This window comes from Deltaproteobacteria bacterium HGW-Deltaproteobacteria-6 (genome assembly GCA_002840435.1).
GTDB lineage: Bacteria > Desulfobacterota > Syntrophia > Syntrophales > Smithellaceae > UBA8904.
The window spans coordinates 403,700-634,385 of sequence record PHAT01000005.1 but is presented as its reverse complement, the minus strand read 5'-3'; the positions used below and the strand labels follow the sequence as shown (position 1 = coordinate 634,385).

The following is a 230,686-nucleotide window of genomic DNA, read 5'->3' as shown; positions in this document are numbered from 1 at the left end:
ACTCTTGTCCGCTTTCTTCGTTCCTTGGTCATGGACATCCCTTTCTGAAAAATCGCATAACACAGATAACACTAAAAAACATCGGTACTTACTTATAAATACTATATTTTCACAACTGCGAGTTTTGGTCAAGCTTGATTTTCCCCAAATCCGGGAAAAATATTCTTTCGTTCTCCATCCGGTAACCCAATACTTCAATATGCAGCCGCTGCATGGATTGAACATACCGGTTCATCCCCTCCTCCGGCATCATTAAGAAGGCGGACGGATGACCGGCCTGTGAGGATTGCTGCAAAAGTAATTTTGCCGCCGCGGCCAGCACGCTTTTTTCGCTCACATGGTCACAAACAGCAAAAATATGAGATATGCGTTCAGAGGCGGGCGGGATCAGGAATAATTCGGTATTCGGGTCATTGCCGATTTTAAACTTCCAGCGCTGCAGCAGAGCCGCCAGGTGGCTGATAATCAAATCGTGATCGCACGAGCAGACTTCTTCTTCAAACGATGAAGAGGGTGGACTTCCGACAAGTTCCTCGCGAAAAGATACGTCCGAAAAATTCAGGGATGTCTGGGTCGAACAGGATGCGCCTGATTTGAGCTTTTCAATTTTTCCGACAAATTGAGTGGCTTGCAGTGCAAAACGACTGCTTCCGAGCGCTCCGATCACCGCAACCTGCGCAAGTGAGCCGCCATCCTCCATCCAGGCCCAGATGCCGCGATAATTTTCTTCAAACAGGGATTTGCCGATTCCTTTTTTGCCGCCGCCGATTTTGCCCCGGTGAATGACGTAGACACGATTCCATGCATCCCGGGCAAAAGCCGCGCCGGTTTTGCGGTCTATTCCCGCCCACGGGAAATTGATTTCCGCCGTTATCGGCAGGTTGCCTGACGCCTGCGGTTTGCCCATCCCGAAGGCGTTCCAGTAACGGACACCACGGGTTGCCTGGGAAAATATCCAGATGCCCAGTTTTTTCGACCAGGAAACCTTCGCCGCAAAACTTGCCCCCTGATGCCCCAGCTTCACCTTGATCTTATCATCCATAAACGGTTTGAAGCTTCCGGCAAACTGCCGCGCGTACCTGGCAATCAGTTTTTCATCTTCGATAACCTTGAGCATGTCTTTGGGCAACCTTTCCATCGCAGAAACGATATTTCTTCTTACACTAATCCAGCCGTTTTTTAAAGCGGCCGATTGCGCCGGAAAAGACGATCGTTCCTAAAACAGCCAGGGCGAGATATTGAGGCCAGAGCACCTCAAGTCCCACGCCCTTGAGGAAAATGCCCCGGAGAATGACCAGAAAGAATCTCAGGGGATTAAGGAAAGTCAGCCATTGCACGACTTCAGGCATGTTGGCGATGGGAAAGACAAAACCGCTGAGCATAAAAAATGGCATGATAAAAAAGAAGGAGGTCATCATCGCCTGCTGTTTGGTTGACGATATGGTCGATATAAAAAGTCCGATGCCCAGCGTGCTGAGCAGAAATAAACAGGTGGCGAAAAAAAGCAGTAAAATACTGCCCTCCAGGGGTATCTTAAACCAGAAAATGGCCAAAACAATAACCGCCGACATCTGGGCCAGTGAAATAATAATATAGGGAATCGTTTTGCCGATGATCAGTTCATAGGATTTTAAAGGCGTGACGATCAATTGTTCCATCGTGCCGTCTTCCTTTTCTCTGATGATGGCAATAGCGGTCAGGATAAAAGCGGTCACCATGACTAAAATGGCGACAATTCCGGGAACAAAAAAATACTGGCTGTCAAGGTTGGGATTGTACCAGGTTCGAATGCGCGCATCCACCTTGCCGTAGCTCATCTGCCGGGGATAGAGCGCGCGCAGCTCCTCACGGTTGAATTTATCCAGAACGGATGACGTATACGCCACTCTCATCGTCGCCATGTTGCTCATGGAACCGTCCACAAGGATCTGAACGGAAGCGGTTTGCCCTTTTCGAATAACCGATGCGAAATCCCGGCTGAGCTTAATCCCAATATCGATTTTCCCCTGCAGCAGCAGTTCAGCCAGTTCGCGTTCAGTGGCCGCGTGATGAGTGATGTGAAAGATCCTGCTGCCGGTGAAGCTGTCGGCAAGCCGCCGGCTTTCATAGGTTTTGGAATAGTCCAGAACAGCCACGCGGATATTGCTGATATCGTAATTGACGACATAACCGAAAATCATCAATTGAATAAAAGGGAAAACAAACAGCATCGCCCGATTGCGTTTATCGCTGAAAAGCTGGATGAATTCCTTGCGAACCAGTTCTCTGATGCGAAGCCAGCTCATAGGCCTTCCCTTTTTAATAAGGTGTAATTAACGGCTGTCAGCAGCGTAAACATCAAAGCCAGAATCGACATACTGGGCCATAAATAAGCCAGACCCAGATTCCGCAGATAAATTCCCGACAATATATCGATAAAATAAGTTGCCGGAACAAGCAGGGTCAGGAGCTGCAAAAACGCCGGCATATTGATGACTGGAAAAACAAAGTTGGAAAGAAGCAGAGACGGCAGGTAGGTTGTTAAAATGGCTATCTGGTTGGCCATCAATTGTGATTTTGTGACGTTGGAAATCAGGAGTCCCAGGGATATGGCCACGCTCAAATAGAGAGAAGCTGACGCGATCATCAGCCAGAAATTCCCTTTCATGACGATGCCGAACAAAACCTGACCCAGGAGAATCGCGATCAGCACATTCGCGAGCCCGATAAAAAAATAAGGGATGGCTTTGCCCACCAGTAATTCCCCGGCTCTGACGGGCATGGATTTAATCGTTTCCATGGTGCCGTTTTCATATTCGCGGGCAATCACAAGCGAGGCCAAAAGCGCGCCGATGATCATGATGATCACGGCAATGATGCCCGGAATGATGAAATTACGGCTTTCCAGATCTTCATTGAACCAGATACGGATGCGCCCCTCCACCGGAGGTTTGATGGGCTCCTGCCCCTGGCGGTTAAGAAAGCCGAGCAGCAGCTTTTGATTGTACTGCTCCGTGAAGGCGGTCATATAACCGCGGATAATGCTGCCGAAAGTCGGATCGCTGCCGTCAATGATGATCTGCAGAGGCGTTTCCCGGTCGGCAAGCAGACTCTTCATAAAATCGGGGCCGATGACGATGACTACTTTGGCAAGGTCGTGATCGAGATAATCCATGGCATCTCTGGTCTGCGGCAGCATCTGTGAAACATGGAAATAGGCGGAGGCGTCCAGCCTGCGGATAAAATCCCGGCTGCGTTCGGATTTGTCATAATCAACGACTACCGTTTCAACGTTATCCACGTCGAGACTGAGCGCGTATCCGAAAAGAATAATAAGGATCAGCGGCATCGCGAAAGCCAGATAAAGGCTGCGGTAATCCCGGATCAAATGATAGAATTCCTTGCGGACAATGGCTTTGATTCTTCCAGGATTCAAGTGTCTGTCCTCATCATCAGAGCGATGAATGCATCATTCAGGTCAGCGTCAGGCCTGCCCGGGCAGGCGCCGGCAATAATTTCCGCGGGGCTGCCCGCAGCCACAATGTTACCGGCATTAATCATGACAATTCTTTCACAAAACCGCGCTTCATCCATGTAGTGGGTCGTCACAAATATCGTCATGCCGCCTTTGACCAGTTGTTTGATGAAATTCCAGAAATGCTGCCGGGTGACCGGATCAACGCCGGAAGTCGGCTCATCCAGAAACAGGATATCCGGCTTGTGCAGCAGCGAACAGCCCAAAGCCAGGCGCTGGCGCCAGCCCGGCGGCAATTCTCTGGTTTTGCGGTTGCGCACCTCCTGCAGGCGCGCCATATTTAAAACCCAGTCAATGCGCTCCGGCCATTGGGATTCCGGCACATCATAGATTCCCAGATAAAAGCGTAAATTTTCAAAGGGCGTCAAATCTTCATAAAGGGAAAATTTTTGCGACATGTAACCGATGGAATGCTTGATTTCTTCGGCATCCCTCATGATGTCGTGGCCGGCAACCAATCCCGCTCCGGATGTCGGGGTAATGATGCCGCAGAGCATGCGAATCGTCGTGGACTTGCCGGAACCGTTGGCGCCGAGGAAACCGAATATTTCGCCTTTTTTTACGGAAAAGGTAATCTTGTTAACCGCGACAAAAGCGCCGAATTTTTTCTCCAGATCGGTCACGGAAATGGAATCAGAGCTGGAAAGTGTCATGTGCCAGCCCCCCGTCAACCGCTTTAATGCGTTCAATGATCGCCTCTTCCAGCGAATGATATTTGCCGCGAATGACCGGAGGCGCCGCCGTATCCAGAAGACGGGAACGATGCATTAATCCCAGATGATCGCATTTTTCACCTTCGTCCAGGTAGGCGGTGGAAATGATGATCGTCATGCCCTCTTTTTTCATACTCCCCAGTATTTCCCAGAATTCGTGCCGCGATACCGGATCAACACCATTGGTCGGCTCGTCCAGGATCAGTAATTGCGGTTCATGTGAAAGCACGCAGGCCAGCCCCAGCTTTTGTTTCATGCCGCCCGAAAGATTCCCGGCGGGCCTGTCCGCAAAGGGCAGCAAATTGGAAAACCCCAGATACTTCTCTCGGCGTTTTTTTCTTTCCGCGCGTTCGATTCCGAAAACGTCCATAAAAAAATTAATATTCTCATCGACGGTCAAATCCTGATACAGGCCGAAACGCTGAGGCATGTAGCCGATCATATTTTTTATTTTTTGTTTTTCGGTCAGGACGTTTTGGCCTCCTATATAAATTTCACCTTCAGTCGGTTTGATCATGGTCGCAATCAGCCGAAGCAGTGTCGACTTGCCGGCGCCGTCGGAGCCGACCAGACCAAAAATATTACCGTAATCGACCTGAAAAGAAGCATCTTTGACGGCTTCAACAAGGTTGAAACGCAGGGTAACGTTTTTGACCTCTACCATCGATCGGGAATTCTCCGGGATTGTGACCATAGGCAAGCCTGCTATTGCATCAAGACGGCATCGGCCGGCATGCCCGCCTTGAGCTCAAAGTCGGGATTCATGATGGATACTTTCACCAGATAAACCAGCTTGACCCGTTCTTTCTTTGTCTGAATGATTTTTGGCGTAAATTCTCCTTCCGGGGAGATGAAAGACACGTAGCCTGTATAACTTTTACCGGGAAAGGTATCGACCTTTACCAGAACTTTCTGGTTGGGTTTGACCTTGCCGATTTCCGTTTCATCAACAAAAATTTTCAAATCAACACGGGAGAGATCGGCAATAGTAATGACTTCCCGTCCGACATTGACCGTTTCACCGGGTTCGATATTGCGGCTGGTGACGACGCCGTTCTGCGGCGCTTTCAATTGCGTATAATCCAGTTGAATAGCCGCCTGATTAAGCGCTGCTTTGGCCACATCGATCTGCGCCGCGGCTGTTTCAATTTCCTGGCGCGCCGCGTCGATCCGGGTCAGATTGCCCTCGGCCAGTCTGAGCAGGGACAGGCTTTCGTTGAGACGTGATTTCGCGACATCATAACCGAGCTTCATGGCATCGCGTTCCTTTTCCGTGACCACTTCCTGAGAAAAGAGTTCTTCATAACGCCGGTAATTTTTTTCCGCATCCGCCAGCATGTCCTTTGCACTTTTCACACCGGCTTCGGCCCGTGTCACTTCGGAAGGCAATGTTTTTTTGCTGATGGCGAGCGCAATAGCGGCCTGCTGTCTGGCCTGCACCGCACGGTCGAGGCCTGCTTTGGCCTGATCAAAGCGCGACTGGAATTCCGCGCGATCCAACTGGGCAATCAGCTGGTTTTTAGTCACCGGCTGGCCTTCCCGCACATGGACGAGGGCCACGCGGCCCGGCACCTGGAAAGACAGATTGGCCTGTGTTGCTTCAATGGTTCCGGAAAAGAACAGTTCATTTTGCTGGCCTTTCTTCTGGCCGAAATATACAAAAGTTCCCGCCCCGATAAAAAGGATGACAAACACAATGATGATAATTTTCTTTTTCAATGCTTCCCTCCGTTTGACATGGCAATGGTTTCGAATCATTCCCTACAACTTGATCGCCTTCAGGACCAATTTGCCGACTTCCTCGCCCAGGCTGCCCTTCAGCTTCTTATCACGGGCTTTAATGGCGGCAGGCAGCCATTCCTGTTTGTTTTTAATCGGCGTGCCTTTTGTATAAAAAAGGATTGTCCCCATAATCATCATGTGGATGAGAAACGGCGCAACCTCGCTGAAAACACCTTTTTTTTTGCCTTGCTCCAGAATGCCAAACAGAATGGAGATCACGGAAACCATGTCCTCCATAACCACACGGGGTAAATGGATTCCGCCTGATGCTACTTCGCGCATCATGATCGGCGGCAATTCGGGATTTTTATCCACGGCAGCGACAAGGCCGTTGATATAGACTTTAAGCTTTTCCTCCGGCGTATCAACTTTAGCCACGACTTCGGCAAGGCCCTGCGCTACATTGCCGAGAACCTGATGAATCACGTTGGCGTAAAGGGTATCTTTATCGCCGATTTGATAATAGAGACTGGCCTTGTTCACGCCGGCACGCGCGGCAATTTCATCCACATGTGTTCCGCTGTAGCCCTTTTCGGCAAACACGGCCCGCGCCGCGGCCAGAATTTTCCCGGCGGTCTTGCCCGGTTTGTCGATATCGATTGTTTTCCTGATCAATGCCTGCTCCTCAATTTGGTGAGCCCTGGTCCTGCTGAAAGCAAAACGGCAAAACCTCTCTGATAAAAAGCCCCTCTGTTATGACGAATCCGCCCGAGGAAAATGAAACGATCCCGGAACCTGCCGGAACATCCCGGCCATGCAGTTTAACCGCTCGGTTTAACCATATGGTTAATTATCCACTTCTTAAAGTCAAGCTGATTTTTTACAAACTGGGGGGATGTTTTATTTTCAGTTTTCGGAACAGGTGCTTTTCAAAAAGGCTATCTTTTTTGTTTTCGGCAGTTTTTTGATTTTTATTTCCAGGCGCAAGGCTTCGCCCCTGCTCATGCCGGCGCTTGTGGCCAGCAAGGTCACCGGTCTTCTGGACCGGGTATATTTGGATGCCGTTCCCCGGTTGTGGTCCGTCAGTCTCTTTTCGAGGCTATTCGTTATGCCGGTATAGAAACTGCCATCCGAACAGCTCAGGATGTATACCATCCATGGTTTTGTTTTTTGTTCAGCTTTTGATTCCATGACGCAATTCTATACCGTACCGGGTGAAATATTGCCATGGAAAGAGGCATAAATAGTAATGCTTTACCAATCAGGCAACCCGTGCTAAGGCGAGGTTATAACGCATGGAGGGGGAAAGAAATGTCGAATTTTCTGCCAAAATGGCTGGTAGGCTGTATCGCAATGTCCCTGCTGGCTTTGAACGTAATATTCTGGGTAACGATCTTATTCTTTTTTTCCTTTCTGAAATTCATACTGCCTTTCGCCCCGCTGACCCGTCTGCTCGATAAAATTCTGCTGTGGGTGTCGAGAAACTGGATCGCCTGCAACGGTTTGTGGATGCAGCTGACGCAAAGAACCATCTGGGACGTTCAGGGACTGGACAACCTGGATTACCACGGCTGGTATCTGGTAGTCAGCAACCATCAGTCCTGGGCGGATATTTTTATTCTGCAAAGGCTGTTGAACCGGCGCATTCCGTTTATGAAATTCTTTCTGAAGCGCGAATTGATCTGGGTTCCTCTGATGGGACTGGCCTGGTGGGCGCTGGATTTTCCCTTTCTGCGCCGCCACAGTGTTGACTATCTGAAAAAACATCCCGGACAAAAGGGAAAGGATTTTGAAACCACCCGCAAGGCCTGTGAAAAATTTACGCACATGCCGACCAGCGTGATGAATTTTCTGGAAGGAACGCGATTTACCGGGGCCAAGCACTCCCGGCAGAATTCACCCTATCAATACCTGCTGAAGCCCAAAGCGGGCGGTATTGCGCTGGCATTAAGCGTGCTGGGAGACAAATTTCATTCCCTGTTGAATATCACCATTGTTTATCCGGACGGCATCCCGACCTTCTGGGATTTTTTATGCGGCAAAGTGAAAAGAGTTATTGTCCGGGCTTCCGCCATGGAGATACCGCAACGGTTTCTGCATGGCGATTACGAAGGGGATAAAGAATTCCAGGCGGCCTTCCAGCTATGGGTGCAGGATTTATGGAAGGACAAGGACGCACAGATGGCAGCATTGATTAAGGAGGCTAAAGCATTGTAATGCTTCAGCCCCCTGCAGGGTTAAGGGATATTACTATGCCGCCTGCGGAGCGCGCGGCGACCAAAATGAACGGTCCGCATCTTTAAACGAACGCTGCGAAGGCCTTTTGGCGGACGGCGTCCGGGACGAAAAGGATTTCCTGCCGCTATGGTTACCGGGTCTCGTCAGCTGATGAGAGCGGGCCCCCATCGCTTCACAGATGGACGGATTCATGGTCAATCCTTCCACATTCTGATACTGCAGCTTATCTCCCAGCATTTTCTTCAGCGAACGCAAGAGCTCGCCGTCATCCCCGGTAATAAAAGTAAACGCATCCCCGGTCTTCATGGCGCGTCCGGTTCTGCCGATCCGATGCGTATAAGCGTCCGATGTGGACGGCATGTCATAGTTAATCACATGCGAGATCCGGGTCACGTCGATTCCGCGCGCGGCAATATCCGTGGCAATCATTACTTCATAACGGCCATCCCGAAAACCATCCAGTGACTGTTTGCGCTTCTGCTGCGTGAGATTGCCGTGCAGGGAGGTTACCTTATGGCCTACTCTGTTTAACTGTTCGGCCAGGCTTTTGGCGCGCGATTTTGTCCGGGTGAAAACCAGGACGGATTCGGTGTCGGTCTTTTCCAGGATATCCTTGAGCAAGGCGGTTTTCTGTTCCGTTTGCACCGGATAAAAACTGTGGGAAACCGTCATCACCGGAGCGGTATCTCCAATCTGAACATGGACCGGATTGGAAAGCAGATCATCGGCCAGAGAGCGGATCTCGCCGGGCATCGTGGCGGAGAAAAGCAGCGTCTGACGACGAGCCGGCAGGTGCTTGACAATTCTGCGGACGTCCGGCAGAAAACCCATATCAAACATGTGGTCTGCTTCATCGAGAACCAGAACTTCCACCTTGGATAAATCAAGCGTGCCGCGGCCGATATGATCGAGCAGGCGGCCGGGACAGGCCGAGATGATATCGACGCGTGATCGCAGCCGGTTGATCTGGGTGTTGATGTTGACCCCGCCATAGATGGAGGTGCTGCAAAGTCCCGTTTTTCTGCCCAGCTGCCCAATGGCTTCATGGGTCTGCTCACTTAATTCCCGTGTCGGCGCGATGATCAGAGCGCGAACAGGACCGCGCTGTCCGTGCATCAGACGTTGTAAAATCGGCAGCACAAAAGCGGCGGTTTTCCCGGTTCCGGTCTGGGCCAACCCCATAATATCCCTGCCTTCCATAATGGAAGGAATGGACTCGGCCTGAATCGGCGTCGGTTTCTTGTAACCGGCGGCGTGAATGCCGGCCAGTATTTTTTCATCTAACTTAAACTTCTCAAAACTCATTATTTCTTTTCCTTTATTGTATGTTACCAGCAACTATTTAAACTTAAACCCAATGAAAACCGTTATAAGGCTGGTAAAGGCAGGCCTTTGCCGACACTTGCCGGCGTCTGAAAGACCACGTCTCCAATACGGCAGAACATTTGGATTCTATTGTGATTAGCGGGATTATCCTTAGCAAATTTCCGACGAAGAAAGGTGGGAAGGTCAATATGTATCGCTATTCCTGCGGGGTCTCTACAGGCAAAGCCGATAAATAGCAAGCAATATCTTTTATTTAATTTGGAAGCGGAATAAAAAAGGCAGTTGATTACTCAACTGCCTTTGAGGATAGTGATCAGGATAAATTTACGTGAGCGGGAAATGGGTCGCCTGCGACGCAATAATATACCAGGTGATAAACAACGCGTTAATGAACGCGCCGGGATAAATCAACCCCGTTTTTTCAAAGAAATACGTCGAGATGAAGGTGACGATAATAAACAAAGGCAACACCTGAATGGCGACGATCGCGTAAAGGATCAACCGGATATCGGGCATACCAAGCGGACCGCCCGCAAACAAGGGAACATAAAGAAGCAAGAGCAGCACAAGATAGCCCAGCGACGTCACAACGGCGGCCTTGATCATCCGGCTGGCGAGCGTTCCGGCCGTCGATCTCAACTGGCCGTGCAAGGCAGCGGCGAACACCAGATAAAAGAGCAGGAAGGGAATAATGTAGCGCAGGGCTATTTTAAACTGCAGTCCGCTCATGGGTTTAAGCTGCATGATCCAGAACCGGTAATCCACGGTAAATATCGCCGAAATCAAAACGACCGACAGATACGCGACACCGATTACCAGGACGGCGAAAACTGCGGACAGACCGATTTTTTTCCAGGTGGAGCCTGCAGAATCGGCAATGCCGTAGGATACGGCGTTTGCGCCTTTCTTCCGGTTAAACAGATGCCAGGCCAGAAAGAGAATCAATGAAATGATCATATTGACGACGAGCCAGAACATCAGGGTGTTCGTTACCTGCTGCGGGAAAAGCCAGGATGCCTTGACAGCAAGATTTCCTATACCATTCAGCGGAAAGTAAGTAATGGCGGGGATGATCATCATCAGCAATGCTCCAATCCACCAACCCGCGCCTGTTGCCGGCTTCGGATTTTGAGGCCCGTTCGCCAGAGCGCTGAAGAATCCGGTTTGCAAAAGCAGTTTTCCGAAAGCGAAAATAAAAAGCAGGCAGCCGATCAAGCTGATGAGCGTCGCGATTTCCTTCCAGCACCAGATCTGGCTGGAAGCAGGCAGCGGATTAACGGCGCCCAGCGTTTTATCGAACCAGTCAATGGCATAGCCGATGGCGCTGCATGAAATGTGATCGCCGGGATGCGTGGTGACGGGCTGATACAGCACGCGTGCGTTGCCCTCTTTGATGGACCCGTAAATCTTGCCGGGCTCGATGGCCGCGGTCGTTCCGAAAACTTTTTTGAGCGGTTCGCTGTTGATGACGTCTTTTGCGACCGGCACTTCCCACATCAGCATGGAGAATTCATCGAAGGTGCTGAAGACCAGGGCGAGATTCCGGGGAAAAACAGGGGTGCCGGGAATGGGAACATACTTCGAGGAAAATTTGGTAGCGGTGGATGAGCCTTCCAGCACCATCGCAGCATAATCATTGGGGCTCGTCGCCGCCGCCGCCACGGAAGCCCAGCCGCCCATGGAATGGCCTTCCAGGCCGATCTTGTTTTTATCGACAAAATCCAGACTCCGCAGATAAGCGAGACCGTCAATGGCGCCATAGGCGTTTTTCCCTACCGGCGGGGTGGAGTAACCATGCCCCATCTGATCGAGTTCCAGCACCACCCAGCCGCGTCTGGCAAATTCAATGGCAAAACCCGATTGTGTTTCCCGGGAATTGATATAGCCGTGAATCGCCTGAATGGCGGGAGCCGGCGTTTGGGGTGTGGCATTTTGCGGAACATAGAGCAACGCGGAGAGCGTGGCGCCGTCCTTGCCCGGAAAGCGAACATCCGTCACTTTAACCCGGCCAAAGTCAGTTTGAACCTGGTTGGCGATAATGCCGCCGGCCAGGATCATGACAACGGCCGCTATCAATAATCCTTTCCCTCTCATACACAATCCTCCCTTTTATAAAAAGTTCCCCTCCTGAAGATCTTATGTGAACAGGGGATGATATGAACTGTAAAAGAAATTATTTTCTTCGCCTGAAGGCTTGGAAAGAACAGGGAAGTGCCGCATGGAAAAACGGCCGTCCCGAAAAATCGTTTTGACTTAATGCTTTTAACCCTCCCCGACCCAGGCAGGGTCACGGCATGATTAATGCTTTTTTAAATCTACTGGTAAGGCGGCGACCCGGAAAACTTCGGAAGGCGCGCTGGTGAAAACAATCATGAATGGTATTTGCCCCCTGGGTTGAACTCTGTCTTCCATCGTTTTCACGTCTTTCAGAGCCGCCAGAATCCCATTGGCATCGAGACTTTCCAGTTTTTCATCAATAATAATATTTCCGCCGTAAGATTCCGTCGACGAAAGCACAACACCTTCAGCGTTGTAAAGATTTGCCGCAATTTTTATTCTGGACACAGGGCGATCCGTCGAATTTTCAACAAGGCCCTCCAGCACTCTGATGTTTTTCCTTAATCTTTCATTGTGAATAAGTTTTTGCCGGACTTGAATCAGATTGATTCCCTGCACGGACGCAGAGGCATTGCCCTGATCGGTTTTAGAAAGAGGAATATAGGATTTGATGACCTCCATTATTTTGCCGCCCTGCAGAGGGGAAAACAAGAAATAGCCGACAAGCGCAGCTATCAGCAGAAGAATTGAAATCCCTGCCCAGAGCCACTTTCCCATGCCGGTACTTTTATTTTCCGGTGCGAAATCGTAAGCATTGGTTTTTTTCGCTTTCTTTTCCGGCGCCGGTTTCGGTGGTATTTTTTCTTCTTCCGGCGGAGGCGTTTTGGACATCACGGGTTCATCCGATTGCGTTGTCTCGTCAAACCGCGTCGCCGTTTCAAAATCTTCCGGCGTTTGAGTGTCCTGGACATCGGTTCTTTCAGTTGGAATTTCCGCCTTTTTCTCTTCTTCAAACGGCTCAAACGAAGGCGCGGTCTCCCGTTCCTGCATGGGCTCCGGCGGCCTGATCGCCATCGTATCTGTCAACCCGGAACGCATTTCCTGATCATCCGGCACAAACACCTTTTCTTCGTAACCTGACTCTCCCCCCGCCTCTTCGAACTTCGGCGCGGGCCTTTCCATTTCCAGACCGGATATTTCCCGCGGGGCCGATTCCAGCTCCAGTTTGATTTCCGCAGGCTCGGGGGCCTCTTCGAACTTCGGCGCGGGTGTTTCCATTTCCAGACCCGATATCTCCCGGGAAGACGATTCCAGCTCCAGTTTGATTTCCGCAGGCTCGGGGGCCTCTTCGAACTTCGGCGCGGGTGTTTCCATTTCCAGACCCGATATCTCCCGCGGGGCCGATTCCAGCTCCAGTTTGATTTCCGCGGGCTCGGGGGTCTCTTCGAACTTCGGTGCAGGCGTTTCCATTTCCAGACCCGATATCTCCCGCGGAGCCGATTCCAGCTCCAGTTTGATTTCCGCTGAATAAGAAGAGGTTTCTTTCGGCTGGATAATGTTTTCATGGGAAAGAGAGGCATCAGTTTCTACAAACGTGGACAAAAAGGCATCCAGTTCTCGCTTCTCGCGTTGTAAATCAAACAATTCTTTTTTGTTTTCCATTCAAACGTCCTTACCTAAGCCATTGTTCAATAGTAATGTAACATTTTAAGATCATACCCGGCATAAGGGGCCGTAACGAAATGGATAGAAATGTAACAGTCTTGCCACCCGCATGGGTGGTTATTTCTTAACGGCCCCTAACCGTTCAATCCGGTCAATGATTTTTTCCCTGAATGCCCTATTTTTTTTCAGGCTTGCTTTCCGCCTTTTCATCAGACTTGAGGTTAAGTTTCTCTGCCGGAACACGGATGATATCCTTGCAGACACGGCAGGTAAAAACCATCTCCGAACCTTTTATCTCTTCGTTCTCAATGATGTACCTTTCTCCGCATTCCTCACAAAAAATGATCATTTCCATGCCCCTGTCCTTACCTTTTCTTCCTGAATTTTAATCAGCCATCCCGCAGCAAGCTTTGGACGATTTAACGCTTGTCCCGCAGCGTGAGCGGGATTGCCGCCGCTTCCCATTAAACCAGCGATTTCATCGGTCGAATTTCTTCAAAATGTCCATTCTGACACCCGCTTATCCGGCATTTTTAAGGAGGCGGATCTCTTCTTTCAGGGCATCGATTTCCGCCTGGAAAGTTCCCTTCAACTCATCCAGCGCCCAGGCAAATGCCTCATGAGGCGGCAGATCTTTCATGGCCGCAATCATTCTTTCCACATCCCCGTTTTGCGCCGGCGGCATTTCGTCAATGGAGGCCGGCCCTGCCTGAACAGGGCTGTCCTGTTCTTTGATAACCGGTGCGATTTGATCTTCCCCGGCAGTTTCTCTCACGGATAACTCATCACCAGCGGGCTGATCGCTCCCGGCTTCGGTAAACAATTTTTCTTCGACAACCTGAAGATCCGCAACTTCCTCCTTTTGCCCTTCGGGGATGTTGCCTTCTGACCGTTCCAGTTCAAGCGGCTTCATCTCGTCAATATGAATCTCCGGAGCCTGTGTCTCCGAGGAAATATCCTGCTCTTGGAAGGCCGATTCGATTTGTTCTTCCCCGGCCGTCTCTCTCACGGTCAACTCGCCGCCGGCAGCGGGCGTTTCTTCAGTTGCCTGAACATCCACAAAAGGCGGTACCTTCATTTTTTGCGTTTTATTGAAAAGGTCTTCCGAACGTTCCAGTTCAAGCGGCTTCATCTCGTCAACATGAATCTCCGGAACCTTTGTCTCTAAAGAAATATCCTGCTCTTGGAAGGCCGATTCGATTTGATCTTCTCCGGCCGTTTCTCTTATGGACAACTCGTCACCGGCAGGTTGATCGATGACGGCATCGGCCAACGGTTTTTCTCCGGCAACTCGAACATCCGCAACGTCTTCTTTTTGTTCTTCGTCGCTGCTGAATTGAGACCGTTCCATTTCAAGCGGCTTCATCTCGTCAGTGTGTGCCTCCGGAACCCCGGTCTCCTCAGGGCTTTCAATATCCGTGCTTTCCACCCATGCTTGATATTGCTTAATGCTTTCAATTAAAAAAACGCGTTTGTTGGCCTCTGTCATTCCTTCTGAAACCATGACGCCTTCCAGATGGTCGTAGACAGACATGAGCAGGTTGATGGAACCCTGATTGGAACTGGCTCCTCTGACCTGGATGTACCTTCCCGCAAAGCGGAGAATTCTTAACAATCCCTGGACAACTTTATCGCCTGTATAGAACAGGTATAATTTATTGATCTCATCTTCGAATTGTTCCAGAATCCGATTGTTAATTTCCCATTCAAGCGAAAGAACAATGCTTTTCAAATCTTTCAAATGGGATTGAAGCACGGCGGACGGCGGCAGGGAGATATTCTCGGAGTGCTCGGACTCTTTAATTTCCTCCGGCCCGGCCTTATCTTCAGTTTCTTTAACAGCACCGGCGTTTTCGTCATCACCGAAAATTGCCGAGAAGCGTTTTTCGATTTCAGAGATGAAAGCTGATTTATCCTGCACTTTAACTGTTTCTGATGGGATGCCTGTTTCGTCCAGAGGTGGAATTTCCCGCATGTTCCCGTCAATTGGGACTGTGGCATCCCGGGCAAAGGACGGCTGATCCCGCCTGTCGGGTCCGCCCGGAGAAATTTCCGCTTCATCGTTTGCCGCTCTGATCATTTGGGTATCGCGGAAATCGTCCGTTTTCAAGTCGTCAACCACTTGTTCCGTGACAGCCTGGGAAGCATCAAGGTCATTTTCTTTAACCGGTTTCGTCTCTTCACCAAAGAGACTGTCCAGACGACTTTCCACACCCTTAAGAAATGCCGACTCTTCTTTATTGGCCATGTTATGACTCCTATTTCAATTGCTTTTCCAGAGACGCCAGCGTCAGCGAAATAATTTTCTTAAGGGTCAGAACGACATTATCCCCGGCAACAGCACTGGCTTCAAATGCAGGAACTTTTAATTCCGCATTAAGATCCTTTTCCAGAGTTTCAATATCCAGGACTTCGATGCCTTCTTTGACAAGGTCCCTTTTATTGTATTGAATCACCAGCGGGATATCGTGAATATCTTTATTGTAAATCTTGAGATTATCTTCAAGATTGCGGATGGAAATAATGTTTTTCTCCCGGCGGCCCACTGCGGAATCAGCGACAAAAACAACGCCGTCAACGCCTTTTAAGACGAGCCGTCTTGTGGAATCATACTTCACCTGACCCGGAACGGTGTAGAGTTGAATTTTGACGTCAAACCCGCCGATTTTCCCCATATCCAGAGGAAAAAAATCAAAAAACAACGTGCGGTCGCCCTGTGTTTTAACCGTGACCATCTCTGAATTGACCTGGGGACGGCATTTTTCGTATACATATTCAAGATTCGTTGTCTTGCCGCATCTGCCGGGGCCATAATAAACTATTTTGGCTTGAATAACTCTGTCTTTCAAATTAATAAATGCCAATCGGACACCCCCTGACATTCCAAAGCCGTAACAAGGCCGTGTATATTTTTATGTTTGAAAATTTCTTTAACTAGTCGCCACGACTGCCAGCAACTCTTCCACGACTTTCGCCATTTTCAACCTGAGAAAACCAAGCGAAATCTGATCATTGAATATATTCACCAGCAGCAATTCTTCATTGACTTTGCAAAAGTAGATATTCTCTTTTTCACCCTTATGAAATAAGAGGGAAAATTCATCTTCACCGACAATCTTAGCCATGCAGCTCATGGCGCCGAAATTGGCGGCAGCGAGCGCTGCCAGCGAATACATGTCGATCGTTTCATTTCCGTTATTGATTGACGCGATCACATTGCCGGCCGTATCAATCAGCATCACACTCCGGACGCCGGACCCGATCAGATTTTTAGTCAAAGTATCGTGGATCTCGTCGAGTTGCTTCTGGCCTAAAATCATATTTGTATTCCTTTATTCAGAATATTGTGCGCCCATTTTCCCGGCGCACCCGGACCTGGATATTGACTCACAAATTGATTTCCCGCCAAGCCATACGCATCCTCAGTGGAACATCCATTAAGACAGGACAGACTAAAACGGAAATAATTTATACTCTATTGTCAATAGCATTATAATATTTATGCATTTTTTTCAAGGACAGAACTTAGCCCGCCAATAAGCGGCGGCGCTTTCTCCCGCTATATATCCGGTGGAGAAAGCAGCCTGCAAATTGTAGCCGCCGGTGTCCGCGTCGATATCCATGACCTCGCCGCAAAAATAAAGGCCGGATATTTTTTTGGACGACATCGTGCGCGGATCGATTTCATCAAGAGTAACGCCTCCCGCCGTCACAATAGCCTTGGCGAGCGGCAGCGGGGCTTTGATGTTGAAGCGCAATGCTTTGAGCAAGTCGATCATGGTTTCCCGCTCGGCGGCGCTTACCTGATGCCCCTGCTTTTCTTCGTCTATTCCGGAAAGAGCCCTCAAAGGCTCAATCATTTTTGCCGGCAGATACTCTTTCAGAATCGTTGCAATTTTTCTTTTGCCGAAATTGTTCAGATCCGACTGCAACCGTTTTCGCAACTGCTCTTTCGTCAGGGCGGGTTTTAAATCGATCAGGATTGAAGCAGGGCCGTTTTCCAGCGCTTCAACAACCGACAGACTCATCAGCAGGATAATCGGTCCGCCCAGGCCGAAATGCGTGAAAAGCATTTCACCGAACCGGCTTTCAATGACCGGGGGCCGGGGGGTTTTCTTTTCGCCTCGGCCATAGTCAAAACCGGGGATAAGCGCTGAATTCACTGCCTGGGCTTCTCCCTGAAATGCCGTGGCGCGCACGTTGCGCAAAGAAACACCCTGCATGGACCCGGCCAGTTTTTGCTCACGGACCATCAGGGGAACCAGCGCCGGTCTGGGCTTGACAACCGTGTGGCCAAGCGCCGTACTGATGGGGTAGCCGTCGCCTTCCGAACCGGTGCGAGGCCAGGAGGCGCCGCCGGTCGCGATAATGACACACGGGGCCTGATAACGGCCGTTTGTGGTTTGAATGGAAAACAGGGAATCTTCAGCATGGGTCACCGAGCTTACCTTGGCGTTGAAAATCGTGTGGACTTTATTTTCAGCCAAATATTTTTGTAAAGCACGCACCACGTCGCGGGCATCGTCGGAAACAGGGAAAATTCTGCCGCCGCGTTCCACTTTGGTGGCCAGACCGTATTGTTCGAAAAAGGCGAGCAGTTCCGGACGAAAGAAACGGGAAAAAGCGCTGTGCAGAAAACGGCCGTTTGAACCGTACATGGCAATAAAAGCCCGAAGGTCGGCAGCGTTGGTCAGATTGCAGCGTGTCTTGCCGCTGACCAGAATCTTTTTGCCCGGGCTGTCCGTTTTTTCCAGAAGCAGCACGCGAGCGCCCGATTGCGCCGCCTTCCCCGCCGCCATCAGACCCGCCGCGCCGCCGCCGATGACAATAACATCAGACTCTTTGCTTACTGTATTCTTCATTGCAGCTCCATTATTCACCAGCTACCATAGATCTTCAAGACCGGTCAATGGATCAATTTGCCCGCTCTTGTGATACGCTCACGGCTGTGCTAAAGATTCGCCTTGTGAACATTCAATGAAGGGGCATGATTTGCAGGTACCGACCAATCTCATATCGCTGACCACCAAAATGATTCTGAAGGTGCAGCCCGTCACGCGTGCCTGCCTGCGCCAGTGGAAAGAGCGCGCTCAAAATATTCCCGATCCGGAACTGCGCCGCCAGGCGACGGCGAGCATCGCAGCAAAAACGTTTCACTGCGAAGGCGGTTCACTTTATGGATTGCTCGCCGGTCATCGCTACAAAGACGCAATTCAATTTATCGTCGCCTATCAGACGATCAGTGATTATCTGGACAATCTCTGCGACCGCAGCACGTCGCAGGACCCCGAGGATTTCCGAGCGCTGCACGAATCGATGCTGCAAGCCCTGACACCGGACGCGCCGCTGACCGCCTACTATCGTTTCCGGCAGGAACGAGAAGACGGCGGTTATCTGGCCGCCCTGGTACAGACCTGCAGGGATATCCTGGGTCGCCTTGCCAACTACCCGTCGGGAGCAGCGGCCGTCCGAGAACTGGCAGGCGTCTATATTGATTTACAGGTGCACAAGCATGTTCGAAAAGATGAACGCGTGCCCAGGCTGCGGGCATGGTTTGCCGAGCACGAAAAAAACCTGCCACCAATGGCCTGGTATGAATTTGCCGCCTGCACGGGCTCGACGCTGGGCATCTTTTGCATTGTTTCCCGGCTGTTCAACCAGGCAACGTCAGCCGTACTGGTCGACAGAATTAAGAACGCTTATTTTCCGTGGGTCCAGGGTCTGCATATTCTTTTGGATTATCTGATCGACCAGGAGGAAGACCTAAGCGGTCTGGACTTAAACTTTTGCTCTTATTATGAAAATAATGAACAATTGTACGGCAGGCTCAGTCATTTCTACAATCAGGCGCAGGCTTGCGTTGCAAGTCTGCCCGACGCAAAATTTCATCATTTAATTACCCGCGGACTCCTCGGCATCTATCTGGCCGATCATAAAGTTTCCAGACAAAAAGACGTCCGGGCCATTTCTAAAAAACTGCTCAGTCTGGGCGGCGGTGAAGCCTTTTTCCTTTACTGGCACTGCTGGGTTTACCGGCGCCTGTAGGCTGTTGGGACCCCCTTTTATTTCCTCCTCATACTTGCGCCCTTCAGGGTGCAAAGGAGAGTCAGGGAGGATTGTTTCAGCGGACCTTCAGCACAATCTTGCCGATATGACCGGAGGATTCCATGAGTTCATGCGCTTTCGCTGCCTGGGCGAGCGGAAATTCAGCGGAGATCAGAACGTTTAATTTTCCGGCGGTAAAGAGCGGCCAGACGTTTTTCAGCAAGGCTTGGGCCAGAGCCGCTTTTTCTCCGATGGAACGGGGACGAAGCATTGAACCGGTGAAGGTGAGATTTTTGGTCAGGATCGGCAGGCAATCCAGTTCGACTTTTGCGCCCTGCAGGAAAGCAATTTGCACAAGCCGTCCATTGCGGGCCAGCAGTTGCAGATTTTTTTGAATATAGGGTCCGCCCACAAAATCGAGGATGCAGTCAATGCCCTGCTTCCCGGCAATACCGGCAATTTCCTGCGCCCAATCCTGCCTTTGATAATCCAAAACGACATCCGCGCCCAGCTTCTTTACGGCCTCAACCTGCCCTGCGCCCGTGACGGTGGTAAAGACTTTCGCGCCGAAAGCTTTAGCCAGTTGTATGGCGGTGTAGCCGATGCCGCCCGCCCCGCCGTGCGCCAGAAAATTTTCTCCGGGTTTTAAAGCGCCTCGTTCAAAAACGTTGGACCAGACGGTGAAATAGTTTTCGGGAAGCGCCGCAGCTTGGGCAAGAGAGAGTCCCTGCGGGATCGGCAAACAATGCACCGCGGGAACGGCGCAGTATTCGGCATACCCCCCGCCGGGAGTGAGCGCGCAGACGGCATCGCCGATTTGCCATTGCCGCACGTCGTCGGATTTTGCCGCAATCGTTCCTGCCGCTTCCAGTCCCAGAACAGGCGAAGCGTCCGGCGGAGGCGGATACACTCCCATGCGCTGGAAGACATCCGGCCGGTTGACGCCCGCGTAGGCAACTTCAATCAGCACTTCGCCTTCTTTCAATTTTGGCAGGGAGCCGTGCAAAAGCCGCAGGCAGGAGGCGGCGCCTCCCCGGCCGTGATCGATATATTGCATCGTGTCTTTCATTTTACTACTCCAGAATCGCTTCTATCAAATAAGGTCCGGGTTCGTTAAGTGCGGCTTGAAATACCCCGATAAACGCCTCCGCCGTGTTGACGGCGCAGGCAGGCACGCCCATGCCGCGGCTCAGGCTTACCCAATCCAAAGCCGGGTTATTCAGGTGCATCAGAGATTTTGCTCTGTCGCCCAGTGTTTTGTAACCAGCCCGCAGACACTCCAGTTCAATGGTGAAATACGTGCGATTGGAGCAGATCACGGTTATCACATTTGCTTTTTCACGCGCCTGAGACCAGAGCGCCTGAAGCGTATACATGGCGCTGCCGTCCGCCTGGATATCGATCACCTGCCGGTCGGGTGCGGCAAGCGCAGCACCCAACGCCAGCGGCATGCCCATGCCGATGGCGCCGCCGGTCAGCGTCAGATGGCTGTAGGGTTTTAAGTAAGGTGAGTGGGTGTAATAGAAAGCGCCGGACGACACGCCTTCGTCGACAACAATGCAATGCTCAGGCTGCAGGGCGGCGATAGCCGCGCACATCGTCCGGGCGTTCAAGGCGCCCGCCGGCAGCGGCGGTATCGCGCACTCGGCCAGGATTGGATGAAGTTCACTTTTTGCTGCGGAAGGCCCCAGCGATTGCGCAAGCGCCTGTAAAACAACGCCTGCATCCTGCCTGTCCGTATCGACGCGGATACGGGAAACATTTTCCGGAAGCAGTGAAGTCGTACCGCTTGCATAACCGAAAAAAGCCACAGGCTCCGCTGCTCCCGCCAGGACAAACGCGTCGTAACCGGCAAGCAGTTTTTGCGCTTCTCCCGGAAAGTAGGGAATACGCTTCAAAACAGGCAAGCCGATGCCTGCATCAAAATAAGCGGGAAAGGTCATCATCATTAAATCGCAGCCTGTTTTGGCTTTGATGTCCGCAGCCCAGGCCAGTGCCGGAAGCCTCAACGTGCGGCCGCCCAGAATCAGTGAGGGTTTCTTTGCCTGTCTGATCAACGTACGGGCACGGGCGATGATTGCCTCATCCACGGCATCGAATTGGAATTCGGGCAGCGTAATACTTTCCGTTTTGCTGTTTGCGGATTGGCAGTCCGCCGGAACAATCATCGTGGCAATCTGACCATAGTAAGAAGCGTTAACGGCCTCGATCGTATCGCCCGCTAATTGATCGGCTGAGGTGTTTTCTTTCTGCCAGCCGGAAACCGTGCCCGCAAGCGATGCGATGTCCATGTTCAAAGGCGGATCATAGGGTTTGATCCAGGTGGTATGTTCACCTATGATATTAACGACAGGCGTCCGGGCGCGCCTGGCATTGTGCAGATTAGCGATGCCGTTGGCGAACCCCGGTCCCAGATGCAAAACCGTGAGCGCCGGTTTTTGTCTGATCCGGCCATAGCCGTCGGCCGCTCCCGTGCAGACTCCTTCAAAGAGTCCCAGGACCGGTCTGATGTCCCTGACATTGTCCAGCGCCGCGACCAGCGCCAGTTCCGTTGTTCCGGGATTGGCCAGGCAAATCTCCACACCCGCCTTTGCCGCCGTCGTGAAAATTATTTCCGCGCCCGTCATAAAAACTCCTTAACGTCACGATGCAAGGGCATTACATGATTTTAATCGAACTTAATTTTCTTCACCTTTTAAACCTGACGGATGGTCGTCTCTTTATTCATACATCGCCGTGAGGATCTCCAGAATTCTGGACTGACTGGGTGATGTCGGATCGGTGGCCATGTTCACCGCGTCGCGTGATGTATAAAAAGCAATTTCTTTGAGCGCTTCCTTGCTGATGCCGTGGGCTTTGAGCCGCAGGTCAATATTCAATTCCCCATAAAGCCACCTAAGCGCCGATTCCAGATCATCCGACCGGTTGATCAGATAAGCCATGTCCATAAAGGCCTCCCTGCAGGTTTCCTTATTGGCGATAACGAAACCGAGAAGACCGAAGATGGCCGCTCTGCCATGCGGCAGGTGATAGTGGGCGCCGATGGCGTGGGTGAGGGCATGTCCAAGCCCCAGCCCTTTGAGGAAGGCGATTCCCCCGCAGATGGCCGCCATACACATGTCCGTCCGGGCGCGCATATTGTCCGGCTCTTTGTAAGCCGTGATCAGACTACGGCCAATCAGTTTGACGCCGAAAAGCGCTTTGGATTCGAAGTAAGGGTGATAAGGCGTGGCCAGCGACACACTGCCTTCGATACAATGCGATAAGGCGTCAATGCCGGATTCGATGGTCAGTCCAGGCGGCATGGTTTTGGTGAAGAGCGGGTCAACGACCGCCAGTTTGGGAATAAAGTGATTGCTCATTAAAATGAATTTCAAATCTCTGGCCTTGTCGGTCAGAACGGCGCAGGGATTGACTTCGCTGCCGGTGCCCGAGGTGGTCGGCATGCAGATGATCGGCGGAAAGATCGGTTTGATTTTGCCGCCGCCGCCGACAATGCCTTCATACTCGCGCATGTCGCCGCCATGGGTGACGCGCAGTCCCAGTGTTTTGGCGGTATCCAGCGAACTGCCGCCGCCCAGGCCCAGGATGCCGTCACAACCCGTTTCTTTATAAAGCGCGCCGGCTTTTTCGATGAGCTCGATGGGTGGATCCGGTTCCACTTCCGAGAAAATATAGGTTTCAATCCCGCTTTTTTTCAGGATGTCCTGAACTTCCGCCGCGCGGCCGCTTTTCAACATAAACGGGTCCGTGACCAGAAACACCTTGGTAACTTTCAATGCTTTGATTTTTTTCCCCATCGACCGGGCCACACCTTCGCCCATCAGAATGTCCGGCATCGGCGGGATGCGGATCTCCCAGACTTTTTCTTTTTCCCTGAATGCATCGAGGCCCTTCCACAAATCTTTCACCTCCGCTTCATTGACATCAAAGACGGAACTGGTCGGAGCGATCAGTTCTTCGCGGAAGAAGGCCGGAATCTTCGTATCGATTTTGCTGAACTGGGCTTTTTCATTGAAAGCCAGCTGATCGCGAAGCGCCTGTTTGGCAACGTCGATGACGGCTTCTTCCGTCATGGTGAGGCCGAAGCGCGCATTCATCAGTTTGGCGAAAAAAGGATAAACCGGTTCGCCGCCGGGAACGGCATTGAGGCAATAACCGAAGGCGTCACAGGCCGCCGCCTTGATCTGCGTGGCAAGCGACGTCTGGATTTGTTCTTTCTTTTCTTTGGGCTGTCGATAGGTGAGACCAGCCGTGTGATCCGCGCCCATCGGAGACGAGAAGTACGTCACGCCCGTGCCCTTTACCGCGCGGGGATCATGGGCGGGAAGAGCCTGACCCTTAAAAGCCGGAATCCGATCGACGTTCAGGAAGCGGGCCGTTGTCACTACGCCGTTGGCTAATGCGAATCCGAGTGGCGTCTCCTTTTCAATCTCCTGCAGAAGATTTTCGGCGCTTTGTGCATCTCCCCATTTCATCCTGCCCGCTTCGGCGGCCACACCCAGTGCGCTTCCGGCTTCAATGCCGTCGAGTCCGATATCGTCGCACATGAACTTCAATCGCGCGATGGCATCATTATCGGTAATGCCCAGGTTGGTGCCCAGAAGCGCGATGGTTTCATATTCATAGGCGGCGCATATTCTTTTACCGTTTTTATCCGGATAGATAATAGAACATTGGACAAGGCAGCCCGGCATGCAGCCATGCATCCTGCCGCCGCGTTCGAAAAGGATTTTCTGGATGTTGTTGCCGCTCACCGCCGTAAAATTTTCGGGACGGCCGGAACGGTAATTCATCGCCGGGAGCGAGCCGTGGCCGGCGGAATTCGTTATGGCAAAGGGCGTGCCGAAACGGGAATACAAACTGATGCTGACGTCGTGTTTTAAAATATCCGCCCATTCGCGGACGGTTTTGCGGAAGGCGTCCTGATCGGCAATCGCGACCTGCTCCGCCCCGGCCGGATCGAGAATAATGGCCTTGAGCCCCTTGGAACCCATGACCGCGCCCAAACCGCCGCGCGCGGCGTTGCGTGACGGATCACCGAAAATATCGGTGAGCGATACGGAAGCACCCTTATATTGACGCTCCCCGGCAAGTCCCGTGGAGATCACCGCGACCTTATCGGAATATTTTTGATGAATCGCAGAAACCAGTTCGTAATTTTTCATCCCGCGGTACTCATCCGCCGGAATCAGTTCCGCTTTGTCCCTGCTGATGAAAAGACAATACAGTTTTCCGTCTCTGGGTGCTTCTTCAAAAATAATGGCGCGCAGGCCCAGGCGGTCCAGATACTGGCCGGCCGGACCGCCGGAGTTGGCTTCCTTGATTCCCTGGGTCAAAGGACTCTTCGCGCCGACGGAAACGCGCCCCAGTTGCGGTGCGCGGGTTCCGGCCAGCGGGCCGCAGGCGATAATCAATTTGTTTTCGGGGCCTAGCGGATCACAAAGCGGAGGTACTTCTTTATTCAGGATTTTGGCAATCAGAGCGCTGCCGCCCAGGTAGGTCCAGTCTGACGGAAGATTTTCGGATGATACCTTTTGATTGTTCATGGATACGCGCAGGATTTTCATGGATCCTCCTTGTAATGAACGATTATTTTATCTGACGGGGGAGTATAATGAAGAAACAGGAGGCAAGTCAACTTTTTATTCTTGCAGCAACAAAGGCGGATAAAGCGGTCGATCGGGGAATAACGATTGATTTAGAAAGGAAGCGTGCAGGGCGGCCGGGACACTGACCGCCCTGCATGCTTTGCAGATTATTTCTTTTCTTCCTTGATGCCGGCAATTTTTTTGGCCAGCTTTTTCTTCTGCTCCAGATTACCCTGACGGGCGATCATGATGCGCTGCGCCTGAGGCGATCCGGCGCCGTGCATTGATTCCGTGCGGTAGCCGACGGCCGCCGTACCGAGCGTGAGGTTTTCCACCAGGCGCATGATCCGCGAGCGGTCCTCACAGGAAACATTGGCGTTGCCCTGCATGTATTTTTCCAGAACCTTGCCGATTTCCGGATTCTTGAAATCCTGTTCGGAAGGCATGGTAACCATCATGCCGCCCGCGATATCTTCGGCCAGACGGCAAATTTCGTAGGGGAAACGGGTGACATTCTGCTTGCAGACGTTGGCCAAAAGCAGGTCAATCAGATACGTGCCGGACGCCGTCTTATGGCCCTGCGCGGAACAGGCAATGCCGCACGAAAACAAGGTTTCGTTCAAATGCGTCATCTCGATCAATTTGTCTTTGACGTGAGAAGCCTTCGCTGCGCCATTGTAATCCGCCGCCGTAGCCGCCGCGCCGATCAGCACGTCGCCCACGCCGACCTTGCAGCCGCCGTAGCTCTGACGATGGTAACCGGCAAAGCGTTCGACCAGCATGCCGGAAAATTCGGTTTCACCGCACATCAAAACGTTTTCCCAGGGAATGAAAACATTATCAAAGACCATCAGGGCTTCATGGCCACCGAACTCCTGGTTACCTACATCAATCGTGCCGCCTTCGAGCTTGCGCGTATCGCAGGACTGACGCCCGTAAATGTAAAAAATGCCTTTTTCATCCGCCGGGCACACAAAGGATACGGCGTAGTCCGCATCTTCCTTGCTCATGGCGATGGTCGGCATGACTAAAATCCAATGGGAGTTCACCGCGCCGGTCTGATGGGCTTTGGCGCCGCGCACAACAATGCCCTTGTCATTCTTTTCTACGACATGGACAAACATATCCGGATCGGCCTGCTGATGGGGGGCCAAACCACGGTCTCCCTTGACGTCCGTCATCGCGCCGTCCACCGTCAGATCCTCTTTCTGAACCATTTTCAAAAAGTTGATGAAGCGTTCATGATATTTCGTACCGAGTTTCTGATCCATTTCATACGTGGTGCTGTCCACCGCGTTTGTGGCATCCATACCCACGCAACGCTGAAAACACGAACCCGTCTGCTGACCCAGCAGCCGCTGCATTTTGACTTTTTTCACGAGATCTTCCGTGCTCTGGTGAAGATGCGTAAAGCGGTTGATTTTTTCTCCGGTAAGGTGCGAGGTGGCCGTCATCAGATCCTCATATTCCGGCTTTTGCGCCAGTTCATAGGTCTTTTTGACGGAATTCATGGAAGGACGAATAATCGGATTATCAACCCAATTTGTCACCAGTTCTCCCATCAGGTAAATTTTAAAATTCATTTTGCGCAGACTTTCTTCGTACTGCTCGGGCGTTTTAAGTGCCATTTGATTCCTCCTGACGTTGTGTCCCAATTTTGTCACAACGCTTTTGATGTATTAATAGATAATTTGTTTACATTTTACCGGCTGTCAACCAAGAGAATCGGGAGTTGCGTCTTTTTTGACGCAACTCCCGCTGAATATTCGGATTAAAGGGCTTCTACAATAAACGCATGACCGGGACCGCCGCTGGCGCACAGGGACGCGCAGCCGAATTTCTTGCCGCGGCGTTTGAGTTCGTTGATCATGGTGATGATCAGGCGAGCGCCGGTGGCGCCGACCGGATGGCCCATGCTGATGCCCGAACCTACGGCGTTGATTCTGTCCAACGGAATCTTCAATTCGCGATTGCAGCCGATGACCTGGGCGGCAAAAGCTTCGTTGAATTCAAAGTAATCGATGTCTGCCAGTTTCATTTTGGCGAATTTCAACGCGTTGTGAACAGCCGGAACAACGCCCATGCCCATGATGCGGGGCTCGACGGAACCGGGGGCGGAAGAAACAACACGGGCGATGGGTTTCACACCCAGTTCTTTGGCCTTTTCGGCGCTCATCATGATCATGCAGGAACCGGCGTCGTTCAACCCGGAGGCGTTTCCTGCCGTGACCGTGCCGTCTTTCTTGAAGACCGGCTTCAGTTTGCCCAGAGACTCCATACTGGTGTCCGCTTTGGGATGTTCATCGGTATCAAACATGACCATTCCCTTTCTTGTTTTAACTTCGACAGGAACGATTTCATCCTTGAACCAGCCGTTTTTGATGGCGGCGCAGGCGCGTTGATTGCTCATCAATGCCCATTCATCCTGCTCCTGGCGGGAAATTTTGTATTGGTCGGCAATGTTATCCGCCGTGATCCCCATGTGATAACCCAGCATTGCATCAACCAGACCGCCGATCATCAAGCTGTCCTGAATCTTTTCACCATCGTTCAGCCGGTAGCCTTTACGGGCGCCGAAGAGCAGATAAGGCGCGTTGCTCATGCTTTCAATGCCGACCACTGCTCCGATGTCAATTTTGCCCAGCATAATTTCCTGCGACAGCAATTCGGAGGCGCGCATGGAAGAGGGGCACTGCTGATGAACTGTAAAAGCGAAGGATTCCACCGGCAGCTCCGCACCCAGAGCAATGTGACGGGCGCTGTTTCCCGGCGCACCGGCCTGATTGCACTGACCGGCAACCACTTCTTCGACCAGCTTTTTATCGATACCGGCCTTGGCGATGGCCGCATTTAAGACCGTCACGCCCAGCTGAACAGGAGTGAAACCTGAAAGCGTCCCCATGTAATCTCCGATTGCTGTCCTGGCACCACTGACAATAACTACTTCTCTCATAATGTTTCCTTTCTTAACGTTTATTTAGTTGAGATCTTTGATTGATTATACGCTGTGCTGTTCATAACGATGCGGCACAAAATCTTAATTACCCTGAACAAGTAATCAGATTTTGCCACGTGCCCGACGATTTGATTGCAGTCAGGAAAACAAAGCTGATTAAGAATCAAAGTTCTCTTTATCGATATATTTCATACTTTTTTTTGCCTTTATCAATAATTGAGTCCCTTAGCAAGTCATTATTATCCGGCAGGGCACGGCGGCCACCGGAAGCAGACCGGCAACCGTTAATAATCAGAAAAATACATTACTTTTTCAATATTGATTTGACTTGCCTGAGTGTTTTCCATATACTGCCGCGCATCCGAACAAATTAGCGAGTTTTCCCCTGAAATTTCAGCAGGGAAGATATATTCTTATCAGACGAGGTGAATTTATGGCTAATGATGTAGATGTGAGCGCTGTGTACGACAATCCGAACAATCTAGTTGATTTGTTTGAGGAAGCCGTGGCCAAGTATGCGAGCAACAGACTTTTCGGAACGAAAAATCCGGCGTCCGGACAATATGAATGGGTAACCTTCAAGTACGTAGCTGACAGAGTTGATAACCTCCGGGGCGCCTTGAAAAAGCTTGGACTTGCCAAGGGCGAAAAGGTAGGCGTTATCCTCAACAACTGCACGGAATGGTTTATTTGCGAGCAGGCTGTTCATGGCCTGGGCGGCGTCTTTGTTCCCATGTATCTTGCGGAACTTCCGAAAGTCATGCAGTATGTCGTCACCGACGCCGAGATTAAGTTTCTGTTTGCCCGCGACAAAAACATTTATGAAAAGGTCAAGGATTTCAAAAAAGATATTCCCACCTTGAAAGAAATCTTTGTCGTTTACGGTGAAGGCGAGAATTCCATGAACGCCCTGGAGGAAATGGGCAAGAAAAACCCCGCGCCGTCCATCAAACCTCTCTGGTCGGATATGGCCAACATCGTTTATACCTCCGGCACAACCGGCGATCCGAAAGGCGTTGAACTCTCTCACGGCAGTCTTACGTTAAACGCGCGCCTCGGTTTAGACTCATACGGCATCAATGAACACATGCATGTTGTGGCCGTTCTCCCCTGGGCGCATGTCTATGGCCTGGCGTGCGACCTGCACCTTTACGTCGCTGCCGGCGGCGGCATTGCATTTGCCGAATCGGTGGAAAAACTGATTCAGAACTTTCAGGAAGTCAAACCCACAGGGCTCTGCGTGGTTCCCAAAATTGTCAACAAGGTTTATGATTCTATTTTACAGGGCGTTGCCGCTGATCCTACCAAGAAGCTGTTTTTTGACGCGGCCGTCGCCGAAGCAATCAAAAACAGAGATCTTCCCGAGAAAACAAAAGAATTCAAAGATTACGACGCGCTGGTTTTCTCCCAGTGCCGCAAAATTTTCGGCGGAGATCTGAAATTTTTCGTGACCGGCAGCGCGATGGTCAAACCGGAAATCGCCCTGTTCTTCAAAGATATCGGCCAGCCGACATTCGACGGCTACGGCATGACGGAAGCAGGGCCGGTCATTACCTCCAATACCCCTAAATACGGCAACAAACTGGGAACCGTCGGCAAGGTGGTTAAAAACATGCACGTGGTGATTGACAAATCCCGTGTGGGAGCAGACAGCATGGACGGCGAAATCTGCGCTTACGGCGCTCACATCATGATGGGCTACCACAATAAGCCGAAGCAGACGGCGGAAATTATGATGCCGGATAAATGGAACGGCTTTCCCGGCATCCGCACCGGCGACCGCGGCTGGCTTGATGAAGAAGGCTACCTGCATATTACCGGCCGCTTCAAGGACGAATACAAACTGGCCAACGGCAAGTATGTCCATCCGGAAGGCATTGAAAATGAAATTAAACTGATCCGCTACATTCTCAACGTGATGCTTTACGGCGACGGCAAAGACTACAACGTGGCTCTGGTTGTGCCCGACTTTGCCGTGCTGAAGGCCGATCCGAATCTCCAGCCGCTCCTGAAAGACACTCTGGAAGAATCCCTCAAGGACAAAGCGGTAACCGATTACCTGTCCAAGGATATCACGGCCCACCTCCGCAAGACTTACGGCGGCTACGAAGTGCCGCAGAAGTTCCTTTTCGTCGCGGAAGATTTCACCGTGGAAAGCGGTATGCTGACCCAGACGTTTAAACTCAAACGGCCGCTCGTCATGAAGAAATTCGGAGATCAGCTTCAGGATCTGTATAAATAGAAATCCGTCCATCTTTTAAAGAATGAAAACCCGTCGGGGCAGGCCCTGGCGGGTTTTTTTATGCGGCGCTTCACGCTCACCGTTGTTTTTTTGCGTAATTTTTTTCCGTTTAACCCGCTTCAGCACTCCCCGTTTCAGAATCCGTCAGCGTGTAGGTGAAAGTCCTACATGCTGTCTGAAAATTTCTCACATCTAAATCGGACTGCGTCCGATACCGCTAATCATTTAAAGAATGTATTCAATTGCCGCAGCGGAAGAGCCCGAGCTTTAAATGGAGACCGGATATGAAGGATATAGACACGCAATACACGGAAAAGTTGATTTCGGCTGATGAAGCCGCAAGTTTTATCAAGTACGGCGACAAAATTTTTTACAGCGGGTCAGTTTTATTTCCCGACGCTCTGGATGCAGCGTTATCCAGGCAAATTCATCTCTTGAGAGACATTGATCTCCAGGGCGTCTGTTTTTCGCGTGCGCCCAAAATTGTGGAAGCGGACCCCAGGCGCGAGCATGTCATTATGAAGGATTGGCATTCCGGAAGCGTATCCCGCGGCCTCCATGATCGTAATCTGTGTAATGACATCCCCGCCTGTTATCATCAGGGCCCCCGAACCATCAGACAATACCATGATTTTGCCGTCTCTTTCATCACGGTAGCCGAAATGGACAAAAACGGTTATTTCAACTACGGGATTGCCAATGCAATGACTGATGCTGTTCTGGATAAATCAAAAACCATCATTCTGGAAGTGAATAAATCAGTTCCGTATTGCTACGGCGGAAATCGTGAGTCGGTTCATATTTCCAAAATTGATTATATTGTGGAAGGCCAAAACGCCCCTCTGGCCGAATTTGAACCTGCGGCGCCTGAAGAAACCGAGCGGCGGATTGCCGGGCATATCATGAAAGAAATTGAAGACGGAGCCTGTCTCCAGCTGGGAGAGGGCGCTCTGCCCGCTCTCATCGGCCGGATGATTGCCGAAAGCAGTTTGAAGAACCTGGGCATTCATACGGATGTGCTTACCGATTCCTGCGTTGATTTATATCAGGCCGGCAAGATCACCGGCAAAAGAAAATCGGTTGACCCCTTCAAGATGGCCTACAGCTTTGCCATGGGCACAAAAAAACTCTATGATTTCCTCGATCACAATCCGGCCTGCGCTTCGTATCCCGCCGATTATATCAATGATCCGAAAATAATTGCCCGAAACGACAAAGTCGTAGCGATTAACAATGCCGTCGAAGTGGATCTTCACGGACAGGTTTGCTCGGAATCCATGGAAAACAGCCGACAACCGGGCACAGGCGGCCAGCTGGATTTTATTGCAGGCGCTTTCCGGTCCCACGGCGGCAAGGGCATCATGTATCTGAATTCAACATACAGGGACAAAAAAGGGAAGCTGCATTCGCAAATCGTCCCAACCCTCGGGCCGGGGTCGATTGTCACGGTGCCCTGTTCCATCGTTCAGTATGTGGCAACGGAATACGGCATCGCCAAGCTTTGCGGCAAATCCACCTGGGAAAGAGCAGACGCGCTGATTGGCATCGCCCACCCTGACTTCCAGGATGAACTAATCAGACAGGCTGACAAAATGAAAATATGGGTTAAAGGAAAGTAGACATTAATTTTACCGGCTCGATATTCCGCGCAGGTATATCCCGGAGAACGGCAGACGACTATGGCCAGTCTTTTGATCACCTGTAAGCCGCCCGTTAAAAACATAAAAGCATTTCCGGAAACCTCTACCAATTTTGCTGAAGTTAAGCTTAATCTATGCTACAGTTTTCCCAGTTAAGCGACACAACAAACAGCATCATTCTATCCGGGTGATATTTTAGGGGCAACAGGTGCGTCCACGCAAAACAACCCAAAAAGACTTGATGGAACCTGCCGATAATCTTCGGACGGAATTGACCGGAATAAATGCCTCCGCGCCGCCTGGGACGTTCGGGGAAAACCTTTACAAAATTCTGGCGCATAGTACGCAGGTCGGCTACTACATTATCCAGAACAAAAAGTTTCAATTCATCAATGCCCACTTCCGGGATTATACAGGCTATACCGAGGAAGAGGTTCTCAAGATGAAACCCGCCTCCCTCATCCTGCCGGAAGACCGGCGCAATACAACCAAAAATGCCGTCATGATGCTCAGGGAACAGCGCTTTTCACCCTATGAATTCCGTATTGTCACCAAAGACGGCCGGATCAAATGGATTATGGAAAACGTCATGTCGATCACGTTCAAGGGCAAGCGGGCCATTCTGGGCAGTTTGATGGACGTCACCGAACGCAAAGAGGCGAGCCGCAGACTGGAAGAACTGGAAGCGCTGGAGTCCTCCATCCTGGACGCGATCCCCCAGGCGGTTCTAGGTCTGCACGAGCGGCGCATCAATTTTGCCAACCACGCGGTCAAGGTCATCTTCGGCTGGCACCGCGAGGAGCTGATCGGCAAGAGTATCCGGATGATCTATCGCAACGAAAAGGAGGCGGATAAGATCGGCGCTATTTTTTATGCCACGCTTGAGCATCAACGCACGTATGAGACGGAGTTTGCCTGCCTGCGCAAGGACGGGCGGGAAATACTCTGCCGGATGAAGGCCTCGCGCATCGGAGAAAAACTCCGCGAGAAGCGGATTGTGGTCACTTATGAAGATATCACGGCGGAAAAAAAAGCGCAGGAGGAACTGCAGCGCTCGCGCGAGGAATTGCGCAATCTGTATGTCCATCTCCAATCGGTACGCGAAGAGGAAAGCACGCGCGTCGCGCGCAAAATTCACGATGAACTGGGGCAGTCGCTCACCGCGCTGCAGATGGATCTGTCCTGGCTTAAAACCCGTCTGCCCGCCAACAGTAAAGCGATCCGGGAAAAAACGCAAAGCATGTCGGGCCTGGTCGATTCCACTATTGAGAGTGTCCACAACATCACGACGGAACTGCGCCCCAGCCTGCTGGATGACCTGGGGCTGCCGGCGGCCATCGAATGGCAGGCCGCGGACTTTCAGAAGCGCTCCGGCATCCGCTGCCAGGCGAATATCAAGAGCGCGAACAGTGTCATCGACAAGAAACTGGCCACGGCCGTCTTCCGTATCTTTCAGGAAACCCTGACCAATATCGCGAGACATGCAAGGGCCACACTCTGCAAAGTCAATCTCTCGTCAAGCGAAAAGGAACTGTCCCTGGACGTGACGGACAACGGGGTCGGCATCACCCAGTGGCAGGTGGATGATCCCCGCTCCTTCGGCATGATCGGCATGAGGGAACGCGCCCATCTCTGGGGCGGCACGGTTCATATCCGCAACGCCAAACCGTCCGGAACAACGGTCCGGGTGCTCATTCCGCTTGATAAAGGAGGAAGACCGACATGATACGCATACTGGTTGCCGATGATCACGCCGTGGTGCGCCAGGGCGTGATCCAGATTCTGGCGGACGTCCGGGATATTCTGGTCAAGGACGAAGCGCAAAACGGCGCCGAGACGCTCGATAAGGTTCTGAAATATGAATATGACGTGGTCCTGCTCGATATCTCCATGCCGGGACGAAGCGGTCTGGAAATTCTGGAAGACATCAAAGCCCAGCGCCCGAAGCTGGCTGTATTGATCTTAAGCATGCACCCTGAAGAGCAATATGCCGTGCGCGCTCTGCGCGCGGGCGCATCAGGCTATCTCACCAAAGCCAGCGCGCCGCAGGAACTGATCGGCGCCATCCGCAAGGTTGCGCAGGGCGGAAAATACGTTACCGCGTCGCTGGCTGAAAAGCTGGCCGACGAACTGGATATCGACACGCAAAAGCTGCCCCACGAAAGGCTTTCCAACCGTGAGCATCAGGTCATGCTGATGCTGGCTTCCGGCAAGTCCGTCTCCGACATTGCCGATGAATTGTGCCTGAGTGTGAAGACCATCAGCACCTACCGCACACGGGTCATGTCCAAAATGGGCATGAAAAAGAACGCCGAACTCACCCTTTACGCCGTTCACAACAAATTCATCAATTAGTCTTGCGCTGCCCCACATTGCCATATCGACCGCAGGCGACAGCCCGGCGCATGCCGGGGAGATGCCTTTTTGCAGACCCGATTTTAGACTTCTCCCGGAGCAGGACCCCGCTTATGCCGGGATCGAAGTGACAAAATGCATGTTATTCCGAATCCGCCGAAGGCGCGGGAAGAATCCGAATATTCGTCTGACAGCCTGTCGGACAGAATCCGTCATATGCCCCGGCATCATTCTGACATGTAAATCAGCCCTCAGCCGATATAATCTTTCCAACGCCTGTGCTAATCCGCTATCGTGTTCGTGTTCCGCATTGTTTGGTTGCGGAACAAAAAAAACGAGGGGAAAACACATGAGGGGGAGAACATGATGGAAAGGACATGCTCAGGATCACCGCGGGCGTCATCGGGAACATTTGTCACCCGGATGGCGCCGGAATCAACAAAGGGCAAACTTTTGCAGGACGGGTTAGCTGAGATTATCCATCAGGCCGTTCGGGACAACCGCAGCTACCTGATGGAACATGAAAGCAAGGAAATCCTCGAAGGCATCGGCATCCCCACGACGGGGTACCTGGTGGCCCGCTCCGAGGACGAAGCGCTGGCCATCTGCGATAAAATCGGGTTTCCCGTGGTGATGAAAATCGTTTCACCGGATGTTGTTCACAAAACGGACGCCGGCGGCGTTAAACTCAATTTGATGAGCGCCGAAGCCGTCCGCTGCGCCTACCGTGACATTCTGGAAACTTTCAAATATCAGCATATCGAAGGCGTTGCGGTGCAACGGATGGCCAAAGCGGGCATCGAAGCCATCATCGGCGTAGCGCGCGATCCCAGCTTCGGCCCCCTGATTATGTTCGGTTTGGGAGGCGTTTTTGTCGAAGTTTTGCGCGACGTATCGTTCCGCATTCTGCCGATCACCGAAAAAGACGCAGCCCAGATGATTGATGATATCCGTGGTTCGGATATTCTGAAGGGGTACCGCGGTCAGACCGTTGATCTGGACTCGCTCAAACAACTGCTTTTGAAAATCTCCCGGCTGGTTGAGGAGAATCCGGAAATCAGCGAACTGGATATCAACCCGTTATTTCTCTACCCGGATGGCTATGTTACCGTCGACGCACGGATGTTTGTCACCGAGCCCGCGCCGCATGAAAACGTCGCGGCAGCAGGCAGGGAAAGCCTGCACGATTTCTTTTATCCTCAGAGCATCGCGGTGATCGGCGCCTCCGATGTCAAAATAAAACTGGGTTACAACGTTTTCTGGAATCTGCTGAGCCACGATTTTCCGGGCAAACTCTACCCGATCAATCCGTATAAGGATTCCGTGCTGGGCATCAGGGCCTACAAGTCGATCCGTGATGTGCCGGGTCCCGTGGATCTGGCCATTGTCATTGTTCCGGCCAAAGCGGTTGAGTCGGCTATTGCCGATTGCGCTGAAAAGGGCGTCCGGTTTATCGTCGTGGAGGCGGCGGGGTTCGCCGAAAGCGGCGAGGAAGGCAAGCAGGCTCAGGAAAGAATTCTGAAAATCATTCACGAGCATGGCTGCCGCGTGCTCGGCCCCAATTGTTCCGGCGTCATTAACACCCATCACAACATGGTGCAGTCCATCGGGCTGCTTTCCGATCTGAAAAAAGGGAATGTCGGGATGGTGGCCCAGGCCGGTGTTTACGCCGCGGGAATTCTCACCGGATTGAGCAACGTGCTTGATTTCGGCATTGTGGCGACAATCGGCAACAAGATGGACATCAATGAAACGGATATTCTGGAGTATCTGAGCAATGATGATCATATCTCCGTCATCGTCATGTACATGGAAGACATCCGCAGCGGCAAGCGTTTTGTCGATGTGGCAACAAGGGCGGCGATGCGCAAACCGGTCATCGTGTTGAAATCGGGACGGACGGAAGCCGGTAAAAAAGCCGTGTCCTCGCATACCGCATCGCTGGCGGGCAATGATGAAGTGAACAACGCGGCCTTCCGGCAGAGCGGCGTCATCCGGGCCCGGGACAATGAACATCTTTTCGCGCTGACGCGGGCTTTTTCCAAACAGCCTGTTCCGAGAGGCAACGGGGTTTTAGTCATCACGTATACCGGTTCGCTGGGTGTCGCGGCAACCGATATGCTGTACCTTTCCGATATGCGTCTGGCCACCCTGGAACCTTATTTTGAAAAGCGTTTAAAGAATGTTTTGCCCGATTATGCCAGCATTGGCAATCCGATTGATTGTTCGTTTTCCATGACGCCCGGGCAGGTGAAGGATCTCATTGAAATCGGCGTGGAATCGGGCGACGTGGCGAGTTTTATCGTTGTGATTCAGGGTGAGATCCTGGGTTCGTTTGTCGACGTCATGAAGAGCATCGACTATAAGGAAAAGCCGGTGATGTGCGTGGTGGCCTGCAAGGAATTCATGATCAACGATGTGATGAAAATGGAACAGGCCGGCTTCCCGGTATATTCCACGGCCGAAATGGCGGCGGAGGTGCTGGGGCAGATGTATCATTACGGTGTCAGGAGGCAGAGCGCCATTGCCGATTCCATCGCCCGCCACCTGACCTGCGACACGCTGTCGGTGGATAACAATCCCGTGCGCCTCAGACTGCTCAATCACAAAGATGTCGGCCTGTGGACGGATTTTGTCAATGGCTGTTCCGAAAAATCCCTGTGGCTGCGGTTTCTGGCGCCGTTTTCCGCCACGCCGGAACGGGCGCAGCGTTTCTGCAATCTCAATCCGGAAGAAGAAGTCGCCGTTGTCGCGGAAATGAAGGTCGGTGATCAGTATAAGTTTCTCGGCATCGCCCGTCTGATCAAAAACAAACGCTGCGCGGGCGAAGCGGAATATGCCATTATCGTTTCCGATCCCTGGCAGCATCGGTATCTGGGCGCTACCCTGTCCCGGCAGTGCATTGAGCTGGCCAGAAAGGAAGGATACAAGGCCATCCGGGCGGAAACGATTCTGCAAAATTACGCCATGATCAATATCTTCCGCCGCTGCGACTTTGCCCTGGACGCTAAGGATGAAAACATGGTTTCCATGCTGCTGAATCTTTCGTGAAGCGAGGTTCGTGACCCCCTTTGCAGGGGGCGCGAGCGTATTTCGCAGCGCATGAAAAATTCAGATAAATAAAGTTGTCCACTTTTACGTGGCAGTCTAACAGACAGCGAGGGCTTCCCTTTGCTCGCAATGACATTGTAACACCGCCGCAAAGAAGGGAATCCACCATTATTTGAACTGGTTTACTCGAAAAGATGATAGCGGACAATGGGAAGACTACATATTTTTGCCATGATCACGACTGGAATTCGTTGATCAACTTCACCCACTGTTGAGTAGAGGGGCGATTTTCCGAATCATTCCTCAAATAGAAACCCACTTGACCCGTTCCCGGAAACAACCACACTCTGCGGAATGAATTTTTCAGACACTTTTCTTTCAGCATCTCAACGATTGAGGCGCTGATGTCCTGATTCCGGTATTTGGGGTCGACGATTATGTCATGGATATGCGCATAATAAACCCCATCGGATACCAGACGGCCAACACCAATCAGCGTTTGATCATCATAGGCGGATATCCAATACCAGGAATTATCAATGGCCGCCTGTAAAACTTCATCCGGCACCACATCAGCGGTTGTCCATCCTGTGCTCTCATACAGCTTCTTATAGGCAGCAAGGGTTGGCTTGGAATTCACGTATTTGATCATTATCAATTTCCCGCTAACAATTAATATACGTCACACTTAAAATATGGCTTTTTGTAATAAATATGTTTTGAGGATGATATCCCTTTTACATAAAAGATCATTGGAAAGCAAATAAATATTATCCGGCCCGAACGCCTGAGTCATCCTCCACAACCCTGTCTGTGGTTCCTGTCTGCCGTGTACCCGGAAGACACTGTTCTGCTTTTCAGTCATTATTTCATTGACATACCGGATAGCGTTTCCTATACTTCATCCTTACAAAAAGGGAATTCTTATCAAACCGGTTTCCAATCGCCGAATGGTCTCAAAGAGGTGACTTTATGTTTAAATCTAAAATAGGCTTATCGCTGACTTTAATCTTTATGACGGCTTTGGCGTATGCGGCCCCTCCCGTGCTGCGATGGATTTCCCTTTCTACCGATTCCCCGGATACGGTCCGCGAAATAATCCGTTCCGAAGTGGACAATCGCGAAGGCTTCTCAACCAGGCAGGAAGTGAGAGCGAACCTCCAGGCTGTTGAGGAAGAAAAAGAAAGAGAGGATGCGGATTACAAGAGTTCCATCCTTGCCGCAAACAGAGAATTTATCCGCGCCAAGAAAAAGAGAGATGAGGTGACAACGCAATTTCAGGCTTCTTCCACCGAACTTGACGAAGCCGCCAAAGACATCAAGACCGTCCGCGCTACCAATGAAAATCTGGATGCCCAGATTGATCGCTTTGAACAGGATATTAAAACCCAGAAGGATTCTCTGAAACGATGGCTCCAGTCGGAAAAGCAGGGTGAAATCCTGGTGGCCGTTATCTACACCCGCGGATTCAAAGACAGCGCCCATAAGCTGGAAGGCACCGCCGACAAAGCTTCAGCGCCGCTGATCGCCCAGTATATGGGAACTTATATCCAGTCCTTCACAAAAGTCATTCATAGCATCGCGGCTTTTGATTTTATCCGCGCCACGGAGGAAGGCACGGCTAAATGGAACAAAGAAGAGCCTCTGCGCATCGAACTGGAAAAAGGTGAAAGCGGGACAACGTATCTGCGCCTGAAGCGCTATGAGCTTTACCCTTTCCAGGATAACAAGTCCGGAAAAATAAGCCCGGTAGCCGCTTCGGCAAAATATAAGGTGGCCGTTATAAGCTCCCATAAGGATTTGGAAGTATTTCTGACGCAAAACCAGTTTAATCCTAAAAATTATGAACTGACCCGGTTTGAAAACGCCATCCGGGATACGGCTCAAAGCAATCTTGCCGCCGGAGACGGCTTAAATGAACAGGTTAAATCTTTTCAGGACAGAATCACGAATCTCCAGAATAAAATCAAAACGGCTAAAGGAGAAAAGGAAACTCAAAAATTACTGCTGAAACGCAAAGAAGAAACTTACTACAAAATGAGCCTCGATGTGGCGGCCATTCGGGAAAGAAAAGATTTGGTGGAAAGGCAGTTTCATGACGCGCAGGCGGTTCTGCAGGAGAAAAAGCGGACCCATGAATCCATTATTATCAAAACAGCCCTGGCCACCACCAAAGGTTCGCAAAGCCCTGCCGAAGCTTCCGCCGAAGCCATTCTGGATAAACTGGCCGAAGTTAAAAACGATGCCAAGACGCAGCACTCCAGCTCCACAACTGAAGTCACCAATTTTCAGGTAACTGCGGAATCTTCCACCCAGGCCATAACGGAAGCGCGCATTATTGCCGTTCGGCTAATCTCTTTTATTAATGAAGGGGACTCTGTGCGCGTCAACATGGCTTTCCGTGTCCGGACCGTTCTGGAGGAGCAGGAAGTAAAACAGCCCCTGAAAAAGCAGGCCGTTTATGAAAAACAAACTAGGGAACCCATTTACAAAAGCGAGGATGCCGTGCCGGAAGCCAAGCCCAGGCCGGCAGCGGAAGCGCCTCAGGAAAAAATAACAGCGGCAACGCCCCATCGCAGCTATCAACCGCTGGCCACCGTTAGCGCGCTGGGATGTCTGTTTGATCTGCGCAGTGTCCAGGTTGCCAAAGACGGCATTCACGTCCGGCTGGAAGTGATTAACACGGATGCCGATGTCCGGTCTGTCGCTTTTTATGATGAACGCTTCGGCCGATGGAACAGATCAAAGATTTATGATGAATCCGATAAATTTTATACAACCACACATGCCTATGTTATACAAGGCGCCCATAAAAAACAGATGTATGATATCGACAGCCGGGGTAAAGGTATTGCCCTGCAGCCGCAAACATCCGTTGCGATGGAGCTGGTGTTCGCCGGTGCTCCCGCCAATACAAAAACGATCAAGATCAATCTTCATCCGTTTATCTACTATAAGCGCGCCTGGATTCCGTCCTGGCAGGAATTTGATCTGGTGATTCCCGATATTCGACTTGCCCCTAAAGCCCAAAGTTTGAATGCTACCCCGGCGCCGGCAACAGCCCCGGCGCAGGCGCCCCCCAAGGCAAAAAAAAGAAAGAAAAAGTAGGTTATCCATCAGAGCATTATTGGTGATTTTTTATGGTAAGCGAAGCAATCAGCGGTTGAGGCAGGTGAAAACCGCTTGCAGCAGACCGGGCGCGCCATTGACCCCGCCGCCCCGGGGTGCTTTATAACATTCGTCGATCCATAACAGCACAAGATAGACTCCGCACTTCCGCCGGTTCAGTCACCTCGAAGAAATCACTTGATTTCAAATCAAAATAGCGACAGCTTTGACGGAAGAATGTAGCAAAGAAAAGATTTAAGGAGATAACATGTTCAAGACCAAAAGCTTCATTATTTTGCTGATATTCATTTTTACTTTAATGATCGTCAATACCGCGCTGGCGGGAAAAAACGAAGCGGAAACCTTGTGGGAGATGGGGGAAAAGGCTTCCGCGGCAGGCAACAACAAAGACGCTCTTGCTTATTATCAGCGCTCGCTTGCTCTTTGCGCGGGCGACTGGGAATGCGTAGCCGCCGACCTCAACGGCATCGGCGCGGTTTACGAGGCGATGGATGACGACAAAAAAGCATTCAAGTACTATGAAGACGCGCTGGCCGCGGCAAGAAAAGCCAATAACAAGGATCTGATTGCGGCCAATCTGTTCAATACCGGTGCGGTTTACCACCGTACTTTTAATCAATACGAAAAAGCATTGGGCCTCTTTGAGGAGTCTTTGAGAATATTCCGGGAACTGAATGATAAAAAAAGTGTCGCCATCGTTCTTTTCAATATGGGCAAATCACAAAACGCCCTTAACCGATATGACCGGGCTTTGTCCGTGCTCACCGAGTCGCTCCGTATCAACAGAGAATTGAATGATTTGCAGGGCATCGCCGTCAGCCTCAACCTGATCGGCCGTGCCTACTCAGCCCTCGGCCAATACGACAAGCCGCTGGCCTATTATCAGGAAGCGCTCCGGCTCACGAGGCAGATTAATAATCAGCAGGAAATGGCGACCACCTTAACCAATATCGGCGATAACTATTGCGATCTGAATATGCGTGACAAGGCCATTGCCTATTATCAGGAGGCGCTCGCCATTCAGAAGAGAAATAATATTCGTCCTGACCTGGCGATAACCTATACCAACATGGGCGCGATGTATAAGGAGCTGGATCAATACGACAAGGCCCTGGCCAACTATGAAGAATCGCTGAAAATCAGCAGGGCGCTGGATAATCCGGCCCTGATTTCCACCAACCTCAATAACATCGGCAATGTTTATGCGAGTCTGGGCAAGTCCGCTGCCGCGCTGAACTATTATCAACAGTCGGTGAAACTCGAAAAAGAATTGAGAAGACCGCAAAGAATTGCACTGGGCCTGAACAACATCGGAATGGAATATTTCCGGCAGGGCCTCTATGACCAGGCGCTGGCCAATCTCCAGGAAGCCTTGCAGATAGAAAGGAAACTGGACAATCCGCATAACATTGCCGCGCGCCTCAACAATATCGGCGCTGTTTATCTCCGCCAGAAGCGATACCGTGAAGCACAGGACGTATTTATCGAGCGGAAAAATCTCAGCAGGCGTATTACAAAAACCCGCCTGATTCATGCCGGTTTGATAGAGGTTTATCTTGCCACAAATCAATATGATGACGCGCTGGCCCTGCTTCGGGAACTGCCCCCCAACTGGCGGGACAGCCGGAACCGCGCTCTGGAGTACCACACCCAGTACGGCCTGGCTTTGAAGGGCAAAGGCGCGCTCAGGGAATCATCAAAGGAACTGCTGCAGGCAGTCACCATTATTGAAGAAATCAGACGCGCCGTTGGAGAGCGCGGCGAGTTTTTCGCAGGCGGCGGTTATATCAGCAGGCTGACACCTTACCGGGAGTTGATGGCAGTTCTTGCGGCCATGGCCATCCGGGGAGAAACGCAGGATGATGCTTTTGCGCCCTATGGCACGGATGCCGCCGCGAGCGCCTTTTATTTTGCCGAACTGGCCAAGGCCCGGATGTTTCTGGAAACCATGGCGGGAGCCGTAAGGAAATCCGAAGATCCGCAAATCCCGGCATCCATCAAATCAAAAGAAGCAGAGATTGTTCAAGCGCTTGCCGCCATCGGGAAGAACAAGGAAAGCGCTTATGCAAAAGGCGAGGCGGCCTTTAAAAACCTCCTGTCTGAAGAAAGGAACGTGACGTCGCAACTCGATTCCCTCATTCTGGAAATAAGAAAGGATTATCCGCTGTATGCCGCCCTTCATTATCCGCGGCCTGTTGCCGCAGGATCACTGCCCCTGAATGATTCGGAGGCCATCATCGAATTCGGCGTCAGCCATGATGCCGTTTTTGTCTTTGATGTCCGGAAGGGCGGCGTTGTTAAAATTTACCGGATCAACCTTTCTGGAGATCAACTGGACGAAAAGGTGCAGAAATTCATCGAGCCTTTGACTTCCGGCAGGTTTGCCGGGTTTTCCGCAAAATCGGCCGGAGAACTTTATCATCTGCTGCTGGCCCCCGTTTTCGCGGGTGAAAACAATAAAGCGCAGCGGTTGATCATCGTCCCCGACCGGCTGCTCGGGCTTCTGCCGTTTGAGGCGCTGGTGGTCAGGGAAGGCAGGGACGAACGCGGAAACCTCTACGCCGGTGATCAGTGGAACATCACCTACGCCCAATCGGCAACTTCTCTGGCCCTGACCAGAATGCTGAAAGCGCAGGCGACGGGAAAAACGCTCTTTGCCATCGGCAATCCTGTTTATGACCGGGCGGACCCGCGCTATATAGCCTACAAGCAGGGAAAGCCCCTGCCTGCGCCAGGCCCCGGTTTAAAACAATACGCCTATCGCGGCTTAACGTTGCTGGGCAAAACGGACGCCGCGACGGCAACCGAAGAAGTGGTCTATCCGGCGCTTCCCGAAACAGAGGATGAGATCCGGGCCATTGCTTTGCTCTTTGGCGTCCAGCCCGTACCTCCCGCTATTTTGCTGGGCATAGCCGCGAACGAAACAAATTTCCGCAAGGCCTCGCTTGGCGATTATCGCTATCTGCATTTCGCCACCCACGCCGATCTGCCGGGAAAAATTCAGGGTATCCAGGAACCTTTCATCATTCTGGGACAGGTGGAAAATAAAGAAGGCGATGACGGGTTTTTAACCCTGAGCGACGTGCTGGGGTTGAAATTGAATGCCGAGCTGGTTGTTTTATCGGCCTGCTCGACGGGCAGGGGCAAGATGACGGAGGGCGAGGGAGTGGCCAATTTTGCGCGGGCCTTTCAGCATGCCGGAGCGCGAAGCGTTGTTGTCAGCCTCTGGGAAGTGGCCTCCGAGGCCGCCGTGGAATACATGAAGTCATTTTACGGCCAGATCAAATCCGGCAAAAGCAATGCGGAGGCGCTGAAGTTTGCCCGCAAGGAGATCAAGTCAAAATATCCTAATCCCTTTTACTGGTCTGTTTTTGTTTTATATGGAGAGGGCTGAAAAGCTTATTGACGGACAGTAGAAAGGATGTTTTCAGCTGAATCATGCGTGCCTTCAAGCCCCGTAATGCCGACACTCATTGCCTGCGCTGCCTGCTGCGCCGGGAAATCTGCATCTGCCCGGTCATTCCTTCTGTGCCGACGCGAACGGAATTTCTGATTCTGCGGCACATCGGAGAAGCCGGACGTCCCAGCAACACCGGCCGGTTAATCGACCTGGCCTTGCCGAATGCCCGAATTATCGCCTGGGGCGGCGGCACCCGCGTCGGGCTTTCGCCTCTTGATGATGAGTTGCTTCAGGCTCCCGGAACATGGCTCTTGTGGCCCGACGGACCGGATACAAAGCAGGATGTAACGCCGCCCGGGCGCATTGTGGTTCTGGACGCAACCTGGCGTCAGGCCCGGAGGCTTTATCACCGCACCCCGACGCTGTGGTCCCTGCCCCGGCTGGTTCTACCCTCTCCCGCGCCCTCCCGGGGCCGGCTGCGCGATCAGCATCGCGCCGACGGCATGTCCACCATCGAGGCGGTTGCTGCGGCACTCGCCGCAATTGAGGGGGCCAAGGCCGCCGAACCGCTGGAAAAGCTCTACGATGAAGTGGTCCGGCGCACCCATGTCCTGCGCTGGGGAACCACATCATTTTGATCGTTTCGGGATAAGGCGGAATGAAGGAAGCTGAAGTGTTGACGTTTCCGGCTCCCCCCAAATCATTACTAAAACGTTTACTGTTGCTTTCTTTCCTGCTATTCTTCTTTCGTCTTTTTGCCATCCGGGCGCCGCTTATTGTTTATCGCGTATTTTGCCTTTCCGTCAGATAACAGGCCCCCCCCGGATGGTTTGCCTGCTTTTTTTAAAAAAGACCCGCAGGATTGCCGCATGAGAAAATGTGAAATATTTTAAGACAGGGAGAACGTCAGGTGAGGGAGAAAGAAAATCCGGCAGGGGCAAATGAAGTAGCCGTTTTACGCCAGAGAGTAGCCGAACTGGAACAAAATGAAATCAGGCTCCGGCGCATGGATGAGATGATTCAAACGGAAAAAGAGCGTCTCAAGATTCAATACCGGCTTACCAACATTCCGACCATCACGTGGCAGAAAAAGGGCAATGATTTTATCGTCGCTGATTATAACATCACCATGGAAGATTTCACGGATGGACTGATTGGAAACTTTCTGGATAAGCCGGCAAGCATTATCTATGAAAACAGACCCGACCTCCAGTTGAATTTGAATACCTGTTTCAATGATCATGGTTTGATCAAGCTCGAAACGCCGTATCAGATGTTCACGAATAAAAAACAGAAGATTATCGCGTTTACTTTTATCTATATGCCGCCGGATTCCGTCATCAGCCATATGGAAGATATCACGGAGCGCAAGGTGGCGGAACAGAAACTCCGGAAATCGGAAAAACAGCTGCGGGTGCTGTCCGCGCAGCTGATGACGATGCAGGAGCGGCAGAAAAAACACATCTCCCGGGAACTTCATGACAGCATCGGACAGTACCTGACGGCGATCAAATTCAGCATGGAGAATACCATTCTGCAGCTCAATGAAAAACAGGATATAGCGAAAGCGACCGGTTTTCTGGATGCGGGCATAAATCTTTTAAAGCAGACCATTGACGAGGTACGCAGAATCATGATGGATCTGCGGCCGTCCATTCTGGACGATCTGGGCATTCTGGCGACTATCTCCTGGTTTTGCAGGGAACTGCAGGTGGTTTACACCAGCATGAAAGTGGAGCAGGATATTCAGCTTGCCGAGGAAGATATTCCGGAGCCCCTGAAAATTATTATTTACCGGATCCTTCAGGAAGCGCTCAACAATGCTGCAAAACACAGCCGCGCAAGCGGCGTGCTTGTTTCACTGAAAAAAGTCAAGGGCAGGATTCAGTTGACGATCGAGGATAATGGCAGGGGTTTTGACATGAAAAAGGTCGCCATGGACGACGACATCTCCGTTCTGGAGGGCATGGGGCTGATCAGCATGCGGGAAAGGGCGGAACTTACCGGGGGCTCCCTGGTGATAGACTCGCGGTTGAATAAGGGCACCGCCATTATTGCATCCTGGTAAATATTGAGTCGCCTTATTGAGCAACCAGCCCTTTCTCGATGGCGTAGGCCGTCAGGGCCGATGCCGTATGCAGATCGAGCTTTTTCATCAGATTTTCCCGATGTTTTTCCACCGTTTTCATGCTGATGCACAAATCGTCGGCGATTTCCCGGTTCTTGTATCCCTCTCCCACCAGCTTCAGAATCTCCCGTTCCCGGGAGGTGAGCGTATCCCAGACCGTAACAGGGACGTTTTCCTGTTTGCCCTTCAGATAACCCTCAATCACTTTTCCCGAGATTTCGGGGCTCAGGTAGTGTTTGCCCATCAGCACATTCTTGATGGCCAGTAAAAATTCGGCGCGGCTTGCTTCCTTTAAAATGTAGCCATCCGCCCCGGCCTGAAGACTGGCCAGAACATATTCCTCTGTTTTATACACCGTGAGAATCAGGATTTTAATTTCCGGATGCTGCTTCTTGATTTCCTTGATGGCTTCAATGCCGTTCATCCGGGGCATGGAGAGGTCCATCAGCATGAGATCGGGCTTCAATTCCGAGGCGCTTCGAACGGCTTCGCGTCCGTCTTCGGCTTCTCCGATCACTTCCAGCCCGGCAATCGAAGAAAGCATTGCTTTCAGGCCTTCCCTGAGAATCGTGTGGTCTTCGGCAATAACAATTTTCTTTTTTTCCGCATCCATAAGTTTCTTTTTCGGTACATGTAATGGTTATCAACCTACCATGAGATCACGCGTTCGTAAAGCACCAAACCGGAATTCTCCGCATTAATCATTTTCGGAATAGGGTCTTGTCCGGACATAAATAAGGCCATCACCTGATTTACTTTCGTGTGCCTTTTCCCTAGTCTGTCAGCCAGGCAGACAATAGCGCCTGAAGAAAAAGGGAGAATCTGATGCCGAAAATCATGATCATCGATAATAATCTGACTTACGGGCAGATGCTGGCTGATATCCTGAAGACGAAAATTTCATCTTCGGTGATCAACCTGAGCGCGAATTGCGCCGATCTCATGGAGCAATTCAGACAATTTTCTCCGAATATCGTCTTCATTGATGTCCAGTCCATGGGAACCGCTTGTTTTGAACTGACCAAGAAATTCAAAGCGCATCATCTTGCTTTGCGTGTCATCTGGATCACAAGTCATGACCAACCGGAATACCTGCAAAAAGCCAAGGACAGCGGTGTGGATTATTGTCTTTCGAAAAATTCCATCAACACGGATGGCATTATCGATATTATTTTCATTGAGCGCAAGGCGGACAAAATAACGGATAACTGAGCCGGCCGCCGGCCAAAACCGCGTAAGGTGAGCGTCATCAAAAATGCGTTCATCCTTCCAGTGGAAATAAGTGGTTCACCGAATTTACAGAAAAAGGAGAATTCCCTATTCTGCATCCGAAAGTAAAAACGAAATGATGCAATAAAGATAACCGCCATTCCGTGGTTCATGTTTCCCCCTGAATGCTGTGGGCATCCCCCCCTCCTCGAACGGCGAAGGAGGGAAACATGAGCCCGGATGGTAAACCGGAAAAAGATAAAGGAGAATAAAAATGAATACGATGAAGGATGTAGTAATTGTTTCTGCCTGCCGCACAGCCATCGGGCGTTTCGGCGGCACACTGAAGGATTCCAACGGCCCCGTGATTGCCAGCGTCGCCATGAAAGAAGCCGTGCGGCGCGCCGGTATCGATCCGGTGATTATTGATGATGTCCGGTTCGGCTGCTGCTGCGAGCACCATGACACCCTGAATATCGGCAGAGTAGCGTCGCTGATGGCGGAGATTCCGGACACGGTTAACGGGGTCACCGTCAACCGGGTTTGCATTTCCGGTATGGAAGCCGTGGTTTCCGGTATGGCCATGATCCAGGCGGGAATAGCGGATGTCATTCTGGGCGGCGGCGTCGAACACATGTCCGGCGTTCCCTATGCCCTGTCGGGAGCCCGCTGGGGCTATCGTTTGCAGGATCAGGTTCTCGAAGACGCGCTGCAGCGCAAACTTTTCTGCGGATCGCGCCTCCTTCCCGGACCGGAGAAAGGCCCCGTCAAATCCGGCATGCCCATTGATCTGTATAAAGGCAAACCCTATATCATGGGCCTGACGGCGGAATTCGTCGCCCAAATGCTGGGCATCACCCGCGAAGAAATGGATGAAGTCGCCCTCAGGAGCCACAACAACGCGGAACGCGCAACAAAAAACGGCGACTTTACCGCCGAAATCGCACCCATCACCCTGGCCGGCAAAAAAGGCAAACCGCCGGTGATTTTCGATAAGGACGAACATTTCATGCCCGGCCTGACCATGGAAAAGCTTGCGGCCCTCAAACCGGCCTTTATCCCGGAAGTCGGAAAAGTCACTGCCGGCAACGCTTCGGGACTCAATGACGGCGCGAGCGCCATGATCATCATGTCCGCCGAAAAGGCAAAGGAATTGGGTTTGAAGCCGCTGGCGCGGATTAAGGCCGTAGGTTACGGCGGATGCCATCCTTCCATCATGGGCACCAGCCCCATCCCGGCCGTCCATCAGCTGCTGAAGAAATCAGGCCTTAAAATCAGTGATTTCGGTCAGATTGAAGTCAATGAAGCTTTTGCCGCGCAGTATCTGTCCTGCGAAAGAGGACTGGGGCTGAACCGGGATATCACCAACATCAACGGCTCCGGCATCGGACTGGGTCATCCCATCGGTTCAACGGGATGCCGCATCATGGTCACCCTGCTCCATGCCATGATTAAGAATGGCAAGCCCCTGGGCCTGGCAACACTTTGCGGCGGCGGCGGGGTGTCCATGGCGACGGCTTTGGAGCTTCTGTAAGCAGAAAACGGTCTTCAGTCTGATAGCGGATCGCTGAAGGTAAAATAAGACAAATTAAAATTTACGTAAAGGAGAATACAATGGATTATCGATTAAGTGACGAGCTGCAAATGCTAAAGGATATGGCTTACAAATTTGGCCAGGCTGAAATGGTGCCCATTGCCCATGAGGCGGATGAAAAAGAAGCGTATACGCCTGAGGTGAGAATGAAGGCGGCTGAAAACGGCCTTTTGGGCGCCTGGATTCCGGAAGAGTACGGCGGGCCGGGCGTTGGTTTCCTGGGGCATACCATTATCACCGAAGAATTATCCAAAGCCTGTATCGGCATCGGATTAAATCTTTACGGCGCCTGCTTTGGAGCCCAGAACGTTTATCACTACGGAACGGAAGAACAGAAACAGCAATACCTGCCGCCCATCTGCACCGGCGAGTATGTTTTTGCCGGAGCCTATACGGAACCGAATGCGGGCACCGACGTGGCGGGTTATAAAACAAGAGCCGTCAGAGACGGCAAGGACTGGGTCATCAACGGAACCAAAATGTTCATCACCAACGGGACCTGCAGCACCCATATGATCGTTCAGGCGATTACGGAACCGGATGCCAAAAAGCATTCCAGCTTCAGCCAGATTCTTGTTCCCTGCGACACCAAGGGCGTCACCCGGACCAAACTTCACGGCAAGCTGGGGCTGCGCGCCAGTGATACGGCGGAAATCGCGCTGGAAGACGTTCGCGTACCTCTTGCAAATCTGGTCGGCACGCCCGGCAAAGGTTTTTACCAGCTCATGCATTTCTTTGATGTGACCCGGATCATGATTGCCGCGCAGGCGCTGGGACTATCGGAAGCGTGCCTCGCCGCCTCTGTAAAATATGCCAAGGAAAGAATGGTTTTCGGCGCTCCTCTGGGAAGCTATCAGATCACCATGCAGAAGCTGACGGAAATGGCCATCAAGATTGAAGCCCTGCGCGGCTTCATCTATAAGTCCGCCTGGCTGGTGGACAATGGAACACCCGATTATACCCTGGCGGCCATGGGCAAATATCTGGGCGGTCAGACAGCGGTCTACTGCGCCAATGCAGGCGTGGAAATCCACGGCGGCTATGGCTACATGGAAGAGTATGATGTCCAGAAGTGGTACCGCGATGCCAAGATTCTCGAACTCTATGAGGGCACCAAAGAGGCGGAAATCATGACGATCGGCAAATTACTGCAGAAATAATATTGCGAATCTGTCGTCAGGCAAGTTTGGAAAAAGGCCGGCAGGGCCCGGCCTTTTTCTGTTTACCGGGTCCCCGAAAATGGACTATCTGCTGTCCTGGTCCTTAGCTGCCATGTCGGCATAAGGGGCCGTGAATAACGCTAATACGGAGATTGAAGATGTAAAATGAGGTCTCCACCGAATTTACGCTGCGGGCATTTGTTGATACGTTGCAATCAAACGATAAGCCCGACAGCACTCAGAACCATCGGGCAGCGGACAGACAGCGCAAAGCGACAGGCAATTTTCAATAACCATAAAAATTTCATAAGGAAACCGTCATGAAAGAAATAAAAAAAGTATGTGTCTTAGGCGCGGGATTGATGGGCAACGGCATTGCACAGGTTTGCGCTCAGGCTGGCATGGATGTGACCATGCGCGATATCGAACAGCGCTTCATCGACAGCGGAATGAAAGCCATTACCAAAAATATTAACCGGGACGTGGAAAAAGGAAAAAAAACGAAGGTGGAGGCGGACGCCATCCTGGCCAGAATCAAACCGGTCCTTGATCTTAAGGAAGCAGCCAGAGACGCGGATGTTATTGTTGAGGTCATTATTGAAGTCATGGACGTCAAGAAGAAGCTCTACAGGGAACTCGATGAAATAGTCTCCGCTGACTGTCTCTATTTCACCAATACATCCGGCCTCAGCATCACGGAAATGGCTGCGATTACCAACCGTCCGGAAAAAGTCATCGGCACCCATTTCTTTAATCCCGTGCCCGTTATGCGCTTGCTGGAAGTCATCCGGGCTTACCAGACATCGGACGAAACACTCGCAGCCGCGCTGGCCTGGGGGAAAAAGCTGGGCAAGGAATGCATTATCGTCAAGGAAGCACCGGCGTTTGCCGTCAACCGGATCCTCTGCACCATGATCAACGAAGCCTTCTACGCACTGGATGAAGGCGTCGCCACCGCGGAAGACATCGACCTCGGCATGCAGCTTGGCTGCAATCATCCTATCGGGCCTCTGGCCCTGTCCGACCTGATCGGCAATGACACGCTGCTTCGCGTCATGGAAGGCCTGCACAAAGAATTGGGCGATAAATACCGGCCGGCGCCTTTATTGCGGAAACTGGTCCGGGCCGGAAATTTAGGCAGAAAGTGCAACCGCGGCGTGTATGACTATACGAAATGAACATTACCGGGACCTCCACAGTTTTTGGGATGAATGATTTTTCAAAGTTTGACATCAAATTTTTTTAGAGGGTGATGGAATATGGATGTATATGCGGATTATAAAAACAAACTGGTTTCAGCTGAGGAAGCGGCAAGTTACGTCAAGTCCGGTGATAGAATTTTTTACAGTGAATTTATTCTGATTCCCGAATCTCTGGATGAAGCACTGTCCAAAAGAATTCATCTGCTCAAAAACATTGATTTAAGGTCTCTTTGCACAGCACGGGTGCCCAAGGTCGTGGAAGCTGATCCCAAGCGCGAGCATGTGATCATGAATGACTGGCATTTCTCCACGGCCAGCCGCCGTCTTCATGACGCTGATCTGTGCAATTACATTCCTTTCAGTTACCACCAGGGGCCGCGGACGATCAGGAAATATATCGACTTTGAAGTCGCGTTTATCACGGTAGCCGAGATGGACAAAAACGGCTATTTCAATTACGGCCTGTGCAATTCGCTGACGGGCGCGGCATTGGATAAAACAAAGATCATTATTGTCGAAGTGAACAAGAACGTTCCCTACTGTTACGGAGGCAACAAAGAGTCCATCCACATTTCCAAAGTGGATTATATCGTGGAGGGGAAGAACCCGCCTCTGACGGAGATTAAACCGGCGGCTCCCAAAGACGTGGATCGGCGCATTGCCGAAATTATCATGAAGGAAATCGAAGACGGCTCCTGCCTGCAACTGGGGATAGGCGGTCTGCCGAATCTGATCGGGCAGATGATTGCCGAAAGTGATTTGAAAGATCTCGGCATCCATACGGAGATGCTGTGCGATTCCTTCGTCGATCTGTATAATGCCGGCAAGATATCCGGCAAAAAGAAATCAGTGGACAAATGCAAAATGGTTTACACTTTTGCGATGGGCACTAAAAAGCTCTATGATTTCCTGGATCATAATCCCACCTGCTCTTCCTACCCGGTGGATATTACCAACGACCCGAGAATTATCTCATTCAACAGCAAAGTGATTGCCATTAACAACGCCATTGAAGTGGATCTTTACGGTCAGGTCTGTTCGGAATCATCCGGGATCAACCACAAATCAGGCACAGGCGGCCAGCTCGACTTTATTTTCGGCGCCTTTCAATCGAAAGGCGGCAAGGGCATCATTTCCCTGAGCTCAACATTCAAGGATAAAAAAGGGAAACTGCATTCGCGCATTGTTCCTTTTGTCGAACCGGGGTCCATTGTCACCGTGCCTCGTTCTATCGTCCAGTATGTAGCTACGGAATACGGCATTGTTCAGCTCAAAGGCAAATCAACATGGGAAAGGGCCGAGGCCCTCATCAGTATAGCTCATCCGGATTTCAGAGAAGAGCTGATCGGCCAGGCCGAAAAAATGAGGATATGGGTTAAAGGCCGATAGGACTTAAACAAATGTAATGAAGAAGAGAGACGCATCATCAGCCCGTCATGCTGCGCAACCGAAATCATGGCCGGAAAATCAGTTATGCGTGTCCGAATAAAACAATACTTTATGACTTTAAAAATATACGGAGGCAACAATTATGCAAGTACCTATGTTAGTCACTCATTTTCTAGATCGCGGCGTCAAGTTGTATGGTCCCAAGACCTGTATCATTGACGGAGAGAAACGATTTACCTACAACCAGTTCAACGAAAGGGTCAACCGGCTTTCCAATGCCCTGATCGGTGAAGGCGTCAAGCAGGGCGACCGTGTCGCCTATATCGGCCCCAACGGACACCGTATCCTTGAGTCCTATTACGGCATTACCCAGATCGGCGCCATCCTCCTTTGCATCAACATCCGTTTGAGCGCGGAGGAGATCGCATACATTCTGAACCATGCCGGCGCCAAAGTGGTATGCGTTGATTGGGAGTATGCAAATCTGGTGGCCCCGGTTGCCGACAAACTGGAAACGGTCACGCATTTCATGCTGTTTACCGACGGCCATCGCCCTGAAGGCATCGATTGGCCTGACTATGATACACTGCTGAATGAGGCTTCAACGGAGAGGCCCCCCCGGCCCGAGATAGATGAAAACGATGTCGCCGAACTGTTTTATACGAGCGGCACAACATCCAGACCCAAGGGCGTGATGATGACTCACCGTAATATCTACTCAAACGCCATCAATTATATCCATATGCTGGGTGTTACCGATGCCGACACGCAGCTGCACAGTGTGCCGTTGTTTCACGTGAATGGCTGGGGCTCGCCCCATGGCATCACCGGCTCCGGCGCGACCCATGTGATTGTCCGGGATTTCCGCCCGGAACGAGTGCTTGCGGCTATCCAGAAGGAAAAAGTGACGATCGGAGCAATGGTTCCGGCCATGGTCACCATGCTGCTGAACCATCCCGGGGCGGACAAATATGACACCTCCTCGTGGGAGCGCATGATCATCGGCGGCGCGCCGGTTCCGATCACTATCCTGCGGGAAGCTCAGGAAAAATTCGGCGTCAAATGTTATCAGGCCTACGGAATGACGGAAACCTGTCCCATGCTGACGCTGTCGACGCTGAAGGACCATATGAAGACACTGCCCTTTGAGGAGCAGCTCGTCTATCGCGCGAAGACCGGCAAACCTGTCTTCGGCGTCGAATTGCGGGTTGTTGATGAGGATGGCAGGGACGTGGAACCTAATGGCGAGGCGGCGGGAGAGATCATTGTTCGCGGCAACAACGTGATGAAGGGTTACTGGAACGATCCGGAGGAAACGTCCAAAATCATCATCGATGGCTGGCTGCATACCGGCGATATTGCCAACATCGACCAGGAGGGCTTCGTGCAAATCGTCGATCGCGGCAAGGACATGATCATCAGTGGCGGTGAGAATGTTGCTTCTGCGGAAGTTGAAATGGGCATTTTCAAGTTCCCCGCCGTCATGGAATGCGCCGTGGTCGGTGTCCCGGACCCCAAGTGGGGTGAAGCGGTCAAGGCGCTGGTCGTGCTGAAGCCGAACATGAAGGCCACTGAAAAAGAGATCATCGACCATTGCGCCACGCTGCTGTCCAAGTTCAAGCTGCCGCGTTCCGTGGATTTTGTAAGCGAACTGCCCAAAACCGGCACGGGCAAAATATTGAAGCGCGAAATACGGGCGCAGTATTGGGCGAATCAGGAGAAAAAGATCGGCGGGTAATCCATTAGGGAAACCGGGCCGCCGTTTTCATCCTTCACCGCTCGAAAAAATCATGCGGCGTGATTCACAGGGTCCGGCTTGAACCTCCAGGCCGGACCGCAGCGGCTTTGAGATTCAGGAAGACCTAAAAAGCCGGTATCCGAAGCCCGCCTGATGATCTTAAGCATCTATTCCGCCAAGGGTAATACGCGGCATCTGCATAGCATGCGGGCAGGTGTGTTCAATAGAAGAGGCGGGAGCATATTGATCGGCCCCGCCTTTTTTAAACAGTCGTCACAAAGATGCCGTTCAACGCAAAACGTGAGGGAAAGAGCATGGATCTGGAAAACTGGAGAGAAAAATATCCTGAAAAGTTTGCCACGGAGAATGTGATCTTCGGCCGCATTCACCGGGGGGATACGATTTTCATCGGATCGGCCTGCGCGGAACCACAACATCTGGTGCAGTCTCTGATTCATTATGTAAAATCCAATCCCAAAGCTTTCTGTGATGCCGAAGTTCTCCACATCCGGTCTCTGGGCGTCGCCCCTTACGCAGCGGAAAGATTCAAGCAGCATTTCCGGCACAATTCTTTCTTTATCGGCGACAGCACGCGGGATGCCATCAACCAGGGCGTTGCCGACTATACGCCGATCTTTCTTTCCCATGCGCCGAAGCTTTTCGACAAAGGCATGGCCAGAATTGATATTGCCCTGATTCAGACGTCCCTTCCGGATAATCTAGGCCACATGAGTCTGGGGATCAGCGTCGATGTGATCAAGGCGGCTGTGAAGAGTGCATCGGTTGTTGTCGCTCAGGTGAATCGCTTCATGCCCCGGGTTCATGGCGACGCATTTCTGCATATCAGCGATATCGACTACATCGTTCCCCGCGACGAAACGCTTCTGGAATACAGCCCGGAAGCCGAAACGGATATCGCCATCAGAATCGGCAACTATGTTTCACGCCTGATTGAAGACGGCGACACCATTCAGGTCGGCTACGGACGAATTCCCAATGCCGTCCTGCAGAACCTCTGCGGCAAAAAGCATCTGGGCGTTCACACCGAACTGATCAGTGACGGCATCGTCGATCTCATGAAGAAAGGCGTCATTGACAATACCAGAAAAAATGTGAACCCGGGAAAAACCGTGACAACATTTTGCATGGGGCATCAGGCCACCTACGAATATCTTCATGACAACCCGGCCTTTGATTTCAGGACGATTGACTACACCAACAACCCGATGGTCATTGCCCAGCAGGACCACATGGTGGCCATTAACAGCGCCCTGGAAATCGATCTGACGGGACAGGCCACGGCGGAATCCATTGGCAGCATTTTTCACAGCAGCGTGGGGGGACAGGCGGACTTCATGCGCGGGGCTGTTTTCTCCAAAGGCGGCAGGGCCATTCTGGCCATGCAATCCACGGCCGCCTGCGGCGTCGCTTCCCGGATCGTTCCATCGTTGCGCGAAGGCGCCGGCGTTACGCTAACCCGCGGAGATGTGCATTACGTCGTAACGGAATACGGCATTGCTTATCTTCACGGCAAGAATGTCCGCGAGCGCGCCATGGAGCTCATTGCCATTGCCCATCCCAAATTCAGGCCGATGCTGATTGAAGAAGCAAAGAAACGAAACATTGTCTATCACGATCAGCAGTTCATTCCCGGCACGCGGGGGGAATACCCGGAGCATCTGGAATCTCATAAGACAACGAAGACCGGCCTGAACATCTTTTTCAGGCCCATCAAAATCAGCGATGAGCCCCGGTTGAAGGATTTTATATATTCTCTGTCGGAGCAAAGCCTTTACCGCCGCTTCATGTCTACCAGAAAAGACGTCCCGCATGAAGTGCTGCAGTCACTCGTGATCATTGATTACACGACCGAAATGGCCATACTGGCAGTCGTTCCAAAAGGGGAAAACGAGGAAATCGTCGGTGTCGGCAGATACTATATTAACGGCTCCACCCATACGGCGGAAGTCGCCTTTGCCGTCAAGGATATGTATAACAATCAGGGAATAGGGTCGGAACTTTTAGCCTATCTGACTTACCTTGCCAAGCGCCAGGGCCTTTTAGGCGTTACGGCGGAGGTTCTGGCCGAAAATCATCCGATGCTGCACGTCTTTAACAAGGGCGGGTTTGATCTGGAGAAAAAGAACATCGCCGGACTTTGGGAATTGAAGATCACCTTCCGGGACTGAAACACAACGCTTTTGATGATGAGGCAATACCATGAGCATACCCTATATCGAAACCAATGCCGCCGATTGCCGTGATTGTTACCGTTGCGTGCGCAATTGCAACGTCAAGGCCATCCGGTTTAAAAACGGGCAGGCGCAGGTTGTCCCGAAACTCTGCATCATTTGCGGGATGTGTATTCGCGTGTGTCCGCAAAAGGCAAAAGGCATCCACAGTGCCATGGAAGATGTTCTGAAGGCCAGGCAGGAAGGCCGGAAACTTATCGCCTCGGTCGCGCATTCGGCCCCCGCGTATTTTCACATGAAAAACTTTGCTGAAATGGAGAAGGCCCTCCTGAATCTCGGATTTCAGGCGGCCGAAGACACAGGCATCGGCGCCGGCATCGTCGGAATGGCTCATCAGGAATATGTCGATCAGCATCCGGAGCGGTGGCCTGTCATTACCTCCGCCTGCCCCGCCGTCATCAATTTGATTGAAAAATACCACCCCGATCTGCTGCCCCATTTAGCGCCGCTGGTTTCTCCCATGATTGCCCACGGGCGCCTTCTGGCAAAGAAATACGGATCAGACGCCTATATTGTCTTTATCGGTCCGTGTCTGGCCAAGAAAATGGAAATCTATCACAAACCGGTTGCCGGCGTCATTCATGCCGCCATGACCTTCCGGGGCCTCCATGAATGGTTTACGGCGGCGGGCATCGATGACGGACCCGCAGGGGATATTCCGGAGGCGCAGCCCGCCGATCGCGCGCGCCTTTTCCCCCTTAAAGGCGGTCTGATCGGTGTGACTGCTTTAAATCCGATAACCCTGGATGAGGATATGGCTGTGGTCGCAGGCCTTGATGACTGTCAGGATGTTCTGCGCGATATCCGGGCGGGCAGCGTGAAGAAAAAACTGGTGGAACTGATGGCGTGCAGAGGCGGTTGTGTAAATAGCCTGGCCTTAACAAATCCGGAAGAAGAATCCGATCCAGCCAGCCGGGACGGCTTCAGTCGCCGCCGGCAGCCGGTTTCCGTTCCGAGAGGAATGTGGCCGCCCATGGAGCGCACTTTCAAAGACCGGGGCATCCGGATACCTGAGTATGAGGAAGAGAAAATTCAGGCCGTCATGCGTCAGGTCAATAAATATAATTCCGTTGATCAATTGAATTGCGGCGCCTGCGGCTATTCCACCTGCCGTGAAAAGGCCATCGCCACGCTGCGCGGCATGGCCGACCCGACGATGTGCATTCCCTATATGCGGCATCGTTCGGAATCATTGCATCAGTTCGTCATGGATGCGGCGCCCAATGCCATCATCATCATCGACGACAACCTGGCGATCCATGATTTATCTCCATCGGCGGAAAAGCTCTTTAAACACAGGCTGGCGGACGTTCATGGGCAGCATCTGTCCTGTCTCACTTCCGAACTGGATGACTTCAAGTATGTTCGCGACACGGGCCGACACGTTGTCGGCAAGGCGCGATGGATGCGCGACGACATTATCGTTGAGCAGACCATCGGTCGGGTCGAAGGGCAGCCATTGATGGTGGCCATTCTTCGGGATATCACGGAGCGGGAAAAGGAACGGGAAAAATCCAATGCCATTCGGGAGGCCATGCTGGCCAGGACCAAGGAGGTCGTCAACAGACAGATGCGCGTCACGCATGAAATTGCCCATCTGCTCGGAGAAACCGCGGCAGACAGCAAGACAGCCTTAAGCAATCTCACGAAACTGATTGAAGAGGATAATTCGCCGAAATGAAACGGTACACGTCATCCAGGGAAAACGCTGCTCCCTCTCCGGAACACAGTGTCAGCAGGAAATACGGATATCCGGTATCGGAAATACGGTGTTCACCGAATTTACTGAAACGGGAAAATCTTTTATCCTGCTTCCAAAAGATGGATGAAGCAACGAAATCCGGCATCCGCCATCCCGGGTCATGCTTCCCCAGAGCCAATGAAAGTCCTCGATCGGCGCAAAGGAAGCATGCCCGGATGGTTTGGCAGTTTGAATATAAATTGGAAATCCGTAAAAAATAAACGGAAGGAAACAATGATGAATTTCGCACCCGCAGAAGAACAATGGATGGAATTCATGAAGCGGCGCGATGCGGGCCCGGATCCGGCCTCTTGGCGCAGCGGCGGCCGGGACATGGCCGCGGCCGTCGCGGCCGTTTAAAAGATGGTTGTAGGGAACGGTCTTCCAGGAACGCATAACCTCGTGCCACCACGTGCAACTTCCTGGACATCCGTCGGTTAGGTTATGGCGACAGAGAAACGGACCGTTCCCTACTATATTTAAATATGACGGCAGAAAAAACCTGTTTGGCGAAGGAGATGAGATGATGGAATTAATTCAATATGAACTGAATGAACGTGTGGGAGTCATAACGGTCAATCGGCCGAAAGCTTTAAACGCGCTTAATGCTCAAGTCATTAAGGAATTGGATGAGACTTTGGACGCCATTGATTTAAGCGCAGTCAGAGCTTTAATTATTACGGGCGCCGGAGAAAAATCTTTTGTGGCAGGCGCGGATATCGCGGAGATGTCAACCCTGACAAAAGCCCAGGGTGAAGCTTTTGGAAAAGCAGGCAATGATGTGTTTAGAAAATTAGAGACATTTCCCATTCCCGTAATTGCCGCGATCAATGGGTTTGCCCTGGGCGGCGGTTGTGAACTGTCCATGAGCTGCGATATCCGATTATGCTCTGAAAATGCGATCTTCGGACAACCGGAAGTCGGACTGGGAATTCCGCCCGGATTCGGTGGGACACAAAGATTGGCGCGCATCGTCGGAATCGGAAAAGCAAAAGAACTGATTTATACGGCCGCAAACATTAAAGCCGATGAAGCTTACAAAATCGGGTTGGTTAATGCGGTATTTCCTGCGGAAGACCTGATGCCGGCGGCGAAGAAAATGGCTTTAAAAATTACGCGAAATGCTCCGATAGCCGTTCGCGCCTGCAAAAAAGCAATCAATGAAGGCTTACAGGTCGACATGGACAAAGCCATCATCATTGAAGAAAAATTATTTGGTGACTGCTTCGCAACGGAAGATCAAATGGAAGGAATGAAAGCATTTGTAGAAAAAAGAAAAGTTGATGGTTTTAAAAATAAGTAACTGCGCATCATATTTTCTATTTTCGAATACGACATTTTTAAATCATTCTCACCGTCAAGTCAGACGGAGATCAAATGATTCGGCCATGACTTTAATAAGACATTTCAAAAAGGAGAAACAGAATGGAACATCAGCATAGTTTTGCCACCCCGGGTCCTGCGGCTTTAGGCGCATACGCCGTTGCGGTTTTTGGTTTTGGAGCCGTTTTTCTCGGACTGATAGGAGTGAACGGGCTGCCGTTGCTGGCCGCCTGGCTGGTTGGCGGAGGCATCGTTCAGGTGATTGCGGCAATCATCGAATTGAAAGATCATAATGTAACGGGAGGCAATGTATTTTTGTATTTTTCCGGGTTTTTCATGTTTGCCGCGGCCTTGAGCACGATAGCGAAATTCCTGATGATCATCAATGGTCTCAAACCGGAGGCCACCATCGAAGGCTGGACATGGATGGCAGGCACAGGATTCCTTGTTGCCATGACCCCGGCCTATGCAAAATCGAATGCCGCTTTGTTTAGTCTGGTCGTCATCGTTGATGTGGCATTGTTTCTGATCGCTCTCATTGATCTGGGTATGGTAAACGCCGCCGTCTGCAAGCCTATTGTAGGCTACCTCCTCATCTTTACCGGCTGCATCGCAATTTATCTGATAGCCGCCACCGCGACGAACGCGGTTTACGGAAAAACGGTTATTCCGATTCCCGGGCCTGTGGTCAAATGATCGGACCATCATGTCTGTTAAAAAGATAACAGCGGCGGGCAGGACTTGCCTTAAACAAACCGCCGGAAAGGGAGATGGTCACAACACGGCAAAAATTGAACATCATCTGCTTTCGCATCGATGAAGCTTCTGTTCATCGAATAGCCCTTTAGTTTTGCATCCCCGGAAAGGGGATGAGTCAAAACGCTCAGCCAAAAGGAAATGCCGTTCCCCGGTTTCGCGGAGAACGGCATTTCTGAGGAGGGACTTCAAAATGTAGAAACCGGGTGCATCTGTTTCTACATCCAGGGGTTTAGCCTAATTTCTTCCTGTTTTCGACCAGATCGTCAACCACGGACGGATCAGCCAGCGTCGACGTGTCACCGAAGTCACCGAACGTTTTGGCGGCAACGTTTCTCAGGACGCGGCGCATAATCTTGCCGGATCTCGTTTTGGGAAGACCATCCGCCCATTGAATATGGTCGGGGGAGGCGATCGGACCGACAACCTTGCGGACATGGGCAATCAGGGCCTTTTTGAGGTCATCCGTTTTGGCCACATCATTATTCAGCGTGACATAAGCGAAGATGCCCTGACCTTTGATCTCATGGGGGAATCCGACAACCGCCGCTTCGGCGACATCCGGATGAGAAGTCAGTGCCGCTTCGACTTCCGCGGTGCCCATTCTGTGACCGGAAACATTGATAACGTCATCGACACGGCCGGTGATTTTGTAATCGCCGTCGGCATCGCGTTCCGCGCCGTCGCCGGAGAAATAGGTGCCGGGAAACTGCACGAAGTAATTCTCAACGAACCGGCCTTCTTTATCATCCCACAAACCGCGGGCCATGCCGGGCCATGAATTTTTAATACAGAGAGCGCCTTTTCCGGGGCCTTTGACTTCTTTTCCTTCTTCATCAAACAGAACCGGAATGATGCCGAAGAACGGAACCATGGCTTTGGCGGGTTTAATATCGATTGCGCCGGGCAGAGGCAGGATCATATGTCCGCCTGTTTCCGTCTGCCACCAGGTATCGGAAATCGTGCAGCGGCCGCCGCCGATCTTGTTGTAGTACCACCACCAGGCTTCGGGGTTGAGCGGTTCACCGACCGAACCCAGAACGCGCAGAGAAGAAATATCATGCATATCGACCCACTTGTCGCCTTCTTTGGCGATGGAGCGAATAGCGGTGGGCGCGGTATAGAAGTTATTGACATTGTATTTTTCAACGACAGCCCAGAACCGGCCGAAGTCCGGATAGTTGGGAACGCCTTCAAAAAGAATGCTGGAGTGGCCATTGCACAGCGGACCGTAGACAATGTAGCTGTGACCGGTGACCCAACCGATGTCGGCAGTACACCAGTAGGTGTCTTCATCACGAACGTCAAAAGCGAGTTGCTGAGTCATGGAGGCATAGAGCAGATAACCGGCCTGTGTATGCACAACGCCCTTGGGCTGTCCGGTCGAACCGGATGTATAAAGGATGAACAGCGGATCTTCCGCGTCCATTTCTTCCGGTTTGCAGTAACGCTCCGCTTTGGCCATCAGAGCTTCATACCAGACATCGCGGCCTTCCTTCATGGCAACGTTCGTTCCGGTGCGTTTCACAACAACCACCGTTTTCACACCGGGGCACTGATCAACGGCTTTGTCGGCTGTGTCTTTCTGGGGAACTGCCTTGGCGCCGCGGTAGGTGCCGTCGCAGGTAATGACAACCTGCGAGCCGGAGTTGTTAATGCGGTCTCTCAAAGCTTCGGCCGAGAATCCGCCGAAAACGATGGCATGAACGGCGCCGATGCGGGCGCAGGCCAGCATGACAATGGACAGTTCCGCGATCATGGGAAGGAAGATGGTGACGCGGTCGCCCTTTTTGACGCCCAGGCCTTTCAGAACGTTGGCAAATTTGTTGACTTCGCGATACATGTCGTAATAGGTGTAAACTTTCCAGTCATTGGGATCGTTGCCTTCGAAAATGATCGCAGCCTTGTTTTTCTTGGTGGCCAGGTGACGGTCCAGGCAGTTGTAGCTGACATTGAGCTTGCCGCCTTCGAACCATTTGGAATGAACGTCTTTCGCGTCAAATGACCAGTCCGATACTTTCTTTTTGTCAAAGGGTTTAAACCAGGTCAGTCTTTCGTTCGCCATTTTTGCCCAGAAGGCATTGGGGTCCGTAATGGACTCTTTGTAAAGTTTGTCATACTCTGCCCGGCTCTTGATGTAAGATTTCTCCCTCACTCTATCAGGCACAGGAAATACCTTGTCATAAAAATCTGTTTCGTTAGTCTCAGCCATGTTATTCTCCTTAAAATTATTTTTTTATGCCCTTTTTATCCGCCTAAAAGGCATGAGTCCTTTCTTATTAGCCACTTTCGGTGATCCGTCTTTTTACTCATGAAATTCAAATTCTTTTCAGGAGGGGTACGCCCCGCAGTCTGGCTTTGTTCCTGTTGGTCAGACACGCGTTATCTGATTCACCGCCGAAACATTGGGGCGTATTACATATGGCGGATGCAATACACGTACCCCTTGAAAAGCAATGATTCAGTACTACAGGATGATGGTTTGTGGTATCGGCGTCAGTCCGAATTAAATGTCGGATAAAGTCCTACAACATGTAGGGCTTATTGTTGATAAATACCGGCCTCTTTGAGGTTGGAAATTTTCCGGCGGAAGACGAACCTTGCTGAAAATTAAAAGACATGCTGACGACGGCGCGGGTCAGACGGGCAGTTTCATTCGACTCCGGCAGACGGCTGACCGCGGAATGGACTTCCGATCGAAGCTGAGCGGGAAATCCGGTTTTTTAATAAATTCAAAGCATTAAGATGCCTCATCCCGGCGCATCGGGATCTGGAATGACCGGGGCTGCAATTGTGACACCGTCTTGGAGCGGGGCGTCCCGTAAAGCCGCAAAATGCCGCCCCGATGATCCGCGACGAACGCATCAACAACTCAATTTGCAATTTTATTTTGACGGTTTGAGACGGTTATCCATTCCGGTGAAGCCGCAGTCCGGCTGATAACAGGTCACATTGAGAAATTCGCATTGCTGCTTGCAGGCGGGGCAGACTTCCGGAGGTTTCATTTCCACAACTGTGTTTCCGCAGTTGCTGCACTTCCAGGTATTTTCAGGAAGGGTTGCTTTATTTTCGGCCATGGTCAATTTCTCCTTAATGTTTTCAGTAAATTTATCACATAATCCATGACGCATGTTAATTTATTTCAGCCGTCGAATAAACTTGAAATTAACGGCAACTTTCTGTAAGCAAATACAGTTTTACAACACAGGAGAACTTCATGGCAAAAAGCGCAACAACAAATGATCTGGCGGGACTTTCGCTTTTGGGATCAGGCAAAACGGTAAAACCCGTCCGCAAACTGGAGACCTTTCCCAATCATGCCAGGCGCGACTATACCGTTACGCTGTCCACCGACGAATTCACCTGCGTTTGTCCGATGACCGGCCAGCCGGATTTTGCCAAAATCACCATCCAGTACATTCCCGGGAAAAAAATCGTCGAATCCAAATCATTGAAACTGTATTTGTGGTCTTTCCGCAACGAAGGTGTTTTTCACGAACATGTCACCAATATCATTCTTGATGACCTGGTGGCCGTCCTCAAACCCGTCTGGTGCAAAGTGTCGGCGCAGTTTGCCGTGCGCGGCGGAATTGCCATCTGTGTGGATGCGGAATATCCCGGTAAAAAACGCCAGGCCGATTCATCAAACTGATCTGTCAGAGCGGTCGTCAAAATAATGCGTGGTTTGCGGCATTCCCCTGCACAAACTTCCTCATTCCGTTTGCTGTAAGAAAATGACCATTGAAATCATTAATGTTTTCGTTGAAACAATTTTTTTTGCCCATCTTTCTTTTTGATCACAATTCCTTTGACACGTCAGGTCATTCTTCGTATACTCCCGCAACAAAATCGTTCTTTCTGAAATACAATAATGTGTAAAGAATAAATCCAATATGAAGATGTGAGGTTAAATATGGGAAAACGTGAAGACATTAAGAAAGTGCTCATTATCGGCTCCGGGCCTATTGTCATCGGCCAGGCCTGTGAATTTGATTATTCGGGGACGCAGGCGTGCAAAGCGCTGCGCAAGCTCGGCTATGAAATCGTCCTGGTCAATTCCAATCCGGCCACCATTATGACCGACCCCGGAATGGCTGACGTCACCTATATCGAACCGCTCAATGCTCAAACGATTACCGAAATCATTGAAAACGAAAAGCCGGACGCCATTTTGCCCAATCTGGGCGGCCAGACCGGCCTGAACCTGACGTCCGAACTTTACAAGCTGGGTGTTTTACAAAAACATCATGTAAAAGTGATCGGTGTTCAGGTGGACGCCATCGAACGGGGTGAAGACCGGATTGCTTTTAAAGAAGCCATGAACAAACTGGGCATTGAAATGCCCAGAAGCGAACCGGCTGTCACCGTGGAAGAGGCGGAAAAAATCGCGGCAAAACTGGGTTATCCGGTGGTTGTCCGCCCCGCCTATACCATGGGCGGTACGGGCGGCGGCATTGTTTATAATCTGGAAGAGCTGCGCGTCATCGCCAGCCGGGGTATTTCGGCAAGTCTCATCGGACAGATCCTGATTGAAGAATCCGTGATCGGTTGGGAAGAGCTGGAACTGGAAGTCGTACGCGACGCTAAAAATAATATGATCACCGTCTGCTTTATTGAAAATGTCGATGCAATGGGCGTCCATACCGGCGACTCCTACTGCACTGCGCCGATGCTGACCATTTCCGAAAACATCCAGAAGCGCCTGCAAAAATATTCTTACGACATCGTGGAAGCCATTCAGGTCATCGGCGGAACCAATGTCCAGTTTGCGCATGACCCCAAAACAGACCGCATTGTCGTCATCGAAATCAATCCGCGCACGTCGCGCTCATCGGCGCTGGCGTCCAAGGCCACCGGTTTCCCGATTGCCTTGATTTCATCGACGCTGGCCTCCGGCATCACGATGGATGAAATCCCTTACTGGCGCGACGGATCGCTGGAAAAATACACGCCGTCCGGCGATTACGTGGTCGTCAAATTTTCCCGCTGGGATTTTGAAAAGTTCCCCGGCGCCATAGACAAGCTGGGCACGCAGATGCGCGCCGTCGGCGAAGTCATGAGCATCGGCAAGAATTACAAGGAAGCCTTTCAGAAAGCCATCCGTTCTCTGGAGAAAAAACGTTACGGCCTGGGCTTCGTCAAAGACTTCAACACCAAGTCGCAAGATGAACTGATGGAACTCCTCAGCGAACCGTCCAGTGAAAGACAATTCATCATGTATGAAGCCCTGCGCAAAGGCGCGACGATCGACGCCCTGCACCAGAAAACATTTATTAAGAAATGGTTTATCGGGCAGATGAAAGAACTGGTCGAGCTGGAAGAAAAAATTCTGACTTATCAAGGAAAAGAGCTGCCCGACGCGCTCCTGATCCAGGCTAAAAAAGACGGCTTCTCCGACCGATACCTTGCGCAGATTCTGGGCAGGAAAGAAGAAGATATCCGCAAACAGCGGCTTGGGGCAGGGCTTGCTGAAGCCTGGGACGCGGTACCGGTAAGCGGCGTGGAAAACGCGGCCTATTACTATTCCACCTATAACGCACAAGACAAAGTCGGCGTCAGCCCCAACCGCAAAATCATGGTGCTGGGCGGCGGCCCCAACCGCATCGGCCAGGGCATTGAATTTGATTATTGCTGCGTGCACGCGGCGTTTGCCCTGCGCGATGAAGGCATCGAATCCATCATGGTCAACTGCAACCCGGAAACCGTTTCCACGGACTATGACACATCCGATAAACTTTATTTCGAACCGCTGACCGTGGAAGACGTTTTAAGCATCTACGAAAAAGAAAAACCCGAAGGCGTGATCGTGCAATTCGGCGGTCAGACGCCGCTCAACATTGCGGCGGATCTGGCGAAAGCCGGCGTCAAAATCATCGGCACCTCGCCGGAAACCATTGATCTGGCTGAAGACCGCGACCGCTTCGGTAAAATGATGGACAAGCTGGGCATTCCGATGCCCAAATCCGGCATGGCCAGCAATCTGGATCAGGCCGTCAAAATTGCGGCCGGCATCGGCTATCCGCTGATGGTGCGCCCCTCTTACGTGCTGGGCGGCCGCGGCATGGAAGTGGTTCATGATGAAGAAATGCTGAAGCGCTACGTCAAAGCCGCAGTCGGCGTCACGCCGGAGCGGCCGATTCTGATCGATAAGTTTCTGGAAAACGCCATTGAAGCCGAAGCCGACGCCATTTCCGACGGCACCGACGCCTTTGTTCCGGCGGTGATGGAACACATCGAACTGGCCGGCGTCCATTCCGGCGATTCCGCGTGTGTCATTCCGCCGATCAGCATTTCAGCGCGGCACATCGATACGATTATTGACTACACGAAAAAAATTGCCGTTGAATTCGGCGTGGTTGGACTGATGAATATTCAGTATGCCATTGCCAACAACGTTGTTTACATTCTGGAAGCCAATCCCCGCGCCTCACGCACGGTGCCGCTGGTTTCCAAGGTCTGCAATATCTCCATGGCCAATATTGCCACGCAGATTATGCTGGGCAAAAAACTAAAAGACATGAATCTGAAAAACAAAGTCTTCAGCCATTTCGGCGTTAAAGAAGCTGTTTTCCCCTTCAATATGTACCAGGAAGTCGACCCGATCCTGGGGCCGGAAATGCGCTCCACCGGCGAAGTGCTGGGGTTGGCCGATTCATTCGGTCTGGCCTACTACAAGGCTCAGGAAGCAACCGGGCAGAGCCTTCCCTCGGAAGGCACCGTGCTCATCACGGTTGAAGAAAAAGATAAAGACGGCATCCTGGAAGTCGCCCGCGCTTTTGCCAAAATCGGTTTTAAAATCCTGGCCTCGGCAGGAACCGATAAATTCTTTGCCGAACACGGCATTGCCTCGGAACGGATTTTGAAGATGCATGAAGGGCGGCCCAATATTGTGGATGCCATCAAAAACGGCGAGATTCAGCTGGTGATCAACACGCCGGCCGGACGCCTGAGTAAATATGATGATTCTTACATCCGCAAGGCGGCCATCAAATACAAGATCCCGTATATTACGACCGTTGCGGCCGCAGTGGCCGCGGTCAAGGGCATTGCCGCTTTCCGTCAGGGCCACGGCCGGGCGAAATCGCTGCAAAGTTACCATGCGGAGATTAAGTAAGGCACAGAGTTGCAAAGGGACAAAGGCACAAAGCAGGGAACGGTCAAAGACCACCACTGTGGGTGGCAAGACCGTTCCCTTTTAATTTGAGCCTTTGCCCTGACAACCACGCAAAGAATCCATTTTTTTTTACTTCGAGAGTAATCTTTCTTTGATCTTTGTGATCAGAATGTTACCGCCCCGGCGGTTGAGGTGCAGATGATCGGTTAAGAACAGTAATCCCCGCTGGTCGGATATGTCATCCCAACTTTGCAGCAGCAGGTAATGCGAGAATATGGCGCCATACATACTTCGCAGGTCTAATTCATATCCCTTAATATCTTTACGGCCATTTTTTATGATCGCTTCCGTAAGCGCCTCGTTGAGCGCGATATAACCAACGTTCTTTTCTTCGGCGATCCTCTTTATGTCGTGCGAATATTCAATAGACTTTTGAAAAGGAATACTATCCACCTTTTCACCCAGGGGTGGAATGGAGATTAACGTAATTCTCGCCCGCGTTTTTTCTTTTAGCTTATCGACCAGGGTTTTCAAATTATGCGCATACCATTCTTGGGTCGGTTGAACAGGCAGCTTCCATAATGCGTTGAAACGTTCATATTCGGCAGCGGACAAAGTCGCTCGGCAATCATTCGTGCCAATGAGTATCAAAATTTCATGCGGCTTTGCTCCAGCAACCTGATCAACTTTATTCAGCTGATGATAAGCGAATTGACTATTAATCCCTTCATTGATAAAAATAAAATGACTGACGTCATGATCTTTGGACAGTTCTTCGACATAATTATAGCTGACGGCTCCGTGGGTAAGGCTGTCCCCCATCAAGACCGCAATTTTTTTAGATGGATCAATTTTCGCTTTTAAAAATGCTTCAGCGTTATTGGCTGGCGTTTTTACGGCCCGGTAAAACCCGTACCCGGTCATGGCGCACACGACAAATAAAATTGTAATACAGAGCATCACCATTTTTTTCATCATAGAGTCCTGCCCCCTGTATTGAATCCACTCCATCTTGCGGTTTTTTAACCGTCTTTTCTTGCGGCAATGCAGGCGGCGCCGATGGCTCCTGTCATTTGCGCATGAGGCGAAACGCTGATCGGGTATCCCAGGGCTTTTTCCAGAGCCGAGACGACGCCGATATTTTTGGCGACGCCGCCGGTCATCATGACGCACGTGTCCGCATGCATGCCTAACCGGCCGGCCATGGCGGAAATCCGCGAACTGATGGCCTCATGAATACCCGCGATGATGTTTTCCCTTTTATCCCCCCTGGCAATGAGGGAAACCACTTCCGATTCGGCAAACACCGCGCAGAGACTGCTTATTTTTGCGGGACTGTCCGCTTCAAGAGACAGGGCGCCGAAGTTATCCAGATCGACCTCCAGCGCCCGAGCCATAACTTCCAGAAAACGGCCCGTTCCGGCCGCACATTTATCGTTCATGATGAAATTGGCCACATTGCCGTCTTTGCCAAGAATGATGGCCTTGCTGTCCTGACCGCCAATGTCGATGATAGCCCCGATGGCCGGATTAAGATGACGGGCTCCTGCGGCATGGCACATAATCTCCGTGAACGTCCGGTCGGCAAACGGCACGCTGTTGCGGCCGTAGCCTGTAGCCACAACGCCCCGGACATCCGCAGGACTCACGTCATGATCCGTAAGCAGCCGCTCATAAATTGTCTGAGCGGCTGCTCCGGAATTGTAGCCGGTAAAACAGGCCGTGGCAGCCACGAGCGCCTCGCCTGCCATCAGCGCGCCCTTTGCCGTCACGGACCCAATATCAATGCCGATCGTATACATCTCAAGCCTCCTCCGTATTCTTAGAAAACTTTCTGAACAGCAGCACGAAAAGTATCCCCGCGATGTACATCTCCAGACCATAGACCCCGTTGACGATGAAGAGCGAGCTGTAGAAGTCGCCGATCTGGTCCTGGATGAGGATCGCGAGCGTCATGGAAAGGGCGGAGTTGCGGACGCCAGTCTCAAAAGCGAGGGACCGGATCTGCTTTGCGGACACACGGAAAATCTTAGCGACGACTATGGCCGCCACCATGCCGGTGAGCGCTAAAATAAGGGGAGCGAAGTAGAAGGAGAGGCTGTAGCGGTTTGTATCGGTCAACGCGTTGAGGTTTCCCACCACGCCCGTCACCATGATGAACAGGACCGTAAAAATTCCCAGGATTGAGAAGATCGGCGCCGCTTTGAGCGAGGCCTTCTCGAATTTGGCCCGCACCGTCATGCCTACCGCCAGCGGAACGATGACCAGCACAATAATGGTCTGCGCGATGAGCAGGGCCGGGAGCGATGCTCCCGAGCTGGTGGTCCCGTAGAGGGAGAGGAGGAGCGGCGTGCAGAACATGGCCATGATCGTCGAAATCGAGGTAAGGGAGATGGAAAGCGCCAGGTCGCCCTTCGCGAAATGCGTCAGCAGGTTCGAGGTAACGCCCGCGGGGCTCACCGTCGCCAGAATAAGCCCCATGAATATGAAGGGATAAGCCTGGTAGAATCCGAACAGATGGCTCAGGCCTAACGCGACCAGGGGCATCAGGCCATACTGGAGAACTATTCCGATGACAATGGCCAGCGGCTTGCGGAAGACAAGTGAGAAGTCGCTGAGCTTCAGGGTCAGTCCCATGCCCACCATGACCAGGAAGAGCATGAGCACGATGGATATCTTGAATATCCGGTCGAAGAGAATAGCCTTCGGTTCGCCGCTGATCCGGGCAAAGGCGTAGGTCTTGCCTTCGTGTTCTCCGGTAACGGTTTCAAGCGCGAACATCATCCTGCTTTCCGACATTTTCTCATACTCGGCCGCGGGATGTCCACCTTTGACCGGCAGTGATACGACGTACATATCGCCTTCACTGCCGCGTAAGAAGTAGAGTATTCCCGTTCCGGCCTTTGCGGTCTTAACTTTCAGGATACGGAGGTTGCCTGTCAGCTCCTTCTTTTGCGCCGCAGACCAGTCGAGCTGGGACGCACGGGAAGAAAGCCCGTCTACGAACGCGGTATCCCCTTCGCCGATGATTTTTTTTGAAAGGTACTTGTAGAGTTCTTCCCCCTGGAGCGATGGGCTGCTTGCCATGACAGCCGTTGCGGTAAGCATAAGTGTGCAGATAACAGCTAAGAAAATCTTTCGAGCTTTCATTGGCATATACCTCGCAATGTTTATTTTGGTGTTGCCGGGAGGATCCCGTGTGCCATGGAGTACGGCTGACCCTTACCCTAATGGCAAGGGTCAGCCGTCAAATCTCATCTCCGCACAGCCGTCGGAACCGGTACCGATGCCGGCAGTGTGCATCTCAGGCCGTCCCCTTTTTTGACTGGATCATTTCCATAAAGGCGTCGATCCGCGTTTGAATCTGGGCTTCGGAAAAATTACGTTCGTCGCACATGTCGGCTTCGAGCATCAGCGAGGGGATGCCCCGTTCGCGCTCAACAATCTTCTGGATGTCATACTGCCCGAAGGAATAGGGTTTGCAGCTGCGGTTGGAGTGCATGACGATCCCATCAGCCCCGTATTTGTCAATCATCGAAAGGACGATCTCGGCCATCTGGTCCACGCCGATATTCAAATAAATACGTGTATAGGATTCCGCCGCGGACCCGAGAAAATCATTTTCGTTGACGTACTTCAGAGAGCCGCACCAGGCTGAGGTGTAAGTGTCGGCCACCAGGCAGGCGTCATGCTTGGCAAATTCCCTGGACAGCCATTTCAGCCGGTACCAGATCGGCAGGTTATCCCACAGCAGGCGGTACTTTTCCCGGGGAATGGCCCCTTGTCCTTCGCTTGCACGTCTGCGCATTTCATCCCGGAGGCCCCGGTAGAAATCAACAGCCTGCGTTGTGCCCCGGAGTGTGACGATCAGAGCAAGATAGAAAAAGGCGTCGAAGGCGGTCATGGGGGAAGGCCTGTTCATGGTCGTATCCAAAACCTCCTGCCAGAGCTTTTGCCCCTCGAAGGAAAGTTTCCCGACTTCCTTCATGCGGTCCCGATCCATTTTGCGTCCAATCACGTTTTCCAGAAATAGAATATACTCATCCATCTGCCGCTGCACATAGGTTCTCATTTCTCCGGAAAATTCCGTGTGCACGATCGGCGTATCAAAAATGAACAGAGGAACCTTGAAATACCTCGCCTGCACTTCATACCATTTGAGAACGGTGCCACAGATGTTGTTGCAGCACACCAGCATGTCCGGTTTCGGCAGGCCGCCGATGGGGCCGCCATTGATCGTTGCGCAGGAAATATCGCCGCGGGCGTAGGAGCAAAGATCACTCGAATAGCCCATCTCCTCCGCCTTTTTGCATAAATCGACGCCCATCTTGCTGGCGCCGATCATCGCTCCGTAGTTTTCCGGATAAACGGGAATGATATCCATGGCAATCAGAGGCTCGACGGGGCCGCCGCTGGTGATCCAGGCCACCTTTTTGTTGTTCTGGCCGGCCGTTTTGGCGTCGATATAATAAGTGGTCATGATATCCCGCATCTGCTTTTCGTAGTTGATCGTTTTGCTTTCGTTGTTTTGCGTATGGTCTGTCATGTAATCTCCTTTCACAGCATTTCTAAAAAGGCTTCAAAGCGCGTCTTCAACTGCCCGCCGGCGGGCAGGGAGTCGTCGACTTCCGCGATCATGAGCGGAATGCCGGCTTCGTCGAGGCGCTCTTTGAGGTAAGGGTAGTCGAAAGCATGGGGATCGCAGAACTTGAATAAGAGGAAAATCACGCCCCGAACATTCTTTTCTTTGACCAGACCGATGATATGCCGGGCCCGTCCATCAAGGTCGGCATGCTTTGCCGGACAGACCACCCGGTTCAGAAGGCGTTCACCAATGCCTGAAAGCGGATCGCGCCCTGTGTCGGTCAAACCGGTAAAATAACGGGCGCCTGTGCAGAAATCGTCCCAGACAATACCGCCGCCCGATTCTTCGATCATCGCATACACATCGGGTTGATTGCACATGCCGCCAGCCAGCAGGATCCGCTTCACGGCGGCAGGTTTCGCCCCCGCTGCGCGTTCTTTCAATTCCGCGGCTGTTTCGGCAAGCAGTATGGCCAGCCGGTCCCGGTCCATAATCATGGACGCGCGGACAATGTTATACAGATCCTCTCCCGGCAGGAGTTGGGGATAGAGGCTGCGCATATCATAGATCGACCGGATGGACTGACGGATGGTGTTGGTCGTTGTGATGGCCTTTTGCAGAGCCTCGTCAGAAATCTCAACCTCCAGTTTCCGGCCCAGGTCATCTGCGAATTTTTTCAAGACGTCAGCCATATAGTCCCTGGCGCTTGCCGTATCGAGCTTGACGGGCAGGGTGATATCCAGATGGAAGCCAAAAGGGATATTCATCCGCCAGATGTCGGACAATCGCTGCATGGAGTCGCAGGTATGCGGGAAAACCATGCCGGAAAGATAATCAACACGCCCGGACAGGCCTTCCTCCAGAATTCCGCGGACCACGGAGCAGCAGTAGGATTGCAGGTGGGAGTCGGCCAGGCTGATGTTTTGTTTCGTGCCGAACAGCCTCAGGGGATGAGCGCCCCCGGCCATGATGACTTCCTCTGGTGTATAGGAGCAGGTGTATCCGATGATTTTTTTGCCGGATGCCTTTTTCAGTTGCCGGGCGTAGCCTGCGGGTTCCGAGACGGCCTGGCGGTATTCTTCCAGATGGTTCATTATTTTCCTCCTGTATATTTTCCCGCTTTGCGGAGTTTTTCGATTTCCTGCTTCTCCAGTTCGGTATAGGCAATCTTGCCGACTTTTGTCAAAGGCAGCTTGTCCGTGAACTCCACTTCGCGCGGGCAGGACCACTTGATCAGATGCTCGCGGGAATAGTTGATCAGCGCCTTCTCCATTTCGGGAGACGCCTTGGCTGCGTCCTTCAGGACGACGAAGGCCTTGACCTTCTCCACCTGAGCCTCATCCGGAACACCGATGACACAGACGGCCGCCACATCCGGGTGTTTGTCCAGACAGGCTTCCACCTGAACGGGATAGACATTCATTCCCGACGATTTGATCATGCGCTTGAGGCGCAGTTTGTAGTAGAAATAGCCGTCCTGGTCCTGGGTGAAAATATCCCCTGTGTGGAGCCAGAGCTTGCCGTCCGCGTGCGTTTGGAGAACTCTGGCGGTTTCTTCCGGCTGCTCCAGATAGCCCAGCATCACAGCCGGTCCGTTCAAGCAGAGCTCGCCTTCTTCGCCGATGGGAACCTCGTCGGTGGTGCCGATTCGGACCACCTTCGCCAGCATATCGGGGAACGGGATGCCCACACTGCCTTCCCGGTATCCGTCAAGCGGCGTCGACATGATTGCGGTGACCGCCTCCGTCAGGCCGTATCCCTCAACCAGTTGAACATTGCCCCCCTGCTTCCGGACGACCTCTTCAAACCTTTCCTTGACGGTCCGCGGCAGAGAATCGGCGCCGGAGGATGTATTTTTCAGGCAGCTCAGTTCCGTGCTCTGGAAAACTTCATTTTTGGCAAGGGCATCATAAAGCGTCGGAACGCCAACGATGATATTGGGTCGTTTTTTCCGGATGAGATCGGCTACAATCTCCGGCGTAAACTGGGGAACGAGAATGCTCTTGCTGCCGCCCATGAAAGCGGCGTTGCAGCAAACGCCCAGGCCGAAGCCGTGGAAAATAGGCAGGATGGCCAGAATGGATGAATCCTCCGCCATCAGTTCGCCGCCGCCCCAGTTGGCGACCATCAACCCCTCACTGATAAAATTATAGTTGGAGAGCATGATCCCTTTAGGAAAGCCCGTGGTCCCGCCGCTATACAGGATGACGGCCATTTCATCGGTATGCATGTCCGTTGTCGGCGCCTGCGGGTGCGGGGCGGTCATCAGATCCTTCCACCACTTCACAGCCGGCCCCGCGGTCGGAGCGGGCTTTTCCGCCATGGGCTGCCCTTGAGTAAGCTGGTCGAAGATTTCCGTCAGGATAAGCAATTCCAGCGGGGTCTTTTCCGGAAGATTTTTAAAACTGTCATGAAACAGGTCCAGCGTAAAGGCAACCCGGCTATTGCTGACGTTCAGGTAATAGGCGATTTCGGCGGGCGTGGAGAGCGGATGGATCATGCTGGCCACCACCCCGAGCTTGTTGGCCGCGTAAAAGCAAATGACGCCCTGAGGAGATGTCGGCATGGAAATCGTGATGCGGTCGTCCTTTTTCAGGCCAAGCGAAGCCAGCGCATTGGCGCAAATGTCGATGTCCTTCGCAAACTGGCGATAGGTTGAAGTGTAATCGAAAAAATCATACGCGATGCGGTCCGGATTTTTTTCGACCGTCTGCATCAGCGCTTCGTACATCGTCACACGAGGATAGTCGATTGTTTCCGGCACATTCTTATAAAACTTTAACCAGGGTTTTTGATTGGGCATCTTTTCTCTCCTTTCAAGACTAATCGAATTTTCTTTCGCTGAACCATAGCAGGTTTAATGCCACATTGTAAGCATTAGAAATAATTACACTATTAATAAATCACCTTTTTTTACATTAAAACATGTTGCATCATGCAAGAGAACCGCTTATAAAAAAACGGCCAAAGGAGTCAAAGTGGACCTGATTGAAAAATATCTGATGAAAGATATCGACGTTCTGCTGGATTGCATTGACGAGGCCATTTTAATCGTCGATCGTGACGCCAACATCCTCAAGTACAACGACACCTTCAGCAGACTGATTGATCTGATGGGCCGATCAATCGTCGGGGTGAATCTCAAGGACCTCGTGGCGAGCGGGATGCTGAGAGAATCCGCGGCACTCAAGTCTCTGGAAATCAAGAAAAAAATCGACATGAACCTGACCTACGAGACGGGACAGACGGCCACCTGGACTTATATACCGGTATTTGACGAACGGGGTGAACTCGTTTTAACCGTCGGGACCGGCCGGGACATGACCAAACTCGTCACCCTGGAAAAAAAACTCAAGATCTCCGAAACCATCATATCCCAGTATGAGGGAAGAAACTTAAAGATGGTTGGGGATAAAGGCCAGGTGGAAATTATTTACTCCAGTTCCGTTATGCAGCAGGTCATCCGCCTGGGATGGAAAGCGGCCGCCACTGCTTCCCCCGTTTTAATCTGGGGAGAAACGGGCGTCGGTAAAGAAGTCGTAGCCGATTTTATTCACCATGCCAGCACGCGCAGTGACAAACCGTTCATCGCCATCAACTGCGCCTCCATCCCCGATGAACTTCTGGAAGCGGAATTATTCGGCTATGAGGAAGGATCATTTACCGGAGCAAAGAGAAGCGGCAAGCAAGGCCTTTTAGAAGAGGCTCATGAAGGGACGCTCTTTCTGGATGAGATCGGCGAATTGCCCTTGAAAATGCAAACCAAATTATTGCGGTTTCTTCAGGAGGGCAAATTCAAGAAGATCGGCGGCGTGAAGACGCAGGCAGTGGACGTCCGCATCCTTTGCGCCACCAATCTCACCATGGACCAGCTGATGAACAGTAAGCATTTCCGCCAGGATCTCTTTTACCGGATCGCGGTGGTCCCGATCTTCATCCCGCCGCTCAGTGACCGGCCGGAGGACATTCTGCCTCTGATCAGGCATTTCATTCAGATCTTCAACGCCAAATATAATACGGACATCAAGCTTCCGGCCAAACTGATGAACCGGCTCGCTCAGTATGAATGGCCGGGCAACGTGCGCGAGTTGAAAAATGTTATCGAGCGGATGGCTATCATTCATTCCTCACAGGAGTTAAACGAGGAGGACCTGGAACTGATCCTGAACATCAAACCCCGTCAAGACAACAACGTCCGGGACATGCAGGCGCCCCAACCGGCCATGATCGCGCTGCCGTCTTCCCTGCCCAGGGCGCTGGAACAGTTCGAGGAGAAATGGATCAGGCAGGCGTATCAAATGACGGGCAGCATCGTTAAGGCTGCAAAAAAACTGGGCATCAATCCATCGACCATTCACCGCAAATTAAAAAAAGGCGTCCTCAGGCTCGACTGACTCTTCTGTTGCCATTGCACCATGCAACAGGGCTCTCGCAGGATGCATTAATTCATCAGTAAAAGGCATAAAGCCTTCATGAAGGATGCGCTGACAGCAGACTGTTGTTCAATTTTATTTTTTTAGAAATCCCATTTCCTGAAGAATATCCCGGACGCGTCCGGCCTGATCGTCCGGCACAAGCAGCCGGGCATACGCACCGGCGGCAATCATCAGGCTGATATTTTCGCCGGAAAAGAAATATGGAAGGCCTTCGCCGTCAAGCACGGATTTGATTACCGCAATATCGCCGGGGCTGTATGTCGAAAAAACTTCGATCATGTTCACTCTTCCTGCGTTTCACGAGATATGAGATGCGATTCACGCATCCCGCTTCACTCAAATTCCGGCGGCGGCGTAAAACCACCCAGAACGCCCTCCATCTTCATGGCCAGATCCAGAGAGGTGCCGTCTTCCAGATACGGCCCCATGATCTGAATGCCGACCGGCAGATTGGATGCTGTTCTCCCGACGGGAATGAGTGTTACGGGGCATCCGGTCAGTGTGGCAATGGATATCCATTTAAAAGTTTCGCCGTAATAGCGCGAACCGTCCGTCTCTTCGATGACGCGTCCCCACATATTGCGGTCATGATTGTGAGCAAAAGCCGCCACACAGTTCGCGGGCATGAGGAAAGCGTCAAACTCTTTAAAGTATTCCTGCCACGCCAGGCGCGCCATCAGGCGCTTCACGCCCAGCGTGTTCCAGTCCTTGTGAGAAATCGTGAGACCATCCACAAAATCTCTGTAATAGTCCCCGTAAGGTGTGTCATACAGCATCCTGAGCATGCTGATCACGGCATCCGTAAAGGCCGGCGACTGAGAAACAAAGGCCGCCATCAATTTGAAATAATTATCGAACATCTCTTTGGGTCCGATGCCTGCAGGCCAGCCCTCTTTGACTTTCACGCCTTCCCTGCGCAGGGATTGAACCGTGTCGGACATGATGGTTGCAATTTCAGGCATCACCGGACAAAAGGGATCATCCGTGACATAGCCGACCCGGTAATCTTTGAGTTTCGTTTTTCGCGGCTTCGGCAAAGTGAAGCGCAGGGCGTTTGCATCCTCGGGCGCAGGCCCGGCAATGATTTCCAGTTCCAGCTTCAAATCACGCGCCGAACGGGCGAGCGGCCCGACGACGGCCAGATCATTCAAGCCGGCCAGATTGATGGACGGCGGAATCAAAGAAGGCAGCGGCGGAATCCCGCCTTGGAAAGGCACGAGATTGAGAGAAGATTTGTGGCCGCAGACCCCGCAGAAGTTACTCGGCGTACGGATCGATCCGGCAAGATCGGCTCCCAGTTCGAGAAATCCCATTCCCGCAGCCAGCGCCGCAGCTCCCCCTCCGGTTGAACCGCCTGATGTTCTGGTAACATCCCAAGGGTTATTCGTTGTCCCCGCAACCTTGTTGTAGGTTTGAATATCGCTCGCGCCAATGGGCGTGTTTGTTTTGCCGACAATAATCGCACCGGCGGCAAGCAACCGCTCCACCGCTACGGCGTTTTCTGTCGGGACGTAATCGGCAAGCTCCGGAAATCCGCAGGTCGTCCGCAAGCCGGCCGTCATGAACTGATCCTTGATGAGAATCGGCAGACCATGCAGCGGCCCCCAGACCTTTCCGGCAGCCAGAGCGTCATCGGCTTTGCGCGCCCGCTTCAATGCCTGTTCTTCATTTAACGTAACAAAAGCGTTGATTTTTTCATTGTGCTTCTTAATCCGCCTGAAAACATGCCGGGTCAGCTCACGAGATGATATGAAACCTGTCTTGATGGCTTTGATAGCGCCAGTCGCTGTGCCGAAGTCCGGATCGAATTTTGAATGGGGTGATGCTTTCGGTGAAGAAATCTTTTTTTTCATACACAAAAGTCTCCCTTCTGTTAAATGTCCGTGAATAATGACACTATTCGCCATACATTTCTACTGAATTTATCGAGTGGCTTGTTCAAGGGAAAGTCATTATCCATGAAGCACAGATTTCTCCCCCTTTGTTCAAAAGGGAGATTTAGGGAGATTTAAAATAAATCCTCCCTAACCCTCCTTTAAAAAGGAGGGAATTAAAGCCCGCTCCGGGTGCAAATATAAGGTTTTTTAAAAATAATCATCTGTGCTATACGGAAATGAATTTAAGCAAGAAGGAAGAAAAAATGGAACCTCTCAAAGGATCACAACGCAAATATCTGCGCTCCCAGGCGCATCACTTAAAGCCGCTGGTCATGATCGGCGCCAAAGGCGTAACCGAACAATTGCTCGGTTCGGTCGATCTCGCTCTGAAGGATCATGAACTTATTAAAGTAAAATTCGGCGAATTCAAGGAAGCCAAAAAGGAAATATCCGCGGAAATTGCCCAGGCAACCAAAAGCGAACTGGTCGGTCTCATCGGCAACATCGCCATTTTCTATCGACCCTGTCCGCAGACGGAAAAAAGAAAAATTAAACTACCCTAGAGGATGATTATTTTTATCCGGCTTCCGATTTTCAGGTCAGGTTTTCTCTCAGCGTTTACGCAGCACCAGACTGCCGACGGAATATCCGGCGCCAAAGGAACAAATCATCCCGATATCACCCTTTTTCAGATCATCATGATAAAGATGAAAAGCGATGATTGACCCCGCGGACGCTGCGTTTCCGTAGCGGTCAAGGATTGTCGGGATCTTTGCTTCCTCGACATCTTTACCGAGGATTTCTTTAATCACCATGTTGTTCATGTTGATATTGGCCTGGTGAAGCCAGAATCGTTTGACATCTCGGGGCTTAAAATTAAGACCGGCCAGATGGTCATTAATATGCCTGGCGGCAACCGGGCTTACTTCTTCAAACACCTTGCGCCCGGATTGATGAAACAGTTTGTCCCAGCCGAAAGGATCCACATCCGTGGCATACGACATATGTCCGATATTGGAGCGGATATTATTGGAAAAGCGGGTCAGTGCTTTTGTGCTGAGAATCTCGTAGCTGTTCGGAGATGTGCATGTTTCGGATCGCTCCATGATGACGGCAGTAGCGACGTCGCCAAAAATGAAATGGCTGTCACGATCACAGAAATTGACCTGGGGGGTAACCAGTTCCGGATTGATCGCTAAAACACACTTTGCCGAACCGGAGACCAGGCTGTCATAAGCCCTGTGAAGGCCGAATGTCGCCGCCGAACAGGCCCCCAGCATATCAAATGCAAACCCGTCAATGCCCAGTTCGTTTTGTATTTCAATGGCAATGGCCGGATAGGGCCTTTGCGTATAGGCGGCGGCAACAATGACAGCATCAACATCCGCGGCCGTCTTGCCGGCAGCCGCCATGGCCTGACGCGCCGCCATAACGCCGATCTCCGCCTGATTGCTTAATTCTTCGTCTTTTCTTTCGGGGAACCTGGGACGCATGCGATTGATATCTAAAATACCATCCCTGGTATAGACATGCCGTTCTTTAATCCCGGATGTTTTCTCAATGAATCTTACGCTGGACGGGTGCTTCTCCTCTATCTTGCCTGCGGCAATCTCCGCTTTGTGATCGGCATTAAACTTTTCCACATAGGCGTTATAGCTTTCAACCAGTTCTTCATTTGTTATAATATTGGGCGATGTCCAAAGTCCTGAACCACTGATGACTATTGTGGGGGATAAGTTTGTTGTCATAAAAAATTCCTTTTCAAAAAATAATCCATCCGATTTTCCTGCTGCATGACATACCTGCCATCCGTCTGAAATGCAACAGATTATTACCCTGAAAAAATCGAATGTGACATCCGAACGACCCTGTCCCGGCCGGGCCGTGACAGGCGGGTATCCCGGCATTTTCAGGTTAGCCGCCTGGATCGACGGGGATTTCCGATAACAATCCGGGTTTTTTCCGGTCGCCGGGCGAGGCTTACCTTTTACGGGAAAAAGTGAAGAAAATTAGTTGACATAAAAAATCAATCGCATTATATACAGCGCACCCGCGAGCAGGTTTGCAGCTAAAAACCGGACGGGCAAGGCTCTCAGCATTTCTTACTGGGGAATCGTTCAATGGTAGGACGACGGACTCTGACTCCGTTAATCAAGGTTCGAATCCTTGTTCCCCAGCCAAATTTCAAGCACTTCCAAAAATGATTTATTTTTCTGACGGATACCTTCAGGAAACCACAAGTACATTTTTATAACGTTCATCCATCATCATCTTAAATCCGGCCGGCAAGGGGAGGATTGATCACCTTCCGGTATAGCTAGTCTATCTTAACCACCTGGGGACCATCAAAGTAGATTCTTGTATATCCGTAATACCAGACATAGTAAGTTTTCCCGTTATCCGGCTGAAAATTTTCGTACGTTTGAGCATCGGATTTTCCGAATAACGATTCAACATCCTTTTTCTTCATTTTTACGGTTATTCTTTTTTTCGCATCAAGGGACTTTTTAATGATCCCTTCGATGATTTCCATTCTCTTTGCTTCGATGGCGTCGATTTCGCTGATCGCGGCATTCCTCTCTTTCCTTAAATCCTCCGCATCGGTAAAAGATGCCGGTTTAAGTTTTTTCTGCAATACGGCCAGCGTTTGCTCCAATTCCTCTTTTTTCTGCTGCTGCTCATTAACTTGCTTCTGTAAAGAGGCGTCGCTTTTAATCCTTGCTATCAATTTTTCCACATAATGAGTGTCAACATCAGTTGCGGCAGTCGTTGTGACTGTCTGATCGCGCCACTCCTGATTTGTAATCTTTACTTTTAACGCCGCCGCCGTGTAAACTTTTATCTCTCTGGGGGACAGCCGGTGATGCTTTGCCGCACTCAGCGTGCCTGCATAGGCCGCTGCCTGCCCCAAAACGCTTTTGCCGGCCTCGATAACGCAGATACGGCGAACCTCATTGCGTGTCTCATTATCGCTCATTTTGTAAGACTGGGTGACCGTAATCGTCTTGATCTCGGCATGAGCAATGGCAGGAATACAAAGCAATAACAGAAAGGCCACCAGGCAGGATATCTTTTGCATATTCATTCTTCCTCTCCATTATTGTGATTTTCCAGGACGTCTAACTGAATTGTCTTGATCCATTTACCGCATTAACCTTACAGGTCCGTGTTTTAAAAATCCGGAATCCCTGTCCACCGCCGGCTTATTTCTTTTCTCCCGAAGCAATCTTTGTCCACGAATCCCGCAGCGGCACGATGCGATTGAAGACAGGTTGATCCGTTTGCGTATCCAGATCAGCACAAAAATATCCCAGTCTTTCGAACTGATATTGGCTCCCCGGTTCCGCATTCTTCAGACTTTGCTCGGCATAGCAGGTCGCAAGGACTGTAAGAGAAGCCGGATTCAGATAGTTTAAAAATTCTTCTTCGCTTCCCGGGTCCTCAATGCTGAACAACCGATCGTACAACCGCACTTCGGCCGGCACCGCATGCCGGGCGGAAACCCAGTGAATCACGCCCTGAATCTTGCGTCCGTCCGGAGGCGGCGCATTGCCGGTCTGGGGATCATAAGTGCAGTGCAGCTCCACCACTTCGCCGGTTTGCTCATCCTTGACCATGCTTTCATATTTGATGACGTAGGCATTACGAAGGCGGACTTCCCGCCCTGTCCCGAGACGATGATATTTTTTGGGTGGATCCTCCATAAAATCGTCCCGCTCAATATAAAGCTCCCTGGAGAAGGGAACCTGTCTTGCCCCCAGCTCGGGCCGCTGGGGATGGTTTTGACATTCAAACTGTTCGACTTGGTCTTCCGGGTAATTGTCGATTACAACCTTAAGCGGCCGCAAAACACACATGGCTCGGGGTGCCTTTTCATTCAAATCCTCGCGGACACAATATTCCAGCAGGGAAACATCGATCAGGTTATCGTTTTTAGCCACGCCGATCTGGGCACAGAAGTTTCGGATCGCCTCGGGCGTATAACCCCGGCGGCGCATTCCTGTCACGGTGGGCATGCGTGGATCGTCCCAGCCCTGAACATAATTTTTTTTCACCAGTTCAATGAGCCGCCGTTTGCTCAAAACCGTGTAACTCAAATTGAGCCTGGCAAATTCGATCTGCCGCGGCCGGTGGCCGGTAATCAGCCTCTCCACGATCCAGTCATACAGGGGGCGATTATTTTCGAACTCCAGGGTGCAGATGGAATGCGTGATCCCTTCCATGGCGTCGGAAAGGCAATGGGCAAAATCATACATCGGATAAATGACCCATCGATCACCCGTCCGGTAATGAGGCTCCCGTTTAACACGGTACAAAACGGGGTCGCGCATGACAATGTTGGGGGAAGCCATGTCAATCTTGGCGCGGAGCGTATGAGCGCCGTCGGCGAACTCGCCTGCCCTCATCCGGGAAAACAGGTCCAGGTTTTCTGCAACCGATCGGTTGCGATACGGACTTTCCTTTCCCGGCTCGGTGAACGTTCCTCTGTTTTCACGCACTTCCTCGGCGTTCAGGCTGCAGACATAGGCGTTGCCGGTTTTGATCAGCTCCACGGCAAACTGATAGAGCTTCTCGAAATAATCGGAGGCATAAAACAGACGGTCTTCCCAGTCAAATCCCAGCCAGCGGACATCGCGGATAATCGATTCCACATATTCCATGGACTCGCCCAGCGGGTCCGTATCGTCCAGTCTCAGATTGCAGGTTCCCCGATACTGTCTCGCAATGCCGAAGTTGAGGCAAACCGACTTGGCGTGTCCGATATGGATGTAGCCGTTGGGTTCGGGCGGGAAACGCGTGGCAACGCGTCCTTCGTGTTTGTTCGCCCGTAGGCCGTCGTCGATGATCTCGCGGATAAAATCATTTGGTGCTGGGGGTGTCGGTTGTGACATAACTTAAATTACTCCTTTTGCTTCTTATTCCCGGGAAGGCAACACTCCAAATGGAGGCTTCCATATTTTCCAAAAGCCATGCGGCAGCTTTGCTTATCAGGCGTCTTATCACAAATCAACACCCGATGGCCGTTTTCAGATTGTCCATTTTCAGGTTGCCGCCGGACATAATCATCACCACTTTCCTGCCCGCAAGCCTGTCTTTTATTTTATAAGCGGCCATCAGGGAAACGGCTCCTGCGGCCTCGGCCAGATTATGGGTGGTGGCCAGCGCCATTCTGATGCCTTCCAGTATTTCGTCTTCCGTCAGGAGTACAACATCGTTGATGGTGTCTTTGAGAATGACATAAGGCAGGTGGAAGACGCTTCTTGCGGCCAGGCCGTCGGCAACCGTACGGGCGTCATCAAGCGTCACGATTTCTCCCTTTTTCCAGGAATTATAGAAAGACGGCACGTTTGCGGGCTCAACGCCGATGATCTCGATTCCGGGTTTGATGGCGCGGGCTGTTTTCAGAAGGGATGCGCAACCGGCGCCGCCGCCGATGGGACAAATAATGGTATCGACCTCGGGCAGGTCCTCCAGAATCTCCAGCCCCATGGTGGCCAGGCCGTTTAATATTTCCGGTTCGTTGCCCTGCCTTACATAGTAATAACCCGCGCTGTCCACCAGCTCTTCGCAGTAGGACTGGGCATCGTAGAAATCCTCTCCGTGGACAATGACTTCCGCGCCGTAGCTTTCGATGATTCTGTTGATTTCCGGATTGTTGTTTTCCGGTACGACAACCGTACAGGGCACGTGGAACCATTGTCCCGCCCAGGCCATTGCCAGACCGTGGTTGCCTCTGGTCGCCACAAGAATCCCCGTCTCCAGTTCTTCCTTGGACATGTGATGAAAGAAGTTAATCGCTCCGCGAATTTTGAATGATCCGGTCGGGTTGTGGTTTTCATGCTTGACGAAGGCTTCGCAGCCGATGAGTCTGGAAAGTTCAGAATAGCAGATCAGGTTTGTCCTGTTCAGGTACTTGTAGGTAATTGATCTCGCCATTAAAGTTCTGGTCAGGTTGACCTGCTCGCTCAGTGCTTCGTATTTTTTCTGCATGAATATCCTCCCTGGCTGTCACAGCCGATACCCTTTTTATGCCTACTTTCGCCGCCCGTCAAGACAACTTCAGCCTTGTTTCCTTCGGCCTTCTGTCTCACACCCCCTTAAAGGCGGGTCAGCCTATATACCTCATCACCATCTCCGCATAACGTTCGGCCGCCCCCCTATTGGCAAGGACAACCGCCTGACCGCGGCAACCGCGACGCTCTGAGTCCTGCGGATCAGCCAGCATCCGTAAAATGCCCTCCGATAATTCCCGGGCGTTATGGATGCGAATCCCCGCGCCCGCTTCTTCCAAAAGCGCTGCTTCCTGACTGAAGTCTTCCATCGACGGGCCGTAAAAAATCACTTTACCCCAGGCTGCCGCCTCCAGAATATTCTGGCCGCCTTTTGGAACCAGAGAGCCGCCGCAATATACAACCGTCGCCAGAGAATAAGTCTTAAAGAGCTCGCCGATCACGTCGACAACAATCACTTTTTCATTCCGGCGAAAATGCCCGTTGTTCATCCGGGTCACGGTAATCATATCCTTTAAATCCGCCTGACGCAGAAGATTGATCACCTCGCCTACCCGCTCAATATGCCGCGGCACAAGAATTAATCCCAATTCCGGATAATACGCAAGCAGTTCCCGATAGACTTGAATAATAACGTCTTCTTCGCCCGGGTGCGTACTGCCTGCCACCAGAAACTTTTCATCTTTTTGCACATTGAAGCGGCGGACAACATCATCATGCAGATCAGGCGATGCCATCGCCGCGAGTGCGTCATACTTGGCATTGCCCAGAACCTTGATCTTTCCGGCATCCATTCCAATGCCGGCAATTCTTGACGCATCGATATCGGAAATCATCCCGGCTGCGGCCACATTTTCCAGGATTCGCCGCCAGAAAAAGCCGGTCCTGCGGTATTTGGAAAAGGAGCGGGGCGAAATCCGGCCGTTCACCATGAGCGATGAAACACCCCGCTTGCTGCAGGCAGCCAGGAAATTAGGCCAGAGCTCCGTCTCAACCATGACAAAGACATCAGGACGCACAAGATTCAGCATTTTATTGACGGCAAAAGAGATGTCCAGCGGGAAATAAATAAACGCATCCGCTTCTTTCACCATTTTTTTAGCCATCCCCTGTCCGGTTTCCGTGGACGTGGAAAAAATTATCCGCACCCCGGGCCGCTTCACTTTTAATAAGGCGACAATCGGCGCAGCAGCGGTCACTTCACCTACCGACACAGCGTGAATCCAGATCCGCTTGCCTTCTTGATTAATCCGGGACAGAATATTTTCCTGTCGGCCGCCCAGTTTTTGAATGAGACTGTTGCGGTATTTGCCGGTGATCAGCATTTTTAATAAAAAAAATAAAAGAACGGGAACAGCGGCAATCAGCAAAACTATGTTGTAAAGAAATCTCATGGGCGCATATTCGATTTTTTCAACGCCTGTGTCAAGCACAAAGGCATATATACTGAAGGCTGAAGGCTGAAGGAAGAGATACCATATTATTTCCTGCAAACTGTCTTTTAGTTCTATTGCTCTGTTTGGATAATTGAAAAATTATATTACGCTTTTCCTTCAGTCTTCAGCCTTCGGCCTACCGCCTCAGAAAAGAACATCTTTCGATCTTCTTTAGATTGACAGTGGCAAATCATTAGTATAATTGATTACCTCAATAAAGGAGAATCGTCATGAAATTGATTGCCCCTTCAATTCTTTCGGCTGACGGCGGAAGGCTTAGCGAGGAAATAGGCGTAGTGGAAAAAGCCGGTGCGGACTGGATTCACGTGGACGTTATGGACGGACACTTTGTCCCCAATATTACGATGGGGCCTGCCATAATCTCCGCCTTGCGCAAAGCCACCAGGCTGCCTTTTGACGTGCACCTGATGATCAATGATCCGGACAGCTATATCGAATCCTTCGCCGCCGCAGGCGCCGATTATATTACGGTGCACGTGGAAGCAGCCCGTCATCTTCATCGAACCATTGAACTCATCAAAAAGGCGGGAAAAAAGGCAGGTGTTTCTCTGAATCCGGCTACACCGCTCAGTCAGATCGAAGAGATCCTTCCGGATATCGACTTGCTCCTGATTATGTCGGTCAACCCCGGATTCGGCGGGCAGCAATTCATCAAGAGCTCCCTGTCCAAAATCAGGAGGGCCGGTGAGATGATCGCGAAACTGCCGCAAAAGCCGATGCTGGAAGTGGACGGAGGCGTCAATCTTTCCAATATTTCCGCCATCGCCCAGGCGGGAGCGGATGTGCTGGTGGCGGGAGCGGCGGTTTTCGGCACAACCGATTACGCGCAAACCATCGCTGCCCTGAAAGCCGCGGCCAACAAAACCTGAGACCCTGCCGCCATCATCAATAAAAAACGGCGGCCTTATGGGTTATGAAGGCCGCCGTAAAATGTCCTGACAATCAATTATTTCTTGCTATAGTCGTAGACGCCGCGTCCTGATTTACGCCCCAGATTGCCGGCGCGAACAAGTTTTCTCAAAAGAGGTGACGGACGGTATTTATCGCCCAACTCCCGGTGCATGCCCTCGCAGATCCTCAGTTGCGTATCGAGTCCGATCAGGTCGCCCAGGGCCAAAGGTCCGATGGGGTGATTGCAGCCCAGCTGCATTGCTTTATCAATATCCGCAGCCGTGGCCAGACCTTCGTCCAGCACAAAAAAAGCTTCGTTGATCATGGAACACAAAATGCGGTTGACAACAAACGCCGGCGCTTCATTGACCATCACCACTTCCTTGCCGATTTTCTTGCCCCAGGCTTTGGCAATCTCCACCGTCTCGTCGGAAGTCTGCTGGCCGCGAATGACTTCCAAAAGGCGCATCACCGGAACGGGATTGAAAAAATGGGTGCCGATAAAACGATCCGGCCTTTTCGTAATCGCCGCCATTTCCGTGATGCTTAAGCCCGAAGTGTTGGTGAAGAACAGGCAGTGCGAAGGAACAACCGCTTCCAGTTCCGCATAGACTTTCTTCTTCAGATCCATCAGTTCGATGACCACTTCCACGACGACATCCGCATCAGCCGCGGCTTCTTTTACATCGAGCGTCGGCTTGATCCGTCCCAGAATGGCGTCCATCTGTTCTTTGGTGATCTTCCCTTTTTCGGCGTCGCGGCTCAGGTTCTTTTTGATCGTGTTCATGCCGTTGTCGATGAATCGTTGTTCAATATCCCGCAGCGTGACATCAAAGCCTGCCGCGGCGCACACCTGCGCGATGCCGTTGCCCATCAAGCCCGCGCCCAACACGCATACTTTTTTAATTTCCATACAAACCTCCGAATTCATTTATTGTCAAGCAGGCGGCTCCAGCCTTGAAGCCATCGTGGATGGTAACAGACTGGCAACCGTCAAGTCAAGCAAAATACCGGATCTCTTTTTTATTGAACCCGAGGCGTCAATGTGCCAGAATCAGACATGCATATTTTAATTGACGGTTATAACCTGATCCGGCAGTCGATCACCTTGCGGCGCTTTGAGCGGCAAAGCCTTGAGGCGGGACGCAATGCTCTGGTCACCTGGCTTGCCCGGTACCGGGACAGAAAAGACCACCGCATTACCGTGGTTTTTGACGGCTGGCTGAGTGGTCCCGCCCAGGAAGAACGCGATTATTCATCAGGCATTCACATCATCTACTCAGGCCGGGGCATTAAAGCCGATGACGTCTTGAAAAGAATCGCCGCTTCTACCGATGAGGAAATTTTGGTGGTTTCTTCCGATCGCGAAGTGGCCTCTTACGCAACACGCAGAGGCAAAGCCGCGCTGTCATCCCTGGAATTTGAGACGATTGTTGATAAGTTGTTGGCAGCTCCGGCCGATAACGAATTCTTCGGCCGGAAAGATGAAGACGGGGAAGAAGACAGCCGCTCTGCCCGCAAAAAAGGGCCCGCCCGCAAACTTTCCCGCGCACAAAGGCAGGCTCAGACTAAAATCAGGAAGCTTTAGAGCCGTTAAGAAAGAACCATCCATGCGGGTGGCAAGAGGATACATTTCTATTCATTTCGTTTGGACCCTTTATGCCGGTTATGATGTTAAAACGTTATAGTTGTTATTGAACTACGTCTTAACGCAGGCCTTGATCAGGAAGCGCTCCAGCAGCAACTGAGGATCCGTGGCTGAAGACTTCATCGCGCGGTCCATCTTCAGCAAATCATCCAGGTAATTCAAAAGAACCGGATAGGAAAACCGGCTGCAGTGCTTGAGCGCGTTGTAAATGACAAAGGGATGCTTATTGACCAGCAGATCTTCCTTGCGGGATGCATCCGGCGCCAGCCCCAATACAGCGGGATAAACATTCTTCTGAAAGGAGCCGTACTCCATGCTTGGTGTGATTCTGGGCAGTTTTCCCGAGCGAACGAGCACAGACGCCTGCAAAAGCATACGGATTTCACGGCTGATCATCGTCAGAATCATCAAATGATGCGTGCCCTGATCCAGCAAGCCTTTGAGGGCCAAAAGCGCCGCTGTCGCATTTTTTTCGGCCAGCGCCGTCGTCAAATCGAAAATGGAATCTTCTTTGGTCTTGCCGACAACGGCCTCGACGTCCTTTTCCTCAATAACGGCACGCTCGCCAACAAATGAAATGAGCTTCTGCAGTTCGTTCAATGAAGGACGAAGCTGAAATCCCGTTTTTTTCCCCAGGGCGATCCAGGCGGCGGGAGTCAGTTTCCTGCCGCACCGGTCCAGCAATTTCTGCGCTTCGAGCTTGAGCGTTTCTCTGGTTGCCGCTTCCCCCTTAATCTCACCAAAGTGCAAGGCAATACCGGCTTTGTCGATTACTTTGAATATTTTTTTTCTTTTATCAACCGCCTCGGCGGTCATTATCAAACAATTGCCCGTTGGAAGCCCCTGTGCCAGCAGTTCTTCAAATTGCTCGGACGGATCGGCAACACTGCCGGATGCCCATCCCCGGCCGGTACAAATTTCGATGATGCGCGGCAGCCACTTGTTTCTGTCGTCGCCTGAATCTTCCTCGACGGCTTTGCGCCATTGTTCATCGGTAATCTTCTGCCATCCGGAGCCCTGCATATCTTCCCAGGCAAAGCCGGATATCTTCAGAAAGGTCAAAAAATATTTGGCGGCTTTATCGGGGTGCTCATTAAGGTTGTCACGTATTTTCTGGATCAGATCGCCCAGGTTTTCCCGCGATTGAAAAATCGTCGTGTTTTTGACCACCACCACTTTTCTGCCGCCTAAAAGCGAGGGTGCCAGGAGATGATCCTTCAGAATGTCAAAATCGGCATTTTCGCCGTCGAGAAAAAAAAGGCCGAAATCACGATCGGACTGGGGCACGATGATGTCCAGTATTTGATGAAGCGTTTCATTGATCAGATACTCTTCTTCACCATACAAAAGATAACAGGGCGCAACTTTTCCCTTCTTTAAGTCCATGATTGTTTTTTCCAGGGTCATATATGACTCTCGTGGAGGAGAAACATGTTGAGTTTAAACGATGACGTATTTCTTGATATGTTTCACAACTTCTTCAGGTTCGTCAATAACTTGAATCATCTCGATATCAAAAGGCAGGATCATTCCATTTTGCTGCATGCTGTTTTGCAGCCAGTCCAGCAGACCCTGCCAATAGTCTCTGCCCATCAGAATGATGGGAAAACTTTTCATTCTTTTGGTCTGGATCAACGTCAGCGCTTCAAAAAACTCGTCCATCGTCCCATAGCCACCCGGCATGATCACATAAGCAACCGCATATTTGACAAACATGACTTTGCGAATGAAAAAATATTTATAATCCAGTTGAATATTGGCGTAAGGGTTGGGCTTCTGTTCAAAAGGCAGCTTGATATTCATTCCCACGGATTGGCCACCCGCTTCCGCAGCGCCTTTATTGCCCGCTTCCATGATGCCGGGGCCGCCGCCGGTAATGACGGCAAATCCATTCTGGGCCAGAAGCTGTCCCAGCTTTTCCGCCATTTGATAATACTTATCGCCGGGTTTGACGCGGGCAGAGCCAAAAATCGTCACGGCATTATGGACGTTCGAAAGAATCTCAATGGATTCGACAAATTCCGCCATGATGCGGAAAATCCGCCATGATTCTTCCTTGGATAATTCGTCGACAATATATTGCTTTTCCATACCGCTCGTTTCCTTGCATCAAGCAAAAACGGTAAGCCGTCATTCAATAATAATGCAACATTTTAATATCATAGCCAGCATAAGGGGCCGTAACACAATGGCTGGAAATGTAACAATTATTTCTTAACGGCCCCTGAAATAAGATTATTGATCTTTTTTTTCAGATAAAATTAATTGCTGCGACGGCGCTGAACCTTGGCCAGTCTGCGGCGTGCTTCAATGGTTTTTCTCTTCTTTTTGACGGAAGGCTTTTCATAGGCCCGGCGAACTTTCAATTCCTTGAATAATCCGCTTTTCGAAAGTTTGTTTTTCAGAATCTTAAGCGCTTTCTCCACATCGTTATCAATGACTTTTACTTCCAATTTTATTCCTCCTTGTTGATGGTTGCCGTGTAATATTTGTGTCATTTTTTGACTTTTAAACGCAAAAAAAGGGCAGCACGGCACAAACAGACTCATCTGCGCACCGTCAACTACCCTTGAATTTTCAATAAGTTTTAAATCACGCTCCCTGCTCGGAAATCACGTTGGGCAGAGCCCTTAAAAAATATCATATGCCCTGTGATTTCCTGCGGTTACCCGCATATAATTTTTCATCCGCGGCAGCTTATTTAAATTTTTCACCATGATCCCCTGCGCGGTGAGGTTTGCATATATGCGATCTGAATCGAAATTGCAACTAAAATAAAAAAATGAGCCCGTGCCGACCTCCAGCCTTACTTAAAGGCTGCTTTTTTTCGCTGCCAATTCCAAGCGTCGCTCTTGTATTTTTCGACCAGATAAGCGCTTAACTCCTTCTCGGCGGGTGTTAACGGCCCTTCGGACAGATCAATGCCCAATTCGTCGATAAACCCCTTCTGCAAAACTAAACAGAGTGTCTCCGCGCTGACGGGTGAAGAAATCACCTCATTGACAGCCGTGACAGAACATCTGAGTTTTTCGGCCGGTTCCGGAGCCCGGGACGACAGAATCAAGGCGGCGGTTTCAACCGGATCAAACGTCATCAACAGCGATCCGTGCTGCAAAAACCCCCCGTGCGTTCGCATTTGCGCGCTCCCGCAGATTTTTCTGCCGTCGACTAGCAGTTCGTTGCCGGATGGTATGGAAAAACAGCAGGAGGAGGTGTTCTTCTTTGTACCTGAAACGCTTTTGCCCCCTTCCGCCAGGCGAGCATTAATCCCCAGTTCCGACAGGCCGCGCGCCAGACAAATACTGATTTTTTCATAGGTGCCGGAAATATTGTCGGGAAATATTTTTTCTGAATTTTCGGCCGTAAGCGAATAGGTAATTTCATCACGGTGATAAACGGCTTTACCACCGGTTATCCTGCGGACAATGTCAACGCCGGTCAGTTGGCACTGACTGACATTGATTTCGTTTTTTAATTCCTGAAAATAGCCGATAGAAACAGCTGCCGGACGCCAGCCGAAAAAACGCAATGTCGGTGGCTTCCTATTTTTTATGGTTTCCTGAAATATGGCCTCGTCGATGGCCATATTTTCAAAAGCGCTGTATGGCCGATAATTAAGCAACCGCCAGGTCATAAGGGGAGTTCAGTCAGTTTCCTGCTGCATGATAAAATCATGGTAGCCCGCAGCATCCAGAAGATCATCCAGTTGCTCCAGATCATCCATCTCAATGACAACCAGCCAGCCGGTATCATGAGGATCACTGTTGATGATGCCGATGTCGTCATTAATGTCTTCGTTAACGCTGACAATCGTCCCGCTGACCGAAGCAATCAGATCCACCACCGCCTTGGTGGATTCAATAGAGCCGAAAGATTCGTCGCGTTCCACATAGGTATCCACTTCAGGGAATTCTATAGACAGGATTTCTCCGAGACTTTCCTGGGCGTAATCCGTAATCCCCAGCGTAGCCATATCTCCGTCAACCCGTACCCAAATATGTTCACGACTGTAAAGCAGGTCTTCTGGAAATACCTTCATAACAGTTTAACCTCTAATTTATTCAACAACGATGAGATCTTTTTTCATCTTTGAAATTATTTCGCAACTATTTTTTTTCACGACAACCGTGTCCTCAATCCGAATGCCCCACAGGCCGGGATAGTAGAGGCCGGGTTCAACCGTCACCACCATTCCGGCATTTAAAACATCCTGTGAATTCGGCGCCAGCCTAGGCGCTTCATGAACCTCCAGACCGACACCATGACCTGTTCCGTGTACAAAATAGCGGCTGTATTTTTTACCCAACACACCGCGAACCAACGCATCCACATCCGCCGCGGCTATTCCTGCCCTGAGGGACAAGATGGCTTCATCATGAGCCCGCAGTACCGCACGATAAGCATTTTTTTTATCACCTGTCAATTCCCCAATTGCAAATGTACAAGTTTCATCAGAACAGTAGCCCTGATATTTAACGCCAAAATCAATAACCACAAAATCCCCACTCCTGATCTTGCGATTTGTAGGCTGGGCATGCGGGAGCGCCGCATTCTCTCCGGAGGCGATAATCGTTTCAAAGGCAACCTGCTCGGCCCCCGCAAGGCGCGCCGTTATTTCCAGTTGCAGAGCCGTTTCCAGTTCCGTCCAGCCGGGTCGTATTTCGCGGGCAAGTGTGTCTATCGCTTTCGAGGCGATAGCCGCCGCTTTTTTCATGACGGCAATTTCATGCTGGTCTTTATAAGCCCGAAGCAATCTTAATTCGTCACCCAGTCCGACCAATTTAATATTTTTCAGCCTGCGTGTTAAATCATTATACATTTCCACCGTAACGCAAGAGGCTTCAAAGCCGATATTTTTCAGGCCTAACTCCTTCAAGGCCTGTTCGATTCCCTGAATTTTATTTTGATAATGAAGGACGGAAATCCCCCTGACCTCAGCTGCGGCTTGCGTGGTGTAACGTCCATCAACAAGAAGCCTCGCGTCATCGGAGCTTAAAACCAACAGGCCGTCACTGCCGGTAAATCCCGACAGATAGCGGATATTACTGATATTGGAAAACAGGATGCCATCGACGTGATAATCAGGGAATTTTTTCTGAACGGCATGAAGCCTGAGGAGAGAAAAATTATCGATTGCATGCGGCATGAGTCTTCGTCCTATTAATATTGGTCAGCCATCCCGATAGCGTATTGATTAATTGATCGGAAGAAGCATTATCCTGTTGATCGATTTTACTTTCTTTTTTTTGTACGTCCTCAGAAGCAGTCCCTGGCGAGGTTAATGCCCGGCCCTTCTCAGCAAACGGACTATACGCCCGATACTGCTGATAACAAAGTTGGGCCTCTTTTGCATAGCCATTTTTTGCGTATAATTCTCCCATCCGGACAAATACGCCGGTCAATGCGGCAATTTTGTCCTCCAGAGCACAAAGCATCCGCTGGGATTCCGTGAGATGAGCCATCGCGATTTGTGCTTCACCGACTGCAACGTAGGCGTCAGCGTCCATGGGAAATTCTCTCAGTCGTTCAAGAGACAAGACCAGTGCGTCAGCATACCGTTTGTTTTGAAGCAAATATTTGTACTGATCGGGAAATGCAATACGGTTTTTTTCGAAGGTTTGATTTTCCATGGCTGCTTAAAAATGGCGGGAATGTGTTTTATTGAAACAAAAAGATAAAACAGCAAGTATGTTCATTCGTTTATATACTTTCGATCACCCTTCACCTCAAAGACCGCAGATACTCTCGGGCTTCTTGTCCAAATGGTGATTGCGGGGCAAGCTTGATGACCTGTTGAAAAGAATTTTTCGCATTCGCGGGGTCTTTAATTTTTAAGTAAGTTTCAGCCAGAAAAAAATGAGCGTCATAAAGTGAAGGGTTCAGCGTCACAGATTTTTCCAAATGCTCTTTTGCCTGGGCTAAATTGGATTTCTTGATATAGATTAACCCCAGAAATTTTTCGATCTGAGGCTGTAAGACAATCATCCCATCCTGCCTTGATGCCTGCTGAAACCGTGACAGGGCCATATCGTAATTCTGCAGGTTATAGTAAGCTAAACCGGAGTTATACAAGGCACGTCCCGGAGTTACATACAGGTGATTATTTAAAGCTTTATCAAATGCATCAATAGCCCTCTCCCATTGACCCATATCCATATAAATGGCGCCCAGATAATTGTACGCTTCCGAATAATCATTTTTCAACGACACAGCCGTCTGAAATCTTTCCATCGCCTTGTCTTTTAAACCACGTCCCAGATACGCAATTCCCAAATGATAATTGATGACCGGATCGTCTGGGGCATTTTTATCAGCCTCCAGCAGTTCCTTGAGAGCGCCCAGGTATTGCCGCGCTTCAATTAAGGCTATCCCCTTTTTCAAATAAGCATCGGCCTGATCTCTATGCCAGGGCGTGCTGGTGCAGGAGATAAGAAATAACTGGCAAAATAAAACCGACAGGATAATTATTGTTTTCAATTTCATGATTCAGTCCACTTGAGCCGGCAAGAACATTGAATTGCGTTTTGCGCACTCACCGATAAAAATCCCTCTGCACATCCGGCTGCAGAGGGATTGATGTCCGGTCGCGTTATTTTCTATTCTTTACGGCAACGGTCCGATTGATTGGCAAGCGACGTATTGCACTCATCTTCAACATATCCGGATTCCGATAATATCTTTGGCGTGATAAATATCATCAATTGCCGTTTTTGCCTTGTGACGCCTTCCGTTTTAAACAGCCATCCCAAAACCGGAATCTTATAAAACAAGGGAAGTCCGGATACCGACGTACTTTCTGTATTTTTGGATATGCCGCCGATAACGACCGTATCTCCATCGGACACGACAACCTTGGATTCCACTTCATTCTTGCGAATGGGCGGATTGCCCTGAAGTGTTTGTCCTGTAGCATAGTCCGGTGTGTCGTTAGTCGCTTTGATTTCCATGGAAATCCGGCCTTCATCGGTAATTTTCGGTTTTACCTCCAACCGCAAAACAGCTTCCTTAAAAGTAACGCTTGCCGCTGAAGTGCCTGAAGCCGGCGTCACATAGGGCACTTCATCACCCTGTTTGATAACGGCTTTCACATTGTCCATCGTCACGACTCTGGGCGCTGAAATTATTTTACCTTGAGCGGTTGTTTCCAGGGCCTGCAATTGAGTTTCGATATAGCCGCTGGCCCCTCCAAAAACAAGGCCGAAGGTCGGTCCGGCCACTATGGCGGGAAAATTGACAGCCGCCATTGTTAATGGCGTGGTGGCGGTCTTGGAGACCACTTCAGACGGATACCTGATCGATTGAGAATTGGTTGTCGAAAGCGGATTCATCCCGCCGGAAAAACCCAATCCGTAATTCCCGGTAGATGCGTGCTGGCCGAATCCCCATTGAATACCAAGATTTCTGGTAAAATCATCCGTCACTTCTACGATTTTCGCTTCAATCAGGATCTGGCGCAGTTTCCCTTTTTCGACCAGAATTTGTTGTTCTCTTGCCTTGCGGGCGTCATCCGCTTTTACCTTATCCTCTTCCGCCTTGAGTTTGTCTGCTTCATCTTTTTTCTTTCTGTCCAGAGTCATAACGCTGATGACATTGCCCATTTGCTTCTTGCCAAGGCCTTTGATATCCAGAATTGAATCCAACGCCTGTTCCCAGGGTACATTTTTCATCGTTAGAGTAACATTACCCTTAACATCATCTCCGGAAATGATACTCACATTGCCGTATTCAGACATTAAACGTAAAACGCTCTTGATATCCGCATCCTGAAAATCAAGCGACACGATTCTATCCGTATATCTTTTAGTTGCCTCACGACCGGCCTGTTGCTTTGCACTATTCCCTTCACTGGAAGCAGCGCCAGCCGGCGCGTCTCCGGACTTTTGACTAGCCGCGCTTAACTTTGCTTCCACACCGGAAATATTGAAGTCAATAACAACAATCTTTCCTTCCTGTCTTATGGAATAGGGAACAATTTCTTTAAGATTAATTTTCAAATTAATCCATTGTTTGCCTTCCGACGTCCGCTGCTGCACCTGCACATCAGTTACATTAAGAGACTGTTTCCACGCCAGGGTGTCGCGCATGTTGTCAGGCGCATACAGATTTTCCAGACTGATGAGCAGGCTATTATCTCCCTGAATGGACGTGGGAGCAATGGAGGGCTGCTGGGATACAACAAGATTGATCCTTTCCCGGCCGGACAACTTTTCAAATAATATGTTTTCCAGATAACCTACATTTGTTGTTTCACTTTTAGCACCGGGATTATTATCTTGAGCTGCGCTTAAATCCGTAATTACCCCGGCCGGAGCACATAAAAAAACCCAAAGGATTATGAAAACAGGGATTATTTTGGATAAATATTGTTTCATGATATTACCTCATTAAATATTTTTACGCAGTTTCAAAATGATTCTTTTTACTTTTTTCCCGTTCAATTCATCCACTGTTACTCGATCTGCCAGAATATTGGTTACCTTCCCGTTACGAAGACCGATGCGCGTTCCGATAAAAAGCGGATAAAACTTTTTAGCCGAATCCTGCACAACTGCCACACGACGCGTCTGATCCCCGATGATTCCAACCAGGTTGAAACTTTCCGCTTCCTCCCGCTGCAATGGGAAAATGGATTCCACTTTAGTTTCTTTTTTCGCCACAGCCGCGACTTGTACATCAATAAAAGGTTTAAACGGATCGGGCTTGCCCGACGGATTATAACTGTAAACATTCACCGGCGGCGTTGGCACAGGCGGCAAGGCGGGTGCTTGTATTTGAGGCTGGCCGGTTCGCGGAGCGGATGGCAATGTTTTCACAACCGGTTTATTTGTTTCTGCGCCGAAAGCACAAAAAGCTGTTGTAAAAAGAATCAACAAATTGCACAAAATGATAATTTTAATTTTTTTCATTTTTCTTTTCACTTGTTTTCTCTTTTTTATCCACAAACATGTACGTTTTCACGGTACAGGATGTAGTAATAAGATGTCCCCGTCCTTTAACAGCTCTTCGTTCACCCATAGAAATATCGGAAATATTGACAATACGAGGCAATTTGGCCACTTTTTCAAAAAAGTGAACAATATTCTGAAAATTGCCCGTTACGGTCACTTTTACCGGTATTTCCTCATAAAAAGGTTCTGGAGCCGGCGGCGGCGCCTTCTTTCCATCACCGGGCTTCGCCGGTATGTTAGCCGTTTTTTGAGAGTCTGCTTTTTCCTTCTCTTCCTGCCTCTTATCGGAAGGCTTTAGTTTTGCAGAAAGTTTATCAGGTCCGGCATCAGCCATGGTTTTAGGCACAGAGGCTTTCGGCTCAAACAATAAAAACTCAACACCCGTATCCCGGCCCGCCATAGCGACGGAATGAAAAAGGCCGGGGATTTCCCGCTGGTCGGGAAGTTTTAACAAAGCCACTTTATAATTCTGTTCCAGCGCTGCAACATCGGTTTTGTATTTATCGAATTGCTTCGCTAATTTTTCTTTCTGTGTAATTTGTGATTCAACATCCTGATAATCTTTATCAAGTTCTGCTTTTTTGTTTAACGTATCGGATAGAAAATAAGCGTAATACACATAACCGATAAGAAAAATAACTATAACAACGATCAGGGCCTTGGCCTGCGGGGACAATTTTTTAATATCGTTTACGGTTATGGGCATAATTAAAATCCCTTTTTCAGTTTGCAGTTAAAAATAAACTGCTGCAAGGTTGTGTCGGCAATCACCACGTTTTTTGACGAAACCAAATCAACCGACTTGATGGGGGCAAAATTTTCAATGGTTTTCATAAAATCAGCAGCAACAATATTGTCACGGCCAACTCCCTCGATCGTCAGACTGTCATTGTTTTGTACAATTCTTGTCAGCCAAACGTTTCTTTGCGGAACCAGCATGGATAAATCATCAAGCGTTTTGACCGGCAATAATCGATTTTCTTCCAGCGTGCTGATCACACCGAGTTTTAACTCCAGGTCGGCTTTCTGGCGTTTAAACTTTTCCAGGTTTCCAATTTTTGCATCTAAAACTTTCAAGGTTTCTTTGGAATCCGCAAGTTTTTTTTCTATATCCTTTACTTGTGTCACCATATGAATCTGGAACAGAACAAGACAAAGAATAAAAAAGATAAACGACCCTGCAATAATCGTAATCTGTCTGGCAAGATTATCTTTCTTTTCTTTTTCACGGTAAGGTAAAAGATTAATCTTTATCATTTATCACCTATTTTCCTTAAACCCAACCCAATGGCCACAGCGCCGATTGTCTTGATGCTGTCGAGCTTCCCCGCATCAATATTTTTTTTGTTATAGCCGATTTTTGAAAGTGGATTAATTAATTCCGTCTCTATATTTAATCGCTGCGATAAATGGTTGTCTAAACCCGCAATTCTTGATGATCCGCCCGATAGATACACATGCTTGATATAATCGCCCCCGAATGTTGAACGGAAGTAATCAATGGATCTTTCGATCTCTGAACATATCGGTTCGGCACAATCTAAAATAACGTTTTTCAGATCCATGTTTTCCTGCTCGCTGCCGGGAAGACCGTCTGTTTTCATGCCCTCGGCTTCTTCCGCCGACACCTGATATTTTTCCTGCAACCTTTCGGTGATCTCATTTCCGGCAATCGTAAAATCTCTGGTAAAGATGGATATTCCACCTTTAATGACATTAATATTGGTCAAGTGCGCGCCAATGTTAACGATGACGATAATATCATTCTCTTCAAATTCGTAGTTGGACTCATACATGGTTTCCAGCGCAAAAGAATCCACATCCATGATCATGACCGTAAGACCGGCCGCGGTAATCGCATCCAGGTAACTGCTGACATCCGTCTTCTTGGCGGCAACAATGATAACGTCCATTTGATTGGGGTTCTGTTCATTATCTCCCAGGATCTGGAAATCATAATTTACATCATCCATATTATCAAAAGGAAGGTATTTACCGGCTTCATCATGGATCAACTCACGCAGTTCCGTCTCTTCCATCTGGGCAAGCGTTACTTTTTTAACAATGACGGAACTGCCGGAAAGAGAGGTTACAATTCCTTTTCCTTTGCAACCGGAATTATGGAAAAGTTCTTTGATCGTTGACGCTAAAACACTGGGATTTTCCACAACGCCGTCAACGATCGTTCCGGATGGGACGGGGATTTGACGGAACCGGTTGAGTACCTGACCGCTGGAGGTCGTGATGATCTCAGCCAGCTTCAAAGAGTTTGATCCGATATCCAGCCCGACAAGCTGTTTTTTTCCTGTAAATAGTTCTTTTAAATCCATTAAAGCACCGTCATGTTATTGCTTGCTTGAAAACATGCTTTCGTTCATTTTGTCAGCCGGTAAACAACATCTCCGCTTTTCACCATGCCTAGCTCGTTGCGCGCGATAGATTCAATATAAGCTAGATCACTTCGTAATAAAATTATTTTTTCTGCCAGTTCTTTGTTTTGCGCTACCAGATCGTTATTTTCCGCTTTCATCTGTGACAGTCTTTTACCCATAAAATAATTATCGACAACCCCTCTGTTGCCAAAGGTTATCAAAAGAGTCATTAAAAACAAAAAGGCAACTAAATATCTGCCGATTTTCATTTACAAACAATGCCTCCAGGTGAAATACCATAAAATGCCTTTTGTACTCCCCTTTATTGAGGGAAAACTTCTTCATAGGTTTTTTGCAAGGCCTTGGCCACTTTTAACTCCGAGTTCTTTCTTGTAGGTAATCCTTTTTCCATTTTGGCAATTGTCTGCGGCGTCAGTTCAGCCTTGCGGGCAAGCTGTGATACACTCAGAGGAATAGATTCGCGAAACTTCTTTACTCTATTTTTCTTTGTATTTTCCATAATGAGTTAAAGTAATACCTTCTCTTTTGGTTCAAAAAACTATAATCAAAAGAAAAAGTCAAGAAAAAAACTTAATTATCATTAAAATTATTTAAAATTAATTAATATTAATTATTGATAATACACATCATCATGTGTTTATGAAATATTGGCAACACAACATATAGTGTTTTTATCTATTTAGAACAAATCTGAGGAATTATGTTTCTCTATCGGGAAACTTATAGATGACTTACACTCGGTAAATTCTGCTGCGGTTCGCCAAGCAAAAATTTACCGCTTTCAATCCATTCTTTGAGAAGATTGGCTATTTGATTGGCCTTGTAATAACTGGACAGGGGGGCAGTAATAACTTTTTTATTATCAATGATAATGGAACCGCTCTTGAGATCCTGATAACTGACTTCGAAAACAGGCTTAGGATTGCCCTTGGGATAGTCCATGCTGTAATCATAGACTTGCGCGTAAATATCCGCGTCCTTTACCGCGGTAAAGCGCGCCATGTCTTCATCCAGAATGGGAATGGGAATACCGATGCCGACGAACATCGAAATACCATAGCCTAAAAAACTGGCTCCGGTCAGCCATTCGGGGCTCATTTCCTTCAAATTACCAATAACAGCGATAGTGCCTGCGCCTTCCTTGGGCACGCCATTAGGCCCTCTGGCCACATTTGGATTATGCTGTGTGCCCGGCCAGACGACAAACCCCTGAGCTCCGCCTAAAAAAATTCGTGTCCCGATACCGATTGTACGGTAATAAGGATCATTAAGCAACGGACTCAGTTGCCCCGACGTTGCATAGGATGCATTGGCCATGCGCGGACGCAGCATGCCCATATAGGTGTAAATCGTCGTATCCGACAGGTTGACGGCGCAATTATAGTTCTGATAGGCATTACGCGGATTGAATAAAACGGCGTCCCGTAAATCACTGATGGTAATATTTTTTTCAAATTTACGCGATGGATAGCAATCGGTGCCATATCCCTCGGCGCGCAGTTTCACGACGTTACCGGATACCAGATCTTCAATGACATGGCCGCCGCCATAATTGAATTCACCCGGATACACACTGTTTTGCGGGTCGCCTTCAACGACTTCGGTTGCACCCAGATAGCAGTCGACGGCCGCAATACCGCCATAGGCCGGCACGTCGTTGAGCCAGACCTTGGAGGCCCTGATACGCGGAGAGGTATGCCCGAAATTCAGAAAAGCGCCGGAAGAACACATGGCGCCGAATGTTCCGGTCGTCACGACATCAATCCGCCGCGCCGCTTCCACATCACCATGCCGCTCCACGATATCGATCATTTCCTCAGCGGTCACGACAACGGCTCGCCCTTTTTTGATCTTTTCGTTGATTTCCTGAAATGTTTTTTTAACTTTGAATTTTTTCATGAACTCTTTTTGTCCGGGCAAATTTGTTTTTACATATCACTGTTTCAGGACAAATGCAAAAGCAAGAAAATCCGGGAAGGAAAATAGAAGCAATCATTGTCAGGCCGCAGAGAATCTTCGGCCCGCTGCCTTCTTCAGGTATGACCGAAACCGCCGCCGCCCCGGACCGTTTCATCAAGCGTGTCTGATTCGACCCATTGGGCCTGACAGATTTTCTGAATCACCATTTGCGCCAGACGCATGCCTCTTTGCACCACAAAAGGCGACTCGCCGTGATTGATAACAATCAGGGCGATCTCACCGCGATAGTCCGCATCGATGGTGCCGGGTGAATTTAAAAGGGTGATGCCGTTATGGACGGCCAGACCGCTGCGTGGTCGAATTTGAGCCTCATATCCTTCGGGCAGGGAAATGGCGATGCCGGTCGGAATTTTTCTGCGCTCGCCCGGCTGAATTGTTTCGTCGGACAAGACAGCTGCAAAAATATCCATACCCGCCGCCTGTTCGGTCATATACCGGGGAAAAGGAATATCATCACTTCCCGCGATCTTTTGAATATGAATTTGTATTTTTTCCATGAAACTCAGGGGCATCATTTCATGATGCTGGCAGAGGCGAATTTATTTTCCCCTGCCAGCATGAGATGATTCATTGGATGATTTCTTACTACTTTATTTCAGCGTCCAGCGCCTCTTTACGACTGAGACGAATCTTGCCCGACTTATCGACTTCCAGCACCTTGACCATGACCTCATCGCCTTCCTGCAATACATCCGTCACTTTGGCGATTCTTTCCTTGGCAATTTGCGAGATATGCAACAGCCCTTCCGTCCCGGGCAGAATTTCGACAAACGCGCCAAAATCAACAATTTTCTTTACGGTACCGCGGTAAATCTTCCCGACTTCCGCTTCTTCGGTCAGCCACTTCACCATCGCCACGGCCCGGGCCGCCGCTTCGGCGTCGGCGGAAGCAATGGTTACGGTGCCGTCATCTTCCACATCAATGGTCACACCGGTTTCACTGATAATCTGACGGATGTTCTTACCGCCGGAACCGATCACTGTGCGCACCTGATCTTCCTTAACCTTAACAGTGGTAATCCGCGGCGCATAGAGAGAAATATCTGATCGTGGCGCAGTCATGGTCTCGCGGATTTTACCGATGATGTGGATGCGGCCTTCGCGGGCCTGCGCCAATGCCTTGCGCAGAATATCTTCCGTCAGGCCGTCGATCTTAATATCCATCTGCATGGCGGTAACGCCTTTTTCGGTGCCGCAGACTTTGAAATCCATATCGCCCGCATGGTCTTCATCGCCGAGAATATCCGATAAAATGACAACCTCGTCGCCTTCTTTGAGCAGCCCCATGGCAATGCCCGCGACAATGTCCTTCACCGGCACGCCGCCGTCCATTAAAGACAGAATACCGCCGCAGACCGAAGCCATGGACGACGAACCGTTGGACGCCATAATTTCCGAAACAATCCGGATGGTATAGGGAAAGGTCTCGGGAGAAGGGAGGACGGGAACCAGTGCTTTACGCGCCAGCGCGCCATGGCCGATTTCTCTTCTGCCGGGACTGCGCAACGACTTGGCCTCACCGACACTGAAGGGCGGGAAATTATAGTGCAGCAGGAACGATCTCCGTTCTTCGCCGGCAATATAGTCCATCCGCTGCTCATCAGCGGAGGTGCCCAGGGTAAGCACGGCCAGCGCCTGTGTTTCACCGCGGGTAAACAAAGCCGACCCATGGGTGCGGGGCAATATGCCGACTTCCGAGTTGATCGGGCGGATATCGGTCGAAGACCGGCCGTCGATTCTCTTCTTTTCCTGGATAATCATATCGCGAAGAATCCGGGATTCCAGATGCTCGATGATCGCCGCAACTTTTTTACTAAGCGCCGCGTCGCCGGCGCCGATACTTTTGATTACCGCTTCGCGGACATCGCCCAGTTTACTGTAACGCTCCAACTTGCGCGGTATGCTGTAACCTTCTTTTAAACCGGGCAGAGCTTCGGTACGCACACGGGCGATGAGTTCTTCATCCGGCGCTGCTTCTGCCACGGGCCGCTTGGCTTTGCCAATCTCCGCACGCATCTTGTCCTGCAAATCAATAACCGGACGGACGGCTTCCAATCCGAAATTAATAGCATCGATAATAATGTCTTCCGCAACCTCGTTGGCTTCGCCTTCCATCATCACCAGTTCGACGTCATAGGGACGGCCTGCACGCCCCGGCGTGACTTTACGTCCCACCAGGAAAAGGTTCATTTCGCTTTCCTTCATTTTTTCCGCCGAAGCATTGGCAGCAAATTCACCATTGATCCGCCCGACACGCACACCGGCAATCGGTCCCTTAAACGGGGCATCGGACATCTCCAGGGCGGCCGACGCGCCGATCATCGCCGCGACATCGGAGTCGTTTTCCTTATCCACGGACAGCACCGTGGCCACGATTTGCGTTTCCGAATAATATCCTTTGGGAAACAGGGGGCGAATCGCACGATCAATGATCCGCGACGTTAGAACTTCCCGTTCATTGTTCCGCCCCTCTCTTTTGAAAAAACCGCCGGGAATTTTACCGGCCGCAAAGGTCTTTTCCTGATAGTCCACTGTCAGCGGCAGAAAATCCACGCCTTCCCTGACGCTCTTTAAAGAGACCGCCGTCACCAGCACGACGGTATCGCCGTAATAAACCAGCGCCGAACCGTCCGCCTGCGCGGCTACGTAATTAGCCTTAATTGAAAAATTACGCCCCGCAAAATCCGTACTAAATACATTACTCATTGATTTTCCTCCACCTTCTTAGGTTGATGCCTGGAACAGGAAATTCAAGGGCGAAACGCAAAAGCCGATTGACGCAGGTATTTACGAATACTTGTCCAATCGGTTATCCTTTTGCCTTCCGCCCTTGAATGGCTCTTGTTATTTTCTGAGACCCAGACGTTTGATTATGTTTCTGTAACGCTCCACATCATCTGTTTTGATGTAATTGAGCAATCTTCTTCTCTGGCCGACGAGCTTCAGCAGACCCCGCCGTGAGTGATGATCTTTCTGGTGCGCCTTAAAATGCTCGGTCAGATATTCAATCCTGGCGCTCAAAAGAGCAATCTGTACTTCCGGCGAACCGGTATCTTTCTCGTGAAGCCGGTAGTCCTCGATTAATGCTTTTCTCTTTTCCAAAGTTAACACGCTGCTTTCCTCCCTCTAAATTAATTCCTTGTTTATTTCAGTTGTTCGTTAATTTGTACTGTTAAAAATCCTGTGTATCCTGGCCACCTGAGTTCTTCCATCCTGATTGGCCATTTCACTTGCCGGTATCTGCATTTCCGCTACCGCCACCAAATAACCACCGGGAGCAATAAACTTTATCATATCTCCCGCCGCAAGAAAAGGAAGAACATTTTGCCGCATCATCTCCGCATCCGGTTGAAATCCAGCCCGCAGTTTGCCGGCCAGCGATTCACTGATTTCAATAGCGGCAAATACCGGCAAAGACTGAGCCATCGACAACATCCCGGACAAGAGTTCCTTCTTTTTCTCCCCGGCCGCGGCATTTCCCAGAGCCATCGCCATATCTTCGGTAAAAAAACCGCTCCGGAGCCTGCGCAAACCGGATAAACATGCCCCGCAGCCTAACGCTTGACCGGCGTCGGAGCAGATGGTCCGGATATACGTGCCCTTGGAACAGGCAATGTCAAACGTTACATAAGGAAAGGAAATATTTCTTATATTTAAACTGAATATTTCCACTTCCCGCGCCGCTATTTCCGGAAATTCTCCGGCTCTCGCATATTTGTACAAGGGCTTGCCCTTATGTTTCAAGGCCGAAAAAGCCGGTGGAACCTGTTTTATTCTGCCTACCAATTGCCCGAGCACATTTCGAATCTCTGTTTCGGAAACAATGCGGTCCGATTTTTCAGTGATCTTCCCTTCCGTATCCTGCGTGTCCGTCTGAACTCCCAGCAGCATGGTCGCCAGATATGTTTTGTTCTGGGCCGATAAAAACGGCGCCAGTTTTGTCGCCTCATTGAGGCAAACCGGCAAAACACCGGTCGCCAGCGGATCCAGCGTCCCGGTATGACCTGCTTTCTTAGCGCCCAGGATCTTTTTGACTTCACTCACGACATCATGGGAAGTTACGCCTGCCGGTTTGTCAATCACCACGATACCGTCCATAAGCCCTACAACTCTTTGACCGCTTCTTGCACCCGCAACTTAATGGCCTCGATATCGCCGTCGATCCGGCAAGCCGCCGCGTTGACATGACCGCCGCCGCCGAATTTCCGGGCTATTTTCTCCACATTGACCTTGCCTTTGGAACGCAGGCTCAGCTTAAACTGTTTTTCTCCCATTTGCGTATAGAGCATCGCAATGTCAATCCCTCTGACGGTCCGGGGAATATCCACAAACCCGTCGGTCTGTTCCATCGTGGCGCCGGTGTCCTGCAGGTGCTTCCACATGACCGTTAGCGACGCCGTTCTGTTTTCCATATCCAGAGTCAACGTTTCCAGAACCCTGGACAATAGCTGAATCTTGGCCGGCGGATCATTTTCATAAATATTTTCGGAAATCCACTGGGGTTCCGCACCGCCTTCCACCAGATCGCCTGCCGCCCTGAGCGTTTCCTGATGCGTGCTGGAATAGCGGAAACCGCCCGTATCCGTCAAAATAGCCGCGTACAGATTCGTACAGATGTCTTTTGTCATCTTCACGTGCATCCTGCGCATCAAACGATAGAGAAGTTCGCCGGTAGAGCTGGCCTTGGGATCCAGCAATCTCAATTTGCAAAACCCGCCATTGGATACATGGTGATCAATATTAATCAACGTCTTAATCGTGGCCACTTTTTCGGCAATTTTGCCCACACGGTCAAGTTCGGAACAATCCAGAATAAAAGCGACATCGTATCTTTCCAGATGCGCAAGGTCGTGAACAATATCCTCAGCTGCGGGCAAAAACCGGTAGTGCTCAGGCGTGGGATCCTGATTGTAAATCACCGCCTCCTTGCCTAAATCCTTTAACATCAAATACAGCGCCAGTTCAGAACCCAACGCGTCTCCATCCAGCCGAACATGCGCTGTGATCAAAAATTTCTTCCCTTGCGAAATCGCCGCCAGTATTTCTTTAACCATTATCTTCATCCTGTTTGGCGATTCCGGCCAGCAGTTTTTCAATACGGTTGCCGTAGCCGAAAGACTTGTCATGCACAAAAACAATATCCGGTACCAAGCGAAGCTGCAGACGATGGCCCAGTTCCCGCCTTACAAATCCCTTGGCTTTGCTGAGGCCCGCCATAACATCTTTGCTGCATTCATCTTTGCCCATCTCAACAAAATAAATTCTGGCGTTACGCAAATCATCCGTCATTTTGACTGCCGTAATCGTCACCGCGTGCAGACGGGGATCTTTCACAACTTTGAGCAGAATATCGGCCATTTCCGCCATAATCAACTCGCCTACTCTGTCCGCTCTTTTAAAACTACTCATCGTACTTGCCTGCTTCCCAATCGGTCGCTTCCAGAAAATCCGAAACCACCATAATTTCCATTTTCGAGTTCAGCACTTCCGCCACTTCTAAATCACCAATAAACCGAAGCAGATGATCGGCTTTGCCGTTGATGTAGCGCGACTCATTACCGGTCATCGCAAATCCGATTTCGGCGAACTGATGATGATCCAGATCGCCCACCTGGGCGATGGAAATGTTAAACTCATTTTGCACGCGTTTTATGATTTTATTCAAAACGCTTCTTTTTTCCTTCAAAGAGCCGGATTCCGGAATCCGTAATTGAATTATTCCGTAGCCGATAACCATAAAGCATTGCTCAAGCCAACTGCTATAATTTTCTTTCCAGCGTCTCGATGATATACGCCTCGATGACGTCTCCTACCCGAATATCGTTATAGCCTTCGATGCCGATGCCGCAGTCGAAACCGGTCAACACTTCCTTGGCGTCGTCTTTAAAGCGTCTCAGCGAAAGGATTTTGCCGTCGAATACGACCACGCTGTCGCGCACCAGTTTAACACCGGCTGAACGCGTGATTTTGCCGTCGATCACATGACAACCGGCAATAATGCCGACTTTAGGCACCTTGAAAAGCTCACGGACTTCGGCACGTCCCTGCACCACCTCTTTGTATTCCGGTTCGAGGAGGCCTTCCATGGCGGCACGCACATCGGCAATGACATTGTAAATGATATCGTAGAGCTTGATTTCCACGCCTTCCTGCGAAGCCAGTTCACTCACCCGGGCATCCGGTCTGACGTTAAATCCGATAATGATCGCGTTGGATGCGGAAGCCAGCATGACATCCGTTTCGCTGATGGCTCCCGTCGAGCTGTGAATCACTTTCATCTGAACATCTTCAGTGGAAAGCTTATGGAGCGCGTCGGAAAGCGCTTCGATGGACCCCTGCACGTCGGCTTTGATAATGACGTTCAAATCCTTCACGCCCTCTTTGATCTTCTGGTACAATTGCTCCAGTGTAATTTTGGAGGAAGCGGAAAGCTCTTTTTCTCTGGCTTTCCTGATCCAGTATTCGGCGATATTGCGCGCTTTCTTTTCATCCTCCACACAGACAAATTCCGCCCCCGTCTGGGGAACGCTGGAAAATCCGATGACTTCCACCGGCATGGCAGGTCCGGCCTCCTTGACGCGGCGGCCCTGATCATTGTTCATCGCCCGGACACGGCCGAATTCGGTTTTGGAAACAAAAGCATCCCCTTCCCGCAGGGTCCCCTGCTGAATCAGGACGGTCGCCACCGGCCCGCGTCCACGGTCCAGTTTCGCTTCGATGATAATACCGCGCGCGGACAAATCGGGATCGGCCTTGAGTTCCAGCACATCCGCCTGCAGAAGAATCATTTCCAGCAGTTCTTCAATGCCGGTTTTCTTCTTGGCGGATACTTCGCAAAAAATCGTGTCGCCGCCCCACTGCTCGGACAAAAGCCCGTGCTCGGTGAGTGCCTGTTTGATTTTTTCGGGATCGGCGCCCGGCTTGTCAATTTTATTGATGGCCACAATGATCGGCACACCGGCCACCCTGGAGTGGTTGATGGCCTCAATGGTTTGATCCATGACGCCGTCGTCCGCCGCCACCACCAGAACCACGATGTCCGTGACCTGGGCGCCGCGTGCGCGCATGGCGGTAAAAGCTTCATGGCCGGGCGTATCCAGAAAAACGATGTCGCGGCCGTTGATATGCACGTGATACGCGCCAATAGCCTGCGTGATACCGCCCGCCTCCCCGTCAATGACATTGGTCTGCCGGATGGCATCGAGAAGCGACGTTTTGCCGTGATCAACATGCCCCATAATCGTGACGATCGGAGCCCGCGGCTGGAGATTTTCCGAGGCGACTTCAGGTTTCAGCATCGTGTCTTCAAATTCCACTTCCGCTTTTTCCACCTGAAAGCTGAATTCAGAAGCAACCAGGGTGATGATATCAAAATCGATGGACTGGTTGATGGTGGCCATGACGCCCATTCCCATCAGTTTGTTGATGACCTCTCCGACCTTGACCCCCATTCTTTTGGCCAGTTCACCGGTGGTAATGGTTTCACCCACCCGAATGCGCCGTTTGATGGCTTTGGGCACCGTAATTTCGGTTTTCTTCATTTTGACGGGAGCAGACTTTTTCTCTTCGCGCCATTTGCCGAAAATAACTTCCCGGTCTTCATCAACTTTTTTTAACTTCTTTTCAATCTTCTTTTCCAAGACCTTGCGGCGCGGAACTTCTTTTTCCTCTTCAATAAAAACCTCAACCGGCCCCTTGCCTTTCTTCTTGGGCTTTTCAAATTCCCGTTTGATGATTTTCTCCGGCGGCGGTGGAACGATTCTTTCCCCCGGCTTCGGAATGGGAGCTTTGGCCGGAATTTCCTTTTTTTCTTCGGGCCTCGTGATTTTATGCCGGGACATCATCGGCGGTCTTACCGGGAGAATCACCGGCGGTTGTTTGATTTTGACGGGAAGTATCACAGGCGCCGGTTGTACAGGCTTCGTTTCCACAGCCGGTTCGGCGGGCGGCGCTTCATGAACGGGCGGAACCGCTGCTTCAGCCTGCTCAGGCTTCGTTTCTTCTTTAACGGGAGTTTCCTCTTTCTTGACTTCCCCGGCTACGGCCGCGGGCTGCACATGGGACGGCTCTTCCTTAGTCTTTTTAACTTCGGGGGCTGCAGGCGCTGCGACCGCCTCTTTGCCGGAAGCACTGTCCGGCGCAGCCTTTTCGGCCGCCGGCTTCGTTTCTTCAACCGTTTCTTCGGCGGGGGCTTCTTCAACCGGCGTGCGGACGGTCCGGCGGCGGATAACCGTGGTTTTAATTCGTTCCTCCACGACTTGCCGCGGCGACTTTGCCTGCAGGTCTTCCTTGACCCTCTCGATCTCGTTATCTTCCAAAGTACTGGCATGGGATTTGACTGTGATGCCTAATCTTTCCAGATGAGCAATCAGATCCTTATTCTCCAGACCAAGTTCCTTGGCCAACTCGTGAACTCGCTTTTTCGCCATTCCCGAAACTCCCTCAAATTAAATATTGGGTCCCTGAAAAAAATTACGCTTTTTTATGATCACTCGTTTCCTCGTCTAAAAGCCTGATGGCTTCTTCAATCCATTCCGTGCTTGTCTTTTCGCCGACACCGGGAATTGCGGAAAGCGCTTCCGGTTCCATGGCCGCAAGCATTGCGATGCTTTTAACGCCCTGCGCAAAGAGTTTTTCCGCCATGGCCGGTCCGATGCCGGAAATTTTGGTGAGCGCTTTATGGCCGTCGTCGTCCGTTTCAGCGGCCATTGTTTCACTCTTGACATCGATTTTCCAGCCGGTCAGTTTGACCGCCAGACGGACGTTCTGACCGTTTTTCCCGATAGCCAGCGACAGCTGATCATCGGGAACAATCACCGTCATCGCGCGGTTTTCCTCATCGACAAACACCCGGTTGACTTTGGCGGGAGACAGAGCGCTCGACACAAACTTGGCCGAATCTTCCGTATAGGGAATGATATCGATTTTTTCACCGCGCAGTTCCTGCACGACGCTTTGTACGCGTGTGCCACGCATTCCGACGCAGGCGCCCACCGGATCAATATCCTTATCCTTGGCCTTTACGGCAATCTTGCCGCGTTTGCCCGGCTCGCGGGCTACGCTGACAATGTCAATGAGCCCTTCGGAAATTTCCGGCACTTCCATTTCAAAAAGGGCCTTCAGAAACGCGGGGTGTGTTCGCGATAAAATAATTTGCGCACCCTTTGTATTTTTCTTCACCTCAAAGAGATAAGTCCGGATGCGTTCGCCGCGTTTGTAGGTTTCACGGTGAATCTGTTCCATCGGCGGCACGACGCCTTCCGCCCGTCCCAGATTGACGATAATGTTGCCACCTTCAAACCGCTGGACGAAACCATTGATCAATTCACCCTTGCGGTCTTTGTACTCGTCATAGATATTGTCACGTTCCGCGTCTTTCACGCGTTGAATAATGATTTGCTTGGCCATTTGAACGGCAATGCGGCCAAAAGAGCTGGTTTCGATTTTCATCCCCAGAGAGTCTCCCGGTTCCGCGCCTTCATCGAGGGTTCTTCTGGCTTCCTCTTTGGAAATTTGCGTTTCGGGATCGAGCACTTTATCAACAACCGTTTTAAACTGGAAGACTTCAATTTCTCCGGCGTCGTCATTGTAGTGGGCTTCTATATCCACATCCTGTCCCAGCTTTTTACGCGCCGCCGTCAGCATGGCGGCCTCAAGGGCTTCTGTAATGATGAGCTTGTCGATACCCCTGTCCTTACCCATCTGCTCGATCAGACGTTTAAGTTCTTGCAACATTTACAAATTCCTCCCTTTTCATCTTTCGGGCTGCACCTAATTTCAGCCTGTCGGCGTTATTGATCATTCTACAACCATCGCTGTCTCATCAACAAGGTTTGCTTTGGCGATTTCATTTTTCGGAATGCTGAATATTTTGCCCGCCACATCGATGCGGACTACTTTTTGGCCGTTTTCTTCCACATAATTCACAAGTGTGCCCTGAAAATTCTTGATGCCGTCGATCTTGAGATGGGTCCTGATTTTTACTTTGGCCCCCTGGAATTTTTCAAAATCCTGATCACGCGATATGGGCCGGTCGAGGCCCGGCGACGAGACCTCCAGTGTATAGGGTCCGCCCGACAGATCATGAACATCCAGAATATCGCCCAGTTGATTGCTGATGGCGGTGCAATCGTCCAGCGTGACGCCGCCTTCTTTGTCCAGAAACAGCCGAAATACCCATCGCGAATGCATTTTCACGCATTCGACGTGAATCAACTCCAGCCCTTCGGAAAGAGCCACCGGCTCGGCAAACTGCCATATTTTGTCTTTTAAATCATCGGTCATATCTATCGCTTCAGAAAATAAAAAAGTGGGCGAAAGCCCACTTCAGCATACTACTTTCAGTGATGGTTGGGAATGCAACTACCATATACCATGAGGCATTGCAAGCACTATTTACCGCCCCAAACAAGCTGTCAGGCAGGCTAAAAATGGAGCGGGCGACCGGGCTCGAACCGGCGACGTCCAGCTTGGGAAGCTGACATTCTACCACTGAATTACGCCCGCTCACGGCTGGTGACTTTTATTCAACATGCTTTATTTGTCAAGGAATTTTTCATTACGACCAATACAGAGAGCCCTGATGAGCCGGGGAACCGGTTTTCTTCCCAGTTGACAGCGGAAGATTTATTGGCTATGAGACGGGTCAGGTCGGGCATATGCCCGTTTTTTTATTTTATTTGGAGTTCTCTTGAGTAAACAACTGGAAAAGGAAATTGAACGCCGCCGGACCTTCGGGATCATCAGCCATCCGGATGCGGGGAAAACGACCCTGACTGAAAAGCTGCTGCTTTTCGGCGGTGCGATTCAGCTGGCGGGTGCGGTCAAAGCACGCAAGGCCTCAAAGCACGCGCTCTCCGACTGGATGTCCATTGAAAAGGAACGCGGCATTTCCGTGACCTCCTCCGTCATGAAATTTGAATATGCCGGCTGCGACATCAACCTGCTGGACACCCCCGGCCACCAGGACTTTTCCGAAGATACGTATCGCGTGCTCACCGCAGTGGACAGCGCATTGATGGTGATCGACGGCGCCAAAGGCGTGGAAACGCAAACACAGAAGCTCATGGAAGTCTGCCGTCTGCGCAACACCCCGATCATCACTTTCATTAACAAGATGGATCGCGACTGCCTCGCGCCGCTCGATATTCTGACGGATATCGAAGATAAACTGCAAATTGAATGCTCGCCTCTGTCCTGGCCTATCGGCATGGGCAAGCGCTTCAAGGGTGTCTACAATCTCTATGATAAGAAGCTGCATCTGTTCACACCGGGAAAAGCCAAGCGCTCGGAAGACGGCGTGATCATCAATGATCTGGCCGATCCGCTGCTGGATGAACTGCTCGACAGTCAGGCGGCCGAACTGCGTGAGGAAATAGCCCTGCTTACAGGCGCGGCCAATCCTTTAGATATCAAGCAATTTCTAAAAGCAAACCAGACGCCGGTTTTCTTCGGCAGCGCCATCAACAATTTCGGCGTAAAGGAATTGCTGGATGCTTTTATCGAAATTGCTCCGCCTCCGGTTCCCCGTCCCACCACGACACGGATCGTCAGTCCGGATGAAGATGATTTCTCCGGCTTTGTTTTTAAAATCCAGGCCAACATGGACCCGGCTCACCGTGACCGCATCGCTTTTATGCGAATTTGCTCCGGCAAATTCGAACGCGGGATGCGCGTGGTGCAGCATCGCATCGGCAAGGAAGTTTCCTTATCCAACGCCACCATTTTTATGGCGCAGGACCGCACCAATATCGAAGAAGCCTATCCGGGCGATATCATCGGCATCCACAACCACGGCACGATCAAAGTCGGCGACACCTTCTCCCAGAAAGAACCGCTCAAGTTTACCGGCATCCCGCATTTCGCCCCGGAGCATTTCTGCCGTGTGCGGCTCAAAGATCCGCTGCGCCTGAAACACCTCCAAAAAGGATTGACGCAGCTTTCCGAGGAAGGCGCCATCCAGGTCTTTAAACCCCTGTGGGGATCGGATAATATACTGGGCGCGGTTGGCTCGCTGCAGTTTGATGTCACCATGGCCAGGCTCAAAGACGAATACAGCGTTTATGCCGACTATGAAAAGACGGATTACGCAGCCGCCCGCTGGGTCACCTGTGATGATGCCAGGAAAATGGAAGACTTCCAGAAAAAAAATCTGATGAATCTGGCGATGGATACGGAAGGAAATCTCGTTTATCTGGCGCTTTCCGACTGGCGGCTTTCCCACACCATGGAAGAATGGCCGCAAATGCAATTCCATAAAACCATGGAAAAAAGCTGATTCGCTTTTACATTTTCCGGTCAGAACAGCGGTGCAAGGCATGTCAAATTTTGACAGCAACGCTCGTGATCATTGGCGGCCATGCCGCGTCCTCCTGCCCCCACCGCTTTTATCAGCAAGGATTACGCTGTGATATTATAATCTTCTTCACTCAACTGCAGTTTTATGCTAGAGCTCAACGCACGAATAATGAAATCCATCCATTCAGTTGATGATGAATATTTGATCTCCAAAATACGGTGTTCATATTGCGCTCTCCGGGGAAAAAATTTTTCACATGATCCGGCTATCAATAGTTTAGCCAGTTGCGGGAAATAGAAATGAGCAAACAGCCTACCAAAATCCAGCTTGAACAAATCATTCGAGAATTGGAAAGCGAGAAAAGAGACTTTGCACGGACCGTTGTAAGGGACGAAGAACGCTATCGCACCATTTTTGAATATACGGGAAATGCAACTATTCTGATTGCCGAAGACACAACCATCCTGCTTGCCAACTCCAACTTTGCCAGTCTCGTCGGCTACACAAGGGAGGAAATGGAAGGAAAAATGAGCTGGACCGGTTTCATTGTCCCCGAAGATCTGGCCATGATGAAACAATATCATTTCCGGCGAAGGGAAACAAAGGATCCCGTCCCGAATTCGTATGAGTTCAGGTTAAAATCCGGGACAGGAGAAATCCGGGATATTTCCCTCACCGTGGCATTAGTGCCGGGCACCAAAGAAAGCGTGGCCTCCTGCATGGACGTCACCGAACGCAAGCGGGCCATGGAAGCCCTGAGCCAAAGCGAGGAAAAATACCGCAATATCCTGGAAACAATGGAAGAGGCCTATTTTGAAATCAATCCGCAGGGGAATTACACATTTTTCAACACGGCTCTATGCAGGATACTGGGTTACCCCCGTGAAGAACTTACCGGCATGAACTATAAAGCAACGGTCACACCCGAATCATTAAAGACCATTCCCGATATCCGCCGGGAATTATCCGCAACCGGTTCCACGCAAAATATCATCATTGCAGAGGTCATCCGGAAAGACGGCGTCCGGAGAAACATCGAATTTTCCGTATCGCTTTTGCGGGGACAAACGGGTGAACCGACAGGCTTTCGGGGCATCGGCAGGGATGTCACGGACAGAATCCAGGCCCAGCAGAAAATCAAGGATAGTGAGAAACGATACAGGTTGCTGGCGGAAAATCTCACGGATGTCATCTGGGTGCTCGATCCGAATCTGAATTATATTTATGTCAGCCCTTCCATAGAGAGCCTGAGAGGCTACACCCCCGAGGAAGAAATGCACCAATCTCTGGAACAGCGCCTGACACCGGATTCATATAAGACAGCCATGGATATCTTCGCCCAGGAAAGCCTGCTCGAACAAAGCGGACAGAGACACGACAGGGATTGGGTAAAAAAAATCGAGCTCGAAATGACTTGCAAGGATGGTTCAACCATCTGGACGGAACTCACCATCAACATTTTCTATAATGATCATGGCGAACCGCAGGGGCTTCTCGGCGTTACCCGGGACATCACGAAGCGCAGGAAAGCCGAACAGGATCTGATCAAAAAAGAAGAGCTCTACCGGACTATTTTTGAACACACGGCAACGGCCAACATGATCGTTGCCGAGGATACCACCATTCTGCTGGTTAATTCCAATTTTGAGAAACTCAACGGGTTTTTGCGGCACGAAGTTGAAAATAAAATGTCCTGGACTCAGTTCGTCGTTCCGGAAGATCTGGAAAAAATGAAGCAACGCCATGTCAAACGGCGAATTGAACCGGCAGGTGCTCCGAGCACTTATGAATTCAGGGGCGTGATCAAATCGGGTGAAATCCGGAACTTATTTATGAGCGTGGCCATGATACCCGGCACCCAAAACAGCATCGCGTCTCTTATTGACATGACCGATTACCAGAAAGCCCAGGACAACCTGAGGCAAAGCGAAGAACGTTTCAGGGACATGGCCAGGCTTCTGCCGGAAACCATTTTTGAAACCGATATGACCGGAAAGCTGACCTTTGTGAATGAAATATCCTTCGCCCGCTTCGGATATACCCGCGATGACGTGGAAAAAGGCCTGAAGCTTTTGGATGTCCTGGCGCCGGAGGAACGCGAACGGGTGCGGGCAAACGCCGAACGGTTTTATCAGGGAAAAAACTTCGGCCTCAGCGAGTACCTGGCCAGAAAGAAGGACGGAACCATCTTCCCCGTCCTGGTGCACAGTACGCCTATTATTAAGGACGGCTTCCCCGCGGGAACCAGGGGATTTCTTGTGGATATGTCCGATAAGAAAGCCATGGAGGATCAACTGTTGCGGGCGCAAAAGATGGAAGCCATCGGCACGCTGGCCGGAGGCATTGCTCACGACTTCAACAATCTGCTGATGGGCATCCTCGGCAATCTCTCCATGCTGCTCATGCATCTGGATGAAACCCACCCCTTCCACGACCGTCTCAGGACCATGGAGGAGTATGTTCAACGGGGGTCTAATCTTACCCGGCAGCTTCTGGGTTTTGCCCGGGGAGGCAAGTACGAAGTCCGGACGACCAACCTCGGCAAATTTGTTCTCCGAAGCGTGGACGTGTTCGGCCGGACCAAGAAAGATATTGCCATTCATCATAAAACGAACGACGCCGTCTGGTATGTGGATGTGGACCGCGGCCAGATGGATCAGGTGCTGCTTAATCTGTTCGTAAACGCCTGGCAGGCCATGCCCAGCGGCGGCAACCTGTATGTTTCGGTGGAAAACACCGAACTGCGTGCAGAGCAGGTCGCCGCCTTCGGCGTCCCCCCGGGAAAGTTTGTAAAGTTGACGGTAACGGATACGGGGGTCGGCATGGATGAAGCCACCAAGTCCCATATTTTTGAACCGTTTTTTTCCACCAAAGAACGCGGACACGGCACCGGCCTGGGCCTGGCTTCTGTTTACGGGATCATCAAAAACCATGGCGGATTTATCAGTGTGGAAAGTGAAAAAGGCGTCGGCACATCCTTCATCATTTATCTTCCCGCGTCGGAAAGAAAGTTGGAAACGGAACCGGTTAAAGAAAATAAACTCTATGAAGGTCAGGAGACTATCCTGCTGATCGACGACGAAGAAATGATTGTTGATGTCGGGACTCAAATGCTGGAAGGACTTGGATACAGGGTTCTGACGGCCACCGGCGGCCGGCAGGGCATCACTATTTTTGAGAACCATAAAGAAACAGTCGATCTGGTGATTCTGGACATGATTATGCCGGATTTAGGCGGCAAGGAAACTTTTGAAGCGCTGCTGCGGCTGAAGCCTTCCGTCAAGGCTCTGCTGTCAAGCGGATACAGCGAGGACGGTCTGGCAAAGGAAATCATGGACGGAGGCTGCAAAGGCTTTATCCAGAAACCCTTCACTATGGTGGAACTCTCCCGGAAGCTCAGAGAGATCCTGGGAAAAGACTAAAATAAGTTTCCGGGCATCGGACGTTCCAATTAAACAGCCACTCAGGCGCTTTCACAAATGGAGGAAGACGAAAACATCATGAAGACCATTCATTATACATCTGTCGAACCCCGTCATTTCGACAACGACCAGGCGAAAGGCGTTTCCGGCCGCGTCGTCATCGGCAGAGATGACGACGCCAATCATTTTTGCATGCGCGTCTTTGAGGTTGCGCCGGGCGGCCATACCCCCAGGCATGCACACGCGTGGGAGCACGAAATATTCATCCACGCCGGCAAAGGCGAAGTCTACGGCCGGGGAAAATGGCATCCCCTTCAGGCCGGGAGCGTAATATTTGTTCCGGCCGATGAAGACCATCAAATTCGCAATACAGACCGGGAGATCCTGATATTTGCCTGTCTGATTCCATCAGGAGTTCCGGAATTATGATCGGCTCCGCTTTGCGTTAATTTCATTGACTCGCAAACCGTTTTTCCTATATGCACAAAGACTATGAGCTTTGTTAGATACCGCTATCTGATTTTCGGCATTCTGGGCGCCGCCTACATTCTGGTTTTTTTTCACCGGCTGGCTCCGGCGGTTGTCGCCGTCGATATGATGACGGATTTAAAAACCGGCGGCGCGCTGATGGGCATTCTGGCCTCGGCTTATTTCTACCCTTACGGTTTGATGCAGATTCCCGCGGGCCTTTTATCCGACTCGTGGGGACCGCGCCGGTCGATCGTCTTTTTTTTCATCATCGGCGCGGTGGGCTCAATGGCTCTGGGGTTTGCGCATACCGTAAGCGCGGCGATAGCCGCCCGCATTGTGGTGGGCCTGGGTGTAGCCATGGTGTTTATCCCTACGCTGAAGATTCTGACCCATTGGTTTGAGCGGGAAAAATTTGTCCATATGAGCGGTTTGCTGATGGCGCTGGGCGGCGTGGGCGCCTACACGGCATCAACGCCTCTGGCGCTTATGAGCGATGCGATAACCTGGCGCGGCAGCATGATCGCAATTGGTGTGTTGACGCTTGTTATTTCGGGTCTGGTCTGGCTCCTGGTTCGGGACACGCCCGAACAGGCTGGTTACCCGGCGCTCACCAACTGTGCGGAAGACGACACGTGCGACGGCACAAAATTCGGTATTCTGGGCAGCATCTTCCTGGTCATTAAAAACAAAGATTTCTGGCCGATGGCCCTGTGCAGTTTTTTCGGATCGTTGGTATCTTTGAGTTTTTCCGGACTGTGGGGCGGTCCTTTTTTAATGCACGTTTATGGAATGACCAGAACCCGGGCGGGAGCGCTGCTGTCAGCCATGGCCATCGGCATGATCGTCGGCGCGCCGGTGATGAGCTGGCTTTCCAACCGGATCTTTCATTCACGAAAGAAAGTTCTGATTCTCAGTCAGCTGGGCGGCCTGCTGGTTTTTGCCCCGCTTGCCTTTTTCACCGGCGATTTTTCCGAAACGGCGCTCTATCTCTGGTGCTTCTTCTACAGCTTTTTCATGTCCAGTCTGGTTGTTGTCGGCTATTCCGCCATCAAGGATTCTTTCCCGATACAAATCTCCGGCACCGCCACCGGCACATTGAATATTTTTCCCTTTGCCGGCGCCGCGCTGGGCCAACCGCTCATCGGCTGGTATCTGGATTCCGCAGGCGCAGTGGGCGGCATTTACCCCGTAGAGGCCTATTCCGCCGCGTTCAAGATATGCCTGCTGTCTCTTTTTGCAGCGCTCATCGCCAGTACGCAGGTGAAAGAAACTTTCCCGAAAAAACAGGCGGATGCTTAACGACCCTCCTGACGCCGGGATATCAGGCTATGCCGCTCATCAATCGCGTGCGGACAATGGCAATGTGACTGCGCAGGGAATAGAATTGATCGGCAAACGAAGCCGGAACTTTCATATTATTGACGGCCTGTTCAATCCCCTCCAGCCTGGCCATCAGTTCTTTTTGTTTTTCGGACGTCATATTCAGGCCGAGGTCGCCCTCGAGAATCAGTAAAGCCCGGTACCAGCGCAGAATCCGCAAACGCATCCGCCAGCGGTAGATCACCGGTATGCTCTTCAGTCCCGGGATCAAAACCAGAATCATCGGCACAATAACCACCAGGATACGGTTGAGCAGACTGGCCATCCGGAAAGGCAAATACCGGTAGAGGAAGCTCTTGCCTGATTTGTAAAAGCGCTGCGCATCCGCGCTGATGCGGTATTCATGTTCGAGCGGGGCTGGAAATTCCCCCTGGCGCTGATAACGGCCTGCCCGGCCGTGAACTTCCGTCGCTGCTTCCAGAAGCAGATCGGAAAGCGCCGGATGCAAATCAGCCCTCGCAATCAGTTCAACCGTCGGACTGAGCAGATTAATATGGTGATCGGGAATATTTTTTCCAAAATCGATGGATCCCGCAAGCAGCACCAGCTTATTTAAATACCGGATGCGACGCGTATAGGCGTCGGCCTGTAAAAAATCAAAGGCTGTAATGCCCGGTTGCTTCAGCAGATCACGCATGGTTTTCGAAGCCGCGGAATCCCCCATCATAAAGGCCCCGTCTATTTCACCTTCCAGAAGCGCTTTTTCGGCTTCTTCATCATCGATGGCCAGAAGCGTGGTCGTCCCGCCGGGTTTAATGCCATTCAGTTCCAGAAGCGTAAGCGCCAGTACATGGGTCCCCGTTCCTTTTTCACCGATAGCCAGGCGTTTGCCGCTGAAGTCGGAAAGAAGTTTCAACGGCTGATCTTTCCGGCAAAACAGGTAAAGCGGTTCATAAGAAATGCTGCCCAGGGAAACCAGGTTATCAATATTTTGCCCCCTGGTCACGCCTGCCTGAACAAATCCGACATCCACATGAAATTTGGGATCCGCCAGCCGTTGCAGATTTTCCAGCGATCCTTCAGAAGGAAGAATTTTCAGCTTTACGCCTTTACGTGCTAAAATTTTGGCATATTTTTCGGCATTCCTCTGGAAGAGACTGCCTTGATCCCCGCTGGTCATGACAATGGTATCGGGGGGCGCGGAATAAAAGAACCAGAACGAGGCCGTCAGCAAAACCGCAACGGTAAAAATAAGAGCGGCAAGCGTTGCGCCGGGACCGAGACCGAATGTTTCCCCGAACATCACTTGCAGATTGCGGAAACGAACACCGATATTTTTGGCAAAACCCGCCTGACCGGGGCCTGATTCTTTGCTGTTTCCTGCCTCCATGATCAACTCCTCTGCTGATACCGGGGTTTTAGATTGTTTGATTGCGCGCAGCTTGATTGATTCTTAAAATCCTGTCCTGTATTTTTCTGTAGCCATAATATAGCAAATATCATCCGATTACAATCCTGTGGATGCTTACGTATTTTCTTTTAACCATTTTTTAAGCAGCCGTGCTGATGGCTGTCACGGCAGGCAATCCGACGGGATTTGCCATGGCGCCATGATATCGATCAGCCGTCGCGCCTGTTATCGGTGATATGATTTCAGTAAAGGGTATGATATAGGCATCGAAAAATTAAATCGATGCGGCTTCGCATTAGCTGAGTATCATCTGCCGATGAACAGTGGAAAAGGAGCGATGTAATGGCTATCTCCGACAACAAGGGAATACTTCTGGAGACGGGTACAAATGAATTGGAAATTATTGAAGTCTTTATCGACGAAGTGGGCGGATACCGGGGTTATTACGGCATCAATGTAGCTAAAGTTATCAAGATCATCAGCCTGCCTGCCATCATCAAACCACCGAATGCCGCACATTTTGTCTCCGGGATGTTCAATCATTGCGGCAATGTTATTATCCTGATCGATATGGCCATTTGGCTGGGAAGAGAACGCCGGGAGGACGTCAGGCCGATCGCGATCATCACGGAGTTCAACAGAGTAACATCCGCCTTTCTCGTATCCGGCATCACCAGAATTCACCGCACCAGCTGGGCCAACATCAAACCGCTGGATAGTTACATGCAGAATTTTTGCCCCGCCGTTACGGGGTACATTAATCTGGAAGATAAAAACGTGCTCATGCTCGATCTGGAAAGGGCCATCGGTGAGATTAATCCTGATCTTGCGGTGCCCCATCTTCAACCGATTGAAAACAAAAAGGCCGTTTCAGAATCGGCAGCTGATGGAATCATCTATCCCATCCGTGTTCTTCATGCCGACGATTCCGGAATGATCCGCCGCGCAACAAGGGAAGCCCTCGAATCGGGGGGAGAATTCATCGTTACATCAGAAGTTGACGGCAGCGTCGCCTGGGAATATCTGATGGACACCAAGAGGCGGGCCGCTGAGCAGAACAAACCCCTGACGGACTTTATCGACATCATTCTTACGGATGTGGAAATGCCCCAGATGGACGGCTACCATTTATGCCATAAAGTCAAAAACGATCCGGTGCTGAAGGATCTGCCCGTTGTTTTATTTTCCTCGCTGATTACCGATAAACTGTTGCATAAAGGAAAGGCCGTCCACGCCGATGCCCAGCTCTCCAAACCCAACACCACGGAGCTGATCGCAAAACTCAAAGAGATCATGATGAAAAAGTAATTTGCGCTTGCCATTGTCATGCGATCTCAGGACACCATTTCCTCGATGATGACCTTAATCGGCTTGATGTCTTTAATCAGCGCGCTGACCTGGCCCGCTCCCAGGGCGGCCCGTTCATAATTTCCGGTTGCCGTGGGAACGCGATCCAGTTCATCGGCAATATTTTTCACTGCCGGATCAGCCATTTTCTGTTTGATCCAGGGCGAAACAATAATCCTTGAACGCAAATTGCCGGCAGGTATCAAATCGGTTCCGCCATCCTCACACTCCACAATAGCCTTCTTCCATCGTTCGTCGGCCGGGCTCTCCTCAGATGCCAGAAATCTTGTCCCGACCTGCACCCCCTGCGCCCCCAGAGCCAGTGCAGCCTTGTACCCTCTGGAATCCGCAATGCCTCCTGCTGCCACAACCGGAACTTTGACGTGATCGACCACCAAAGGCACAAGGACCATGGTGGATGATTCGGAATTTACGGAACGCAACCCTCCCGCTTCCGAACCCGCAATGACCAGGCCGTCCGCACCGGCCTCCACCGCTTTTAAGGCGTGATGGAAGGCAAGGACGACATGAATCCCCTTCATCCCCAAGTCATGAATGATCGGATAAATCCCGGCCGGTGAACCCACGGACGTTGTTACGGCCTTGACGCCCGCGCCTGCCAGAACCTCAAGGATTTTTTCATTAAGCGGATTAACCAGCATGATGTTTGCTCCGAACGGCTTATCCGTTAATTCACGCACCCCGTCCACAAGCTTTCTGACTTCGTCAACGTCCTTGACGAATCCCAAAGCCAGCATACCATACGCGCCTGCCCCGGAAACGGCGGCAACCATCCCGGGATCATTCAACATACCAATGGGCCCCTGAATAACCGGATAACGACACCCCAATATAGTTAATAATTCTGACATGAGCAGGACCTCCCCGGATATCTGCTGCGGTAAATATGATTACGACTTTTCATTCCAGACAGGACGTCATCATCCTGCCTGCCCTAAAGACCCAGAAACTGCACTGCGATTCCGCAAAATAAAATTGAAACGCCCGCGAGAGCATGAGTGTAACGTTCAAACCGCGCGGTTGGCAGCCAATGCAAACCGGCAAGGGACGCCATGATAATGCTCAGCATGGTTCCGATCGTCACAGCGCCAAAAACAAGGCTGACGAGGACAACATGAAAAATATGCCCCTGAGCCGCCGGATACATCAGAAGTGGAATCAGCGGTTCACACGGGCCGAAGATCAATATGGCAAATACAATCCAGGGGGTCATCCCGGGACGCCCGGATTTCTCGTGCGGATGGACATGTTCTTGCGCATGGACGTGCACATGTTCGTGAATGTTGCCGTCGCTATGCGGATGCCAATGAGTATGCGGTTTGCTTCGATAGGCAAGGCGGACCCCCCAGATGAAATAGATGAGCCCGAATGCAATCAACATCCATCCGGCAATGCTGCCACGGATGGATTCCAGAGATTCCAAACGCGAGACGGCAACACCGAAACCAATCCCGATGAAACCAAGAATGATGGAACTGCCGACATGCCCGATACCGCAAAGAATCGTCATCCATACCGTTTTAAGGGTTGACCACTTCCGGGCTTTGGACAGCACGATAAACGGCACGTAATGATCCGGCCCTAACAGTGTGTGAAAAAACCCGATGGACACAGCGGTGACAAGCAGTATCCCAAGCTCCTGATTCATGCCAAAACCTCCCGGAATGCCAATGCTCTTTTCAACCGGTTCATCCGCAGCCTTCAATACCCCGCCAGTCTTACAGGATGCGTCCGGAATGACGATCCGGGGATTCAGGGTTAACCCGCTGACGAAGGATAACCATATCAAAATTGTTCAGTGTAAGATAGCCCATTTTATTGAGCAGAGGAGCATCGCAAATCGGGAACACCCGAGGAGCCTTAAATGGTTTTTTCAGAAAATATCTTTATCAGGCATAGCGGTGTGCGGTCTTAAAATATCTCAACGGACATTTTAATCAATGCACAGTTTCTTGGAAGTTGTCCGGCAATTCCTTTCCGGCGGTTTGCCGGGTTGCTGCATCAAATCTGACTATTTCTTCTTTTTCGATGGTTTTTTCTGGCTTATGCAAACATTTCGATATAGCTGCTCTCCTTTACTGTTGGGTATAATACGATCCCATTGACTATGACTATATCTGTAGCGGTCCAATACCTTTCCGTGCCTGTCAAAATCTATAAACTCTTCCATCATAATCATTTTATTCCTGCAATCGATGTTCCACAAGATTGTTTCATGATGATAGTTCCGGTATTTTACGGAGTTCTCCAAATCATATTGTTTGACTTCTTCGATGCTCTTTTCCCTGCGATCATCCGTGATTGTTTTGTATGTCCAGACTAATCGAATGTCCGGTGATTTTGTAATAATTTTTTTATTGTAATATGAATTATATTCAAGAGGTTCCCATATTTTGGGATTTGGCTGTTGTGAAAAGCAGACGGAAGGCAATGAAAGAACGGTGACCATTAAAAGCATGAACAGGAATTGTAATTTATTTTTCATCATCCTCTTTATTTTACCTTGAACCTTTCAATTTTGGAATGGCGGAGCTAATTACAGACCTCTTTCCGGAAAGAGTCTCCAATGGAATCAGGAACCATATATTCCCATTTTGGCTCACCAAAAGAAGCAGCATACACGACTTTCCCTTCCTTATCATAAATGACGACGGACAACACCCGGCCGCTTTTCGCCTGGCAATCGATCTCATATAGAGATGTAAAATGTTCGAGCCTGCGCCATCCTTCCGTTGGCAATCCATTTTGTCTGCTGTCCTGGATAAATATTTTTTCACCTTCCTCAGTCAGGACCCGTTTTACCCACACCTGAACCACATTTTTTATTTTGTTTTCTATTTTATAGGAAATCACATCCCCGCTCTCATCGGTATAATGCTCCACCCAATCTGATGAAGCAATTAGCGGCGTTGCGACCAGAAAGACTATCAGGAATGGTAAGAAAATAACCGGAAAAACTTTTTTCATATTTGTTCCTTTGCGATTGCTATTGAGTTTTATTCATTCGTATTGCACTCTCGAAAAAACATTTTGTCCATCAAAAAGACGCCGTTTGTTTTCGCTTAACTTCAACCACCCTGGCGCTGAAACAACCTCTTTTAAAATATCCCAATTCCTTGGATAAAAATTCTTTATTTCCGGACACATCCTGCAATAAATATTTAATGTGCCTCCCTCCTAACCATGGATAATTATACACCAAAACAAAATGATCCGGATATATGAACTTGCTGCCATTTAATTTTACAACATGCCTCAGTAAATAAACATTGGCCAGCGGTTTCCCGACATACTGAGAAACAGGATAATGCGTTAAAAAATAATCCGGAAGATCGACATAGACCGGTATGTTTTCCGGCACTTCATTTTCAATCACCCGTATATACTCTTTCTGAACCCGATACCCGTCGACATATTCTTCCGACCGTTCTGCTATGGCAATACTTGAATGGGGAATTTCCGGGTAAAACATTCCATTCCTGTTAATAAGGAAAATTATTATGATCAATAAAAGAACGAAGATTCTTATCTTTGCTACTTTTAAAATCTCATCTATTGAATAATAAATGACTAAAAACATGGAGGGAATAACATAAAAAAAGTATCTGGATATAAAAGAAGCACTGTCACTTATTTGTATATAAGCATACACGACAAAATGGAAGATGGAAAATGCAATGATAAACAGGCAATTATAAATGATGATATTAGAATCATTTTCCTGCGATTTTACATATCGAATAATATTTTTCAATAAGACAAATATGGATATCACAACACTTCCGGCAATAATAAAATTTAATTCCGGCATGGAGGATATATAGATCTGCTGCGTATGGAGATTGCGGTAAATGATTTCATTTAAAAGATCCGTAAAAGTTGATTGATTGGAAAATGCAAGTTGAAGACGTCCGATGCTCGACAGCGCAAAAAGCACGGCAAAAGAAGGGATCAAAATAACGAAAAAGTCCAAAATATTATTTTTAAGAGATTTGTTCTTTGAAAATAATGCCAGGATACACACGACCCCGACGGCAATAATACCGCTTCCTTTGGTCAGACAGGCAGCCAAAAGGCACAGGGAGGTTAACCATATCCGGTCATTGCGATAATTATAAAATGCAAACAGGGAGAAGAAAAGTAAGGGAATTTCGATGTACATGCGACCGATTTGGGCAAGCATGAGGGGATAGGCAAGCGAAGCTGCCGCAAGCAGGAAAGCCGTCATATCATCAAACAACCTGCTGTATATCCGCGCCAGCAGAGTGCCTATGGCCGCCGCCATCAGCCACTGTAAAACATGCAAAATCAGCCAGGCCATTTTCCCGCCGCCGGTTATTTTTAAAACAAGAGCCGTCACCAGGGTGAGCAGAGACAATGCATGCGCTGTCGGGCCGCCGTCATGGTAACCCGGCTGAGCCATTAAAAGCGAATAATCAAAACCATGCCTGACTAAGAAATCCGCCGCCGGAAAAATACTGAATGCTTCATCCCAGACCGGCGGCATAGAAAAAAAAGGCCATTTTAAGACAATGATGAATAGAAGGAAGACACTGTAAAGACATCCTGTGCTGCGGAAAATATTATCCGCCAGCTTTTGTAAAATCATATGCAAGTATTGTCTCCTGCTGTTTACTTTTTATCCCCGTGATATGCATAACCGGTGCTTCAGGATAATCAGATCATTCCTTTTTTTTAGCAACCACATAAAATCCACTGGCAATTTTTTCTGCATTAGGGAACTTAACTAAAATCATATCCATGAACTTTACGGGCATGGTCAAAACCATCAGGACCATCATTATGATATCGTGTAATGTTTTACTACCGAAGGAAAAGAGAATGGCAAGCCATTCCTGGACAATCCAGAGCATCGCGGATGTAGGTCCGGCGCCAATGCCCATTTCTATAATTTCAAACTCTGAAAAGAGTTTTTCCATACCCGGCATTGTCCAGCGCTGAAAATCCTGCGGCGCTCCATGAAATGGCATAACAAATGGAACATAACACAGCAATTCACCCCCGGGTTTTAGCATTCTGAACATTTCCCGGACAACAACATGGGCTTTGTCAACATGTTCAAGAACAGCAATATTGATAATGAAATCCACTCCCCCGTCTTTTATCGGCAAATCCGTGATATCCGCCACGATGTCGATTTCGCTGTATGGAAAAAAATCTACATTAATAACGTCCTGCCGGTTATGAAGATACGTTGGTCCACTGCCAACGTTCAATATAAAATGTTCCCGGCCATATTTCTTCAGCATCCTGTTTACGGTTTTTCGATAGTCAAAACTTGTCAGAACCGGGGCAAACAAATTCAGGAGAAAGTAATATACGGTTCCGTTCTTTTTCAGAAAGTTTTGAATCTTACAAAACAGGCCATTATCTTTTGTAATGCCTGTATTCTGAACACTTTTATTATTATCAAAATCTTTTTTAATAATAGATTGAATTTTATGCGCTTTTTCCAAATGATTCTTTCCTGTTTTTAATTTACTTATTGTTATAGAAACTTTCCACAGCCCGTACAACCATTTCTACATCGCCTTCACTCAATTCATAGTACATCGGCAGGCGTAATATCCTCTGACTGATGTCGTCTGTCACAGACATTGTCCCGCAGGCTCTGCCATATTTGACACCGGCAGGAGACGAGTGAAGAGGTATGTAATGGAATACCGGCAAAATTGACTTGTCCTTCAGAAATTCTATCAGTTCAGACCGCTCTTCGGCTGAGCGAGTTATAACATAAAAAATATGGCCGTTATTAATACATCCTTCTTCTGTAATCGGAAGCCGTAAAAACTTCTTCTCACTCAAAGGCGTCAAAAGGTCGCAGTAATAATGGTATATTCTACACCTGGCATCGATAATTTTTTCGGCTTGTTCAAGCTGAGCATACAAAAATGCTCCGATCAGTTCACTTGGCAGAAAAGAAGATCCCTTATCAACCCAGGTATATTTGTCCACCTCGCCTTTTAGAAATTTTATTCGATTCGTCCCTTTTTGTCTTATAATTTCGGATCTCTCCTCGAAACGAAGATCATTCACCAGGAGGGCGCCGCCTTCACCGCTGATGATATTTTTGGTTTCATGAAAACTTAAACAGCCGAAATTCCCTATAGTACCCAGAAACCGGCCCTTGTAAGTTGAAAGCAACGCTTGAGCGGCATCCTCGACAACGAGCAGATTATGTCTTTGCGCTATATCCAGAATGGCGTCCATCGCACAGGCCACTCCTGCATAATGGACCGGAACGATTGCTTTCGTCCGGGATGTGATTGCAGCTTCAATAAGACGTTCATCAATATTAAGCGTGTCGCGCCGAATATCCACAAATACCGGCACACCTCCCCGAAGAACAAATGCGTTGGCCGTCGATACAAAAGTAAATGAGGGCATGATAATTTCGTCGCCGGGCTGAATATCACAGAGGATTGCAGCCATTTCCAGCGCAGCCGTGCAGGAATGGGTCAGGAGCGCTTTTTGGCATCGCAACCGCTCCTCAAGCCAGACATGGCATTTCTTCGTAAAGAGCCCGTCACCGGCAATATGGCGATTTTCAATGACGGCCTGCTCAATATAGAGCAGTTCCCTGCCGACAATGAACGGCTTATTATAGGGTATTTTGAAAGGCTCCATCATTTACCTCCTGGGTGGCGATGAAAACGGGCGCTGCCACCGACAGGCAGAAGCAATATTATGGTTAATCAGCAAGTTTTCCCGCGACCATATCCCTGAGCATATTTCGCATGATGATTAAGATCCGCATGAAAGGCCGGCGCAAGATAAATGCCCGATGAGCCGGACTCTATCCGTCATGTGAACACATCCATGGTTTTTCACTGAATATGCTTTCAGGTTCAGTCATCGTTCCCAGGATCATCATAATGTTGATTGGCGATCGAACCACTTATGCAGCGTATAAACATATTTTTGCGGTTCAAAACCTAATCGCACCCATACCTTTTGGACTGCGACATTAATGATTTGTGTGGAAACAATCATTTCCTGAGCATGTAAATCAGCGCACCAGCGCATTCCAGCCATCATGAGTAACTTATATATACCCGCGCCTTGAGCGTCCCGACCAATACCAAACAAGACGCCTTCCCCCTGCTGAGGATTATTTAACCGAAGCGTCGCAAAGGCTGATATTTCATTATTGCGAAGAGCAATCAATACTTCGTGTGATTCATCCCGATTGAAGCATGCTTCATTTGCCCAATCTCCATAAACATCATTGCATTTTTTTCTGTCCAGACGTTTATCCTGATGATAATGACTGATGTAGTTGCTAAAAGCTTCTTCGGCAATGGCCTGCACTTGGGAACCCTCCCCTTTCTCAAGGGGTCGGATAACAACCGGCGAGTCTGGCGCTGGTAATATGCCCGTCGCCAGACTTCGGCCGTAATAAACAAGTGTGTCGGCCACAAAAAAACCCAGGTGTTCCATTTCTTGTACGGCATCCAGATGGGTTGCCGTACATCTGGCAATGAGAAGTGTTACCTTGTTTTGCTGGCAGAAATCAATGACCTGTGAAAGATTGCCTCTTGTAATATTAGCGGCTCTTGCCGATCTGATGCCGAAGCGTTCTTCTTCAAGCGGGGCAAGCGATATATTTAAACTCTCATTATTAACCATGAATTTATTTTCCCTTTTTGTCATCCGTTGTACCGCGTATGACACTGGAGGGATGACCCAAGCTTCGAAAGTGCATACGTGCCAGATATTCGCCGATTATGCCCAGAGCAAGGAGCTGTGCGCCGGAAAATATTGCAATAATCGACGCAAGAAACGTAAACCCTGGAACCGGACTGCCGTGAACCAGAAAAATGGTAATGACATAGACCAGGATGAAAAGGCCAAAAATCGTGCAGGCAAATCCCAGGAAACTTGCAACCTGCAGCGGCATGACGGAAAATCCTGTCATCATATTTATGGCGTGCCTGAAGAGACGCGAAACGGTATAATTAGACTGCCCGATGGTCCTTGGTTCATGCCGCACAGAAACCGCTGAGAACTTTTCCGCTCCCCAGGTCAGCAGAACATCAATGGAGACGAAGGAACCGTGGTATTGATGGAAAGCTTCACGCAATTCAGTCCGGAATACGCGGAAGGCACTGACCTGGCGAGCTGCATGCGCCCCCATGAAGCCCTGAAGCGCCATTTTAGTAATGATGGAGGCCAGATCGCGCAATACTCCATGCTGCTGTGCCTGTGGCGTGCCATAAACGACGTCGTAGCCCTCTTCCAGCCGGGCGACAAGCCCGGGGATTTCCTCGGGCGGGTTCTGGAGATCGTCATCGATGGTAACAATAAGCTCGTGTTTAGCTTTGCGGATACCGCACAGCAGAGCATTATGCTGGCCGTAATTACGCATAAGATTTATGCCATGAAGCCAGGAATATTGTTGAGCCAATGAAACTATGGTTTCCCAGCTTCCGTCACGGCTTCCGTCGTTAACTAGGATCACCTCGAAATCCTGACAGGAAGCCATGAGGACTTTGTTAAGACGGTCTATAAGCAGCGGCAAGGATTGCTCACTGTTATAAACGGGAACGACAACGGATATGGATTTATCTGCCATAAAATTATCCTTAAGCTTAACAGATCCTCTTTTTAGCGCTCGTTTTGCTGTGGAACATGATTTGTTTTGTAAGCGCACCCCGCGAGCGAGAAGTAGCGCCGGCTTTCCTCAAGAAAGAGGTGTTACTGTACATCACCCGTATTGATTACCAAGAGCGTCCCGGTGCGGTGACATAACATCAATGTTATCAAAAAAAGCACAAAATTTATTTCTCTCCTGCGCCATGGCTTTCCTTTGGTGGCAGGGGTAAGAACATGAAAAGTTTGCATCGATATTATATTATTATCAAACCGACTCTATGATAATTTATCATAGCTCTTTTTTATTGCAAGTAAATAACATCTCAGCCTTTCTGATCAAGACATCACCGGATCCGTCACGCATTAGAAAAGCAGAAAAAACAGAACACCTGCATCCTCTGCGGGAATTTCATGGCGTTGAACGATATGACACCACTGCACAAAAACGAAGACGGTAAATTTCAGCAGAAATTGAAAGCGGACCCGTGCAGCAGAGATCACCGGCAGCAGCGAAATAACCGTATTGCCGGTTAATAATGCTGACACCTGAGGTCGATTCAACTATCAAGGCCGGTTGATTAAAAATTTGATGCGGGTAATAGAAGGAAGTATCTGTTATCGGCTAACTGCATGATTTTACTGGAGCCGATGCCCGGATTTGAACCGGGGACCTACTGATTACGAATCAGTTGCTCTACCAACTGAGCTACATCGGCATCCATTTAAGAGATGTCGTATCTATATTATGGAATTCCCCTTGTCAATACCAATCTGTACTTCCTTAATGATTGACTTCTGTTTCGTTTTCCTTTAGCTTCGCCGATAAAGCTGATGAATATGGAAGCCAAGATGATTCTTTTTCTTTTAACCTTTTTATGCCTTTACGGCGGGATTAATTTTTATTTCTTTTTCCGGGCCAGAAGCATCCTGCACTTTTCGGGTTTTTTACAGAGTGCGATTCTGATCCTTATCATCCTGCTGATTCTTGCGCCGGTCATTGTCCGGATACTGGAATCCCTCCATCAAGAACAGCTGGCACAGCTGGCCGCCATTACCGGCTATGTCTGGATGGCGTTTGTTTTTCTTTTTTTCTTTTTAAGCATTTCGCTGGAATTGATCCGGATTATCCACAAGTTGATCGTTCCCGAAACCGGCACGCTCACGCTCAAAACCGCCACGTTCGGTATTGCCGTGCTTCTGGCCACAGGCCTCGTGGCCTATGGTTACATCGATGCTCAGCGAATCCGCGTCAGAAATCTGCAAATTACCACCAACCAGTTTCTCCCCGGCAACGGACAACTTCGCATCGTCCAGATCTCCGACGTGCATGTGGGGATCATCATCCGCAACAACCGTTTAAATCCGCTTCTGGAGCGGATCCGGGAATGCCGGCCCGATATTCTGGTTTCCACGGGTGATCTCCTCGATGGAGAACTCGACAATATCCTGGGGGATGCTAAACGTTTCGATGCGATCAAAGCACCCTACGGCAAATTTGCCATTTTCGGCAATCATGAATATTACGCGGGGCTCGAAAAATCCATCGCCTTTACGGAAGCGGCGGGCTTCCGCCTGCTGCGCGATGACATCACACAGGCGGCAGGCATCACCATTTTCGGTCAGGACGACATCACCGGCCTCAGATGGAGCGATTCCAATAAAAGAGATTTTTTTAAAAAGGCTCTGTCCGAAAAGCGCGACGGCTTTGTTCTGCTGTTAAAGCATCAACCCCGCATCGATGAATGGGCCAATTTCAATTTACACCTCTCCGGCCACACACATGGCGGCCAGATTTTTCCTTTCGGACTGGTCACGAAACTATATTTTCCTAAAAACTACGGTTTGCATGAACTCGCCCCGAACAAGCAACTCTATGTCAGCCGGGGCGCCGGCACCTGGGGTCCACCCATTCGCGTCTTTGCCCCGCCGGAAATCACCATCATTGACCTGATCGGCAAAAAACCCTGACTCCCTTTAAGGGTCTTGCAGTGCATGGTTGCCTGAGCATGCTAAAAACCGTTCCAGCCTTTGCGAAGCACGATCAGATATAAACCTCTGAACAATCAGCGGCCGGCAATAATGACCGTCAAATCATCGGCGTATTTTTTCATACGAGTGGCTTGACCGCTCATTTCCTCGGATGCGCCGGCGGATTCTTCGGCATTGGCCGCCGTTTGCTGGACGACTTTGTCCATTTCCGCTACGGCTTTACTGATTTGATCAATTCCCTGAGCCTGTTCCTGTGAGGCCGCCGCAATTTCATCAACCAGATTTCCGACCTTGGCGGAAATTTCCATGTTCTCCTTGAAAGCCGTCTGTGTTTGCGCCGTCAGTTCACGGCTTTTGTGTACCGTGGTGATGGTGTTTTCGATCAGAGAAGATGTGCTGCGGGCCGCGTCGGCGGCGCGGATCGCCAGATTGCGCACCTCATCGGACACCACCGCAAACCCCGCGCCCGCTTCACCTGCGCGCGCCGCTTCCACGGCGGCATTAAGAGCCAGCAGGTTGGTTTGAAATGCAATCTCATCGATGGTTTTGATGATTTTTCCCGTTTCTTCGCTTGACCGTGTCACTTCGCCTACCGCTGCGGCCATGCTGTTGACATGCTCATCGACTCGTTCCACAACATGCCGGGCTTCGGCCATCAGGGTTTTAGCCTGTATGGCGTTGTCGGCGTTTCGCCTGGTCATGGCCGTCATTTCCTCCAGCGACGAGGAGGTCTCTTCAATCGCTGACGCCTGTCTGGCCGAGCCATCCGCCAGCGACTGACCGGCCGAGGCAACCTCGCTGGACCCCGTTGCCACCTGATCTGCAACGGTGTGCAGGCCTTCCGTTATTTGATTGATCGGTCCGACAATCGAACGGACCATAAAGAAAATGGAACCTATGACCAGCATAAGCCCCAGGCCCAGCAGCACCAGATTGATCACCGCCATCGAGTTGGAACGGGAAAGTATCTCGCTGGTGGGGATGACTGCGGTTGTGGTCCAGTTCACGTTTTTACAGGGAACGAGAAAGGCCGTACCCTCAATTCCTTTGTACGTGTAAGACACCAGCCCTTTACCGGTTTGAATGATACCACTTGCCCATTTTTCATCCTTCAGATTCAGTTTCATAATCAGAGATTTGTCCCGGTGCGCAAAAACGATTCCCGATCCGTCGAAAAGGTAGAGGTAGCCCCCGTTTCCTATTTTAACCGGATCGACAAATTTTTCGCTGAATTTGGTCAGGTCCGGCACACCGACCAGAACGCCGATGACTGTGCCGCCGTCTTTAATCGGCGCGGCAATGGCGAATGCCGGCTTGCCCGTTGTTCTGGCGAGATAAACCATGGAGACGTTTATTTCTCCCTGCATCGCCTTTTGAAAATACTGCCGGTCGGGCACTTTAACTTTACCGACGGAATCCGTTATGGTCGATGCCCGTACTTCACCCTGGGTATTAGCAATGTTAATGTACGAGAAGACACCGAGGTGCTTGAGTTGCTCGGCTAATTCGCCATTGGCCTTTGCCCTTGTTTCTTCCGTGTCGTTTTTCAACACTTCTTTAAACTCTGTTTTATTGGCTGATGTGGCAATCATGCCTTTGGCATCCTCCACCCAGACATCAATCAGGTCGGCTTTATTCTCAGCGGTCATGGCCAGTGAACTGACGGCGTCTTCCTTAAATGCGCGGGAGGACAATAAATAAGTAATCGCGGTTGAAGCGCCCATAATGATGATAATCAGCAAAACGATGGGAAGCAGGATTCTTTTTTGCAGACTTCTTTTCTTCATAGGAACCTCCTGTGGCATCAACAGATTCTGAATAGTTTTTTGTTCCAACGAAAAGCAGGTAAAAAGAATGATCAATCCCTTAAAAACAAATGTTGATATCGAAAGAGGATGTTTTCAGAAAATCGTTTGAGAATAGACCTTTAGTTGTTGTTATTATAGTAATAAAGGAATGTGATGTCAAACCCTATATTAAAACACAACTCTTGAAACTCCACCGTTGGAAAAATAAACACTTGACCGTTTTTTATATGAGAAATTCCAATCCTCCGTTAAGCTTTTCTAAACGCCGCAAAATGTCCATACTTTATTTGTCCTTACCGGTGCCGGGCATCGGATGCCCGGTTTCCCGTTGACAGACTGTCGCGTTTTCGATACGTCATGAAGCACAAAGCAGAGAAGGAAACTCAAGGAGGGAAGAATGGTACATGATATCAGGAACGGCCTTTTATTTTTGCTCGCAGGCATCCTTCTGGCCTGTGGAAGCGCATGGGCGGAGAGCTCTGTCCGCTATGCCGATCTGAGTGATTTTAAGCTGGAAAACGGAAGCGTTATCCGTAATTGCCGCGTAGCGTACATTACCGCCGGCACCCTCAACGCCGAAAAATCAAATGTTGTGCTCGTTCCGACCTGGTTGGCGGGGACCGCCCAGGAACTGGTTGACTTAGGCTTTATCGGACCGGGCAAGGTCTTTGACAGTTCAAAATTTTTCATCATTGCGGTCGACGCATTGGGCAACGGCCGGTCATCATCACCGTCCAACAGCCCAACACAACCAGGCCAGTCTTTCCCCTTATTCAGCATCCGCGATATGGTCCGCGCCCAGTATATACTGTTGACCGAACATCTGAACATCCGGCACATCCGCGCCGTAACCGGCATTTCAATGGGCGCCCTGCAGACCTTTCAATGGGTGGTGTCCTACCCCGACTTTATGGATCAGGCTGTTCCCATTCTGGGAAGCCCCTGGATAACATCCCATGATATGCTTTTCTGGTCAGCCCAGCTGGGGATTCTGGAAAATGTCGGGGAGTGCAAGGGAAACGCAGCCGCCATGAAGACTCTCGCACCCCTGCACATCATGCAGGCCTGGACGCGCGAGTACCGCACAAACAAAACCAGTCCGGCCGACTTTCCCGCATTTCTGGCCAAGCAGCAGGAAAATATTTCCCGATACGACGCCCGGAACTGGACCTCGCAGGTCAAGGCCATCCTGACGCATGATATCCTGATCAACTTTGGCGGATCACGCGAAAAAGCAGCTACATCAATAAGGGCAAGGTTCCTGGTGATCACATCCCCTCAGGATCAGATCATCGGGAAAGACGATGCTATCGCTTTTGCCCGCCTGGCCGGAGCTGAATCGTCCGAACTGGACGGGACATGCGGACATTTTGCTTTTTTTTGCGATCAGGATAATCTGAAAAAAATGGTTAACACCTTCCTGTCTCCAAACCCGGGGACTTCCCCAAAGAACCTTAAAGACGGAAACAATAAATCAGGGGCAGTCTGCCCCTGTCACGGCAAGCGCGGTAAATCATGAAGAATCACTACGTTCACGGTTATGACCCAAAAGAAAATATTCGACTACAGGACCAGGCTTCGACACTGGTAGAATTACTGCATGCCGATACGGTGTATCCGGCGGGAAGCCGCGTGCTGGAGGCAGGTTGCGGCGTGGCGGCGCAAACCGTCACACTCGCCCAAAACAGTCCGGCCACGCTGATCACATCCGTGGATATATCGGAAGTTTCCATTGCCGAAGCCAAACGAAAGGCAGCCGACACGGGGCTTACGAACGTGCAATTCCAGCAGGCGGATATCTTTAATCTGCCGTTCGCAGCGGAGTCTTTTGACCATGTCTTTATCTGTTTCGTTCTGGAGCATCTCACGAATCCCCGGGAGGCACTCTTCGCTTTAAAGCGGGTTCTCAAAAAAGGAGGAACCATCACGGTCATCGAGGGGGATCACGGTTCAGCCTATTTTCATCCGGCAAGTGATGCGGCGCACAGGGCAATTCAGTGTCAGGTTGAGCTGCAGCGCCGGGCCGGGGGCAATGCCATGATCGGACGGGAGCTTTATCCCCTGCTCAGCAGTGCGGGTTTCCATCCGGTTCGCGTCTCTCCCCGGATGGTCTATGTCGATTCCGGCAAACCGGAGCTTGTGGAAGGATTCACAAAAAAAACTTTCACCGCCATGATTGAGGGCATACGCGCTCCCGCTCTTCAGGCAGGCCTTCTGGAGCAGGATATATTCGATCAGGGAATCAGGGATCTGCACAGAACGACCGGAGACGACGGCGTCTTTTGCTATACTTTTTTTAAGGCTGTAGGCGAAAAGTCTTTTGCGTAGGAAGCATTACTTGCGGAAAAGATGCGAAAATTAAAAAACGCGGCCTGCCTGTCTTGACAGACCGCGTCCATATCAATTTATCCCTGAAGGGCATTAACTTTCTTGGTTAAGCGCGAAATTTTGCGGGATGCATTTTTCTTGTGGATCAGGCCTTTGGACGCTGCTTTGGCCAGCACCGGAACAGCTGTTTTCAAAGCATTTACCGAGTTCTCTTTGTTTTTACCCTCGACGGCTGCCAGAACTGTTTTAACTTTGGTTTTGATTGCTGACTTGGCGGCAATATTGCGCTCCCGGCGGACCTTGCTTTGACGATCTCTTTTTTCTGCTGATTTATGTGTTGCCAAAAGTATCTCCTCCTGAACTTCTTTTTATTAAGGTCTGGCTGTTTAACGCAATTATTTCAAGCTGTCAAGCGCAATTTATTGTGCAGACGGATTGCGAATCCGTAAAATCATCTCTAAAATGATTATTCTGATATATTAGAATGTTATACTATCAACATTACTGCCGACCATTTTTTATACGGCAGTATCATCAGATCAACTGATCGGCGATTATGAACGAACCGGGGAAAATAACAAGTGGATAAAAGAAATTTTAAATACGTATTTCAGAAGATGGGAATAGAGGCAGGCCCTGTGGCCTGCCTCTATTTTATGACGGGCTAATCTTCGAAATATTCGTTTTTCATGGTCACTGTTAGACCATCGCCGTTTAGGAGGCGTTCAGCCAAACCTTCGATCTTCGGCAGTTCATAACCGAAGAAGTAGCGGCACGTAACAAGTTTACCGTTATAGAAATTCGTATCCGCCTCGCCGGCTCCCTTTTCCAGAGCCTTTCTGGCGTAAGCCGCCTGACGGAGCCACTGCCAGCCGATGGCGATAATGCTGAAAAATTCCAGATACAGCGTCGCGTCGGCCAGGAACATTTCCGGACCCTGTTTGGCGGCTATGGCAAACTGATGCGCAGTAACTTTTTCCAACTGCGCCAAAGCCGCTGTCATCTTTTCAGCAAATGGCTTTAACTCCGCATCGCCTTCAGCCTCTTTGATGGCTTTGCGCACTTCCGCTATATACAATTGGGCGGCCTTGCCTTTCTTCATCATCATTTTGCGGCCCAGTAAATCCATACCCTGAATGCCGGTGGTGCCTTCATGAATCGTGTGAATGCGCACGTCGCGGTAAAGCTGCTCGAGGGGGAACTCTTCACAGAATCCGTAGCCGCCGAGAATCTGCAAGCCCGTGGAACAGGATAGAATGCCCATTTCCGCAGGATAGGTTTTGGCAACCGGCGTCAAAAGTTCGAGAAGCAGGTTGTAGTTTTCATGCTCCTCTCCTTCCGTAACGCCTTCCATATCTTCATAGAGACCGCATTGGACCAGCAGCGCCAGCGACCCTTCCACAATCGATCGTTGAAACAAGAGCATGCGCCTGATGTCCGCATGTTCGATGATCGGGACCTGGGGGGACAGCGGATCCTTGGAGGTCAGTTTTCGTCCCTGCGGTCTTTCCCTGGCGTATTCCAGAGAAGCATAGTAGGCAGCGGACGAAATACAGGCGGCTCCCAGTCCCACATCGATCCGGGCGCCGTTCATCATCTGGAACATGTAGCCCAGGCCTTTATTGGCCTCTCCAACGAGATAGCCCCGGCAGTCGTCGTTTTCACCGAAAGCCAGTTGGGTGATGGGCGCGCCGCGGTAGCCAAGCTTGTGATAAATACCCGCGCAGTTGACATCGTTAAATTCGAGCGACCCGTCGGCCTTCACGCGCTTCTTCGGAATAATGAAAAGCGAAATGCCTTTGACGCCGGGAGGTGCGTCTTTGAGTCTGACCAGCGCCAGGTGAATGACATTGTCCGCGCCGTCATGATCGCCCGCGGATATGAACAGCTTCTGGCCTTTGATTTTATAGTACCCCTGATCCGTCGGCGTCGCCGTGGTCGTGAGGTCGGTGAGCGACGAGCCCGCCTGCGGTTCGGTCAGCGCCATCGTACCCTGCCATTCGCCGGCAATCATTTTGGGCAGATAGGTATCTTTCATTTCCTGCGTGCCGTAGGAAACAATCAGGCCCGCCGCGCCATGTGTCAGGCCGTGATAGACGGCGGCCGAGTAATTGGCCGCGCCGAAAATGGCCGTCGGTACCATGATACCGACGGTGAACGGCAGTTGTTGTCCGCCGAGGTCGTAGGGGAAGGTCGCTGCAATCCAGCCGCCCGCGCCGCATTCCCTCATAATGTCACGGACCTTGGGATGAACTTTGACTTCGCCATTCACATATTCAGGCCCCTTGCGGTCCATTTCCTCGAAAAGGGGTTTAAAGAGATCTTTGCCCATTCTCATCGCCGTATCCATGATCATGTCGAAAACTTCCCGGCTGTGATCGGCGTAACGGGGATATTTCAAAAGGGCTTCCGTGTCGTTTAGCTCATACAACAAAAACTTCAAATTTCGATCGCTGATAAATTTTTCTGCCATAGTTTTTCCTCTTTCTCTATGCGGCATGCCGCAATAAGATTGCGGGGGCCTGTTAATAACCTGAAGGTCACGCGGTAACCTTTATCTCACAAGTAAAAATGCCGCCAGGCGTATACCTGGCGGCATTCGAAATCAGTATTTACACTTTATACTGCGTTTTTTCCAGACCTGGTGAACAACTAGACCATCAGGTTTTCGATAACCGTTCCTACACCCAGACCGCCGCCGCAGCAGGAACTGAAGCAACCGTATTTGCCGCCTTTTTTCTGCAGTTCGCGCATGGTGAAGATGCAGATACGGGCGCCGGATGCGCCATTGGGATGACCGTAGGAGATGGCGCCGCCATTGGGATTCCATTTATTGAAATCCACTTTATCACCGGTCTGTTTTTCGAGTTCCGCGGCCACCGCGAGGTTCTGAACGGCGAACGCTTCGTTGCATTCGATAACGTCGAGCTGGCTCATCTTAATGCCTGCGCGTTTGAGCGCCATCGGAACGGCGTAAGCAGGCGCAATACCCATGATGGTGGGATCGACGCCATAGTCGCCGCCAGCCAGCCACTTGGCCCAGGGCTTGAAACCCAGTTCCAGAGCTTTTTCCTTGGTCATCATCAAAACGAAGGCTGCGCCGTCGTTGCGTCCGGAAGAGTTGCCAGCGGTGACGGTTCCGTCTTTAATGAATGCGGGCGGCAGTTTCGCAAGGCCTTCCATCGTCGTTTCGGCGCGGGGGAATTCATCCACTTTGAACTCGATGGGGGGTTTCTTTCCCTGCGGAACCATGATCGGCATGATATCCTGAGCGCAGAAGCCGGAGGCAATGGCTGCCTGGGTACGCTGCTGGCTGCGGAAAGAGAATTCATCCTGCGCTTCGCGCGAAATGTTATACATCTTCTGGAGTTTTTCCGCCGTGAGGCCCATGTTCATTGTTGCGGCGTCGCGGGTGGGAGACTGCGAAAAAGCAATCGGCAGCGGCGGAATCATCTTGTAAGGTTCCGTGGTCATCGGGAAACGGCACGGTGCGTTGCTGTAAGATTCATAACCGCCGGCGATGATGATGTCCGCCTGACCGGCCAGGATTTTCCAGGCGGCGTGATTGATGGAGTCAATCGCGGAACCGCACTGCATTTCAATATAGGAAGCCGATGTGCTGAGCGGAAGACCGGAAGCCAAAACAGGCCAGCGGGCTCCATTGATCGCCGTGTTCGGTCCAATGGCCGATCCCATGAAACAGCAGTCAACAACTCCACCCTTTTCAATCACTTTTGATTTTTCGACAAGACCTTTCAGAGCCATGCCGGCAATTTCTTCGCCCAGGATTGTCCGCAGGGTTTTCCCCAGCGTTCCAAAGGCCGTCCTGATACCCTCTACAAATACTACTTCTCTGCTCATAAATTCCTCCTGTATATTTTTAGTTTTTTATGACGAAACTATTTTTTCGGTAATGTTTGAGTTTTACACCATCCGACGATGCAGTTCAAAAATTACCTTTTGGCGTTATCATACCTGAAAGAGCACGTCAAGAACCATATAACGGCCGTTGTAAATAAAACAAAAAATGACTGTTAAAACGATGATTATCATTTGTTTCCTGCTGCTTTTTTATGTGAAATATCGTAAATAATCTTGAATTAACGGAGAACAAAGCATAAAGTTCGCCCAGTTCCGGTCGATTGTTTTAAAAGTATTAAATATCGTTCCATCCGATCCACTTTCGAAGGAGAAACAATTTATGAAAAAATTACGGATTGTTAGCATGGGGTTCCTTTTATTTTTTGCTTTGGCCCACTTTATGGACGTCTACGCCTGCTCCGTTTTTCGCGTAACCGCCAAAGATGGAACGATTATCAGCGGCCGGACCATGGAATTCGGCCACGACATGGGCTATGCCATGATTGTGGTTCCCCGCAATAAAAATTTCGCAAGCCCGGCACCGGATGGAATCACCGGATTAAAGTGGAAAACCAGATACGGTTATGTAGCCAGCAACGTTCTGAACAAGGAAGACGGCATCAGCGACGGCATCAATGAAGCAGGCCTGTCCTTCAGCCTGCTCTGGTATGACGGCGATATGCAGTGGCAAGTTGTTAATCCAAAAGACAAATCCCCGGAACTCGCCAATATTGTTTTCGGGTCATGGGTTTTAGGAAATTTCAGCACCGTAAAAGAGGCGGTCGAGGCGATTGCCAAAGTCAAAGTATTCGGCATAAAAAATCCGGAGTTGGGCGGAGCGGTGCTTCCCGGCCATTTTATCCTCTATGATGCCAAAGGTGACTGCGTGGTCATTGAATACGAAAAGGGAGAACTGCATATTTACGACAACCCCCTGGGCATCATGACCAACGCGCCCAATTTTCCCTGGATGCTGACCAACCTGCGTAACTATGTCGGCATGACCAACGGCATGCGGGAACCGGCAACATTCGGCGGACAGACCTATCTAACCACCGGCCATGGCTCCGGCATGTTCGGCCTGCCCGGCGACATTACACCGCCCGCGCGTTTTGTCCGTATGGCGGTAACCACCAGATTCGCAGATACGCCGGAAAATGCCGAAAACGCTCTGAATCTGGCCCAGCATATTGTCAGTTCCCTGCATATCGTCCGCGGCATGGCGGCGGATCGCAATAAGGAAGGCAAGATCATCGCCTCCGAGACCACCCAGTGGTCAACGTATCGTGATCTGACCAACCGCGTTTATTATTTCCGCACCTATGACAATTTCAATCTGCGTAAAATTGACCTCAAGCGGCTGAACTTCAACGCAGATAAGATCAAAACCATTCCGATGTTTGCCGATAAAGAGATTATTGTCGATGTCACGGACCGGGGGAAATAAGGCAAGTACGGCAAAAAAGAAGGGTGGAAAACTCCACCCTTCTTTTAAAACATGCTTCTCATATTCTGTGCTTCAAAACAATTTTCAGCTTTCAGCACCTGTTTACTTCCTGACCGGCGCGGTCTTACCCGACCAGAAGAGCGCATGTTCTTCAATGGCCACGAATCCATCTTTATTTTTGTCAATCTCATTGAACCTCCTGGTCATGCCCGCCATAAATTCCTCCAAGGTCACTTTCCCGTCATGATTCGAATCTAAATCGAATAACTCCACCGACCAGAAAACAAGGCACTCATCGTCGCTGATTTTGCCATTTTTATCAGCATCCAGTATTTTCTTGGTTTTGGTTTTGGTTTTCACTTTCGCTTTGGCTTTATCGGGGCTGGCTTTAGGACCGCACCAGAAAGCTACGTATTCTTTAGCAATCAGGACGCCGTCTTTATCCGTATCCATGTTTCCAAAAAAATCTTTGGTCGCGGCGTTGAATTCCGCTGCCGTCAATTTACCGTCTTTATCCGTGTCGATCTCCTTGAATCGTCCCTGCCAGAAAGCCACGTGCTCAGCTACGGTGACCACCGCGTCGCCATTGGCATCGATCTCGGAAAAGGCCACACGGGCGACTGCGGGCGTTTTGGCCTTGGCTGCGGCAATGTTCGAAAGCGACAATACCATCATCAACATTACTAAAACGATACATCCTTTTTTCATGGTTTTCCTCCTTCATGTGATAATGACCCGGTCAGGGCATCGATCGCCACTGCCGATTCTATGTTTGATTTACTTCCTGGTAATAATGACTTCGCAGCAGTCATCGCCGTGATTTAAATTCTTCGTATGGGCCACATGGATATTGACATCCCTGTCAAACAGGCCGCCGATGATTCCCTCATACGACTGAACGGTTACGATCCCGCAATCGGCGACGCCGGCCTTGGCGATGGCTTTCTGTGTTTCACAATCCGTAATACGGACCGTGATTTGATCGCCGTCAACGGTAACGTCCCGGCCTTCAATTTTTAAAACTTTGCTGAAAATGTCCAGTGCATCGAGAAAGCTCTGCGGCCAAACCGGATTTGCCATATAATTATTCCGGAGGTTTTTACCGAAAACATAAGAGAATTGTTTCCAGGCTTCCACATCCATCTCCCAGGCAGTCTTAATGCCGAATTTTTTCGCCAGCGCCAGAAACCAGGCTCCATCCATCCGCGTAAAGGCATGCTGCGCAATTTCCATCATTTGTTCAGGTGATAAGTTCATTTTTTCTCCATCATCATTTATTCAATGCTTTCGTGATTTTTTACGGTGTTCAAACGGAAATTCCGAGGCGTTTCAGATTTTCCACGGTGGGACCGGCGGTCTTCGGATCATACTTCCTGATCCGGTAATATTTTTTAACCATCCGTTCAATCGGTACCACGGAATCCACGGGGTATTTGGTGACAGCTTCTTTCGTAAACCGGTCCGGCAGGGTGTCTTCGAAGGGCTGCTGCCCCATCTGCACATTCATGTAGCGTTCCAGCTTGGTAATGCGCTCGCCTGCTTTCTTGAACTGCCACTGATTCATGGGAATGCCCGTAATGGCGGAAAAGAAATCGGAATAAACGCTCCAGTTCATCATCATCTGCGACATCCTGGGGGTCATGATCGTGGCGACATTCAGGACCGCTTTGGGAAGATATTTCGGGATGACCGGCTCCGTCATGACGGCAAAGGCCGTAAACAGGCAGGACTGGAGCGAGTTGATGCCGGCAAACAGATCCTCGCAAAAGACCACCCAGGAAGCCTTGCCGAGTGTTGTCTGTGACGGCATGAAACCCAGGAGCACTTCGAGGCTGACCAGATAAGATCCGAGGTGGCAGCCGCCTTTGTTGTGCACCGCATAGGAAAGCCCGTGTCCCCAGCAGGCCCGGGGATCATAGGCCGCAATTTCCAGCCCTTTGGTATGGATGGCAAATTCCCTGCCGCCGTATTGCTCACTTAAACGCTTCGATCCGTCCGCCAGCTCCGCCCCCTCGCCCCGGCGGTAGGCGATATCTTCCAGGATGCGGGCAATGTTATCATGATTGGCGAAGGATAATTCTGTTTTGCGTAAACCCTTTTCACCGGCCTCCATCGCCCAGGCCATCGTACCGCCTGCCGAGATGGTATCCATCCCCAGGTCGTTCATGATGTCGTTCCAGACGGCGATCTTGTCCGTATCATAATTTTCAATATTGCTGCCAAACAGACCGGTGGTCTCGTATTCCGGGATCTGTCGCATTTTTCCATCGGGATACAGGCCCTTATGTCCACAAAGCACCGAGCAGTAGCGGCAGGTGGAATGCCGCGTCTGATATTTTTCAGCCATCACCTCACCCGTAATAGCCTCGGTTTGGGGGCTGTAACGGTCCCGGAAATTCCGCACCGGAGAGTAACCCGAGTCAATGCCGAAACGGGTGTTCATGTTGGTGCCAAAGAACTTATATCCCCTGGTAAATACATTTCGCTGAATGTGCGCTTTGGCTTTCTTCAGGGTTCTTTCGAACTTTTCCCGGTTTACCGGAATGCAGCGGTATTCCTTCCCGCGGGCCACGATGGCCTTGAGGTTTTTCGCGCCCATGACCGCCCCTACACCGCCGCGTCCGGCAAAACGGTGGCCGGAACAGATATTGGCATAGAAGACCTTGTTTTCACCGGCCGGTCCGATCACGGCAGCTCCTTCTTTGGGACCCAGGTGAAGTTTTTCCTGCGTTTGATGCGTCGTTGCTCCCCATAGGTCGTCCGCGGGCTCGAAGATGACCTCCTGGTCGTCGAAGCGTATCACCGTGGGACGTTCCGCTTTGCCGGAAATGATCACACCATCCCAGCCGGCGGTCTTGCAGGCTTCGCCGAACGGGCCTCCGCAGGATGAAGCCACCATGTAGCCGGTCAGCGGCGACTTGGTGATGACTTCAAACCGGGCCGAGCAGGGCGCCCCGGTCGTAAGCAGTACGCCGTTGGCAAAGACCAGCAAATTGTCAGGCCCCAGAGGGTCGAGATCCCGAAGCTTATCTTTCAGGCGGTCATAGATGATTTTGAGCCCCAGGCCTTTGCCGCCCAGATAGTTCTTCAAATCGTCCTGTGTGGCCTGGTGCACCTTCCAGGTCTTATCGGTCAGGTTAATGTCCAGATACTTGTTGCTGGTTCCTATGATCTCTTTCATGCTGCACCTCTCATTGTGATGGCGTCGAAGAGGCAGTTCTCTTTACACCAGCCGCAGGACACACATTTGCCGGGCTTTGCAAGCACCGCATGGTTCCGGGTCAGAGGCAGCCGTTCATCGGCCATGGCGAGCGCGTTCGTCGGGCAGACAGCCACGCAGTTTTCACAGGCCGAGCAGCAGTCCGTGTTGATCACCGGTTTCGGCCAGTCCGCTTTCTTCATTCTGGCAACCGTTTTACCCTTGTCATCCAGAACCGCCGATTCAGGGCATATCCTGCCGCAGGAGCCGCATTCAATGCAGAGCGATGCGCAGATGAGATGCATTTCTTTTTTTTCACCCGATATGGCCTGCACCGGGCACATTTTAGCACAGGCCCCGCACCCGTTACACAGTGTTGATATGGAATAACTCATGAAAACTCCTGTTTTTCTTTTGGTGGTATCGCCGTCATCACATGTTCCGCCAGGGCCAGGATGGTCAGGGCCGGGTTGACGCCCAGATTGGCCGGCATGATGGACCCATCCGCAATGTAGAGGCCATCGTAACCGAAAACCTTTCCGTGCTTATCCACCACGCCCTGATCAGGCCCTTTGGCAATCGGGCAGCCGCCCAGCATGTGAGCGGAAAGCGGCCGGTTCAGCAGAACTTCGGAGACGGCGCCCTGCGGGATTCCGTTGATCTTCTTCGCCACCGCGCGCGCCGCGTGGTTGGCTTCCGGAATATATGTCGGGATGCCTCCCTCCGGAGATTCGGAAGATAAACGCCAGCGCCAGGGCAGAAGCCAATTTCTTTTCAGCCGGATTCTCAGGCTGTTGTCGTACACCTGCATGACGAGCAGAATGATTGACCGTCTGGCCCAGCCGAAAATCCACAAGCTTTTCAAAAAGTGGGTGGGATGGGTCAGGCACTGGTAAAAATATTTCATGACCCTTCCCCACTTGGAGCCGCCGTCGGTCAGCACCTGGGCCAGTATTCCCATCACATCGGAGCCTTCCGGGTAGCGGGTAACTTCAATAGACGTGGCGTCGTTAACCTGAAGAATCGAGGTGATCGCGGTTCCTTCGCAGTATTTGACGTCGAGCGAGTTGGCCCGCCCGCCGCAAAGCACTTCCGAATTGGTGCGGAATTTATAACCGAGCCGGTCCGATAATCCGGGAAGCAATCCCTTTTGCTTAGAGCGCAAAAGGAGCGATATCGTGTTGAGCGTTCCGGCGCTGACCACGACCTGACGCGCCCGCCATGCTTTTTTGCCGGTGGGAAAAACGGAGGTCGCCTTGCGGGAGTTCAGGATATAGCCCCCGCGGGGGTCCGGTCGAATGTCCGTGACCAGCGTTTCAGGAACGATGCGAGCACCCAGCTTTTCAGCCAGATAGAGATAATTTTTGTCCAGCGTGTTTTTGCCGCCGGTTTTGCATCCGATCATACAGGCCCCGGAAAAATCACAACCGGTCCTTTCGGGACCTTCTCCGTCAAAATACGGGTCCGGGACGGTGACACCCGGCTCTCCGAAAAAAGCGCCTACTTCCGTCGGAGCGAAATGATCGCTGCGTCCGATATCAGCGGCATACTCGGCAAGGACTTTGTCCGGTTCCGTGATTTTGGGAAATTTGGCGACACCCAGCATTTTTCTGGCCATCCGGTAATGCGGGGCTAACGCCGCTTTCCAGTCCGGGTCAAGTTCCACCCATTGCGGATCGCGGTAGAAAGGATCCAGTGGCTGCATGAGAACCATGGCATAAACCAGTGATCCGCCGCCGACGCCCGCGCCGCCCAGCCCCATGAAATCCTTGAGCAGCCAGATGCGTTGGATTCCGTGGCAACCGATGATCGGCGCCCAGAGAAATTTCCTGACATTCCAGTTGGTGTTGGGGAAGTCCTTCGGCTGCCAGCGCTTGCCTGCTTCCAGAACGCAAACGCTATAGCCTTTTTCCGCCAGCCGCAAGGCGGCGACACTGCCGCCGAATCCCGATCCGATTACAATAAAATCAAAGATCTCTTCCATGTCAAACCTCATCCGGTTGTTCTGTGATGAATACTGGTTTATAAGTCCGATCTAAAAAGAGCCGACATTCTTGTGCGGGACAAGAACCTGCTTTTGCTCACGGCGATTATAGGAAGAACGGTTTTGTATGTCAATGACATAGTCTAACTATCTTTGCGTGACGATAAAAAGGAGGTTGAAATTTTTCAAAGATATCTCTAGAGATGTACAACCTTTAAATTTCAAAGGATAACGCAACGGCAAGGAGTTTTCATGATTTCAAAACGGGCCTCGGAGTTTACATCCTTCATTGTCATGGACGTTATGGCTAAAGCAGAAGAATTGGAACGTCAAGGTGAGCACATCATTCATATGGAAGTGGGCGAGCCGGATTTTTCCACCCCCCAGGTCATCACCGATGCTGCCATTTCTGCCCTGCAAAACAGCAAAACCCGTTACACGCATGCCCTGGGGCTGCTTGAATTACGCCAGGCCATTTGTGATGATTATTTAGAAGAATACGGTGTGACGATTACACCCGATCAGATTGTCATCTCCACCGGCACGTCGCCCGTCCTGCTTTTTGCGATGCTGGCCATTTTAGATCATGGTGACGAAGTCATTATTTCCAATCCCCGCTACCCCTGTTATCAAAATTTTATCCGCGCGGCGGGGGGCCTTCTCAAAGAGATTCAAACTTACCCGGAAGAGGGATTTCAATACCGCCACAAGGACATCAAGAAGAAACTTTCACGGCGGACCAAAGGCATCATCATCAATTCGCCCTGCAATCCCACCGGCATTGTGATGACGGAAGAGCAGCTGCGGGATATCGCGCAGTTTGATACGCAGTACATCATTTCCGACGAAATCTATCACGGGCTTGTCTATCAGGACCGGGCTCATTCCATCCTGGAATTCACGGATAAGGCATTCGTCATTAACGGTTTTTCCAAGCTCTACGCGATGACCGGCTGGCGTCTGGGTTACCTGATCTTTCCGAAAAAATTCAGCGCCGTCATGCAGCGCATCCATCAGAATTTCATGATTTCAGCCAACGGCTTTATTCAGTGGGCAGGGATTGCCGCACTCCATGAGGCCAAGGACGATGTCGACAAAATGGTGAAGACCTACGACGAGCGGCGCCGCTATATGCTGGCGCGTCTGACCGACATGGGCTTTACCATCCACGTCGAACCGACCGGAGCGTTTTATGTCTTTGCCGACGGGCGCAGATTTTTCAAAGATTCCTACCAGGAGGCTTTCCGGATTACCGAAGAAGCAAAAGTAGGCGTATCACCCGGCATTGATTTCGGCAGCGGCGGAGAAGGTTTTTTACGTTTCTCTTATGCGACGTCCCTGGAAAATATCAAAGAAGGGCTGGACCGGCTGGAAAAGTACCTGAAAAAGAAGAAGTAATTCCATAAAGAAGCAAGTCCATAGACAAATCCGTTCATTTGGCGTATTTAAACGCCGCATCATGGAAATAATTTCCAGAAGGAGGATATATGTCATATCAATACATTGATCTGAAAATTGAAAATCATGTGGCCACAGTAGCCATGGCGCGCGTGGATGCACTCAACGCGCTGAGTCTCGAATTCGCAGCAGAAATCGCAGGCGTCTTTCGCGAGCTGGGGTCCAATGATGACGTCCGCGCGATTATCTTCTGCAGCAAGGCGCGGATATTCTGCGCCGGACTTGATTTAAAGGAAGCGGCCGGCGGCGCTGCCGGAACGGTTAAGAATGTCATCGACACGATCAGAAATTCTCAACCCTTGTTTGACTGCTGTAATTTTATCGAAGAATGCCCCAAGCCCGTGATTGCCGCCGTTCACAGCAAATGCATCGGCGGCGGGCTCGATATGATATCCGCCTGCGATATCCGCCTGTGCTCGGAAGACGCGATCTTCTGCCTGAAAGAAGCCAATATCGGTCTGGTTGCGGATATGGGCGTTCTTCAACGCCTTCCGATGATTGTAGGCCAGGGCTTCGCCCGCGAGATGGCCTTCACCGCAGCCAACTATTCCGCGCGCGACGTGGAAAAGATGGGGCTTATCAATCATGTTTATGCCGATCATGCAGGACTCATGACGGCCGCACAAAAAATGGCCGCTCAGATTGCCGCCAACGCGCCGCTGGGGATTAAATACAGCAAGGAAGTCCTCAATTTCAGCCGTTATGTGAATGTCTATGAAGGCATGGCGCTGGCTATTCAGAAGAATGCGACCCTGCTCATGTCGGAGGATTTAAAAGAAGCGATGATGTCTTTCCTGGAAAGACGGCCCGCGGATTTCAAAGGGAAATAATCATATTGACAATATGATTTAAAAATAAAACATCTGATCCATCCTGTCATAAGGGGGCATTACCGTACAGGTATTGCCCCCTTATGATGGCAGAACTTTAAAAGAGATCTTTAGGGGTTGTTCAAATATTCTGTTCGTGTGCCCTTCAGGGCATTTGAACCGCCCATGGGATAAAAAGCATTTCATTTTCAATTCAAGATGATACCGCGGCGGCAAGGAGGAGGCACCGCAGGCGTATTATTAATACGTTGAGGATGCTGACGACGAAGCCAACAAAAGCAGCGCTTGAAGTGGAAATGGAATCACTTCAATTCCATGCAGAACTTATCAATCTTCTCCGGCGGGGCAATCGGATAATCGCCGGTATAGCAGGCCAGGCAGAAGCACTCTTTAGGCAGGCCGGTGGCTTTGACCATACCTTCCACAGTCAGGTAGTGCAGTGAATCCAGACCGATAAATTCGGCGATGGCTTTTTCGTTTTCCTTTTTGGTGGCAATCAATTCGCCTTTGGAGGAAAAGTCAATGCCATAGGGACAGGGAAACAGGGTGGGAGGGCAGCTGATGACCATGTGGAGCTCCTTGATGCCTATGCCATGAAGGTGCTGCACGCGGTTGCGACTTGTCGTGCCGCGGATAATGGAATCCTCGACAATCATGACTTTCTTGCCTTCCAGAAGCGGCTTGACCGGATTGAGTTTCACGCGTACGGCAAAGTCGCGCATCGGCTGCGTCGGCTGAATGAAGGTTCGCCCCACATAATGATTGCGGATCATCCCCATCTCAAAGGGAACACCGCTTTCTTCCGCATAACCGATGGCGGCATAACTTCCGGAATCCGGAAACGGCATCACCAGGTCGACATCCGGACAATATTCCCGCGCCAGCTCATGACCCAGGCGCTTGCGGCACAGATAGACATTCTGGCCGAAAATCTGGCTGTCGGGCCTGGCAAAGTAAATCAGCTCAAAAACACAGTGGCAATGCTTCATGACCGGAAAAGGCTTCAGGCTCTTGCAACCCGTGGCGTCAATGATGATAATTTCGCCGGGCTCCACATCGCGGATATATTCGGCGCCGACCAGATCAAATGCGCAGGTTTCGGAAGCAACCACCCAACCGCCGTTGAGTTTGCCCAGCGCCAGCGGCCGGAAGCCGCGCGGATCACGGGCGGCGACAATTTTATCGCGGGTCAGCATGACGAGGCTGTATGCGCCTTCGATCTGTTGCAGCGCAATGGAAAGGGCCTTCTCCAACCCTCTCTTCAAATGAGGCGCCATTAAATGGATAATGACTTCGCTGTCCATCGTGGATTGAAAAATCGACCCCCGGCTTTCCAGTTCGGACCGCAGGGATTGAGCGTTCACAATGTTTCCGTTGTGGCCCAGCGCGTAATACTCTTCGCCGACGTGCACGAGAAATGGCTGGGCATTGGAAATCGTGGATGAACCGGTGGTGGAGTAACGGACATGGCCGATGGCCAACGAACCGGGAAGCTTCTGTAAAATGGATTCCTTAAATACGCCGGAGGCAAGCCCCATGCCTTTATGTTCGGAGACGTTACAGCCGTCGGACACGACAATACCCGCGGATTCCTGACCGCGGTGCTGCAAGGCAAAAAGACCAAAGTAGGTTACACGCGATGCGTCTTCATGTCCGTAAATGGCAAATACGCCGCACTCTTCGCGGGGACGGCCGGATTCATTCAGGGATTCTTCAAATTCTGTCATATAGACTCTCTTTAGATTAAATGGTTTATTTCGCCCGCCATGGACAAAAGGAACGTTCTATTTCCTGTAATATTCCTGCAGAGAACAAACCTGCCAGTCCTCACGAATCATGGCTTTGGCCGCTTCGGAGAGCGCCCGCGCGCCGGCCAGCGTGGTTGTGTAAAGGATGTTATACGTCAGAGCGCCACGACGGATATGATAAGCGTCGCGCGACGACTTGCGCCCGACACTGGTGTTGATGACCATCTGGATATCGCCGTTTTTAATATAATCGACGATATGTGGCCGGCCTTCGCTGACCTTATTGATGATGGCTGCTTCGATACCGTGTTTTTTCAAGTGATTGGCCGTTCCGGCCGTTGCCAGGATTTTAAAACCGAGTTGTTCAAAGGACCTGGCGACATCCACAATCCTGTCTTTATAATGATCATGAACGCTGATAAAGATAGACCCCGACTTCGGCATTTTGAAGCCTGCCGCCATCTGCGATTTGGCAAACGCCAGACCGAATGATTGATCGATCCCCATCACTTCGCCTGTAGATTTCATTTCCGGCCCCAGCAGAATATCCACTTCGGGAAAACGGTTAAAGGGAAAGACGGCTTCTTTAACGGAAACATGTTTGGGTTTGATAGTTTGGGTAAAACCAAGTTCCTGCAGACTTTTGCCCAGCATGACTTTGGTGGCGATTTTTGCCAGCGGCACACCGATGGCCTTACTGACAAACGGGACGGTGCGTGACGCCCGCGGGTTGACTTCCAGCACATACAGCACATTGTCTTTAATGGCATACTGAATATTCATGAGGCCGATAACCCCAAGCTCGGCGGCCAGCATTTTCGTCTGTTTTTCAATGAGCGCAAGCAATGAGTCGGAAAGCGTAAGCGACGGTAAAATGCAGGCACTGTCGCCGGAATGAATACCCGCTTCCTCGATATGCTCCATGATGCCGGCCACGACTGTCGTCTTGCCGTCACTGATGGCGTCCACATCAACTTCCACGGCATCTTCCAGAAACTTGTCGATCAGGATCGGATGGCCGGGGGAAACCAGCAGCGCCTTGGCCATAAACGACCGCAGGGTTTCCGGATCATAGACAATTTCCATGGAGCGCCCGCCCAGTACGTAGGATGGTCGCACCAGCACCGGATAACCGATCCGGGAGGCGGCAACCAGCGCTTTTTCCACATCCATTGCCGTATCATTATCCGGTTGATTGAGATTCAGTTTATGAACAATTTCCTGGAACCGGTCGCGGTTTTCGGCCCGGTCGATGGCATCAGGCGAGGTTCCGATAATCGGCATGCCGGCCGCTTCCAGACCCCGTGCCAGATTAAGCGGCGTCTGACCGCCAAACTGCACAATCACGCCATCGGGTTTTTCCGTCTGGAGGATATGTAAAACATCTTCCAGCGTCACCGGCTCGAAAAAAAGTTTATCGGATGTATCGTAGTCCGTGCTGACCGTTTCAGGATTGGAGTTGATCATGATGCTCTCTATGCCCTCTTCGCGAAGGGCAAACGAAGCATGAACACAGCAGTAGTCAAATTCAATTCCCTGACCGATGCGGTTGGGTCCGCCGCCGATAATCGCCACCTTTTTCTTCGTGGAAGGCCTGGTTTCATTTTCCGTTTCATAGGTGGAATAGTAATAAGGCGTATAGGCTTCAAACTCCGCCGCACAGGTATCCACCAGTTTATAAACCGGCAGAATATTTTCTTTCCCGCGCCAATCGCGGATTTCCTGTTCCGTCTTATGCCAGAACGCACCCAGCGCACGGTCGGAAAATCCCATCTGTTTGGCGGCGCGCAAAAGTTCCGCGGTAGGCTCCGCTGTTTTTAATTCCTCCTCAGCATCCAGGATATCTTTGATCTGGTGCAAAAACCAGGGATCGACTTTGGTAATATCATAAACCTCTTCCACCGTCATGCCGGAAGCCAGCGCCGCACCAATGTAAAAAAGCCTCAGCGAGTTGGGCTTGACGAGTTTGCTCTGGAGCAGTGTCTTCCTTTCCTCCGGATCGGCAGGCAAATCCTGGCCAAACCCAAACCGGCCGATTTCGAGCGATCGGATGGCTTTTTGCAGGGATTCCTTGAACGTGCGTCCGATCGCCATGGTTTCACCGACCGATTTCATGGAGGTCGTGAGGAAATCTTCGGTTTCCGGAAATTTTTCAAACGTCCAGCGCGGGATTTTCGTCACAACATAATCGATCGTGGGTTCAAAGGACGCCATCGTTTCGCGGGTGATGTCGTTGGGAATTTCGTCCAGCGTGTAACCCACCGCCAGTTTGGCGGCGATTTTGGCAATCGGAAAGCCCGTCGCCTTGGACGCCAGCGCCGATGAGCGCGATACACGCGGATTCATTTCCACGACGATCATTTCGCCTGTCCGGGGGTGGATGGCAAACTGGACGTTGGAACCGCCCGTCTCCACTCCGATTTCCCGCATGATGGCAATGGAAGCGTCGCGCATGATCTGGTATTCGCGATCGGTCAGAGTCTGCGCCGGGGCGACCGTAATCGACTCGCCGGTGTGCACGCCCATCGCGTCGAAGTTTTCAATGGAACAGATGATGACAACATTGTCGGCGCGGTCGCGCATCACTTCCAGTTCGTATTCTTTCCAGCCCAGAACGGATTCTTCGATCATGACCTCGGAAATCATGCTGGCGTCCAGTCCGGTCTTGGCAATGGCCATCAGTTCTTCCCGGTTATACGCCACGCCGCTGCCGGTGCCTCCCAGCGTGAAGGATGCCCGGATGATAATCGGAAAGCCGATGTCTTCGGCAATTTTGAGCACGTCCTGCATGTTGCGGGCAAAACCGCTTCTGGGCATCCTCAAGCCGATTTTTTCGATGGCATGGCGGAATTTTTCGCGGTCTTCGGCTTTGTGAATCACGTCAAGAGACGCGCCGATCATCTCCACATTGTATTTTTCAAGCACACCGGACTCCGCCAGCGCCACCGCCGTATTGAGACCGGTCTGGCCCCCCAGCGTGGGTAAAAGCGCGTCCGGGCGTTCGCGGGCAATGACTTTCTCTACCGCTTCCGGCGTGATCGGTTCGATATACGTGCGGTCGGCCATTTCCGGGTCGGTCATGATCGTGGCCGGATTCGAGTTAATCAGGACGACTTCATACCCTTCTTCGCGCAGAGCCTTGCAGGCTTGCGTGCCGGAATAGTCGAACTCACAGGCCTGGCTGATAATGATCGGCCCGGACCCGATGAGCAGTATTTTTTTTATGTCAGTTCGCTTCGGCACTTAATTTACTTACTCCCACTCGATCGTGCTGGGCGGTTTGGAGCTGATGTCATAGACCACGCGGTTGATGCCGCGCACTTCGTTAATGATGCGGGTCGAGACGCGCGCCAGCAGATCCTGCGGCAGTCTTGCCCAGTCCGCCGTCATGGCATCGTCGCTCTGGACGGCGCGGATCGCCGCAATATTTTCATAGGTGCGCTGATCGCCCATAATGCCGACGCTTTTGAGCGGCAGCAGGATAACAAACGACTGCCAGAGCTTGTAATAGAGATGGGCGGCGCGGATTTCTTCGATCAGAATCGTATCGGCTTTACGCAGGACCGACAGCCGCTGCGCGTTCACGTCACCAATAATGCGGATCGCCAGACCCGGCCCGGGGAAAGGCTGACGCCAGACGACATCATCGGCCAGTCCCAGTTCTTTTCCCAGAAGCCGCACTTCATCCTTGAACAAATGTTTAAGCGGTTCGACCAGTTTCAAATTCATTTTCCTGGGCAGGCCGCCCACGTTGTGATGCGACTTGATGACAGCGCTGGGGCCGCCAAAAGCGGAGCGGGATTCAATCAGATCCGGATAAAGCGTGCCCTGGGCCAGAAATTTTACGTTTTTAATTTTACGCGCTTCCGCGTCAAATACTTCAATAAAGGTGCGGCCAATGATTTTGCGTTTCTTTTCGGGGTCCGTCACCCCTTTTAATCTTTGAAGAAACAGTTTTCCGGAACGGGCAAAACGCAGGTTAATCTGGAGATGCTTCTTAAACATTTCGATGACGCGCTGGGCCTCGCCTTCCCTGAGCACGCCGTTGTCCACAAAAACACAGGTGAGCTGACGGCCGATGGCCTTGTGCAGAAGCACAGCCGCGACTGACGAATCGACGCCGCCGGAAAGCCCGAGAATGACTTTTTCCGATCCCACCTGCTGGCGGATTTCTTCAATCGCATAATGGACAAAAGATTTCATCGACCAGGATTTTTTGCAGCGGCAGACGGCAAACAGGAAATTGGCCAGTATTTTTTTACCGGCTTCAGTATGAACCACTTCGGGGTGGAATTGCAGGCCGTAAAAATTCCTTTGGACATCTTCGGCGGCCGCAACCGGCGTATTGGATGTAAAAGCGGTAATGGTAAAACCTTCCGGTAACGTACCGATAGAGTCGCCGTGGCTCATCCAGCACTGCGTTTTTTTATTAACGCCGGCGAACATACCTTTTTGTTTTTTGACGTTGAGCTCGGCAAAGCCGTATTCACGCTTGGTCGAGCCGATGACTTTGCCGCCCAGTGAATCGATCATGTATTGCAGGCCGTAACAGATTCCCAGCACGGGAATACCGAGTTTGAAAATGCCTTTGTCCACGCGCGGCGCGCCTTTGGAATAAATGCTGGCCGGGCCGCCGGAGAGAATAATGCCTTCCGGCGCAAGCGCCTTGATGGCCGCCAGGGTAATATCCGGCGGTTCGATCTGGCAGTAAACATGATGTTCGCGTACACGCCTCGCGATAAGCTGGTTATACTGTGAACCGAAATCAATAATCAGAATCACTTTGCCTTCCCCTTTTCTTTTTTCATGATGTCTACAAACTGCGAAAACAGATATTCGGTATCGCGCGGCCCGGGCGATGCTTCGGGATGATACTGCACGCTCATCGCACCGGAAAGCTTGAGACCTTCGGAGGTCGCGTCGTTTAAATTGATGAAGGTTTTGCTTGCATTGTTTTCGACCGATTCCGGTACGACGACAAAACCATGATTCTGTGAGGTAATTTCCACCCGGCCCGTTTCCAGATTCTGGACAGGTTGATTGATGCCGTGATGGCCGAACTTAAGCTTGCAGGTCCTGCCGCCAATGGCCTGACCGATGATCTGATGACCCAGGCAGATGCCAAAAACCGGAACCTTGCCGATAACATCCCGGGCGGCATCGACAATATAAGGAAGAGCCGCCGGATCTCCGGGACCGTTGGAGAGCAAAATTCCGTCAGGCTGATACGCCAGAATCTCGCGGCCTGTGGTGAAAGCAGGGACTACGACAACTTCACAGCCGTTTTGCTCCAGTAATCTTAATATGTTGTATTTAACGCCGCAGTCCAGAACAACAACGCGCATTTTTTTAGCCGTTTTCCCGGCGGGAATTTTTCCTCGGGAAGGCGCGCCTTTTTTCCAGATGTACGGCTTTTGGCAGCAAACTTCCCGCACCAGATCACGCCCGACAAGCCCTGGATAATCCCTCACTTTTTCCAGCAATTCGGCGACATTTTCCGTTTGGGTGGAAATAATCCCCTTCATGGAACCGGACAGACGCAGGCGGCGCGTCAGAGCGCGTGTGTCGATACCGGTGAGTCCGATTTTGCCGGAATCTTCGAGAAATGATTTCAAGCTTTTTTTCATCCGCCAGTTGCTGGGGTTTGGCTGATATTCCTTGACGATAAATCCTTCCAGATGAAGGGCCGCCGATTCCATGTCTTCGTCATTAATGCCGTAGTTGCCGACCAGCGGATAGGTCATAGCGACGATCTGGCCTTTATAGGAAGGATCGGTAATCACTTCCTGATAGCCGGTCATCCCCGTATTGAAGACAACTTCCCCCAGTGTTTCGCCCGCACCTGCAAAGGCAAAACCATCAAAAACGCTGCCGTCTTCCAGGACCAGCAGGGCTTTATGATCTTTTCTTAACAAGGGCATTTAACTTTACTCTCCAAATACTTAGGGGCTTTTTACCAGATCAGTCGACACATTTCGGAAATCAGGAAACCGGTGACGGTTTTTTTAACATTCTTTGGTTCTTTCTCTCTCTTGAAGGCAGAGGCTTCTATCCTTTTTTTTTCTTTCCGTCAATCAATAAACATCCAATTGCAGGGAACGGTTAAAGGAATGAATAACCGTTCCCTGCAATTTCATCAGCAGATAAACAACATTTCCCAGAACTTCGGCAGAGGCCAGGTTTCGTCGTCGACGAGATTTTCCAGAGCATCCACATATTCGCGAAGTTCATCCATCTTCGGTTTGACTTTCGATCCCAGCATTTCCGCTTTTTTGGGCTCGTCATGTATGGCGGCCGCGGCATCCACCTTAGCCTGAATATCTTTGTTGGTCGTATAGATATTATTGATCAGATCAAGGATCTTCTTTAAAAGCTCCGTCTGGGACGACACCACTGCGGAGGAACCCAGAACTTCTTTAGTATCGACAATCGCCTTCGCCAGCTTCTTTTGATAAGCCATGGCGGCCGGAAGAACCTGAGTCAAACAAATGTTGTTTAAGCAGTTGACTTCGATTTCCAGATCTTTAATGTAGCGTTCCACATGAATCAGGTAGCGCGATTTAAGCTCCTCGTTGGAAAGCACTTCGTATTTTTCAAAAAGCTTTAATGACTTATCGGTAACGAGCGCTTTCAACGCGCTGGGCGTTGTCTTTTCATTGGGCAGGCCCCTCTTTTTCGCCTCGGCTTCCCACTCCTTCGTGTAGTTGTCGCCGTTAAACAGAATCGGTTTGATATATTTGATTTCACTCTTTAATACTTCGAAGACGGCCTGATTGATGTTCTTGGCGCCTTTGGCTGCTATTTTTGCGGCCAGTTCATCCAGGCTTTCGGCAACGATCGTGTTGATCACCAGCGACGGAGAGGCGATATTTTGTGACGACCCGACGGCGCGGAACTCGAATTTGTTGCCGGTAAAGGCAAAGGGCGATGTCCGGTTGCGGTCGGTATTATCTTTACTGACCTGGGGCAGGGAAGAAATACCCAGATCGATAATTTCCTCTTTCGTCGCCTTGTTGACGGTGCCTTTTTCGATATTGTCGAGGATTTGCGTCAGCTGTTCACCCAGAAAAACTGAGATGATGGCCGGCGGGGCTTCATTGGCGCCCAGGCGGTGATCATTGCCGTAAGAAGCGACAGCCGCCCGCAGAATATCCGCGTGCTTGTAGACGGCGCGGACAGTGGCCACCAGGAAAACCAGAAACTGAATGCTGTCCTGCGGCGTCTTGCCGGGATTCAGCAAATTATTATCATTGTTATCGGACAGAGACCAGTTGACATGCTTTCCTGATCCGTTGATTTTGGCAAAGGGTTTTTCGTGCAGGAGAGCGGCCAGCCGATGCTTTTTGGCAACGTATTTGAGCGTGTCCATGACCAGCTGGTTGTGGTCCACGGCCAGGTTGGCCTCCTCATAGACGGGGGCGATTTCATACTGGCTGGGCGCGACTTCGTTGTGACGCGTCTTGGCCGGTATGCCGAGCTTGAAGAGCTCTTCCTCGACATCATGCATATAGGAAGAAATTCTTTCCTTGATGCTGCCGAAATACTGATCTTCCAGTTCCTGCCCTTTGGCCGGAGGCGCGCCGACAACGGTTCGGCCGCCCAGCACCAGGTCCTGACGTTTGTAATAATAATCCATGTCAATCAGGAAATATTCCTGCTCGGGTCCGAGATTGGAATGAACTTTTTTCACGCCCTTGGCGCCAAGCAGCTTAAGCATGCCCACCGCGCTCTTATTTAAGGCGCGGATCGAACGCAGCAGCGGCGTTTTCTTGTCCAGGACCTGCCCGGTATAGGAAATGAAGGCTGTTGGAATGCACAGGGTTGTGGAAATGCCGTTTCTCTTGATAAAAGCCGGCGAAGACATATCCCACGCCGTGTAGCCCCGCGCTTCAAAAGTCGCCCGGATGCCGCCGGAGGGGAAACTCGATGCATCCGGTTCGCCCTGCACCAGCTGTTTTCCGGAAAACCGCTCAACAACAACACCGGGGCCCGCGGGATCGGCAAAAGCGTCATGTTTTTCAGCGGTAATCCCGGTCATCGGCTGAAACCAATGGGCGAAATGCGTCGCGCCCTTTTCAATAGCCCATTCCTTCATGGCATGCGCAACAATGTTGGCTGTTTCGGCATCCAGCATTTTATCTTCGTTAATCGCTTCCATTAATTTTTTAAAGGTATCTTTGGGAAGCTTTTCCTTCATCACCTGGTGATTAAAGGTATCTTCGCCGAAGTATTCCGAAACGGGAACAAACTTTTCCTTTTCGATAACGTATTGTCTTTCCGCCGCAAGAATTGGTGTTGTTTTTTTCATAATTTATCCATCCTTAATTTAATAAAATAATTGTTTATTCTAAAGGTGCATTCGCCACGATTTCCCAAACGCCGGTCGGGCACGCCCCGGCGCAGAAACCGCAGCCGATACAGCGTTCGCTGTCCACGATATACTCAAAATCACCCTGCGCCGTCTGTGACCGGGAAATGGCTTTCCGGGGGCAGATTTCCTCGCACATGCCACAGTCCCGGCAGGCGCCGCAGGACGCGCAGTTGGTTGCGCAGGACTTTGTATCGGCAAATTCGCCGATACGGGGGTCAAAATACTGGAGTTTGACCCGTTCATAATTAATGGCCGGAAGCCGGTCGTACGTTTCGGCCGCGCCTCTCAGAAGATCGTCAATCGTGCGGGCGGCAATGCGTCCCGCACCGATGGCATCGGTCAGCAGCCCGGGACGGACGGCATCACCGATCGCGTAGACCTGAGGATCGCTCGTGGCGTATGTTGCGTCCACCACGACAAAACCTCTTTCCGTCGTAATACCTTCCGGCAGGAAGGATAAATCAGGCAGATCACCCACGGCAACTATGACCGTGTCCGCCGGCAGCATTTCTCCATCGGTCAGTTCCACGCCTTTGTCCGTCACCGCCTTCGTGAAGCGCGGCCAGAGAAACTTTGCGCCGGCCGCTTCGGCATGCTTTCTTTCCACACCAAAGGATGCCGGTTCCTGCACGTCAATCAGCGTCACGCTTTTCGCGCCCATACGGAAAGCCTCCGTCGCCGCGTCACAGCCCACATTGCCGGCTCCGATAACAATGACTCTCTTCCCGACTTTGGCGCAGTCAAGTTTGCTTTGCTGAAGAAACTCCAAAGCGGTCAGAGTTTTCTCCATGCCGGGGATATTCAATTTACGAGGTTGCACCGCCCCTGCCGCAATAACAATATAATCATTTTCATTTTTCAGCTTCAGAAACCGGTCTTTCGTCAGGGACTTTCCCATATGGATTTTCCGGACGTTTTTGGCAAGTCTCTCGATTTCATGCTCCACGACATCGCCGGGAATGCGGCTTTTGGGAATCGAATCGGTGATCTTACCGCCGAGCTGTTTTTTGCTCTCGATGATGACCGCTTCATGGCCTTTCAACCACAGCTGCCAGGCGACGGAAAGTCCCGAAGCTCCGCCGCCGATAACGGCAACTTTTTTACCCGTTTCCGGAAGACGCGCGGGCGTTTTAGCCGAAAGGGATGCCTTGCCCAGCAGCGTGACATCGACTGCCTGAAGACTTACCAGATGGCGCGTGCAGTTCTGCATGCAGAGGTTGGGGCACAAATAACCGCAAACGGTCGCGGGAAACGGCGTGTATTGCAGCGCCAGGTCAACCGCTTCTTCAATTTTGCCGTTGCGGATGAGTTCCCATCTTTTCTGCACGGGAATTCCGGTCGGACAGGCCGCCTGACAAGGGGGCAGATATTTTTCGTTGGCCCACACCGGAACAAAGCGACGCAGATCGCCTGTCTCGACAAGCCCGATCGGAGAGCGGTCAAGACTGGACAGATCGCCAATGACGCCGCCTTTGCCCAATTCGTTTTCCCAGACCTCCGCGCGGTATCCGGCCATGGGCCTGACCGCGCGCGCCAGTTTCTCGGAAGGCTTGCGCGCCACCAGCAACTGCCATTCGTCACGCTTCGACGTTAACTGTTCAAACAGATATTGTTTTCCAGTGGCCTGCAAAAACCGCTTCATATTCGTTTGCAGCCATTGCCATTCGTCTTCGGGAAGATCGGCAAGCAATTTTGCATCGGCCTTGCTGTAGATGTCCTGACGGCCGCGGAAAAAGATTTTACCGCCCACCATGCCGACGCAGGGGCGATAGCCCAGCACATCGGCATCATCCTCAGCGCCTACGCCGCAAACGACGGCAATGCCTCCCGCCATGAATTCGGCAAAAGAATCCCCAACTTTTCCAAATACCCAGAGCTCGGGCGGTTCGAAACGGGGGTTGTGCTTGGTCATGGTCATGCCGCGCGCGCCGATGTCGCCGTCGATATAAACCTTTCCCTGCGCCATGGCGTTGGCCACGCCGTTGGTCGCGTTGCCGTGAACAATAATTTCCGCTCCCGCGTTCAGCCAGCCGACATCGTCGGAGGCCGGACCGAACACCTCAATCACCGTATTGGCAAAACCCATGGAACCCAGGCGCTGACCTGCGGTGCCCAATACAGCCACCTTGATCGGCTGATCGCCGGCGCGCCAGAGACGTCCGCCGATGCCGTGTTGACCGTAAGCGGTCACTTCGATTTGCCGATACCCGTCAACCGCCGCCTTTTGAATGCGCTCTTCCAGAATCCGTGATTCGACGCGGATATTGTTTTCTTCACCGGCAATTTTAATTGAATCTTTTTTCGTCATGACTCTTTCCCGTTTTTCTAATTACAAAACATATTTTATATTGAGGCGCGAAGCCGCATCTGCATCATTAATGCCCAGCGCATCCGACATGCCGATCGGCAGCGACGTCGAACGGCCCAGCGGAGCAACAATTTTCTTTAATTCCGTGTCAAAACTTACATACAGATCAACCACCCTCTGCGCAACTTTCTCCGGATCAAGCCTTCGATCCAGACGCGGGTCCTGCGAGGTAATGCCTTTGGGGCACACCCCAATGTTGCAGATATTGCAGCGGTCGGATTCCGACCCCAGGCAGCCGGCAGCCGCCTGCATGATATATTTCCCGGTCTGCACACCGCTTGCGCCCAGCATAATCAAGGCGGCGGCATTAGCGGCCAGATTGCCGTTTTTACCGATGCCGCCGCCGGCGAAAAGGGGAATCTCATTTTGCTTGCCCAGTTTAACCAGTGTTAAATACGCATCGCGCAGATTGCTGGCGATGGGATGTCCCATATGATCCATCGACACGTTGTAAGCCGCGCCCGTACCGCCATCTTCACCATCGATGGCTAAACCGGCGGCGTACGGATTTCTTGTTAAGTTGTTGAGGACGGCCATCGCCGTGCTGGTCGCGGATATTTTCGGATATACCGGCACACGGAAGCCCCAGGCCATGGACATGGACTGGATCATCTTGGCCACCGCTTCTTCAATCGAATACTTGGTCTGATGGGTCGGCGGGCTGGGCAGACTGATGCCCTGCGGTACGCCGCGGATTGCGGCGATCAGCTTGTTGACCTTGTACCACATCAGCAATCCGCCGTCGCCGGGTTTCGCGCCCTGGCCGTATTTAATTTCAATCGCACACGGGTCTTCCTTCATGAGCGGCAGATTATGGATAATTTCATCCCAGCCGAAATAACCGCTGGCGATCTGTAAAATAACATATTTAAGGAAACGCGATTTCAAAAGCCGCGGCGGGCAGCCGCCTTCGCCGGTGCACACACGAACCGGCATGCCCAGCTCTTCATTCAGATAAGCGACGCCCATTTGCAGGCCTTCCCACATGTTGGGGGACAGCGCGCCAAAAGACATGCTGCCGATAACGAGCGGATAAATTTCACGCACCGGCGGCATCCAGCCGTTTTCCCGGCTGACTTTCAGCATTTCTTCCGGCGGCAATACCCTGCCCAGCAGGGTGCGCAGTTCAAATTCATGGCGTCCCGCGTCGAGGGCCGGGTCGGTTAACATCGAAATGCGGACAAACTTGATTTTATCCAGCACGCTGTCGGGATTGTTTCTGCGGCCGCCGCGCCTGCGGGGCTCGCCGCCCTGATTGACATGAAAACGCAGCTTGTCGATTTCATCAGCATGCGCAGGCGCAATCGCGCCGTTAGGACAGACCATCGTGCACATTCCGCAGCCGACGCAGGCATGGGCGGGATCCGTGCGCTGGTCAATGCCGTGATAAATTGAAAAAAGATTCCCGGGCTTGGTTTCCAGGCCGACGGGTACCTGCAACGTGCGTTTGCGATGCACGCCCAGTTCAATGGCCCGGACCGGGCACACCGTTGTGCAGCTGCCGCAAAGCGTGCACTTTTCCTTGCTCCAGCAGATCTGCCAGGGCAGGTCTTTGGTGCTTAGTGAAGATGGGGTAATGCGTCCCATTGATTCCATTTTTCTATCTCCTGCCGCTCTCGGCGGACTATAACAGTTTCATATCTCATCGGCTGGTCATCCAGATTGATGTCGCGCTCCGGAATAGCCGCGTCCAGTCCGCACATTTCCGATGAAAACGCGAAGATGCCGGGACGGCCACCCACAACACCGGGGCGCAGCTTTTTGGAATCCTGGACCATGAACATGGTCTTGTCCGGCAGACAGCCGATCACGCAGTTCGGACCGTCAATAATTAAAGGACGACAGCTCTGTTTTAAATTGCGAAGCAGTTTACCGTCGGGATGTCTGGTCAATTCATCATCCTTGAGCGGCGTAATAATATGTTTATACATTTCCATGCCCAGACCGAGCTTGTTTTGCGTGTAATGCAGGATGTGCGTGAACACCTCCGAGTCGGACTGATAACCGGCATAACCGGGGAAATTGCGGGACATCAGAAATTCGCGGATCGGCACAAACGCGGTATTCTCGCCGTTGGTCATCGTCGACATGCCTTGAATAAAGAACGGATGGCAGGCGTAGATATCAATCGAGTAGTTCGTGTTCTGTCGTCCCTGGCTCAGAATGGTGCGCGCCGAGAGATCCTTGCGGTCCAAACCCAGATACTCGGCCACGGTTAAGGGATCGCCCACTTCCTTGATCATGATGACATCCGGCCAGAAGCTGAAAATCAGCATTGATTTGTCTTTCTGCCCCATTTCCCGAAGCTGCAACTGCACCATCATCAGACGGAACTGAAGTTCCTCCTGGCTCAGGCCTTCCCATTCGGCAGGATATTCATAAACACGGATCACATAATTATCTCTCTTCGGCGTTCCCGGAGGAGTCTGTTTTGAAGGACGAAACGACAGCTTGTATTTCACCATGAAATCCAGATCGATCATAAAACGATCCAAAGCCTTAATGCCTTCATTGGAAAAGATACCGGAAAGAATGGGCTCGTTTTTGAATTTTTCGAATTCGCCGCCCAAATCCGTCAGAAACAATCCCACGCCGGAACCGTCATGCCCTTCTTTCATCACATTAAGAGCATTGATCGCCATCATCGGCGACAACGGATTGTTGCTGGTTACTGCAAACAAACGACACATAAAAATTTTTCCTTCCTGAGACGTTGCCTGCCTGATTATCAGGCGGCGGAATCGTAATTGCCAGAGTCATGCCATAGCCGGCCGGCAAACAATATTGCATCCCTTACCATACATTTTTATCTTACCCGGGTTCTGCCTCTTTACCCTGCCATCCCCGCCAAGCAATAACCATGGCAAACATCCGCCGTATTGTCGGCTAGTTACTTAAGCCCCTTGTCACCCGTTACCCGCCCGGTTCTGAACGCATCTGGCCTGAAAAAATCAGGTAACAGCTACTCTGGTTATTGAAAGCATCCGGCATCAGTTAATAAAAAAGAACATTTTTGTTATTTTCATTAAATGTGAAACATTTTTGTACTAATTCCGTCCACCACTCCTCCCGCGAACGTCACAGCGTTGAATACAAATCGGACAAAAACGTTGATCATTGACCGGAATCTTTATCTATTTTGCGGAAATGCTTCGGGTCAATGCCCATTTTCGATATTTTGTACTGGATAATGCGCTTGGTCGTGCCCAGCATTTTAGCCGCCTTGGTCTGATTGCCGCCCGCTTCCTCCAGCGCATTGATGATCAGCGACCGCTCCTGCGCTTCGACGACCGAAGAGAGCTTGCTCCGATCCTTGCGGTCCGTTATCTTTTCCTTGATTTGCAGAGACGGCGGCAAGTGGATGCAGTCCACAAGATCCGTCTTGGTCAGCAACACCGCCCGTTCCATGCAGTTTTCCAGCTCGCGGACATTCCCCGGCCATTTGTGGGATAAGAAAACTTCAATGGCCGCGGTGGATATCCTTTTAACGTTTTTGCCCATTTCTTTATTGTACTTCAGCAGAAAATGGTCGGCCAGGAGAATCACGTCACTGCCCCGCTCGCGCAAGGGCGGCAAATAAATGGGGAAAACGTTCAGACGGTAGAACAGATCCGCGCGAAAACGGTCGGATAAAATATCCTGCTCCAGATTTCTGTTCGTTGCCGCAATAATTCTCACATTAACGTTGATAACCCTTGAAGACCCCAGCGGTTGAAATCTCTTTTCCTGCAACACGCGCAAGAGTTTGACCTGAGCGGCGGCGGAGAGCTCTCCCACTTCATCCAGAAAGATCGTGCCGCCGTTGGCTTCTTCAAAACGTCCCCGCCTTGTCTGCAGCGCACCGGTGAATGCCCCTTTTTCATGGCCGAACAATTCACTTTCAATAAGCGTATCAGGGATGGCCGCGCAGTTGACCTGCACCAGCGGTCCGCCATGACGCGGAGAATTTTTATGAATGGCCCGGGCGATCAGTTCCTTCCCCGTGCCGGTCTCTCCCGTAATCAGCACCGTGGTATTGGAATCGGCCACTTGCGCCACCAGACCGAAGACTTCCTGAATGGCTTTGGAATGGCCGATAATCTCCATTGACGGCGCGCGCTCGGAGCCGACAATCTTACGCAGGCGTTTGTTTTCTTCCTCCAGCGCGCGGATATGCACGGCTTTGGCCATCAGTTCAGCCACCGCGGAAAGCATCGCCAGTTCCTTGTCCAGATTTTCCACCTGCTGGGCAATCTTATCTGCGGACAAAACGCCGACAACACGCGCGTCATACATAATCGGAACACATAAAAAAGACAGTTCGGCGCGGTTCAGATGACGGCGGGCGCCCGTGCGATCCAGAAAGTGCGTTTCCTGCCCGAGATTGGCCACAGCCATCGGACGGCCGGTTTCCGCCACTTTACCCGTTATGCCCTCCCCCGGTTTATAGGTGACTTCGAGACCATCGATGTTTACGTCGTGGGCAATATCCAGCCATGCTTCTTTTTTATCGCGATCCAGAAGCGAAATCATACCGCGCTGCATTCCCAGACGGGAGCTCATTTCGTTGAGAACCTGCTCAAGCTGATCCCGTAAATCTCCCGGCTGTGCCAGAATTTTCGCAATAGCGTGCAGGGTCGCTAATTCTTCGTAACTGTGAATACTCACGTTGTCGTTTCCTCGGATGGAGTTGGTTAATCTTTATGCCTGACTATCTTTACCGTCATTATGGAACAAAATTGTTCTAATGACAATCATTATTTTGTTCTTCTGGCCATACATACGCAAATATCAAACCAGTTTGGAACAACATTGTAAAAAAATGCACAGCTTTTCTTCACCGGACAGAAACACTGTCCGCAGAATTGGCATCTCACGGTATGAGGGAAAGCAATAAAGTATTATTGATAATGAAGCCGGTTATACGGGATATATGGCTGAGGGGCAAGGACTCGAACCTCAATTCACAGGGCCAGAACCTGTTGTCCTACCTTTAGACGACCCCTCAGTACAGAAACTAAACACGGATGGATTGATGACTCTATAATAGAGATGTTATCATCAGAGGATGGTGCCGATTAGTTTTTCATTGCTTTTTAATCCACCTTTTCGCAATCATAATGAGCTAGACGACAAATATCCTGTCTTCACCTGTGGCATCGATATGGGCGCCTTTGACAATGGCTTCAATCGCCGGCTCGACAGAGCCTTCGTTTATGGTTATGTCGAGCCGGATTTTGTTCAGCAAACCGCTTGATCTGCCTGCGCCACGGCAGATCTCCATAACGTTTTTTTGCCGTCCGGACCTCGCGATGCTGGTAACCGTCATCAGATTCACTTCCACGGTCTCCAGTTCCTTTTTAACAGCGTCCAGCCTGTGCGGTTGGATAATAGCGGTGATAAATTTCATAGTTTAGTCCGTCCGCTCCATCACAATCTCGATCTTCTCATCAAATGACCAACGCCATCGCGGTCAAAACTGAGGCTGCATTTCTCAAACATACTCTCATACCTCGTCTGTTTTTTTGCAAGGATAGTGCCGACCCTGCGAATTTTTGATTAGTTGCTGTAATTACAGATGTATTCAAGAATAAATGGGGAAGCGGCTTTGGACAATATTGTATTATTTGCTGAAATAACAAACTAAAATGTGGCAAATCATGCTCTTGTTTCTAATGTCAGGACTTCATAAATAGCTACAATTATGTTCCACAATTCATCAAGCTGCACAAATATGCAATCTTCCGTTTGCCGATAACTCACGTAACAATTTGTATTTAATAGCTATTATATTATGGCAGGGTAATTGCTCTTGTGTAGGATCTTATCTCTAAATGGGAGGAATATAAATATAATGGGTGTTCAAATCAGCGCGGGTGACACAGCCTGGATTTTAGTGTGTTGTTCTCTTGTTCTTTTGATGACGCCGGCTCTGGCGTTTTTTTATGGCGGTATGGTCAGAAGAAAAAATGTTCTTTCGACTTTAACTTTGAGCTATGTTTTCATGTCTCTGATCGGCGTTCAGTGGGTGCTTTACGGCTATTCTCTGTCCTTCGGCCCGACCATCGGCGGATTGATCGGAGGGCTGGATTTCCTGGGCTTTCAGGGGGTCGGAGCCCAGCCGAATGCGGCTTACGCCAAGACCATCCCTCATGAACTTTTTGCCTCCTTTCAGATGATGTTTGCCGTCATTACGCCTGCGTTAATTACGGGCGCCTTTGTGGAGCGAGTAAAATTCAAGAGCTTCCTGCTGTTCAGCCTGCTCTGGGCAACGCTGGTCTATGATCCTCTCTGCCACTGGGTCTGGGGGCAGGGAGGGTGGCTCAAGGAAATGGGCGTCCTCGATTTTGCCGGCGGGACGGTTGTGCATATCGCCGCGGGTTTTTCGGCTTTGGCGTTTGCCCTGGTCATCGGTCCGCGCAAAGGCCATGGCAATGTTTCGATGGAGCCGAACAATATTCCGCTGACGGTCCTGGGAACCGGATTGCTGTGGGTCGGCTGGTTCGGCTTTAATGCAGGCAGCGCCCTTGGCGCAAACGGTGTGGCGGTAAACGCTCTGGTGACGACCAATACCTCCGCGGCCACCGCCGGCCTGGTCTGGATGCTGCTTTCCTGGTTGGACGGCAGACCAAGCACCCTGGGAATTGCGACAGGCATGGTGGTCGGTCTGGCAGCGGTGACGCCCGCCTGCGGTTACATCACGCCTTTGACTGCCATGCTGATCGGAGCGGTAGCCGCGCCCCTTTCCTATTATGCGATGCGTTTCCGGGATCAACGCAAGCTGGATGAATCCCTGGATGTCTGGGCGTGCCACGGCATGGCCAGCACCTGGGGCACCATTGCCACGGGATTATTCGCCACCGTGGCCGTCAACGCCGACGGAGCCAATGGTTTGTTTTTCGGCAACCCCGCCCAGCTCGGCATTCAGCTCATCGCCGTGATTGTCACCATCGTTTTTTCCTTCTCGGTGACCTATGTGCTTGCCAAGGTGCTTCATGTGAGCATCGGATTGCGGGTCACCCCGATTGAAGAAGAAGTGGGGCTGGATATCAGTTCACACGGAGAAAGATCATATTCATAGGCTGCGGATTCTATGCGCGGCCTGGTCTGTATTGAATTTTAATTGGAGATTTTACCATGCTGAAAAAGATCGAAGCGATCATTCGCGAAGATAAAGTAAACGATGTTATCGACGCCCTCAGGGAAATAGGAATTGTGGGCATGAACACGTTTGAAGTGCGGGGCCATGGCCGCCAGGGAGGCGTTCAACTGGTCGGACGCGCCGGAACCTATCAGGTCAACATGCTTCCCAAAATCCAGATGAACATCGTTTTGAACAAACGCAACCTGGATGCAGCGCTGGAGGCAATTCTCAAATCGGCTTATACGGGCGAAACGGGCGACGGTATTATCTTTGTTACGCCTGTTGAGGATGTCATCCGCGTCCGCACGCGCGAGCAGGGTCCGTCAGCCATGATGTATCCCGGTGATATTGATGAAAAGAGGAAAGAGTAATCATCACGTTCTGCTCAGAAAAGTGAGGACATTGTCCATCAGGTGATTTATTGATGTATATTCATCGGGTTTGGCTGACAGGATTTCCTCTTTCGTCTGTATATACTGCGCAGGTATCAATTCATCTCGACCGTTAAAAACTATTTCCTGTAACGCTTTGGGTGTGGTTTCCAGATGAAACTGCAACCCGATAACCGATCTGCCGAGTTGAAATGCCTGGTTGGTGCATCCGTCGCTTTTCGCCAGCCGCGTCGCTCCCGAAGGCAAATCAAATGTGTCCCCATGCCAATGGAAAACGTTTATGGACTGCGGAAAACTAAAAAAAGACGCGTCATCTGATAGCATCCCGTAAATTGGAAACCATCCGATTTCTTTCACGTTATTTCTGTATACGCGGGCTCCTGCCGCGCTGGCGATCAACTGCGCGCCAAGACAAATGCCCAGAACCGCCTTTCCCGAGCCGATGGCTTCGCGAATGAATCGTTTTTCGGAAACGAGCCAGGGAAATGCGACTTCATCATTGACACTCATTGGACCGCCCATCACCACAAGCAGGTCTATCTTTTCCAGATCAGGGAGTCTGGTTGATTCAAAAAACCTGGTACGGGTTATTTCGCACCCGGCCGCTTTCAGCCAGGGTTCGATGCTGCCAAGACCTTCAAACGGAACGTGCTGTAAATAGTGTGCGCGCATATGCCCTTTCCCCTTCAAATTCATATTTTATGTTTTAATATTAACCAAATTATCAGCTAATGCTCAATCAGCCTCTTAAAATTAACATCTGCTCCGACCACTCCACGAACGTTTTTCCGGGCATCACGAAATGCATAGGCAACCGTAAAACAAAAGTCTCCTGTTGCTGTCGAACGGTAAATGTCGGTGGAGTGAATTTCATTATTGTGAATGGCATCCAGATACCAGGGCCGCCTGGACCAATCCCGGTCATAGCCTGCCGGATCGTGCATTACCTTGCCGTCTCGTGAGGTTATGTTATCAACATACTGGCGGCCTCGGCCATCGGTGATATATAACAATTCAAATGAAGGGCATTCGCCCAACCACCTCTCGAAAAGTTTTTCGCAATACTGCCGCTCTCCGATATGTGCATCAAGAAAGGGAAGCATTCGGGCTACTTCGTTTTCCGCCCGCTCGTGAGCGGCGAAACGAAAGGTTCCTAAATCGAGAATAAGGCGTTCGGTATGTCCATTAATTTGATCGCCGAGAAGCTGAAGACATTCGGCACTGCCCAGTTGCTCATTCACAGAATGCACCATACCCTGTATCTGACAGTTAACGGCATCAACTGTATTCTTCTTTATCTCGCCCGCCGCTATATCGCTGCCTGCGACAACAGCAACCTGCATGATGCTCTGTTGCATGCCGTGAATACAATCCGTAATAGCATCCGTCGTATTGCCGGTCCTGTTTGCAAGACGTTGCACCTCATCCACAACGACACCGAAGGCACGGCCATGTTCGCCGGCTCTTGCGGCTTCAATACTGGCATTGATGGAAATAATCCGGGTATGTTGTGCGATGCGTGAAACCGTGCCCAGCGCATTGGCCACATCCCCCGACGAAGCGCGCAATTGCAACACGGCATCATTGAGATCGTTGGTAAATCTCCCCATAACTCCGGATATAACGGCAGCTTGTTCTGCCTGACATCGCGCATGTTTTTCCATTTCAGCAGCCAAACCCGCCAATTGCGGCCCTAAAGACGCCAACTGCAATCCTGCCACGGCAATATTGTCCAAGCGCTGCAACGATTTCCTCCGTCCGCAAGGCATGCTCATCCTTTGTGTTGAAGTTTCAGGACCGGGCATCATTGTATTTATTTTCCCCTCTGGAATTACCTTAACAAATAGTTCATTCCATCGCTTCATAAATTTTCCCTCCTTTGCAAGTTCTTTATGGAAAAAGCGATTCTGCCGGTTGTAAGCAGCAAGAAATATTCATTACTTATTCGTGTCACGAACCAGAAAATCCGTACATAATATGCAAGGGCGGTTTTGATCGCCTTTGAATGAACGACTCAAGGTCACGCAATGATTGCCCGTGGCAAATGATATATAGCGGTCCGTCGTATAATGGCTGATATCCGTATTGATCAATTGATACACGTAGTCCTTGTGCGACAGGTTCTCATTTTTGTTTGTTGCCCGAAAAACCGGATTGATGATTTTACGATCATTTGTTTTCATGACGGTATCCGTTATCTGGATGCCTTCATAGTCGGTAATATAAAGCGCATCAATGGTGTCTGACTCATTTATGAAACTCCGGAGCAGGGCATTCACCTCCTCAAGCGATTTTCCCTGTATTTTTCTGATGAGCCTCCGGACCGTCTTGTGGTACTGTTGATTTTGAATTCGTCTCGTCCTCACGAAATCAATCTGCTTCATCTTGAACATCATCAGAAGATCCTCAAGTTTTCGCTCTTCCTCCTTCGACTCATCACGATTGATGTGCTTTGGCCGGGAGAAAAAATATCCCTGCAACAGATCGGCGCCGTATTCAATACTGCAGAGGACTTCTTCCTGCGTTTCCACACCTTCCGACAGAGTAAGGCAGCCGATGTTTTTGGATAAGTTGGACAGGGATTTAAATATTTCCTGCTTAAAATAGTTTGTCGCCATTCCACTGATGATGGACCGGTCAACCTTGATGATATTTGGCCTGAGTCGGGATATCCGGTCAAAATTGGAGTGGCCCGTTCCCACATCATCAAGAGCAATATTGAAGCCGCAGGCACGGTAGGCATTGACAAATTGCAGCAGAGATTTGTCATCTTCCGTCTTCGATTCCACGATTTCTATGACAATATTGGCAGGAGGAATGCCATGTCTCGCAACCTGATCAAGGAGGTATCCCGATCCTACGATCCTGGAGGATATAAAAGACGTTTCGAGATTAAGAAACAGCAGACGGTTATGCTGGACGCAATGAACGCCGCTGAAACCGGCTAAAACTTTCTCCCGGCAGAGGCGGTCCAGCTCCAGAGTCAAACCATAATCCCGGGCGGCATCAAACAGGACCATTGGCGGAATCATCATCCCCTCTTCTGTTTTACCCCGAATTAAACCCTCGGTCCCGACGATCAAATGATTGCGCGCTGACAAAATTGATTGGAATTCGACAAAGATTTTTTCTTCTGAAATAATATCTTTCAGCATCGAAAGTGAGAGGTTGAAATGATCATTTGTCAATTGAATCTCCTCAAAACATAAGAATCCGGCAAATTCACAAAACGGCAAAAGCAACGATCAAATCATTCCTGCTTCTGCCGGACAAAATTGCCGATCATCCGCATGACTTGGCCGATAAACCGCAATTCCGATGACTTCAGCAGCCGGACGCCATTCGTCAATTTTTGTTTTATACAAGCCAACGCTTTCTTCCCCGGGTCAGGGACTGTATTTTAATCAAAGCGAGAAAAGCCGCTGCAATTTCTTCCTGATAAACTGCAGCGGCTCCGGAACATCAACTCTTAAAATGCGAAACTTAATGTTATTCCGCCGTACAGGAATGAACTACCCCTGTCGGACGGGGCGGACACACCCTGCAGTCCGCGGGCTTTCATCTCATATTTTGCATCGTTGGACAGCGGAAAAACGTAAGTCACAAGCGGCGTGATCGTGATATGCTTAGCCACCGCAACCGGCAGAGAAACCGAGACCGTCGCGTCATGAAAGTTGTTGAACTTTTCCGCCGTTGCCAATGAATCACCATCATATTTCGCGTACGTTGCCGCATCTTCGCTTTTCAGATAGCTTGCGGTTGCCGCCAGTTTCAACCCGATCTTCTCATGCAGGGCAAACGTGTGGGAAACTCCAAGCAGCACATACCACTGATGATAATGATCGATTTCCTTGTAAACCGTCAGTGTGGGCGCCAGAATCGTATCCAGACCCAGAGAGACAAATATTTCCTGAGAATCAAGCGGGTCCGTGGCCCCCGAATAAGGAGCGGCCAGGGCATAGTAAATGTATCCGGCGCCTGCCTGCACTATGCCGAACTTTCGCGAATAGGAAAGGGTAATATCCGTTTCCGTATGCTGAGACGAATAGTTTTGACCCGCTGCGCCGTAGGGACTGGTATCCAGGTTACCCCAGATATTAGCGGTAAAATCCTTATAGCTTGCCGTTAGAGCAGGTTGAATCACCGCACTGTGGCGCGTCATTTCCTGACCTCTCCAGATATAGGCGCTTAAGACACTGGCTGCGACCTCGCCTGTCACCTTTGCTTCTTCCTGTTTTTTCTCTGCCGGTTTGGGTTCTTCCGCCGCCCGGGCCGTCAGCGGAGATGATACCAGGAACATTGCCAGCAAAACCGTTGCTGTTATTGCTTTGAGGTTTCTTTTCATTGTTTTTATTTCTCCTTATGATTTATTCTTATTCGAATTGCGTACAATCGATCTCATATTTATGGATCTTACCCGCCAAAACGCGCTTTGTTGTTCCCAGAATTCGTGCGGCATTCGACTTGTCGCCGTTTGTTCTTCTCAGCGCATGAATGATGACGGCTCTTTCACAGTCGGAAACGCATCGCTCCAACGCATTTTCTTTTACAGATGTTTTGTCGCTGTCCATCACGCGGACCTCAACCAATGGCGCAGCCGCCCCGTTCGCCGGAGCTGATCCGGATGCACTCGGCCAGTTCTACGATAAAGATCTTGCCGTCACCCACCGACCCCGTGTGGGCGCCCTTGACAATGGCGTCAATCGTGGGCTGGACAAAGTCTTCATTGACGGCAATATCCAGTCTTACTTTATTGAGCAGGCCGCCTGCTTCCTTGGCGCCGCGGTAAATTTCGGTGACGCCCTTTTGCCGTCCCTGCCCCAGGACGTTGGCAACGGTCATTAAGTTCACTTCGACGGCTTCCAACTCTTTCTTGACGGCCTCCAGTTTGTGGGGCTGAATGATGGCGATGACTAATTTCATGATTTATTCCTCCTATTCAATCACGGTGTAAGCCGCTTCACTTTGTTGGGTCAGATCCAGACCGACGATTTCATGCTTCTCTTCAACCCTCATGCCGATTGTCGCATCCACAATCTTGAAGATGATAAAGGTCATGATCGCGGCAAAGGCGATCGTCACGACCAGCATCAGGCATTGCACCAGGAATTGATGAACATTGCCGAAGAGCAGCCCGTCCGCGCCCGCTGCATTCATTGCTTTCTGCGCGAAGACCCCTGTGAGGATCGTGCCGACAGTTCCGCCGACGCCATGCACGCCGAATGCATCGAGAGAGTCATCGTAGCCGAGCTTGCCTTTAATCACGGCGACGGCCGTATAGCAGACCAGGGCGACGATGATGCCCATGAACATGGCATTCATCGGGTTTACAAAACCGCAGGCGGGTGTGATGGCCACAAGGCCCGCGACAGCGCCGGTAGCCGTCCCCAGAATGGTCGGTGTCCCATTGTGCCACCATTCAATCAGTGCCCAGGCCAAACCGGCAGCCGCTGTTGCCGTATTGGTGGTCACAAAGGCATTGGCGGCAAGACCGTCCGCTGCCAGTGCGCTGCCGGCATTGAATCCGAACCAGCCGAACCATAAAAGAGCCGCGCCCAGAACGGTGAAAGGCAGGTTATGCGGGCGAATGGGTTTGTGGTTATAACCAACCCGTTTGCCGAGTAATAACGCCAGGACCAGAGCCGATATGCCGGAACTCACATGCACGACGATGCCGCCGGCAAAATCCAGTCCGCCCATGGCCTTCAGCCAGCCGCCCGTTCCCCAGACCCAGTGGGCCAGAGGATCGTAGACAAACGTCGCCCAGAGCAGCGTAAAAAGCAGGAAAGCGGGAAACTTCACTCTTTCCGCATAAGCGCCGATGATCAGGGCCGGTGTAATGATGGCAAACATGGCCTGAAAGATCATAAAAACTGAATGAGGAATGGTTGCCGCGTAATCCTTGTTGGGGATAGCGCCCACGCCATTGAGTCCCGCCCAATCCAGATTGCCGATGATGCCGTGGAAATCCGGCCCGAATGCCAGAGAATAGCCGAACAGCACCCACTGCAGGCTGATAACGCAAACGATAATAAAGCACTGCATCAAAATAGACAGAACGTTCTTGCGCCTGACCAGGCCTCCGTAAAAAAATGCCAGCCCCGGAATCGTCATAAGCAGGACCAGAGCGCTGGCCATCAAAACCCATGCTGTATCTCCCGAATTCATCATCAATACCTCCTTCGAAAAGTTTTTGTTTCGCGCCTTTTCTTAGCGCAAGGATGATGCCAGAAGACGGCAATGCTCACAAATAGCTGAATACAATGAACATTAAGCCATTATTTCACAGATTAAAAACGTACAAATATGTACCAAATCGCAGATGGAAAAACTAATATGTCAGAAAATATTAAACAGGACACCCGAAGACGGCATGGCAAAATCATACAATATTGGTTGTGAGTGGAATCATCAAAATCCGCCGGTCAGATACCTCAATTTTTGCAAAAAAATGATTTTGGACAAAGTTGAAACACAAAAATGTTTCTGGCATAAAAATTGATACAATAATCGGAAAAGAAGCTTTCAATGCTTTTCAATAAAATAGAGATAGCCGTTATCGGTTGAAAATTAATTTTATAAATAGTAATAATCACTATTATTTTAAGAATAACCTCTTTTTGCGCCATGATCTTTCAGAACCATATGAACCAATTTACAGCGTACAAATTTGTTACACAAATTATTGGATGAGGATAAAAAAAATTATGACACCTTACACCCGCGTCAGTACAGGAATAAAAGGCTTGGATGAAATACTCAGCTATCTGCAAATGGGCGACAACGTCGTTCTTCAGGTTGATGATATTGAAGACTACAAAAAATTCGTTGATCCTTATGTGAAAACAGCTCTGGCCCGTAATCAACGCCTTGTCTATATGCGGTTTGCCAACCATCCGCCGCTTTTGGAATCAAACAAAAAAATAAAAGTTTATAAACTCAACGCCAACAAAGGGTTTGAATCATTTTCCACGCAGGTCCATAATATTGTCCGGGATGAAGGAAGGGATGTTTTTTATGTCTTCGACTGCCTGTCCGATTTACTGATGGCCTGGGCCACGGATCTGATGATCGGCAATTTTTTCGTTATAACCTGCCCTTATCTTTTCGAGCTCAACACGGTCGCATATTTCTCGATTCTGAGAAGCCGTCACTCTTTCAAAACTGTGGCACGGATTCGCGAAACCACGCAGGTCCTGCTGGATGTGTATAACAACAACGGTAAAATCTGCGTCCATCCGCTCAAAGCCTGGAAACGCTATACACCGACCATGTATTTGCCGCATGTCATGGAAGACGATAAATTTGTCCCGATTTTAAACAGTGCAGACGCCGCAAGCACTTTATCTTACCTGACGAACAAGAACGCCAGCAGCAGCGTCCGTAATCTCGATTACTGGGACCGCATCTTCCTCAAAGCGACCACGATCCTGGAAGACCCGGAAGCCACGCAGGAAAAGCAGAATATGGTGGAAACCCTCTCGCATGTGTTGATCGGACGCGAGAAAAGAATGTTGTCTCTGGTGAAGGAATACTTCTCTCTGGAAGACCTGGTGGAAATTAAAAAACGCCTCATTGGGACGGGGTTTATCGGCGGCAAATCCGTGGGCATGCTGCTGGCGCGCAACATCCTGCGTAAAGACCCGACTTTTGACTGGGATGCCGAACTGGAAATACATGATTCTTTTTATATCGGTTCGGATATTTTCTATTCCTACATGGTGCAAAACGGCTGGTGGAAACTGCTCATGTCGCAAAAGACCGACGAGGGTTACTTTGAAGTCGCCCGTGAACTCAAAAGCAAAATGCTGTATGGCGTTTTTCCAGACGAAATCAAGGAGCAGTTCCAACTCATGCTGGAATATTATGGTCAGGCCCCGATTATCGTCCGTTCCAGTTCTCTGCTGGAAGACGCGTTCGGCAACGCCTTTGCCGGAAAATATGAAAGTTACTTCCTGGTCAACCAGGAAACTCCCGAAGAACGCTACCGGGCTTTTGAAGAAGCCGTCCGCAAAATTTTCGCCTCCACCATGAACGAGGACGCCCTCACCTACCGCCTGCAACGCGGCATGGCCCATCAAGACGAGCAGATGGCACTCCTGGTGCAGCGCGTGTCCGGATCACACCGCGACATTTATTTCTTCCCCGGCGTGGCGGGCGTCGGTCTGTCCTATAATACCTTTGTCTGGCAGAAAGGCATGGACCCGAAAGCCGGCATGCTCAGGATTGTTTTCGGTCTGGGCACGCGCGCCGTGAACCGCGTGGAAAATGACTATCCGCGCATTGTCGCCCTGGATGCGCCGCTGACCAAACCTTACGCCAAGCAGGAGGACATCAAGCGGTTCTCCCAGCATGAAACGGATGTGCTCAATCTGCGCGACAACGAATTTCAAACCATCAAATCCACGGAACTGCTCAGGCTTGACCTGGTGCCGCGTCTGGATCTGATCGTCGAAGAAGATACCAAGGCCGCCGATTATCTGCGCTCGGTAGGCAAAGACACCCGCGACGCTCTGATGATCACGTTTGATCAACTGCTGGCCTCCACATCTTTTGCGAAAAACATGTCCCGGCTGCTGAGAACGCTGGAGCAGGTTTATCGCTACCCTGTGGATATTGAATTCACGGTCAACATCAACGCGAAGGGTAAATTGCAGATCAACCTGCTCCAGTGCCGTCCCTTCCAGACCAAGGGCCATTACAGCCGCGTCCAGCTGCCGGACAAGATGTCCCGATCCAAGATCCTGATCCGACAGGAAGCAAATTTCATGGGCGGCAGCATCTATCAGGCCATCTCCCGCATTATTTATATTGATCCGGAAGGTTACACAAAACTGTCTGTTTCTGAAAAATACGAAGTGGCCCGGCTGGTGGGTAAAATCAACCGGCAGATCGGACGGCGCGACGTCATGCCGTCAATTCTTCTGGGACCGGGACGATGGGGAACCACAACCCCGGCAATGGGTGTTCCGGTAACTTTTTCGGAAATTAACAACATTACCGCCATTGGCGAAATAGCCTATCAGGACGGATCTTTGATTCCCGACTTGTCTTTTGGAACGCATTTCTTTCAGGACATGGTGGAGATGGATATTTTTTACATGGCGATCTACCCCGAGCAAAACGGCGTTATTTTCAACAGCGCATGGATGAAAAAGCAACCCAACATTCTGACGGATCTGATGCCGGACGATGCGCGCTTCGCCGGCGTGGTAAAAGTATATGATGTGAGAAATAAGGATCTGCGGCTGCTGTCGGATATCGTAACACAGAAGATGATTTGTTTTTTTGGGAAATAGGGTGGGGCCGAAAAGTATTTGAAAATCAGGCAGCGTCCGGGCTGTAAACGTCCACCCGGCAGTGTTCCCGGAACCCCGCCTGTTCGTAGACCCTGAGTCCGTCCGGTGAGGACTGAAGTGTGGCAAAGCGGGCGCAGGCCTTCTTGGCAAAGCGCATGGTCGCTTGCGTCAATTCCAGGCCGATTCCCTTTTTCCGGTGTTCGGCAAGCGTCGTGACAAAATAAATACCCGCTGCTTTTTCGGCCAGAAACAACATAGAGGTAGCTGCCGGCCTGCCATTAAAAAAAGCCAGAAATATTTTTTGCGGAGCATCGGGGCCGAGATTAAATGCCCGGGTGAAGCGGTCATACTGATCGCGCGTTTCAACGGGGAAATCAAATCCGGCAAAGGATACCTCTTTCCACAACTCCAGATCTTCCTTATTTACGACCTGGCTGACGGTAACAGCCGTATCGCGGGATTCCCCATCCGGCAGCAGACTCAAATCCGCCAGCATGGACGGAATGCTGGCGACAAGCGAAAAACCTTCGGCCGCCAGCATATCGATGGTCGCCGGCGATTTTGCATTGGGAAATACCCACCACCAGAAAGGCAACGCTGCTTTCCGGAAATCCTCTTTGATACTCAGAATCGTCCGGGAATCGTCTGCCGTCAGGGGGGTTTCATTCCAGGCCATGTTAAGATCGGCGGATGCGATACCCGTCTTCATCGTCCAGATCGAGCCGCTGTGATAAAGAAAACGATGGAGTCCGCCCCAGTAGCGGGCATTGGCAAAAAAAGTGTCTTCAATTAAGTTGATTACAGACATGAGAGGATATCAAAATCAGCTTTTGTTGGGGTAGTGCTGAAAATGCGGTTTAATGGTTGGATTTTCCAGATCATCCTTGGACATCTTTAAAATAGTTTCCGCCGCCGAAATATCCAGCTTCAGTCTCTTGATTTTTGCATCATAGGCGGGCAGCGCTTTTTTGTAACGCTGTCTCTGCGTGAATTCCATGAAGGGCTGTTCCTTCATTTGCTTCATAATTACGTCGCGGGTGGCATTGGTTTCCACCAGGACTTTTCGCAAATATTCCAGGCGCTCCGCTGCGTTCTTATGTTCAACGGGAATGGCCCTGGTCAAATCTTTGTCAATTTTTTCCTGCAGGATGTCCGGCGCCGCTTTGGGCATGGACGGTTTACCGAAAACAGCCGGGTTATGAGCTTTCGGATCAAATGCGGCATTGGGTGACAATCCCGTGGAGGGTTTGCCGAAGATGGTGGGATTAAACGCGGCCTTCTGTTCGGGTTCCACTTCTTCCTGTTTTGCTTTGATATTGGATTTCAGACAAACGTCAATAACGAATTGACCCGCTTCAGTTTCAAAGGGGATTACAATGCTGGGGCCTTTGATAATGTGATAAATGGTGTGGGCTTTGCCGAAAACAATCGTTGGAATGGCTGCAAAAACTTTTAAATCATCTTTTTCCATGAGCTTGCGCGACGAGCCGGAAATCATATTGGTGAGCTCGCCCACTGCGTCGAGGACTTCTCTGTTTATTTCAGTGGTTTTTTCTCCCAGCATCTTGGAAACAATATTGATAATACAGGACTCGCTGAAACTCATGGCCAGCGATCCTGTCGCGTCGCCCGTCATGCCGATGATGCCCGAAACGTCCCCACAGGCGGCTTCATTTGTTTTGGCAAAGGGCCTTCCTGCAACCGGCTTGATAAAAGCCATTTTTTCCATGACTTCCATCGTACCATATATAAAAGGATTGATAAATTTAACGTCCATGCGTTTTTACATATCTTAGCAGTGAAAATTTCGCAATCACTTTAGTTTAAATTTAAAATACCGTGGTTACGATGCAATGCGCGCCAGCTTCATCCAACTGACATTCTTCCAGTCCTGATTGACGGTTGAGGCGTTTTCCGCATCACAATTCAGGCCGCATTTCAAAGCGAAATACCGGTGAAATGCCAGACAACCGGTTAATTCGGGATGAAAAACTGTGACTAAAATACCATCCGTTTCCGCAGCAGCAATATAATCATCCATCCGGAGCAGAATCTTAACATCTTTACCGGCGCTCAGAATTTTCGGCGCGCGGATGAAGATCAGCGGTATGGTTTCGTTGGAAACAGCCGGAATCCGGGCTTCCGCTTTAAAGCTGTCCAGCTGGCTGCCGAAACTGTTGCGTTCGATGGCCATATCGATGAGGCCCAGACAGGATGGATCGCCGACTACTTTATCGGCCAGCAATATGGCCCCGGCACAGGTGCCCCAGATCTTCATGCCCCGATTGTAATGTTGAAGAATAACATCTTTCAGATCAAAAATGGTCAGAAGCCGCGCCAGGCAGGTGCTTTCGCCGCCGGGAATGATCAAGCCTATCAGACCGGCAAAATCAGCCGCCTGTTTGACACGCTTGTAAGGAAGTCCCAGCCTTTCCAGATGTTCCAGATGCTCGTGAACACCGCCCTGCAAATCCAGAACGCCGATAACTCCCAGTTGATGTTTAACCAAATGCACTGACATAACAATAATTACCAGCCGCGCTTTGCCAGAATCTGTTCCGGCGGAATCTGCCCGATTTCCAGGCCCGGCATAGCCTCGCCCAAACCGATGGACGCTTCCAGAACCTTTTGCGGATCGTTGAAATAAGCGGTCGCCTTAACGATGGCGCGCGCGCGTTTGGCCGGATCGGCGGATTTGAAAATACCGGAACCCACAAAAACGCCGTCACAGCCCAGCTGCATCATCAATGCCGCATCGGCCGGTGTCGCGAGCCCCCCTGCGGCAAAATTGACGACCGGCAGGCGTCCCAGTTCTTTTACTTTCAGCGCCAGTTCATAGGGCAGACCGTTTGCTTTGGCAAATCCGGTCACTTCTTCCACCGGCATTTGAGCAACCTGGCGGATTTCACGGTTCATGGTTCTCATATGACGCACCGCTTCCACGACATTGCCTGTTCCCGCTTCGCCTTTGGTGCGGATCATCGCCGCGCCTTCAGCAATTCTTCTCAGCGCTTCGCCTAAGTTGCGCGCGCCGCAGACAAACGGAATAGAGAATTTCGTCTTATCAATATGGCATTCTTCATCAGCCGGCGTCAGGACTTCGCTTTCATCAATGTAGTCAATCCGCAGGGCTTCCAGCAGCTGTGCTTCGACAAAATGACCGATACGCGCCTTGGCCATGACCGGAATCGAGACCGCTTTTTTTATTTCAGCAATCATGGCCGGGTCGGACATACGGGCCACTCCGCCGTCCTTGCGGATATCCGACGGCACGCGTTCCAGCGCCATAACCGCTACGGCTCCTGCTTCTTCCGCTATTTTGGCCTGTTCTACATTGGTGACATCCATAATGACGCCGCCTTTCAGCATTTGCGCCAACTGGACATTTAATTCATATCTTTTTGCATCCACTTTCTATACGCCTCCTGACTTTTTTTAAATATACCTTCTCATGTTTTGCGGGAATATAAACTATTTTAATCCGTTGATTCTAAGAATACAAATCATATTTCGTCAAGTATAATAATTGTTTTCTACCAGAGCATTCGGGTTTGAATCTTTTGATCGTGAAGATAAGTTTTAATCTGCGAGATCGTATAAGTCCGGTAATGCACCATGGAAGCAATCAGCGCCGCGTCGGCTCTCCCCGTGGTCAGGACGTCCGCCAGATGTTCCGGCTTGCCCGCACCGCCGGAGGCGATCACGGGAATACGAACATTGTCGGAAATAAGCGCTGTTAAATTAATTTCATAGCCGTTCTGCATGCCGTCGGCATCAATGGAATTGAGGCAAATTTCTCCCGCGCCCAGGCGCTCTCCCTCTTTGGCCCACCAAAGGGCATCAATGCCGGTATGCTTCCTGCCGCCTTCAATGACAATTTCATAACCCGATGGTGTTTGCCCGCTTACGGCTACTTTCAGAACATCCATACCCAGCACAACGCACTGACTGCCAAACGCCCGGGCGCCTTGCGTAATAATATCCGGTTCAAGCACCGCCGCGGAGTTGACGCTTATTTTTTCCGCACCGGCCCCGATGACTTTGCGCATGTCGTCGAGGTTGCGGATGCCGCCACCCACGGAAAAGGGAATGAAAATCGTTTCGGCCACACGCCGGACCACGTCAATCATAATGTTGCGTTTATCGGACGATGCGGTAATATCATAGAAGACAATTTCATCCGCACCCTGCTCGTAATATTCACGGGCCACTTCCACGGGATCACCGATATCCACGTTTCCTTTAAATTTAATCCCTTTGGTCAGCTTGCCGTCCCGCACATCCAGACAGGGAATTATTCTTTTAGAAATCATCGCGGCCTCCACGCACAGAAGTTTCTCAGGATCTGCAGCCCAGGCCTGCCGCTTTTTTCCGGATGAAACTGCATGGCAACCAGATTTTTTACCGCCAGGACCGAACAAAAGTTCATACCGTAATCGGTCGTGCCCAAAACCGCTGCTTCATCAGACGGAGCAGGGTAGTAGGAATGGACAAAGTAATATTCCGCCAAAGGATCGATACCCTCAAACACCGGGTGATTGCTTTTCAGTGCAACACTGTTCCAGCCCATGTGCGGAATCTTCAAGGCCCGGCCGGCCGCCTGCAGATTTTCAGGAAAGCGCTTCGTCACGCCGGCGACCAGACCAATACAGTCGGTGTCGTTTTCTTCTGACTGATTCAGGATAATCTGTGTGCCAAGACAAATGCCCATGATCGGCTTTCCGGACTGAAAACAGATTTTCAGCCACTCGTCCAGCCCCTTTTGCCGCAGGTAAGCCATTGCTTCGCCTGCCGCGCCCACACCCGGAAAAATGACATGCGATGCCGCTTCGAGCTTCCGGGTATCATCCGTGATGACAAAATCCTGCCCGATGCTGTGCAATGCCCGGGCAACGCTTGTAATGTTTCCGGCGTTATAATTAATAATTGCAATCATAGTATTCATTTCCACAGGTCTTCTAGCAATTTTTATGCTCAACTTCCAATACTTATTTCATCCTTTATGGATGAGATGGCACTTCCCCTGATAAGAATCCCGTCGTTCCAGTTCTTTGTTAATAGAATTCAGCACATCCAATTTGTTGCCCGCCCAGGCAGGCGCCAGGAAGATATCTCGATAACCGTCGGCAGTCAGGCGCTGAATGACCATTTCGGGTGGCAAAACTTCCAGCACATCAGCGGTCAAAGATACATATTTGTCCTTTGTGATCATGGGGATCGAGCCTTGTTTGTATAGTTCGCCCAGGCGGGTGCCTCCAAGCGCCAGAAGCGAATGAATTTTAATGCCGTTGATCGGCAGGGCAGCCAGCGTCCTGGCTGTCATCCGCACATCTTCGTCACTTTCACCCGGCAGACCGATAATAATATGGACACAAATGTTCAGGCCTTGCCCGGAAAGGGCATTCACCGCATCCAGAAATTGCTGATAATCGTGCCCCCGGTTGATGACTTGCAGAGTTTTATCATGAACCGACTGTAAACCCAGTTCCACCCAGATATGATGTTTTTTAGCGTATCCGCCCAACAGTTCAATGACATCCGGCCCGAGACAATCCGGCCTTGTGCCGATGGAAAGACCGATCACATCCTCCTCGGCCAGTGCTTCATCATACAGGGCCTGTAATTTTTGCACCGGCGCGTAAGTGTTGGTAAAGGTCTGGAAATAACCGATAAATTTGGACGCGGACGGCTTGTAGTATTGTTTTCCGGATGCAATCTGTTCCGCAACGGATGGCAATGCACCGAGCTTACGCAACTTCGATCCTCTGCCGTCGCAGTAAATGCAGCCGCCCGTGGCCACGTGGCCGTCGCGATTGGGGCAGGTAAAGCCCGCGTCAATCGCCAGCTTGTGGACATTACACCCGAACAAGTTGCGCCAGTAACTCTTCAGGTCGTAATACCGCTTATCGTTTTTCCAGAAATCCGGTTTGGCCAAAGCCGCCTCTTTTTTATGTTGTGTTTTTCGTGCCGTAATACTAATAAAATCACTAAGACTTGGCCTTTTCAAGGAAAAGCTTCAGAAAAAAGCTTTAGTTGAATTGGCTTTGAGCAAGTGAAATGGGTTAAAGAACCTGGTATTACGTTTTCAGTAAAGTGTTGTCATATCGACCAACGGGAGATATCTTATATTGATCACGATCATTAAGATTTCTCGCTGCGCTTCGAAATGACATACTGTATACAATATCATAATCATTGCATAATGCCTTTTAAGGATTAACATCGATTCATGACAATCGCAAGCAGCTGGTTTGAGGAGTGGGTAACTTGGCAGATCAATACGACATCCTGGTAATTGGCGGCGGGCATGCCGGCTGTGAAGCGGCGCTGGCCGCGGCACGCATGGGCTTACGAACCCTGCTGTTTAATATTAACCTGGATTCCATCGCCCTGATGTCCTGTAATCCGGCGATCGGGGGACTGGCCAAAGGCCAGCTCGTCAAAGAAATTGACGCCCTCGGCGGCGAAATGGGCAAGGTTACCGACAAAACCGCCGTCCATTTCCGTCTGCTCAACGCCTCCAAAGGCCCTGCTGTTCAATCCTCCCGCATGCAGTGCGACAAACAGCTCTATCGTTTGACGATGAAAGCGGTAGTCGAAAATCAGCAGAATCTGCATATCCGTCAGGCCATGGTGGAGTCTCTGGTCATTGAAGACGGCAGGGTAACCGGTGCACTGGATTCGAGCGGCTTTTTCTATGGCGCCAAAAAAGTCATCATCACCACCGGAACATTTCTCAACGGCCTGGTGCATATCGGCACATCGCAAACACCGTCGGGACGGGCAGGTGAACTGGCCTCCGTCGGTCTGGCCAATCAACTGAAGGCGCTCGGCTTCGAAGTCGGTCGGATGAAAACCGGTACGCCGCCCAGATTGCGCGCTTCCTCCATCGATTTTTCCTGCTTGGAGCGTCAGGACAGCGATCCCGCGCCTGAGCCTTTTTCCTTTACCACCAAGGCCTTGCGGCCCGAACGCCTGCCTTCTTATTTTGCGGCCACCTCCGCCGAAACCCATCGGGTGATTCGGGACAATATTCAGCATTCTCCACTTTATTCCGGGGCCATTAAAGGGATCGGCGCCCGCTATTGCCCCTCGCTGGAAGACAAAGTCATGCGCTTTGCCGATCGCCAGAGCCATCCGGTTGTTCTGGAACACGAAGGCCTCGACACGCAGGAAGTTTACGCCAAGGGCCTGGGCAACTCGCTCCCCCTGGAATTGCAATATCAGATTGTCCATAGCGTACGCGGCTTGGAGCAGGCCGAGATCATGCGTCCCGCATACGCCATCGAATATGATTTCATTCAACCCAGCCAGCTTCAGCTTACTCTGGAAACCAAGTTAATTTCCGGCTTGTATCTGGCCGGTCAGATCAACGGCACATCCGGTTATGAAGAAGCGGCGGCCCAGGGCCTCTGGGCCGGCATCAACGCCGCCCGCTCCCTGCAAGGCGCGCCGCCTTTTATTCTGGATCGCTCCGAAGCCTACATGGCGGTCATGATCGATGACCTCGTCACACGCGGCGTGGATGAACCTTACCGCATGTTTACCTCGCGCGCCGAATACCGGTTGATTCTGCGGGAAGACAATGCCGTCATCCGCCTGATGGGCAAGGGCTGTGAGCTGGGCCTGATTGATCGCGCTCACTATGTGGATCTTCAGGATAAAATGAAGCGGATTGGTGAGGGCATTACCCATCTTAAATCCGTATCCGTTAAACCATCGCCGGAAATCAATGCAACGTTGACCCGGCGGCAATCGACGCCGCTGACCCAGGCCACAAACCTGCATGGCCTTTTGAAAAGATATGAAATCGCTTATGACGATTTAAACGGAGTTCCCGGCTGGGAACCGCAGGATGATCCCTTCATTAAAAAGCAGATTGAAATCGAAATCAAGTATGAAGGCTATATCAAGCGGCAGTTCGAAGCGACGAAGAAATTAAAGGATCAGGAAAAAAAGAAAATACCGCCGGGCTTTGATTACTCGGCTGTTCCCGGCCTTTCCAACGAACTGCGCACCAAACTCACCCGCGTCGCTCCCGCCACCATCGGCCAGATGGAGCGCATCCCCGGCATGACCGAAGGCGCCATCTCCGCCGTGCTGATCATGATGAAAAAGCAGGAACTGGGGGGCTGTTGAAATACCCTAAAGGGCACACGAACGCTCGTCTGCTGCGTTGCGCTGCAAACCTCCCCGCTCAATGTATATCAATATACACCTCGCGGTTCGTTTTTTGCGCCTTGCATCTGATCATTTTTGAACAGCCACCAAACATGTGGATCCGTGAAAAGAGATAGTTAATTATAATCATGGCATATTCCTCTTTTTCAAAGAAATAACATGTGCTAAGTTGATAATAAATAATCGGGAAAAAAGAAATTTGTATATTAGGAGTCTAAGAAATGGACGTATGGCTATTACTCCTAGTTAAAGTCGCACTTATTTTTGTCATATTGCTACCAGTAACAATGCTTTCCAAACGCTTTGATCCTTCAAAGCCTATCGTTGTAATTATTGTCGCACTTGGGGGTTTGTTTATTAATCTTATTGTAGATTTTACAGATCAGAGAATATCGACACCATCAGTGGAAGTAACTGTTAAAAAAGAAAGAAATGAATTACTGGTCGGCATAGCAGCATCGAAACCTTTAGAAGTACTTTCATTGGATTTACCCGTTCTAGGCAAAATCATAAATATTCATGACAATAATTCCGTTACTGAAGCCAGGACTTCACTAAAAAAGATAGTTGGTAGCAACACTTCAACGTCGCAGAACAATATTGAGTTTTACATAGAAAACATTAAGCCTAAAACAAGAATTGAATACAAAATACTTTATGAACCCATACCGTCTAATATGTTCATAGCTGGTACAGACAGTTATAAAGTATCTTATAGCTGGTATTACGGCGGTAAACAAATAACAATTTCAAAGTGGTTTTCTATTGCAACGGGTCAAGAAGTGAAACAACCAAATGCCGTTGTGAAGGGTGGTCAATTTTACAACAGAGCTTTATCACCGGAAGAAATCAAGAAAAGATATGAGGAAGGTTTAAGAGAACGAAAAGTAGAATAGATAAACTTCTAATGAGTAATCTAGCCAATGCTTGGTTCCGACCGATCCCTGCGTTAGGCATTAAAGAGATCGCAATTGCCTTTCAACAATAGGTCGTCGGTTTCAAAAAATAAAACCCGGCAGTTGAAGCGGGATGCCGTGAGCGAATATGCCCGAAACGTCGTGGCTCAAGGCGTTATGAAGCATCAGACAGCCGAACTGTCTGAGCCGAAGGCGAGTTTTCGGCTGTCGCGCAATGAGCCTTAGAGCCACAGTTGCAGGGCATTTTGAGCGATGGCATGCCGCTTCAACTGCCGCACCTTTCAGATACTTTTATCTTCAAAAAAATTGATCATTCGGCGTTGTGCTGGCAAAAATTTCAGGCAGCGGATTTATTGCGCAACTCTTCAGCTATTCTTTCCGCCAGAAATATCTTAAGGAGCGACTGATAGGGAACATCTCGTTTGTTGGCGAGCATCTTGAGTTCTTCAAGGACTATTTCCGGCAAGCGAATGGAAATGGTTTTTGAGGAAGGCTTGAGATTCGAAAGTGTAACCTTCTTAGCTTTTTTCCAGTCGATATAATCCGCCGAATCGTGCTTGCCCCAGAACTCTCTTTCCTGGGCTTCAGTTTTGAATTTCGGTTTATTGGTTTTCATATTGTTGATACACCTTCCTTTCCCGGGGACTCATATCTCTTGCCGAAATGATGCGGATACGATCTTTTCGCATGGTGAAGACTGCAAACAGCAGACGGTTGGCATCGGTTCTTCCCAACGCATACCATCTTGCTTCCTGCTCCGAATGAATATCATCGTCGGTAATGACAAGCGGCTGATTGAAAAACATCTGTTCACATTCCGACGGCGAAACACCGTGCTTAATCCAGTTCTTATCAATGTTGCCTTTATCCCACTCAAAACCCGTCGCCTTGAGCAGCTGTTTGATATCCATGGCTAAAGTATATTGTTATCATATACAATTGTCAAGCTGGAATCCGATCTCCAAAATCCTCATACCTTTTTTGCTTGTTATGTCTTGGACATCAAAAAGAACGACAGTTGAAGCGGGATGACATGAGTGAATTGCCCGAAACGTCGTGGCTCATGGCAAAATGAAGCATTCCAATTCTAAATCAAGCGCTATCTTTGTTGGCGTCGTCGTCGGCTTCCTCAACGTATATGTAATACGCCTCGTCGCCTCCTCCTGGCCGCCGCGATATCATCTTGATTTAAAATTGGAATAGAATGGATGAACTGTTTGAACCGAAGGCGAGTTTACCGCTCACGCTCCATGAGCCTTAGAGCCACAGTTGAGGGCATCCTGAGCGATGGCATGCCGCTTCAACTGCCGCACCTTTCAGAAAACGAAAAGGATATTCCCCGAATTCCTCATCTGTTTTGCCTTTTGACACAGTCAGACGAAGTATGATAGCCTCTCCTTCATAGATAATTAATGATATCAAGGAAGGCGTAACATCAATAAAATATTCGGCAACACATCAGGACTGGGCGCGCAGCAAATCAAATCATTGGAACGTCTGTACCGCCGGGGCATCCCGCCGGAAAGCCTGATCAGCAATGATCTGGCTCGGGAAATATCTTTTCTAGCCAGTGAACTCAATCGGCAAATCGGGCTTCTCATCAACCGCAAGGGTGAAATTGTCATCATCATCCTCGGGGATCATAAAGGCATCATGATTCCCAATCTTGACGCCTACCGCGCGGCCTCTACCCGGTTTAAAGGCCTGCGGCTTATTCATACCCATCTCGCTGATGAAGAACTTTCCCCGGAAGACTTAACCGATTTATCGCATCTGCGTCTGGACATGATCGGAGCGCTCCAGGTGCATGAAGACGGAACGCCCGGCAAACTGTTCTGGGCGCATCTGATTCCCGAAAATCCGCAGGGCGATTACTGGCTGATCCACGAGCCACAGGAGCCGCACCGGATTGATCTCAACTTTCTGTCCTTCATCTCCGCACTCGAAGATGAGTTTGCCAAACAGCAGAAAACTCGCAAAATTGACGCCGCGGAAAAAGCCATCCTGGTGCGGGTGGAAAAAAATCCCCTCGCGGGCGCCGAAGCCTCGCTCGAAGAGCTCCGGCAACTGGCCGAAACCTGCGGCGTTGCGGTATTCGACACGCAGATTCAATACCGTCCTCAGATCGATCCGAAATATCTGGTCGGCCGGGGCAAACTTGCGGCCATCGATTTGCGGGCCACGCAAATCGGCGCGAATCTGTTGATCTTCGACCATGAACTGACGCCCGCCCAGGTCCGCTCCATCAGTGATTTCACCGGTCTGAAAATTATCGACCGCACCCAGGTGATCCTGGATATCTTCGCCCGCCGCGCTCACAGCCGCGAGGGAAAAATTCAGGTGGAACTGGCCCAGCTTAAATATCTGCTGCCCAGGCTGATGCACAAAGATACGTCGCTTTCCAGACTGGCGGGCGGCATTGGCGGCGTGGGCCCCGGCGAAACCAAACTGGAAATCGACCGCCGCCGGATCCGCGAACGCATCCATCGTCTGGAAAAAGACATTAAAACGATCACCAAATCGCGCGGTCAGCGGCGGGGACGGCGGGAAAGATCGGGCCTGCCGGTAATTTCGATTGTGGGCTACACCAATGCGGGCAAGTCGACACTGCTCAACACTCTGACCCAAAGCGCGGTGCTGGCGGAAGACAAGCTTTTTGCCACGCTGGATACCAAAAGCGCGAGGCTCCGTTTTCCGCGCGACACGGAAGCCATTATCACCGACACGGTCGGTTTTATCCGCAACCTGCCCGCGGAGCTGTTCAGCGCTTTTCGGGCGACGCTCGACGAGCTTCAGGACGCTGATCTGCTGTTGCACATCATTGATGTCAGCAATATCCAGTTTGAAGAACAGATGGCGGCTGTCGAAAAAATTCTGGAAGACCTGGAAATCGCAGGCAAACCAGTCATTCGTGTTTTTAACAAAGCGGATCGCTTTCCCGATAAGGAAATGCTGGCCACCTTGAGCCGTCGTTTCGATGCCGTGGCCGTATCAGCCCTGGATAAAACATCGCTTTCCGTGCTCCTGGAAAAGATAGAAAAAGCACTGCCTAATACAAACTTTTCAGGACACGGAAATTATGGTAGTGAGGCGTAAGACGTCAGGTGTAACCTACAAAATACAACCTGATCATGGTATCGGCTTATGAAATATCTTCGTGTTTTTATCATTTTAACGGCGCTTTTATGTGCCTCCGGCAGCCTCGCTGCGGAACAGTTGCTCACGATCGTGCATACCAATGATATGCATTCTCATTTTCAGGGGTTTTCGCCGGAAATCGACTATCAACCCTTCAACGTCCATGCCGATAAAACCCTGGGCGGCTGGGCCCGCGTCGCAACCGTCATCAAAAATACCAGAAAAGAAAGACTTAATCCCGTCCTGGTGGTTGATGCGGGTGATTATACAATGGGGTCACTCTTCCATATGCTGATCCGCGAAGAAGCCTTCGAACTCCGGCTGCTTAAGTCCATGGGTTACGACGTCATCACCATGGGCAATCATGAATTTGATCTCCGGCCTGCGGGACTGGCCGCTATTCTGAAAACCGCCAAGGCTAAAGGCGGCATGTCTAAAATCGTTCTGGCCAATGCAATTTTCGACCGCAAACAGCCTGTGCTGGCTGAGCTTCAAGACACTTTTTCCGATACAGGGGTTACGCCCTATACCATTTTACAACTGGGTGGCCGGAAAATCGGCATTTTCGGCCTTCTTGGCAAGGATGCCGAAGACGTATCGCCTTTTGCCAAACCACTGACCTTCCGTGATCCTGCTGAAACGGCGCGTGAAATGGTTGATATTTTGCGTCATCGGGAAAAAGCGGATATCGTTATTTGCCTTTCGCATGGCGGACTGCGGGACGACCCCAAAAAATCGGAAGACATCCTCCTCGCCAAAAACGTCCCTGGTATTGATGTTATTATCAGCGGGCACACGCACACAAAGCTGGACAAAACAATCCGGGTGAACGACACCATTATTGTTCAGGCCTGGTGCTACGGACAACAGGTAGGCATTCTCGATCTGATCGTAAACGAGGGCAAAGTCCGTGTGAAGAACTACACACCTGTTGCGATTGACAGTGCCATAGCGGGTGACCGGCAGATTCAATCGATGATTGACTCCTTTAAAAAGACGATCGATTCGCGGCTGCTTGCAGCGATGAATCTGTCTTACGACAAAGTGATTGCCGAAACAAAATGGGATATGACCAAGACCGCCCGCGAATCGCCGCTGGGCAATCTGCTGGCCGATGCCATCCGCTGGACGGTTAATCAGGCGGATTCGGACCCGAATGATCCGTCGACGCGTGTATTGGTGGCCGTCGAATCCAACGGCGTTATCCGTGATAACCTGGTGGCGGGTAAAACCGGAAAAATCACTGTGGGCGATTTATTCCGGACCATTCCATTGGGCATTGGGCCTGACAATACCATGGGTTACCCGTTGATCAGTTTTTATCTTTACGGCTATGAAATCAAAAGAGCTCTGGAAATTCCGACCAGCGTGAGACCGCTGAAAAATAATGACGACTACTATCTGCAAATCTCCGGTTTGCGCTTCACCTACAATCCGCACCGGATGCTTTTCGATCGGGTAACGGCCATGGAAATCGGCAGCGAAGAGGAAGGTTATGCCCCGCTCGACTACAGCGCATCCAATAAGAAGCTCTACCGCGTGGCCGCCAATATTTACAATGCCACGTTTTTAAAGAGCGTGGGAAAGTTTACCTATTCTCTGCTGGAGATTGTACCGAAAGATAAAAACGGCGCCCCCATACAAAAGCTGTCAGCCGCCATAATCGACGGCAACAAATCCCGGCCGGGCGTTCAGGAGATCAAACAATGGCAGGGGGTTATGCAATACGTCCGGTCTTTCCCGGATACCAATGGCAACGGCATTCCGGACGTTCCTGAAAAGTACCGAGACAAACTCGGACGCATTGTCGAGGCGCCGAGTTTCAATCCCTGCAATCTTGTTTCCGGAGCAACGACGCCAACCCTGGTTGTAACAGGGATTGGCATTGTCATGTTGTTATTTGTTGTGTTTTTTGTAATAATGAAAGCAAGAAAGCATTCGAAAAAAGGATAAAAATAAAGGTTAAAGGATCATACCCCCAAGGGGCATGCGTGGTACGAGGTTCAAAGTAACAGCAGTCTTTCCTTATGACCATCACCTACAGCCTAAACACCCGAGGTTTTTTAAATGAACAAGGAATTTATTGAAATCCGCTGGCACGGACGGGGCGGACAGGGCGCCATCACGGCAGCCAAGATTGTTGCCGGGGCTGCCTTCGTCTCCGGCTATGCGGGAGTCGTTATGGCGCCAAGCTTTGGTACGGAGCGCAGAGGGGCGCCGGTTATGACCTCTCTTACGATATCCAGAGAAAAGATTTATGATTTATCGCCCATCGAAACCCCCGATGTCGTCGTTGTCCTCGACCATCTGCTGCTCAAGGAAGCTGATGTGACCCACGGCCTCAAACCCGGCGGCATTATTGTTTTGAATACGCCGATGGCTTTTGAGTCCTATCACTTTAAAAATTTTAAGCTGGCCACGGCGGATATCACGGCTATCTCCGTTGAAGCGGGACTTCCTCACGGTATGGTCAACACCGGGATTATCGGATCGCTGGAAAAAGCAACAAATCTTTTGGGAATCGATGTCCTGATCAAAGGGATTGAGGAAGAATTCAATACAAGAAAGCCCGAAAAGAATTCATTGGCTGCCAAAATTGCCTATGAACGAACTGTGACGGGAGGTTGAAAATGGGAACCAGAAATTACCGAAGAAAAACATCACACAGTGAAAACGGTCCGGGAGACGGCGGAAGAACGGGTTCCTGGAGAGTCGAGCGGCCGGTCTTCGACCGCAGCCTCTGCATCCCCTGCAAAAGAAATAAAGAAGCCTGCTTTATCTGCTGGCTGTTCTGCCCGGAAATCGTTATCTCCCGAACCATACCGCCTACGGTTAACCTGGAATACTGCAAAGGCTGCGGCATCTGCGCCGAGGAATGCCCGACCAAGGCCATTACCATGGTCGACGAGGCTCAATTCACCGAAGAAGACAAGGATAAGGATTAAGCGCCATGCATATTATAGAAAATGGAAACGTAGCAGCAGCTCTGGGCGTCAAACTTTGCCGTGCCAATGTTATCGCGGCCTATCCCATCACACCGCAGACCCCCCTCACGGAAAGGCTTTCCGAGTTTGTTGAAGCAGGTGAAATGAAGTCCGAATACATCCCCGTCGAGAGTGAACATTCCGCACTCGCCGTCTGCATTGCCGCATCGTCGACCGGCGCCAGAGCTTTCACGGCAACCAGTTCCAACGGCCTGCTCTACATGCATGAACAGGTCCAGTGGGCGGCCGGCGCCAGACTGCCCATTGTGATGTGCGTGGTCAACCGGGCGATTTCCGCTCCCTGGAATGTCTGGAATGACCAGCAGGACTCCATTTCACAACGTGATACCGGCTGGATACAGATGTATTGCGCCGACCACCAGCAGATTATCGACACGGTTATCAAAGCCTACTGGCTGGCGGAAAAAGTCAGCATCCCGATCATGGTGTGCTACGACGGGTACATTCTTTCTCATACCTATATGCCGTTTGACGTGCCGGATCAGAAACAGGTCGACGCGTTTCTTCCTCCGTTCAAACCGGAGTACGCCCTGAATCCTGAGGATCCCGCCAATCTCAATACCGTAACCCTGCCGGATGTGCGGATGGATGTTCATGGTGAGCTGGCCCATGGATATATGGAAATCCGCTATCTGCTCCACGAAGAGCTGCGGGCGGCGCTTGCCGTCGCTGCAGAAGCGGAAAAAAGATTTACGGAAATATTCGGCAGGGGCGGCGACCCGTATTTAGAACCTTATCGATGCGATGACGCGGAATATATTGCCGTGGGCCTGGGCTCACTAACCTATCAGCTGCGGGTTTCGGTTGACGCGTTAAGAAAAGAAGGCATCAAAGTGGGCGTAATGGGTGTCCGTTTTTACAGGCCTTTCCCCGATGAGGCCATCGCCAATGCCCTGAAAGGAAAAAAAGGCGTCATCGTTTTTGAAAAAGCGCTGAGCTACGGGTATGAAGGCGCGCTGGCTTCCGATCTAAAGTCCGCGCTTTATGAGCATCTCGCCTCCACAGGCACACTGCCCGCCGTTCAGAACTTTATCGTGGGAATCGGCGGACGGGATATTCGAACCGAAGAATTGACACAAAACCTCAAAGCTGCGACACAAGGCAGAGTTTCCAAAGAGCCCACCTGGATCGGGCTTAAGCTATAGGAGAACCACATGCAGGTTAAAACAACCATTTTAAGTTTACCGACGGAAGAATTTGTTCACCCCGGAACAAGGGCATGCACCGGCTGCGGCCTGGCGATCGCCTACAGAGTGGGTCTTAAGGCCCTGGGCAAAGATACCATCCTGGTGGTGCCGCCGAGTTGCCTTACCGTGCTTCAGGGGCTTTTCCCCGTTGCCTCGACGAAGCTTCCCTGTCTGAATGTAACCTTCGCCTCGACGGCCGCCGCCGCCACGGGAATTCTCGCCACGCTCAAAGCGCAGGGTAATGACCACACCGCAGTCGCCGCCTGGGCAGGTGACGGCGGAACGAGCGACATCGGTTTGCAGGCCCTCTCGGGCGCCGCGGAACGCGGAGATAATTTCATCTATTTCTGCTACGATAACGAAGGCTACATGAACACCGGCGTACAGCGCTCGGGCACCACACCGATTGGAGCCATCACGGCCAACACGCCGTTCAAGGGAAAGCTGCAGCAGAAGAAAGACGTCCCGGCCATCATGGCGGCGCATCACTTAAGCTATGTAGCCGCCTGTTCCGCTTCCTATCCGCTGGATCTTTACGATAAAATTATCAAGTGCAAGGATATGCCGGGCACCAAATACTTCCATATCCACATCCCCTGCCCGCCCGGATGGGGTTACGATCCGCGACTCGGCATCAAGATCGGCAGGCTTGCCGTGGAAACCGGCTATTATGATCTCTATGAAATCGTCAACGGTGAATTCAAACTGACGGCCGCCTCTGAAAAACTGCTTGAAAAACATAAGCTTACGCCAGTGCGCGAGTATTTCCGCGCGCAGTCCCGCTTCAGAATTCTGTCTGATGCGCAAATCGACGGCATTCAGAAACAGATTGATGAAAAATGGGCCGGGTATTATAAAAAAGATGAGTGATCCTCATCCGGGATGATTTAAAATTTATGGATCAATTTACCGCCGCGGTCGCCTGGATTTCGGAATTGACGTGGTGGACCCAGTCAATAATGGAAGCCTGCGCAGTTTCGGACAACCCTTCAAAGTTCACGCCGATATAATAGCGGTCGTCTATTTTCCGCGCGTGGCGGACGGTTGCTTTGACTTCATTCAAATGCTTCAGCGTTTTATCATTAATATGCAGCACCAGTTGTGAACCGGTTCCGAGCGGAACAGTAGATTCTATCAGGCACCCGCCCGCCCCCAGATTTCTCACCGTAGCGGTTTTGACTTCATCAGCCAGCCCCTCCAGATGGTACTTTGCTTCCATAAAAATATTGCGGCGCAGGGCTTCTCTGGAGACTCCCGTAATAGCGGACGCCTCAAAAATATCGATCATTTTCTCTTTGCCTTTGACTGCGATCGGTTCCAGCTTTTTGAGCGTTGCTTCCTTGCCTAATGCATCGGCGGTCACTTTGCTTATCACAACCTGACCGGATTGGGCGGCACTGCACAAGCGTGCCGTTAAATTAATATTATCACCGATGACGGTATAATTCATCTGTTCCTGAGAACCCATGTTTCCCATAACCACATCGCCGCTGTTGAGTCCGATGCCGACATTCATCTGTTTTTTGCCGAGTTTGGCCCTTGCCCAGTTGAGCGTCCGGCAGAAAGTCTGAATTTCTATTGCCGCCCGGACGGCATTGACCTCCTGTCCTTTCCCTTCAAAGATCGCCATGATTTCATCGCCCACATACTTGTCCACCACACCGCCCCGGTTCGTAACAATCATCGCCTGCATGTTGAGATAGATGTTCAGGACTTCAACGACTTCTTCCGGGCTCATCTTTTCCGACATGGAGGTAAATCCCCGGACATCGGAAAAAAGCGCCGTGACATATTTTCTTTCTCCGCCGAGTTTCAGGTCGGATTTGTCACGAACCTTACGGATGCTCTTTAATGTGGAGTGAGAAAGGTATTTTTCCATGTAGAGCTTTTCCCGCAGACCGAGAACCATCTGATTGAAGGACTCGGTGAGCTTGCCGATCTCGTCCTTATAGGCAACCTTTACCTGCTGATTCAAATCACCGGCGGCAACAATCTGCATGCCGACGGCCAGCGTGTAGATCGGTCCGGTCAGCACCTTCGCCAATGCGAAAGCAATTAAAAGACCTATGGCCACAAAAACAAGGGATATCCAGAAAAAATTCAGTTTCTGTTTGGCAATGGAATCCTGCAATTCTTTTTCGGAAAGCCCGATCCGGGCCGTCCCGACACGGATACTTTTGTCCTGGTTGATGACCCAGATCGGCACGGCCGCATCCATGATCGGCTCATTGTTGTATTTCGTCTGCTGAAAGAAAAGCTGCTGGGCCTCCATCGCCTTCTGGTCCAGAGGGCTGGTCAGTATTTTTCCTTTTTCCGTTAAAACATTATGCATGAAAACAGCGCCGCTCTTATCCACCACCATGGCATAAACGACGCCGGTATTTTTCTGAATATTTTTAATGGTAGCGAAAACGGAAAGGTCATCTTCCGTCATGAGGCCTTCTTTACCGGCCCCGGCCAGCTGGTGGGCAAAAACCCCCGCGCGCTTTTTAATTTCTTCTTCCAGAATTCGTTTCTGATGGGAAAACGTCACCATGCCCAGTGAGGCAATAGCCAGCACCAGCACCAGGATAAGAGCGCCGGCAATTTTATACCGGATACTCATGGAGGAAACAAAAAAAGAAAATTTCGTGTAAGCCTGCAAGGCGGGCAGGGATTTGCTTTCTCTTGTCGCAAGGGCCTTGGTAACGGAAGGCGCCGCCGCGTTCAGGTTATCCGGCAAACTTTGCTCAGGCGGTATAACGTCGACCGGTTTTTCACTTTTTTCCGTGGTGCTGTCCTTGCTCATCGGCCACTCATTTCATTTGTTCCAGATATTTCAATTTTTGATCGGCCTTTGCTATATAATTCCGGGCTTTCGCGGCTAATTTAGTTTTTGGTCCCCTCTTAATCACTTCCTGCCAGGCTGCTTTTGCTTCATGATATTTTGCCTGCGTATAATAGCGGAGCCCGTCATTGTAGTATTTCTTTTGCTGGCCGGCCAGTGATTCATCGGCCGGAGAAGTCTTCGGCTCCGGATCCTTCTTGTGTTCCGGGTGCTTCTGGCGCACGGCAGGGGCTTTTTTCGGATATTCCCTTGCATCCTGCGGCTCTGCTTTTTGACGGGACTTTACTTCTTCCGATGCTGAGGGAGTTGTCCCGGAAGGTCCCTGAGCATCTTTCTGCGTCTGCTTGTCAAAAAGGGCGCAGGAAGAAAGAAAAACCAGACTCATGGCAATCAAAAAAATTATCGTTGATGTTCCTTTTGTTCTTTTCATATTTTTAATTCAGGATGTTTTATGTGAACTGAAAAAGCCGGTATCCCCGGACGCAGCAAGTTCTGCCTTGCTCCCATTGTTTTCCGCACGGCCAGAAGGCACTGTTCCAAAATTTCAACTTTTTATCGGTTTGATGTGTCACTGTGCTTCCCCTCAATCGAAGGAAAATTCCTTTTGACGGGGTAGAGTATAGGAAGAACGAATCTGTATGTCAATGAAAAATTAATAAATTCATGCCACCGTCAAGGGTCGGCGGCATGAATGCTATCAGCAGAATTGGGTTGACGGGGTCGGCGGAACGACCTGCGCTTTCGCGGTGTGTTCTCCGCTCCCCTTACCGTCTGGTCAATTGTCTGTATTTGATACGGTGCGGCTGGCTGGCGGCGGCGCCCAGTCTGTTTTTGCGGTCTTCTTCATATTCGGAATAGTTGCCGTCAAAGAAAAGCACTTTGCTGTCGCCCTCAAACGCGAGAATGTGCGTGCAGATTCTATCCAGAAACCAGCGGTCGTGGCTGATGACGACGACGCAACCGGCAAAACTTTCCAATGAATCTTCCAGCGCGCGCAGCGTGTTGACGTCCAGATCGTTGGTGGGTTCGTCGAGCAGCAGAACATTGGCGCCTTCCTTGAGCATCCGCGCCAGGTGAACACGGTTGCGTTCGCCGCCGGAGAGTGTTCCCACTTTTTTCTGCTGATCGGTGCCGGAAAAATTAAATCGCGATACGTACGCGCGTGAATTGATCTGCCGCGATCCGATGGGAATAATGTCCTGACCGTCGGAAATCATTTCCCAGATATTTTTATCGGGATCGAGCGCGTCACGGCTCTGGTCAACATAGGCCAGCTTGACGGTTTCACCGATGCGGATGGTTCCGGCATCCGGTTTTTCCTGGCCGGTAATCATGCGGAACAGCGTGGTCTTGCCCGCGCCGTTGGGACCGACGACGCCGACAATGCCGCCGGGCGGCAATGAAAAAGTCATCCCTTCCACGAGCAGCTTTTCACCAAATGCTTTATTGACGTTTTGGGCTTCGATAACCAGATCGCCTAAGCGGGGGCCTGGGGCAATAAAGATTTCACGCGTGCCGGATTCCTTTTCCTGGGTAGTTCCCAGCAGCTCTTCATACGCATTGATGCGCGCCTTCGATTTGGCATGCCGGCCTTTGGGCGACATGCGAATCCATTCCAATTCCCGCTCCAGGGTTTTGATTCTGGCGCCTTCGGATTTTTCTTCATTTTTCAGACGGTTTTGCTTTTGCTCAAGCCAGGAGGAATAATTGCCCTGCCAGGGAATGCCCTGGCCCCGGTCAAGCTCCAGAATCCAGCCGGCTACGTTATCGAGAAAATAGCGGTCGTGCGTCACGGCAATGATGGTGCCTTCATACTTCTGCAGATGGTGTTCCAGCCAGGCGACGGATTCGGCATCCAGATGGTTGGTCGGTTCATCCAGAAGCAGAATATCCGGTTTCTGCAACAGTAAGCGGCACAGGGCGACGCGGCGTCTTTCACCGCCGGAAAGAATTTTCACCGGCGTATCGCCCGGCGGACAGCGCAGGGCGTCCATCGCCATTTCCAGGCGTGAATCCATATCCCAGGCATCGAGGGCATCCATCTTTTCCTGAAGGGCCGCCTGCCGGTCGCAGAGCCTGGTCATTTCATCATCCGACATGTCCTCGGCAAATTTTTCATTGACGGCGTTGTATTCGTTGATCACATCCATGGTGGACTGCACGCCCTGCTCCACAATCTGGCGCACGGTTTTGGCCTCGTCCAGACGCGGTTCCTGCTCCAGGTAGCCCACGGTATAGCCCTGGGAAAGAATGGTCTTGCCCAGAAATTCCTCGTCAACGCCGGCCAGAATCTTTAAGAGCGAGCTCTTGCCCGATCCGTTCAAACCGATTACGCCGATTTTGGCGCCGTAGAAATAAGACAGATAGATGTCTTTAAGCACCGGCTTCTTTTCGTAGATCTTGCTGACTCCGATCATGGAGTAAATAACTTTGTTTCCTTCATTGGCCATGAAATGATTGATCCTCCCGAACTGTTATCCCGCCCCTAAATATAGGGGAAAATATTTTGAATGATAATATTAAAATTGTCCTGAATCCTGTCGTGCCCTTCGATGATGCCCATGTGTCCGGGCAGCAGCAGTTCAATGTCCAGATCGGATAGTGTGACGATGCTCTTTTTCAGTAATGTGCCGTTGCCGCCGGGAAAATCCGTGCGGCCGACATTCTGCTGAAATACCACATCGCCGGCGAAGAGAACCTTCTTTTCCGGCCAGTAAAGGCCGATGGAGCCGGGTGTATGGCCGGGGATGGAAATGACCTTGAATATCTGATCGCCCAGTTCAAGCCTGCCATCTTCCAGCTGCATGTTGATCTGCATTTGCGGCACGGTCATGCCGAAAAGACCGTAGAGTTCGCCGCCGGTGCCTTTGAGAAAATCCATTTCCTTGCGATGCAGGGCAATCTTTACCTTTTCCTGATCAAAAAGTTCGGAGCCCTGAAAGTGATCGGGATGCGAGTGCGTGTTGATTACGTACTTGATATCTTTCTTCTTGATACCGTCATTTGCCATCTGATTGAGCAAATCGGGCAGATAGCGCGTCAGACCCGGATCAATAAGCGCCTGAACACCGCCGCCGATATAGTAGCTGTTGCAGTTGTTGTCAAAATAATTTGACCATTCATAAATATAAATATCATCTTGAAACTTCATCTCGAACCCTTTCTTCTTTTGAATCTGGTTACTCTGATCATTCTTTTCCTTTAAGCCTTTCATCCGGCGCCCGTGGCCTGTCGGTCAGTCAGCCGCCGGATTCCGCGCTTTACACCACCTTTTGATGCAGCCACGCTGCCAGATCACCGGCCGATTTTTCCCAGCCTGTCTCCAGCATGGGCAGGTGGGCAAATTGCTCATATTCGATATAATCCGCCTGTAAAAAATCGGCCAAACTCTTCTGCATGGATGCCGGAGCCAGCACATCTTTAGCACACCCGATCACCAGTTTCGGGCACACAATTTGTGACGGGTAGACGGGAAAACCCTGCGCTACCTGGTAACCGACATACAGGGATTCGGCGACAAACATGTCAAAAACCGTCTTCCGTTCATCAGGCGCAATGTTATTCAGAACCGTTTTTTCCGCCATCATGAAAGTCGGCTTGACCGGTTTCATGTTCATCATTCCCCACATGGTTTTGAAGATCGCCCCGGAATAGGGCAAATCACTATTCACCTCCATATTCACGTCCAGCGCAGCAACACCAAACGGAGGTGCGCTGGCTATGGTGATAAGCGCTTTAATCGAGTCGATCATTTCCGCTGTTTTCTGGGCAATCAATCCGCCCAGACTATGACCGATCAACGCGCAATGATTAATATCCAGCTGACGGATGACTTTTTCCACATCATCCAGATAGTCTTCCAGCGTCACCTGCACCAGCGCTTCTTCCCGGTCAGACGGGAAATGGCCGCGCAGATTCATGGCAAAGACTTCCCAACCTTTCTCTGCAAAATACGGAAGATAATTCTTCCAGTATTGACTTGTTCCGCCCGCGCCATGAATAAAGAGCAAAGGATAGGGATAGCGGATTTTTTCGGGCCGGATTTTATCCAGCGCCAGATTTTCAATTTTAATCCTCAATAAACAATTATCGCCTTTTTAACGGAATTCACCTTTATTTTTATTCTGGTCCTGATGATCAGGCTGATGTCTTTTGCGGAACAAAAATCCAAAGCAGAATATAGATGAAGAACCCTGTCCCGAAACAAATAACCAGCAGCGTGAAAAATAAACGCCATACCCAGGATGGAACAGGGGTATGTTCCCCCAAACCGCCGCAGACACCGCCAATCCAGCGGTCTGTGTCGGACTTTGTAAAGTTGGCAAGCCAGTTATCCTGCACCACTCATCCCTCCCTTTCGGAGGCATATTTATCATTATTTTACCCGGGCGGCAAACAATGTCTTGCCATCCATGACCTGCCTTTGTGCGCGGCTTTATTTTGCCGGCAAAACCTTGTCGAGCGGCATCTCTGAGGAACTGTGGCCGGTTTTAACAATATAGCCGTTTTTATCCACCAGCATGATCATGGGGACGCCGATCACATGGTATACATTGGCCACACGACCGTCTTCATCCAGCAATGTCCGGTACGGAAGGGAATAAGACTGAACAAACCGCGTCACTTTTTTCGCCGGCTCCATGATGTTGATATAAATCACTTCCAAACCGCGCGAAGAATACTTTTCATGAATCAACTTATAGTTGGGTATTTCTGCCCGGCAGCCGGGGCACCAGGTTGTACCGAAAAAAATCAGCACCGGCTTGCCGCGTTGAGCACTCAGACGGAATATTTTACCCTGCACATCCTTGAGCGTGAAATCCGATGCAACCGGGTGTTGCGGTTTGAATGGCGCATTAGGGATATACTGACCCCACAAGACGGATACCGGCACAAAAATAAACACAATCAATAAAGAAATAAAAACAGTAACGGTTTTACGCATGATACTCCTTCTGCTAAAAAGACAGCGTGCCTGCAGTATACAGAAAATATTCCGCTGCGCCAATCAAAATAACGCCGAAAACCCTTGTAATTATAATCATCCAGGCCCCTGAGCGCGGCAGGGTAGAAATAAATCCGGCAAATGTTCCGACCAGAATCAGGAGCGTCCCCATACCGAAGGCAAAAACGAACAAAAGGCCGATGCCCATTAGAATATTAGTTTTCAGGGCCACAAAACCAAGCAGCACTCCCAGCACGGGAGCGGTGCACGGGCCGATTACAAAACCGGAAACCATGCCCAGCAGAAAACTGGAGATAAATCCCTTCCTGCCCCCGCCGGAATACTGCATTATTCTTTGCGGAATCGGGATCGAAATTTTGAAAACATCGAGCATGGATAATCCCATCAGCAGACAAATGTTGGCCATGATAAAATAAACCAGCGGGGTTGTCTGCATCTGTCCGAAAAGCTTACCGGTTAAGGCGGCTATTGCCCCCAATACGGCGTACGTAACCGCCAGTCCCAGAACATAGAACAGGGACAGCAGAAATCCGCGCAGCTTCGATGATGCTCCCTGGGCGCCGATGAATCCGACCGTCACGGGAATCAGCGGGTACGTGCAGGGCGTAAAACTGATCACCAGCCCTCCCAGATAAGCCGCCAGAAAAGCCAGCAGGGTCGAACCCTGCAAGTATGCGGATAAATTATTAATCAGAGTTTCAATCATCTGCGTTCCAAGATCCTTTCATCAAAATGTATAGACAAGGAGGAAAAACGTCAAGGCGAAATGTCGGCAGGCAAGGATTGCCTGTTGCCTCTAAAGATGAAAGCGCAGGTTTATCAAACTCCGACCTGTCTTTTCAGCAACAGCCGGGAATCGCGCAATATCGTTCAAACCGGAGCAGGAACCATCGACAAAACATTCGTTATCGTCCGGGCCGAAAACAAATGTTTTTTCATATGGATTTACTGTTTTTGTTTTAAGGCCGGAAAATCAAATAAAACCGGTATGGCCCGCAGGTTGCCATCCAATACTTTGCCAACCTGAATGTTGTGGACCCTTAAAAATTCCTGGTCGGGATACTGCCAGTTGTTTCCGTAAAGATTAAAGGTTTTTCCTTCAGCTCTTCCAAAACTTTCTTCAATCTTTTCCTGAGGCGTAAAGGAAAATTTAACATCGAATCTCTTGATCTGATCAGGAGCGCCGGCCTGACTGTCTGTTATGGAAAGGATCGTCGCCTGGCCGGGATAACTTTTATACTGGCAGGGACCGCCGACGAAACCCCCTGCTTTATGATCCCTTTGGACACAGGCAAAAAGGGCAAAAACCATAAACAAAGACATGATGAACAAAACACCTGATTTGCTGAAAAATTTCTTAGTCATTAAGATTTATCTCCTCTCATTACTTTTTAATATCTTCTCATAACGGCAGCCATTGACAATCAGCAGGCAAGCAAATATAAGAATCAAACCGTTTTCGGGAAGTATACTGACTGAAACAGGTCATAACGTCAAGGACTGCGATTCATGCATTTTACAAGGATTGACAAAAGGTTTTCTTGGACACGAACGCGATTTCATCTTTTCGTTTTTATTTTATGCGGCGTCCTGCTCAGTGGTTGTGCGTCCGTAGCGGAGCGGATTTGCGTGGAGCAGCGGACGGCTTTTGATATCGGTTCCGCCACCATGAAAATGAAAACCGCCAAAGTTGATCAGTGCCGGGCGGTCATCGTCGATATTATTCAGAAAAAAGAAGTCAAGGTTCCCTTCGCTGAAAACACGCAAAATAAAATATTGAGCCGTGAAATTCAAAACAAAGGCTTTGGTGAATTACTTGCCCTGAAAAAAGAAGCGCTGGCGCAGGGCTCGCAAAATTTCGCCGGTGTGGCGACAGCGGCATTTCGCCAGGCTGACAATACGCCGGATTTTCTGGCGGAACTTAAAGAAAAAACAGGGATAAACATCAAGCTGATTTCTCAGGATGATGAAGCCGTTTTAGGTTATAAGGCAGCGCTCGCGCATTCCAAAAATCCGCCGGGAAACATGATTGTCTGGGACATTGGAGGCAATTCCATGCAGATGATCATGAAGGATGGACATCAGAATTACCGGGTCTATCGCGGACATCTGGCCTCCATATCTTTTAAAAATCAAATCATCGAAAAAATTCACCGCCGGCCAGCCGGTACACATACCTCGCCCAATCCCATCGGCGGGAAAAATCTGACGGCGGCTCTTGAACTGGCTATGAATGCGGCGTCGGATGTTCCGGACGAGATAAAAAATTCCATCCGTGACGCGGGAACAATTGTTGTCGGCATCGGCGGTGTGCACAACCAAAGCATCCGCAAACAGGTGGAAAACAATAAGGCATACGCCCGTGAGGATCTCTTCAAGGCCCTGCGGGATAAACTCGATTTAACCGATACGCAGATAGGCGGTCATTACGCGGATACGGACGTTTCCAATCTGATCATCGTTTTGGGTTTTATGAATAAGCTGGACATAAAGGAAGTTCATCTGATGGATGTAAATCTTACGGACGGCGTTCTGATTGATCCGGCTTGCTGGTAAAAATATATTACAGGAGAAAATTTTATGGCAGAAGAACCAAAGGAAAAATGGCTGAATTATCTTGCGCTGACCACGGTTATTTTCGCGGTTTGCGCAACCCTTTCCACTTTTAAAGGCGCGGGATTTTCGACAAAATCGGTGCTTTCCCAAACACAGGCCGCCAACCAGTGGGCGTATTATCAGTCCAAAAGTATCAAAGGATATTTGTATGAAAATCAGAAAGAGTCTTTGGAGCTGGAGATGAAAGCCCGCAAAGCGTCCATGTCCAAGGTGGCTGTTGCCGATTATGAAAAGAAAATCGATCTCTATAGTCAAAAGATCAAGAGATACGACGCCGAAAAAGCGGAAATCTCCAAAGAAGCCAAACGGCTGGAGGCGCAAAGAGACGACGCGCAAAAACACACGGGCATTTTCGGCATCGCCGTCATCTTTCTGCAAATAGCCATCCTGCTTTCATCCATTGCGGCTTTGATGAAAAAGAAACTCGTTTGGCTGGCCGGCGCAGCCTCGGGCGCGGTCGGGTTGACTTATTTTGCCAATGGCTTTTTGCTGTTTTTCTAAAACAGGAGGCGTTTATGACCATCCGCATTCTTCGTCTGGGAACAAACAGAGTTTCAAACGAGGGAATTCGCATCGGGACGGTGCGGCGGCCGCCGCGCGGCGTTCCGAAAAGCGAGTACTCCGCGCAGAATTGGTATGATGTCTGGTTTCCCAATTTGTCGCCAAGTCCCGAGACCATGAAACTGGGACAGGCGGCCAATACGGAAAACGAATGGAAGATCTTCTTTCGCAAATACCGCTCCGAGATGACTGCGCCGGAAAACGGCAGAACACTTGATCTTCTGGCGGCCCTGTCCCATGAGACAAACTTCTCCATGGGCTGCTATTGCTCCGACGAAGCGCATTGTCACCGGTCAATATTGCGTGCTCTGCTTTTGGAGCGAGGCGCAAAAGTGGAATGAAGGAAAGGAAACCTTTTTAACAGGCGAAAAACGACTACCAACCCATGAATCTGGAATTGAAGCAAAAACAGTTCAATGCGGCGATGATTTTGTATGAAAACAAAAAGCGTTATCGATTGCTGGGTGTTTGCGTTTCGATTGCCAATATCGCCCTGCAGATATACACGTTATTTCATGCGCTGAGACTGTCGATCGGATTGGGGTGGCAAATCGTTTCCATCATCGCCGCTTATCTGATCACGGACTTCGTCAACGGGCTGGTGCATTTATATATGGATCACAACGACCATTATGAGTCATGGGCCGGTCCGCTCATTGCCAATTTTCATCTGCACCACAAAACGCCCAGGTACCAGGACAATAATCTGTTTGTCGTGTATTTTACCGAAACCGGATCAAAGGTGTGGATGATTTTCTATCTTGCGGCCGTGGCTGTTTTGTTTCACCTGTCCGGCATCAATCCGGTTCTGTTGTATACGCTGACTTACATCGGCATTCTGTCTTCGGTTGCCGAAGTCTCCCATTATCTGTGCCACAATTCCATGTCGGCTCCGGCCATGTTCCTCGCCCGCATCAGACTACTGCTGTCGAAGCGCCGGCACGCCCGTCATCACCTTGAGGATAACATCAGCTATACTTTTCTAAACGGCATCACCGATCCGCTTGTAAACTTTATCGCCAGGCGATATTTCACCGGGTACAAAAACCATACCGATCTGCATTACGCCGCGTATACCGGAACAACCCTGACGAGGCGCTGAACAGATGTATCCGTCGATTTCCCCGCCTTGTTCCAGACAAAAAAGCCGTGCTGAAATTTCAGCACGGCTTTTAAATTCTCCCTACCCCCCTTTTCAAAAGGAGGGGAGGCTGTTTTTATTCTTTACATCTTCTTTGCGGCGTTTTCGATCGCCTTCCGGATCGTGTCCAGTCTTTCGGGACTCATCTTCACCGAAATACCCATGACCAGTGTGCGGCCTAAAATGTCTTCCGCAAAAGGTATGCTCTTGCGGTCATACTTGACCTTGCCTTTGTATTCCTTACTCTTGAACGGATATTTCTTGGAGTTGGCCGTAGAAAACGCGAGGAAATGTTCCCAGTTGGGAACATAGTGCCACTTGTTGTACTTGTAGCAGGTTGTATCGACGCCTTCGGCGGATAGAAGCTTCTGGAATTTGAGCGCCGCTTTTTCTTCCGGCAGGTTGAATGCCAGGAATGTTGCGGAATCGCCTTCCGGATCCCGTTTGGCGCGGAATCCGACGTCCGGGATGGCGGCGGCCAGCATATCCATAATCGTCTTTTTATTTTTCTTCTGTTCGCCGATGAGGTAATCCAGTTTCCGCAACTGCGCCAGACCTAACGCCCCCTGCAGTTCGTTCATCCGGTAATTAAACCCCAGAATGGTCCGGCCTTCGAGCCCGCGGCCGACTTTGGGATTATGATCGTGGCCATGATCATGGTACCATTCCGACCGCAGATACAAATCCTTCTTGTTGGTTATCACCATCCCGCCTTCGCCGGTTGTTAATGTTTTAACATAATCAAAGCTGAAGGTGCCCATGTCACCAAAGGTGCCCAGCTTTTTGCCTTTGAAGCTCGCTCCGCAGCCCTGGGCATTGTCTTCGAGCACCATCAATTTGTTCTTGCGGGCAATCTTGATGATCTTGTCAATGTTGGCTGCCACACCGCACATGTGGACGGGAATGACGGCCTTGGTGTACCTGGTCATCTTCTTTTCAATTTCATGAGGATCAAGGTTGAGGGTGTCGTCGATATCCACCATGATGGGAATCGCGCCGACTTCCAGCACCGCTTCGTAGGTGGCCAGAAACGTAAAAGCCGGGACCAGAACGTCGTCGCCGGGACCGACATCCATCGCCTCCAGGGCCACTTTAAGCGCCGACGAGCCGGAGGTCACGCCCAGCGCGAATTTAGCGCCGCAGTATTTAGCAAACTCTTCTTCAAACTGGCGGACTTTGAAAACGAATTTTCTTTCCTTATCAAAATTATAACGCATCAGAATGCCGGTTTCGAGCACATCCATGACTTCCTTAATTTCTTCCTTACCAATCAGTTCAGCTCCTGCCATGTATTCCTCCTTAACGTTTTTGCGGGGAATGGTCGCCACCCGACCGGGTGGTTAAAATTACCTCATCACCGGAAGGTAACACGAGGTCGCAAGACCTTTCCCTGCCTTGCTCATTCAATATCATTTCTCATCAAGAAACGGAAACAACTTTAAAAAGCTTCCGCGTATATCGCGATCATGTCTTCCTTGGTCATCTTCCGGGGATTATTTTCCAGCGGCCGGGCCACCGTCACGGCAACATCGGCCAGCGCCGGGAAATCCTGTTCCTTCACACCGAAATCCTGGATAGAGGAATCGATGCCGCAATCTTCAATCAGGCATTCCACAGCCTCCACGGCCAGATAAGCGGCTTCACGCACGGGAAGCCCGTCAATACATTCACCCATCGCTTCGGCGATATCCGCAAATTTTTCCAGCGCGCCGGGCAGATTAAACGCCATCACGGGCGCGAGCAGGATGGTGTTGGCCAGACCGTGGCTGACGCCATATTTTCCGCCCAGCGGGTAAGACAGAGAATGAACGGCGGTAACGCCGGCATTGGCCAGGCCGATGCCCGCATACAAGCTGCCCAGAAGCATTCTTTCGCGGGCGGCGATGTTTTTACCATCATGGACGCAGGTACGCAGATTTTCGGAAATAAGCGCGATGGCTTCCAGCGAAAACATTTCACTCATGGGCGACGCATTAACCGATGTATAGGATTCAATGGCATGACACAAGGCGTCCATGCCGGTCTGTGCGGTGGGCGCGGGCGGTAAGGACAGTGTAAGCTCCGGATCAAGCAACGCCAGGTCGGGATAAAGATAAGGACTGTTCATGCCTTCCTTCTTTTTAAGATTCTTGCGGATAAACACGGCCGTGAAGGTGACTTCGCTGCCCGTTCCGGCGGTGGTGGGAATCATGATTTTGGGAAGCCCGGCTTTGGGAACTTTATTCAAGCCCAGATAATCAACGGCAGCACCCTTGTTGGTTGCAACAACGGCAATGGCCTTGGCCACATCCATTGCGGAGCCGCCGCCGATGCCGATCACGATGTCACATTTATTTTTGATGGCCAGCGCCGCGCCTTCATCCACCAGCTCGATGCGGGGTTCCGGTTCCACCTTGTCAAAAACGGTGAACTTGATGCCTCCGGATACCAGAATGCTCGCAATTCTTTCCTGCAATTCCGTTTTAGCCAGATTTTTATCAATAACAATCAATGGATTTTGCGCGTGATGCTCTTTAACATGATTGGCCAGCATTAAAATTGATCCGTTGCCGAAAACAATTTTTTTAGCGCCGGTAAAAGAAAAAATTTTTCTCATAATAAACGACCTCCATCGTTATGGGTTTAAGGTTTGGTTACTCTGTAAATTTCAAGGTTTTCCTTTCACGCCAAATCAGGTCTAAAGTCAAGTATTTTTGTGGCGTGCATACCATTCCATCTGGCGGCAGATGCCGCGGATGATTTTCACCTCCCGCGACAAAAGACCGGAGCGGGCAAAGAAGCGGCGGATATCCAGCATCCAGTATTCAGGGTTTTCCGGATTTAAAAAACCGATTTCAGCCAGCAGTTCTTTAATTTGTTGATACATGCCTTCCGTCTCAGACGATAGAGCCCATTTGGGCGCCGCCTCTGAAGCACCGGCCGCGGTCGATGACACAATAAATATTTCATAACAGAGAATCATCACAGCCTGAGAAAGATTAAGCGACGTGAATTCGCGCGATGTCGGAATGGTGACCACGCTGTGGCACAGCCGTAATTGATCATTAGCCAGCCCCGTGTCTTCCGGGCCGAACAAAAGCGCTATTTTATTTTTCTGCGAAAGATCGGCTATCCGTCCGGCTGCCGTTCGGGGCGACACAAACGGTCCGCGGGCTTTTCCCAGACGGGCGGTGGTACCCACGATGTAATGAAAGCCGCCCAGCACTTCCTCGATGGAATCAACATAAACGATCTGATCCAGCACATCCGCCGCCAGATGCGTCGAGCGCTGCTCCATCGCTTCGCGATCCAGATCCGCCGTTCCAACAACAACCATGCTGTGAATGCCCATATTCTTGGCGGCCCGGGCCACCGAACCGACATTTCCCGCGTATTTGGGTCTGTATAAAACAATACTGATGTTTTTTGTTTTCGCTTTAAGCGACATGATAACAACACCTCCAAAGGACTGAAGGCGTTATAAAACTGCCCGCGCAGAAATGCACGAAAATAATGACACTGAAACACCAAAAGCGAAGCGGGATTCATGGTAAATTGAATCAACCCCCTCGCAGCAAGCGGCGGCGAATTAACGCTCGTCCCGCAAAGCGGGATTAAAAATGATGAATAATCATCAGACGAAAAGATCGATAAGATTTCCGGAGGAACTGGACAAAGCCTGGATCTGGCGGGCGTTCTGCATAATCATATCCGCCATGGCGGCTTCCGCCTGAGCTTTCATTTTGATGAGACTCAGGTTGATCTGATCCTGCGTTTGGGACTGGCTCATGGCCATGATGGATGATGCAATTGACGTAACGTCGCTCATGGATACCCGCTCCTTAATATGTTTTGTTATCGTGATGTTTTAAGAAAAACTTTAATTTCGGATTTCAGCGAAACGCAATCCGGCCGAAGCTTACCGGATCGTGAAAATTACGGGCGGAAAGCGGCATCCAGGAAGCCCAATGGGGATGGGAAGTCTCATTACCGCATTTATAAAAATTGGCCCGCCAGGTTTGCTCCTGAATATGTCCCAAAGGCCCGATGTACTTTTCCAGGACGGCAAACGGAATTGAAAATTCCAGAGTCCAGACAACCGGTGCAGTAATTTCCGGTTCGATCACTGAAGGCTGGCTGGCAAACCGCCGGATTTGTCGATCATCATCCGGTGTGAGAGGGAGGCATGCTCGGAGAGAGCCGTCATCAAGGCGTGTCGAATCCGTGACATAGGACGCCAGAAGAACACCACCGCAATTAAACTCAAAATTAAAGTAGCCGGCATAGTCGGTGGGCTGCACAAAAAATTCCACGCAGCTGTCTTTCCAGACATCACTCTGAAATTGCGTATGGCTGCAGCGGACATATTGATCTTCCACCCTGAATATTCCATAAATATTCTGCTGATCATAAAGCAGTTTACACCGTGTCTGCGGATAATGGTCACTGCCCTCAAACCGGAAACAATCAATGGTCAGAGGCTGCGCCTGCCGCCAGACATCATCGTCCCAAAGTCCCTGCATTTCCGGGACTGCTTTCGTCAGCAATATATTGTAATCGTTATGCATCATTAAATTAATTATTTGCGATGAAGCTTATTATTTGTTATTCCCTTGAGCATGAATCAGGACATGCTTTTACTTCAAGAAGGCGCAAGGCTTCTCGGTGTCGAACTTAACAGCCAACAGCTCGCTTTATTTGACCTTTATCAAAGCGAACTCTTAAAGTGGAATGCCAAAACCAATCTGATATCCGAGAAAACGGCAGGCGAAATTGTGACCCGTCATTTTCTGGACTCCCTGTCTGCGGCCGGATTTATTCCATCTCCAAATGCCCGGATGGTGGATATCGGCTGCGGCGCGGGATTCCCCGGCATTCCGCTGAAAATTGCCATGCCGTCTATACAACTTTACCTTCTGGAAACCAACCGCAAAAAGGTATCTTTTTTGAAACATATCATCCGTCTTCTGAATCTCGAGGGCGCCTTTACCCTTCATGACCGTACGGAAAACATTCTCCGGACGAATGAATGGCGGGAAAAGTTTGATATTGTCATATCCCGGGCCTCTCTCAAACTGCCCGATTTACTGCCGGTGGGAAACTATTTTCTCGTGCCGGACGGGCTGTTGATAACTTTAAAGGGGCAGTCGGTTTCAGACGAGCTGGATGCGGCCCTGGCAGGAGGAAATGCATCAAAAATATATCAAGTATATCAGCATGATATAAATATGCCCCTTTTGGGTCCACCGCGTAAAATTATTATTGTCCAAAAGGCGAAATAACGTAAAAAAGCCTTCTAAAAGAGCCTTTTTTGTGTTAGTCCTTACGCAAGTTTTTCAAAAAGAAATTTTCGGAAGACTAACACAAAAATAATGAATAAAATCATATGTATCGCAAATCAAAAAGGCGGCGTCGGTAAAACGACGACTGCTATTAATTTGTCTGCCTCCCTGGCTGCGGCAAATAAGAAGACGTTGCTCATCGACGCCGACTCGCAGGGCAATTCTACCAGCGGTCTGGGCGTTGATAGAACGCTTTACGACAAGTCGAATTTTTATCATGCTATGATCGGGCAGGTGCCGCTGGCATCGGTTATCGTTCAGACGGCATTGCCCAATTTGGAAATGATTCCGTCCAACCAGGATTTAATTGGTCTGGAAATCGAATTTGTTCATCTGGAAGATCGGGAAGTCCGCCTGCGTCAGATGTTAAAATCGCTGGACAGGGCCTACGACTTTATAGTAATTGACTGTCCGCCGTCGCTTGGCTTCATGACGGTCAACGCTCTCGTCGCGGCAGACTCTTTGATTGTTCCCTTACAGTGTGAGTATTATGCCATGGAAGGACTGGGATACTTACTCAACACCGTAAAATTAGTAAAAGCAAATTTGAATCCGGCATTGGCATTAGGCGGCATATTGCTCACCATGTTCGATCCGCGCAACTCACTGGCGCATCGCGTCACGGAAGATGTGCGTAAGCATCTGGGAAAGAAAGTTTTTAAAACGATCATCCCGCGCAATGTGCGGCTTTCGGAAAGCCCCAGCCATGGTTTGCCGATTATTCTGTATGATATCAAATCACGCGGAGCAATTGCCTATATGGAGCTGGCACAGGAAATTCTTCAGGGGGAAATATAAATGGCGCAAAAAAAAGATGCTCTGGGTAAAGGACTTGGCGCTATTTTTTCAGATTTGCTCGATAATGACACCAACAAGAAAACATCCGTCAACAGCTGTGGTATTGAGGAATTGCGTCCGAACCGGTATCAGCCCCGGAAAAATTTTAACGATGAAGACCAGAAGAAACTTATCGCGTCGGTAAAGCAAAGCGGTATTATTCAGCCGATTGTTGTCCGCAAGGCTGATTCGGGTTATGAAATTATCGCCGGAGAAAGACGCTGGCGCGCGGCTCAGGCGGCAGGCCTCAAAGATGTGCCGATTGTTATTCGCCAGGCTTCCGATCTGGAAGCCGCCGAATTGTCGCTTATCGAAAATATCCAGCGGGAGGAACTCAATCCTCTGGAAGAAGCGGATGCTTACGTTACCTTGATGGAGAAATTTAACCTCTCCCAGGAGTCGATATCAGCCCAGGTCGGTAAAGACCGTTCAACGATTGCGAACACCATCAGGCTTTTAAAGTTGCCGTCCAAAGTAAAAACGGCTCTGGTAGAAAAAAAGATCACATCCGGTCACGCGCGTTGCCTTTTATCTCTGATCTCCCAGGAAGATCAAATTTCAGCCCTTGAAATCATTTTAAAAAAGGGGATTAATGTCCGGGAAACTGAAAAACTGATCACCAGGTTAAAAGAAAAACCCGAGGGAAAAAAGCAGGCAGCCGTTAAAGATCGTTATATGGTCGATCTGGAAAAATCTCTGACGACAAAATGCATGGCCAAAGTGCAAATTAACGGCTCGGCAAAAAAGGGCGTCATTGAAATTGCCTATAACTCCATGGATGAATTAAACCGTTTGGCGCGTTACCTTCTGGATGAATTATAATTGAAATCATTACAACTTATCAACAGTTGTTAATAAGTTGTTTATAAAAGGTTGGCAATGGAATCAGTTTGGGATAAAGCCACTAAAATCATTCAGGAAAAAGTTTCAAAACAAAATTTTGACACCTGGATAAAACCCATCAAAATCGTGGCGATGGAAGACAAATGTGTCCATCTGGCCGTCCCTAATAAATTTTTTAAGGACTGGCTGATGGATAACTATTTGTCGATGATCAAGAATACCCTGCATACCGTGGTCGGTATCAGTGTTGATATTAATTTTATATTGAGCAAAGACAAAGAGAAAAAACCGGAAGCGGCCATCCTGCCTTTTGAGCAAAATCAAACTCATCAGGGCGCCCATCAGACCAACCGGACTAAAAATATTTCCTTTTTAAACGGCAACTACACGTTCGACCGTTTTGTGGTCGGTCCGTCCAATCAGTTTGCTCACGCCGCATCGATTGCCGTGGCGAAGCAGCCGGCAAAGAACTATAACCCTCTGTTTATTTACGGGGGATCGGGATTGGGAAAAACCCATTTACTCAATGCCATCGGTCTTATGACAACTGTTTCCCATCCTGATTTAAATGTTATGTATGTATCGGCGGAAGCATTCATGAATGAAATGATTAATTCCATTCGCTACGACCGGATGCCGAAATTTCGTGAAAAGTATAGGAATATAGGACTATTGCTGATTGATGATATTCAATTTCTCGCGGGAAAAGACCGGACGCAGGAAGAATTTTTTCACACTTTTAATACCCTGCATGATTCCGGTAAACAGATTGTCGTTACCTCTGATAAATTTCCGAAAGACATCCCCAATTTAGAGGGGAGATTACGATCAAGGTTTGAGTGGGGCTTGATTGCCGATATTCAACCACCGGAAATAGAAACAAAAATCGCGATTATTGAAAAGAAGATGCAGGAAAGTAAAATGGAGTTATCTCAGACGGTTGCCCATTATATTGCGTCGCAGGTGGAATCCAACGTCAGAGAACTGGAAGGTTTTTTAGTCCGCATATCCGCCTATTCCTCTCTTACCAATAGAAAAATTGATTTGGATTTAGTGAAAGAGGTGCTGAAAAAACTTATTAAGCATAACAATAAAGAAGATGTCAGTGTGGAAGAAATTATTAAAGTGGTTGCCGGTAAAATGAATATTAAGATTGCGGATATCAAAGCCCATAATAAAAACAAAAATCTTGTTTTGGCCAGGCAGATATCGATGTATCTTGCCAGGAAATTAACAAATTTTTCATACCCGGATATTGGTGAAAAAATTGGCGGCCGTGATCATTCAACCGTAATTTATGCTAATAATAAAATCATAAATGCGATAGACTCGGACTCTAATTTGAAAAAGATGATTCAGGATATTGAAGATAGTGTTGTTCACAAAACGTAAAGGGGATGTGCACGTTTCTTCCACAGGGGTTATTTAATACAAACCTGAAATAATGGTGGAATTTAAGGTTATCAACATATCCACAGGACTTATTACTAATACTGATTTTATATATTAAAGAAAAAAAATAAAAAAATAATACAATGGGAGGAAGGGATGGAATTTAAAATCAATAGAAATACCTTTCTGGATGGTATTCAAAAAACCTTAGGAATTGTTGAAAAAAAGACAACAACACCCATTTTAAATAACGTGCTGTTAAAGACGGAACACAACAAACTGAAAATTATTGCCACGGACAGGGAAATCAGCCTTATTTCAGATTATGACGCAGACATTGCGGAAAAAGGCGAAATTACCCTTTCCGCTAAAAAACTCTATGAAATGGTCAGAGAAATTCAAGGCGAAATTATTCATTTTACAAAAAGCGCCAATAATATCGTTAAGGTGACCTGTCAAAGGGCTGTTTATAAAATACCCGGGCTTCCCGCGGATGATTTTCCCAGTGTGGCGGACAGTCAGAATGTGCAGTTTTTTAACATTCCGGGATCAGCTATTAAAGATTTAATTAATAAAACATCTTTTGCGATGGCTTTTGATGAAAGCAGGAAGAATCTTAACGGAGTTCTTTTGGAAACATCCACCGATGGAACCAATCATATCTGGAGGATGGTGGCAACGGACGGACACCGATTGGCTGTGGCTAAAGTAGATACGGCGGAGCCCTGTCCGGAGATGGCGAAAGGAATTATCATTCCCCGTAAAGGACTAATGGAAGTTAAAAAAATAACGGATGTTCATGAAAATGTCAGCATCGGCATCCACAAAAATATGTTTGTGGTGAAAACGGAAAATACGATTTTAAAGGTCAATCTGGTAGATGCTGATTATCCCGATTATAAAAGAGTCATTCCCACGGAAAAAGGCGTAGGGGTTACTTTGGATAAAGAATCATTTCTACATGCTTTAAAAAGAATGAATGTTGTTTCTTCAGAACGCTACAGCGGTGTGATTATATCTTTTACATCCGGAAAAATGACACTGAACTCCACTAATCTGGATGTGGGTGAAGCAACAGAGGAAATAGATATCAGTTATACCGGAGAAGATATGGATGTCGGGTTTAATGTTAATTATGTTATCGATGCCGTTTCGGTGATCTCAATCGACAATATTATTATGGAAGTAGGTGTCGGATTAAAACCGACCCTGATCAAACCGGCGGAAGGCGATAATTATTTATGCATCGTTATGCCGTTAAAAATCTAACAGATTTGTATAAAGAAAATTTTAAACAGGAATGGGTTTAAGGAGTTAAAAAGCTGTTATGACAGAGATGTATAATGCTGATAGTATTAAAGTATTAGAAGGTTTAGAGGCTGTTCGCAAAAGACCTGCGATGTATATTGGTTCTACCAGTAAAGAAGGACTGCACCATCTGGTGTATGAAGTAGTTGATAATAGTATTGATGAGGCAGCGGCAGGATTTTGTGACACGATTACTGTAAAAATCCGGGTGGATAACAGTATTGTGGTGGAAGACAACGGAAGAGGCATTCCGGTGGATATGCACAAAGGGGAGGGGGTTTCCGCAGCCGAAGTCGCAATGACCAAACTTCATGCGGGCGGTAAGTTTTCCAATGAAACTTATAAAATATCCGGCGGTCTCCATGGTGTGGGTGTATCGGTTGTGAACGCCCTTTCCAAAACATGCGAACTGGAAGTGAGACGGGACGGAAATGTTTATCGTCAGACTTATAAAATAGGCATTCCGGACGGACCCTTGCAGATGGTTGGAAAAACCAGGGGCCGCGGCACCAAGGTTGCTTTTTTACCGGATGATGAAATTTTCGAAGAGACGGAATTCAGTTTTGATGTGATTGCCAACCGTTTGAGAGAGCTGGCGTTTCTTAATTCCGGTATCAAAATAACGCTGGTGGATGAACGATCCGACAAATCAGCTGAATTTTTCTACAAAGGCGGCATTGTTTCTTTTGTAGAATATATCAACCGCAATAAAAAAGTACTGCACAGGGATCCGATTTATGTCACCGGGTCACGGGAAGACTGCGCCGTTGAAGTTGCCCTGCAGTACAATGAAACGTATCTGGAAAACATCTTTTCTTTTGCCAACAGCATCAACACGGTCGAAGGCGGCATGCATATGGTCGGCTTCCGGTCGGCCCTGACCCGTGTGTTTAACAACTATGCCACCAGCAACAAATTAATTAAAGACGGGAAAGAATCCCTGCGCGGCGAGGATTTGCGTGAGGGCCTGGCTTGTGTCATCAGTGTGAAAGTCCGCAATCCGCAGTTTGAGGGACAGACCAAAACAAAGCTGGGCAACAGCGATGTCAAAGGTCTGGTGGAAGGCATTGTTTATGAAAAAATAGGATCTTTCCTGGAAGAAAATCCATCGATTGCCAAACAGATTCTCAATAAATGCATGGAAGCGGCCCGCGCCCGCGACGCGGCAAGGCGCGCCCGGGAGTTGACCCGGCGTAAAAGCGCTCTGGAAGTCGGCGCTCTTCCCGGAAAACTGGCCGACTGCCAGGAAAAGGATCCGGCCTTAAGCGAGATTTATCTGGTCGAAGGAGATTCGGCCGGCGGTTCGGCCAAGCAGGGCCGGGACCGGAAGAATCAGGCGATTTTGCCGTTGCGCGGTAAAGTTCTCAACGTGGAAAAAGCGCGTTTCGATAAAATGCTGCAAAACGAAGAAATCAAAACGATGGTTACGGCCTTTGGGGCGGGCATTGGCCCCGGCGATTATGACGTCAGTAAACTGCGGTACCATAAAGTCATTATCATGACCGATGCCGATGTGGACGGCGCTCATATCCGCACGCTGCTTCTGACGTTCTTTTTCCGCCAGATGAGGGAATTGATCGAGAGGGGTTATTTGTATATCGCTCAGCCGCCGCTTTATAAAGTCGTGGAAAAGAAAAAAGAGCTTTACATCCAGAATGAAGAAAAAATGAGAGACTATATTCTGGAAAACGGCGTGGAGAAAGTCAACTTGTTCATGGGCGACGGCAGTCCCTTTCCCGTTACGGGCAACAAATTATTAACCGTCATCAAAAAAATTACGCGCATCAAAGATCTGCTGGACCGTTTTGAAAAGGAGCATCGCGACCGGAATATCATCCGTATCGCCGCCGGAGATCCGACCTTGACGGATGAGACGTTTCAATCTGAAAGCGAGCTTTTAAAAATCGCCGGCCGAACGGTTGTTGCCCTGGGCAGTGATGTTGTGGCCGACTATCGCATTGACGACGATCCGGATCATGGCGGCTTCAAAATCGTGTTCGACCTCAAAAATAACGGCAATATTTTTACCACCTGTGTGGACAGAGAAATATTCCGCACGCCGCAGTTCGGCGAGATCAGAAACCTGTTAGGGCAGGTTTCCATCCTGGGTGAGGCGCCTTACCGCGATCAACCGGAGGAATCCGCCGCTCCCATTATCATACCTTCCGCAAAGGAGCTGGTCGAATATATCATCAACCAGGGGAAGAAAGGTCTGACGATCCAGCGCTACAAGGGCTTGGGTGAAATGAATCCGGAGCAGTTGTGGGAAACAACCATGAATCCCGAAAAACGAACGCTGCTGCAGGTAGGCGTCGAAGACGCGGTGGAAGCCGATGAAATCTTTACCACCCTGATGGGCGATCAGGTGGAGCCGCGCCGCGACTTCATTTTTAAAAATGCCATGAATGTTTCCAATTTGGATATTTAGAGAATCATGTACCGTGTCATTTCGAGTGAAGCGGAAAATCTTTTTCTGAGCACAGTGAGATTCTGAAAGATATCTCATCCGGCCAGGCCGGATTCGATATGACATGAGCAACCAGACATATAACGATTCAACCGGGGATGTTGGCCGGTTTGTGTAACAAGAGAGGAAGATAAAAATGGAACGAGATATCCACCACAAGCAAACGCTGGTGAATATAGAAGATGAAATGAAGAAATCGTATCTGGATTACTCCATGAGCGTCATCATCGGCCGGGCTCTTCCCGACGTGCGTGACGGTCTGAAACCGGTACACCGCCGGATTTTGTATTCCATGTATGAAACGGGCTACCGCCATAATAAACCCTACAAGAAATGCGCCCGCATCGTCGGTGATATCATGGGTAAATATCATCCGCATGGCGACGCGGCCATTTACGACACGCTGGTGCGGATGGCTCAGGAATTTTCGCTGCGCTACATGCTGATTGACGGACAGGGAAACTTCGGTTCCATCGACGGAGACCCGCCCGCCGCCATGCGTTACACGGAAAGCCGCCTGGCGCGCATTTCCGATGAGGTGATGGCCGATCTGGAAAAAGATACCATCGATTTCGTCCCCAACTATGATGAATCCCTGATGGAGCCCGCGATTCTGGCGACGCGCCTGCCGCTTTTACTGTTAAACGGCACATCCGGCATCGCCGTCGGCATGGCAACCAATATTCCGCCCCATAATCTGACGGAAATCATCAACGGCACCATCGCGCTGATCAACAATCCCAAAATGATTATTGAAGAGCTGATGAAGCACGTTCACGGGCCGGATTTTCCAACCGCCGGTTTTATCAACGGCCGCGAGGGGATTCTTTCCGCCTATAAAACAGGGCGCGGGATCATCCGTGTCCGGGCGCGCGCGCTGATTGAAAAGAATGCCCGCAATGACCGGGAAAGCATCGTCGTGACGGAGCTGCCCTATCAGGTCAACAAAGCCACCCTGATTGAAAAAATTGCCGAACTGGTGCGCGACAAGAAAATTGCCGGCGTCTCGGATTTACGCGATGAATCGGACCGCGAAGGCATCCGGGTGGTCATCGACCTGAAGCGTGATGAGAATTCCGCGATCATCCTCAATCAGCTTTATAAATTCACGCAAATGGAAGTTTCTTTCGGCATCATCATGCTGGCGATCTCCGAAGGCCGTCCGCAGGTTTTCAACCTGAAGGAAGTTCTCGAAAAATTCATTGCCTTCCGTCAGGAAGTGGTGGTTCGCCGCACGCGGTTTGAACTGGCGCGCGCCAAAGAGCGGGCGCATATCCTGGAAGGCTACATTATCGCCTTAAACAACATCGATGAAATCATCAAAGTCATCAAGGCGGCCAAAACGCCCAACGAAGCATCCGTGGCGTTATGCGCGAAGTTCAGTTTATCCGAGATTCAGGCCAAGGCCATTCTGGAAATGAGGCTGCAACGGCTGACCGGGCTGGAAAGAGACAAGATTGATGCGGAGTATAAGGAAGTGACGGCATTGATCGCCAAACTTTCCGGAATCTTAGCCGATCCCCAGAAGGTTCTGCAGGTCATTATCGAAGAACTCACCGAAATCCGGGATAAATACGGCGACGAGCGCCGGACGGAAATTGTGGCGAGCACCGAAGACATCAATATTGAAGACATGATTGTGGAAGAAGACGTGGTCGTGACGATCTCGCACGCGGGCTACATCAAGCGCAACGCAGTCAGCCTTTACAAGAGCCAGCATCGCGGCGGGCGCGGCAAAGTCGGCATGGGCACCAAGGAAGAAGACTTTGTGGAAAAAATCTTCATTGCGTCCACCCATCATTACCTGCTGGTCTTCACCGACGCGGGCAAGGTTTACTGGCTGAAGGTCTATCAGATTCCGCAGGCCGGCCGCGCCGCCAAGGGCAAGGCCATGGTAAACCTGATCAATCTGGCGCCGGGTGAAAAGGTCCGGGCGACACTGCCGGTGAAAGAATTCGTATCGGATAAATTTGTCGTGCTGGTCACCAAAAAGGGCATCCTCAAAAAGACCGATCTGACCGCATATTCCAATCCGCGGCAGGGCGGTATTATCGCGATTTCCATTGACGAGACGGATGAACTGGTTGATGTGCAGTTGACCAACGGCGATCAGGACATCTTCCTCGCGACCAGGCTCGGCATGGCGATTCGCTTCAAAGAAGATGAAGTCCGCGATATGGGCCGGACGGCGCGCGGCGTGCGCGGCATTAATCTGGATGAAGGCGACGATGTGATCGGCGTGGATATTCCCGCGCAAAACACCTTTATGCTGACCGTTTCGGAAAACGGCTTCGGCAAATGCACGCCGATTGACGAATACCGTGTGCAGTCCAGAGGCGGCAAAGGCACCATCAACCTGAAAACCGTGGCCAAAGTCGGCAATGTGTCCGGCGTCCTCCAGGTTCAGGGTGACGAGAACGTCATGCTGATCAGCAGTACGGGCAATGTCATCCGGATGAAGGTACAGGAAATTCCCATCAACCACCGTGTCACCCAAGGCGTCAAACTGATCGATCTGGCGCCGGAAGAGAGCTTAGTCGGCGTCGCTCGCACCACGCAGGATTCGGACGGCAAAGACGACGACGCAAGCGTCGACGACGAGACGGATGTGACGACAGAAGAAACCGGCACACCGGAAGAATAGAGTTAAAAGCAAGGGGGTTGATCAGAAATCAACCCCCTTGTTTCATATACGAAGGCTGATGATCTGACGAAGACCATACATCTGCCCGGTAGTAAAGAAGCACCCTCAAAATCATAAAAAACGGAACCGGTATTGGCAAACACCTTTTCCGGAATCCGCATTTTATAGTCTATTGATTTTCAAAAAATTAGTTAAGCAGGCAAAACAATTCCAGTATTGGTCTATGTAGCAGCAGATAATACGGGGTCGGTGTATTAATTGTTGGGCTGAGAATGGATTATATTTAATGGGTGGGGGTATCCTATGGGTGATATTAAATATTATAAACACATCACAGCGCTAATAATGGTTTCTTTTGTTGTGAACATCTCCGTCTTGTTAATTCTTAATATCACTTTCACATCTCAATATCTTGAGGGGTTATATGGCATAAAAAAGACATTTATTATCCAATTATTCTTTTGGTCTGCACTTGGTGCAACTATTGCGTGTTCTCTATTCATGTCAGAGGATAAAGAAATAAATGAAATTGAACGTGCAAAACACAATCCCGACCCCAAGATTTTAAGGTACCCTGACGTCATAGATGTATTCCTATATTTACAGAGGATAATTACAAGCGGTATTCTTGGTGTAATTGGAGCCTCAATGTTATTTGCGGGCTTAATATTTTTTGAGGCCCAAATTGAAATATTGTCAATAAAGCATAGAATGTTTTTTGTAATATTTTGCTTTTTAATTGGCATGTATCAAAGACACTTTATCGCGTATTTAGGAAAAATGTTTAGAAAGATTATTGAAGATAAAAACAAATAAACTCAATCCGTCAATACACCCGATCGGCTGCGCGCCGGGTGATTTATTCGTTGAGCCTGTAGAATAAGTCAGGAATCGGCATTCAACGCAGGATGCATAAAAAAGCGACCTCGGAGAATGCCTCACAAACGATGAGGAAGGGTAGAAAGATCCCTTGGAGTAAATGGGGATGGTTCTATTTAAAACACTTTGCGTTGGGGTGAAGGATAGGATTTTCAATGACTAAATCAGGCGTGAGCGCAATTTATCTTGTTGGTCTTGGCATGTGTCTAACGGGATTGATCATTCGTACATGCTACGAGTTGCTCAAGAAAGCCGGCAGGGTAAACGTGGAGAATCGCCTGGTGTTTTCAGTGGTGTTTGTGGCGATGGGGATGATGCTGGCAAGCTGGCCGGTCATGTGTTCTTCTGATCCGATTCGTCTGGCTGTACCCGGTATGCTTCATATAATTGGCTTTGGTACATGGATGATCGGACTGTGTCTGGCTGTGGGAGCCTTGATTCAATTGCGGGGCGTGGAGAACATCGACCATCTGGTCACGACGGGAATATTTTACAAGCTTCGCCATCCCATGTATTTGGGATTCATATTCTGGATCACTGGCTGGGTGATCTACTCCGGAGCATTGATGACGTTTGTAACAGGGCTTGTGGGCATAGGCAATATCCTGGTCTGGCGGCGGTTGGAGGAAGAAAAATTGTCTGAATGCTACGGAGACGTATATCGGAAGTATCGTCAAACAACCTGGTTCTGAACTTGTTCATCTCGTAACATTCAGTTATAATTGCCTCATGAAGTTATACAAACTGATCGACCATACCGCCGATCTGGGCATGGAAATTACCGGGCAGACGAAGCGGGAGCTGTTTACGAAAGCCGCGTTGTCTCTGATGGACATTGTGGTGGAAAGAAAAGGAACGCCGGTAGGCGGGAAAGAAAAAGCCCTCACCGTGTCAGGTTCCGATCCGGCGGATTTGCTGATTAATTTTTTGCGGGAGATTTTGTATCTTTTTAATGGAGAGGCGTTGATCGTGGAGGACTGCCACATTCAGGAATGCACTAATCAAAGGCTGGTTGCCAAATTACGCGTCGCGCCATACAATAAAGAAAAGTATTCCATAAAAATGGAGATCAAAGCCGTTACGTATCATGGGTTGAGTGTGGAAAGAACAAAGTCGGGATGGAAGGCGATGGTGATCTTTGATGTCTGACGACCTCGTAAAATACCCTAAAGGGCACGCGTGTCCATATACATCGTATTTAATTCCCCTCTTTTGCTTGTAACCTTCAGGTTATAAAGAGGGGTTAGGGGAGATTTTATACAGGTCTGCTGCCTAAAAAATCCCCCTCAATCCCCCTTTAAAAAGGGGGAAGAGAAAACTGTGCTAATGTGGTTCAGTTTCTTCCATCAATAACCCATAGCAGAGCTCCGGATTCATTGCTCACAAGGCACAAGGGATGAGAGATGTCTGAGATAAAACTTGAAAAGATAGATGACAATCGCTGGCTGCTGCCTCAGACAGGCTTGATGCGCGTGCCGGGGATGATCTATGCCAATGAGAAAATATTTGACCTGCTGAAAAACGATGAAAGTGCCAAACAGGTCGCCAATGTGGCGCATCTGCCGGGCATAGTCAATTATTCGCTGGCTATGCCGGATATTCACTGGGGTTACGGTTTCCCGATCGGCGGCGTGGCGGCTTTTGATATGGACACAGGCGTGATATCGCCGGGCGGCGTCGGCTACGACATCAACTGCGGCTGCCGATTGATGGCCACGGAGCTTACCCTTCACGACATCAAAGACAAACTGAAAGATCTAACGACGGCTTTGTATCAGCGAATTCCGTCCGGAGTAGGCACCACAGGCTATGTCAAACTATCCGGCAAGGATCAGAAGAAAGTCCTCGAAGAAGGCGCGAAATGGGCGGTGAAGAACGGTTTCGGTTCGGCCCAGGATCTGGAAACAACGGAGGACGGCGGCTGTATCGACGGCGCCGACCCGGAGCAGGTATCAAATCGGGCCCTCGAACGAGGCAAGCAGCAGTTGGGCACGCTGGGTTCCGGTAATCACTTTCTGGAAATAGAAGTCGTCCAGGAAATCTTTGATGAAAAGGCGGCCGGGGCGTTCGGTTTGCGCAAAGGGCAAATCGTCGTCATGATTCACACCGGTTCAAGGGGTCTGGGCTATCAGATTTGTGACGATTACCTGGCGTTGATGGTCAAGCACCAGCATGAAACAGGAATAGCACTTCCGGACCGGCAACTGGCCTGCACATATCTGGCCTCCGGGCGCGGCCGCAATTATCTGGCCGCCATGGCCTGCGGCGCCAATTACGCGTGGGCTAACCGGCAGATTCTCATGCATCTGACGCAAGAGGTAATTGAAAAGACATTGCGGGTTGCGCCGCGTGAGCTGGGGATGCGTCTGGTCTATGACGTCTGCCACAACATTGCCAAAATCGAATCGTTCAATATCGGGGGTGTTGAGAAAAAACTTTGTGTGCATCGCAAAGGCGCGACGCGGGCTTATCCCGCAGGCCATGAGGCCGTCCCAGCGCGGTATCGCAGCGTCGGACAGCCGGTCCTGATTCCCGGAGATATGGGCGCAGGGTCTTATGTATTGGTGGGTCAGGAAAAAGCCATGCGGGAAACTTTCGGCAGCGCCTGCCATGGCGCGGGCCGGGTGATGAGTCGCACCCAGGCGGTCAAGACCAGCCGGGGCCGCTCAATTGCCCGCGAAATGGCCGATCAGGGTGTTTTGGTGATGGCCGGCAGCAAGGGAACGCTTAACGAAGAAATGCCCGGAGCTTATAAAAATCTCAATGACGTGGTGCAGGTGGTTCACGATGCGGGGATTGCCCGTAAAGTTGCGCGATTGAAATCAATAGCTTGTATTAAAGGGTAAGGGAATGCAGGGAATGATCGCGATAATCTGAAGGTCACAAGACCGTTCCCTGCAGATTTAATTACTGTCAGTTCGATTTGACTTTTTTGCCAAGTCAGCATAAGGAAAAGTACCAATAAACAATGGAGAACAACATGACCGAAATCATTTTTGACGAAAATGAAGACTGGGAAAAACGCGTTCTGTGCAGTGATGAATCATGCATCGGAACGGTGGGGCCCGATGGCAAATGCCGGGCTTGCGGGAAAGCCTATGAAGGTGAACTGCCGGAGATTCCCGGCGCCATTGCTGATCGACCCGTCTATGCCGAAGATCAAAAAAATGAGTCGGCAATTGATATTGATATGGATTCAGACGATGAGTGGCAAAAAAGAGTCTTATGCATCGATGAATCCTGCATCGGCACCATCGGCCCGGACGGGAAATGCCGAGAGTGCGGCAAGCCTTTACAATAAAAGATGTTTCGGCTGAAAAATAAAAAACGGCGGATACGCATCGGTATCTGCCGTTTTTTTATAAAGATTTGCATTATTGATTTTTTTTCACATTTAACGGGCACACCTTCAGGCATTCATCGCAGGCAATCCAGTAATTATGCCCCGCCGTATTAATCACCCGCTCAATATTCTTTAAACCCGCTTCGCTCGACAGCGCCAGCGGATAGATGGCATGTTTAATCGTATGCGCCAGGCAGGTCATTTTGTTGAATTTGCCGTCCGCGTCAAAAGCTTTGGCCGGACAGGCCTTGGTGCAGGCTGTACAGTTGGGGGGACAGGGATCGGGGGGAAGCAGGGGGTCCGGCTCCATCACCGCGTTTGTTACCACGGCGCCCAGCCGCAAAAGCGCTCCGTATTGCGGATGATACGTCTGGCCGCTCCGTCCGAAACTGCCCAGACCGGCATTGACCGCGGCGTGTTTCAGCGACAGAATGCCCCAGGGTTCAAACTGATGAAAGACCATCGGAGCGTAGCTGGGAATCGGGACGGCCAGATGCTTCCCCTGGGATTCGATATAATTGCAAAGGGCAAGGGACAGGTCGTCAATGTGCATGTAAGCACTGTGGTAGCTCCGGTGCAGGGCGTAAAGATTGTAATCCGGAGATTTGAGCATGCCCCGGGGAACGGTAATGCCGAAGACAATCACCGTTTCGGCATCCCGGCAAATGCGTTTGGGATGGTGGGCCTCCGGGGCGTCGGCAAAACGATCCACCGATGCGAAACCCAGTGCGGTGACCTGGGGCTTCAGGAAATCTGTAATCAATTGTTTCAAGGTTTCACTCATCATTCACCCATGTTCTCTTCAAGGTGTTTTACATCAACGAGATCTTTATCTCTTCCTGTTGATTTTTTGTTTTTTATAAGGTTTTCTTTAGAAATAAAAGGAAGATTTAATCCTTCCATGACGATAATTTTTCTGGAAGGATAAGCGTCTTTAAAGTCAACGCCATCAATATGGGTTATAAGATCAATTCTGCGGGGGGCGACACCGATTTGAAAGATTATGCCTTTTTCCATGAAAGAATTTTCTGTTAACCCTGACGTTGGAGATCCGAAGGCAGTAAGGGCAGATAAGACATTTTGGGAATTTTCCAGGCTTGCTTCAACCCATATGTTAAAATCACCAGTTGCCCTTGGGTATCCATATGCAGCAAGGGCATACGCGCCGACAATGAGAAATTTGACTTCATTGTCTAATAAGGTTTGTAACATGTCTTTGTAATCTTCGTTCAGCATCTCGATTACCTTGAAGTGACCACAGCTCGGATGTCAGTTCCCAAACAAAAGATATTCTTTCCTGAAAAGAGGTACTTACAAAGCAGTCATCCTGTTTGGTTTGTTTCTTTAATGTGGTTTTAGTTCTATCTAATTTCATAAAACCTTATACAATATTTTGATTCATTTGTCTGTACCATTGACGTTTTCAGCGAGTCTCAAAATCCCGCATCGCTTCGGTCCTGGGATAATTCGACTGACACTTCAAACTTCTTCCCGATAAATCGGGATTCGTTTTCAGCGAGTCTCATTAAAACTCGTAGAGTTGTGCTCCCGGCACCACCGTAAACTTATGTTTCAGCAATACGTCGATGGCTTTTTCCGGAGCGTCGAAACGGAAGATGATGACGGCATTCTGGCCGCTTTTTTCCACGAAGGCGTAAAGATATTCCACGTTGATGGCTTCTTTGTTCAGGACTTCCATGATGCTGTGCAGACCGCCTGGCTGATCGGGAACTTCCACGGCGACAACGATGGTTTTGCTGACTCGAAATCCGGCGTCTTTGAGGACCTTATTGGTCTTTTCCACATCATTGACGATCAGGCGCAAAATTCCGAAATCCACTGTTTCCGCAAGCGACAGGGTACGGATATTAATGTTGTTCTCCTTCAGGACACGCGTGGCATGCTCGAGTGAGCCGGGTTTGTTTTCCAGAAAAACAGAGATTTGTTCTACCTTCATATATAGTTCCTCCATAATTGTTTCGTTCATATTTGTAGGGAACGGTCGCGATACCTGATGACCTGAAGGTCACACGAGGTCACAAGACCATACCGGTGCATTAGAGGGTGCGTTTATCGATTACCTTCTTGCTCTTGTCCCGCAGTGTTTGCGGGGCCACCAGCTTGACGCGCGGCGAGATGTTCAGATAATCCTTCATATCCTTGACAATTCTTTTTTCAATGGTCTGAAGTTCTTTGACGCCGCCCGATTCACTGAAGAATTTGTCGCCGACTTCCACATGCAGCTCAACGGCATCCAGCGCCCCGACCTTATCAATAATCAATTGGTAATCCGGTTCGACGCCTTCAATATCTTTGAGAATCGCTTCCACCTGAACGGGAAAGATATTGATGCCGCGGATGGTCAGCATGTCGTCGCTCCGCTTGAGCACGCGCTCCATCCGGATATGGGTGCGGCCGCAGCGGCAGGGTTCGGGTATCAGACGCGATACATCGCCGGATCGGTAACGGACAAGCGGAAAAGCTTCCTTGGTCAGGCTGGTAAAGACCAGTTCGCCTTCTGCTCCTTCCGGCAGGGCCTCGCCGGTTTCGGGGTTGATGGTTTCGACGATAAAATGATCTTCAAAGATGTGCATGCCGCGGCGGCCTTCCAGACATTCGCAGGCAAGGCCCGGTCCCATCATTTCCGGCAGGCCGAATATATTAAGCGCTTTGATGCCGAAGGCGTTTTCTATGGCGTCACGGGTGGCGTCGCTCCAGAGTTCGGCTCCGAAGAGGCCCACGCGCAGTTGCAGAGATTTCATATCCACGCCCATCGCCTGGCCTTCCTCCGCCAGATGCAGGGCATAGGACGGGGTAGAACACAAAACGGTCGGGCCGAAATCCTGCAGGAGAAGAATTTGTCTTTTGGTGTTGCCGTCGGACATGGGAATGACGCTGGCGCCGATTTTTTCAATCCCGTAATGCAGGCCCAGGCCCCCAGGGAGCAAACCGTAACTGAAGGCGTTATGGACAATATCGTTTTTGGTCAACCCGGCGGCAACCAGGGAGCGGGCGGTCAGATCCGTCCAGGTTTCTATATCACGTCTGGTATAACTGAATACGGAGGACCGTCCGGAAGTGCCGGATGAGGCGTGCAGGCGGACGATGCTGCTCATCGGAACGGCAAAAAGGCCGAAGGGATAATTGCTCAGCAAATCCTGGCGGGTGATAAAAGGAAGCTTTTTTAAATCGTCAAAAGAACGAATATCATCAGGGGAAATTTTGGCGGTGTCCAAAGACTTTTTATAATAACCAACGGTATGGTAAACCCGTTGCAGGACCTGTTGAAGCCTTTTGACTTGCAGGGCTTTCAGTGCTTCGCGCGGCAGGGTTTCAAATTCTTCATTGTAAATCATCGGTGCGTTTCCCCTCCTTAAAATAATGAATATTCATGCAAAGTACAAAAGATGCCTGGAGCATAAGGATGTCTTAAGATTGTGAAAAGCGCAGTCCGCTTCTTTGTAAAGAAGCTTAACAAAACTTTCTGTTTGTAGCAAGGCTCTTTCAAGAGTATTGCGGGGTGAAAAATTCGAATAATTGAAAAAAAGCAAATTATTCTTTACTGAGACCGACCGGTTGTGTTACGTCAAAAAGGAATATTATTGTCGGGAATTGCATTCCGGAAACTATCAGAACCTTCATGGGTTTTTTAGAAAAGATGAAACTTACCATCAGCCGCAAATTGTTGTTAGGTTATTTGTTTATGGCCATGCTGACTGTGCTGTCCAGCGCCTACGCCTTGTTCAATCTGGAGAAACTCAGCGGGGTCGCTTACAATATTACGAATCATAATTATGTATTGATGGAAAACTCCAAAAAACTGATGGATATTCTGTTGGCTCAGGAAAGCGCCGAAAAGAAATATTTAATTCTGAAGGACCCTGAACTGGAGCAGATCTTCTGGAAGCGCAGCAGCGAATTTAAAGAAGAGCTGGCCAGGACAAGCAGTTTAAGGCTTGACCGTAAAACAAAAAAAACCGTGGCCGAATTGGAGGCCTCGCAGAATCGTCTGAAAGAATTGTTCGCGGAAGAAAAATTATTGGTGCAAAACGGCCAGCTGCAGGAAGCTCAGATTATTTCCGATACGGCGGGCAGGGCCGCCATCGATGATATGGCAATAAAACTCAGAGACATTCAAAAGAATATGGACAGGGCTATCAATGATGAAATGAATATGATCGCCCGGCAAAGTTCGACGGCTGTCAGCATGACGATGGGGCTGGGCTTATTGAGTTTGATCCTGGGCATTACGCTGGCGCTGATCATTACCCGCAATATTTCCAAGCCGTTAAAACAGTTGCAACAGGCAACCCGGTTGATTGCTGAAGGCAATCTGGATCACAAAATTGAAGCAAGACGGGATGACGAAATCGGCGCGCTGGCGCAGTCTTTTGCCCATATGACAAAAAGGCTCAAGGTGCTGGAAGCGCTTAATCTCGATGCCAGTCCGCTCACCGGGCTGCCGGGAAATCTGGCGATTGAAAACAGGATTGAACAGTTATTGGCGAAAGGGAAATCATTTTCC

The 230,686-nt window shown here is 50.2% G+C and carries 200 protein-coding genes and 4 tRNA genes (2 of these 204 cut by a window edge); 70 read left to right on the top strand and 134 right to left on the bottom strand.

All coding sequences use genetic code 11. The annotated features are described in order from the left end of the window. From CVU71_13080 to CVU71_13040, 9 genes are all read right to left on the bottom strand, one after another. A protein-coding gene (locus tag CVU71_13080) for a hypothetical protein (GenBank protein ID PKN18423.1) crosses the window boundary here: on the bottom strand, positions 1-38 show its beginning. It extends 322 nt beyond the left edge of the window; only the first 38 of its 360 coding nucleotides appear in the window; the start codon lies at positions 36-38; the stop codon falls past the left edge of the window. Between the two features lie 71 nt (positions 39-109). Continuing rightward, positions 110-1,138, bottom strand: a complete 1,029-nt coding sequence (locus CVU71_13075; protein PKN18422.1) for a hypothetical protein — start codon at positions 1,136-1,138, stop codon at positions 110-112. 25 nt (positions 1,139-1,163) lie between these two features. Continuing rightward, entirely contained in the window at positions 1,164-2,285 is a 1,122-nt protein-coding gene (locus tag CVU71_13070) for an ABC transporter permease (protein ID PKN18421.1), read from the bottom strand. Continuing rightward, complete coding sequence (locus CVU71_13065; protein PKN18420.1) at positions 2,282-3,445, bottom strand: hypothetical protein; 1,164 nt, start codon at positions 3,443-3,445, stop codon at positions 2,282-2,284. The genes CVU71_13070 and CVU71_13065 overlap by 4 nt, the downstream gene beginning before the upstream one ends. Beyond that, a complete protein-coding gene (locus CVU71_13060) occupies positions 3,412-4,167 on the bottom strand; it encodes an ABC transporter ATP-binding protein (GenBank protein ID PKN18419.1) in 756 nt (251 codons plus the stop codon). Before CVU71_13060 ends, CVU71_13065 begins: the two co-directional genes overlap by 34 nt. Then, entirely contained in the window at positions 4,148-4,921 is a 774-nt protein-coding gene (locus CVU71_13055) for an ABC transporter ATP-binding protein (protein PKN18418.1), read from the bottom strand. Before CVU71_13055 ends, CVU71_13060 begins: the two co-directional genes overlap by 20 nt. Before the next feature lie 11 nt (positions 4,922-4,932). Further along, positions 4,933-5,985: a hemolysin secretion protein D gene (locus CVU71_13050; protein ID PKN18417.1), complete on the bottom strand. Its 1,053-nt coding sequence runs from the start codon at positions 5,983-5,985 to the stop codon at positions 4,933-4,935. 3 nt (positions 5,986-5,988) lie between these two features. Then, the gene (locus CVU71_13045) at positions 5,989-6,639 is read right to left on the bottom strand and encodes a hypothetical protein (protein PKN18416.1); all 651 of its coding nucleotides are present in this window, start codon (positions 6,637-6,639) and stop codon (positions 5,989-5,991) included. A 216-nt stretch (positions 6,640-6,855) separates the two neighbouring features. Then, entirely contained in the window at positions 6,856-7,140 is a 285-nt protein-coding gene (locus CVU71_13040) for a hypothetical protein (GenBank protein PKN18415.1), read from the bottom strand. A gap of 120 nt (positions 7,141-7,260) precedes the next feature. Between CVU71_13040 and CVU71_13035 the strand changes: the two genes are divergently transcribed. Next, positions 7,261-8,166, top strand: a complete 906-nt coding sequence (locus CVU71_13035) for an acyltransferase (GenBank protein ID PKN18414.1) — start codon at positions 7,261-7,263, stop codon at positions 8,164-8,166. 33 nt (positions 8,167-8,199) lie between these two features. On the opposite strand, the gene CVU71_13030 is transcribed toward CVU71_13035, so the two are convergent. From CVU71_13030 to CVU71_12995, 8 genes are all read right to left on the bottom strand, one after another. Beyond that, complete coding sequence (locus CVU71_13030; protein ID PKN18413.1) at positions 8,200-9,492, bottom strand: RNA helicase; 1,293 nt, start codon at positions 9,490-9,492, stop codon at positions 8,200-8,202. 345 nt (positions 9,493-9,837) lie between these two features. Then, the gene (locus tag CVU71_13025; protein PKN18721.1) at positions 9,838-11,586 is read right to left on the bottom strand and encodes an alpha/beta hydrolase; all 1,749 of its coding nucleotides are present in this window, start codon (positions 11,584-11,586) and stop codon (positions 9,838-9,840) included. A 225-nt stretch (positions 11,587-11,811) separates the two neighbouring features. Beyond that, the gene (locus tag CVU71_13020; GenBank protein ID PKN18412.1) at positions 11,812-13,233 is read right to left on the bottom strand and encodes a hypothetical protein; all 1,422 of its coding nucleotides are present in this window, start codon (positions 13,231-13,233) and stop codon (positions 11,812-11,814) included. Positions 13,234-13,411: 178 nt separating this feature from the next. Then, entirely contained in the window at positions 13,412-13,591 is a 180-nt protein-coding gene (locus CVU71_13015; GenBank protein PKN18411.1) for a hypothetical protein, read from the bottom strand. Between the two features lie 165 nt (positions 13,592-13,756). Next, positions 13,757-15,484, bottom strand: a complete 1,728-nt coding sequence (locus CVU71_13010) for a hypothetical protein (protein ID PKN18410.1) — start codon at positions 15,482-15,484, stop codon at positions 13,757-13,759. Between the two features lie 10 nt (positions 15,485-15,494). Continuing rightward, positions 15,495-16,100, bottom strand: coding sequence for a gliding motility protein (locus tag CVU71_13005; protein ID PKN18409.1), 606 nt, complete (start codon positions 16,098-16,100; stop codon positions 15,495-15,497). A 66-nt stretch (positions 16,101-16,166) separates the two neighbouring features. Continuing rightward, on the bottom strand, positions 16,167-16,556 hold the full coding sequence (locus tag CVU71_13000) for a gliding motility protein (protein ID PKN18408.1): 390 nt from the start codon (positions 16,554-16,556) through the stop codon (positions 16,167-16,169). 192 nt (positions 16,557-16,748) lie between these two features. Next, on the bottom strand, positions 16,749-18,098 hold the full coding sequence (locus CVU71_12995) for an NAD(P)/FAD-dependent oxidoreductase (protein PKN18407.1): 1,350 nt from the start codon (positions 18,096-18,098) through the stop codon (positions 16,749-16,751). Positions 18,099-18,228: 130 nt separating this feature from the next. Here CVU71_12995 and CVU71_12990 point away from each other — a divergent pair, with 130 nt between their 5' ends. Continuing rightward, positions 18,229-19,281, top strand: coding sequence for a DUF2600 domain-containing protein (locus CVU71_12990; GenBank protein PKN18406.1), 1,053 nt, complete (start codon positions 18,229-18,231; stop codon positions 19,279-19,281). Between the two features lie 76 nt (positions 19,282-19,357). Here the strand turns inward: CVU71_12990 and CVU71_12985 are convergent, their stop codons facing one another. The 5 genes from CVU71_12985 to CVU71_12965 all read right to left on the bottom strand — a co-directional run bounded on the left by CVU71_12985 (position 19,358) and on the right by CVU71_12965 (position 27,825). Next, positions 19,358-20,338, bottom strand: coding sequence for an NAD(P)H-quinone oxidoreductase (locus tag CVU71_12985; protein ID PKN18720.1), 981 nt, complete (start codon positions 20,336-20,338; stop codon positions 19,358-19,360). A gap of 16 nt (positions 20,339-20,354) precedes the next feature. After that, positions 20,355-21,908, bottom strand: coding sequence for an acetolactate synthase large subunit (locus CVU71_12980; protein PKN18405.1), 1,554 nt, complete (start codon positions 21,906-21,908; stop codon positions 20,355-20,357). 93 nt (positions 21,909-22,001) lie between these two features. Continuing rightward, the gene (locus CVU71_12975) at positions 22,002-24,851 is read right to left on the bottom strand and encodes a hypothetical protein (GenBank protein ID PKN18404.1); all 2,850 of its coding nucleotides are present in this window, start codon (positions 24,849-24,851) and stop codon (positions 22,002-22,004) included. A gap of 188 nt (positions 24,852-25,039) precedes the next feature. Continuing rightward, entirely contained in the window at positions 25,040-26,500 is a 1,461-nt protein-coding gene (locus CVU71_12970; GenBank protein PKN18403.1) for a 4-hydroxybutyryl-CoA dehydratase, read from the bottom strand. A 143-nt stretch (positions 26,501-26,643) separates the two neighbouring features. Next, positions 26,644-27,825, bottom strand: coding sequence for an acetyl-CoA C-acyltransferase (locus CVU71_12965; GenBank protein ID PKN18402.1), 1,182 nt, complete (start codon positions 27,823-27,825; stop codon positions 26,644-26,646). Positions 27,826-28,261: 436 nt separating this feature from the next. On the opposite strand from CVU71_12965, the gene CVU71_12960 reads away from it, so the two are divergent. The 5 genes from CVU71_12960 (at position 28,262) to CVU71_12940 (ending at position 37,116) form a co-directional block, all read left to right on the top strand. Then, positions 28,262-30,070 carry a hypothetical protein gene (locus CVU71_12960; protein ID PKN18401.1) on the top strand — a complete coding sequence of 603 codons (1,809 nt, stop codon included), beginning with the start codon at positions 28,262-28,264 and terminating at the stop codon, positions 30,068-30,070. A 284-nt stretch (positions 30,071-30,354) separates the two neighbouring features. Continuing rightward, a complete protein-coding gene (locus CVU71_12955; GenBank protein PKN18400.1) occupies positions 30,355-31,689 on the top strand; it encodes a butyryl-CoA:acetate CoA-transferase in 1,335 nt (444 codons plus the stop codon). Between the two features lie 262 nt (positions 31,690-31,951). After that, a complete protein-coding gene (locus CVU71_12950) occupies positions 31,952-33,436 on the top strand; it encodes a hypothetical protein (protein ID PKN18399.1) in 1,485 nt (494 codons plus the stop codon). Further along, positions 33,433-34,065, top strand: coding sequence for a DNA-binding response regulator (locus CVU71_12945; protein ID PKN18398.1), 633 nt, complete (start codon positions 33,433-33,435; stop codon positions 34,063-34,065). Before CVU71_12950 ends, CVU71_12945 begins: the two co-directional genes overlap by 4 nt. A gap of 363 nt (positions 34,066-34,428) precedes the next feature. Continuing rightward, complete coding sequence (locus CVU71_12940) at positions 34,429-37,116, top strand: acyl-CoA synthetase (GenBank protein PKN18397.1); 2,688 nt, start codon at positions 34,429-34,431, stop codon at positions 37,114-37,116. 235 nt (positions 37,117-37,351) lie between these two features. Here the strand turns inward: CVU71_12940 and CVU71_12935 are convergent, their stop codons facing one another. Further along, positions 37,352-37,768: a GNAT family N-acetyltransferase gene (locus CVU71_12935; GenBank protein PKN18396.1), complete on the bottom strand. Its 417-nt coding sequence runs from the start codon at positions 37,766-37,768 to the stop codon at positions 37,352-37,354. A gap of 320 nt (positions 37,769-38,088) precedes the next feature. Here CVU71_12935 and CVU71_12930 point away from each other — a divergent pair, with 320 nt between their 5' ends. From CVU71_12930 to CVU71_12915, 4 genes are all read left to right on the top strand, one after another. Then, on the top strand, positions 38,089-40,224 hold the full coding sequence (locus tag CVU71_12930; protein ID PKN18395.1) for a hypothetical protein: 2,136 nt from the start codon (positions 38,089-38,091) through the stop codon (positions 40,222-40,224). 268 nt (positions 40,225-40,492) lie between these two features. Continuing rightward, a complete protein-coding gene (locus CVU71_12925) occupies positions 40,493-43,639 on the top strand; it encodes a hypothetical protein (protein ID PKN18394.1) in 3,147 nt (1,048 codons plus the stop codon). A 44-nt stretch (positions 43,640-43,683) separates the two neighbouring features. Next, entirely contained in the window at positions 43,684-44,283 is a 600-nt protein-coding gene (locus CVU71_12920; GenBank protein ID PKN18393.1) for a hypothetical protein, read from the top strand. A 272-nt stretch (positions 44,284-44,555) separates the two neighbouring features. Next, positions 44,556-45,713 (top strand): hypothetical protein, encoded by a 1,158-nt coding sequence (locus CVU71_12915; protein PKN18392.1) that lies wholly within the window; start codon positions 44,556-44,558, stop codon positions 45,711-45,713. Positions 45,714-45,726: 13 nt separating this feature from the next. Here the strand turns inward: CVU71_12915 and CVU71_12910 are convergent, their stop codons facing one another. Further along, positions 45,727-46,386 (bottom strand): DNA-binding response regulator, encoded by a 660-nt coding sequence (locus tag CVU71_12910; protein PKN18391.1) that lies wholly within the window; start codon positions 46,384-46,386, stop codon positions 45,727-45,729. 212 nt (positions 46,387-46,598) lie between these two features. On the opposite strand from CVU71_12910, the gene CVU71_12905 reads away from it, so the two are divergent. The 11 genes from CVU71_12905 to CVU71_12855 all read left to right on the top strand — a co-directional run bounded on the left by CVU71_12905 (position 46,599) and on the right by CVU71_12855 (position 60,077). After that, positions 46,599-46,985 carry a hypothetical protein gene (locus tag CVU71_12905; GenBank protein ID PKN18390.1) on the top strand — a complete coding sequence of 129 codons (387 nt, stop codon included), beginning with the start codon at positions 46,599-46,601 and terminating at the stop codon, positions 46,983-46,985. Between the two features lie 280 nt (positions 46,986-47,265). Beyond that, positions 47,266-48,516, top strand: a complete 1,251-nt coding sequence (locus CVU71_12900) for an acetyl-CoA C-acyltransferase (protein PKN18719.1) — start codon at positions 47,266-47,268, stop codon at positions 48,514-48,516. An 80-nt stretch (positions 48,517-48,596) separates the two neighbouring features. After that, entirely contained in the window at positions 48,597-49,736 is a 1,140-nt protein-coding gene (locus CVU71_12895; GenBank protein ID PKN18389.1) for an acyl-CoA dehydrogenase, read from the top strand. Positions 49,737-50,056: 320 nt separating this feature from the next. Next, the gene (locus tag CVU71_12890; GenBank protein PKN18388.1) at positions 50,057-50,914 is read left to right on the top strand and encodes a 3-hydroxybutyryl-CoA dehydrogenase; all 858 of its coding nucleotides are present in this window, start codon (positions 50,057-50,059) and stop codon (positions 50,912-50,914) included. An 81-nt stretch (positions 50,915-50,995) separates the two neighbouring features. After that, positions 50,996-52,327, top strand: coding sequence for a butyryl-CoA:acetate CoA-transferase (locus CVU71_12885; GenBank protein PKN18387.1), 1,332 nt, complete (start codon positions 50,996-50,998; stop codon positions 52,325-52,327). A 142-nt stretch (positions 52,328-52,469) separates the two neighbouring features. Beyond that, entirely contained in the window at positions 52,470-54,065 is a 1,596-nt protein-coding gene (locus tag CVU71_12880) for an AMP-dependent synthetase (GenBank protein ID PKN18386.1), read from the top strand. A gap of 281 nt (positions 54,066-54,346) precedes the next feature. Beyond that, positions 54,347-56,254: an acetyl-CoA hydrolase gene (locus CVU71_12875; GenBank protein ID PKN18385.1), complete on the top strand. Its 1,908-nt coding sequence runs from the start codon at positions 54,347-54,349 to the stop codon at positions 56,252-56,254. 31 nt (positions 56,255-56,285) lie between these two features. Then, positions 56,286-57,998: a hypothetical protein gene (locus CVU71_12870; protein ID PKN18384.1), complete on the top strand. Its 1,713-nt coding sequence runs from the start codon at positions 56,286-56,288 to the stop codon at positions 57,996-57,998. Beyond that, positions 57,995-58,279 carry a hypothetical protein gene (locus CVU71_12865; GenBank protein ID PKN18383.1) on the top strand — a complete coding sequence of 95 codons (285 nt, stop codon included), beginning with the start codon at positions 57,995-57,997 and terminating at the stop codon, positions 58,277-58,279. Before CVU71_12870 ends, CVU71_12865 begins: the two co-directional genes overlap by 4 nt. Positions 58,280-58,584: 305 nt before the next feature. Beyond that, a complete protein-coding gene (locus tag CVU71_12860; GenBank protein ID PKN18718.1) occupies positions 58,585-59,361 on the top strand; it encodes an enoyl-CoA hydratase in 777 nt (258 codons plus the stop codon). A 122-nt stretch (positions 59,362-59,483) separates the two neighbouring features. Next, positions 59,484-60,077, top strand: coding sequence for a hypothetical protein (locus tag CVU71_12855; GenBank protein ID PKN18382.1), 594 nt, complete (start codon positions 59,484-59,486; stop codon positions 60,075-60,077). 292 nt (positions 60,078-60,369) lie between these two features. Here the strand turns inward: CVU71_12855 and acs are convergent, their stop codons facing one another. Together acs and CVU71_12845 are read right to left on the bottom strand one after the other, a co-directional pair. Beyond that, the gene (acs, locus tag CVU71_12850) at positions 60,370-62,349 is read right to left on the bottom strand and encodes an acetate--CoA ligase (protein PKN18381.1); all 1,980 of its coding nucleotides are present in this window, start codon (positions 62,347-62,349) and stop codon (positions 60,370-60,372) included. 673 nt (positions 62,350-63,022) lie between these two features. Then, complete coding sequence (locus tag CVU71_12845; protein ID PKN18380.1) at positions 63,023-63,214, bottom strand: hypothetical protein; 192 nt, start codon at positions 63,212-63,214, stop codon at positions 63,023-63,025. A gap of 140 nt (positions 63,215-63,354) precedes the next feature. Between CVU71_12845 and CVU71_12840 the strand changes: the two genes are divergently transcribed. Both CVU71_12840 and CVU71_12835 read left to right on the top strand, forming a co-directional pair. Continuing rightward, a complete protein-coding gene (locus CVU71_12840) occupies positions 63,355-63,789 on the top strand; it encodes an NADPH-dependent 7-cyano-7-deazaguanine reductase QueF (protein ID PKN18379.1) in 435 nt (144 codons plus the stop codon). 261 nt (positions 63,790-64,050) lie between these two features. Then, positions 64,051-67,251: a carbamoyl phosphate synthase large subunit gene (locus CVU71_12835; GenBank protein PKN18378.1), complete on the top strand. Its 3,201-nt coding sequence runs from the start codon at positions 64,051-64,053 to the stop codon at positions 67,249-67,251. Between the two features lie 129 nt (positions 67,252-67,380). Here the strand turns inward: CVU71_12835 and CVU71_12830 are convergent, their stop codons facing one another. The 6 genes from CVU71_12830 to CVU71_12805 all read right to left on the bottom strand — a co-directional run bounded on the left by CVU71_12830 (position 67,381) and on the right by CVU71_12805 (position 74,639). Further along, complete coding sequence (locus tag CVU71_12830) at positions 67,381-68,262, bottom strand: SGNH/GDSL hydrolase family protein (protein ID PKN18377.1); 882 nt, start codon at positions 68,260-68,262, stop codon at positions 67,381-67,383. An 11-nt stretch (positions 68,263-68,273) separates the two neighbouring features. Continuing rightward, positions 68,274-69,053: a 2-hydroxyglutaryl-CoA dehydratase gene (locus CVU71_12825; GenBank protein PKN18376.1), complete on the bottom strand. Its 780-nt coding sequence runs from the start codon at positions 69,051-69,053 to the stop codon at positions 68,274-68,276. 1 nt (position 69,054) lies between these two features. Further along, entirely contained in the window at positions 69,055-70,407 is a 1,353-nt protein-coding gene (locus CVU71_12820; GenBank protein PKN18375.1) for a hypothetical protein, read from the bottom strand. A 148-nt stretch (positions 70,408-70,555) separates the two neighbouring features. Further along, positions 70,556-71,797: a 2-hydroxyglutaryl-CoA dehydratase gene (locus CVU71_12815; GenBank protein ID PKN18374.1), complete on the bottom strand. Its 1,242-nt coding sequence runs from the start codon at positions 71,795-71,797 to the stop codon at positions 70,556-70,558. A gap of 11 nt (positions 71,798-71,808) precedes the next feature. Next, entirely contained in the window at positions 71,809-72,930 is a 1,122-nt protein-coding gene (locus CVU71_12810; protein ID PKN18373.1) for a 2-hydroxyacyl-CoA dehydratase, read from the bottom strand. After that, entirely contained in the window at positions 72,930-74,639 is a 1,710-nt protein-coding gene (locus tag CVU71_12805) for a hypothetical protein (protein ID PKN18372.1), read from the bottom strand. Before CVU71_12805 ends, CVU71_12810 begins: the two co-directional genes overlap by 1 nt. Before the next feature lie 175 nt (positions 74,640-74,814). Here CVU71_12805 and CVU71_12800 point away from each other — a divergent pair, with 175 nt between their 5' ends. Next, complete coding sequence (locus CVU71_12800) at positions 74,815-76,230, top strand: hypothetical protein (GenBank protein ID PKN18371.1); 1,416 nt, start codon at positions 74,815-74,817, stop codon at positions 76,228-76,230. A 114-nt stretch (positions 76,231-76,344) separates the two neighbouring features. Here the strand turns inward: CVU71_12800 and CVU71_12795 are convergent, their stop codons facing one another. Then, positions 76,345-76,551, bottom strand: coding sequence for a hypothetical protein (locus tag CVU71_12795; GenBank protein PKN18370.1), 207 nt, complete (start codon positions 76,549-76,551; stop codon positions 76,345-76,347). Positions 76,552-76,604: 53 nt separating this feature from the next. Then, entirely contained in the window at positions 76,605-78,179 is a 1,575-nt protein-coding gene (locus CVU71_12790; GenBank protein ID PKN18369.1) for an amidase, read from the bottom strand. Between the two features lie 233 nt (positions 78,180-78,412). Between CVU71_12790 and CVU71_12785 the strand changes: the two genes are divergently transcribed. Then, the gene (locus CVU71_12785; GenBank protein ID PKN18717.1) at positions 78,413-78,712 is read left to right on the top strand and encodes a ribosome assembly RNA-binding protein YhbY; all 300 of its coding nucleotides are present in this window, start codon (positions 78,413-78,415) and stop codon (positions 78,710-78,712) included. Positions 78,713-78,760: 48 nt separating this feature from the next. Here CVU71_12785 and CVU71_12780 read toward each other — a convergent pair whose 3' ends face one another. Next, on the bottom strand, positions 78,761-79,897 hold the full coding sequence (locus tag CVU71_12780; GenBank protein PKN18716.1) for a beta-ketoacyl-ACP synthase III: 1,137 nt from the start codon (positions 79,895-79,897) through the stop codon (positions 78,761-78,763). A 358-nt stretch (positions 79,898-80,255) separates the two neighbouring features. Between CVU71_12780 and CVU71_12775 the strand changes: the two genes are divergently transcribed. Next, positions 80,256-80,329, top strand: a tRNA-Gln gene (locus CVU71_12775). 137 nt (positions 80,330-80,466) lie between these two features. Here the strand turns inward: CVU71_12775 and CVU71_12770 are convergent. From CVU71_12770 to CVU71_12755, 4 genes are all read right to left on the bottom strand, one after another. After that, positions 80,467-81,234, bottom strand: coding sequence for a hypothetical protein (locus CVU71_12770; GenBank protein PKN18368.1), 768 nt, complete (start codon positions 81,232-81,234; stop codon positions 80,467-80,469). Positions 81,235-81,352: 118 nt separating this feature from the next. Then, entirely contained in the window at positions 81,353-83,041 is a 1,689-nt protein-coding gene (locus CVU71_12765) for a glutamine--tRNA ligase (protein PKN18367.1), read from the bottom strand. A 115-nt stretch (positions 83,042-83,156) separates the two neighbouring features. Further along, on the bottom strand, positions 83,157-84,086 hold the full coding sequence (locus CVU71_12760; protein ID PKN18715.1) for a threonine ammonia-lyase: 930 nt from the start codon (positions 84,084-84,086) through the stop codon (positions 83,157-83,159). Positions 84,087-84,258: 172 nt separating this feature from the next. Further along, entirely contained in the window at positions 84,259-85,653 is a 1,395-nt protein-coding gene (locus tag CVU71_12755) for a hypothetical protein (GenBank protein PKN18366.1), read from the bottom strand. A 173-nt stretch (positions 85,654-85,826) separates the two neighbouring features. On the opposite strand from CVU71_12755, the gene CVU71_12750 reads away from it, so the two are divergent. Next, the gene (locus CVU71_12750; GenBank protein PKN18365.1) at positions 85,827-86,486 is read left to right on the top strand and encodes a ribulose-phosphate 3-epimerase; all 660 of its coding nucleotides are present in this window, start codon (positions 85,827-85,829) and stop codon (positions 86,484-86,486) included. A gap of 77 nt (positions 86,487-86,563) precedes the next feature. Here CVU71_12750 and CVU71_12745 read toward each other — a convergent pair whose 3' ends face one another. Further along, a complete protein-coding gene (locus CVU71_12745) occupies positions 86,564-87,421 on the bottom strand; it encodes a 3-hydroxybutyryl-CoA dehydrogenase (GenBank protein PKN18364.1) in 858 nt (285 codons plus the stop codon). A gap of 147 nt (positions 87,422-87,568) precedes the next feature. On the opposite strand from CVU71_12745, the gene CVU71_12740 reads away from it, so the two are divergent. Continuing rightward, on the top strand, positions 87,569-88,096 hold the full coding sequence (locus CVU71_12740) for a hypothetical protein (GenBank protein ID PKN18363.1): 528 nt from the start codon (positions 87,569-87,571) through the stop codon (positions 88,094-88,096). A 111-nt stretch (positions 88,097-88,207) separates the two neighbouring features. On the opposite strand, the gene holA is transcribed toward CVU71_12740, so the two are convergent. The 27 genes from holA to CVU71_12605 all read right to left on the bottom strand — a co-directional run bounded on the left by holA (position 88,208) and on the right by CVU71_12605 (position 111,983). Continuing rightward, positions 88,208-89,563, bottom strand: a complete 1,356-nt coding sequence (gene holA / locus CVU71_12735; protein PKN18362.1) for a DNA polymerase III subunit delta — start codon at positions 89,561-89,563, stop codon at positions 88,208-88,210. Between the two features lie 33 nt (positions 89,564-89,596). After that, on the bottom strand, positions 89,597-90,247 hold the full coding sequence (locus CVU71_12730) for a TIGR00730 family Rossman fold protein (protein PKN18361.1): 651 nt from the start codon (positions 90,245-90,247) through the stop codon (positions 89,597-89,599). Positions 90,248-90,417: 170 nt separating this feature from the next. Then, positions 90,418-90,609 carry a 30S ribosomal protein S21 gene (rpsU, locus tag CVU71_12725; protein PKN18360.1) on the bottom strand — a complete coding sequence of 64 codons (192 nt, stop codon included), beginning with the start codon at positions 90,607-90,609 and terminating at the stop codon, positions 90,418-90,420. Positions 90,610-90,962: 353 nt separating this feature from the next. Then, positions 90,963-91,790, bottom strand: a complete 828-nt coding sequence (locus CVU71_12720) for a lipoate--protein ligase family protein (GenBank protein ID PKN18359.1) — start codon at positions 91,788-91,790, stop codon at positions 90,963-90,965. Between the two features lie 9 nt (positions 91,791-91,799). Further along, positions 91,800-92,195, bottom strand: a complete 396-nt coding sequence (gene gcvH / locus CVU71_12715) for a glycine cleavage system protein H (protein ID PKN18358.1) — start codon at positions 92,193-92,195, stop codon at positions 91,800-91,802. Between the two features lie 18 nt (positions 92,196-92,213). Then, positions 92,214-93,302, bottom strand: coding sequence for an integrase (locus tag CVU71_12710; protein ID PKN18357.1), 1,089 nt, complete (start codon positions 93,300-93,302; stop codon positions 92,214-92,216). Continuing rightward, positions 93,283-93,786 (bottom strand): hypothetical protein, encoded by a 504-nt coding sequence (locus CVU71_12705; protein PKN18356.1) that lies wholly within the window; start codon positions 93,784-93,786, stop codon positions 93,283-93,285. Before CVU71_12705 ends, CVU71_12710 begins: the two co-directional genes overlap by 20 nt. 91 nt (positions 93,787-93,877) lie before the next feature. Then, positions 93,878-94,639 (bottom strand): hypothetical protein, encoded by a 762-nt coding sequence (locus CVU71_12700; GenBank protein ID PKN18355.1) that lies wholly within the window; start codon positions 94,637-94,639, stop codon positions 93,878-93,880. A 113-nt stretch (positions 94,640-94,752) separates the two neighbouring features. Next, positions 94,753-96,528, bottom strand: coding sequence for a hypothetical protein (locus tag CVU71_12695; protein PKN18354.1), 1,776 nt, complete (start codon positions 96,526-96,528; stop codon positions 94,753-94,755). Between the two features lie 12 nt (positions 96,529-96,540). Continuing rightward, positions 96,541-97,074 (bottom strand): hypothetical protein, encoded by a 534-nt coding sequence (locus CVU71_12690; protein PKN18353.1) that lies wholly within the window; start codon positions 97,072-97,074, stop codon positions 96,541-96,543. Further along, the gene (locus CVU71_12685) at positions 97,049-97,810 is read right to left on the bottom strand and encodes a hypothetical protein (protein ID PKN18352.1); all 762 of its coding nucleotides are present in this window, start codon (positions 97,808-97,810) and stop codon (positions 97,049-97,051) included. The genes CVU71_12690 and CVU71_12685 overlap by 26 nt, the downstream gene beginning before the upstream one ends. A gap of 2 nt (positions 97,811-97,812) precedes the next feature. Beyond that, positions 97,813-98,361: a hypothetical protein gene (locus CVU71_12680; protein PKN18351.1), complete on the bottom strand. Its 549-nt coding sequence runs from the start codon at positions 98,359-98,361 to the stop codon at positions 97,813-97,815. Beyond that, the gene (locus CVU71_12675; GenBank protein PKN18350.1) at positions 98,358-99,434 is read right to left on the bottom strand and encodes a pilus assembly protein PilM; all 1,077 of its coding nucleotides are present in this window, start codon (positions 99,432-99,434) and stop codon (positions 98,358-98,360) included. Before CVU71_12675 ends, CVU71_12680 begins: the two co-directional genes overlap by 4 nt. A 44-nt stretch (positions 99,435-99,478) precedes the next feature. Next, a complete protein-coding gene (locus tag CVU71_12670; GenBank protein ID PKN18349.1) occupies positions 99,479-99,745 on the bottom strand; it encodes a cell division protein FtsB in 267 nt (88 codons plus the stop codon). Between the two features lie 53 nt (positions 99,746-99,798). Further along, complete coding sequence (locus CVU71_12665) at positions 99,799-99,996, bottom strand: XRE family transcriptional regulator (GenBank protein ID PKN18348.1); 198 nt, start codon at positions 99,994-99,996, stop codon at positions 99,799-99,801. Positions 99,997-100,217: 221 nt separating this feature from the next. Further along, positions 100,218-101,396 carry a hypothetical protein gene (locus tag CVU71_12660; protein PKN18347.1) on the bottom strand — a complete coding sequence of 393 codons (1,179 nt, stop codon included), beginning with the start codon at positions 101,394-101,396 and terminating at the stop codon, positions 100,218-100,220. A 134-nt stretch (positions 101,397-101,530) separates the two neighbouring features. Continuing rightward, positions 101,531-101,974 carry a dUTP diphosphatase gene (locus CVU71_12655; GenBank protein ID PKN18714.1) on the bottom strand — a complete coding sequence of 148 codons (444 nt, stop codon included), beginning with the start codon at positions 101,972-101,974 and terminating at the stop codon, positions 101,531-101,533. A gap of 88 nt (positions 101,975-102,062) precedes the next feature. Continuing rightward, complete coding sequence (locus tag CVU71_12650) at positions 102,063-104,183, bottom strand: polyribonucleotide nucleotidyltransferase (GenBank protein PKN18346.1); 2,121 nt, start codon at positions 104,181-104,183, stop codon at positions 102,063-102,065. Between the two features lie 138 nt (positions 104,184-104,321). After that, the gene (locus CVU71_12645; GenBank protein ID PKN18345.1) at positions 104,322-104,588 is read right to left on the bottom strand and encodes a 30S ribosomal protein S15; all 267 of its coding nucleotides are present in this window, start codon (positions 104,586-104,588) and stop codon (positions 104,322-104,324) included. A gap of 48 nt (positions 104,589-104,636) precedes the next feature. Then, the gene (gene truB, locus CVU71_12640; GenBank protein PKN18344.1) at positions 104,637-105,575 is read right to left on the bottom strand and encodes a tRNA pseudouridine(55) synthase TruB; all 939 of its coding nucleotides are present in this window, start codon (positions 105,573-105,575) and stop codon (positions 104,637-104,639) included. A gap of 5 nt (positions 105,576-105,580) precedes the next feature. Beyond that, positions 105,581-106,603: a DHH family phosphoesterase gene (locus tag CVU71_12635; GenBank protein ID PKN18343.1), complete on the bottom strand. Its 1,023-nt coding sequence runs from the start codon at positions 106,601-106,603 to the stop codon at positions 105,581-105,583. Next, a complete protein-coding gene (locus tag CVU71_12630) occupies positions 106,524-106,886 on the bottom strand; it encodes a ribosome-binding factor A (GenBank protein ID PKN18342.1) in 363 nt (120 codons plus the stop codon). The genes CVU71_12635 and CVU71_12630 overlap by 80 nt, the downstream gene beginning before the upstream one ends. Next, on the bottom strand, positions 106,879-107,214 hold the full coding sequence (locus tag CVU71_12625) for a DUF503 domain-containing protein (protein PKN18341.1): 336 nt from the start codon (positions 107,212-107,214) through the stop codon (positions 106,879-106,881). Before CVU71_12625 ends, CVU71_12630 begins: the two co-directional genes overlap by 8 nt. Before the next feature lie 22 nt (positions 107,215-107,236). Then, positions 107,237-109,906 (bottom strand): translation initiation factor IF-2, encoded by a 2,670-nt coding sequence (locus CVU71_12620; GenBank protein PKN18340.1) that lies wholly within the window; start codon positions 109,904-109,906, stop codon positions 107,237-107,239. Between the two features lie 43 nt (positions 109,907-109,949). Further along, on the bottom strand, positions 109,950-111,212 hold the full coding sequence (locus CVU71_12615) for a transcription termination/antitermination protein NusA (protein ID PKN18339.1): 1,263 nt from the start codon (positions 111,210-111,212) through the stop codon (positions 109,950-109,952). Positions 111,213-111,275: 63 nt separating this feature from the next. Further along, entirely contained in the window at positions 111,276-111,761 is a 486-nt protein-coding gene (locus CVU71_12610; GenBank protein ID PKN18338.1) for a ribosome maturation factor RimP, read from the bottom strand. Positions 111,762-111,908: 147 nt separating this feature from the next. Further along, positions 111,909-111,983 (bottom strand) — tRNA-Gly (locus CVU71_12605). Between the two features lie 184 nt (positions 111,984-112,167). Here CVU71_12605 and CVU71_12600 point away from each other — a divergent pair. The 4 genes from CVU71_12600 (at position 112,168) to CVU71_12585 (ending at position 118,967) form a co-directional block, all read left to right on the top strand. Beyond that, on the top strand, positions 112,168-113,754 hold the full coding sequence (locus tag CVU71_12600) for a peptide chain release factor 3 (GenBank protein ID PKN18337.1): 1,587 nt from the start codon (positions 112,168-112,170) through the stop codon (positions 113,752-113,754). A 320-nt stretch (positions 113,755-114,074) separates the two neighbouring features. Beyond that, on the top strand, positions 114,075-117,197 hold the full coding sequence (locus CVU71_12595; protein PKN18336.1) for a hypothetical protein: 3,123 nt from the start codon (positions 114,075-114,077) through the stop codon (positions 117,195-117,197). Between the two features lie 78 nt (positions 117,198-117,275). Continuing rightward, on the top strand, positions 117,276-117,626 hold the full coding sequence (locus tag CVU71_12590) for a cupin domain-containing protein (protein PKN18713.1): 351 nt from the start codon (positions 117,276-117,278) through the stop codon (positions 117,624-117,626). Positions 117,627-117,689: 63 nt separating this feature from the next. After that, positions 117,690-118,967, top strand: coding sequence for an MFS transporter (locus tag CVU71_12585; GenBank protein ID PKN18335.1), 1,278 nt, complete (start codon positions 117,690-117,692; stop codon positions 118,965-118,967). 22 nt (positions 118,968-118,989) lie between these two features. Here CVU71_12585 and CVU71_12580 read toward each other — a convergent pair whose 3' ends face one another. Next, positions 118,990-120,378 carry a C4-dicarboxylate ABC transporter substrate-binding protein gene (locus CVU71_12580; GenBank protein PKN18334.1) on the bottom strand — a complete coding sequence of 463 codons (1,389 nt, stop codon included), beginning with the start codon at positions 120,376-120,378 and terminating at the stop codon, positions 118,990-118,992. A 363-nt stretch (positions 120,379-120,741) separates the two neighbouring features. Between CVU71_12580 and CVU71_12575 the strand changes: the two genes are divergently transcribed. Next, on the top strand, positions 120,742-121,707 hold the full coding sequence (locus CVU71_12575; protein ID PKN18333.1) for a chemotaxis protein CheV: 966 nt from the start codon (positions 120,742-120,744) through the stop codon (positions 121,705-121,707). Positions 121,708-121,733: 26 nt separating this feature from the next. On the opposite strand, the gene CVU71_12570 is transcribed toward CVU71_12575, so the two are convergent. Both CVU71_12570 and CVU71_12565 read right to left on the bottom strand, forming a co-directional pair. Beyond that, entirely contained in the window at positions 121,734-122,618 is an 885-nt protein-coding gene (locus CVU71_12570) for a nitronate monooxygenase (protein ID PKN18332.1), read from the bottom strand. Positions 122,619-122,701: 83 nt separating this feature from the next. Next, positions 122,702-123,415, bottom strand: coding sequence for a hypothetical protein (locus tag CVU71_12565; protein PKN18712.1), 714 nt, complete (start codon positions 123,413-123,415; stop codon positions 122,702-122,704). Between the two features lie 88 nt (positions 123,416-123,503). Between CVU71_12565 and CVU71_12560 the strand changes: the two genes are divergently transcribed. Further along, positions 123,504-123,704, top strand: coding sequence for a hypothetical protein (locus CVU71_12560; protein PKN18331.1), 201 nt, complete (start codon positions 123,504-123,506; stop codon positions 123,702-123,704). Positions 123,705-123,778: 74 nt separating this feature from the next. Here the strand turns inward: CVU71_12560 and CVU71_12555 are convergent, their stop codons facing one another. The 9 genes from CVU71_12555 to CVU71_12515 all read right to left on the bottom strand — a co-directional run bounded on the left by CVU71_12555 (position 123,779) and on the right by CVU71_12515 (position 131,099). Further along, a complete protein-coding gene (locus CVU71_12555) occupies positions 123,779-124,255 on the bottom strand; it encodes a hypothetical protein (GenBank protein ID PKN18330.1) in 477 nt (158 codons plus the stop codon). Positions 124,256-124,299: 44 nt separating this feature from the next. Beyond that, entirely contained in the window at positions 124,300-124,734 is a 435-nt protein-coding gene (locus tag CVU71_12550; GenBank protein ID PKN18329.1) for a hypothetical protein, read from the bottom strand. Between the two features lie 70 nt (positions 124,735-124,804). After that, on the bottom strand, positions 124,805-126,376 hold the full coding sequence (locus CVU71_12545) for a hypothetical protein (GenBank protein ID PKN18328.1): 1,572 nt from the start codon (positions 126,374-126,376) through the stop codon (positions 124,805-124,807). Positions 126,377-126,449: 73 nt separating this feature from the next. Continuing rightward, positions 126,450-127,244: a hypothetical protein gene (locus tag CVU71_12540; GenBank protein ID PKN18327.1), complete on the bottom strand. Its 795-nt coding sequence runs from the start codon at positions 127,242-127,244 to the stop codon at positions 126,450-126,452. A gap of 22 nt (positions 127,245-127,266) precedes the next feature. Next, complete coding sequence (locus CVU71_12535; GenBank protein PKN18326.1) at positions 127,267-128,415, bottom strand: dTDP-4-amino-4,6-dideoxygalactose transaminase; 1,149 nt, start codon at positions 128,413-128,415, stop codon at positions 127,267-127,269. 243 nt (positions 128,416-128,658) lie between these two features. Continuing rightward, entirely contained in the window at positions 128,659-129,441 is a 783-nt protein-coding gene (locus CVU71_12530; protein PKN18325.1) for a hypothetical protein, read from the bottom strand. Beyond that, entirely contained in the window at positions 129,422-130,363 is a 942-nt protein-coding gene (locus tag CVU71_12525; protein ID PKN18324.1) for a glycosyltransferase, read from the bottom strand. The genes CVU71_12530 and CVU71_12525 overlap by 20 nt, the downstream gene beginning before the upstream one ends. A gap of 383 nt (positions 130,364-130,746) precedes the next feature. Beyond that, the gene (locus tag CVU71_12520) at positions 130,747-130,929 is read right to left on the bottom strand and encodes a hypothetical protein (GenBank protein ID PKN18323.1); all 183 of its coding nucleotides are present in this window, start codon (positions 130,927-130,929) and stop codon (positions 130,747-130,749) included. A 94-nt stretch (positions 130,930-131,023) separates the two neighbouring features. Next, positions 131,024-131,099 (bottom strand) — tRNA-Thr (locus tag CVU71_12515). A 115-nt stretch (positions 131,100-131,214) separates the two neighbouring features. Between CVU71_12515 and CVU71_12510 the strand changes: the two genes are divergently transcribed. Beyond that, a complete protein-coding gene (locus tag CVU71_12510; protein PKN18322.1) occupies positions 131,215-132,351 on the top strand; it encodes a metallophosphoesterase in 1,137 nt (378 codons plus the stop codon). 95 nt (positions 132,352-132,446) lie between these two features. Here CVU71_12510 and CVU71_12505 read toward each other — a convergent pair whose 3' ends face one another. Next, positions 132,447-134,234, bottom strand: coding sequence for a methyl-accepting chemotaxis protein (locus CVU71_12505; GenBank protein PKN18321.1), 1,788 nt, complete (start codon positions 134,232-134,234; stop codon positions 132,447-132,449). 343 nt (positions 134,235-134,577) lie between these two features. Here CVU71_12505 and CVU71_12500 point away from each other — a divergent pair, with 343 nt between their 5' ends. Both CVU71_12500 and CVU71_12495 read left to right on the top strand, forming a co-directional pair. Beyond that, a complete protein-coding gene (locus CVU71_12500; GenBank protein ID PKN18320.1) occupies positions 134,578-135,699 on the top strand; it encodes a hypothetical protein in 1,122 nt (373 codons plus the stop codon). Then, positions 135,696-136,508, top strand: a complete 813-nt coding sequence (locus CVU71_12495) for an SAM-dependent methyltransferase (protein ID PKN18319.1) — start codon at positions 135,696-135,698, stop codon at positions 136,506-136,508. The genes CVU71_12500 and CVU71_12495 overlap by 4 nt, the downstream gene beginning before the upstream one ends. 77 nt (positions 136,509-136,585) lie before the next feature. Here CVU71_12495 and CVU71_12490 read toward each other — a convergent pair whose 3' ends face one another. The 3 genes from CVU71_12490 to CVU71_12480 all read right to left on the bottom strand — a co-directional run bounded on the left by CVU71_12490 (position 136,586) and on the right by CVU71_12480 (position 140,369). Beyond that, positions 136,586-136,852, bottom strand: a complete 267-nt coding sequence (locus CVU71_12490; protein ID PKN18318.1) for a 30S ribosomal protein S20 — start codon at positions 136,850-136,852, stop codon at positions 136,586-136,588. Between the two features lie 320 nt (positions 136,853-137,172). Beyond that, a complete protein-coding gene (locus tag CVU71_12485; GenBank protein ID PKN18317.1) occupies positions 137,173-138,981 on the bottom strand; it encodes an acyl-CoA dehydrogenase in 1,809 nt (602 codons plus the stop codon). A 179-nt stretch (positions 138,982-139,160) separates the two neighbouring features. Then, a complete protein-coding gene (locus tag CVU71_12480) occupies positions 139,161-140,369 on the bottom strand; it encodes an acetyl-CoA C-acyltransferase (GenBank protein ID PKN18316.1) in 1,209 nt (402 codons plus the stop codon). A 340-nt stretch (positions 140,370-140,709) separates the two neighbouring features. Between CVU71_12480 and CVU71_12475 the strand changes: the two genes are divergently transcribed. Next, a complete protein-coding gene (locus tag CVU71_12475) occupies positions 140,710-141,816 on the top strand; it encodes a choloylglycine hydrolase (GenBank protein PKN18315.1) in 1,107 nt (368 codons plus the stop codon). A gap of 102 nt (positions 141,817-141,918) precedes the next feature. Here the strand turns inward: CVU71_12475 and CVU71_12470 are convergent, their stop codons facing one another. From CVU71_12470 to CVU71_12450, 5 genes are all read right to left on the bottom strand, one after another. Next, positions 141,919-142,524 (bottom strand): hypothetical protein, encoded by a 606-nt coding sequence (locus CVU71_12470; GenBank protein PKN18314.1) that lies wholly within the window; start codon positions 142,522-142,524, stop codon positions 141,919-141,921. A 69-nt stretch (positions 142,525-142,593) separates the two neighbouring features. Continuing rightward, entirely contained in the window at positions 142,594-143,073 is a 480-nt protein-coding gene (locus CVU71_12465) for a hypothetical protein (protein ID PKN18313.1), read from the bottom strand. A gap of 49 nt (positions 143,074-143,122) precedes the next feature. Continuing rightward, entirely contained in the window at positions 143,123-144,997 is a 1,875-nt protein-coding gene (locus CVU71_12460) for an aldehyde ferredoxin oxidoreductase (GenBank protein PKN18312.1), read from the bottom strand. Then, positions 144,994-145,410, bottom strand: a complete 417-nt coding sequence (locus CVU71_12455) for a hydrogenase (GenBank protein PKN18711.1) — start codon at positions 145,408-145,410, stop codon at positions 144,994-144,996. Before CVU71_12455 ends, CVU71_12460 begins: the two co-directional genes overlap by 4 nt. Then, positions 145,407-147,011: a cholesterol oxidase gene (locus CVU71_12450; GenBank protein PKN18311.1), complete on the bottom strand. Its 1,605-nt coding sequence runs from the start codon at positions 147,009-147,011 to the stop codon at positions 145,407-145,409. The genes CVU71_12455 and CVU71_12450 overlap by 4 nt, the downstream gene beginning before the upstream one ends. A gap of 240 nt (positions 147,012-147,251) precedes the next feature. On the opposite strand from CVU71_12450, the gene CVU71_12445 reads away from it, so the two are divergent. Then, on the top strand, positions 147,252-148,397 hold the full coding sequence (locus CVU71_12445; GenBank protein PKN18310.1) for an aspartate aminotransferase: 1,146 nt from the start codon (positions 147,252-147,254) through the stop codon (positions 148,395-148,397). 89 nt (positions 148,398-148,486) lie between these two features. Then, positions 148,487-149,287 (top strand): enoyl-CoA hydratase, encoded by an 801-nt coding sequence (locus CVU71_12440; protein ID PKN18309.1) that lies wholly within the window; start codon positions 148,487-148,489, stop codon positions 149,285-149,287. A gap of 302 nt (positions 149,288-149,589) precedes the next feature. Here the strand turns inward: CVU71_12440 and CVU71_12435 are convergent, their stop codons facing one another. The 11 genes from CVU71_12435 to CVU71_12385 form a co-directional block, all read right to left on the bottom strand. Further along, on the bottom strand, positions 149,590-151,014 hold the full coding sequence (locus tag CVU71_12435) for an amidophosphoribosyltransferase (GenBank protein PKN18308.1): 1,425 nt from the start codon (positions 151,012-151,014) through the stop codon (positions 149,590-149,592). Between the two features lie 57 nt (positions 151,015-151,071). Continuing rightward, complete coding sequence (carB, locus tag CVU71_12430) at positions 151,072-154,278, bottom strand: carbamoyl phosphate synthase large subunit (protein ID PKN18307.1); 3,207 nt, start codon at positions 154,276-154,278, stop codon at positions 151,072-151,074. A 9-nt stretch (positions 154,279-154,287) separates the two neighbouring features. Continuing rightward, positions 154,288-155,817, bottom strand: coding sequence for a GMP synthase (glutamine-hydrolyzing) (gene guaA / locus CVU71_12425; GenBank protein PKN18306.1), 1,530 nt, complete (start codon positions 155,815-155,817; stop codon positions 154,288-154,290). Next, positions 155,814-156,956, bottom strand: coding sequence for a carbamoyl phosphate synthase small subunit (locus tag CVU71_12420; protein PKN18305.1), 1,143 nt, complete (start codon positions 156,954-156,956; stop codon positions 155,814-155,816). Before CVU71_12420 ends, guaA begins: the two co-directional genes overlap by 4 nt. A gap of 215 nt (positions 156,957-157,171) precedes the next feature. Then, positions 157,172-159,343 carry a glutamine synthetase type III gene (locus CVU71_12415; protein ID PKN18304.1) on the bottom strand — a complete coding sequence of 724 codons (2,172 nt, stop codon included), beginning with the start codon at positions 159,341-159,343 and terminating at the stop codon, positions 157,172-157,174. Positions 159,344-159,377: 34 nt separating this feature from the next. Continuing rightward, the gene (locus tag CVU71_12410; protein ID PKN18303.1) at positions 159,378-161,714 is read right to left on the bottom strand and encodes a pyridine nucleotide-disulfide oxidoreductase; all 2,337 of its coding nucleotides are present in this window, start codon (positions 161,712-161,714) and stop codon (positions 159,378-159,380) included. A 21-nt stretch (positions 161,715-161,735) separates the two neighbouring features. Then, the gene (locus CVU71_12405; protein PKN18302.1) at positions 161,736-163,370 is read right to left on the bottom strand and encodes a glutamate synthase; all 1,635 of its coding nucleotides are present in this window, start codon (positions 163,368-163,370) and stop codon (positions 161,736-161,738) included. Continuing rightward, on the bottom strand, positions 163,334-164,464 hold the full coding sequence (locus CVU71_12400) for a glutamate synthase (GenBank protein ID PKN18301.1): 1,131 nt from the start codon (positions 164,462-164,464) through the stop codon (positions 163,334-163,336). Before CVU71_12400 ends, CVU71_12405 begins: the two co-directional genes overlap by 37 nt. Before the next feature lie 424 nt (positions 164,465-164,888). Beyond that, a complete protein-coding gene (locus CVU71_12395) occupies positions 164,889-166,421 on the bottom strand; it encodes a sigma-54-dependent Fis family transcriptional regulator (protein ID PKN18300.1) in 1,533 nt (510 codons plus the stop codon). A gap of 266 nt (positions 166,422-166,687) precedes the next feature. Beyond that, positions 166,688-166,761, bottom strand: a tRNA-Gln gene (locus CVU71_12390). Between the two features lie 117 nt (positions 166,762-166,878). After that, entirely contained in the window at positions 166,879-167,163 is a 285-nt protein-coding gene (locus CVU71_12385) for a transcriptional regulator (protein PKN18299.1), read from the bottom strand. A gap of 444 nt (positions 167,164-167,607) precedes the next feature. On the opposite strand from CVU71_12385, the gene CVU71_12380 reads away from it, so the two are divergent. Next, complete coding sequence (locus CVU71_12380; protein ID PKN18298.1) at positions 167,608-168,834, top strand: ammonia channel protein; 1,227 nt, start codon at positions 167,608-167,610, stop codon at positions 168,832-168,834. Positions 168,835-168,893: 59 nt separating this feature from the next. Continuing rightward, positions 168,894-169,268 (top strand): transcriptional regulator, encoded by a 375-nt coding sequence (locus CVU71_12375; protein PKN18710.1) that lies wholly within the window; start codon positions 168,894-168,896, stop codon positions 169,266-169,268. Between the two features lie 3 nt (positions 169,269-169,271). On the opposite strand, the gene CVU71_12370 is transcribed toward CVU71_12375, so the two are convergent. From CVU71_12370 to CVU71_12335, 8 genes are all read right to left on the bottom strand, one after another. Next, entirely contained in the window at positions 169,272-169,961 is a 690-nt protein-coding gene (locus CVU71_12370) for an amidotransferase (GenBank protein PKN18297.1), read from the bottom strand. Between the two features lie 56 nt (positions 169,962-170,017). Further along, positions 170,018-171,154, bottom strand: a complete 1,137-nt coding sequence (locus CVU71_12365) for a hypothetical protein (protein PKN18296.1) — start codon at positions 171,152-171,154, stop codon at positions 170,018-170,020. Between the two features lie 72 nt (positions 171,155-171,226). After that, positions 171,227-172,531 carry a hypothetical protein gene (locus CVU71_12360; GenBank protein PKN18295.1) on the bottom strand — a complete coding sequence of 435 codons (1,305 nt, stop codon included), beginning with the start codon at positions 172,529-172,531 and terminating at the stop codon, positions 171,227-171,229. Between the two features lie 227 nt (positions 172,532-172,758). Continuing rightward, positions 172,759-173,634 (bottom strand): hypothetical protein, encoded by an 876-nt coding sequence (locus CVU71_12355; GenBank protein ID PKN18294.1) that lies wholly within the window; start codon positions 173,632-173,634, stop codon positions 172,759-172,761. A 28-nt stretch (positions 173,635-173,662) separates the two neighbouring features. Beyond that, entirely contained in the window at positions 173,663-173,878 is a 216-nt protein-coding gene (locus CVU71_12350; protein PKN18293.1) for a hypothetical protein, read from the bottom strand. Beyond that, entirely contained in the window at positions 173,871-174,212 is a 342-nt protein-coding gene (locus CVU71_12345) for a transcriptional regulator (GenBank protein ID PKN18292.1), read from the bottom strand. The genes CVU71_12350 and CVU71_12345 overlap by 8 nt, the downstream gene beginning before the upstream one ends. 12 nt (positions 174,213-174,224) lie before the next feature. Further along, positions 174,225-175,457, bottom strand: a complete 1,233-nt coding sequence (locus CVU71_12340) for an ammonia channel protein (GenBank protein ID PKN18709.1) — start codon at positions 175,455-175,457, stop codon at positions 174,225-174,227. Between the two features lie 266 nt (positions 175,458-175,723). Beyond that, on the bottom strand, positions 175,724-175,918 hold the full coding sequence (locus tag CVU71_12335; GenBank protein PKN18291.1) for a hypothetical protein: 195 nt from the start codon (positions 175,916-175,918) through the stop codon (positions 175,724-175,726). 78 nt (positions 175,919-175,996) lie between these two features. On the opposite strand from CVU71_12335, the gene CVU71_12330 reads away from it, so the two are divergent. Further along, a complete protein-coding gene (locus CVU71_12330; GenBank protein PKN18290.1) occupies positions 175,997-178,588 on the top strand; it encodes a phosphoenolpyruvate synthase in 2,592 nt (863 codons plus the stop codon). A 25-nt stretch (positions 178,589-178,613) separates the two neighbouring features. Here the strand turns inward: CVU71_12330 and CVU71_12325 are convergent, their stop codons facing one another. From CVU71_12325 to CVU71_12295, 7 genes are all read right to left on the bottom strand, one after another. Next, a complete protein-coding gene (locus CVU71_12325; GenBank protein PKN18289.1) occupies positions 178,614-179,396 on the bottom strand; it encodes a hypothetical protein in 783 nt (260 codons plus the stop codon). A 15-nt stretch (positions 179,397-179,411) separates the two neighbouring features. Beyond that, the gene (locus CVU71_12320; GenBank protein PKN18288.1) at positions 179,412-180,365 is read right to left on the bottom strand and encodes a hypothetical protein; all 954 of its coding nucleotides are present in this window, start codon (positions 180,363-180,365) and stop codon (positions 179,412-179,414) included. Positions 180,366-180,431: 66 nt separating this feature from the next. Then, a complete protein-coding gene (locus CVU71_12315) occupies positions 180,432-181,082 on the bottom strand; it encodes a pyridoxal 5'-phosphate synthase glutaminase subunit PdxT (GenBank protein ID PKN18708.1) in 651 nt (216 codons plus the stop codon). 35 nt (positions 181,083-181,117) lie between these two features. Continuing rightward, positions 181,118-181,999, bottom strand: coding sequence for a pyridoxal 5'-phosphate synthase lyase subunit PdxS (locus CVU71_12310; GenBank protein ID PKN18287.1), 882 nt, complete (start codon positions 181,997-181,999; stop codon positions 181,118-181,120). 122 nt (positions 182,000-182,121) lie between these two features. Next, positions 182,122-182,901 (bottom strand): imidazole glycerol phosphate synthase subunit HisF, encoded by a 780-nt coding sequence (locus CVU71_12305; protein ID PKN18286.1) that lies wholly within the window; start codon positions 182,899-182,901, stop codon positions 182,122-182,124. Continuing rightward, on the bottom strand, positions 182,898-183,524 hold the full coding sequence (locus CVU71_12300; GenBank protein PKN18285.1) for an imidazole glycerol phosphate synthase subunit HisH: 627 nt from the start codon (positions 183,522-183,524) through the stop codon (positions 182,898-182,900). Before CVU71_12300 ends, CVU71_12305 begins: the two co-directional genes overlap by 4 nt. Before the next feature lie 57 nt (positions 183,525-183,581). Next, positions 183,582-184,568, bottom strand: a complete 987-nt coding sequence (locus CVU71_12295; GenBank protein ID PKN18707.1) for a TIGR01212 family radical SAM protein — start codon at positions 184,566-184,568, stop codon at positions 183,582-183,584. Positions 184,569-184,855: 287 nt separating this feature from the next. Here CVU71_12295 and CVU71_12290 point away from each other — a divergent pair, with 287 nt between their 5' ends. Together CVU71_12290 and CVU71_12285 are read left to right on the top strand one after the other, a co-directional pair. Further along, positions 184,856-186,727: a tRNA uridine-5-carboxymethylaminomethyl(34) synthesis enzyme MnmG gene (locus CVU71_12290; GenBank protein PKN18284.1), complete on the top strand. Its 1,872-nt coding sequence runs from the start codon at positions 184,856-184,858 to the stop codon at positions 186,725-186,727. A 263-nt stretch (positions 186,728-186,990) separates the two neighbouring features. Beyond that, positions 186,991-187,665: a hypothetical protein gene (locus tag CVU71_12285; GenBank protein ID PKN18283.1), complete on the top strand. Its 675-nt coding sequence runs from the start codon at positions 186,991-186,993 to the stop codon at positions 187,663-187,665. Positions 187,666-188,023: 358 nt separating this feature from the next. Here CVU71_12285 and CVU71_12280 read toward each other — a convergent pair whose 3' ends face one another. Both CVU71_12280 and CVU71_12275 read right to left on the bottom strand, forming a co-directional pair. After that, complete coding sequence (locus CVU71_12280; GenBank protein PKN18282.1) at positions 188,024-188,302, bottom strand: hypothetical protein; 279 nt, start codon at positions 188,300-188,302, stop codon at positions 188,024-188,026. Further along, complete coding sequence (locus CVU71_12275; protein PKN18281.1) at positions 188,289-188,597, bottom strand: hypothetical protein; 309 nt, start codon at positions 188,595-188,597, stop codon at positions 188,289-188,291. Before CVU71_12275 ends, CVU71_12280 begins: the two co-directional genes overlap by 14 nt. A 523-nt stretch (positions 188,598-189,120) precedes the next feature. Between CVU71_12275 and hflX the strand changes: the two genes are divergently transcribed. The 6 genes from hflX (at position 189,121) to CVU71_12245 (ending at position 195,886) form a co-directional block, all read left to right on the top strand. Continuing rightward, positions 189,121-190,782 (top strand): GTPase HflX, encoded by a 1,662-nt coding sequence (gene hflX / locus CVU71_12270; GenBank protein ID PKN18280.1) that lies wholly within the window; start codon positions 189,121-189,123, stop codon positions 190,780-190,782. A gap of 48 nt (positions 190,783-190,830) precedes the next feature. Beyond that, entirely contained in the window at positions 190,831-192,777 is a 1,947-nt protein-coding gene (locus tag CVU71_12265) for a bifunctional metallophosphatase/5'-nucleotidase (protein PKN18279.1), read from the top strand. 114 nt (positions 192,778-192,891) lie between these two features. Beyond that, entirely contained in the window at positions 192,892-193,452 is a 561-nt protein-coding gene (locus CVU71_12260) for a ketoisovalerate oxidoreductase (protein ID PKN18278.1), read from the top strand. 2 nt (positions 193,453-193,454) lie between these two features. Further along, positions 193,455-193,769 carry a pyruvate ferredoxin oxidoreductase gene (locus CVU71_12255; protein ID PKN18277.1) on the top strand — a complete coding sequence of 105 codons (315 nt, stop codon included), beginning with the start codon at positions 193,455-193,457 and terminating at the stop codon, positions 193,767-193,769. Positions 193,770-193,774: 5 nt separating this feature from the next. After that, positions 193,775-194,974, top strand: coding sequence for a pyruvate ferredoxin oxidoreductase (locus CVU71_12250; protein ID PKN18276.1), 1,200 nt, complete (start codon positions 193,775-193,777; stop codon positions 194,972-194,974). A gap of 9 nt (positions 194,975-194,983) precedes the next feature. Then, a complete protein-coding gene (locus CVU71_12245; protein ID PKN18275.1) occupies positions 194,984-195,886 on the top strand; it encodes a 2-ketoisovalerate ferredoxin oxidoreductase in 903 nt (300 codons plus the stop codon). 31 nt (positions 195,887-195,917) lie between these two features. On the opposite strand, the gene CVU71_12240 is transcribed toward CVU71_12245, so the two are convergent. Beyond that, complete coding sequence (locus CVU71_12240) at positions 195,918-197,804, bottom strand: hypothetical protein (GenBank protein ID PKN18274.1); 1,887 nt, start codon at positions 197,802-197,804, stop codon at positions 195,918-195,920. A gap of 7 nt (positions 197,805-197,811) precedes the next feature. Further along, positions 197,812-198,228, bottom strand: a complete 417-nt coding sequence (locus tag CVU71_12235; protein ID PKN18273.1) for a hypothetical protein — start codon at positions 198,226-198,228, stop codon at positions 197,812-197,814. On the opposite strand from CVU71_12235, the gene CVU71_12230 reads away from it, so the two are divergent. Further along, on the top strand, positions 198,227-198,451 hold the full coding sequence (locus tag CVU71_12230) for a hypothetical protein (GenBank protein PKN18272.1): 225 nt from the start codon (positions 198,227-198,229) through the stop codon (positions 198,449-198,451). The two genes, CVU71_12235 and CVU71_12230, sit on opposite strands and share 2 nt — an antisense overlap. A 156-nt stretch (positions 198,452-198,607) precedes the next feature. On the opposite strand, the gene CVU71_12225 is transcribed toward CVU71_12230, so the two are convergent. From CVU71_12225 to CVU71_12195, 7 genes are all read right to left on the bottom strand, one after another. Next, a complete protein-coding gene (locus CVU71_12225; GenBank protein ID PKN18271.1) occupies positions 198,608-200,293 on the bottom strand; it encodes an energy-dependent translational throttle protein EttA in 1,686 nt (561 codons plus the stop codon). 35 nt (positions 200,294-200,328) lie between these two features. Continuing rightward, positions 200,329-201,057 (bottom strand): MBL fold metallo-hydrolase, encoded by a 729-nt coding sequence (locus CVU71_12220; protein PKN18270.1) that lies wholly within the window; start codon positions 201,055-201,057, stop codon positions 200,329-200,331. 46 nt (positions 201,058-201,103) lie between these two features. Further along, entirely contained in the window at positions 201,104-201,922 is an 819-nt protein-coding gene (locus CVU71_12215; GenBank protein PKN18269.1) for a hypothetical protein, read from the bottom strand. Between the two features lie 58 nt (positions 201,923-201,980). After that, positions 201,981-202,187: a hypothetical protein gene (locus CVU71_12210; GenBank protein PKN18268.1), complete on the bottom strand. Its 207-nt coding sequence runs from the start codon at positions 202,185-202,187 to the stop codon at positions 201,981-201,983. 91 nt (positions 202,188-202,278) lie between these two features. Then, positions 202,279-202,788 carry a hypothetical protein gene (locus CVU71_12205; protein PKN18267.1) on the bottom strand — a complete coding sequence of 170 codons (510 nt, stop codon included), beginning with the start codon at positions 202,786-202,788 and terminating at the stop codon, positions 202,279-202,281. 13 nt (positions 202,789-202,801) lie between these two features. Next, a complete protein-coding gene (locus CVU71_12200; protein PKN18266.1) occupies positions 202,802-203,515 on the bottom strand; it encodes a cytochrome C biogenesis protein in 714 nt (237 codons plus the stop codon). Positions 203,516-203,754: 239 nt separating this feature from the next. Further along, entirely contained in the window at positions 203,755-204,174 is a 420-nt protein-coding gene (locus CVU71_12195) for a hypothetical protein (protein ID PKN18265.1), read from the bottom strand. A gap of 144 nt (positions 204,175-204,318) precedes the next feature. On the opposite strand from CVU71_12195, the gene CVU71_12190 reads away from it, so the two are divergent. From CVU71_12190 to CVU71_12175, 4 genes are read left to right on the top strand one after another with little or no spacing between them, the layout of a single operon-like run. Beyond that, entirely contained in the window at positions 204,319-205,365 is a 1,047-nt protein-coding gene (locus CVU71_12190; GenBank protein PKN18264.1) for a hypothetical protein, read from the top strand. A gap of 24 nt (positions 205,366-205,389) precedes the next feature. Further along, on the top strand, positions 205,390-205,926 hold the full coding sequence (locus CVU71_12185; protein ID PKN18263.1) for a hypothetical protein: 537 nt from the start codon (positions 205,390-205,392) through the stop codon (positions 205,924-205,926). A gap of 14 nt (positions 205,927-205,940) precedes the next feature. Beyond that, positions 205,941-206,327, top strand: a complete 387-nt coding sequence (locus CVU71_12180; protein ID PKN18262.1) for a DUF488 domain-containing protein — start codon at positions 205,941-205,943, stop codon at positions 206,325-206,327. Between the two features lie 44 nt (positions 206,328-206,371). Then, positions 206,372-207,088: a hypothetical protein gene (locus CVU71_12175; GenBank protein PKN18261.1), complete on the top strand. Its 717-nt coding sequence runs from the start codon at positions 206,372-206,374 to the stop codon at positions 207,086-207,088. 122 nt (positions 207,089-207,210) lie between these two features. Here the strand turns inward: CVU71_12175 and CVU71_12170 are convergent, their stop codons facing one another. The 5 genes from CVU71_12170 to CVU71_12150 form a co-directional block, all read right to left on the bottom strand. After that, complete coding sequence (locus CVU71_12170) at positions 207,211-208,416, bottom strand: DegT/DnrJ/EryC1/StrS family aminotransferase (GenBank protein ID PKN18260.1); 1,206 nt, start codon at positions 208,414-208,416, stop codon at positions 207,211-207,213. A 149-nt stretch (positions 208,417-208,565) separates the two neighbouring features. Continuing rightward, positions 208,566-209,723: an alcohol dehydrogenase gene (locus CVU71_12165; GenBank protein PKN18259.1), complete on the bottom strand. Its 1,158-nt coding sequence runs from the start codon at positions 209,721-209,723 to the stop codon at positions 208,566-208,568. 87 nt (positions 209,724-209,810) lie between these two features. Beyond that, on the bottom strand, positions 209,811-210,554 hold the full coding sequence (locus tag CVU71_12160; GenBank protein ID PKN18258.1) for an rRNA methyltransferase: 744 nt from the start codon (positions 210,552-210,554) through the stop codon (positions 209,811-209,813). 186 nt (positions 210,555-210,740) lie between these two features. Beyond that, positions 210,741-210,935, bottom strand: a complete 195-nt coding sequence (locus CVU71_12155; protein PKN18257.1) for a hypothetical protein — start codon at positions 210,933-210,935, stop codon at positions 210,741-210,743. A gap of 64 nt (positions 210,936-210,999) precedes the next feature. After that, positions 211,000-211,677 (bottom strand): diguanylate cyclase, encoded by a 678-nt coding sequence (locus CVU71_12150; protein PKN18256.1) that lies wholly within the window; start codon positions 211,675-211,677, stop codon positions 211,000-211,002. A 48-nt stretch (positions 211,678-211,725) separates the two neighbouring features. Here CVU71_12150 and rsmG point away from each other — a divergent pair, with 48 nt between their 5' ends. The 12 genes from rsmG to CVU71_12090 all read left to right on the top strand — a co-directional run bounded on the left by rsmG (position 211,726) and on the right by CVU71_12090 (position 226,119). Next, entirely contained in the window at positions 211,726-212,388 is a 663-nt protein-coding gene (gene rsmG, locus CVU71_12145; GenBank protein ID PKN18255.1) for a 16S rRNA (guanine(527)-N(7))-methyltransferase RsmG, read from the top strand. Positions 212,389-212,478: 90 nt separating this feature from the next. Then, positions 212,479-213,246: a chromosome partitioning protein ParA gene (locus tag CVU71_12140; GenBank protein ID PKN18254.1), complete on the top strand. Its 768-nt coding sequence runs from the start codon at positions 212,479-212,481 to the stop codon at positions 213,244-213,246. Next, entirely contained in the window at positions 213,247-214,107 is an 861-nt protein-coding gene (locus CVU71_12135) for a chromosome partitioning protein ParB (protein ID PKN18253.1), read from the top strand. It abuts the gene before it with no gap. Positions 214,108-214,164: 57 nt separating this feature from the next. Further along, positions 214,165-215,520 carry a chromosomal replication initiator protein DnaA gene (locus CVU71_12130; GenBank protein PKN18252.1) on the top strand — a complete coding sequence of 452 codons (1,356 nt, stop codon included), beginning with the start codon at positions 214,165-214,167 and terminating at the stop codon, positions 215,518-215,520. Positions 215,521-215,676: 156 nt separating this feature from the next. After that, positions 215,677-216,789: a DNA polymerase III subunit beta gene (gene dnaN / locus CVU71_12125; protein PKN18251.1), complete on the top strand. Its 1,113-nt coding sequence runs from the start codon at positions 215,677-215,679 to the stop codon at positions 216,787-216,789. Between the two features lie 58 nt (positions 216,790-216,847). Continuing rightward, the gene (gene gyrB / locus CVU71_12120; GenBank protein PKN18250.1) at positions 216,848-219,256 is read left to right on the top strand and encodes a DNA topoisomerase (ATP-hydrolyzing) subunit B; all 2,409 of its coding nucleotides are present in this window, start codon (positions 216,848-216,850) and stop codon (positions 219,254-219,256) included. Positions 219,257-219,431: 175 nt separating this feature from the next. Next, entirely contained in the window at positions 219,432-221,939 is a 2,508-nt protein-coding gene (locus CVU71_12115) for a DNA gyrase subunit A (protein PKN18249.1), read from the top strand. A gap of 303 nt (positions 221,940-222,242) precedes the next feature. Continuing rightward, a complete protein-coding gene (locus CVU71_12110; GenBank protein ID PKN18248.1) occupies positions 222,243-222,755 on the top strand; it encodes a hypothetical protein in 513 nt (170 codons plus the stop codon). Positions 222,756-222,973: 218 nt separating this feature from the next. Further along, positions 222,974-223,510, top strand: a complete 537-nt coding sequence (locus CVU71_12105) for a hypothetical protein (protein PKN18247.1) — start codon at positions 222,974-222,976, stop codon at positions 223,508-223,510. Between the two features lie 37 nt (positions 223,511-223,547). After that, a complete protein-coding gene (locus CVU71_12100; protein ID PKN18246.1) occupies positions 223,548-223,967 on the top strand; it encodes a hypothetical protein in 420 nt (139 codons plus the stop codon). A gap of 254 nt (positions 223,968-224,221) precedes the next feature. After that, on the top strand, positions 224,222-225,664 hold the full coding sequence (locus CVU71_12095; protein PKN18245.1) for an RNA-splicing ligase RtcB: 1,443 nt from the start codon (positions 224,222-224,224) through the stop codon (positions 225,662-225,664). Between the two features lie 134 nt (positions 225,665-225,798). Next, positions 225,799-226,119 carry a hypothetical protein gene (locus CVU71_12090; protein ID PKN18244.1) on the top strand — a complete coding sequence of 107 codons (321 nt, stop codon included), beginning with the start codon at positions 225,799-225,801 and terminating at the stop codon, positions 226,117-226,119. A 73-nt stretch (positions 226,120-226,192) separates the two neighbouring features. On the opposite strand, the gene CVU71_12085 is transcribed toward CVU71_12090, so the two are convergent. From CVU71_12085 to CVU71_12070, 4 genes are all read right to left on the bottom strand, one after another. Continuing rightward, positions 226,193-226,948, bottom strand: coding sequence for a hypothetical protein (locus CVU71_12085; GenBank protein ID PKN18243.1), 756 nt, complete (start codon positions 226,946-226,948; stop codon positions 226,193-226,195). Continuing rightward, positions 226,945-227,397 (bottom strand): hypothetical protein, encoded by a 453-nt coding sequence (locus tag CVU71_12080; GenBank protein PKN18242.1) that lies wholly within the window; start codon positions 227,395-227,397, stop codon positions 226,945-226,947. Before CVU71_12080 ends, CVU71_12085 begins: the two co-directional genes overlap by 4 nt. A 289-nt stretch (positions 227,398-227,686) precedes the next feature. After that, the gene (locus CVU71_12075) at positions 227,687-228,118 is read right to left on the bottom strand and encodes an amino acid-binding protein (GenBank protein PKN18241.1); all 432 of its coding nucleotides are present in this window, start codon (positions 228,116-228,118) and stop codon (positions 227,687-227,689) included. Between the two features lie 100 nt (positions 228,119-228,218). Further along, positions 228,219-229,517 (bottom strand): phenylacetate--CoA ligase, encoded by a 1,299-nt coding sequence (locus CVU71_12070; GenBank protein PKN18240.1) that lies wholly within the window; start codon positions 229,515-229,517, stop codon positions 228,219-228,221. A 284-nt stretch (positions 229,518-229,801) separates the two neighbouring features. On the opposite strand from CVU71_12070, the gene CVU71_12065 reads away from it, so the two are divergent. Next, on the top strand, positions 229,802-230,686 hold the 5' portion of the coding sequence (locus CVU71_12065; GenBank protein ID PKN18239.1) for a hypothetical protein. It continues 492 nt past the right edge of the window; only the first 885 of its 1,377 coding nucleotides appear in the window; its start codon is at positions 229,802-229,804; its stop codon lies off the right edge, out of view.

Bases quoted from the DNA above. Each gene is read 5' to 3' on its own strand.
- CVU71_13050 (PKN18417.1), bottom strand. From the start codon at position 5,985: ATGATTCGAAACCATTGCCATGTCAAACGGAGGGAAGCATTGAAAAAG.
- CVU71_12795 (PKN18370.1), bottom strand. From the start codon at position 76,551: ATGATCGAAGTTTTTTCGACATACAGCCCCGGCGATATTGCGGTAATC.
- CVU71_12750 (PKN18365.1), top strand. From the start codon at position 85,827: ATGAAATTGATTGCCCCTTCAATTCTTTCGGCTGACGGCGGAAGGCTT.
- CVU71_12480 (PKN18316.1), bottom strand. From the start codon at position 140,369: ATGAGCAGAGAAGTAGTATTTGTAGAGGGTATCAGGACGGCCTTTGGA.
- CVU71_12985 (PKN18720.1), bottom strand. From the start codon at position 20,338: ATGCAATATATCGATCACGGCCGGGGAGGCGCCGCCTCCTGCCTGCGG.
- CVU71_12545 (PKN18328.1), bottom strand. From the start codon at position 126,376: ATGATTTTACAAAAGCTGGCGGATAATATTTTCCGCAGCACAGGATGT.
- CVU71_12080 (PKN18242.1), bottom strand. From the start codon at position 227,397: ATGCTGAACGAAGATTACAAAGACATGTTACAAACCTTATTAGACAAT.
- CVU71_12445 (PKN18310.1), top strand. From the start codon at position 147,252: ATGATTTCAAAACGGGCCTCGGAGTTTACATCCTTCATTGTCATGGAC.
- CVU71_12910 (PKN18391.1), bottom strand. From the start codon at position 46,386: ATGGATGCGGAAAAAAAGAAAATTGTTATTGCCGAAGACCACACGATT.
- CVU71_12320 (PKN18288.1), bottom strand. From the start codon at position 180,365: ATGGACGTTAAATTTATCAATCCTTTTATATATGGTACGATGGAAGTC.
- CVU71_12745 (PKN18364.1), bottom strand. From the start codon at position 87,421: ATGGAAATTAAAAAAGTATGCGTGTTGGGCGCGGGCTTGATGGGCAAC.
- CVU71_12500 (PKN18320.1), top strand. From the start codon at position 134,578: ATGGTACATGATATCAGGAACGGCCTTTTATTTTTGCTCGCAGGCATC.
- CVU71_12340 (PKN18709.1), bottom strand. From the start codon at position 175,457: ATGAATTCGGGAGATACAGCATGGGTTTTGATGGCCAGCGCTCTGGTC.
- CVU71_12880 (PKN18386.1), top strand. From the start codon at position 52,470: ATGCAAGTACCTATGTTAGTCACTCATTTTCTAGATCGCGGCGTCAAG.
- CVU71_12305 (PKN18286.1), bottom strand. From the start codon at position 182,901: ATGATTTCTAAAAGAATAATTCCCTGTCTGGATGTGCGGGACGGCAAG.
- CVU71_12635 (PKN18343.1), bottom strand. From the start codon at position 106,603: ATGACAAGTCTTTCGGCTACGGCAACCGTATTGAAAAACTGCTGGCCG.
- CVU71_12585 (PKN18335.1), top strand. From the start codon at position 117,690: ATGAGCTTTGTTAGATACCGCTATCTGATTTTCGGCATTCTGGGCGCC.
- CVU71_12160 (PKN18258.1), bottom strand. From the start codon at position 210,554: ATGTCGCTTAAAGCGAAAACAAAAAACATCAGTATTGTTTTATACAGA.
- CVU71_12580 (PKN18334.1), bottom strand. From the start codon at position 120,378: ATGGAGGCAGGAAACAGCAAAGAATCAGGCCCCGGTCAGGCGGGTTTT.
- CVU71_13015 (PKN18411.1), bottom strand. From the start codon at position 13,591: ATGGAAATGATCATTTTTTGTGAGGAATGCGGAGAAAGGTACATCATT.
- CVU71_12410 (PKN18303.1), bottom strand. From the start codon at position 161,714: ATGACGAAAAAAGATTCAATTAAAATTGCCGGTGAAGAAAACAATATC.
- CVU71_12570 (PKN18332.1), bottom strand. From the start codon at position 122,618: ATGTCAGAATTATTAACTATATTGGGGTGTCGTTATCCGGTTATTCAG.
- CVU71_12730 (PKN18361.1), bottom strand. From the start codon at position 90,247: ATGGAAAAGCAATATATTGTCGACGAATTATCCAAGGAAGAATCATGG.
- CVU71_12470 (PKN18314.1), bottom strand. From the start codon at position 142,524: ATGAAAAAAGGATGTATCGTTTTAGTAATGTTGATGATGGTATTGTCG.
- CVU71_12510 (PKN18322.1), top strand. From the start codon at position 131,215: ATGAATATGGAAGCCAAGATGATTCTTTTTCTTTTAACCTTTTTATGC.
- CVU71_12485 (PKN18317.1), bottom strand. From the start codon at position 138,981: ATGGCAGAAAAATTTATCAGCGATCGAAATTTGAAGTTTTTGTTGTAT.
- CVU71_12760 (PKN18715.1), bottom strand. From the start codon at position 84,086: ATGGCGAGATCAATTACCTACAAGTACCTGAACAGGACAAACCTGATC.
- CVU71_12130 (PKN18252.1), top strand. From the start codon at position 214,165: ATGGAATCAGTTTGGGATAAAGCCACTAAAATCATTCAGGAAAAAGTT.
- CVU71_12260 (PKN18278.1), top strand. From the start codon at position 192,892: ATGAACAAGGAATTTATTGAAATCCGCTGGCACGGACGGGGCGGACAG.
- CVU71_12325 (PKN18289.1), bottom strand. From the start codon at position 179,396: ATGTCTGTAATCAACTTAATTGAAGACACTTTTTTTGCCAATGCCCGC.
- CVU71_13040 (PKN18415.1), bottom strand. From the start codon at position 7,140: ATGGAATCAAAAGCTGAACAAAAAACAAAACCATGGATGGTATACATC.
- CVU71_12250 (PKN18276.1), top strand. From the start codon at position 193,775: ATGCATATTATAGAAAATGGAAACGTAGCAGCAGCTCTGGGCGTCAAA.
- CVU71_12405 (PKN18302.1), bottom strand. From the start codon at position 163,370: ATGGAATCAATGGGACGCATTACCCCATCTTCACTAAGCACCAAAGAC.
- CVU71_12590 (PKN18713.1), top strand. From the start codon at position 117,276: ATGAAGACCATTCATTATACATCTGTCGAACCCCGTCATTTCGACAAC.
- CVU71_12495 (PKN18319.1), top strand. From the start codon at position 135,696: ATGAAGAATCACTACGTTCACGGTTATGACCCAAAAGAAAATATTCGA.
- CVU71_12085 (PKN18243.1), bottom strand. From the start codon at position 226,948: ATGATGAGTGAAACCTTGAAACAATTGATTACAGATTTCCTGAAGCCC.
- CVU71_12185 (PKN18263.1), top strand. From the start codon at position 205,390: ATGGCAGAAGAACCAAAGGAAAAATGGCTGAATTATCTTGCGCTGACC.
- CVU71_12460 (PKN18312.1), bottom strand. From the start codon at position 144,997: ATGAAAGAGATCATAGGAACCAGCAACAAGTATCTGGACATTAACCTG.
- CVU71_12980 (PKN18405.1), bottom strand. From the start codon at position 21,908: ATGACGGGCGCGGAAATAATTTTCACGACGGCGGCAAAGGCGGGTGTG.
- CVU71_12875 (PKN18385.1), top strand. From the start codon at position 54,347: ATGCCGTTCAACGCAAAACGTGAGGGAAAGAGCATGGATCTGGAAAAC.
- CVU71_12075 (PKN18241.1), bottom strand. From the start codon at position 228,118: ATGAAGGTAGAACAAATCTCTGTTTTTCTGGAAAACAAACCCGGCTCA.
- gyrB (PKN18250.1), top strand. From the start codon at position 216,848: ATGACAGAGATGTATAATGCTGATAGTATTAAAGTATTAGAAGGTTTA.
- CVU71_12335 (PKN18291.1), bottom strand. From the start codon at position 175,918: ATGGCGCAAAAAGAGGTTATTCTTAAAATAATAGTGATTATTACTATT.
- CVU71_12685 (PKN18352.1), bottom strand. From the start codon at position 97,810: ATGCCCATAACCGTAAACGATATTAAAAAATTGTCCCCGCAGGCCAAG.
- CVU71_12275 (PKN18281.1), bottom strand. From the start codon at position 188,597: ATGGATATCAAACAGCTGCTCAAGGCGACGGGTTTTGAGTGGGATAAA.
- CVU71_12345 (PKN18292.1), bottom strand. From the start codon at position 174,212: ATGAAATTAGTCATCGCCATCATTCAGCCCCACAAACTGGAGGCCGTC.
- CVU71_12265 (PKN18279.1), top strand. From the start codon at position 190,831: ATGAAATATCTTCGTGTTTTTATCATTTTAACGGCGCTTTTATGTGCC.
- CVU71_12525 (PKN18324.1), bottom strand. From the start codon at position 130,363: ATGGCAGATAAATCCATATCCGTTGTCGTTCCCGTTTATAACAGTGAG.
- CVU71_13070 (PKN18421.1), bottom strand. From the start codon at position 2,285: ATGAGCTGGCTTCGCATCAGAGAACTGGTTCGCAAGGAATTCATCCAG.
- CVU71_12245 (PKN18275.1), top strand. From the start codon at position 194,984: ATGCAGGTTAAAACAACCATTTTAAGTTTACCGACGGAAGAATTTGTT.
- CVU71_12200 (PKN18266.1), bottom strand. From the start codon at position 203,515: ATGATTGAAACTCTGATTAATAATTTATCCGCATACTTGCAGGGTTCG.
- CVU71_12330 (PKN18290.1), top strand. From the start codon at position 175,997: ATGACACCTTACACCCGCGTCAGTACAGGAATAAAAGGCTTGGATGAA.
- CVU71_13035 (PKN18414.1), top strand. From the start codon at position 7,261: ATGTCGAATTTTCTGCCAAAATGGCTGGTAGGCTGTATCGCAATGTCC.
- dnaN (PKN18251.1), top strand. From the start codon at position 215,677: ATGGAATTTAAAATCAATAGAAATACCTTTCTGGATGGTATTCAAAAA.
- CVU71_12180 (PKN18262.1), top strand. From the start codon at position 205,941: ATGACCATCCGCATTCTTCGTCTGGGAACAAACAGAGTTTCAAACGAG.
- CVU71_12695 (PKN18354.1), bottom strand. From the start codon at position 96,528: ATGAAACAATATTTATCCAAAATAATCCCTGTTTTCATAATCCTTTGG.
- CVU71_12465 (PKN18313.1), bottom strand. From the start codon at position 143,073: ATGAACTTATCACCTGAACAAATGATGGAAATTGCGCAGCATGCCTTT.
- CVU71_12090 (PKN18244.1), top strand. From the start codon at position 225,799: ATGACCGAAATCATTTTTGACGAAAATGAAGACTGGGAAAAACGCGTT.
- CVU71_12675 (PKN18350.1), bottom strand. From the start codon at position 99,434: ATGGATTTAAAAGAACTATTTACAGGAAAAAAACAGCTTGTCGGGCTG.
- CVU71_12680 (PKN18351.1), bottom strand. From the start codon at position 98,361: ATGATAAAGATTAATCTTTTACCTTACCGTGAAAAAGAAAAGAAAGAT.
- CVU71_12450 (PKN18311.1), bottom strand. From the start codon at position 147,011: ATGAGGTTTGACATGGAAGAGATCTTTGATTTTATTGTAATCGGATCG.
- CVU71_12560 (PKN18331.1), top strand. From the start codon at position 123,504: ATGACGATCCGGGGATTCAGGGTTAACCCGCTGACGAAGGATAACCAT.
- CVU71_12885 (PKN18387.1), top strand. From the start codon at position 50,996: ATGGATGTATATGCGGATTATAAAAACAAACTGGTTTCAGCTGAGGAA.
- CVU71_12625 (PKN18341.1), bottom strand. From the start codon at position 107,214: ATGGTTATCGGCTACGGAATAATTCAATTACGGATTCCGGAATCCGGC.
- CVU71_12860 (PKN18718.1), top strand. From the start codon at position 58,585: ATGGAATTAATTCAATATGAACTGAATGAACGTGTGGGAGTCATAACG.
- CVU71_12705 (PKN18356.1), bottom strand. From the start codon at position 93,786: ATGGAAAATCAAACCTTCGAAAAAAACCGTATTGCATTTCCCGATCAG.
- CVU71_12530 (PKN18325.1), bottom strand. From the start codon at position 129,441: ATGACAAAAAGGGAAAATAAATTCATGGTTAATAATGAGAGTTTAAAT.
- CVU71_12170 (PKN18260.1), bottom strand. From the start codon at position 208,416: ATGGCAGGAGCTGAACTGATTGGTAAGGAAGAAATTAAGGAAGTCATG.
- holA (PKN18362.1), bottom strand. From the start codon at position 89,563: ATGACCCTGGAAAAAACAATCATGGACTTAAAGAAGGGAAAAGTTGCG.
- CVU71_12455 (PKN18711.1), bottom strand. From the start codon at position 145,410: ATGAGTTATTCCATATCAACACTGTGTAACGGGTGCGGGGCCTGTGCT.
- acs (PKN18381.1), bottom strand. From the start codon at position 62,349: ATGGCTGAGACTAACGAAACAGATTTTTATGACAAGGTATTTCCTGTG.
- CVU71_12965 (PKN18402.1), bottom strand. From the start codon at position 27,825: ATGAGAGAAGTAGTTATTGTCAGTGGTGCCAGGACAGCAATCGGAGAT.
- CVU71_12205 (PKN18267.1), bottom strand. From the start codon at position 202,788: ATGCGTAAAACCGTTACTGTTTTTATTTCTTTATTGATTGTGTTTATT.
- CVU71_12770 (PKN18368.1), bottom strand. From the start codon at position 81,234: ATGAATATGCAAAAGATATCCTGCCTGGTGGCCTTTCTGTTATTGCTT.
- CVU71_12475 (PKN18315.1), top strand. From the start codon at position 140,710: ATGAAAAAATTACGGATTGTTAGCATGGGGTTCCTTTTATTTTTTGCT.
- CVU71_12630 (PKN18342.1), bottom strand. From the start codon at position 106,886: ATGAGTAGTTTTAAAAGAGCGGACAGAGTAGGCGAGTTGATTATGGCG.
- CVU71_12150 (PKN18256.1), bottom strand. From the start codon at position 211,677: ATGATGCATAACGATTACAATATATTGCTGACGAAAGCAGTCCCGGAA.
- CVU71_12370 (PKN18297.1), bottom strand. From the start codon at position 169,961: ATGCGCGCACACTATTTACAGCACGTTCCGTTTGAAGGTCTTGGCAGC.
- CVU71_12230 (PKN18272.1), top strand. From the start codon at position 198,227: ATGGCAATCAAAAAAATTATCGTTGATGTTCCTTTTGTTCTTTTCATA.
- CVU71_12235 (PKN18273.1), bottom strand. From the start codon at position 198,228: ATGAGTCTGGTTTTTCTTTCTTCCTGCGCCCTTTTTGACAAGCAGACG.
- CVU71_12575 (PKN18333.1), top strand. From the start codon at position 120,742: ATGGCTATCTCCGACAACAAGGGAATACTTCTGGAGACGGGTACAAAT.
- CVU71_12830 (PKN18377.1), bottom strand. From the start codon at position 68,262: ATGGAGTGGATTCAATACAGGGGGCAGGACTCTATGATGAAAAAAATG.
- CVU71_12825 (PKN18376.1), bottom strand. From the start codon at position 69,053: ATGTATACGATCGGCATTGATATTGGGTCCGTGACGGCAAAGGGCGCG.
- CVU71_12720 (PKN18359.1), bottom strand. From the start codon at position 91,790: ATGACCTGGCGGTTGCTTAATTATCGGCCATACAGCGCTTTTGAAAAT.
- CVU71_12975 (PKN18404.1), bottom strand. From the start codon at position 24,851: ATGAAAATCCTGCGCGTATCCATGAACAATCAAAAGGTATCATCCGAA.
- CVU71_12610 (PKN18338.1), bottom strand. From the start codon at position 111,761: ATGACCGATGATTTAAAAGACAAAATATGGCAGTTTGCCGAGCCGGTG.
- CVU71_12905 (PKN18390.1), top strand. From the start codon at position 46,599: ATGCCGAAAATCATGATCATCGATAATAATCTGACTTACGGGCAGATG.
- CVU71_12135 (PKN18253.1), top strand. From the start codon at position 213,247: ATGGCGCAAAAAAAAGATGCTCTGGGTAAAGGACTTGGCGCTATTTTT.
- CVU71_12440 (PKN18309.1), top strand. From the start codon at position 148,487: ATGTCATATCAATACATTGATCTGAAAATTGAAAATCATGTGGCCACA.
- CVU71_12285 (PKN18283.1), top strand. From the start codon at position 186,991: ATGGACGTATGGCTATTACTCCTAGTTAAAGTCGCACTTATTTTTGTC.
- CVU71_13055 (PKN18418.1), bottom strand. From the start codon at position 4,921: ATGGTCACAATCCCGGAGAATTCCCGATCGATGGTAGAGGTCAAAAAC.
- CVU71_12815 (PKN18374.1), bottom strand. From the start codon at position 71,797: ATGACAGACCATACGCAAAACAACGAAAGCAAAACGATCAACTACGAA.
- CVU71_12595 (PKN18336.1), top strand. From the start codon at position 114,075: ATGAGCAAACAGCCTACCAAAATCCAGCTTGAACAAATCATTCGAGAA.
- CVU71_12710 (PKN18357.1), bottom strand. From the start codon at position 93,302: ATGCCGCATGCAATCGATAATTTTTCTCTCCTCAGGCTTCATGCCGTT.
- CVU71_12225 (PKN18271.1), bottom strand. From the start codon at position 200,293: ATGGCCAATGAAGGAAACAAAGTTATTTACTCCATGATCGGAGTCAGC.
- CVU71_12190 (PKN18264.1), top strand. From the start codon at position 204,319: ATGCATTTTACAAGGATTGACAAAAGGTTTTCTTGGACACGAACGCGA.
- CVU71_12300 (PKN18285.1), bottom strand. From the start codon at position 183,524: ATGATTGCAATTATTAATTATAACGCCGGAAACATTACAAGCGTTGCC.
- CVU71_12365 (PKN18296.1), bottom strand. From the start codon at position 171,154: ATGAAGCGATGGAATGAACTATTTGTTAAGGTAATTCCAGAGGGGAAA.
- CVU71_12420 (PKN18305.1), bottom strand. From the start codon at position 156,956: ATGCCCTTGTTAAGAAAAGATCATAAAGCCCTGCTGGTCCTGGAAGAC.
- CVU71_12175 (PKN18261.1), top strand. From the start codon at position 206,372: ATGAATCTGGAATTGAAGCAAAAACAGTTCAATGCGGCGATGATTTTG.
- CVU71_12655 (PKN18714.1), bottom strand. From the start codon at position 101,974: ATGGAAAAAATACAAATTCATATTCAAAAGATCGCGGGAAGTGATGAT.
- CVU71_12820 (PKN18375.1), bottom strand. From the start codon at position 70,407: ATGCCAATGAAAGCTCGAAAGATTTTCTTAGCTGTTATCTGCACACTT.
- CVU71_12995 (PKN18407.1), bottom strand. From the start codon at position 18,098: ATGAAGAATACAGTAAGCAAAGAGTCTGATGTTATTGTCATCGGCGGC.
- CVU71_12155 (PKN18257.1), bottom strand. From the start codon at position 210,935: ATGAGCGACGTTACGTCAATTGCATCATCCATCATGGCCATGAGCCAG.
- CVU71_12955 (PKN18400.1), top strand. From the start codon at position 30,355: ATGAAGGATATAGACACGCAATACACGGAAAAGTTGATTTCGGCTGAT.
- CVU71_12415 (PKN18304.1), bottom strand. From the start codon at position 159,343: ATGAAAAAAACAACACCAATTCTTGCGGCGGAAAGACAATACGTTATC.
- CVU71_12765 (PKN18367.1), bottom strand. From the start codon at position 83,041: ATGTCACAACCGACACCCCCAGCACCAAATGATTTTATCCGCGAGATC.
- CVU71_12070 (PKN18240.1), bottom strand. From the start codon at position 229,517: ATGATTTACAATGAAGAATTTGAAACCCTGCCGCGCGAAGCACTGAAA.
- CVU71_12740 (PKN18363.1), top strand. From the start codon at position 87,569: ATGCATATTTTAATTGACGGTTATAACCTGATCCGGCAGTCGATCACC.
- CVU71_13010 (PKN18410.1), bottom strand. From the start codon at position 15,484: ATGGCCAATAAAGAAGAGTCGGCATTTCTTAAGGGTGTGGAAAGTCGT.
- CVU71_12555 (PKN18330.1), bottom strand. From the start codon at position 124,255: ATGATGAAAAATAAATTACAATTCCTGTTCATGCTTTTAATGGTCACC.
- CVU71_12895 (PKN18389.1), top strand. From the start codon at position 48,597: ATGGATTATCGATTAAGTGACGAGCTGCAAATGCTAAAGGATATGGCT.
- CVU71_13020 (PKN18412.1), bottom strand. From the start codon at position 13,233: ATGGAAAACAAAAAAGAATTGTTTGATTTACAACGCGAGAAGCGAGAA.
- CVU71_12700 (PKN18355.1), bottom strand. From the start codon at position 94,639: ATGAAATTGAAAACAATAATTATCCTGTCGGTTTTATTTTGCCAGTTA.
- CVU71_13000 (PKN18408.1), bottom strand. From the start codon at position 16,556: ATGATTTTAGGCCAGAAGCAACTCGACGAGATCCACGATACTTTGACT.
- CVU71_12660 (PKN18347.1), bottom strand. From the start codon at position 101,396: ATGAAAAAATTCAAAGTTAAAAAAACATTTCAGGAAATCAACGAAAAG.
- rsmG (PKN18255.1), top strand. From the start codon at position 211,726: ATGAATCAGGACATGCTTTTACTTCAAGAAGGCGCAAGGCTTCTCGGT.
- CVU71_12890 (PKN18388.1), top strand. From the start codon at position 50,057: ATGAAAGAAATAAAAAAAGTATGTGTCTTAGGCGCGGGATTGATGGGC.
- CVU71_12140 (PKN18254.1), top strand. From the start codon at position 212,479: ATGAATAAAATCATATGTATCGCAAATCAAAAAGGCGGCGTCGGTAAA.
- CVU71_12435 (PKN18308.1), bottom strand. From the start codon at position 151,014: ATGACAGAATTTGAAGAATCCCTGAATGAATCCGGCCGTCCCCGCGAA.
- gcvH (PKN18358.1), bottom strand. From the start codon at position 92,195: ATGAAGGTATTTCCAGAAGACCTGCTTTACAGTCGTGAACATATTTGG.
- CVU71_12930 (PKN18395.1), top strand. From the start codon at position 38,089: ATGTTTAAATCTAAAATAGGCTTATCGCTGACTTTAATCTTTATGACG.
- CVU71_12280 (PKN18282.1), bottom strand. From the start codon at position 188,302: ATGAAAACCAATAAACCGAAATTCAAAACTGAAGCCCAGGAAAGAGAG.
- CVU71_12665 (PKN18348.1), bottom strand. From the start codon at position 99,996: ATGGAAAATACAAAGAAAAATAGAGTAAAGAAGTTTCGCGAATCTATT.
- CVU71_12970 (PKN18403.1), bottom strand. From the start codon at position 26,500: ATGGCACTTAAAACGCCCGAGCAGTACGAAGAAAGTCTGCGCAAAATG.
- CVU71_12960 (PKN18401.1), top strand. From the start codon at position 28,262: ATGGCTAATGATGTAGATGTGAGCGCTGTGTACGACAATCCGAACAAT.
- CVU71_12950 (PKN18399.1), top strand. From the start codon at position 31,952: ATGGAACCTGCCGATAATCTTCGGACGGAATTGACCGGAATAAATGCC.
- CVU71_13030 (PKN18413.1), bottom strand. From the start codon at position 9,492: ATGAGTTTTGAGAAGTTTAAGTTAGATGAAAAAATACTGGCCGGCATT.
- CVU71_12780 (PKN18716.1), bottom strand. From the start codon at position 79,897: ATGACAACAAACTTATCCCCCACAATAGTCATCAGTGGTTCAGGACTT.
- CVU71_12355 (PKN18294.1), bottom strand. From the start codon at position 173,634: ATGAAAAGAAACCTCAAAGCAATAACAGCAACGGTTTTGCTGGCAATG.
- CVU71_12240 (PKN18274.1), bottom strand. From the start codon at position 197,804: ATGAGCAAGGACAGCACCACGGAAAAAAGTGAAAAACCGGTCGACGTT.
- truB (PKN18344.1), bottom strand. From the start codon at position 105,575: ATGGACGGTATCGTGGTGATTGACAAACCGGCAGGCGTAACTTCCCAT.
- CVU71_12095 (PKN18245.1), top strand. From the start codon at position 224,222: ATGTCTGAGATAAAACTTGAAAAGATAGATGACAATCGCTGGCTGCTG.
- CVU71_12115 (PKN18249.1), top strand. From the start codon at position 219,432: ATGGAACGAGATATCCACCACAAGCAAACGCTGGTGAATATAGAAGAT.
- CVU71_12255 (PKN18277.1), top strand. From the start codon at position 193,455: ATGGGAACCAGAAATTACCGAAGAAAAACATCACACAGTGAAAACGGT.
- CVU71_12870 (PKN18384.1), top strand. From the start codon at position 56,286: ATGAGCATACCCTATATCGAAACCAATGCCGCCGATTGCCGTGATTGT.
- CVU71_12400 (PKN18301.1), bottom strand. From the start codon at position 164,464: ATGTGTCGTTTGTTTGCAGTAACCAGCAACAATCCGTTGTCGCCGATG.
- CVU71_12845 (PKN18380.1), bottom strand. From the start codon at position 63,214: ATGGCCGAAAATAAAGCAACCCTTCCTGAAAATACCTGGAAGTGCAGC.
- CVU71_12220 (PKN18270.1), bottom strand. From the start codon at position 201,057: ATGAAAGGCTTAAAGGAAAAGAATGATCAGAGTAACCAGATTCAAAAG.
- CVU71_12535 (PKN18326.1), bottom strand. From the start codon at position 128,415: ATGGAGCCTTTCAAAATACCCTATAATAAGCCGTTCATTGTCGGCAGG.
- CVU71_12100 (PKN18246.1), top strand. From the start codon at position 223,548: ATGAAGTTATACAAACTGATCGACCATACCGCCGATCTGGGCATGGAA.
- CVU71_12165 (PKN18259.1), bottom strand. From the start codon at position 209,723: ATGAGAAAAATTTTTTCTTTTACCGGCGCTAAAAAAATTGTTTTCGGC.
- CVU71_12380 (PKN18298.1), top strand. From the start codon at position 167,608: ATGGGTGTTCAAATCAGCGCGGGTGACACAGCCTGGATTTTAGTGTGT.
- CVU71_12650 (PKN18346.1), bottom strand. From the start codon at position 104,183: ATGAGTAATGTATTTAGTACGGATTTTGCGGGGCGTAATTTTTCAATT.
- CVU71_12865 (PKN18383.1), top strand. From the start codon at position 57,995: ATGAAACGGTACACGTCATCCAGGGAAAACGCTGCTCCCTCTCCGGAA.
- CVU71_12620 (PKN18340.1), bottom strand. From the start codon at position 109,906: ATGGCGAAAAAGCGAGTTCACGAGTTGGCCAAGGAACTTGGTCTGGAG.
- CVU71_12615 (PKN18339.1), bottom strand. From the start codon at position 111,212: ATGTTGCAAGAACTTAAACGTCTGATCGAGCAGATGGGTAAGGACAGG.
- CVU71_12785 (PKN18717.1), top strand. From the start codon at position 78,413: ATGGAACCTCTCAAAGGATCACAACGCAAATATCTGCGCTCCCAGGCG.
- CVU71_12835 (PKN18378.1), top strand. From the start codon at position 64,051: ATGGGAAAACGTGAAGACATTAAGAAAGTGCTCATTATCGGCTCCGGG.
- CVU71_12670 (PKN18349.1), bottom strand. From the start codon at position 99,745: ATGAAAATCGGCAGATATTTAGTTGCCTTTTTGTTTTTAATGACTCTT.
- CVU71_13060 (PKN18419.1), bottom strand. From the start codon at position 4,167: ATGACACTTTCCAGCTCTGATTCCATTTCCGTGACCGATCTGGAGAAA.
- CVU71_12925 (PKN18394.1), top strand. From the start codon at position 40,493: ATGTTCAAGACCAAAAGCTTCATTATTTTGCTGATATTCATTTTTACT.
- CVU71_13075 (PKN18422.1), bottom strand. From the start codon at position 1,138: ATGGAAAGGTTGCCCAAAGACATGCTCAAGGTTATCGAAGATGAAAAA.
- CVU71_12805 (PKN18372.1), bottom strand. From the start codon at position 74,639: ATGCCCAATCAAAAACCCTGGTTAAAGTTTTATAAGAATGTGCCGGAA.
- CVU71_12900 (PKN18719.1), top strand. From the start codon at position 47,266: ATGAAGGATGTAGTAATTGTTTCTGCCTGCCGCACAGCCATCGGGCGT.
- CVU71_12810 (PKN18373.1), bottom strand. From the start codon at position 72,930: ATGAACCATCTGGAAGAATACCGCCAGGCCGTCTCGGAACCCGCAGGC.
- CVU71_12940 (PKN18397.1), top strand. From the start codon at position 34,429: ATGATGGAAAGGACATGCTCAGGATCACCGCGGGCGTCATCGGGAACA.
- CVU71_12105 (PKN18247.1), top strand. From the start codon at position 222,974: ATGACTAAATCAGGCGTGAGCGCAATTTATCTTGTTGGTCTTGGCATG.
- CVU71_12790 (PKN18369.1), bottom strand. From the start codon at position 78,179: ATGGCGAATAGTGTCATTATTCACGGACATTTAACAGAAGGGAGACTT.
- CVU71_12920 (PKN18393.1), top strand. From the start codon at position 43,684: ATGCGTGCCTTCAAGCCCCGTAATGCCGACACTCATTGCCTGCGCTGC.
- CVU71_12385 (PKN18299.1), bottom strand. From the start codon at position 167,163: ATGAAATTTATCACCGCTATTATCCAACCGCACAGGCTGGACGCTGTT.
- CVU71_12110 (PKN18248.1), top strand. From the start codon at position 222,243: ATGGGTGATATTAAATATTATAAACACATCACAGCGCTAATAATGGTT.
- CVU71_12840 (PKN18379.1), top strand. From the start codon at position 63,355: ATGGCAAAAAGCGCAACAACAAATGATCTGGCGGGACTTTCGCTTTTG.
- CVU71_12855 (PKN18382.1), top strand. From the start codon at position 59,484: ATGGAACATCAGCATAGTTTTGCCACCCCGGGTCCTGCGGCTTTAGGC.
- CVU71_12195 (PKN18265.1), bottom strand. From the start codon at position 204,174: ATGACTAAGAAATTTTTCAGCAAATCAGGTGTTTTGTTCATCATGTCT.
- CVU71_12550 (PKN18329.1), bottom strand. From the start codon at position 124,734: ATGAAAAAAGTTTTTCCGGTTATTTTCTTACCATTCCTGATAGTCTTT.
- CVU71_12935 (PKN18396.1), bottom strand. From the start codon at position 37,768: ATGATCAAATACGTGAATTCCAAGCCAACCCTTGCTGCCTATAAGAAG.
- CVU71_12565 (PKN18712.1), bottom strand. From the start codon at position 123,415: ATGAATCAGGAGCTTGGGATACTGCTTGTCACCGCTGTGTCCATCGGG.
- CVU71_12945 (PKN18398.1), top strand. From the start codon at position 33,433: ATGATACGCATACTGGTTGCCGATGATCACGCCGTGGTGCGCCAGGGC.